This is a genomic window from Serratia sp. KH_031, from assembly GCF_057839655.1.
Genome location: NZ_CM174496.1, coordinates 115,343 through 346,028 on the forward strand (window position 1 = coordinate 115,343; position 230,686 = coordinate 346,028).

Annotated in this window: 186 protein-coding genes, 14 tRNA genes, 10 rRNA genes, 1 other RNA gene and 1 riboswitch (2 of these 212 cut by a window edge); of the genes, 146 read left to right on the plus strand and 65 right to left on the minus strand. The window is 51.1% G+C overall.

What is annotated here, in order from left to right; genetic code table 11:
- From bcsB to AC3ISQ_RS00520, 6 genes are all read left to right on the plus strand, one after another.
- Positions 1–962, plus strand: partial view of a cellulose biosynthesis cyclic di-GMP-binding regulatory protein BcsB gene (bcsB, locus tag AC3ISQ_RS00495; protein WP_489350052.1) — the 3' portion only. Its footprint begins 1,336 nt before the window's first position; the window shows 962 of its 2,298 coding nt (coding positions 1,337–2,298); the start codon falls outside the window, past its left edge; its stop codon occupies positions 960–962.
- 4 nt (positions 963–966) lie between these two features.
- On the plus strand, positions 967–2,067 hold the full coding sequence (bcsZ, locus tag AC3ISQ_RS00500) for a cellulose synthase complex periplasmic endoglucanase BcsZ (RefSeq protein ID WP_489350053.1): 1,101 nt from the start codon (positions 967–969) through the stop codon (positions 2,065–2,067).
- Entirely contained in the window at positions 2,049–5,519 is a 3,471-nt protein-coding gene (gene bcsC, locus AC3ISQ_RS00505; RefSeq protein WP_489350054.1) for a cellulose synthase complex outer membrane protein BcsC, read from the plus strand. The genes bcsZ and bcsC overlap by 19 nt, the downstream gene beginning before the upstream one ends.
- Before the next feature lie 210 nt (positions 5,520–5,729).
- Positions 5,730–7,736, plus strand: a complete 2,007-nt coding sequence (gene hmsP / locus AC3ISQ_RS00510; protein WP_489350055.1) for a biofilm formation regulator HmsP — start codon at positions 5,730–5,732, stop codon at positions 7,734–7,736.
- A 252-nt stretch (positions 7,737–7,988) separates the two neighbouring features.
- A complete protein-coding gene (locus tag AC3ISQ_RS00515; RefSeq protein WP_489350056.1) occupies positions 7,989–9,281 on the plus strand; it encodes a dicarboxylate/amino acid:cation symporter in 1,293 nt (430 codons plus the stop codon).
- Between the two features lie 237 nt (positions 9,282–9,518).
- Positions 9,519–11,021, plus strand: a complete 1,503-nt coding sequence (locus tag AC3ISQ_RS00520) for a M16 family metallopeptidase (protein WP_489350057.1) — start codon at positions 9,519–9,521, stop codon at positions 11,019–11,021.
- Between the two features lie 54 nt (positions 11,022–11,075).
- Here the strand turns inward: AC3ISQ_RS00520 and ppiC are convergent, their stop codons facing one another.
- Entirely contained in the window at positions 11,076–11,357 is a 282-nt protein-coding gene (gene ppiC / locus AC3ISQ_RS00525) for a peptidylprolyl isomerase PpiC (protein WP_037401326.1), read from the minus strand.
- Between the two features lie 110 nt (positions 11,358–11,467).
- Between ppiC and rep the strand changes: the two genes are divergently transcribed.
- Positions 11,468–13,492 carry a DNA helicase Rep gene (gene rep / locus AC3ISQ_RS00530; RefSeq protein ID WP_489350058.1) on the plus strand — a complete coding sequence of 675 codons (2,025 nt, stop codon included), beginning with the start codon at positions 11,468–11,470 and terminating at the stop codon, positions 13,490–13,492.
- A gap of 30 nt (positions 13,493–13,522) precedes the next feature.
- On the opposite strand, the gene ppx is transcribed toward rep, so the two are convergent.
- Positions 13,523–15,019 (minus strand): exopolyphosphatase, encoded by a 1,497-nt coding sequence (gene ppx, locus AC3ISQ_RS00535; RefSeq protein WP_489350059.1) that lies wholly within the window; start codon positions 15,017–15,019, stop codon positions 13,523–13,525.
- An 8-nt stretch (positions 15,020–15,027) separates the two neighbouring features.
- The gene (gene rhlB / locus AC3ISQ_RS00540; protein ID WP_489350060.1) at positions 15,028–16,317 is read right to left on the minus strand and encodes an ATP-dependent RNA helicase RhlB; all 1,290 of its coding nucleotides are present in this window, start codon (positions 16,315–16,317) and stop codon (positions 15,028–15,030) included.
- A gap of 131 nt (positions 16,318–16,448) precedes the next feature.
- Here rhlB and trxA point away from each other — a divergent pair, with 131 nt between their 5' ends.
- The 19 genes from trxA (at position 16,449) to AC3ISQ_RS00635 (ending at position 34,014) form a co-directional block, all read left to right on the plus strand.
- Positions 16,449–16,775, plus strand: a complete 327-nt coding sequence (gene trxA, locus AC3ISQ_RS00545; RefSeq protein WP_489350061.1) for a thioredoxin TrxA — start codon at positions 16,449–16,451, stop codon at positions 16,773–16,775.
- Between the two features lie 524 nt (positions 16,776–17,299).
- Positions 17,300–18,559: a transcription termination factor Rho gene (gene rho, locus AC3ISQ_RS00550; protein ID WP_489350062.1), complete on the plus strand. Its 1,260-nt coding sequence runs from the start codon at positions 17,300–17,302 to the stop codon at positions 18,557–18,559.
- 306 nt (positions 18,560–18,865) lie between these two features.
- Positions 18,866–19,948, plus strand: coding sequence for a UDP-N-acetylglucosamine--undecaprenyl-phosphate N-acetylglucosaminephosphotransferase (gene wecA, locus AC3ISQ_RS00555; protein ID WP_489350063.1), 1,083 nt, complete (start codon positions 18,866–18,868; stop codon positions 19,946–19,948).
- Positions 19,949–19,968: 20 nt separating this feature from the next.
- Positions 19,969–21,021: an ECA polysaccharide chain length modulation protein gene (gene wzzE / locus AC3ISQ_RS00560; RefSeq protein WP_489350064.1), complete on the plus strand. Its 1,053-nt coding sequence runs from the start codon at positions 19,969–19,971 to the stop codon at positions 21,019–21,021.
- Between the two features lie 83 nt (positions 21,022–21,104).
- Positions 21,105–22,235, plus strand: coding sequence for a non-hydrolyzing UDP-N-acetylglucosamine 2-epimerase (gene wecB / locus AC3ISQ_RS00565; protein ID WP_489350065.1), 1,131 nt, complete (start codon positions 21,105–21,107; stop codon positions 22,233–22,235).
- Positions 22,232–23,494 carry a UDP-N-acetyl-D-mannosamine dehydrogenase gene (wecC, locus tag AC3ISQ_RS00570; RefSeq protein WP_489350066.1) on the plus strand — a complete coding sequence of 421 codons (1,263 nt, stop codon included), beginning with the start codon at positions 22,232–22,234 and terminating at the stop codon, positions 23,492–23,494. Before wecB ends, wecC begins: the two co-directional genes overlap by 4 nt.
- Positions 23,491–24,558: a dTDP-glucose 4,6-dehydratase gene (gene rffG / locus AC3ISQ_RS00575; protein ID WP_489350067.1), complete on the plus strand. Its 1,068-nt coding sequence runs from the start codon at positions 23,491–23,493 to the stop codon at positions 24,556–24,558. The genes wecC and rffG overlap by 4 nt, the downstream gene beginning before the upstream one ends.
- Positions 24,559–24,605: 47 nt before the next feature.
- Complete coding sequence (gene rfbA / locus AC3ISQ_RS00580) at positions 24,606–25,487, plus strand: glucose-1-phosphate thymidylyltransferase RfbA (protein WP_489350068.1); 882 nt, start codon at positions 24,606–24,608, stop codon at positions 25,485–25,487.
- On the plus strand, positions 25,465–26,187 hold the full coding sequence (gene rffC / locus AC3ISQ_RS00585; RefSeq protein WP_489350069.1) for a dTDP-4-amino-4,6-dideoxy-D-galactose acyltransferase: 723 nt from the start codon (positions 25,465–25,467) through the stop codon (positions 26,185–26,187). Before rfbA ends, rffC begins: the two co-directional genes overlap by 23 nt.
- On the plus strand, positions 26,174–27,304 hold the full coding sequence (rffA, locus tag AC3ISQ_RS00590) for a dTDP-4-amino-4,6-dideoxygalactose transaminase (protein WP_489350070.1): 1,131 nt from the start codon (positions 26,174–26,176) through the stop codon (positions 27,302–27,304). Before rffC ends, rffA begins: the two co-directional genes overlap by 14 nt.
- Position 27,305: 1 nt before the next feature.
- Complete coding sequence (gene wzxE / locus AC3ISQ_RS00595; RefSeq protein ID WP_489350071.1) at positions 27,306–28,556, plus strand: lipid III flippase WzxE; 1,251 nt, start codon at positions 27,306–27,308, stop codon at positions 28,554–28,556.
- On the plus strand, positions 28,553–29,638 hold the full coding sequence (locus AC3ISQ_RS00600; protein WP_489350072.1) for a TDP-N-acetylfucosamine:lipid II N-acetylfucosaminyltransferase: 1,086 nt from the start codon (positions 28,553–28,555) through the stop codon (positions 29,636–29,638). The genes wzxE and AC3ISQ_RS00600 overlap by 4 nt, the downstream gene beginning before the upstream one ends.
- Positions 29,635–31,008, plus strand: coding sequence for an ECA oligosaccharide polymerase (gene wzyE / locus AC3ISQ_RS00605; RefSeq protein ID WP_489350073.1), 1,374 nt, complete (start codon positions 29,635–29,637; stop codon positions 31,006–31,008). The genes AC3ISQ_RS00600 and wzyE overlap by 4 nt, the downstream gene beginning before the upstream one ends.
- An 8-nt stretch (positions 31,009–31,016) precedes the next feature.
- Positions 31,017–31,757, plus strand: coding sequence for a lipopolysaccharide N-acetylmannosaminouronosyltransferase (gene wecG / locus AC3ISQ_RS00610; protein WP_489350074.1), 741 nt, complete (start codon positions 31,017–31,019; stop codon positions 31,755–31,757).
- A gap of 189 nt (positions 31,758–31,946) precedes the next feature.
- A complete protein-coding gene (thrP, locus tag AC3ISQ_RS00615; RefSeq protein ID WP_489350075.1) occupies positions 31,947–33,350 on the plus strand; it encodes a bifunctional threonine/serine APC transporter ThrP in 1,404 nt (467 codons plus the stop codon).
- 135 nt (positions 33,351–33,485) lie between these two features.
- Positions 33,486–33,562: transfer RNA gene (locus AC3ISQ_RS00620), tRNA-Arg, on the plus strand.
- 101 nt (positions 33,563–33,663) lie between these two features.
- Positions 33,664–33,739, plus strand: a tRNA-His gene (locus AC3ISQ_RS00625).
- Positions 33,740–33,788: 49 nt separating this feature from the next.
- Positions 33,789–33,875, plus strand: a tRNA-Leu gene (locus AC3ISQ_RS00630).
- Between the two features lie 62 nt (positions 33,876–33,937).
- Positions 33,938–34,014 (plus strand) — tRNA-Pro (locus tag AC3ISQ_RS00635).
- 648 nt (positions 34,015–34,662) lie between these two features.
- Here the strand turns inward: AC3ISQ_RS00635 and hemY are convergent.
- Genes hemY through hemC form a run of 4 tightly spaced genes read right to left on the minus strand, consistent with a single transcriptional unit; the run spans position 34,663 to position 38,688 of the window.
- Positions 34,663–35,856, minus strand: a complete 1,194-nt coding sequence (gene hemY, locus AC3ISQ_RS00640) for a protoheme IX biogenesis protein HemY (RefSeq protein WP_489350076.1) — start codon at positions 35,854–35,856, stop codon at positions 34,663–34,665.
- 3 nt (positions 35,857–35,859) lie between these two features.
- The gene (gene hemX, locus AC3ISQ_RS00645) at positions 35,860–36,987 is read right to left on the minus strand and encodes a uroporphyrinogen-III C-methyltransferase (protein WP_489350077.1); all 1,128 of its coding nucleotides are present in this window, start codon (positions 36,985–36,987) and stop codon (positions 35,860–35,862) included.
- A gap of 22 nt (positions 36,988–37,009) precedes the next feature.
- Positions 37,010–37,750, minus strand: coding sequence for a uroporphyrinogen-III synthase (hemD, locus tag AC3ISQ_RS00650; RefSeq protein WP_489350078.1), 741 nt, complete (start codon positions 37,748–37,750; stop codon positions 37,010–37,012).
- Positions 37,747–38,688, minus strand: a complete 942-nt coding sequence (gene hemC, locus AC3ISQ_RS00655; RefSeq protein WP_489350079.1) for a hydroxymethylbilane synthase — start codon at positions 38,686–38,688, stop codon at positions 37,747–37,749. Before hemC ends, hemD begins: the two co-directional genes overlap by 4 nt.
- Before the next feature lie 441 nt (positions 38,689–39,129).
- Between hemC and AC3ISQ_RS00660 the strand changes: the two genes are divergently transcribed.
- On the plus strand, positions 39,130–41,682 hold the full coding sequence (locus tag AC3ISQ_RS00660) for a class I adenylate cyclase (RefSeq protein ID WP_489350080.1): 2,553 nt from the start codon (positions 39,130–39,132) through the stop codon (positions 41,680–41,682).
- Positions 41,683–41,708: 26 nt separating this feature from the next.
- On the opposite strand, the gene cyaY is transcribed toward AC3ISQ_RS00660, so the two are convergent.
- Positions 41,709–42,029, minus strand: a complete 321-nt coding sequence (gene cyaY / locus AC3ISQ_RS00665) for an iron donor protein CyaY (RefSeq protein WP_489350081.1) — start codon at positions 42,027–42,029, stop codon at positions 41,709–41,711.
- 204 nt (positions 42,030–42,233) lie between these two features.
- On the opposite strand from cyaY, the gene lptM reads away from it, so the two are divergent.
- From lptM to uvrD, 6 genes are all read left to right on the plus strand, one after another.
- Positions 42,234–42,440, plus strand: a complete 207-nt coding sequence (gene lptM / locus AC3ISQ_RS00670) for an LPS translocon maturation chaperone LptM (protein ID WP_489350082.1) — start codon at positions 42,234–42,236, stop codon at positions 42,438–42,440.
- Positions 42,441–42,511: 71 nt separating this feature from the next.
- Positions 42,512–43,336 carry a diaminopimelate epimerase gene (dapF, locus tag AC3ISQ_RS00675; RefSeq protein ID WP_489350083.1) on the plus strand — a complete coding sequence of 275 codons (825 nt, stop codon included), beginning with the start codon at positions 42,512–42,514 and terminating at the stop codon, positions 43,334–43,336.
- Complete coding sequence (locus tag AC3ISQ_RS00680; RefSeq protein ID WP_489350084.1) at positions 43,333–44,037, plus strand: DUF484 domain-containing protein; 705 nt, start codon at positions 43,333–43,335, stop codon at positions 44,035–44,037. The genes dapF and AC3ISQ_RS00680 overlap by 4 nt, the downstream gene beginning before the upstream one ends.
- Complete coding sequence (xerC, locus tag AC3ISQ_RS00685; RefSeq protein WP_489350085.1) at positions 44,034–44,945, plus strand: tyrosine recombinase XerC; 912 nt, start codon at positions 44,034–44,036, stop codon at positions 44,943–44,945. Before AC3ISQ_RS00680 ends, xerC begins: the two co-directional genes overlap by 4 nt.
- Positions 44,945–45,661 (plus strand): 5-amino-6-(5-phospho-D-ribitylamino)uracil phosphatase YigB, encoded by a 717-nt coding sequence (yigB, locus tag AC3ISQ_RS00690; RefSeq protein ID WP_489350086.1) that lies wholly within the window; start codon positions 44,945–44,947, stop codon positions 45,659–45,661. The genes xerC and yigB overlap by 1 nt, the downstream gene beginning before the upstream one ends.
- Positions 45,662–45,739: 78 nt before the next feature.
- Complete coding sequence (gene uvrD, locus AC3ISQ_RS00695) at positions 45,740–47,905, plus strand: DNA helicase II (protein ID WP_489350087.1); 2,166 nt, start codon at positions 45,740–45,742, stop codon at positions 47,903–47,905.
- Positions 47,906–48,345: 440 nt separating this feature from the next.
- Here the strand turns inward: uvrD and AC3ISQ_RS00700 are convergent, their stop codons facing one another.
- Together AC3ISQ_RS00700 and AC3ISQ_RS00705 are read right to left on the minus strand one after the other, a co-directional pair.
- A complete protein-coding gene (locus AC3ISQ_RS00700; RefSeq protein ID WP_489347652.1) occupies positions 48,346–49,365 on the minus strand; it encodes an IS110 family RNA-guided transposase in 1,020 nt (339 codons plus the stop codon).
- A 322-nt stretch (positions 49,366–49,687) separates the two neighbouring features.
- Positions 49,688–50,161: a WbuC family cupin fold metalloprotein gene (locus AC3ISQ_RS00705; RefSeq protein WP_489350088.1), complete on the minus strand. Its 474-nt coding sequence runs from the start codon at positions 50,159–50,161 to the stop codon at positions 49,688–49,690.
- A 456-nt stretch (positions 50,162–50,617) separates the two neighbouring features.
- On the opposite strand from AC3ISQ_RS00705, the gene corA reads away from it, so the two are divergent.
- The gene (corA, locus tag AC3ISQ_RS00710) at positions 50,618–51,568 is read left to right on the plus strand and encodes a magnesium/cobalt transporter CorA (protein ID WP_489350090.1); all 951 of its coding nucleotides are present in this window, start codon (positions 50,618–50,620) and stop codon (positions 51,566–51,568) included.
- Positions 51,569–51,798: 230 nt separating this feature from the next.
- Positions 51,799–52,857 (plus strand): AbrB family transcriptional regulator, encoded by a 1,059-nt coding sequence (locus AC3ISQ_RS00715; protein ID WP_489350092.1) that lies wholly within the window; start codon positions 51,799–51,801, stop codon positions 52,855–52,857.
- Here the strand turns inward: AC3ISQ_RS00715 and rarD are convergent.
- Both rarD and AC3ISQ_RS00725 read right to left on the minus strand, forming a co-directional pair.
- Positions 52,849–53,736: an EamA family transporter RarD gene (gene rarD, locus AC3ISQ_RS00720; RefSeq protein ID WP_489350094.1), complete on the minus strand. Its 888-nt coding sequence runs from the start codon at positions 53,734–53,736 to the stop codon at positions 52,849–52,851. The two genes, AC3ISQ_RS00715 and rarD, sit on opposite strands and share 9 nt — an antisense overlap.
- Positions 53,737–53,800: 64 nt before the next feature.
- A complete protein-coding gene (locus AC3ISQ_RS00725; RefSeq protein WP_489350095.1) occupies positions 53,801–54,271 on the minus strand; it encodes a thioesterase family protein in 471 nt (156 codons plus the stop codon).
- 177 nt (positions 54,272–54,448) lie between these two features.
- Here AC3ISQ_RS00725 and pldA point away from each other — a divergent pair, with 177 nt between their 5' ends.
- From pldA to rhtC, 3 genes are read left to right on the plus strand one after another with little or no spacing between them, the layout of a single operon-like run.
- A complete protein-coding gene (pldA, locus tag AC3ISQ_RS00730) occupies positions 54,449–55,327 on the plus strand; it encodes a phospholipase A (RefSeq protein ID WP_489350096.1) in 879 nt (292 codons plus the stop codon).
- A 50-nt stretch (positions 55,328–55,377) separates the two neighbouring features.
- A complete protein-coding gene (gene recQ, locus AC3ISQ_RS00735; protein ID WP_489350097.1) occupies positions 55,378–57,210 on the plus strand; it encodes an ATP-dependent DNA helicase RecQ in 1,833 nt (610 codons plus the stop codon).
- A gap of 19 nt (positions 57,211–57,229) precedes the next feature.
- A complete protein-coding gene (rhtC, locus tag AC3ISQ_RS00740; RefSeq protein WP_489350098.1) occupies positions 57,230–57,853 on the plus strand; it encodes a threonine export protein RhtC in 624 nt (207 codons plus the stop codon).
- On the opposite strand, the gene rhtB is transcribed toward rhtC, so the two are convergent.
- Positions 57,850–58,470 (minus strand): homoserine/homoserine lactone efflux protein, encoded by a 621-nt coding sequence (gene rhtB / locus AC3ISQ_RS00745; RefSeq protein WP_489350099.1) that lies wholly within the window; start codon positions 58,468–58,470, stop codon positions 57,850–57,852. The genes rhtC and rhtB overlap by 4 nt on opposite strands.
- A 143-nt stretch (positions 58,471–58,613) precedes the next feature.
- Here rhtB and pldB point away from each other — a divergent pair, with 143 nt between their 5' ends.
- Complete coding sequence (gene pldB / locus AC3ISQ_RS00750) at positions 58,614–59,654, plus strand: lysophospholipase L2 (RefSeq protein ID WP_489350100.1); 1,041 nt, start codon at positions 58,614–58,616, stop codon at positions 59,652–59,654.
- Positions 59,655–59,762: 108 nt separating this feature from the next.
- Entirely contained in the window at positions 59,763–60,566 is an 804-nt protein-coding gene (gene yigL, locus AC3ISQ_RS00755; protein WP_489350101.1) for a sugar/pyridoxal phosphate phosphatase YigL, read from the plus strand.
- Positions 60,567–61,225: 659 nt separating this feature from the next.
- Here yigL and glpQ read toward each other — a convergent pair.
- Positions 61,226–62,305: a glycerophosphodiester phosphodiesterase gene (glpQ, locus tag AC3ISQ_RS00760; RefSeq protein WP_489350102.1), complete on the minus strand. Its 1,080-nt coding sequence runs from the start codon at positions 62,303–62,305 to the stop codon at positions 61,226–61,228.
- A gap of 86 nt (positions 62,306–62,391) precedes the next feature.
- Positions 62,392–63,744 (minus strand): glycerol-3-phosphate transporter, encoded by a 1,353-nt coding sequence (gene glpT, locus AC3ISQ_RS00765; protein ID WP_489350103.1) that lies wholly within the window; start codon positions 63,742–63,744, stop codon positions 62,392–62,394.
- Positions 63,745–64,101: 357 nt separating this feature from the next.
- Here glpT and glpA point away from each other — a divergent pair, with 357 nt between their 5' ends.
- The 3 genes from glpA to glpC are packed head-to-tail and all read left to right on the plus strand — an operon-like array spanning position 64,102 to position 68,196.
- Complete coding sequence (gene glpA, locus AC3ISQ_RS00770) at positions 64,102–65,751, plus strand: anaerobic glycerol-3-phosphate dehydrogenase subunit A (protein ID WP_489350104.1); 1,650 nt, start codon at positions 64,102–64,104, stop codon at positions 65,749–65,751.
- Complete coding sequence (glpB, locus tag AC3ISQ_RS00775) at positions 65,741–67,000, plus strand: glycerol-3-phosphate dehydrogenase subunit GlpB (protein ID WP_489353077.1); 1,260 nt, start codon at positions 65,741–65,743, stop codon at positions 66,998–67,000. Before glpA ends, glpB begins: the two co-directional genes overlap by 11 nt.
- Complete coding sequence (gene glpC / locus AC3ISQ_RS00780) at positions 66,997–68,196, plus strand: anaerobic glycerol-3-phosphate dehydrogenase subunit GlpC (protein WP_489350105.1); 1,200 nt, start codon at positions 66,997–66,999, stop codon at positions 68,194–68,196. Before glpB ends, glpC begins: the two co-directional genes overlap by 4 nt.
- A gap of 31 nt (positions 68,197–68,227) precedes the next feature.
- Here the strand turns inward: glpC and AC3ISQ_RS00785 are convergent, their stop codons facing one another.
- Positions 68,228–68,791, minus strand: a complete 564-nt coding sequence (locus tag AC3ISQ_RS00785; protein WP_489350106.1) for a DcrB family lipoprotein — start codon at positions 68,789–68,791, stop codon at positions 68,228–68,230.
- Between the two features lie 119 nt (positions 68,792–68,910).
- Positions 68,911–69,576, minus strand: a complete 666-nt coding sequence (locus AC3ISQ_RS00790; protein WP_489350107.1) for a 7-cyano-7-deazaguanine/7-aminomethyl-7-deazaguanine transporter — start codon at positions 69,574–69,576, stop codon at positions 68,911–68,913.
- A 120-nt stretch (positions 69,577–69,696) separates the two neighbouring features.
- Here AC3ISQ_RS00790 and AC3ISQ_RS00795 point away from each other — a divergent pair, with 120 nt between their 5' ends.
- The 4 genes from AC3ISQ_RS00795 to AC3ISQ_RS00810 all read left to right on the plus strand — a co-directional run bounded on the left by AC3ISQ_RS00795 (position 69,697) and on the right by AC3ISQ_RS00810 (position 70,709).
- Positions 69,697–69,897: a hypothetical protein gene (locus AC3ISQ_RS00795; protein ID WP_489350108.1), complete on the plus strand. Its 201-nt coding sequence runs from the start codon at positions 69,697–69,699 to the stop codon at positions 69,895–69,897.
- A gap of 12 nt (positions 69,898–69,909) precedes the next feature.
- Entirely contained in the window at positions 69,910–70,155 is a 246-nt protein-coding gene (tusA, locus tag AC3ISQ_RS00800) for a sulfurtransferase TusA (protein WP_489350109.1), read from the plus strand.
- A gap of 77 nt (positions 70,156–70,232) precedes the next feature.
- A complete protein-coding gene (gene relB, locus AC3ISQ_RS00805) occupies positions 70,233–70,421 on the plus strand; it encodes a type II toxin-antitoxin system RelB family antitoxin (RefSeq protein WP_489350110.1) in 189 nt (62 codons plus the stop codon).
- 66 nt (positions 70,422–70,487) lie between these two features.
- On the plus strand, positions 70,488–70,709 hold the full coding sequence (locus AC3ISQ_RS00810; protein ID WP_489353079.1) for a type II toxin-antitoxin system RelE/ParE family toxin: 222 nt from the start codon (positions 70,488–70,490) through the stop codon (positions 70,707–70,709).
- Here the strand turns inward: AC3ISQ_RS00810 and AC3ISQ_RS00815 are convergent, their stop codons facing one another.
- The 5 genes from AC3ISQ_RS00815 to AC3ISQ_RS00835 form a co-directional block, all read right to left on the minus strand.
- Positions 70,710–71,804 (minus strand): DUF4056 domain-containing protein, encoded by a 1,095-nt coding sequence (locus AC3ISQ_RS00815; protein ID WP_489350111.1) that lies wholly within the window; start codon positions 71,802–71,804, stop codon positions 70,710–70,712.
- Between the two features lie 26 nt (positions 71,805–71,830).
- Entirely contained in the window at positions 71,831–72,967 is a 1,137-nt protein-coding gene (locus AC3ISQ_RS00820) for a BamA/TamA family outer membrane protein (protein WP_489350112.1), read from the minus strand.
- Positions 72,967–74,028: a hypothetical protein gene (locus AC3ISQ_RS00825; protein WP_489350113.1), complete on the minus strand. Its 1,062-nt coding sequence runs from the start codon at positions 74,026–74,028 to the stop codon at positions 72,967–72,969. Before AC3ISQ_RS00825 ends, AC3ISQ_RS00820 begins: the two co-directional genes overlap by 1 nt.
- Before the next feature lie 151 nt (positions 74,029–74,179).
- The gene (locus AC3ISQ_RS00830; RefSeq protein WP_489350114.1) at positions 74,180–76,495 is read right to left on the minus strand and encodes a zinc/cadmium/mercury/lead-transporting ATPase; all 2,316 of its coding nucleotides are present in this window, start codon (positions 76,493–76,495) and stop codon (positions 74,180–74,182) included.
- A gap of 150 nt (positions 76,496–76,645) precedes the next feature.
- Entirely contained in the window at positions 76,646–77,272 is a 627-nt protein-coding gene (locus AC3ISQ_RS00835) for a lysoplasmalogenase (RefSeq protein ID WP_489350115.1), read from the minus strand.
- Between the two features lie 100 nt (positions 77,273–77,372).
- Here AC3ISQ_RS00835 and AC3ISQ_RS00840 point away from each other — a divergent pair, with 100 nt between their 5' ends.
- Positions 77,373–77,732 carry a DUF2500 domain-containing protein gene (locus AC3ISQ_RS00840; RefSeq protein ID WP_489350116.1) on the plus strand — a complete coding sequence of 120 codons (360 nt, stop codon included), beginning with the start codon at positions 77,373–77,375 and terminating at the stop codon, positions 77,730–77,732.
- Here the strand turns inward: AC3ISQ_RS00840 and AC3ISQ_RS00845 are convergent, their stop codons facing one another.
- Positions 77,733–78,005, minus strand: coding sequence for a DUF1145 family protein (locus AC3ISQ_RS00845; protein WP_489350117.1), 273 nt, complete (start codon positions 78,003–78,005; stop codon positions 77,733–77,735).
- Complete coding sequence (gene rsmD, locus AC3ISQ_RS00850) at positions 77,995–78,618, minus strand: 16S rRNA (guanine(966)-N(2))-methyltransferase (protein WP_489350118.1); 624 nt, start codon at positions 78,616–78,618, stop codon at positions 77,995–77,997. The genes AC3ISQ_RS00845 and rsmD overlap by 11 nt, the downstream gene beginning before the upstream one ends.
- 198 nt (positions 78,619–78,816) lie before the next feature.
- On the opposite strand from rsmD, the gene ftsY reads away from it, so the two are divergent.
- From ftsY to rpoH, 4 genes are all read left to right on the plus strand, one after another.
- Positions 78,817–80,244 carry a signal recognition particle-docking protein FtsY gene (ftsY, locus tag AC3ISQ_RS00855; protein ID WP_489350119.1) on the plus strand — a complete coding sequence of 476 codons (1,428 nt, stop codon included), beginning with the start codon at positions 78,817–78,819 and terminating at the stop codon, positions 80,242–80,244.
- A 5-nt stretch (positions 80,245–80,249) separates the two neighbouring features.
- A complete protein-coding gene (gene ftsE / locus AC3ISQ_RS00860) occupies positions 80,250–80,921 on the plus strand; it encodes a cell division ATP-binding protein FtsE (protein WP_489350120.1) in 672 nt (223 codons plus the stop codon).
- The gene (gene ftsX, locus AC3ISQ_RS00865) at positions 80,911–81,864 is read left to right on the plus strand and encodes a permease-like cell division protein FtsX (protein WP_489350121.1); all 954 of its coding nucleotides are present in this window, start codon (positions 80,911–80,913) and stop codon (positions 81,862–81,864) included. Before ftsE ends, ftsX begins: the two co-directional genes overlap by 11 nt.
- A gap of 324 nt (positions 81,865–82,188) precedes the next feature.
- A complete protein-coding gene (gene rpoH / locus AC3ISQ_RS00870) occupies positions 82,189–83,046 on the plus strand; it encodes an RNA polymerase sigma factor RpoH (RefSeq protein WP_489350122.1) in 858 nt (285 codons plus the stop codon).
- A gap of 50 nt (positions 83,047–83,096) precedes the next feature.
- On the opposite strand, the gene panM is transcribed toward rpoH, so the two are convergent.
- Positions 83,097–83,489: an aspartate 1-decarboxylase autocleavage activator PanM gene (panM, locus tag AC3ISQ_RS00875; RefSeq protein ID WP_489350123.1), complete on the minus strand. Its 393-nt coding sequence runs from the start codon at positions 83,487–83,489 to the stop codon at positions 83,097–83,099.
- 405 nt (positions 83,490–83,894) lie between these two features.
- On the opposite strand from panM, the gene AC3ISQ_RS00880 reads away from it, so the two are divergent.
- From AC3ISQ_RS00880 to ugpQ, 11 genes are all read left to right on the plus strand, one after another.
- Entirely contained in the window at positions 83,895–85,010 is a 1,116-nt protein-coding gene (locus AC3ISQ_RS00880) for a branched-chain amino acid ABC transporter substrate-binding protein (RefSeq protein WP_489350124.1), read from the plus strand.
- A 95-nt stretch (positions 85,011–85,105) separates the two neighbouring features.
- On the plus strand, positions 85,106–86,032 hold the full coding sequence (gene livH, locus AC3ISQ_RS00885) for a high-affinity branched-chain amino acid ABC transporter permease LivH (RefSeq protein WP_489350125.1): 927 nt from the start codon (positions 85,106–85,108) through the stop codon (positions 86,030–86,032).
- The gene (locus AC3ISQ_RS00890) at positions 86,029–87,312 is read left to right on the plus strand and encodes a high-affinity branched-chain amino acid ABC transporter permease LivM (protein ID WP_489350126.1); all 1,284 of its coding nucleotides are present in this window, start codon (positions 86,029–86,031) and stop codon (positions 87,310–87,312) included. The genes livH and AC3ISQ_RS00890 overlap by 4 nt, the downstream gene beginning before the upstream one ends.
- Positions 87,309–88,076, plus strand: a complete 768-nt coding sequence (gene livG / locus AC3ISQ_RS00895; protein WP_489350127.1) for a high-affinity branched-chain amino acid ABC transporter ATP-binding protein LivG — start codon at positions 87,309–87,311, stop codon at positions 88,074–88,076. Before AC3ISQ_RS00890 ends, livG begins: the two co-directional genes overlap by 4 nt.
- A gap of 4 nt (positions 88,077–88,080) precedes the next feature.
- The gene (gene livF, locus AC3ISQ_RS00900; protein WP_489350128.1) at positions 88,081–88,782 is read left to right on the plus strand and encodes a high-affinity branched-chain amino acid ABC transporter ATP-binding protein LivF; all 702 of its coding nucleotides are present in this window, start codon (positions 88,081–88,083) and stop codon (positions 88,780–88,782) included.
- Between the two features lie 43 nt (positions 88,783–88,825).
- On the plus strand, positions 88,826–90,016 hold the full coding sequence (locus AC3ISQ_RS00905; protein ID WP_489350129.1) for an aminotransferase-like domain-containing protein: 1,191 nt from the start codon (positions 88,826–88,828) through the stop codon (positions 90,014–90,016).
- A gap of 369 nt (positions 90,017–90,385) precedes the next feature.
- Positions 90,386–91,705 (plus strand): sn-glycerol-3-phosphate ABC transporter substrate-binding protein UgpB, encoded by a 1,320-nt coding sequence (gene ugpB / locus AC3ISQ_RS00910; RefSeq protein WP_489350130.1) that lies wholly within the window; start codon positions 90,386–90,388, stop codon positions 91,703–91,705.
- 152 nt (positions 91,706–91,857) lie between these two features.
- Positions 91,858–92,745, plus strand: coding sequence for a sn-glycerol-3-phosphate ABC transporter permease UgpA (gene ugpA, locus AC3ISQ_RS00915; protein WP_489350131.1), 888 nt, complete (start codon positions 91,858–91,860; stop codon positions 92,743–92,745).
- Entirely contained in the window at positions 92,742–93,587 is an 846-nt protein-coding gene (gene ugpE / locus AC3ISQ_RS00920; protein ID WP_489350132.1) for a sn-glycerol-3-phosphate ABC transporter permease UgpE, read from the plus strand. The genes ugpA and ugpE overlap by 4 nt, the downstream gene beginning before the upstream one ends.
- A 4-nt stretch (positions 93,588–93,591) precedes the next feature.
- Positions 93,592–94,665 carry a sn-glycerol-3-phosphate import ATP-binding protein UgpC gene (locus tag AC3ISQ_RS00925; RefSeq protein ID WP_489350133.1) on the plus strand — a complete coding sequence of 358 codons (1,074 nt, stop codon included), beginning with the start codon at positions 93,592–93,594 and terminating at the stop codon, positions 94,663–94,665.
- Entirely contained in the window at positions 94,665–95,402 is a 738-nt protein-coding gene (ugpQ, locus tag AC3ISQ_RS00930; RefSeq protein WP_489353081.1) for a glycerophosphodiester phosphodiesterase, read from the plus strand. Before AC3ISQ_RS00925 ends, ugpQ begins: the two co-directional genes overlap by 1 nt.
- Here ugpQ and AC3ISQ_RS00935 read toward each other — a convergent pair whose 3' ends face one another.
- Positions 95,403–95,720 (minus strand): hypothetical protein, encoded by a 318-nt coding sequence (locus AC3ISQ_RS00935; RefSeq protein WP_489350134.1) that lies wholly within the window; start codon positions 95,718–95,720, stop codon positions 95,403–95,405. It lies immediately after the preceding gene.
- A gap of 148 nt (positions 95,721–95,868) precedes the next feature.
- Between AC3ISQ_RS00935 and AC3ISQ_RS00940 the strand changes: the two genes are divergently transcribed.
- The 8 genes from AC3ISQ_RS00940 to AC3ISQ_RS00975 all read left to right on the plus strand — a co-directional run bounded on the left by AC3ISQ_RS00940 (position 95,869) and on the right by AC3ISQ_RS00975 (position 105,849).
- Positions 95,869–96,714 (plus strand): carboxylate/amino acid/amine transporter, encoded by an 846-nt coding sequence (locus tag AC3ISQ_RS00940; protein ID WP_489350135.1) that lies wholly within the window; start codon positions 95,869–95,871, stop codon positions 96,712–96,714.
- A gap of 371 nt (positions 96,715–97,085) precedes the next feature.
- Positions 97,086–98,294 carry a glycosyltransferase family protein gene (locus tag AC3ISQ_RS00945; protein ID WP_489350136.1) on the plus strand — a complete coding sequence of 403 codons (1,209 nt, stop codon included), beginning with the start codon at positions 97,086–97,088 and terminating at the stop codon, positions 98,292–98,294.
- Positions 98,248–99,492, plus strand: coding sequence for a glycosyltransferase family 4 protein (locus AC3ISQ_RS00950; protein WP_489350137.1), 1,245 nt, complete (start codon positions 98,248–98,250; stop codon positions 99,490–99,492). Before AC3ISQ_RS00945 ends, AC3ISQ_RS00950 begins: the two co-directional genes overlap by 47 nt.
- Positions 99,492–100,634 carry a glycosyltransferase family 4 protein gene (locus AC3ISQ_RS00955; protein WP_489350138.1) on the plus strand — a complete coding sequence of 381 codons (1,143 nt, stop codon included), beginning with the start codon at positions 99,492–99,494 and terminating at the stop codon, positions 100,632–100,634. The genes AC3ISQ_RS00950 and AC3ISQ_RS00955 overlap by 1 nt, the downstream gene beginning before the upstream one ends.
- Position 100,635: 1 nt before the next feature.
- Entirely contained in the window at positions 100,636–102,471 is a 1,836-nt protein-coding gene (locus tag AC3ISQ_RS00960) for an ABC transporter ATP-binding protein (RefSeq protein ID WP_489350139.1), read from the plus strand.
- A complete protein-coding gene (locus AC3ISQ_RS00965; protein ID WP_489350140.1) occupies positions 102,461–103,555 on the plus strand; it encodes an aminoglycoside phosphotransferase family protein in 1,095 nt (364 codons plus the stop codon). Before AC3ISQ_RS00960 ends, AC3ISQ_RS00965 begins: the two co-directional genes overlap by 11 nt.
- The gene (locus AC3ISQ_RS00970; protein ID WP_489350141.1) at positions 103,552–104,682 is read left to right on the plus strand and encodes a phosphotransferase family protein; all 1,131 of its coding nucleotides are present in this window, start codon (positions 103,552–103,554) and stop codon (positions 104,680–104,682) included. The genes AC3ISQ_RS00965 and AC3ISQ_RS00970 overlap by 4 nt, the downstream gene beginning before the upstream one ends.
- Before the next feature lie 45 nt (positions 104,683–104,727).
- On the plus strand, positions 104,728–105,849 hold the full coding sequence (locus AC3ISQ_RS00975) for a porin (protein ID WP_489350142.1): 1,122 nt from the start codon (positions 104,728–104,730) through the stop codon (positions 105,847–105,849).
- A gap of 50 nt (positions 105,850–105,899) precedes the next feature.
- On the opposite strand, the gene AC3ISQ_RS00980 is transcribed toward AC3ISQ_RS00975, so the two are convergent.
- Complete coding sequence (locus AC3ISQ_RS00980; RefSeq protein ID WP_489350143.1) at positions 105,900–108,494, minus strand: hypothetical protein; 2,595 nt, start codon at positions 108,492–108,494, stop codon at positions 105,900–105,902.
- A 157-nt stretch (positions 108,495–108,651) separates the two neighbouring features.
- A complete protein-coding gene (gene metR, locus AC3ISQ_RS00985; RefSeq protein WP_489350144.1) occupies positions 108,652–109,596 on the minus strand; it encodes an HTH-type transcriptional regulator MetR in 945 nt (314 codons plus the stop codon).
- Between the two features lie 106 nt (positions 109,597–109,702).
- On the opposite strand from metR, the gene metE reads away from it, so the two are divergent.
- From metE to AC3ISQ_RS01010, 5 genes are all read left to right on the plus strand, one after another.
- Complete coding sequence (gene metE, locus AC3ISQ_RS00990; protein WP_489350145.1) at positions 109,703–111,973, plus strand: 5-methyltetrahydropteroyltriglutamate--homocysteine S-methyltransferase; 2,271 nt, start codon at positions 109,703–109,705, stop codon at positions 111,971–111,973.
- A gap of 133 nt (positions 111,974–112,106) precedes the next feature.
- Positions 112,107–112,904 (plus strand): ABC transporter ATP-binding protein, encoded by a 798-nt coding sequence (locus AC3ISQ_RS00995; protein WP_489350146.1) that lies wholly within the window; start codon positions 112,107–112,109, stop codon positions 112,902–112,904.
- Positions 112,905–112,911: 7 nt separating this feature from the next.
- Positions 112,912–113,868 carry an ABC transporter substrate-binding protein gene (locus AC3ISQ_RS01000; RefSeq protein ID WP_489350147.1) on the plus strand — a complete coding sequence of 319 codons (957 nt, stop codon included), beginning with the start codon at positions 112,912–112,914 and terminating at the stop codon, positions 113,866–113,868.
- Positions 113,865–114,866: a FecCD family ABC transporter permease gene (locus AC3ISQ_RS01005; RefSeq protein WP_489350148.1), complete on the plus strand. Its 1,002-nt coding sequence runs from the start codon at positions 113,865–113,867 to the stop codon at positions 114,864–114,866. The genes AC3ISQ_RS01000 and AC3ISQ_RS01005 overlap by 4 nt, the downstream gene beginning before the upstream one ends.
- A gap of 99 nt (positions 114,867–114,965) precedes the next feature.
- Positions 114,966–115,826, plus strand: a complete 861-nt coding sequence (locus tag AC3ISQ_RS01010) for an AraC family transcriptional regulator (protein WP_489350149.1) — start codon at positions 114,966–114,968, stop codon at positions 115,824–115,826.
- 1 nt (position 115,827) lies between these two features.
- Here AC3ISQ_RS01010 and AC3ISQ_RS01015 read toward each other — a convergent pair whose 3' ends face one another.
- The 5 genes from AC3ISQ_RS01015 to AC3ISQ_RS01035 form a co-directional block, all read right to left on the minus strand.
- On the minus strand, positions 115,828–116,172 hold the full coding sequence (locus tag AC3ISQ_RS01015; RefSeq protein WP_489350150.1) for a PTS fructose-like transporter subunit IIB: 345 nt from the start codon (positions 116,170–116,172) through the stop codon (positions 115,828–115,830).
- A gap of 15 nt (positions 116,173–116,187) precedes the next feature.
- Positions 116,188–117,084 carry a [formate-C-acetyltransferase]-activating enzyme gene (locus AC3ISQ_RS01020; RefSeq protein ID WP_489350151.1) on the minus strand — a complete coding sequence of 299 codons (897 nt, stop codon included), beginning with the start codon at positions 117,082–117,084 and terminating at the stop codon, positions 116,188–116,190.
- Entirely contained in the window at positions 117,050–119,347 is a 2,298-nt protein-coding gene (locus AC3ISQ_RS01025; protein WP_489350152.1) for a formate C-acetyltransferase, read from the minus strand. Before AC3ISQ_RS01025 ends, AC3ISQ_RS01020 begins: the two co-directional genes overlap by 35 nt.
- A 61-nt stretch (positions 119,348–119,408) precedes the next feature.
- Positions 119,409–119,729: a PTS fructose-like transporter subunit IIB gene (locus tag AC3ISQ_RS01030; protein ID WP_489350153.1), complete on the minus strand. Its 321-nt coding sequence runs from the start codon at positions 119,727–119,729 to the stop codon at positions 119,409–119,411.
- A 145-nt stretch (positions 119,730–119,874) separates the two neighbouring features.
- A complete protein-coding gene (locus AC3ISQ_RS01035; RefSeq protein ID WP_489350154.1) occupies positions 119,875–120,951 on the minus strand; it encodes a PTS fructose transporter subunit EIIC in 1,077 nt (358 codons plus the stop codon).
- 364 nt (positions 120,952–121,315) lie between these two features.
- Here AC3ISQ_RS01035 and ptsP point away from each other — a divergent pair, with 364 nt between their 5' ends.
- Both ptsP and fsa read left to right on the plus strand, forming a co-directional pair.
- Positions 121,316–123,820 carry a phosphoenolpyruvate--protein phosphotransferase gene (gene ptsP / locus AC3ISQ_RS01040; RefSeq protein ID WP_489350155.1) on the plus strand — a complete coding sequence of 835 codons (2,505 nt, stop codon included), beginning with the start codon at positions 121,316–121,318 and terminating at the stop codon, positions 123,818–123,820.
- Positions 123,821–123,835: 15 nt separating this feature from the next.
- Entirely contained in the window at positions 123,836–124,501 is a 666-nt protein-coding gene (fsa, locus tag AC3ISQ_RS01045; RefSeq protein WP_489350156.1) for a fructose-6-phosphate aldolase, read from the plus strand.
- Between the two features lie 50 nt (positions 124,502–124,551).
- On the opposite strand, the gene AC3ISQ_RS01050 is transcribed toward fsa, so the two are convergent.
- A complete protein-coding gene (locus AC3ISQ_RS01050) occupies positions 124,552–125,379 on the minus strand; it encodes a dienelactone hydrolase family protein (protein WP_489350157.1) in 828 nt (275 codons plus the stop codon).
- A 254-nt stretch (positions 125,380–125,633) separates the two neighbouring features.
- Here AC3ISQ_RS01050 and udp point away from each other — a divergent pair, with 254 nt between their 5' ends.
- From udp to hemB, 12 genes are all read left to right on the plus strand, one after another.
- Entirely contained in the window at positions 125,634–126,395 is a 762-nt protein-coding gene (gene udp / locus AC3ISQ_RS01055; protein ID WP_489350158.1) for a uridine phosphorylase, read from the plus strand.
- 98 nt (positions 126,396–126,493) lie between these two features.
- Positions 126,494–127,276 (plus strand): tyrosine-protein phosphatase, encoded by a 783-nt coding sequence (locus AC3ISQ_RS01060; protein WP_489350159.1) that lies wholly within the window; start codon positions 126,494–126,496, stop codon positions 127,274–127,276.
- Between the two features lie 79 nt (positions 127,277–127,355).
- Positions 127,356–127,883 carry a DedA family protein gene (locus AC3ISQ_RS01065; RefSeq protein ID WP_489350160.1) on the plus strand — a complete coding sequence of 176 codons (528 nt, stop codon included), beginning with the start codon at positions 127,356–127,358 and terminating at the stop codon, positions 127,881–127,883.
- A gap of 122 nt (positions 127,884–128,005) precedes the next feature.
- Positions 128,006–129,568, plus strand: a complete 1,563-nt coding sequence (rmuC, locus tag AC3ISQ_RS01070) for a DNA recombination protein RmuC (protein ID WP_489350161.1) — start codon at positions 128,006–128,008, stop codon at positions 129,566–129,568.
- A gap of 69 nt (positions 129,569–129,637) precedes the next feature.
- Complete coding sequence (gene ubiE, locus AC3ISQ_RS01075) at positions 129,638–130,393, plus strand: bifunctional demethylmenaquinone methyltransferase/2-methoxy-6-polyprenyl-1,4-benzoquinol methylase UbiE (RefSeq protein ID WP_489350162.1); 756 nt, start codon at positions 129,638–129,640, stop codon at positions 130,391–130,393.
- A 13-nt stretch (positions 130,394–130,406) separates the two neighbouring features.
- On the plus strand, positions 130,407–131,015 hold the full coding sequence (ubiJ, locus tag AC3ISQ_RS01080) for a ubiquinone biosynthesis protein UbiJ (RefSeq protein ID WP_489350163.1): 609 nt from the start codon (positions 130,407–130,409) through the stop codon (positions 131,013–131,015).
- A complete protein-coding gene (gene ubiB, locus AC3ISQ_RS01085; RefSeq protein WP_489350164.1) occupies positions 131,012–132,643 on the plus strand; it encodes a ubiquinone biosynthesis regulatory protein kinase UbiB in 1,632 nt (543 codons plus the stop codon). The genes ubiJ and ubiB overlap by 4 nt, the downstream gene beginning before the upstream one ends.
- Before the next feature lie 79 nt (positions 132,644–132,722).
- Entirely contained in the window at positions 132,723–132,983 is a 261-nt protein-coding gene (gene tatA / locus AC3ISQ_RS01090) for a Sec-independent protein translocase subunit TatA (protein ID WP_489350165.1), read from the plus strand.
- 3 nt (positions 132,984–132,986) lie between these two features.
- Positions 132,987–133,547: a Sec-independent protein translocase protein TatB gene (gene tatB / locus AC3ISQ_RS01095; protein WP_489350166.1), complete on the plus strand. Its 561-nt coding sequence runs from the start codon at positions 132,987–132,989 to the stop codon at positions 133,545–133,547.
- A gap of 3 nt (positions 133,548–133,550) precedes the next feature.
- On the plus strand, positions 133,551–134,321 hold the full coding sequence (tatC, locus tag AC3ISQ_RS01100) for a Sec-independent protein translocase subunit TatC (RefSeq protein WP_489350167.1): 771 nt from the start codon (positions 133,551–133,553) through the stop codon (positions 134,319–134,321).
- Between the two features lie 106 nt (positions 134,322–134,427).
- A complete protein-coding gene (gene tatD / locus AC3ISQ_RS01105) occupies positions 134,428–135,210 on the plus strand; it encodes a 3'-5' ssDNA/RNA exonuclease TatD (protein ID WP_489350168.1) in 783 nt (260 codons plus the stop codon).
- A gap of 15 nt (positions 135,211–135,225) precedes the next feature.
- Positions 135,226–136,248: a porphobilinogen synthase gene (gene hemB / locus AC3ISQ_RS01110; protein WP_489350169.1), complete on the plus strand. Its 1,023-nt coding sequence runs from the start codon at positions 135,226–135,228 to the stop codon at positions 136,246–136,248.
- Positions 136,249–136,305: 57 nt separating this feature from the next.
- Here the strand turns inward: hemB and rfaH are convergent, their stop codons facing one another.
- Entirely contained in the window at positions 136,306–136,794 is a 489-nt protein-coding gene (gene rfaH / locus AC3ISQ_RS01115; RefSeq protein WP_489350170.1) for a transcription/translation regulatory transformer protein RfaH, read from the minus strand.
- Positions 136,795–137,039: 245 nt separating this feature from the next.
- Here rfaH and pepE point away from each other — a divergent pair, with 245 nt between their 5' ends.
- The 3 genes from pepE to fre all read left to right on the plus strand — a co-directional run bounded on the left by pepE (position 137,040) and on the right by fre (position 140,217).
- Complete coding sequence (gene pepE / locus AC3ISQ_RS01120; RefSeq protein ID WP_489350171.1) at positions 137,040–137,765, plus strand: dipeptidase PepE; 726 nt, start codon at positions 137,040–137,042, stop codon at positions 137,763–137,765.
- Between the two features lie 59 nt (positions 137,766–137,824).
- Positions 137,825–139,345, plus strand: a complete 1,521-nt coding sequence (gene ubiD, locus AC3ISQ_RS01125; RefSeq protein ID WP_489350172.1) for a 4-hydroxy-3-polyprenylbenzoate decarboxylase — start codon at positions 137,825–137,827, stop codon at positions 139,343–139,345.
- A gap of 170 nt (positions 139,346–139,515) precedes the next feature.
- A complete protein-coding gene (fre, locus tag AC3ISQ_RS01130) occupies positions 139,516–140,217 on the plus strand; it encodes an NAD(P)H-flavin reductase (RefSeq protein ID WP_489350173.1) in 702 nt (233 codons plus the stop codon).
- Between the two features lie 152 nt (positions 140,218–140,369).
- Here fre and fadA read toward each other — a convergent pair whose 3' ends face one another.
- Positions 140,370–141,533, minus strand: coding sequence for an acetyl-CoA C-acyltransferase FadA (gene fadA / locus AC3ISQ_RS01135; RefSeq protein ID WP_489350174.1), 1,164 nt, complete (start codon positions 141,531–141,533; stop codon positions 140,370–140,372).
- Between the two features lie 2 nt (positions 141,534–141,535).
- A complete protein-coding gene (gene fadB, locus AC3ISQ_RS01140; RefSeq protein ID WP_489350175.1) occupies positions 141,536–143,722 on the minus strand; it encodes a fatty acid oxidation complex subunit alpha FadB in 2,187 nt (728 codons plus the stop codon).
- 318 nt (positions 143,723–144,040) lie between these two features.
- Between fadB and pepQ the strand changes: the two genes are divergently transcribed.
- The 8 genes from pepQ (at position 144,041) to rrf (AC3ISQ_RS01180) (ending at position 153,555) form a co-directional block, all read left to right on the plus strand.
- Positions 144,041–145,372, plus strand: a complete 1,332-nt coding sequence (gene pepQ, locus AC3ISQ_RS01145; RefSeq protein WP_489350176.1) for a Xaa-Pro dipeptidase — start codon at positions 144,041–144,043, stop codon at positions 145,370–145,372.
- On the plus strand, positions 145,372–146,001 hold the full coding sequence (locus tag AC3ISQ_RS01150) for an IMPACT family protein (protein WP_489350177.1): 630 nt from the start codon (positions 145,372–145,374) through the stop codon (positions 145,999–146,001). Before pepQ ends, AC3ISQ_RS01150 begins: the two co-directional genes overlap by 1 nt.
- Positions 146,002–146,022: 21 nt before the next feature.
- Positions 146,023–147,474: a Trk system potassium transporter TrkH gene (gene trkH, locus AC3ISQ_RS01155; RefSeq protein WP_489350178.1), complete on the plus strand. Its 1,452-nt coding sequence runs from the start codon at positions 146,023–146,025 to the stop codon at positions 147,472–147,474.
- A gap of 20 nt (positions 147,475–147,494) precedes the next feature.
- A complete protein-coding gene (gene hemG, locus AC3ISQ_RS01160) occupies positions 147,495–148,028 on the plus strand; it encodes a menaquinone-dependent protoporphyrinogen IX dehydrogenase (RefSeq protein WP_489350179.1) in 534 nt (177 codons plus the stop codon).
- Positions 148,029–148,419: 391 nt separating this feature from the next.
- Positions 148,420–149,961, plus strand: a 16S ribosomal RNA gene (locus AC3ISQ_RS01165).
- Between the two features lie 142 nt (positions 149,962–150,103).
- A tRNA-Glu gene (locus tag AC3ISQ_RS01170) sits at positions 150,104–150,179 on the plus strand.
- Positions 150,180–150,424: 245 nt separating this feature from the next.
- Positions 150,425–153,334 (plus strand): 23S ribosomal RNA (locus AC3ISQ_RS01175).
- A gap of 105 nt (positions 153,335–153,439) precedes the next feature.
- A 5S ribosomal RNA gene (gene rrf, locus AC3ISQ_RS01180) occupies positions 153,440–153,555 on the plus strand.
- Together the 16S, 23S and 5S rRNA genes with 1 tRNA gene alongside form the textbook arrangement of a ribosomal RNA operon.
- A gap of 121 nt (positions 153,556–153,676) precedes the next feature.
- On the opposite strand, the gene actP is transcribed toward rrf (AC3ISQ_RS01180), so the two are convergent.
- The 9 genes from actP to aspA form a co-directional block, all read right to left on the minus strand.
- Entirely contained in the window at positions 153,677–155,329 is a 1,653-nt protein-coding gene (gene actP, locus AC3ISQ_RS01185) for a cation/acetate symporter ActP (protein WP_489350180.1), read from the minus strand.
- Positions 155,326–155,637 (minus strand): DUF485 domain-containing protein, encoded by a 312-nt coding sequence (locus AC3ISQ_RS01190; RefSeq protein ID WP_489350181.1) that lies wholly within the window; start codon positions 155,635–155,637, stop codon positions 155,326–155,328. Before AC3ISQ_RS01190 ends, actP begins: the two co-directional genes overlap by 4 nt.
- Positions 155,638–155,723: 86 nt before the next feature.
- Positions 155,724–157,682: an acetate--CoA ligase gene (gene acs / locus AC3ISQ_RS01195; RefSeq protein WP_489350182.1), complete on the minus strand. Its 1,959-nt coding sequence runs from the start codon at positions 157,680–157,682 to the stop codon at positions 155,724–155,726.
- Between the two features lie 324 nt (positions 157,683–158,006).
- Positions 158,007–158,082: transfer RNA gene (locus AC3ISQ_RS01200), tRNA-Phe, on the minus strand.
- 159 nt (positions 158,083–158,241) lie between these two features.
- Positions 158,242–158,817, minus strand: coding sequence for a division control transcriptional repressor DicD (gene dicD, locus AC3ISQ_RS01205; RefSeq protein WP_489350183.1), 576 nt, complete (start codon positions 158,815–158,817; stop codon positions 158,242–158,244).
- 44 nt (positions 158,818–158,861) lie between these two features.
- Positions 158,862–160,571 carry a protein-disulfide reductase DsbD gene (locus AC3ISQ_RS01210; protein ID WP_489350184.1) on the minus strand — a complete coding sequence of 570 codons (1,710 nt, stop codon included), beginning with the start codon at positions 160,569–160,571 and terminating at the stop codon, positions 158,862–158,864.
- Complete coding sequence (gene cutA / locus AC3ISQ_RS01215) at positions 160,547–160,870, minus strand: divalent cation tolerance protein CutA (RefSeq protein ID WP_489350185.1); 324 nt, start codon at positions 160,868–160,870, stop codon at positions 160,547–160,549. The genes AC3ISQ_RS01210 and cutA overlap by 25 nt, the downstream gene beginning before the upstream one ends.
- Positions 160,871–160,997: 127 nt before the next feature.
- A complete protein-coding gene (locus AC3ISQ_RS01220; protein WP_489350186.1) occupies positions 160,998–162,299 on the minus strand; it encodes an anaerobic C4-dicarboxylate transporter in 1,302 nt (433 codons plus the stop codon).
- A 123-nt stretch (positions 162,300–162,422) separates the two neighbouring features.
- A complete protein-coding gene (gene aspA, locus AC3ISQ_RS01225) occupies positions 162,423–163,859 on the minus strand; it encodes an aspartate ammonia-lyase (protein ID WP_489350187.1) in 1,437 nt (478 codons plus the stop codon).
- Positions 163,860–164,209: 350 nt separating this feature from the next.
- Here aspA and AC3ISQ_RS01230 point away from each other — a divergent pair, with 350 nt between their 5' ends.
- From AC3ISQ_RS01230 to groL, 3 genes are all read left to right on the plus strand, one after another.
- Positions 164,210–164,701, plus strand: a complete 492-nt coding sequence (locus AC3ISQ_RS01230; RefSeq protein ID WP_489350188.1) for an FxsA family protein — start codon at positions 164,210–164,212, stop codon at positions 164,699–164,701.
- Positions 164,702–164,896: 195 nt separating this feature from the next.
- On the plus strand, positions 164,897–165,190 hold the full coding sequence (locus AC3ISQ_RS01235; protein ID WP_004952634.1) for a co-chaperone GroES: 294 nt from the start codon (positions 164,897–164,899) through the stop codon (positions 165,188–165,190).
- A gap of 44 nt (positions 165,191–165,234) precedes the next feature.
- Positions 165,235–166,878 carry a chaperonin GroEL gene (gene groL / locus AC3ISQ_RS01240; protein ID WP_489350189.1) on the plus strand — a complete coding sequence of 548 codons (1,644 nt, stop codon included), beginning with the start codon at positions 165,235–165,237 and terminating at the stop codon, positions 166,876–166,878.
- 129 nt (positions 166,879–167,007) lie between these two features.
- On the opposite strand, the gene mscL is transcribed toward groL, so the two are convergent.
- The 5 genes from mscL to def all read right to left on the minus strand — a co-directional run bounded on the left by mscL (position 167,008) and on the right by def (position 171,801).
- Positions 167,008–167,427 carry a large-conductance mechanosensitive channel protein MscL gene (gene mscL, locus AC3ISQ_RS01245; RefSeq protein ID WP_489350190.1) on the minus strand — a complete coding sequence of 140 codons (420 nt, stop codon included), beginning with the start codon at positions 167,425–167,427 and terminating at the stop codon, positions 167,008–167,010.
- Between the two features lie 141 nt (positions 167,428–167,568).
- A complete protein-coding gene (gene trkA, locus AC3ISQ_RS01250) occupies positions 167,569–168,945 on the minus strand; it encodes a Trk system potassium transporter TrkA (protein WP_489350191.1) in 1,377 nt (458 codons plus the stop codon).
- 28 nt (positions 168,946–168,973) lie between these two features.
- Positions 168,974–170,263 carry a 16S rRNA (cytosine(967)-C(5))-methyltransferase RsmB gene (gene rsmB / locus AC3ISQ_RS01255; protein WP_489350192.1) on the minus strand — a complete coding sequence of 430 codons (1,290 nt, stop codon included), beginning with the start codon at positions 170,261–170,263 and terminating at the stop codon, positions 168,974–168,976.
- A 63-nt stretch (positions 170,264–170,326) separates the two neighbouring features.
- The gene (gene fmt / locus AC3ISQ_RS01260) at positions 170,327–171,271 is read right to left on the minus strand and encodes a methionyl-tRNA formyltransferase (RefSeq protein ID WP_489350193.1); all 945 of its coding nucleotides are present in this window, start codon (positions 171,269–171,271) and stop codon (positions 170,327–170,329) included.
- A gap of 17 nt (positions 171,272–171,288) precedes the next feature.
- Entirely contained in the window at positions 171,289–171,801 is a 513-nt protein-coding gene (gene def / locus AC3ISQ_RS01265) for a peptide deformylase (protein ID WP_489350194.1), read from the minus strand.
- Positions 171,802–171,934: 133 nt separating this feature from the next.
- Here def and dprA point away from each other — a divergent pair, with 133 nt between their 5' ends.
- From dprA to aroE, 5 genes are read left to right on the plus strand one after another with little or no spacing between them, the layout of a single operon-like run.
- Positions 171,935–173,056, plus strand: a complete 1,122-nt coding sequence (gene dprA, locus AC3ISQ_RS01270; RefSeq protein ID WP_489350195.1) for a DNA-protecting protein DprA — start codon at positions 171,935–171,937, stop codon at positions 173,054–173,056.
- Positions 173,028–173,501: a DUF494 family protein Smg gene (gene smg / locus AC3ISQ_RS01275; protein WP_489350196.1), complete on the plus strand. Its 474-nt coding sequence runs from the start codon at positions 173,028–173,030 to the stop codon at positions 173,499–173,501. Before dprA ends, smg begins: the two co-directional genes overlap by 29 nt.
- A gap of 25 nt (positions 173,502–173,526) precedes the next feature.
- Positions 173,527–174,072: a DNA topoisomerase family protein gene (locus AC3ISQ_RS01280; RefSeq protein ID WP_489350197.1), complete on the plus strand. Its 546-nt coding sequence runs from the start codon at positions 173,527–173,529 to the stop codon at positions 174,070–174,072.
- Between the two features lie 7 nt (positions 174,073–174,079).
- On the plus strand, positions 174,080–174,631 hold the full coding sequence (gene tsaC, locus AC3ISQ_RS01285) for an L-threonylcarbamoyladenylate synthase type 1 TsaC (protein ID WP_489350198.1): 552 nt from the start codon (positions 174,080–174,082) through the stop codon (positions 174,629–174,631).
- Positions 174,632–174,641: 10 nt separating this feature from the next.
- Positions 174,642–175,460 (plus strand): shikimate dehydrogenase, encoded by an 819-nt coding sequence (gene aroE / locus AC3ISQ_RS01290; RefSeq protein ID WP_489350199.1) that lies wholly within the window; start codon positions 174,642–174,644, stop codon positions 175,458–175,460.
- Positions 175,461–175,496: 36 nt separating this feature from the next.
- On the opposite strand, the gene AC3ISQ_RS01295 is transcribed toward aroE, so the two are convergent.
- The gene (locus AC3ISQ_RS01295; protein ID WP_489350200.1) at positions 175,497–176,036 is read right to left on the minus strand and encodes a gamma carbonic anhydrase family protein; all 540 of its coding nucleotides are present in this window, start codon (positions 176,034–176,036) and stop codon (positions 175,497–175,499) included.
- A 506-nt stretch (positions 176,037–176,542) separates the two neighbouring features.
- Between AC3ISQ_RS01295 and AC3ISQ_RS01300 the strand changes: the two genes are divergently transcribed.
- The 7 genes from AC3ISQ_RS01300 (at position 176,543) to birA (ending at position 184,103) form a co-directional block, all read left to right on the plus strand.
- Positions 176,543–178,084, plus strand: a 16S ribosomal RNA gene (locus tag AC3ISQ_RS01300).
- Positions 178,085–178,158: 74 nt separating this feature from the next.
- Positions 178,159–178,235: transfer RNA gene (locus AC3ISQ_RS01305), tRNA-Ile, on the plus strand.
- A 137-nt stretch (positions 178,236–178,372) separates the two neighbouring features.
- Positions 178,373–178,448: transfer RNA gene (locus AC3ISQ_RS01310), tRNA-Ala, on the plus strand.
- Between the two features lie 218 nt (positions 178,449–178,666).
- A 23S ribosomal RNA gene (locus AC3ISQ_RS01315) occupies positions 178,667–181,576 on the plus strand.
- Positions 181,577–181,684: 108 nt separating this feature from the next.
- Positions 181,685–181,800, plus strand: a 5S ribosomal RNA gene (rrf, locus tag AC3ISQ_RS01320).
- A gap of 306 nt (positions 181,801–182,106) precedes the next feature.
- Complete coding sequence (gene murB / locus AC3ISQ_RS01325; protein ID WP_489350201.1) at positions 182,107–183,144, plus strand: UDP-N-acetylmuramate dehydrogenase; 1,038 nt, start codon at positions 182,107–182,109, stop codon at positions 183,142–183,144.
- Positions 183,141–184,103: a bifunctional biotin--[acetyl-CoA-carboxylase] ligase/biotin operon repressor BirA gene (gene birA / locus AC3ISQ_RS01330; RefSeq protein ID WP_489350202.1), complete on the plus strand. Its 963-nt coding sequence runs from the start codon at positions 183,141–183,143 to the stop codon at positions 184,101–184,103. The genes murB and birA overlap by 4 nt, the downstream gene beginning before the upstream one ends.
- Before the next feature lie 33 nt (positions 184,104–184,136).
- On the opposite strand, the gene coaA is transcribed toward birA, so the two are convergent.
- Positions 184,137–185,087, minus strand: a complete 951-nt coding sequence (gene coaA / locus AC3ISQ_RS01335) for a type I pantothenate kinase (RefSeq protein ID WP_489350203.1) — start codon at positions 185,085–185,087, stop codon at positions 184,137–184,139.
- A 367-nt stretch (positions 185,088–185,454) separates the two neighbouring features.
- On the opposite strand from coaA, the gene AC3ISQ_RS01340 reads away from it, so the two are divergent.
- From AC3ISQ_RS01340 to rpoC, 14 genes are all read left to right on the plus strand, one after another.
- Positions 185,455–185,530 (plus strand) — tRNA-Thr (locus AC3ISQ_RS01340).
- Between the two features lie 36 nt (positions 185,531–185,566).
- Positions 185,567–185,651 (plus strand) — tRNA-Tyr (locus AC3ISQ_RS01345).
- Between the two features lie 44 nt (positions 185,652–185,695).
- Positions 185,696–185,821: non-coding RNA, RtT sRNA (locus AC3ISQ_RS01350), on the plus strand.
- A gap of 135 nt (positions 185,822–185,956) precedes the next feature.
- Positions 185,957–186,031 (plus strand) — tRNA-Gly (locus AC3ISQ_RS01355).
- A 6-nt stretch (positions 186,032–186,037) separates the two neighbouring features.
- A tRNA-Thr gene (locus tag AC3ISQ_RS01360) sits at positions 186,038–186,113 on the plus strand.
- 110 nt (positions 186,114–186,223) lie between these two features.
- Complete coding sequence (gene tuf, locus AC3ISQ_RS01365; protein ID WP_489350204.1) at positions 186,224–187,408, plus strand: elongation factor Tu; 1,185 nt, start codon at positions 186,224–186,226, stop codon at positions 187,406–187,408.
- A gap of 257 nt (positions 187,409–187,665) precedes the next feature.
- Complete coding sequence (gene secE / locus AC3ISQ_RS01370; RefSeq protein WP_489350205.1) at positions 187,666–188,049, plus strand: preprotein translocase subunit SecE; 384 nt, start codon at positions 187,666–187,668, stop codon at positions 188,047–188,049.
- Between the two features lies 1 nt (position 188,050).
- A complete protein-coding gene (nusG, locus tag AC3ISQ_RS01375) occupies positions 188,051–188,596 on the plus strand; it encodes a transcription termination/antitermination protein NusG (protein ID WP_004953928.1) in 546 nt (181 codons plus the stop codon).
- Positions 188,597–188,753: 157 nt separating this feature from the next.
- On the plus strand, positions 188,754–189,182 hold the full coding sequence (gene rplK / locus AC3ISQ_RS01380) for a 50S ribosomal protein L11 (protein ID WP_337264874.1): 429 nt from the start codon (positions 188,754–188,756) through the stop codon (positions 189,180–189,182).
- A 3-nt stretch (positions 189,183–189,185) separates the two neighbouring features.
- Positions 189,186–189,890 carry a 50S ribosomal protein L1 gene (gene rplA, locus AC3ISQ_RS01385; protein WP_489350206.1) on the plus strand — a complete coding sequence of 235 codons (705 nt, stop codon included), beginning with the start codon at positions 189,186–189,188 and terminating at the stop codon, positions 189,888–189,890.
- Positions 189,891–190,234: 344 nt separating this feature from the next.
- Positions 190,235–190,732, plus strand: a complete 498-nt coding sequence (rplJ, locus tag AC3ISQ_RS01390; protein ID WP_489350207.1) for a 50S ribosomal protein L10 — start codon at positions 190,235–190,237, stop codon at positions 190,730–190,732.
- 63 nt (positions 190,733–190,795) lie between these two features.
- Positions 190,796–191,161, plus strand: a complete 366-nt coding sequence (gene rplL / locus AC3ISQ_RS01395; RefSeq protein WP_489350208.1) for a 50S ribosomal protein L7/L12 — start codon at positions 190,796–190,798, stop codon at positions 191,159–191,161.
- A 331-nt stretch (positions 191,162–191,492) separates the two neighbouring features.
- The gene (gene rpoB, locus AC3ISQ_RS01400) at positions 191,493–195,521 is read left to right on the plus strand and encodes a DNA-directed RNA polymerase subunit beta (protein WP_489350209.1); all 4,029 of its coding nucleotides are present in this window, start codon (positions 191,493–191,495) and stop codon (positions 195,519–195,521) included.
- Between the two features lie 117 nt (positions 195,522–195,638).
- Positions 195,639–199,862 carry a DNA-directed RNA polymerase subunit beta' gene (rpoC, locus tag AC3ISQ_RS01405; protein WP_489350210.1) on the plus strand — a complete coding sequence of 1,408 codons (4,224 nt, stop codon included), beginning with the start codon at positions 195,639–195,641 and terminating at the stop codon, positions 199,860–199,862.
- 93 nt (positions 199,863–199,955) lie between these two features.
- On the opposite strand, the gene AC3ISQ_RS01410 is transcribed toward rpoC, so the two are convergent.
- The 8 genes from AC3ISQ_RS01410 to rsd all read right to left on the minus strand — a co-directional run bounded on the left by AC3ISQ_RS01410 (position 199,956) and on the right by rsd (position 208,728).
- Positions 199,956–202,010 carry a glycoside hydrolase family 18 protein gene (locus AC3ISQ_RS01410; protein ID WP_489350211.1) on the minus strand — a complete coding sequence of 685 codons (2,055 nt, stop codon included), beginning with the start codon at positions 202,008–202,010 and terminating at the stop codon, positions 199,956–199,958.
- A 521-nt stretch (positions 202,011–202,531) separates the two neighbouring features.
- Positions 202,532–203,665 (minus strand): 2-iminoacetate synthase ThiH, encoded by a 1,134-nt coding sequence (thiH, locus tag AC3ISQ_RS01415; protein WP_489350212.1) that lies wholly within the window; start codon positions 203,663–203,665, stop codon positions 202,532–202,534.
- Positions 203,665–204,444, minus strand: coding sequence for a thiazole synthase (locus AC3ISQ_RS01420; RefSeq protein ID WP_489350213.1), 780 nt, complete (start codon positions 204,442–204,444; stop codon positions 203,665–203,667). Before AC3ISQ_RS01420 ends, thiH begins: the two co-directional genes overlap by 1 nt.
- Position 204,445: 1 nt before the next feature.
- Positions 204,446–204,646 (minus strand): sulfur carrier protein ThiS, encoded by a 201-nt coding sequence (thiS, locus tag AC3ISQ_RS01425; RefSeq protein ID WP_489350214.1) that lies wholly within the window; start codon positions 204,644–204,646, stop codon positions 204,446–204,448.
- On the minus strand, positions 204,643–205,392 hold the full coding sequence (locus AC3ISQ_RS01430; protein ID WP_489350215.1) for a HesA/MoeB/ThiF family protein: 750 nt from the start codon (positions 205,390–205,392) through the stop codon (positions 204,643–204,645). Before AC3ISQ_RS01430 ends, thiS begins: the two co-directional genes overlap by 4 nt.
- Positions 205,385–206,035, minus strand: coding sequence for a thiamine phosphate synthase (gene thiE / locus AC3ISQ_RS01435; protein ID WP_489350216.1), 651 nt, complete (start codon positions 206,033–206,035; stop codon positions 205,385–205,387). Before thiE ends, AC3ISQ_RS01430 begins: the two co-directional genes overlap by 8 nt.
- Complete coding sequence (gene thiC, locus AC3ISQ_RS01440; protein WP_489350217.1) at positions 206,028–207,968, minus strand: phosphomethylpyrimidine synthase ThiC; 1,941 nt, start codon at positions 207,966–207,968, stop codon at positions 206,028–206,030. Before thiC ends, thiE begins: the two co-directional genes overlap by 8 nt.
- A 109-nt stretch (positions 207,969–208,077) precedes the next feature.
- A riboswitch (TPP riboswitch) is annotated at positions 208,078–208,196 on the minus strand.
- A 46-nt stretch (positions 208,197–208,242) separates the two neighbouring features.
- On the minus strand, positions 208,243–208,728 hold the full coding sequence (gene rsd / locus AC3ISQ_RS01445; RefSeq protein ID WP_489350218.1) for a sigma D regulator: 486 nt from the start codon (positions 208,726–208,728) through the stop codon (positions 208,243–208,245).
- Positions 208,729–208,827: 99 nt separating this feature from the next.
- Between rsd and nudC the strand changes: the two genes are divergently transcribed.
- From nudC to AC3ISQ_RS01475, 6 genes are all read left to right on the plus strand, one after another.
- Positions 208,828–209,595, plus strand: a complete 768-nt coding sequence (nudC, locus tag AC3ISQ_RS01450) for an NAD(+) diphosphatase (protein ID WP_489350219.1) — start codon at positions 208,828–208,830, stop codon at positions 209,593–209,595.
- A gap of 37 nt (positions 209,596–209,632) precedes the next feature.
- Positions 209,633–210,697, plus strand: coding sequence for a uroporphyrinogen decarboxylase (hemE, locus tag AC3ISQ_RS01455; RefSeq protein ID WP_489350220.1), 1,065 nt, complete (start codon positions 209,633–209,635; stop codon positions 210,695–210,697).
- A 9-nt stretch (positions 210,698–210,706) separates the two neighbouring features.
- Positions 210,707–211,411: a deoxyribonuclease V gene (gene nfi / locus AC3ISQ_RS01460; protein ID WP_489350221.1), complete on the plus strand. Its 705-nt coding sequence runs from the start codon at positions 210,707–210,709 to the stop codon at positions 211,409–211,411.
- A gap of 11 nt (positions 211,412–211,422) precedes the next feature.
- The gene (locus AC3ISQ_RS01465) at positions 211,423–212,013 is read left to right on the plus strand and encodes a YjaG family protein (RefSeq protein WP_489350222.1); all 591 of its coding nucleotides are present in this window, start codon (positions 211,423–211,425) and stop codon (positions 212,011–212,013) included.
- A gap of 188 nt (positions 212,014–212,201) precedes the next feature.
- Complete coding sequence (gene hupA, locus AC3ISQ_RS01470; RefSeq protein WP_489350223.1) at positions 212,202–212,477, plus strand: nucleoid-associated protein HU-alpha; 276 nt, start codon at positions 212,202–212,204, stop codon at positions 212,475–212,477.
- Between the two features lie 34 nt (positions 212,478–212,511).
- Complete coding sequence (locus tag AC3ISQ_RS01475; RefSeq protein WP_489350224.1) at positions 212,512–213,183, plus strand: DUF1481 domain-containing protein; 672 nt, start codon at positions 212,512–212,514, stop codon at positions 213,181–213,183.
- Between the two features lie 33 nt (positions 213,184–213,216).
- Here the strand turns inward: AC3ISQ_RS01475 and purD are convergent, their stop codons facing one another.
- Positions 213,217–214,500, minus strand: coding sequence for a phosphoribosylamine--glycine ligase (gene purD / locus AC3ISQ_RS01480; RefSeq protein ID WP_489350225.1), 1,284 nt, complete (start codon positions 214,498–214,500; stop codon positions 213,217–213,219).
- A 14-nt stretch (positions 214,501–214,514) separates the two neighbouring features.
- Positions 214,515–216,104, minus strand: coding sequence for a bifunctional phosphoribosylaminoimidazolecarboxamide formyltransferase/IMP cyclohydrolase (gene purH / locus AC3ISQ_RS01485; RefSeq protein ID WP_489350226.1), 1,590 nt, complete (start codon positions 216,102–216,104; stop codon positions 214,515–214,517).
- 604 nt (positions 216,105–216,708) lie between these two features.
- Here purH and AC3ISQ_RS01490 point away from each other — a divergent pair.
- The 10 genes from AC3ISQ_RS01490 to aceK all read left to right on the plus strand — a co-directional run bounded on the left by AC3ISQ_RS01490 (position 216,709) and on the right by aceK (position 228,544).
- Positions 216,709–218,250: ribosomal RNA gene (locus AC3ISQ_RS01490) — 16S ribosomal RNA — on the plus strand.
- 172 nt (positions 218,251–218,422) lie between these two features.
- A tRNA-Glu gene (locus AC3ISQ_RS01495) sits at positions 218,423–218,498 on the plus strand.
- Between the two features lie 245 nt (positions 218,499–218,743).
- Positions 218,744–221,751, plus strand: a 23S ribosomal RNA gene (locus AC3ISQ_RS01500).
- 108 nt (positions 221,752–221,859) lie between these two features.
- Positions 221,860–221,975 (plus strand): 5S ribosomal RNA (gene rrf, locus AC3ISQ_RS01505).
- 13 nt (positions 221,976–221,988) lie between these two features.
- Positions 221,989–222,064: transfer RNA gene (locus AC3ISQ_RS01510), tRNA-Thr, on the plus strand.
- A 41-nt stretch (positions 222,065–222,105) separates the two neighbouring features.
- Positions 222,106–222,221, plus strand: a 5S ribosomal RNA gene (gene rrf, locus AC3ISQ_RS01515).
- A 183-nt stretch (positions 222,222–222,404) separates the two neighbouring features.
- Positions 222,405–223,334 (plus strand): homoserine O-succinyltransferase MetA, encoded by a 930-nt coding sequence (gene metA, locus AC3ISQ_RS01520; RefSeq protein WP_489350227.1) that lies wholly within the window; start codon positions 222,405–222,407, stop codon positions 223,332–223,334.
- 373 nt (positions 223,335–223,707) lie between these two features.
- Positions 223,708–225,306, plus strand: a complete 1,599-nt coding sequence (aceB, locus tag AC3ISQ_RS01525) for a malate synthase A (protein WP_489350228.1) — start codon at positions 223,708–223,710, stop codon at positions 225,304–225,306.
- 123 nt (positions 225,307–225,429) lie between these two features.
- Positions 225,430–226,737, plus strand: coding sequence for an isocitrate lyase (gene aceA / locus AC3ISQ_RS01530; RefSeq protein ID WP_489350229.1), 1,308 nt, complete (start codon positions 225,430–225,432; stop codon positions 226,735–226,737).
- A 58-nt stretch (positions 226,738–226,795) separates the two neighbouring features.
- The gene (gene aceK / locus AC3ISQ_RS01535; RefSeq protein ID WP_489350230.1) at positions 226,796–228,544 is read left to right on the plus strand and encodes a bifunctional isocitrate dehydrogenase kinase/phosphatase; all 1,749 of its coding nucleotides are present in this window, start codon (positions 226,796–226,798) and stop codon (positions 228,542–228,544) included.
- Positions 228,545–228,551: 7 nt separating this feature from the next.
- Here aceK and edd read toward each other — a convergent pair whose 3' ends face one another.
- Complete coding sequence (edd, locus tag AC3ISQ_RS01540) at positions 228,552–230,366, minus strand: phosphogluconate dehydratase (protein WP_489350231.1); 1,815 nt, start codon at positions 230,364–230,366, stop codon at positions 228,552–228,554.
- Between the two features lie 259 nt (positions 230,367–230,625).
- Positions 230,626–230,686: the end of a glyoxylate bypass operon transcriptional repressor IclR gene (gene iclR, locus AC3ISQ_RS01545; protein ID WP_489350232.1), read on the minus strand. 770 nt of this gene lie beyond the right edge of the window; 61 of the gene's 831 nt are visible here — the last part of the coding sequence; its start codon lies off the right edge, out of view; the stop codon is at positions 230,626–230,628.

Genomic DNA, 230,686 nt, shown 5'->3' on the forward strand with positions numbered 1-230,686 from the left:
GCTTGTTGGATGCGGATAAACACGTCAACGTCCCGGCGCTGCGTTTAGGTGCAACCAACCAACTACGTTTCGATTTCGACTACACCACGCTGTTAGCCAGTGGTGCGGAAGGCCGCTGCGAAACCTATTCTTTAACCCAGAACCATGCGGTGATCGACGGTAATTCCACCATCGATTTTTCGGGTTATCGTCATTTTATGGCGATGCCAGATCTGCGTGCCTTCGCCAACGCCGGCTTCCCGTTCAGCCGCTTAGCCGATTTGTCGCAAACGCTGGTGCTAGTGAACAAACAGCCGCAACCGGCGCAGGTGAGCGCGTTGTTGGATGCGTTGGGCAGCATTGGTGCTAACACTGGCTACCCGGCGCTGGCGGTGAAAATGAGTGACGACTGGGCGCAGGCGGAGAAACAAGACGCCGATATTCTGCTGATTGGCACCATTCCGGCGGAGCTGCGCGATGACAAGAAAATCAACCTGTTGGTGGATGCGACTCAGAGCTGGGTGAAACAGCCAGTGCGCCAAATCCCATTACCCAACAAAGAAGTACAGCAGGATGATGCCAACCCGGATAGCCAGACCACCATCAGTTCTGAAGGCGCGATGGCGGCGATCGTCGGCGTGCAGTCACCGTTCGACGATCAGCGCAGCATCGTGGCGCTACTGGCCGATAGCCCGCGTGGTTATCAGTTGCTGAACAACGCGCTGCTAGACAGCGGCAAACGGGCGGCGATGTATGGCTCGGTGGCGGTGATCCGTGAGTCGGGGGTGAACAGTCTGCGCGTCGGGGATATTTACTACGTCGGTCACTTGCCGTGGTGGGAGCGCGTTTGGCATGAGTTGTCGACCCATCCGGTGCTGCTGGCTATTATCGCGGTGATCGTGGTGGTGGTGCTGGCAATGATGCTGTGGCGTGGCCTGAAAGCCTTTAGTCGCCGTCGTTTATCGCCTGAAGATAGAGACTAACGCCATGCGTTGGTTATTGCCTGCTCTGCTGCTGTTATCGAGTTTCTCTGCGCTGGCGGCTTGTGAGTGGCCAGCGTGGCAGCAGTACAAGCAGTTTTACATCAGCGAACAGGGGCGAGTGATTGATCCCAGTAGCCCGAACAAAATCACCACCTCCGAAGGGCAGAGCTACGGCATGTTCTTCGCGCTGGTGGCGGACGATCGCGCCACTTTCGATCTGTTATTGAATTGGACGGAAAACAATCTGTCGGCGGGCGATCTCAGCGCACGTTTACCGGCTTGGTTGTGGGGCGAGGACGATAAAAAACAGTGGCGAGTGCTGGATAGTAACTCCGCCTCCGATTCTGACTTGTGGATCGCCTATAACCTGTTGGAAGCCGGTCGTCTGTGGCAAAGCCGTCGTTATCAGACCTTGGGCACCTTGTTATTACAGCGTATTGCGCGTGAAGAGGTTGCCGAGCTGCCCGGTTTGGGGCTGATGCTGCTACCGGGCAAAGTGGGTTTTGTCGATGGCGATCGCTGGCGCTTGAACCCGAGCTATTTGCCGCCGCAGTTGTTGGCGCGTTTTGCTTCCTTGAACGGACCGTGGAAAGCCATGCAGGCGGCGAATCAGCGTCTGTGGCTGGAAACTGCACCGCACGGTTTCTCTCCCGATTGGGTGGTGTGGCAAAAAGGCAACGGCTGGCGGCCGGATACGGTAAAACCTAACGTCGGCAGTTACGACGCAATCCGCGTTTATCTGTGGGTGGCGATGCTAGCAGCGGACTCCCCAGAACGGGCGGCATTGGTGAAGCAGTTTCAGCCGATGGTTAATTTGACGGTGCAAAATGGTGTGCCGCCGGAAAAAACCGACGCTGCCAGCGGCAAAACTACCGGTAATGGCCCAGTAGGATTCTCTGCGGCGATGTTGCCATTGCTGGCCGAAATGCCGGAGGCGTTGGCCGTACAGCGCCAGCGTATCAAAAATAACCCACCGGGCGACGATGCCTATTTCAGTTTCTCGCTGATGCTGTTCGGCCAAGGATGGGATCAACAACGTTATCGTTTTAATCGGCAGGGTGAATTGCAACCTGCCTGGGGCAGCCAATGCACAACTTCAAAATAAACTGGCTAAGCCTGTTACCGTTAAGTTTGGCGATGTTGCCCACAGCGCAAGGAGCAGAAACCGTCGCGCCAGAGCAATGGTTGCTGGAACAAGTGCGCGTGGGCGAGGCCAGCAATAAAGAAGAATTGGTGCGTCAGTCGCTGTATCGGCTAGAAATGATGGACCCGAATAACCCTGATGTGATTACCGCGCGCATGCGTTTGGCTCTGCGGCAGGGGAATCAGGCGTTGGCACAGCAGCAGTTGGATAAACTAAAAGGTATCGCACCGCAGTCTACGGTTTATCGTCAGGCCGAAATGAACATGATGCTGACCCAACCCGCGATGCGTCAGAAGTTACAGCAAGCGCGGTTAATGGCGACCGCCGGACGTTTGCCTGAAGCTAAGGCGCAGTACGACGAATTATTCCACGGTAATCCTCCGACGCTCGATCTGTCCGTGGAATATTGGCGGCTGGTGGCGCGTCTGCCTGGGCAAGAGCCTAACGCTATCAAACAGTTACAAGCGCTTGATAACCAATATCCCGGTAATGTGCCGTTGCGTATGGTGCTGGTGCGATTGCTGTTTAGTCAGGATCGTGATGCACAAGCTTATGAATACTTACAGAAAGTGGCTGCTGACCCGGCGGGGCGCGGTGCAGCTGCCGATCTGTGGTTGGAAAAAGTTAAAGCCATGCCGGTCAGCCCAGCCAGCGTCACAGCGCTTAACCGCTTCCTCGGCGTATTCGATATCGGCGATCAGGCAACCAGCGCTAAGCAAGAACTGGCAAGGCAACAAACTCTGCTGGCAGATCCGGCTTATCAGGCGCGGATACGTGGATTGGCGCAGGTAGATAAAGGCGGTAGCCGTAACGCGATCCCAGAATTGAAAAAAGCACTGGTGGCCTCGCCTAATGATGCCGAAGTGCTGGGTGCGTTGGGATTAGCCTATTCACGGGCTGGCAATCGTCAGCAGGCGCTTGAGTGGTTCCGCAAGGCGCAGCAGGCCGATCAAGATGGTTATAACAGCGGCAAATGGCAGAGTCTCATCAAGAGCACCCGCTATTGGTTGGCGCTCGATCAGGGCGACAACGCGTTGAAGGCCAATAATTTGCCACTGGCAGAACAACAATATCAGCAGGCACGGCGGCTCGATAATAGCGACAGCAGTGCCTTGATTGGCTTGGGCGATGTGGCGGTGACACGGAAAAATGACGCTGCGGCGGAAGGTTATTATCGTCAGGCTCTACGACTCGAGCCGAATAATGGCAGTGCGGTACGTGGGTTAGTGAATATTTACCAACGCCAGTCACCGGAAAAAGCACTGGCCTATCTGAGCAGCCTACCGCGTGGTCAGCAGAATAAAATGCGCAGTACGCTCGCCAGTCTGCAATTGGATAGGCTGAAACAGCAGGCCGAAAAATTGGCGGAGCAGCAGCAATGGCATCAGGCAGTCGAAACTTATCGCCGTGCCCAGCAGATGGAGCCGGATGATGTTTGGCTGACCTACCATTATGCGCAAACGCTGCGTCAAGCCGGGCAACCGCAGCAGGCGGATGCGGTATTTCGTCAGTTGGCGCAGCGGCAGCGCAACAATCCGCAGCAAGTTTATGCCTATGCGCTGTATCTGTCCGCGAGCGATCGTGATTCGCAGGCACTAACGCATTTAGCCACGCTGCCGACGACGCAATGGAACGACAATATGCGCGAGCTGGCACAGCGGTTGAAACTTCAGGCGACCTTAGATCACGCCGAACAACTGCGTGCCGCGGGTGATGAAGCGAGAGCCATTGCCTATTTGCGGCAACAACCGCCGAATACCCGCATTGATCTGACTCTGGCGGATTGGGCACTGGCGCGGGGTGATTATGCCGTCGCGTTGGCTGATTATCAGCGGGTGAAAACCCGTGAACCGAATAACCCCGATGCTCGCTTGGGCGAGATCGAAGCTTATGTGGCGCAGGGCGAGTTGGATAAAGCGCGTCAGCAATTGCAAACCACGCCGGAACAGGCTGATGAATCGATCAACAGCCAGCGGCGGGTGGCAAATGCTTGGAGTGCGGTCGGTGAGCCCAATAAGGCGCTCGGTATTTTTGACCAGTTGAAAACCGCGGCCCAGCAGCAACCGCCGGGGCAGGGCAAAGCGTTGATTTACCGTGACGCAGCCCGTTTGGAGAGCGAGCAACGCCTGCCGGAACAGGCAAAACAAGATTATCAGCAGGCGATGGTGGCCAGTGGCATCACGCCAAGCGTGCCACAGGATAACGACAGCTACACGTTACTGACCCGCAATAATGCCACCGACGATTGGTTGAAACGCGGGATTCGTTCCGATGCGGCGGATTTATACCGTCAGCAGGACGTCAACGTCACGCTAGATCATGACTATTGGGGCTCCAGCGGCACGGGCGGTATTTCCGACTACCAAGCTCACGACACTATGTTGCAGGTGGATATGCCGCTGTACGATGGCCGAGCCTTTTTCCGCACCGATACGGTGGAATTGAATGCGGGAACCTTCTCCACCAACGGTGGCAAATACGATGAAACCTTTGGCACCTGTAACAGCGTGGGCTGTCGCGGTGATGAGAGCCAGAAAACCAACGGCACCAGCGTGGCGGTGGGCTGGAAGAATGATCGCTGGGCGGCGGATATTGGTACCACACCGATGGGCTTCGAGGTGGTCGATTGGGTGGGTGGATTGGCTTATAGCGGCGACTGGCAGCATATCGGTTGGACGTTAGCGGCTTCACGGCGACCGATTGCCAGCTCGTTACTGGCTTATGGCGGCACCAAAGATCCTAATACCGGCATCACCTGGGGCGGTGTGCGAGCGACGGGGATGAGCTTGAGCGCCAGTTACGATCGTGGCGAAGCGCACGGCGTCTGGGCCGATCTCAGTGCCCATATGTTAACTGGGCAAAACGTCGAAGATAACCAGCGTGAACGTTTCATGGCCGGTTATTACTACAAACTGATTAATGAAGATAACCGCCGCGCCACCATTGGTCTGAACACCATGCTGTGGCACTACCAAAAAGACCTAAGTGGGTACTCACTGGGGCAGGGCGGCTATTACAGCCCGCAGCAATATATGTCGTTGGCGGTGCCCGTCAATTATCGTCAACGTACTGAAAATTGGTCATTTGAGGTGGGCGGCTCGGTATCGGTTTCTCATGCTAAAACCAGTAGCCAGAAGCGCTATCCGTTGCAGGGGATGATCCCAGATTCGTTGCCAGACAAATATGCGGTGGAGGAAGGCAGTTCTTCTTCTGGTGTCGGTTATACCCTACGAGCCATTATTGAACGTCGATTGAGTTCGCATTGGACGTTGGGTGCGGGCATCGATATTCAGCAGGCCAAAGATTACACCCCGAGCCACGCTTTGGTTTATCTGCGCTATTCGTTGGCCGGTTGGCAGGGTGATTTGGATCTGCCGCCACAGCCGCTGACCCCCTACGCAGATTTTAAGTAACGGTTAAAGATTGGGATTCCTAGTGTTTTACATAGGGTAGTTTTGCTACCCTGCCTTAGGAAAAGGCCGAAACCCTCGCTTTTCCTTCTTTTGCCAACGGTATAGCCAGATAAAAGCAGTTAATAATCGAGTATACTCAGACCAGTCCTAGAGGGGAGCAGACTGTTTCGGCTCCCTTTTGTATTTCAGCCGAATTAACGGAGAGTAGGTTTGCGGGTCAGGCGTTCACTAACGATTAAACAGATGGCGACGATTTCCGGTGTGGCACTGGTGACTATCTGCATCTTTATCGTGATCCTGTTATTCCATTTTGTGCAGCAGCGCAGGGATGACTATGCTCGGCAGCTAGAAAGTATCGCCCATTCGGTGCGGCAGCCGCTGGCAGAGGCCGTGTTACGCATGGATGTGCCCGAAACCAAGCAAGTGCTGAGTTCACTATTGCCGATCGGTATTATTACCCGCGCCGATATTGTGTTACCGAACGAGTTTCGGGCATTGCACGTCAACTTCCCGCCGGAGCGTCCGGTTCCTAAGTTTATCGCCAAAGTATTCAATCTGCCGCTGCGTGTTTCGGTACCGCTCTATTCATTGGAGAGAGTGCCTACTAACCCGCAACCGCTGGCCTATCTGGTGTTACAGGCGGATTCTTACCGCATGTATCAGTTTATCCTCAGCACTTTTTCGACCATGTTGTCGACTTACTTGCTGTTGGCGCTGATTTTGTCGATCGCCATTACTTGGTGCATGAATCGTCTGCTGGTCTATCCGTTGCGGGCGATGGTGAAAGAGCTGGAGAACGTGACGCAGGAAAACGCGCCTTATCATCAACTGATGTTGCCGACGCTGCATCAGGATGACGAGCTGGGTTTATTGGTGCGAAATTATAACCGTAATCAGCAAATGCTCGCCAAAGCGCACGCCGATATGGGGCGTTTGAGTACTCGTAATCCGATCACGTCGTTGCCTAATCAGACGTTATTTATCGCGTTACTGGAACAACATATCGCCAGCAGTTTGCGGCCGAATCGCTTTAATCTGTTGGTGATTGGCATTGATACGCTGCACGAAGCCTTAAGCGTATTAAACCTGGCGATGCGCGAAACGTTATTGCAAACGTTGGCCGACAAACTGCGGGCGGCGATTGATAACAACGGGGTTTTGGCGCAGCTAAATAGCACCGAGTTTGCCGTTTTAGCCAAAGGCATTGAACAGCCTTACAACGCAATGCAACTGGCACGACGTATTATGGAGCAAATCAATGCACCGCTAACGTTGCAACATCTCTCGCTGCGGCCAAGTGCCAGCATTGGTATTGCCCATTACCTCAATCAAGGGGAGAGCGCTGAACAACTGTTGCGTAGCGCGACTTCGGCGATGATGTCTGCCCATCGACAAGGTAAAAATCAGATCCTGTTCTTTGAGTCGCAACTGACGGAAAGAACTGAAAAACGTCTGACGCAGGAAAGTGAGATCCTACAAGCTATCGAACAGCGTCAATTTAGGTTATTCCTGCAACCCCAGTGGGATATGCGCACCAATACGGTTTACGCTGCCGAAGCCCTACTGCGTTGGCAGCAACCGGATGGCAGCGTGATATTGCCTGCTGAGGTAATACCATTAGCCGAAGAACTTGGCGTGATTGTGCCGCTAGGTCATTGGGTGCTGGAAGAGTCTTGCCGGATTTTGGCCGACTGGCAGGCACAGGGCGTGACTCTGCCGCTGGCGGTAAATATTTCGGCAGTTCAAATGCAACATGAGGATTTTGTGCCGCATTTGAAAGGCTTGCTGGCTCAGTACCGTATCGAACCGCGCAAACTGTTGCTGGAAATCACAGAGACCGCTCGCATCGACGATTTGGACAACGCGTTGACGTTATTGCGTGAGTTGTACGAGTTGGGGTTCTCCGTCGCACTGGATGATTTTGGCATGGGGTATTCTAATTTGGATTACCTTAACCGTCTGCGTGGTTTGCCTATCGACCTGATTAAAATCGACAAAAGTTTTATCCGCGGGCTGCCGGAAGATGATGCGATGGTACGCATTGTTCGCTCTATCTCTGAAGTGTTGGATTTGCCAGTGCTGGCGGAGGGGGTCGAAACGCCAGAGCAACGTGATTGGTTGTTGCAACATGGAATCTATCGTGCGCAAGGGTTCTTGTTCTCGCGCCCACTGCCGCGTGGCGAGTTTGAAAGCCAATACTGCCAGTCAACCCACTGAGCCGATCATGACGTCCGAAAACCGCCATTCAATCCTACCTATGTTGTGGTAATGAAAGAAATTCTTACGTAACCAACCGAGTTGCACCCGGACTGACGCGTTTCAGCTCTTAAATTCACATCATCATTGACCTGCAGTAGCAACAAGTTATTTCCATGTTGTTATGGGGGTGTTATTTTCCGCGCAAGCGAAGTTATCGGAATTTTTTTAGATGGACGCTTCGCGCGTATCTCCCCCATAGGATGTTCAATTATGAAAATTACAATCTTTAAAAGCCTTTATTTTCAGGTGCTGACAGCGATTACGCTGGGTATCCTGCTTGGCCATTTCTACCCTGACATCGGTGCCCAGATGAAACCACTGGGTGACGGCTTTGTTAAGCTAATTAAAATGATTATCGCACCCGTGATCTTCTGTACCGTCGTTACCGGTATTGCGGGCATGGAGAGCATGAAGGCGGTTGGTCGTACTGGTGCCATCGCGCTGCTGTATTTTGAAATCGTTAGTACCATTGCGCTACTGATTGGTTTGGTGATCGTGAACGTGGTGCAACCTGGCGCGGGTATGAACGTCGATCCGGGTACTTTGGATGCTAAAGCGGTGGCGGTGTATGCCGAGCAAGCCTCGCAACAGGGCATCGTGCCGTTCTTGTTAGACATTATTCCCGGTAGCGTGATTGGGGCCTTCGCTAGCGGCAACATCTTGCAAGTGCTGTTGTTCGCCGTGCTGTTCGGCTTTGCCCTGCATCGCTTGGGTGAAAAAGGTCAGTTGATTTTCAATTTCATCGAAAGTTTCTCCCGGGTGATTTTCGGTATTATCAATATGATCATGCGCTTGGCTCCGCTGGGAGCTTTCGGTGCCATGGCGTTCACCATCGGTAAATATGGTGTGGGTACGCTGTTGCAACTGGGGCAACTGATCGCGTGTTTCTATCTCACCTGTATCTTGTTTGTGGTGGTGGTATTGGGTTCGATTGCTCGCGCCAACGGTTTCAGCATCTTCAAGTTTGTTAAATACATCAAAGAAGAGCTGTTGATCGTGCTTGGGACGTCATCTTCCGAGTCGGTTCTACCGCGTATGCTCGACAAGATGGAAAAACTGGGTTGTAAGAAATCGGTAGTAGGTTTGGTAATACCCACTGGCTACTCGTTCAACCTCGATGGTACCTCTATCTATCTGACCATGGCTGCGGTGTTTATCGCGCAGGCGACCAACACTCAAATGGACGTGATTCATCAGGTGACGTTGTTGGTGGTGCTGCTGTTGTCTTCTAAAGGGGCGGCGGGTGTTACCGGTAGCGGCTTTATCGTGTTGGCGGCCACCATTTCGGCCGTAGGGCATTTGCCGTTGGCCGGCTTGGCGCTGATCCTCGGTATCGACCGCTTTATGTCCGAAGCCCGTGCCTTGACCAATCTGGTGGGTAACGGTGTCGCAACGGTCGTGGTGGCGAAATGGTGTAAGCAGTTGGACGAAAAACAACTGAAAGATGTGCTGAATAACAAGCATTCTGCAGTGACGACAGACAAAACTCTGCCTTCTGCCTGATTCTCCTTTCATCAATCATCGGCTGTTACGGCAGCCGATGTCGTTTTCCCTGCCTCATTTTGATGTTCTTTGTCTTAAAAACGCCCTGATTCAATATTTTTCACTTCGATGAGTGACATCCACAAAAGCATGTGGTCTAACACGGTGGTACACTTTCCACTTTCTGCTCAAGTGTGCAACTTTGGGCATATTTCTTATCATCATTTAGCAGTTGGATTGTTTTAAGCAGGGGTTCACATGCAGGGCACCAGAATTCATCTTATCGTTGGTGGGCTATTGCTGGCCGCAACCAGCAGCAGCGTGCTGGCAGAAACACTACAACCCGACCCAGCCTGGCAGCAGGGCAAATTGGATAACGGATTTGCATGGCAAATTCTTGATACGCCGCAGCGGCCAAGCGATCGCGTCGAATTACGTCTAGTGGTCAACACCGGTTCACTGGTTGAATCCTCTCAACAAATTGGTTTTGCCCATTTGTTGCCGCGCCTTGCGCTTGTACGCAGCGAAAGTTTTACCACGCCACAGTTGCAGTCTTTATGGCAGCAGGGTATCGACACGGAGCGACCATTGCCGCCCGCCGTCAGCTCCTACGATTTCACGATGTATAACCTGAGTTTGCCGAATAACCGTCCTGATATGCTGAAAGAAGCGCTGGCGTGGCTGTCTGATACCACCGGTAAACTGGCTATCGACGAGCAGTCGGTACAAGCGGTGCTGAATTCGAGTGTTGATCCGATCGGCACTTTCCCACCAAATCCGAAAGACACGTGGTGGCGTTACCGCCTGAAGGGCTCGACCCTGTTGGCGCATGATCCCGCTCAGCCGGCGAAGCACCCGGTGAATATCGAACACCTGAAACAGTTTTATCAACAGTGGTATACCCCAGATGCTATGACGCTGTATGTGGTCGGCAAAGTGGATAGCCGCAGCTTGGGTGAACAGATCAACAAAGCTTTCTCGCCATTGACCGGCAAGCGTGAAACGCCTGCGACGGTGCCGACATTAGCACCTTTGTCTCCGCAGCCAGTGAGTTTGATAAGCGATCAGGTGAAGCAGGATACGCTGTCGATCATGTGGGATACGCCTTGGCCACCCATTCGTGACTCACAAAACTTGGGTCGCTACTGGCGCAATGATATTGCCCGCGAGGCGCTGTTCTGGCATATGCAGCAGGCGCTGGAAAAGAGTGGTCAGAAGAACCTGCAATTGGGCTTTGACTGCCGGGTGCAGTACCAACGCGCACAATGTGCCATCCATCTCAATACGCCAGTTGATAACCTGAAGCCGGGTTTGAGCTTTATCGCTCGTGAATTGGCTAGCGTGCGGGATAACGGTTTGTCGAAGGAGGAGTTCGCTGGCCTGCTGGCGCAAAAGAACGACCAACTTAGCAAGCTGTTTACTACTTATGCGCGTACTGATACCGATGTGCTGATGAGCCAGCGTCTACGTTCACAGCAAAGTGGCGTGGTCGATATCGCTCCAGAGCAGTATCAGAAACTGCGTCAGGAATTCTTGTCGACGTTAACTTTGGAAGCATTGAACCAATCGCTGAAACTGCAATTGTCTCAAGAGGCCACTTTGGTATTGTTGCAGCCAAAGGGTGAACAAGAGATGAATATGAAGCAGTTGCAGGAAACATACCAGAGCATTATGTCGCCAGTACCTGCGGTAGTGAACGAAGAGCCGAAACCGGCAGAGGCTACCAGCGCCGCCCCAGCCCCGGAAACCAGCGCACAGTAAATTTGGATTAAGGGGACATTGTCCCCTTAATTATTTGCCAAGCTTGGGGTTATATTAATTCCGATATAACACTTTGATGATGTGATAGCCAAACTGGGTTTTCACTGGGCCATAAGGCTTTAGCAATGGGATGCTGAACACGGCTTTGTCGAAAGCGGCCACCATAGTGCCTTTGTTGAACTCCCCCAAGGAGCCCCCGTTGCGTTTCGATGGGCAACTGGAATATTTACGCGCTAGGGTATCGAAGCTGACGCCACGCTTCAATTTTGCCAGTAACTCATTGGCTAGCTTCTCGTTATCCACCAAAATGTGCAAGGCGCACGCCGTCTTTGCCATGATCTCCCCTTCCGTCATACGATAATTGCGCACAGTATACCGGTTAAATCCTGCGGATGCTTTCTGCTACAATCCTCCTCCCACGTGAAACAGTTGAGCCATAAAACGCCATGCGAATGAATCCTCGCCAACAACAAGCCGTCGAATTTGTTACCGGACCCTGTCTGGTATTGGCGGGTGCCGGTTCCGGCAAAACGCGGGTGATCACCAATAAAATTGCCCACCTGATCCATCAATGCGGCTATCAGGCACGCCATATCGCTGCGGTGACGTTTACCAACAAGGCCGCACGCGAGATGAAAGAGCGGGTGGCGCAAACTATGGGGCGAAAAGAGGCGCGTGGGTTGATGATTTCGACCTTCCATACATTGGGGTTGGATATCATCAAGCGTGAATATGCGGCGCTGGGCATGAAGTCCAACTTCTCATTGTTTGACGATCAAGATCAGTTAGCGTTACTCAAAGAACTGACCGAAAAGTGGCTGGAAGAAGATAAAACGCTGATTGCTCAATTGATTTCAACTATCTCCAATTGGAAGAACGATCTGGTCGATCCGCAACGGGCAGCAGAGTTGGCGCGTTCCGAGCGCGATAAGCTGTTTGCCCACTGTTATGGTTTGTATCACGCCCATATGCGTGCCTGTAACGTGCTGGATTTCGACGATTTAATCCTGTTGCCGACGCTGTTGTTGCAACGCAATGAAGAGGTCAGGGAGCGCTGGCAGAACCGCATTCGTTACCTGTTGGTGGATGAATATCAGGACACCAACACCAGCCAATATGAATTGGTGAAACTGTTGGTGGGTAACCGTGCACGCTTTACCGTGGTGGGGGACGACGATCAGTCGATCTACTCTTGGCGTGGGGCGCGGCCGCAAAACTTGGTGTTGCTGAAAGAAGATTTTCCGGCGTTGCAGGTGATTAAGTTGGAGCAAAACTACCGTTCCAGCGAGCGTATCCTGAAAGCCGCCAATATTTTGATTGCTAACAACCCGCACGTATTCGAAAAACGGCTATTTTCTGAATTGGGTTACGGTGAAGAACTGAAAGTCGTCACCGCCAATAACGAAGACCATGAGGCTGAGCGGGTGGTGGGGGAGTTGATTGCCCATCACTTTGTCAAAAAGACCAATTATGGTGATTATGCCATTTTGTACCGCGGTAACCATCAGTCGCGCGTATTTGAAAAGATGCTGATGCAAAACCGCATCCCGTACAAAATTTCTGGCGGGACATCATTCTTCTCACGCCCTGAAATCAAAGACCTGTTGGCTTATCTACGTGTACTGACTAACCCAGACGATGACAGTGCGTTCTTGCGTATCGTCAATACGCCTAAACGTGAAATTGGTTCAGCGACACTGCAAAAGCTGGGTGAATGGGCAAATCAGCGTAATAAGAGCCTGTTCCGCGCTAGTTTTGATTTGGGGCTGAGCCAGTATTTGACCGGCCGTGGGTTGGAATCATTACAACGTTTCACCCATTGGTTGGATGGCATTGCCCAACTGGCGGAGCGTGAGCCGGTAGCCGCCGTGCGTGATTTGCTCCACGGTGTGGATTACGAAAGCTGGTTGTTCGAAACCTCTCCTAGCCCAAAAGCCGCCGAAATGCGGATGAAAAACGTCAATACGTTGTTCGGCTGGATGACCGAAATGCTGGAAGGTAACGACTTGGATGAAGCGATGACGCTCACCCAAGTGGTCACTCGCTTTACGCTGCGTGACATGATGGAACGTGGGGAAAGCGAAGAAGATGTAGATCAGGTTCAGTTGATGACGCTGCATGCTTCGAAAGGTTTGGAATTCCCTTATGTGTTTCTGGTAGGGATGGAAGAGGGGTTATTGCCGCACCAGAGCAGCATTGACGAGGAAAATGTCGATGAAGAGCGACGTTTGGCCTATGTGGGTATTACTCGCGCCCAAAAAGAGCTGATTTTCACTCTGTGCCGCGAACGTCGCCAATATGGTGAATTGGTGCGCCCTGAGCCGAGCCGCTTCTTACTTGAATTACCGCAGGATGATCTGCTGTGGGAAACCGAGCGCAAAGTGGTGAGTCCACAAGAACGGATGCAGAAAGGGCAGAGTAACGTGGCGAATATTCGGGCGATGTTAGCGAAGGCGAAAGACGGCAAATAGATTCAGGGTGCAATGATCGCCCTGATCTCATCAGGCTTGTTCTTCCAACACCACCGGCCAGTGCACATAACTCTGCCATTGGCTTTCTTGATCCAGAGCTTCGGCACGCAATGGATGCTGCTCTAACCAACCCGCTGGTAAAATCACCGATAACCGATCATCGTGGCTAGCACGTAAACGCACGGCGGGTAGCGTGTCGTCACGGCGACGGCTGGCAAAGATAATGGCTAATCGCAAAATACGACACAAGTGCTGCACCATGCGTGGCGGCAGGGCATTTTGCTGACTAAGTAGCGGTAACTCGATGGTATTGCTCTGGTTTTGTAGCAGGGTTGCCAGTAGTTTTTTCTGTGCTGGGGTAAAACCGGGCATGTCGAGATGGCGAACCAAATAAGCGGCGTGTTGCGGAGCCTGCTTGAAATCGACGCTCAGGCCGATTTCGTGCAGCAGACAGGCGGCATGGAGTAACTCGCGACATCGCGCATCCAATTGCCATTCATGTGCCACTTGTTGTGAGAAATTTGCCGCCAGTTGACTGACGCGTTCGGCCTGTTCGGTATCCAGCAGATAACGGCGTTGCAAATTACGCAAGGTGCGAAGGCGAATGTCATGTTCCACCGGGAGGTGCAACATGCCGTAGACCAATCCTTCACGCAGTGCCCCACCCGCCAACATCATGCTTTCGATGCCCAGTTCTTGGAAAATAGCCAACAGAATCGACAAACCGCTCGGGAACACCAAAGCACGTTCCAGCGTTAACCCTTCAATTTCTAGCTCTTCTAACTTACCGCACTGGATCGCGCGTTGTTTCAGTTGACGCAGTTTGGGCAGAGTGATGCGTTCGTCCATCCCCTGCGCCACCATGATTTCCTGCAACGCTTGCACGGTGCCGGAAGCACCAACGCAAATTTGCCAACTTTGCTGGCGTAACTGGGGAGCGATAGGGCGCACCATTTCACGGGCGGCTTGTTCGGCGCGATCGAAGTTTTCTTGCCCTAGATTGCGATCGCTGAAAAAGCGTTCCAACCAAGTGACACAACCCATCGATAGACTATAAAGCTGGGTGGCTTGTGAACCGTCACCTGTGACGAGCTCGGTGCTACCGCCGCCGATATCGACCACTAAACGTTGATCGGAACCGCCAGTGGTATGGGCAACGCCGTGGTAAATCAGACGGGCTTCTTCTTCACCGCTAATGACCTGAATAGGGCAACCGAGGATTTGCTCTGCGGTTTGCAGAAATTCATTGGCATTGGATGCCAGCCGCAACGTTGCCGTTGCCACCACGCGGATTTGTTCGCGTGGGATGTCCTGCAAACGTTCGGAGAATAACCGCAAACACTGCCAACCGCGTTGCATGGCTTCTACTGACAAATGATTCTGCGGATCCAGACCCGCCGCCAACCGCACTTTGCGTTTAATGCGTGCCAGAGTTTGGATACTGCCAGCCACCTCACGCACCACCAACATATGGAAACTGTTGGAACCCAAATCGATGGCGGCATAGAGGTTGCTGGAACTGAGCATGTGTTTTATCAGCCTGGACGTTTACGGTTGTTACGTGGTGCACCACTGTTACGACGTGGCGCTGAACCCCGACGTGGGCCGTTACCACTGCGTGGACGAGACAGGCGTTTCGGTGCTGGCAAGTCGCTCAACAACGCATCGCTGTTGTATTTGCTCACCGGGATGCTGTGACCGGTATAGGTTTCGATCGCGGGCAGGTTGAGGGCGTACTCTTCACAAGCCAAGCTGATGGAGTGACCGCTTTCACCGGCTCGACCGGTACGACCAATACGGTGCACATAGTCTTCGCAATCGTCAGGCAGATCGTAGTTAAACACGTGGGTGACGGAAGGAATATGCAAGCCACGGGCAGCAACGTCGGTCGCGACCAAAATATCCAAGTCACCTTTGGTAAAGTCTTCCAGAATACGCAGGCGCTTTTTCTGTGCCACGTCACCGGTCAGCAGGCCTACGCGATGACCGTCAGCGGCCAAATGACCCCAAACGTCTTCACAGCGGTGTTTGGTGTTAGCGAAGATAATGCAGCGATCTGGCCATTCTTCTTCGATCAACGTCTGCAACAGGCGCATTTTTTCTTCGTTGGAAGGATAGAACAACTCTTCCTGAATGCGGTGGCCGGTTTTTTGTTCCGGTTCCACTTCGACATATTCGGCGTTGTTCATCTGCTCAAAAGCCAGTTCGCGTACGCGGTACGACAAGGTGGCGGAGAACAGCATGTTCAGACGTTGGCTGGCGACCGGCATACGGCGGAACAACCAGCGGATGTCTTTGATAAAGCCCAGATCGTACATGCGATCGGCTTCGTCGAGAACCACAACCTGGATAGCACCCAGATCGATATAATGCTGTTTGGCGTAATCAATCAAACGACCGGTGGTGCCGATCAGGATATCTACGCCGCTTTCCAGTACTTTCAGCTGTTTATCGTAGCCGTCGCCGCCGTAGGCCAAGCCGAGTTTCAGGCCTGTGGATTGGGACAGGGCTTCTGCATCGGAGTGGATCTGCACCGCCAGTTCGCGTGTAGGTGCCATGATCAGGGCGCGCGGCTGGTTGGTTTGGCGATCCTGTTTCGCCGGATGAGAAAGCAAATAATGGAAAGTAGACGCTAAAAATGCCAGCGTCTTGCCAGTACCGGTTTGCGCCTGACCTGCAACGTCACGCCCTGAGAGCGTGAGCGGCAATGCTAACGCCTGGATAGGCGTGCAATGGTGAAACCCTTTTTTCTCAAGGGCTTCAATGACTAACGGGTGCAGGGCGAAGTCGGAAAACTTCTGTTCGGTCAAGTGTGTTTTGCTCATAGTGTGGTAGAATATCAGCTAACTATTGCTTTACGAAAGCACATCCGTTGAAATAAACACGGTGAGATAAAATCACCTACGTTGGTTAATGCTACACCAACAAGGTAGGCAACAATCCTGTGGAGTAAAACATGAGCGATAAAATTATTCACCTGACAGATGACAGCTTCGATACGGACGTGCTGAAAGCCGAAGGAGCCATCTTGGTTGATTTCTGGGCTGAATGGTGTGGGCCGTGCAAGATGATTGCTCCGATCCTGGATGAGATTGCCGTAGAGTTCGAAGGCAAGTTGACCATCGCCAAGCTGAATATCGACCAGAACCCGGGCACTGCACCTAAGTATGGCATCCGTGGTATCCCTACACTGTTGCTGTTCAAAAATGGTGAAGTGGCGGCGACCAAGGTGGGCGCACTGTCTAAAGGTCAACTCAAAGAGTTCCTTGACGCGAATCTGTAATCAGGCGGGAAGCCTTGTGTGGGCGTCTGGTGTTGGATGTCGTATTTGTTCACACCCAAAGTAGTTGAAGTCGCAACAAGGCGGCAAGGGCGTGAGTCCCCGGAAGCATAGGCAACTATGTGACCGGGGTGAATGCACGTAGTCAACACAGATGCGGCTTCAAATACGAAGGGTGTAGACGCCTGCGAAGAAGCGTGCTAAGTTTAACCACACTGCAAATAGAACTTGTCCGAAGTTTTAAATCTAAAGCGTTTGAATCTATAGTTTTACTCTGTGTTAAACCGTTGAAGTTACCATTAAAGTGAACTCAGCCGGTGTTTGACAATCAAACAGTTTTGCAAAAATCATTTTTAAGGCACCTTCGATCTTATATCGTCAATGCGTGCATCTCATGTAAGCCACTTTTTACTGTGATGATCCAGCAGGTCGGTGATCGAACGTCCAGCAAACAGGCATGTATACCAGCTGCCATACCATTCACGATATATGTTCGAGACATACCCCGAGTTTAAGAACCCACCATTATGAATCTTACCGAATTAAAAAATACGCCGGTTTCTGACCTGATCACTCTCGGCGAAAATATGGGGCTGGAAAACCTAGCCCGCCTGCGTAAGCAGGACATTATCTTCTCCATCCTTAAGCAACATGCGAAAAGCGGAGAAGATATTTTCGGCGACGGTGTGCTGGAAATATTGCAGGATGGATTTGGTTTCCTCCGCTCTGGAGACAGTTCCTACCTCGCCGGCCCCGACGACATCTATGTATCCCCTAGCCAAATCCGCCGTTTCAACCTCCGTACAGGTGACACCATTTCCGGTAAAATCCGTCCGCCAAAAGAAGGCGAGCGTTATTTTGCACTGTTGAAAGTTAACGAAGTCAACTATGACAAACCGGAAAATGCCCGTAACAAGATTCTGTTTGAGAACTTGACGCCACTGCATGCGAACTCTCGCCTGCGTATGGAGCGTGGCAACGGTTCTACCGAAGATTTGACCGCTCGTGTGTTGGACTTGGCCGCTCCGATTGGCCGTGGTCAACGTGGTCTGATCGTCGCACCGCCGAAAGCCGGTAAAACCATGCTGTTGCAGAACATTGCACAAAGCATCGCTTACAACCATCCAGACTGTGTGCTGATGGTGTTGTTGATCGACGAACGTCCGGAAGAAGTAACCGAGATGCAACGTCTGGTGAAAGGAGAAGTGATCGCTTCTACCTTCGATGAGCCCGCTTCTCGCCATGTGCAGGTTGCCGAAATGGTCATCGAAAAAGCCAAACGTCTGGTTGAGCACAAGAAAGACGTGATCATCCTGCTGGACTCCATTACCCGCTTAGCTCGTGCTTACAACACCGTGGTTCCTGCCTCTGGCAAGGTACTGACTGGTGGTGTGGATGCCAACGCCTTGCATCGTCCAAAACGTTTCTTCGGTGCTGCGCGTAATGTGGAAGAGGGCGGTAGCCTGACCATTATTGCAACTGCGCTGGTAGATACCGGTTCGAAAATGGATGAGGTTATTTACGAAGAATTTAAAGGTACAGGCAATATGGAGTTACATTTGGCGCGCAAGATTGCCGAAAAACGTGTATTCCCTGCGATTGATTACAATCGTTCCGGTACTCGTAAAGAAGAATTGCTTACCACGTCGGAAGAACTGCAGAAAATGTGGATCTTGCGTAAAATCATACATCCAATGGGTGAAATTGACGCAATGGAATTCCTCATTAACAAATTGGCGATGAGTAAAACCAATGACGATTTCTTCGATATGATGAAACGCTCATAATTTGAGTAAAAAAAACAAAGAACGCTGCGCCTAGTCGTGGCGTTTTTTGCTTTTGGCGGATACGATAGCAGTAGTAATAAAAACGTGCGTTATTTTTGCGACCTGCTGTGCATTTGCTCTTATCTTCAATATAAATATATTAGTTTTGTGCATTTATTTTGTTGAAATGTGTTTTTGTGTGAATAAGAACGATTCGCTGCTGTCATAGGAAATGACTGAAAGGTAGCTAGGACATCTGGTGCTGTTTTTTGTCCGTGTTAAGCTACTTCATCTTCTCAGAGATTTGTTAACTGTGAACTTGCTCACATGAGTACTGAAATTCTATTTGTTTTCCTGTTTTCCTTGGCATTTCTATTTGTTGCCCGCAAGGTAGCAAAACGTATTGGCCTAGTGGATAAACCCAATTATCGTAAGCGCCATCAAGGTTTGATTCCCTTGGTCGGTGGTATTTCTGTTTATGCTGGTCTGTGTTTTGCTTTCTTGATCACCGATCAAACGATCGCGCATGACAAACTTTATCTTGCCTGTGCAGGTGTGTTGGTGTTTGTGGGTGCCCTCGACGATCGTTTCGATATCAGCGTAAAATTTCGCGCCTCTGTGCAAGCTTTAGTCGGTATCGCCATGATGGTGTTTGCTGGACTTTATCTGCACAGCTTGGGCTATATCTTGGGCGGCTGGGAAATGTTGCTGGGGCCATTTGGTTATCTGGTGACCCTGTTTGCCGTTTGGGCGGCGATTAACGCTTTCAATATGGTCGATGGCATCGATGGTCTGCTCGGTGGGCTGTCGTGCGTTTCGTTTGGTGCGCTAGGAATACTGTTGTACCTGAGTGGCCATGCTGAATTGGCATTTTGGTGTTTCGCCATGATTGCCGCCATCGTTCCCTATATCTTGCTTAACCTCGGAATTCTTGGCCGGCGTTACAAAGTCTTTATGGGCGATGCTGGCAGTACTCTGATCGGTTTTACGGCAATCTGGCTACTGTTACAAAGCTCTCAGGGTACTAATCCTTCGATTAGCCCGGTCACGGCATTATGGATTATTGCTATCCCACTGATGGACATGATCGCCATCATGTATCGCCGTCTGCGTAAAGGTATGAGCCCGTTCTCTCCTGATCGTCAACACATCCACCACTTGATTATGCGAGCAGGCTTTACGCCGCGGCAAGCGTTTGTGTTGATCACGTTGGCGGCTGCCGTTCTAGCTGCTATCGGGGTGATCGGTGAACAACTTACCTTTATTCCTGAGTGGGCGATGCTGGTATTATTCCTACTGGCATTCCTATTTTACGGTTATTGCATTAAGCGTGCTTGGCGTGTGGCACGCTATATCAAGCGTTTTAAGCGCCGCTTGCGTCGTTCCGCCATCAATAAGCAAGAATCCTAACCAGAGGCTTTTGGGCAGTGATGAATTCAGAAATAACGTCTGACAAGAATACCCCGCCAGTGGATAACGAGCTCGATATCCGCGGTTTGTGTTGCACCCTGTGGCGTGGAAAACCGTGGATTATCGGTATGGCGGTGCTATTTGCTGCGGTCGCACTGGGGGTTTCCTATCTAGTGAAGCAGGAGTGGAGTGCGACTGCTATCACCGATAAACCCACAGTGAATGCGTTAGGGAGCTATTACTCTCAACAACAATTCTTGCGAAATTTAGATGTGCGAACTCTTGCCGCGACAGCGACTGAACAACCGAGTATTGCCGACGAAGCCTACAATGAATTCATCATGCAGTTAGCGGCCTACGACACCCGCCGTGATTTCTGGTTGCAGAGTAATTATTACAAACAGCGTCAGGAAGGGGATGAACGGGCTAATGCTGCGCTGCTTGATGAGCTGATTAACAACATCGTCTTTACCGCGCGTGATGATAAAAAAGTGCCTTACGACGGTGTGAAACTGACGGCTGAAACGTCGGCTGATGCTAATCGCCTGCTACGCGAGTATGTGGCATTTGCTAGTCAGCGTGCGGCGAAACATCTGAATGCTGAGGTTCAAGGGGCTTGGGCGGTACGTACCACCTCAATGAAAGCGCAAGTGAAACGTCAAGAAGCGGTAGCCGAGGCGGTTTATAAGCGTGAGTTAAGTAGGGTACAACAGGCATTGAAGATTGCTGAGCAACAAGGTATCAGTCGTACTCAAACGGATACACCCGTTGAGCAATTACCGGCTTCTGATCTGTTCTTGCTAGGGAAACCGATGTTGCAGGCGCGTTTGGAAGGGCTACAGGCATCAGGTCCTAACTACGATTTGGATTACGATCAGAACCGCGCGATGTTGGCGACGTTGAACGTTGGCCCAACGCTAGACGAGAAATTTCAAACTTATCGCTACTTACGTACCCCGGAAGAACCAGTAAAACGTGATAGTCCACGTCGTGTATTTTGGTTAATCATGTGGGGGGCCATTGGTGCTTTAGTTGGCGCAGGAGTTGCATTGACTCGCCGGCCACGTAATTAACAAGAATACAATCATCCGCTGATAAGGGCGTAAGTGCCCAATACGCAGTTCACTCTGTGTTTACTGACGAAAAGAGATCCGCTGTGAAAGTTTTGACAGTTTTCGGTACCAGACCTGAGGCCATTAAGATGGCGCCGCTGGTACATGCTCTGGCTCAGGATGATGCCTTTGAATCAAAAGTCTGCGTAACGGCACAGCATCGCGAGATGTTGGATCAGGTATTGCGGTTATTTGAAATCGTTCCTGATTACGATTTGAACATTATGAAGCCCGGTCAAGGGTTGAGTGAGATCACTTGTCGTATCTTAGAAGGTCTGAAGGGCGTATTAGAAGAATTTAAACCCGACGTGGTGTTGGTGCATGGCGATACCACGACGACGTTGGCAACCAGTTTAGCGGCGTTTTACCAACGTATTCCGGTTGGGCATGTGGAGGCCGGTTTGCGTACGGGCGATCTGTATTCGCCTTGGCCAGAAGAAGGTAACCGTAAATTGACCGGACACCTAGCGGTGTATCATTTTGCGCCCACCGAAAACTCTCGCCAAAATTTGTTGCGTGAATCGTTGTCGGACGAACATATTTTTGTCACGGGCAACACCGTGATTGACGCGCTGTTCTGGGTGCGCGATCGCGTAATGGGTAACCAAGAGTTACTCGATAACTTGGCACAGCGTTACCCGTTCTTGGATGACAGTAAGAAGTTGATTTTGGTTACTGGCCACCGCCGTGAAAGTTTTGGCGGCGGTTTTGAGCGTATTTGTAGCGCGTTAGCCGAGATTGCTCGCAACCATCCCGATGTCCAAGTGGTGTATCCAGTACATCTGAATCCTAATGTCAGTGAGCCAGTTAATCGTATCCTGAAAGGTATCGACAACATCGTGTTGATCGATCCGCAAGATTATCTGCCATTCGTCTATCTGATGGCCAAGTCTTATATGATATTGACCGATTCAGGCGGTATTCAGGAAGAAGCTCCATCACTGGGTAAGCCGGTGTTAGTGATGCGCGATACGACTGAGCGGCCAGAGGCGGTAGATGCTGGCACGGTACGTTTGGTGGGAACCAATGTGACTAAAATTGTCGATGCAGTCACCCGTTTACTGACGGATGAAAACGAATACCACGCTATGAGTCGGGCGCATAACCCATACGGTGACGGGAATGCCTGCCAGCGTATCCTCGAAGCTTTAAAGAATCATCAGGTGAAACTATGAGTTTTGACACTATTTCGGTTATCGGTCTGGGCTATATCGGGCTGCCTACAGCCGCCGCATTTGCTTCGCGCAAAAAGAAAGTGGTGGGCGTTGATGTCAACCAACACGCAGTTGATACCATCAACCGTGGCGCGATCCATATCGTCGAACCTGACTTGGATAAAGTGGTCAAGGAAGCGGTTGAAGGCGGCTACCTGAGTGCGGTCACAAAACCGTTGGCGGCAGATGCTTTCCTGATCGCCGTACCAACACCGTTTAAAGGTGACCACGAGCCGGATCTGGCCTATGTAGAGGCCGCGGCCAAATCATTAGCGCCGGTGCTAAAAAAAGGTGATTTGGTGATTCTGGAGTCTACTTCACCAGTAGGCGCGACCGAGCAGATGGCTGAGTGGTTAGCAGAAGCTCGTAGCGATCTGAGTTTCCCGCAGCAGGCTGGCGAAGCTGCCGACGTGAATATCGCCTATTGCCCAGAGCGTGTGCTGCCGGGGCAGGTGATGGTTGAATTGATTCAGAACGACCGTGTTATCGGTGGGATGACGCCGAAATGCTCCGAACGTGCTAGCTCGCTGTACAAAATTTTCCTCGAAGGTGAGTGTGTTGTAACCAACGCGCGTACCGCCGAGATGTGTAAGCTGACCGAAAATAGCTTCCGCGATGTCAATATCGCCTTTGCTAACGAACTTTCGCTGATCTGCTCCGATCAGGGTATCAACGTATGGGAATTGATCCGTTTGGCTAACCGCCATCCACGCGTCAATATTTTGCAACCTGGCCCAGGCGTTGGCGGTCACTGTATCGCGGTCGATCCGTGGTTTATCGTGGCACAGAATCCGCAACAGGCTCGTTTGATCCACACTGCGCGTCTAGTCAACGACGGCAAGCCATTGTGGGTTGTCGACCAAGTGAAAACCGCAGTTGCTGATTGCTTGGCAGCGACCAATAAGCGCGCTTCTGAAGTGAAAATTGCCTGCTTTGGTTTGGCATTTAAGCCGAATATCGACGATTTGCGAGAAAGCCCTGCGGTTGAAGTGGCACATCTGATTGCTGATTGGCATGCGGGTGAAACTTGGGCGGTGGAACCTCATGTGGAACAACTACCGAAGTCATTGGTAGGGCAGGTAACGTTGAAAGATATGGCTACCGCTCTGGGACAAGCTGATGTCGTCGTGATGTTGGTTGATCACAAACAATTCAAAGACATCGCGCCGGAGAAGATCAAACAAAATTGGATTGTCGATACCAAAGGAGTTTGGCGTTGAAACGTATTCTAGTCACCGGTGGAGCCGGTTTTATCGGTTCCGCAGTGGTAAGACATATTATCAGCGACACGACGGATGCCGTGGTGGTGGTGGATAAGCTGACCTACGCCGGTAACCTTGAATCTTTGGCACCGGTTGCTGATAGCGAACGTTATGCTTTTGAGCAGGTAGATATTTGCGATCGTGCGGCGTTGGACAAGGTTTTCGCCCAATATAAACCTGATGTGGTAATGCATCTGGCGGCGGAAAGTCATGTGGATCGTTCGATTGATGGTCCGGCTGCCTTTATTGAAACCAACGTGGTGGGCACTTACACCATGTTGGAAGCGGCGCGCCATTACTGGCAAACACTGACAGAACAGCAGAAACAGGCCTTCCGTTTCCATCATATCTCCACCGATGAAGTTTATGGCGATCTGCACGGTACCGATGACTTGTTTACCGAAACCACGCCTTATGCGCCAAGTAGCCCATATTCTGCCTCCAAGGCTTCGAGCGATCATCTGGTTCGCGCTTGGCTGCGTACCTATGGCTTGCCAACGATTATTACTAATTGTTCTAACAACTACGGCCCTTATCACTTCCCTGAGAAGTTGATCCCCTTGGTGATTTTGAATGCCGTGGCGGGTAAACCATTGCCCGTTTATGGTAATGGGGCGCAGGTTCGTGATTGGTTATACGTCGAAGACCATGCCCGTGCATTGTACCAAGTCGTCACCGAAGGTGTGGTGGGTGAAACCTACAACATCGGTGGTCATAACGAACGTAAAAATATCGACGTCGTTACAACCATTTGTGAACTGCTGGAAGAGTTGGCGCCGAATAAACCTGCAGGTGTGGCTCACTATCGCGATCTGATTACTTACGTGAAAGACCGCCCTGGCCATGACATGCGTTATGCCATTGACGCCAGTAAGATTGATCGTGAGCTAGGTTGGCGACCACAGGAAACATTCGAAAGCGGCATCCGCAAAACGGTAGCTTGGTATCTGAATAACGAAACCTGGTGGCGTCGTGTTCAGGATGGCTCCTACGCAGGTGAACGCTTAGGCCTAAGCGAATAATGCTCGAGTGCGGTAGCCTCGTGCTGCCGTGCCGTTCTGGAGTGAATATGAAAGGTATAATCCTTGCTGGTGGTTCCGGGACGCGTCTGCACCCAATCACCCGTGGTGTCTCCAAGCAACTGTTACCTATCTACGATAAACCCATGATTTATTACCCGCTTTCGGTGCTGATGCTAGCCGGAATTCGGGACATCTTGATTATCTCTACGCCTGACGATTTACCCTCATTCAAACGATTGCTGGGAAATGGTGCCGAGTTTGGTATTAACCTCAGTTATGCCGAGCAGCCGAGTCCAGATGGTTTAGCGCAAGCGTTCCTGATTGGCGAAGAGTTTATTGCCGGTGAGCCAAGCTGCTTGGTTCTTGGTGATAACATCTACTTCGGCCAAGGATTTAGCCCGAAACTGAAGAGTGTGGTAGCGCGTAACCAAGGTGCAACGGTGTTCGGCTATCAAGTGATGGACCCTGAGCGTTTTGGTGTGGTGGAGTTTGACGATGACTTCCGCGCCCTCTCGATTGAAGAGAAGCCAATCAAGCCAAAATCCAACTGGGCAGTTACCGGTTTGTATTTTTACGACCAACAGGTGGTAGATTTCGCTAAACAGGTCAAACCGTCACCACGCGGTGAGTTGGAAATTACCAGCATCAATCAGATGTATTTAGAGCGCGGCGAGTTGAACGTCGAACTATTGGGGCGCGGTTTCGCGTGGCTGGATACCGGCACCCATGACAGCCTGATCGAAGCCAGTACCTTTGTGCAAACGGTCGAAAAACGTCAAGGTTTCAAAATTGCCTGTCTGGAAGAGATCGCTTGGCGCAATGGTTGGCTGGATGATGAAGGCGTGAGCCGAGCAGCGAAAGCGCTAGCGAAAACCGATTACGGTCGATATCTAAAGGATTTGCTGCATGTCCGTCCGCGCCAGTATTGAGCCTTTGGGCTGGGAGAGTGAGTTCTTCCAGCTACACAGTGCCAAACTGCATTTTGACGATACTGCCAACGTACTGACCGATGCGGCGTTGGATACTTACGCATTGGTACAGGCCAAAATTCCAGCCGATCGTATGGATCTGGCTGATGGCTTAGCTGAGTTTGGTTTCCGTTTGGTCGAAGGTGAGATTGATCTGGTTCTCACAGTTGGCACGGAACCTGCTTGTATTAAAGGGCTGTTATTACGTCCTGCCACAACGGAAGATATTCCTTTGTTGCGTCAAGCGGCTGCCAGCGTATTTGCTGCCAGCCGTTTTCGCGCACCTTGGTACGGTGAGCAGGACAGCGGACGCTTTTATGCGATTTGGATTGAGAAAGCGGTACTCGGCACCTTTGATCACCAATGCCTTCTGGCGCTGGATGATGAAGGGCAACCAGTCGGCTTTGTCAGTCTGCGCGATATTGGTCAACAAGAGGCGCGTATTGGTTTATTAGCGGCATTCCCTGGTGCGACAGGCAAAGGCATTGGTTCACAATTGATGACAGCGGCGATCGCCTGGTGCCAGCAACGGCAATTACAACGTTTGCGCGTGGCGACCCAGATCGGCAATGTGGCCGCATTACGGCTCTATCAACGGCACGGTGCCATGACTGAGAGCACCGCGTATTGGTTATACAGAGGTTTACATGATTCCATTTAACGCTCCACCAGTTGTTGGTACTGAACTCGAATACATGCAGGCTGCCATGAGCAGCGGCAAGCTGTGCGGTGATGGTGGTTTTACCCGTCGCTGTCAGCAGTGGATGGAGCAACGTTTTGGTAGCCCGAAAGTTTTATTAACTCCGTCTTGTACTGCCTCGTTGGAGATGGCGGCGATCCTGCTGGATATTCAGCCGGGCGACGAAGTCATTATGCCGAGCTATACCTTTGTTTCTACCGCTAATGCGTTCGTATTACGTGGTGCTACCGTGGTATTTGTCGATTTGCGTCCAGATACCATGAATATCGACGAAACTAAGATTGAAGCGGCTATCACCGACAAAACGCGTGCCATCGTGCCTGTTCACTATGCAGGTGTAGCCTGTGAGATGGACACCATCATGGCGCTGGCGAAAAAATATAACCTGTTTGTGGTGGAAGATGCCGCACAGGGCGTGATGTCCACTTACAAAGGCAAAGCGCTGGGGACTATCGGCCATATCGGCGCGTTTAGTTTCCACGAAACTAAAAACTATACCGCCGGTGGTGAAGGTGGCGCGACCTTGATCAACGATCCTGCGCTGATTGACCGTGCGGAAGTGATTCGTGAAAAAGGGACTAACCGTAGCCAATTCTTCCGTGGTCAGGTAGACAAATACACTTGGCGCGATATTGGCTCCAGTTACTTGATGTCTGATTTGCAGGCGGCTTACCTGTGGGCACAGTTGGAAGCGGCAGATAAAATTAACGAACGTCGGTTGAAGTTGTGGCACAACTACTACGATGCCTTTAAAGCCTTGGCACAAGCGGGTCGTATCGATCTGCCCAGCGTTCCTAAAGATTGTGTGCAGAACGCGCATATGTTTTACATCAAGCTGAAAAATGTCGAAGACCGTACCGCGTTTATTAATTATCTGAAAGAAGCCGAAATTCTGTCAGTATTCCACTATATTTCGCTGCATACCTGCCCGGCAGGTGAGAAGTTTGGTCGTTTCTCTGGTGACGACCGCTTTACCACTAAAGAGAGCGAGCGTTTGGTACGTATCCCGTTGTTCTATAATATGTCTGAGGTTAATCAGCGTACGGTGATCAATACCATCCTGAACTTCTTCGCTTGATATGTCGTTAGCAAAAGCCTCCATTTGGACCGCAGGCTCCACGCTGATCAAAATCGGCGTGGGGTTGCTGGTGGTCAAGTTATTGGCCGTGGCGTTTGGCCCGAGCGGTGTTGGACAGGCGGGTAACTTCCGTCAGTTGATTACTGTGCTTGGCGTACTGTCTGGTGCGGGGATCTTCAACGGTATTACCAAATATGTTGCGGAATATCATCAAGATCCACAGCGGTTACGTATAGCCGTAGGGACAGCATCCAGTATCGTTCTGGGGTTTTCCACGCTGCTGGCATTGGTGTTCCTGTTTGCTGCCGAACCGATTAGCCGTGCACTGTTTGGTCATGCCGAATACGTCAACGTAGTACGGGCAGTCGCGTTTATCCAAATGGGTATTGCCTACGCGAACCTGTTCCTGGCGGTACTGAAAGGTTATCGCGATGCGATGGGGAACGCGCTGGCAATCATCGGCGGTAGCCTGATCGGCGTAGTAGCTTATTATTTGTGCTTTAAGCTAGGTGGCTACGAAGGTGCCTTGGCTGGGTTGGCATTGGTGCCAGCGTTAGTGGTACTGCCTGCTGGTTTTATGCTGTGGCGGCGAAAAACGCTGCCATTGAGTTACTTCAAGCTGGCGTGGGATAAAGCGCTTGCCAGCCACCTAGGCAAGTTCACCATTATGGCGTTGATCACTTCGGTGACTCTGCCGGTGGCCTATGTGATGATGCGAAACCTACTGGCAGAACATTACAGTTGGGACGAGGTGGGGATTTGGCAAGGTGTGAGTAGTATTTCCGATGCTTACCTGCAATTTATCACCGCCTCGTTTACCGTGTATTTGTTACCAACGCTGTCTCGCTTGACGGACAAAGGCGCTATCTCTAACGAGATCGTACGCTCGCTGAAATTTGTGCTGCCAGCGGTCGCCGCGGCCAGTCTTACTGTTTGGTTGCTGCGTGATTTCGCCATCTGGTTACTGTTCTCAGACAAATTTGTCGCCATGCGCGACCTGTTCGCTTGGCAGTTGGTGGGTGATGTACTGAAAGTGGGTGCTTATGTCTTTGGCTATCTGGTGATCGCCAAGGCATCGTTGAAATTTTATATCCTGACAGAAGTCAGCCAGTTTTTACTGTTGACGCTGTTCTCGCACTGGCTGATCCCGCTGCATGGCGCTTTGGGCGCAGCACAGGCTTATATGGCAACCTACATCGTATATTTCACGCTCTGTAGCTGCGTATTCCTTATTTATCGTAGACGAGTATGACCACACTGATTCACGTATTGGGCTCTGATATCCCGCATCATAATCAGACAGTGCTGCGCTTCTTCAATGATGTGCTGGCAACACGCCTGCCGCCTGCACAAGTCAGCCATTTCATGGTGGCGGCGAAAGACGTGGCCGCGCTGGGGCAATATCCCGCACTGACCATTGAAGCCCATCAGGATAAAAAAGCGTTAGCGACGGCGGTGATTGCCCGTGCGCAGGCGGATCGCAATACTCGTTTCTTCCTGCACGGTCAGTTCAACCCGACGTTATGGCTGGCACTGCTGAGCGGGAAAATCAAACCGCAGCAGGTGAGTTGGCATATCTGGGGGGCGGATCTGTATGAAAACGCTACCAGTTGGAAGTACCGTCTGTTTTATCTGTTGCGCCGAATGGCTCAGGGGCGAGTGGGGCATGTGTTCGCCACCCGTGGGGATTTGATTCACTATCAACAGCGCCACGCGCGGGTTCCGGCTTCGTTGCTGTATTTTCCTACGCGGATGGACCCAGCGTTGACCGGGGTTGAGGTGGAGAAGAATGTCGCTGGGCCGTTGACCATTTTGCTGGGTAACTCTGGCGATCGAACCAATCGTCATATTGAAGCGCTACAAGCCATTCATCAACAGTTTGGTGCCGATGTACGCGTGATCGTGCCGTTGGGCTACCCGGCAAATAATGACGCCTATATTGAGCAGATCCGCAGTGCTGGATTGAAACTGTTCAGCGAAAAGAATCTGCAATTGCTGACGCAGCAAGTGGCGTTTGACGATTATCTGAATATCCTGCGTGAATGCGATCTCGGCTACTTTATTTTCGACAGGCAGCAGGGCATTGGTACTTTGTGTCTGCTGATTCAGTTCGGTGTGCCGTTCGTACTCAGCCGTCAGAACCCATTCTGGCAGGACTTGGCCGAACAACATCTGCCGGTGTTGTTCTATGGCGATACGTTGGATGAAAGCGTAGTGCGTGAAGCTCAGCGCCAATTAGCCTCGGTAGATAAGCAGTCTATTGCCTTCTTTAACCCGAACTATGTTGACGGTTGGCAACAGGCGTTGGCGTTAGCCGCGGGAGAGAACTCATGACGCTAGCGCAATTTGGCGGGTTGTTTACCGTTTATCTGATCGGCGTGTTGTTCGTGCTCACGTTGACCTATCAAGAGTTCCGTCGCGTTCGTTTCAACTTCAACGTGTTCTTTTCTCTGTTGTATTTATTGACGTTTTATTTTGGTTTCCCACTGACTTGTTTGCTGGTGTTCCAGTTTGACGTCGATGTGGTACCGCCGGAGTTCTTGCTGTACGCCATTTTGTCGGCGACCTGTTTTTACGCGATTTATTACGTCAGCTATAAAACGCGGTTACGTAAACGCAGCGAGCAGCCACGCAAACCGGTGTTTAATATGAACCGGGTGGAAACCAATCTGACGTGGGTGCTATTGGCACTGGTGGCGATAGGTACTGTCGGTATCTTCTTCATGCAGAACGGTTTCTTGTTGTTCAAATTGAACTCCTACAGCCAGATATTCTCTAGCGACGTATCAGGCGTGGCGCTCAAGCGCTTCTTCTACTTCTTTATTCCGGCGATGCTGGTGGTGTATTTCCTCAAGCAGGACATGCGCGCTTGGTTCTTTTTCCTCGCGGCGACAGTGGCGTTTGGTATTCTGACCTACATCATTGTCGGTGGAACACGCGCCAACATCATTATCGCTTTTGCACTGTTCCTGTTTATTGGCATTGTACGCGGGTGGATCACCCTGTGGATGTTGGTAGCCGCGGGAGTGTTCGGTATTGTCGGGATGTTCTGGCTGGCGTTGAAGCGCTATAGCCTCGATGTCAGCGGTGCAGAGGCGTTTTATACCTTCCTATACCTGACGCGCGATACCTTCTCGCCGTGGGAAAACTTGGCGCTGTTGCTGCAAAATTACGACAAAATTGATTTCCAAGGGCTGGCGCCGATTATTCGTGATTTCTACGTGTTTATCCCTTCTTGGCTGTGGCCGGGACGCCCGGACACCGTGCTCAATAGCGCCAACTACTTCACTTGGGAAGTGTTGAATTACCACGCTGGTTTAGCTATCTCCCCAACACTGATTGGTTCGTTGGTGGTGATGGGCGGTGTAGCGTTTATCCCTATTGGTGCCGTGGCAGTGGGTTTGATTATCAAGTGGTTTGACTGGTTGTATGAACTGGGTAAAACCGAGGAGAACCGTTATAAGGCGGCGATCCTACAAGGATTCTGCTTTGGTGCGGTATTCAACATGATTGTATTGGCGCGTGAGGGATTGGATTCGTTCGTCTCACGTGTGGTGTTCTTTTGTCTTATTTTCGGTGCCTGTTTGGTGCTGGCTAAATTACTGTATTGGTTGTTTGATACCGCTGGGTTGATTAAGGCAAAGGTTATGCGTTCACGCAGGTTGCCAAGGTCTACTGCCTCGCAAGCTGACAGTCTTTCGTAGAGGTGATAATGGAAGCAAAAATTTCGGTACCCAAGTACGAGCTGCGTGGTTTTAGCCTGTGGGGATTCCGTGATATGGCACAGTGCATGGATTTCTTGTTCGACGGTGGCCAAGTCAAGCAGGGCACATTGGTGGCGATGAACGCCGAGAAATTACTGGCCGCCGAGCAAGATGCTGCACTGCGTGGTTTGCTGGACGAGGCAGAATACAAATATGCTGATGGTATCAGCATGGTGCGTTCGATCCGTCGGAAATACCCTGAAGCGGAAGTCTCGCGTGTTGCGGGTGCTGACCTGTGGGAAGCACTGATGGCTCGCGCAGGCAAAGAAGGCACGCCGGTGTTCCTGATTGGCGGTAAACCCGAAATTTTGGCCGAAACTGAACAGAAACTGCGTAGCCAATGGAATGTGAATATCGTCGGCAGCCAAGACGGTTACTTCACGGCGGAACAACGTGATGCGCTGTTTGAACGCATTCGTGACAGCGGTGCAGCGGTAGTCACCGTGGCAATGGGCTCGCCGAAGCAGGAGTTGCTGATGCGTGATTGCCGTAAGGTTCAGCCGCAGGCGCTGTATATGGGCGTAGGCGGCACTTACGACGTCTTCACTGGCCATGTAAAGCGTGCGCCCAAGATATGGCAGAACTTGGGGCTGGAATGGCTGTATCGCCTCCTGAGCCAACCAAGTCGTATTCGCCGTCAGATCAAGCTGTTGAAGTTCCTCGGTTATTACTACACTGGTAAAATGTAACGACCTCCTATCGAGGCGGTGTCCACTGCCTCGTAATTTTCTTGTTTTTGTCAGCCTGTTGCCCATCTTGTCAGTGTTTATTCCATAAAGTGGTCATTTGCGGTTTGCTTCTGGTGGCGAAATGCGGAAGGATACTGACCGCAATTTTCCCCGGCATCAGCATGGCCGCAGGATAACTACTGAGGATTTATGGCAAGCAAAGAAAAACCACAAGGATTACACCGAGGGTTAGAAGCCCGACATATCGAACTGATCGCGCTCGGCGGTACTATTGGCGTCGGTTTGTTTATGGGGTCGGCCAGTACGCTGAAATGGGCAGGGCCGTCGGTGCTGTTGGCTTACATTATTGCTGGCCTGTTCGTCTTCTTTATCATGCGTTCGATGGGCGAAATGTTGTTCCTGGAGCCTGTTGCGGGGTCGTTCGCCGTCTATGCGCATAAATACATGAGCCCTTATTTCGGCTATCTGACGGCCTGGGGTTATTGGTTTATGTGGATCGCTGTCGGTATCTCGGAGATTACTGCGGTCGGCGTCTACGTACAGTACTGGTTCCCGCTGATCCCACAATGGATACCCGCCTTGATCGCCGTGGCAATGGTGGCGTTAGCCAACTTGGCCGCGGTGCGATTGTACGGTGAGATGGAGTTCTGGTTCGCGATGATCAAAGTCACCACCATTATTGTGATGATTTTGGTCGGGTTGGGCGTGATCTTCTTCGGCTTCGGTAACGGCGGAGAACCAACGGGTTTCGCTCATCTCACGGATCATGGCGGTTTCTTTGCCGGTGGTTGGAAAGGTTTCCTGTTTGCGCTGTGCATCGTCGTCGCGTCTTATCAGGGGGTTGAGTTAGTCGGTATCACTGCTGGCGAAGCCAAGAACCCGCAGGTGACGCTGAAGCGCGCGGTTAACAACATTCTGTGGCGTATCCTGATTTTCTACGTAGGCGCGATTTTTGTCATTGTCACTATCTTCCCGTGGAACGGTATTGGCACTGAAGGGAGCCCATTTGTACTGACCTTTGCCAAAGTAGGTATTGTTGCGGCGGCAGGTATCATTAACTTTGTGGTGCTGACAGCGGCGCTCTCCGGTTGTAACAGCGGCATGTACAGTGGTGGGCGTATGCTGTACGCGTTGGCAAAGAATCGCCAGCTACCGGCTGCCTTGACCAAACTTTCCGTCAATGGTGTGCCGGTGAACTGTATTGCCGTGACTATTGTTTGCCTGTTGGTGGGCTCTTGCCTGAATTACTTGATTCCCAATCCGCAGCAGGTATTTGTTTACGTCTATAGTGCCAGCGTGTTGCCGGGTATGGTGCCGTGGTTTGTGGTTCTGATTAGTCAACTGCGTTTCCGTCGTGCTCATAAAGAAGCGATCAAAACCCATACCTTTAAGTCGATCCTGTTCCCGTATGTGAATTACCTGACTATCGCTTTCTTGATTTGCGTATTGGTAGGAATGGGGATTAATCCAGATACCCGTGTTTCTCTGTTAGTTGGCGCGATTTTCTTGGCTGTCGTTAGCTTGTGCTACTTTGCTTTAGGGATGCATAAAAAACATCATCCGGCTGAAAACTGTACGGAAAGCCAGGGATAACCTCGAAAAATAGGTGGTAGATTGCGCTTTGGTGGGTAGCGGTGAACAAAGCGTAATCAAACACAACATTTCTGCGAAAAAGCACTAGACAGGATTGGTTTAAAACCGTAGTATCCCCACCCGCAACGGCGCTACGCGCCCGTAGCTCAGCTGGATAGAGCGCTGCCCTCCGGAGGCAGAGGTCTCAGGTTCGAATCCTGTCGGGCGCGCCATTAAATTTGTGCGCAGGAGCTGCGGTGGTATCATTACCGCGTGAAGGCAGTAAGCAGAAAGAAGCAGTAAATAGTGCAGTATATAGTTAAGAAAATCAGTGGTGGCTATAGCTCAGTTGGTAGAGCCCTGGATTGTGATTCCAGTTGTCGTGGGTTCGAGTCCCATTAGCCACCCCATCTTAACCGACTGTCAGTAGTAAAAATTTGAAAGCTGTTTTGTGTTATTGCGAAGGTGGCGGAATTGGTAGACGCGCTAGCTTCAGGTGTTAGTGTTCTTACGGACGTGAGGGTTCGAGTCCCTCTCTTCGCACCACACAAAATGTCTATTTTTACATAGACATATGCGTCAGATTAGCGTAGTATAGCAACACAAATCGGCGAGTAGCGCAGCTTGGTAGCGCAACTGGTTTGGGACCAGTGGGTCGGAGGTTCGAATCCTCTCTCGCCGACCACATTAAAGAAACCCGTTCAGCAATGAACGGGTTTTTTGCTTTCTGCTATTTATCATTTTTCTCTGCCACTGCTTTTGTCTGCTATCTCTCATCTCTGATGTGATATTCCGTATAGCGTTGGTTTTTGGCGACAATCGCTATTCGCATTGTCGTTAACCAGAGACATCTATCTTATTGATTTTTATGAAATCACATAACTTTACGTTAAGTCGTCGTTTTAAGACGACAGATTCTGATTTCAGCGAAAACCGTGGGCTGCTATGAGATGGGAGGGTAGTAAATTAGCGTTAAATAAAATCACTTAAAAATCAACATGATGAAATAATTTTCACTAATTGATTCGTTAGATGCCAAAGTTGGCACGCGAAGTGCTATATCTATAGCGTAGATGCTCATTCCATTTCTTATGTTCGCCTTAGGCCTCATAAACCCCGGGAATGATGCAGAGCCGATTTAGGGTGCCTATTGTCCACCAGAACGATGAATCGAATTCATCACACTGAGGGCATAACGTTGAGTGAGGCACCGCCCCTGTTGTTCTAGACCTGATTGCTCTTTATACACTTGCCTCGGCAAGTGTTTTTTTTTGCGCATAAAAAAACGCGACATATTGCTATGTCGCGCTTTGGGTTCAGATAGAGTCTGTACTTATTCGCCGTTTTGCTTCAGCGTTAACATCAACCCTTCACGACGCATCTGAGCGGCTTCCTCAGAGCGGTGTAGTTTCTCTAATGCATCGGCCAACCAAGCGTAGTCGTAGGCGTCAGGACGCTGTTTCAGCGCTTCACGGAACGCATCGCTGGCTTGCTGCCATTCGCCGTGCTTCATCAGCAACTGCCCTAACGTGCTATTCAGCAACGGTGTCGCGCCATGTTGCTTCATTTGCTGGCGTAATGCTTTTTCCAACTGCTCCGGATTACCTGACTTCAAACGAGGGATCAGTAACACCAGACGTTCGTCATACTGACGTTTCAGACCATCAAGCACAATTTCCTGCGCCATATCGTGATCGTCACATTCGATAAGGTGTTCCACCATCGTCACTTGCAGTGGGACTTCGTGGCGTGTCTTACGACTTTGGTCTTTCCACCAACGTTTCAGGCCATCACTACCTTCATCTGCCATTGCCTGATTCATCAGGCCGATGTGAGCCTGTTGCTGCAAGGCTTGGATCTCATCTTCGTTGTGCAAATTAATCTTGCTCATTGAAGGCAGGATCTCTAGCAACGATGCATAAGCCCCAGTGCGGAGATAAGCCTGCTCTGCCAGACGTAGCACTTCCGGGTGGCGTGGTGCCAGGTTCAGTAAGCTGTCGACGCCGTGACGGGCAGCGTGATCTTCCCCTTGGGCGAGTTGAATACGCACTCGAGTGATATCGACCGGTAGTTGGTCGGTATCAGCGGCTTCAGCGGCACGCTCCAGATATTGGTTAGTACGGAAGTCATCACCACGTTGCTGTGCCGCTTCCGCCGCCAACAGATAGTTCACTACCGGTTGTTCTGCGTGATCGGCATTGCGCGTCAGCAGTTTTTCCACCTGCGTATAATCGCCTTCAGCCAGCTTGAGTAATGCGGCTTTGGTTTGTTTACGGGCACGAGTACGTTTACGCCCCAAGAACCAACCGCGAGTACGAGAGCCGGTGCGGAACAGGCGGCGTAGAACCCATTCGATGATAAACAGCACCACGAACAGCAAAACCGCCATAATCACCAAACCGGTGACACTGGTTTCGATGTTGTAGTTGTCGGTCTGGATCAGTACGTAGCCTTGATGACCCGCTAACATGGGACCGATCACGACGCTGGCAATCAGCACCAGGAACAGGAATAACACGCGTAACATGGCTTATCCCTCCTGGTTGGCGGCGCTAGGACCTTGCGCCAGCAGATTGCGCACTCGGCTCTGCATCAGTTTTTCCAGTAATGGCTGGCTTTTCAGTTGCTCTGGCACGTCCATTGAGACTGACTGTTGGCTCAGGTTATCGAGTTCTTCCAAAAAGGCTTTGGTCGCGGGATCGTTAGGATCAAAATAGGCGCGCACCCAAGTGGAGATGGTTTCCAGCGACTGCTTATACACTTCGTTCTGATGACGCGGAACCGCTTGAGCGGCGACTAGCAGGCGAGAACGAATGTTTTCACGCAGGTAGATGTCCTGATTCGGAGCCAGTAGCGGCTCTGCGCTGGTATCACGGCGGCGAACAGTAATAAATTCAGCCATAAAGTTGTGCCAGCTTTTACTCAGGTTCTGTCGCCATTCGCTGATAGAGCTGGATAACTCGCCGCTGTCTTCATCCATCGGCGCGCCATCACGATCGGTATCCGCCAAGCGCAGGTTATCTACTTGATTAGAAAGTTGATTCACTTTCAGAATGATACCGTCGAAGTCGACCTGACTGACGGCCGAAAGGGAGCTGACGTCTTCGGTAATGGCGCGACGCACATCAAGCAGACTCGGATCATTCATATCCGCCAGACTTGCATCGGCGCTTTTCAGCAACGCTGCCGCGGTCGTGACGTCTTGGTCGCTCCACAGTTTGCGCCCCGCCATTTTCACCAAGAAATCGGCCTGAGCCAACAGCCAGGTTTTGGCATCACTACCGGAGATGGTGGCGACCTTTTCTTGTAGTTCAGTCAGTTGACGCGCCAGTGAGGTTTGTTCACGATCGGCGGCATCCAGCGTTTTGCCTTGCTGTTGTAACAGGCCTTCCAGCGCGTTTTTCTCTTGCTGTTGGCTCTGTTTCAGATCGGTTAACTGTTGCTGTAAGGCTTGATTGGCGGCAATCAGCGCCTGCGCTTGCTTATGCGTGTGGTAATAACCACCGGCACCCAATGCTATCACCAGCACGATGGCGATAGCACCCAATACTGGGCCGCTATTTTTGCTTTTACGCTGCTCGGCATCCTGCTGATTATGCTTCTCGGCCACCGTGGTTGGCTCTTCAACCGAGGCGGATGGGGTATTTTGTTCCGTCATAGTGGCATATCCCATAGTCAGATTATTGTAGCGCGCGAATTAGCGCGTCATTATCGGCATTGTCAGCTACCCGAATAATGCTCCAACCCAATTCCTGGGCGAGGGTAGCCAAGCGTTCACTTACTACTATCAAGCGGCAATGGAGTAGCCATGATGAACGATAGTAATCAGGAACCAAGGTATAAAGCTGTTGTAACATCTCACCACTGGTGACCACCAGCGTATCGACACCCGTGCGTTGCCAGTGGGCGCTCTGCTCGGCACCGTCATAATGAACCGGGCTACGCTGGTAGCATTCATAATAGCTGACCGTAGCTCCACGCTCGCGTAAGATATCGCCCAGAAGTTCACGGCCACCGTTCCCTCGCAGTAGCACGGCCTGTTTACCGGCTAGCTTTTGTAGTGCGGGTAATAACAGCAGATTTTCACTGATTTCGCTATCGCGCGGGTATTCCACCGGCAAACTGCTGATGCGATGGAGTGCTAATGCGCTAGTACGACCTATAGCATAATAGGCTAGGTGGGCAGGCCATGTCAGCCCAACGCGACCAATTACAGAATTGGCGTAATTAGCAGCGTGCTGTGATAACACAAAAACTAGATCGCCAGCGTCGAGCTGTTGTAACGCCGTTGGCAGTTTGGGGAGGTCGTTCCCTGGAGCAAAATCAATTAACGGGGCATGATAGGCAACCCGACCCAGTGTGCGCAGTCGGCTCACCAATTGTTCTCCCGCCGGGGAAGGACGAGTGACCAGAATGGTCATGCTGGCGGATTTCCTTGATAGACCTCAGCCAAGATCTCGCGAGCACCTTTTGCCAACAGTTCTTCAGCCAGCTCGACACCCATTTTTTCGGCATCAGCCATCGGGCCGCGACGCTCACCACGCACCATTTGACTGCCGTCTGGAGCACCCACCAAGGCACGTAGCCACAGCGTATCACCATCCAGTTCAGCATAGCTGCCAATCGGTACCTGACAACCGCCTTCCAAGCGAGTATTCATCGCACGTTCGGCGAGTACACGGGTTGCCGTTGCGTGGTGATTGAGTGGAGCCAGCAGGGCGCGGGTGATTTTATCGTCCAGACGACATTCAATACCGACCGCACCTTGACCGACCGCAGGCAGCGATTCTTCTGCACTCATCGGGCAACGGACGCGTTGTTCCAGCCCCAAGCGCTTCAAACCCGCCACAGCCAGAATAATGGCATCGTAATCGCCGTTATCCAGTTTGGATAAACGAGTACCGACGTTACCACGCAAATCACGCACGATCAGATCCGGGCGACGTTGACGCAACTGGCACTGACGGCGCAGGCTGGAAGTGCCGACGATGCTACCTTTTGGTAAATCATCCAGCGAGGCGAAACGATTAGAAACAAAAGCGTCACGTGGATCTTCGCGTTCGCAAATGGTCACTAAGCCCAAGCCCTCAGGAAATTCAACGGGCACATCTTTCATCGAATGCACGGCAATATCCGCACGACCTTCCAGTAATGCCAGCTCTAGCTCTTTAACAAACAACCCTTTACCGCCAACTTTCGCCAACGGGGTATCCAAAATAATGTCGCCACGTGTCACCATCGGCACCAGTTCAACCTGCAAGCCTGGGTGACTTTCTTGCAAACGCTGTTGAACATAATGTGCTTGCCACAGTGCGAGTGGGCTTTGACGGGTGGCAATTCGAATAATTTTGTCTAACATGCTTGTTACCGTTTTTATAATTCGCCGTTCATCCTACCACTGAGTGCTAACACTGTCAGTGCTATACCCTTCATACTTCAAGCCGCATTTTTGTTGGCTGCGTCTGTTCACCCCAGTCACATAGTTTGTCTATGCTCTTGGGGACTCACAGACTAGCCGCCTCAATGCAACTCGAATTATTTTGGGTATACGAAATTTTGGGCGGAAAAAGGACAACGGAATCAAAGGGAGATTGTGATTTTTTGGGGTAGATCACAGTGCGGGTAAATCATTTAGGGAAGCGCTACAATAAGTGTGGGGCTTTACCTCCTTTACGGTCAACCGGCAAGGTGTTAAATTGATCACGTTTCCAGCAATAAGTCGTCAAATACTCTTCTTAAACCAACGACGCTTATGGATACGGGGTTTTTTCTAAGCATCAGGATAATCAGGCGAAACGTCTTGTACCTCTACATCGAGACACTGAAACAAAGACTGGATGCGATCAACCAACTACGAGTGGATCGCGCCCTGGCGGCAATGAAACCTGCGTTCCAACGGGTGTACAGCCTGCTGCCTACCTTATTGCATCACCATCACCCACTGATGCCGGGCTACCTGAATGGTAACGTTCCCCACGGTATTTGCCTTCACACGCCTGATGAAACCCAACAAGACTATCTTAATGATTTAGAAGATAAATGGGGCAGTCCGTTTGAAAAAATGGCCAGCGGCGAATTGCCGATCACTGGGCTATATTCGATGGGCAGTACCTCGTCGATCGGTCAGAGCTGTAGCTCAGATCTGGATATTTGGGTTTGTCATCAATCTTGGTTAGACAATGAAGAACGCAACCGCCTGCAACAAAAATGTAGCCTGCTAGAAAAATGGGCTGCTTCGATGGGTGTAGATGTTAGCTTCTTCCTGATTGACGAAAACCGTTTCCGCCACAATGAAAGCGGCAACTTGGGTGGTGAAGATTGCGGCTCGACCCAACACATTCTGTTATTAGACGAATTTTACCGTACCGCGGTGCGCCTGGCAGGTAAACGTATTCTGTGGAATATGGTGCCGGTTGAAGAAGAAGCGCATTACGATGACTATGTGATGTCGCTATACGCACGAGGCGCGTTGACGCCAAACGAATGGCTGGATTTGGGCGGTTTAAGTACGCTGTCAGCGGAAGAATACTTCGGCGCCAGCCTATGGCAACTCTATAAGAGTATCGACTCGCCGTATAAAGCGGTGTTGAAAACTCTGCTGCTTGAAGCTTATTCCTGGGAATATCCCAACACTCAATTGTTGGCGGCGCATATCAAACAGCGTTTACATGATGGTGAGATCGTCTGTTTTGGTCTTGATGCCTACTGCATGATGCTGGAGCGCGTGACGCACTACCTGACTGAAATCAACGACCATACCCGTCTCGATCTGGTACGCCGCTGTTTCTATTTGAAAGTCTGCGAGAAATTGTCGCGTGCTCAAGCCTGTGTCGGTTGGCGACGTGAGATCCTCAGCCAGCTGGTGAGTGAATGGGGCTGGAGTGAGGAACGTTTGGCAATCCTCGATAATCGCTCCAATTGGAAAATCGAACGCGTTCGTGAAGCGCATAACGAGCTGCTGGACGCGATGATGCAGAGTTATCGTAACCTGATCCGTTTCGCGCGCCGTAACAACTTGAGCGTCAGTGCTAGCCCGCAGGATATTGGCGTACTGACCCGCAAGCTGTATGCCGCTTTCGAAGCACTACCGGGCAAAGTGACACTGGTGAATCCACAGATTTCTCCGGATCTGTCAGAGAAAGATTTAACCTTTATTCATGTGCCGGTTGGCCGTGCCAATCGCACCGGTTGGTATCTGTATAACCAAGCTCCGGCGATGGATTCCATTGTCAGTCATCAACCGCTGGAATATAACCGTTACCTGAACAAATTGGTGGCGTGGGCGTATTTCAACGGCCTGTTGACACCAGAGACTCAATTGCATATCAAGAGCGGTAACTTGTGCGATAGCGCCAAGTTGCAAGAGTTGGTGGCTGACGTTTCGCGCAGCTTCCCGCTACGTTTAGCGGCTCCGACGCCGAAAGCGTTGTATAGCCCGTGTGAAATTCGTCACTTGGCGATAATCGTCAACTTAGAAAATGATCCTACTGCGGCCTTCCGCAATCAGGTGGTGCATTTCGATTTCCGTAAACTCGATGTATTCAGTTTCGGTCAACAGCAGCAGTGCTTAGTAGGCAGTATCGATTTGCTGTATCGCAACTCGTGGAATGAAGTACGAACTCTACATTTCAGCGGCGAACAGTCGGTGTTAGAAGCGCTGAAAACGATTCTTGGCAAGATGCATCAGGATGCCGCACCGCCAGAGTCGGTTGAAGTGTTCTGCTACAGCCAACATTTACGTGGACTGATCCGTACCCGCATTCAGCAACTGGTTTCCGAATGTATTGAATTGCGTCTTTCCAGCACCCGTCTGGAACCGGGCCGTTTTAAAGCGGTACGCGTTTCTGGGCAAACCTGGGGCTTGTTCTTTGAGCGTTTGAGCGTTTCGGTGCAAAAATTGGAAAATGCGGTGGAATTCTACGGCGCGATCTCCAACAACAAACTGCACGGCCTGTCGATTAAAGTCGAACCCGATCAGGTTCATCTGCCGCCAGTGGTGGATGGTTTTGCCAGTGAAGGAATTATTCAATTCTTCTTTGAAGACACCACTGATGATAAAGGTTTCAACATCTATATCTTAGATGAGTCCAATCGGGTTGAGGTGTATCACCATTGCGAAGGTAGCAAAGAGGAGTTGGTGCGCGATGTTAGCCGCTTCTATTCTTCATCGCACGATCGCTTCACCTACGGTTCTAGCTTTATCAACTTCAATTTGCCGCAGTTTTATCAGATTGTTCAGCTCGATGGTCGTACTCAAGTGATCCCTTTTCGCAGCAGCGTGTTGTCGAGCCTGTGCGCGACGATACCGGACAGCACCGCACAACCCCTAAAGCAGCAGTTCCAACTACATTAATCGGGTTCGATGAACCCGATCCTATCTCAGCTAAAACTGACCTTTTCCCCTGCCTGTGCGCTGGTGGCTTCGTTTAACAACGCATAGAACTCTTGTCTGCTGCGATTGCAGATCCACTGGTTGTCACGATATTCAAAGTGGTAACCGCCAGCTTTGGTTGCTAACCAAACTTGATGCAATGGTTCTTGTTTGTTGATGATGATTTTGCTGCCGTTCTCGAAGCTCAACGTCAAAATGCCGCTGTTGATCTCGCAATCGATGTCGGCATCGCCAGCAAAATTGTCCAACGCCTCTTCGATATTCTGCATTAGTTGGTCGACTAACTGATGAAACTCACTGTCGTTCATATTCGATTCCTATTGCTTTTCATGATCCACCTGCGATTATATACCCTTCATACTTGAAGCCGCAGCTGTGTTGGCTGCGTGCGCTTACCCCAGTCACTTACCTATGTAAGCTCCAGGGGACTCACGTACTTGCCGCCTTGCTGCAACTCCAATGATTTTGGGTATAGTGAGCTTGGACGCATGAATTACAGGCATTAATGCAAAATGAAAACACAACTACGCTATGCGCTAATAGCAGTGACGCTGATTGGGCTCTCTGGTTGCGGTCTTAAAGGCCCTCTGTATTTCCCTCCGGCTGATCCAGCAAGTACACAACCGGCAAAACCACCGGTACAAACTGACGTTCAGACGCAGAAAAACCAACAAGAGCTTGATAGCACCCAGCAAAAACCGTCGATGACCGACCAGTAATAACCGAATTGCGGTGATGAGAGTCGCCGCAATCACGGGGCGGATAGCGCGCCCAGATAGCGGAGTATGATATGCAGTTCTCCAAAATGCACGGTCTGGGTAACGACTTCATGGTGGTCGATGCCGTAACACAGAATGTTTATTTTTCACCAGAACTGATCCGCCGGTTGTCAGACAGACATCTGGGGGTCGGTTTTGATCAGATGTTGATCGTCGAACCGCCTTACGATCCCGATCTCGATTTCCATTACCGTATTTTTAACGCTGACGGTAGTGAAGTGGCGCAGTGCGGCAACGGAGCCCGTTGCTTTGCTCGTTTTGTGCGGCTGAAAGGGCTGACGAATAAACGTGATATTAGCGTCAGTACGCAGAATGGACGTATGATCCTGAGCGTGACCGAAGACGAGCAAGTCTGCGTCAATATGGGCGAACCTAACTTCGATCCGCAGATCGTACCATTCCGCGCCACCAAAGCGGAGAAAACCTACATCATGCGGGCGGCGGAACACACAGTGCTGTGTGGCGTGGTGTCGATGGGTAACCCACACTGCGTGTTACAGGTGGATGATGTCACCACCGCCAAAGTTGAGTTGCTTGGCCCGGTGCTGGAAAACCATGATCGTTTCCCAGAGCGCGCTAATATTGGTTTTATGCAGGTGGTTAGCCGCGAACACATCAAACTACGAGTTTATGAACGCGGAGCCGGTGAAACGCAGGCCTGTGGCAGCGGCGCTTGCGCAGCGGTTGCTGTCGGTATTCAGCAAGAATTATTGGCGGAAGAAGTGCATGTAGAATTGCCGGGGGGCAGCCTGCATATCCGCTGGAAAGGGCCGGGTACACCATTATTTATGACCGGCCCGGCAACCCATGTTTATGACGGATTTATTCATCTATGAAAAGCGTTGAAGGCCAAGCGGTTACCGGCATCGAGCTAGATGACGAAACCGTAATGCAATATTTGCTGCAAAACCCGGATTTTTTTATCCGCAACGCCCGGCAGGTGGAGCAGATGCGTGTTCCCCATCCAGTGCGCGGTACGGTTTCTTTGGTCGAGTGGCATTTGGCGCGGCAGCGCAACCACATTGAGCGGCTGGAAGAAGAAATCACTTTGTTAATGGAACAGGCTAGCGCGAATGAAACGCTGTTTGCCCGTTTGCTACATTTACAAGCCGATCTAGCTACCGCCGACAGCTTGCAAGACATGCTCAACCGTCTGCAACGTTGGGCGCGTGGTTTCGGGCTGGCGGGTGCCAATATCCGTCTGTTTAACGATCGCTGGAACATCGGCGCGCCTTCCGATTTTACTCATCTTGGCCTGTCTCGCTCGGCGTTTGAGCCGCTGCGTATTCAACGTATGGGCGATCAACACCACTTCCTCGGTAGCCTGAATGGCCCGGAACTGTTGCTGTTATTGCCGCAAGCAAAAATGGTCGGTTCGGTCGCGTTGTCGCTATTGGGTGAAGATGACTCTCTGGGCATGGTGATTTTCAGCAGTCGCGATACGCAACATTATCAGCAGGGTATGGGTACGGTGATGCTCAACCAACTGGCGCGTATGTTGCCAGAACTGCTGGAACGTTGGGTCGAACGCTCATGAGCCCGATAGCGCCCAGCCTGCAACAGCCGGTGGACGCTTTTCTGCGTTATCTGAAAGTCGAGCGTCAACTTAGCCCGCTGACTCAACTGAGTTATTCCCGCCAGCTTCAGGCGTTGATGGACATCGCGCAAAGTATTGGTATCAGCGAATGGCCGCAGCTCGATGCGGCTAAAGTGCGTATGCTGGCGGCACGTAGTAAGCGCGCCGGATTGGGCTCAGCCAGCTTGGCGTTGCGCCTTTCGTCACTCCGCAGTTTCCTCGATTGGCAAGTTGGCCAAGGCGTGATACCGGCTAACCCGGCTAAAGGTATTCGCACGCCACGCAGTGGTCGCCATCTACCGAAAAATCTCGACGTTGATGATATGAACCAGTTGCTGGAGATCGATCTCAACGATCCGCTGGCGGTACGTGATCGCGCCATGCTGGAAGTGATGTACGGTGCCGGGCTGCGTCTTTCAGAATTGGTAGGGTTAGATTGCCGCCATATGGATCTCACCAGCGGTGAGATTTGGGTATTGGGTAAAGGCAGTAAAGAGCGCAAATTGCCGATTGGTCGCACCGCCGTTACTTGGCTAGAACACTGGTTGGCGATGCGCGATTTCTTTGCGCCGGAAGATGACGCGGTGTTTCTGTCTAACCAAGGTAAGCGCATATCAACGCGCAATGTGCAGAAGCGTTTTGCTGAGTGGGGTGTGAAGCAAGGGGTGAGCAGCCATATCCATCCACATAAACTGCGCCATTCGTTTGCGACGCATATGCTGGAATCAAGCGGCGATCTGCGCGCGGTGCAGGAGTTATTAGGTCACGCTAACCTGACAACCACGCAAATCTATACCCACCTCGACTTTCAACATCTGGCAAACGTGTATGATGCCGCGCATCCACGCGCCAAACGGGGGAAATCCTGATGCATTTTTACCGTCCATTACGCCCGCTGGCGGCGCTGACTTTCGATCTGGACGACACCTTATACGACAATCGCCCGGTGATTAAGCAAACCGAGCAGCAGTCGGTCGCTTTCCTGCAAAGTTACCATCCGGGTTTGAACAGTTTCCAATCGGCGGATTTTCACCGGTTGCGTCAGGAATTGCGTGAGCAAGATCCCGAGATTTACCACGACGTGACGCAATGGCGCTGGCGAGCGGTTCATTTGGCGCTAAGTCGCCAAGGGCTGCGCGATGCTGAAGCTTCTGTGGGTGCCGATTCGGCCATGCAGAACTTTGCGTTGTGGCGTAGCCGCATTGATATTCCTGCGGCGACTCATGCCACCCTAAAAGCACTGGGCGAACGTTATCCGCTAGTGGCGATTACCAATGGCAATGCCGACCCTGCGGAGTGCGGATTGGAGAACTACTTCCAGTTTGTGCTGCGTTCTGGGCCGGATGGGCGCGCCAAGCCGTATCAAGATATGTATCAAACGGCTGCCGAGCGCTTGGGTATTGCACCACAAAATATCCTGCATGTGGGGGATGATTTGACCACCGACGTGGCTGGTGCCTTGCTCGCGGGCTTCCAAGCCTGCTGGATCAACGACCGTCAGCGCAACCTAATGGAAGCTGCCGACAGCCGCTTATTGCCACATCTTGAGATTTCGCAGTTGGCATCGCTGACAGCATTGTTATAATCCCTCCAGAGCTCTGTATAAATTCACAGTGAAAAACTCGCTTAATGGCGGGTTTTCCCTTACCCATTGATGGTGCCTATGGACGTTTCCGATCTGCTCGACAGCCTAAATGAAAAACAACGCGAAGCCGTGGCAGCGCCGCGTAGCAACCTGTTGGTACTGGCCGGTGCGGGCAGCGGTAAAACTCGGGTGCTGGTACATCGTATTGCTTGGCTGCTGTCGGTAGAGAACAGCTCGCCGTATTCGATTATGGCGGTGACCTTTACCAACAAAGCGGCGGCGGAGATGCGTCACCGTATCGAGCATTTGATTGGCACCAGCCAAGGCGGTATGTGGATTGGGACTTTCCACGGCTTGGCGCACCGTCTGTTGCGCGCTCACCATATGGACGCCAATCTGCCGCAGGATTTCCAGATCCTCGATAGCGACGATCAACTCCGCCTATTGAAACGCATTATCAAGGCGTTGAATGTTGATGAGAAGCAATGGCCACCGCGTCAGGCGATGTGGTACATCAACGGTAAGAAGGACGAAGGTTTACGCCCGCAACACGTTGAAACCTATAACAACCCAGTGGAAACCACCTGGTTGCGTATTTATCAGGCGTATCAAGAGGCCTGCGATCGCGCTGGGCTGGTAGATTTCGCGGAATTGCTGCTACGAGCCCATGAGTTGTGGCTGAATAAGCCGCAAATTCTTAATCATTACCGCGAACGTTTTACCAACATCATGGTGGACGAATTCCAAGATACCAACAGCATCCAATACGCTTGGATCCGCCTGCTAGCGGGTGGCAGCCAAAACAGCGTCATGATTGTGGGTGATGACGATCAGTCGATTTACGGCTGGCGTGGGGCGCAGGTAGAGAACATCCAGCGTTTCCTGAAAGATTTTCCCGGCGCGGAAACCATTCGTCTGGAACAGAACTACCGTTCGACCAGCAATATTTTAAAAGCGGCCAATACGCTGATTGCCAACAATGACGGTCGAATGGGTAAAAACCTGTGGACCGACGGCGCCGAAGGGGAACCCATCGCCCTGTATTGCGCTTTCAATGAGTTGGACGAAGCGCGCTTTGTGGTTAACCGCATCAAGACTTGGCAAGACAACGGCGGCTCGCTCAACGACTGTGCAATTTTGTACCGTAGCAACGCCCAATCGCGCGTATTGGAAGAAGCTTTGCTGCAAATCGCGATGCCTTACCGCATTTACGGCGGGCAACGCTTCTTCGAACGCCAAGAGATTAAAGATGCGCTGGCTTATCTGCGACTGATTTCCAACCGTAACGATGATGCGGCCTTCGAACGCGTGGTGAATACCCCGACGCGGGGCATCGGCGATCGTACCTTGGACGAAGTGCGTAAAGCGGCGCGAGATCGGCAACTGACGTTGTGGCAGGCCACTCGTGCGTTGCTGCAAGACAAAGTGCTGGCGGGGCGCGCGGCCTCGGCGTTGCAACGTTTCCTCGAGCTGGTGGAATCGTTGGCGCATGAAACAGCCGATATGCCGCTGCATGTGCAAACCGACCGCGTGATCCGTGATTCCGGCTTGTTCATTATGTATGAGCAAGAAAAAGGCGAAAAAGGTCAGGCACGTATCGAAAACTTGGAAGAACTGGTGACGGCAACGCGCCAGTATAGTTATCAGGATGAAGAAAGGGATCTGATGCCGTTACAGGCGTTTTTGTCCCATGCGGCTCTGGAGGCGGGCGAAGGGCAGGCCGATGCTTATCAAGACGCGGTGCAGCTGATGACGCTGCACTCGGCGAAAGGGTTGGAGTTCCCACAGGTATTTATCGTCGGTATGGAAGAAGGCATGTTCCCTAGCCAGATGTCGCTGGACGAAGGCGGTCGACTGGAAGAAGAACGCCGTTTGGCCTACGTTGGCGTGACGCGTGCGATGCAGAAATTGACGCTAACCTACGCGGAAACGCGTCGTCTGTACGGCAAAGAAGTAAGTCACCGGCCTTCGCGTTTCGTTGGTGAGCTCCCACCAGAGTGCGTGGAGGAAGTCCGACTGCGTGCCAGCGTTTCCCGCCCGGTGAATCACCGCAGCATGGGGACGCCGATCAGCAGTAACGATACCGGCTACAAGCTTGGTCAGCGCGTACGTCATCCGAAGTTTGGCGAAGGGACGATCGTGAACTTGGAAGGCAGTGGTGAGCATAGCCGTTTGCAGATTGCGTTTCCGGGGGAAGGGATCAAGTGGCTGGTGGCGGCGTATGCCAAGCTTGAGACGGCGTAGCCTTTTATCAGGATATGCGAGTTAGTGTTAGTTTTCGGTCGCTAAGCGTTTTCACTTATTTGCGGCCGATATAACCGCGACCGAGCAGGGGAACAAAAGGCGTGTTCCCCTGCACCCCGCGCCTTCGCCACATCAGGCGGTTGCTGGCGCAAAATACTCGTCCCATATATGGACGCTCCGATAATGCCAGTATTTTTCTTTAAAAAAGTGAACAGGTATTGCAGCCATATATCCGGTTTCTTTATGAGCCTTGATTGCGCTCGAACCATGATGAAATCCGCCAGGTGAGTTCCTATCATCCCTACGGGCTATAATGCCCAGGGCCGAGTTCGGATTGTCTCACCTGCGGTCTTACCTGTTTCGCCATCTTATTGATTACACTTGCAACTACCGGACTGCGTTAACTCATTTACTGCCCCTTGTCTGCTCTTGAGCTTGTCTCAATGTGCAGACAAGGGGCGATACTCTGTTTCATGTACCAACATCGACCAGAGAATACGCGCCGTCTTGCTGGCTTGTGCCACCACCGCAATGTTGTAGTTTTTTCTTTTTAACAGGGCATCAAGCCATGGCATATCCTCTTTGTGCCGTTCAATCACTGCTGCAACGGCGCGAGCACCATGCACCAACAAATAACGAAAATATCGGTCACCGCGTTTACTGATAGAACCCAATCGTTGCTTACCCCCACTGGAATGCTCTCTGGGTGTCAGACCCAACCAAGCAGAAAATTGTTTGGCTGAGTGGAACTGCTGACCATTGCCAATAGATGCCACTAAATAAGTGGAGGTCATCAGGCCAACGCCGGGCACTTTTGCCACCCGCTGACACGCAGGCTGAGTTTTGGCCCAGCTACTGAGTTCTTGTTCTATCAGCTTAAGCTGGTCTTCCAATTCATTAATATGCCCGAATTGACGTCCGATACTGCGGCGAACAAAAGGAGATAATGCAATTTCTCCATCCTCCAGAATATCGGGAATACCTTTGTAAAAAGCCCCTGTCCCCGCAGGCATGATGATGCCAAACTCTGCCAACATGGCACGCAGGCTGTTGGCGCAAGCTACGCGCTCCCGAACAAGAATATCTCGCTCGGTATGTAGCGCTAACACCGCCTGCTGTTCGGCTGTCTTAATCTGTACAAAACGCATATTCGGTCGTGTTACGGCTTCACAAATGGCTTCAGCATCAGCCGCATCGGTTTTGTTAGTTTTGACGTAAGGCTTCACATATTGCGGGGGGATGAGTTTGACCTGATGACCAAACTGGCTGAGTATGCGAGCAAAATGATGGCTGGAGGCACAAGCCTCCATACCGATAAGGCAAGGTTCCAACTGCATCAGGAAGGGAATGAACTTCGCCCGAGTCAATTTCATCTTGAGCGAAGTTTTGCCATTGTGATCGACGCCATGAAGCTGGAACACGTTTTTTGCCAAGTCGATACCGAGAGTAGATACTTGCATTTGGACGCTCCTTCTTTTGGGTTTAACACTCACAGTTTGGCACTTAGATGCCGTGAAAGTTGGAGCGTCCATCTCATTATCCCTGGGACTCGCCCCTTCGGGGTCACCGCAAGCGGTGCTCAAATCTGCTCCCGGCAGATTTGTCCCTCACTGCGGCACTACGCATAACGGCCGGCTACGATATACATCCCTGTATAGCTCGCCTAAAAACGCCATCCATGGCGTTTTTGCCTATGCTTTGTTTCTCCGTTCGGCGCCTTCAATGGCTTGAACTGCGGCGCTCAACTTACCTATAGCGTGGCTGTTAGGTTTTAAAAAGAAATTAATGGGAGTATTTATCACCCACCTGCGCCGTCGCATACCACCGCATCACATTGTCGATACCTTCGTCGCCTTCTGCCGGTGCCCACGGCATACAGTCAGCCTCCGTCAGGGGTTGATACGGGCCTTGTTTCACTTCAAAAATCACACCACCATGATCGACCGATAACACCGCATGCCAAGTACTCGCTGGCATTTCTAGCACTTTGGTTTCATCACCCAGTAATGTGCGATGAGTGATCACGCCGTCGTCATTGAATTGCAGTACCACGAAGCGCCCGTGCAGTGACGTCAGCAACTCCCAAGTTTGTGGATGGCGATGCGGACGGATATAGGTGCCCGGCTCCATGGCAATCGCCAAGCGCTGTACCGGATCGCTCAGTTCTTCATGTAAGTTATGTGGTTTACGTAGGCGGGGCAGTTGGGCGGCCTGTTCACTCATGGTTGTCAGGTCGTGGGCGGTTATTTGTTTCATAAGTTAAATCCGCAATCTTGATGTGTTCTTATGGTAGCAATATTCTAACGCTGAGTCTGAGGTGCAGGTGGCTTTTTCTGACATGTTGACCCTCAGTTAAGCCAGCCTTTTCTCAAATTTCAGGCGTGTTGAATTGTTGCGCAATTATTACCAGCAACCGGTTGACAGACTTTTTCTTCTCGGCGTAACATGCGCGCACTATTATCAATGAGGACATACGCCTTGGACGCACCCAGTAGATACTGGCTCACTGACCTGGACAACAATGATTTACACAACAGGTACAACTTCTAAGGCTATCCCATCCTGCTGATAGCCTTCGTGGTTGTCGGCGACCTTTTTGTGTCGCTATGAGTCAGATCTCTTTATGGTCTGAAACAAACTGGTGATACAACATCCTTCTGTTTCGGTGTTTCCACGCGTTGTCTACCCGTTATCATTTGGGAGTTTTGGCACATGCTGAGCGCATTTAGATTAGATAACAATCGCTTATCCCGTCTGGAGTTAGACGATGCGGACGATCTGACCACGTCGTTGTGGGTGGATCTGGTCGAGCCGGAAGAAGGCGAGCGCGAGCGCGTGCAGGGTGAATTAGGGCAAAGCTTGGCGACACGCCCTGAGTTGGATGACATCGAAGCCTCGGCGCGTTTCTTCGAAGACGAAGACGGTCTGCACATCCACTCCTTCTTCTACTTTGAAGATGCCGAAGACCACGCGGGTAACTCCACCGTGGCATTTACCATCCGTGATGGTCGCCTATATACCTTACGTGAGCGCGAGCTGCCTGCTTTCCGTCTGTATCGGATGCGTGCCCGTAATATGACGATGGTCGATGGCAACGCCTACGAACTGCTGCTGGATCTGTTTGAAACCAAAATTGAGCAGTTGGCGGATGAGATCGAAAACATCTATAGCGATCTGGAAAAACTCAGCCGGGTGATCATGGAAGGGCATCAAGGCGATGAGTATGACGAAGCGCTGTCGACACTGGCAGAGTTGGAAGATATCGGTTGGAAAGTGCGTTTGTGTTTGATGGATACCCAACGCGCATTGAACTTCTTAGTGCGTAAGGCTCGCTTGCCGACGGGGCAGTTGGAGCAAGCGCGTGAAGTGCTGCGCGATATCGAATCCCTGCTGCCACACAACGAATCGCTGTTCCAGAAGGTTAACTTCTTGATGCAGGCGGCGATGGGCTTCATCAACATCGAGCAGAACCGTATCATCAAGATCTTCTCGGTGGTTTCTGTGGTGTTCCTGCCACCTACGCTGGTGGCTTCGAGTTACGGTATGAACTTCGAATTTATGCCGGAGCTAAAATGGTCGCTGGGTTATCCGGGTGCGATCAGTTTGATGATCTTGGCTGGGTTGGCACCGTATCTGTACTTTAAGCGTAAGAACTGGTTGTAAACGTTGGGGCGATGTTGATCGCCCTGGTTATTTTCCTACTCCTTAGCCTGCTATACCCGTCATACTTGAAGCTGCCTCTTTGTTGGCTGCCTTTGCTCACCCTAGTCACTTGGTGGGCCAAGCTCCTAGGGCTTCGCGCAGTTGCCGCCGCGATGCAACTCCAATTATTTAGGGTATAAATAACGCTACAATATTCCTCTATTCATCTGCCAAGTAAGGCGAATACGTTGATGGAGAAGTTACCTCATTCGGTTCAATGGCTGATCCTGTTACTGGCTTCGCTGGTATTAGGTTTTGGCCTACAAGCATTCCATATTCCTGCCGCTTTATTGTTGGGACCGATGATTGTCGGTGTCGCGATGGGGCTATTTGGCGCCTCGGTGCGTATCCCAAATCCGTTGTTCATCTCTTCACAGGCAATACTGGGCTGTATGATTGCCCAAACGCTTTCTCCGGCGGTTCTCACGCCATTACTACAAGACTGGCCGTTGGTGCTGTTGGTGTTGTTTGCCACCCTGTTTGCCAGCGGTGTTGTCGGTTGGTGTTTGGTGCGCTTTAGCAGCCTACCCGGTCCAACGGGCGCTTGGGGCTCTTCGCCCGGCGGCGCTTCCGCCATGGTGGCGATGGCGGGGGATTTCGGTGCCGATGTGCGACTGGTCGCGTTTATGCAATATCTGCGGGTATTGTTTGTCGCCACGGCAGCGGCAGTGGTGGCACGTATCGGTCTCGGCGATGAAGTTGGGCAGGGTAACGTGGCGCTAGAATGGTTCCCGGCACTCGACTGGCATTTCCTTGGTACGTTGGGCGTCGCGGTGGTCGGTTCCTGGTTGGGGCCACGGCTGCGTATTCCCTCTGGCGCGATGTTATTGCCGATGGTAATCGGTGCGGCATTGCATTCCAGCGGAACGATGGTGCTGCAAATCCCTGAATGGTTGCTGGCATTGGCGTATGCGTTAATTGGTTGGAGCGTCGGGCTGCGCTTTACTCACCCGATCTTCTTGCTGGCGCTACGTACTTTGCCGCAGATGCTGGTATCGATTTTGGCTCTGATGTTGTTCTGTGCTGGCTTAGGTTGGATGCTGACCTGCTTCCTGCCGGTGGATATGATGACGGCTTATTTGGCCACCAGTCCCGGCGGGCTGGATACCGTCGCCATTATTGCTGCGGGTAGTCGGGTAGATATGGCGTTTGTGATGGCGATGCAGACGTTGCGTCTGTTCACCATTTTGCTGACTGGCCCAGCGATAGCGCGGTTTATCTCCAACCGCGCCTCACCGGCATCAACGTAGCTTTCGTTGTTGATATAGCGCATCCAGCGTGAACAAAATCAAGGCCGCCCAGATGAAGCCGAAGGTCACCAGTTTGTCCTGCCCGACGGTTTCACCGTAGAAAGTCACCGCCAGCAGGAACATCAATGTCGGGCCAAGATATTGGAAGAAACCCAACGTGGACAAACGTAACCGAGTCGCGGCGGCGGTAAAGAACAACAGCGGTATGGTGGTAACAATACCCGCGGCGACCAACAGCAGATTAAGCGACCAAGAGTTGGCGCTCAGATGGCTGGTTGGGCTATCGGCAATCATAAACAGATACACCGCCGCGACGGGCAGCAACCACAGCGTTTCAATCAACATACCGGTTTGCGCGTCGATGGCGATTTTCTTGCGTAGCAGCCCGTAGAAGGCGAAGCTGAACGCCAGACCTAATCCAATGATCGGTAACGAACCGAATTGCCACAGTTGGATCAACACTCCGCCAAAGGCCAGCGACACCGCTAGCCATTGTATTTTGCGAAAACGTTCGCCGAGAAATAGCATCCCCAATAGCACGTTCACCAATGGGTTAATGAAATACCCCAAGCTGGCTTCCAGCATATGGTGGTTATTCACCGCCCAGATAAATAGCAACCAGTTGCCACCAATCAATACCGCCGTGAGTGCCAGTAATAACAGACGCTTACGGTCTTGGCAGGCGGTGCGTACTTTCGGCCAGTTACGCCCAACACTGATTAATACCAGCATAAAGAAAAATGACCAGATGACACGGTGAGTGAGGATTTCATCGGCAGGGACTTGTTGAATGAGCTTGAAGTAGGCCGGGGCAATACCCCAAATAAAATAAGCGGCTAAGGCGAAAAGGATGCCTTGCCGCGTCTGTTTTGCGTCCATGACGTTACTCTGAAGGGAAAATTTATGATCCGACGAGTGTACTGGAGCCACTCATCGCACACAATCATCCCACCAGATAAGTTGCCGTGGCACTGGCGATATGCAAACCATCGTGATTATGGAGTTCAACGCGAGCCACCGCGACTTTATTACCGCTGCGCAGTACGCTGGCGGAAGCAATAAAGTGTTCGCCACGGCCGGGACGTAGATAATCGACGCGCAAATCGATGGTGCCCATCCGTGCTAAGCGTGATGCGAGTTCTTCCTCGATCAACGGATCTTGTCGCATTAGAATGCTACCTACGCAGGCCAAACCTGCCGCGACATCTAATACCGAGGCGATTACGCCACCATGCAGGATCTGCTGCGCCGCATTACCGACCAGTTTGGCCTGGTTGTTGAAGCGGAGTTCGACCCCATCAGCATCGAAACGATGTAGTTCTAGCCCTAACTCGCGGTTAAATGGCATGTGATAGACAAAAATTTCGCCCATTTTCTGGCGAGCTACTTCGAGGGACAGTGGAGTCGTAGACATAATTCTTCTCTTAACTGGTCAGTCCAGGTTAATTATTTGTTAATAATATGCTGAAATTTTACTTATTTCCATCCCTGTTAAATCCCAATATCAGAATTCTGGACTGATATTCACCCGCGATGGCGTGTAAAATTAAATCTTTCGCTTGCCTGTATTTTTTGAACTCTGAGGGATGTTATGCGCAAACTATCAAGGATCGCACTGCCATTGCTGTTAGCTCCGGCACTAGGTCAGGCTGAAGAAGCTAAAGAGCAACAGATTCATGATACACCGGCGGTACGCGGCAGCATTATTGCCAACCTGCTGCAATCTCACGACAATCCATTCACGTTGTACCCGTACGACACCAACTATGTGTTGTACACCTATACCAGCGATATCAATAAAGAGGCCATCAGTACCTACAACTGGGCTGATAATGCACGTAAGGATGAAGTGAAGTTCCAGCTTAGCTTGGGCTTCCCACTGTGGCGCGGTATCGCCGGTGAAAACTCGGTGCTGGGAGCTTCTTACACGCAACGCTCTTGGTGGCAGCTTTCCAACCATGCTGAATCTTCCCCTTTCCGTGAAACCGACTATGAGCCGCAGGTCTTCCTCGGCTGGGCAACGGATTACAGTTTTGCCGGTTGGACGCTACGCGACATTGAGGTCGGTGTTAACCATCAGTCCAACGGACGTTCAGAGCCCACTTCACGCAGTTGGAACCGTGGTTACGCGCGCTTTATGGCACAGAATGGCAATTGGCAGGTTGATCTCAAGCCTTGGTTCCGTTTCTCGGAAAGCGCTGACAGCGATGACAACCCTGATATCACTAAATATATGGGTTATTACCGCCTGAAAGTCGGTTACGCTTGGGGCGATAGCGTGTTCAGCGTTGATGGGCACTACAACTGGAACACGGGCTTTGGTGGCGCAGAAATGGGCTGGAGTTATCCTGTCTCCAAGCACGTGCGTTTCTACACGCAAGTGTTCAGCGGTTATGGTGAATCACTGATCGATTACAACTTCAGGCAGACACGGGTTGGCGTTGGTGTCATGCTTAACGATATTATGTAGCCCTAAAGCTGCCCATGACGGTGGCATAACGCAATAAGATGGGGAAGTGTGTGTCAACCGCAGCAGTGATAAACAGAGAGTTGCTGGCAGAACAGGTATTGCACGATACCTTTGGCTACCAGCAATTCCGCCCGGGACAGCAAACGATTATCAACACGGCGATCGGCGGGCAGGATTGTCTGGTGGTGATGCCGACCGGCGGTGGTAAATCGTTATGCTATCAGATCCCGGCGTTAGTGCTGGATGGTTTGACGCTGGTGGTTTCTCCCTTGATTTCCTTGATGAAAGATCAGGTCGATCAGCTCTTGGCTTACGGCGTGGCGGCGGCTTGCTATAACTCGACGCAAACCCGCGAGCAGCAGTTGGAAGTGATGGCGGGTTGTCGCAATGGCACCATCAAACTGCTGTATATCGCTCCTGAACGTCTGATGATGGACAGCTTCCTCGACCTGCTTGTCCATTGCCCACCCGCGTTGCTGGCGGTAGATGAAGCGCACTGTATTTCGCAGTGGGGACATGATTTTCGCCCGGAGTATCGTGCGCTCGGTCAGTTGAAGCAGCGTTTCCCACAGATGCCGGTAATCGCTCTGACTGCTACGGCAGATGAAGCTACACGTAATGATATTGTGCGTCTGCTGGCGTTGCATGAGCCGTTGATCCAAGTCAGCAGTTTCGACCGCCCGAATATCCGCTACACACTGGTGGAAAAATTCAAACCGCTCGACCAACTCTGGCGCTTTGTACAGGATCAGCGTGGTAAAAGCGGCATTATTTATTGCAACAGTCGCGCCAAGGTCGAAGACACCACTGCACGCTTGCAAAGCCGTGGCTTGAGCGTCGGGGCCTATCACGCCGGATTGGATAACGAACGCCGCGCGGCGGTGCAAGAAGCTTTCCAGCGCGATGATCTGCAAGTGGTAGTGGCGACGGTGGCGTTTGGTATGGGCATCAACAAACCTAACGTGCGTTTTGTGGTGCATTTTGATATCCCGCGCAACATCGAATCCTATTATCAGGAAACCGGTCGAGCCGGGCGTGATGGTCTGCCTGCCGAAGCAATCTTGCTGTATGACCCGGCCGATATGGCTTGGCTGCGTCGCTGTCTGGAAGAGAAACCCGCCGGGGCACAACTGGATATCGAACGCCATAAACTTAATGCGATGGGGGCATTTGCCGAAGCTCAGACCTGCCGCCGTTTAGTGTTGCTGAATTACTTTGGCGAAGGTAAACAGCAAGCCTGCGGCAACTGCGATATTTGCCTCGATCCCCCCAAGCGTTACGATGGATTAGAAGACGCGCGTAAGGCGCTGTCCTGCGTTTATCGTGTCGGTCAACGCTTCGGCTTGGGATACATTGTTGAAGTCTTGCGTGGGGCTAATAATCAACGTATTCGTGAATATGGTCACGACAAGCTGCCAGTGTACGGCATTGGTAGTGGGCACACGCACGAACACTGGACTAGCGTGTTGCGCCAACTCATCCATTTGGGCTTTATAACGCAAAACATTGCCATGTATTCGGCGCTACAACTGACAGAAGCGGCTCGCCCGGTCCTGCGCGGCGAAGTGGCGTTGCAACTGGCGGTGCCGCGAATTCAGAGCCTGAAAGTACGTAGCAGCGCTAATCAGAAATCCTACGGCGGCAATTACGACCGCAAGCTGTTTGCTAAATTACGCAAACTGCGTAAATCGATCGCCGATGAAGAAAATATTCCGCCGTATGTGGTGTTTAACGATGCTACATTGTTGGAGATGGCAGAGCAGATGCCGATCCGTGCCAGCGAACTGCTGAGCGTCAACGGCGTCGGGCAACGTAAGTTGGAACGTTTTGGTACGCCGTTTATGGCGATGATCCGCGCTCATTTAGATGGCGACGATGAATGATGAATAGGAGCTGTAAATCATGCTGATGCTGTTTTTAACCGTGGCGATGGTGCATTTGATCGCGTTGATGAGCCCAGGGCCGGACTTCTTTTTCGTCTCGCAAACCGCTGCCAGCCGTTCACGTCGTGAAGCGATGATGGGCGTGGTAGGGATTTCACTGGGGATCGTGGTCTGGGCTGGTGTGGCGCTGATGGGGCTGCATCTGATCCTGCAAAAAATGGCGTGGTTACACCAGATCATTATGGTTGGTGGTGGGATTTACCTGTGCTGGATGGGCTGGCAGTTGCTACGTTCCGCCCGTGCTCAGAACGCCCAACCGGTAGAAACCGAAGTCAACGTTGTTTTACCTAAAGCCGGACGCAGCTTTATCCGTGGTTTTCTGACCAATCTTTCCAACCCGAAAGCGGTGATCTACTTCGGTAGCGTGTTCTCATTGTTTGTCGGTGATGACGTCGGTGCTGGTGCGCGTTGGGGACTGTTCCTGCTGATCGTGGCTGAAACCTTTGTTTGGTTCAGTCTGGTTGCTGTGGTGTTCGCACTGCCAGCGATGCGTCGCGGTTATCAACGCTTAGCCAAATGGATCGACGGCGTGGCAGGCGTGTTGTTTACCGGTTTTGGCCTGCACTTGATCTTCACCCGTTAAGCTTTTCTGGCGGTTGCCAATAAACCCGCCACTAAAATAAACAACGAACCAAAGATGCGATTCAGTAACTGCATCTGGCGCGGAGTTTTCAGCCAACGGGCAATGCGCGTTGCCAGTGTGGCATAACCAATCATCACAATAATATCCACTACCACCGTCGTCACGCCGAGGATCACATATTGCTCGGCTTGCGGTTGGTGGGGCACGACAAACTGTGGGAACAGCGCCGCTAGAAACACGATGCTTTTCGGGTTGGTCAAATTCACTAATATTGCCCGTCGGAACAACAGCCGACGTGGCATATTGCCCGCCAACGTATTCAGATCCAGCGCTCCTGCAGCTCGCCATTGTTGAATGCCCAGCCAGACCAAATATGCCGCACCGAACCATTTGAGGATCTCAAATGCGATCAGCGATTGGGAAAGCAGCGCTCCTAGCCCAATTCCCACTAGGACGATATGAATACTTAAACCGACCTGTAAGCCAGCGATCGACGCCGCAGCGCCGCGATAACCGTGGCTAATGCCGGTACTCATGGTGTTGATGGCACCTGAGCCGGGAGAAAGACTGAGAATAATGGTTGTCACCAGATAGGTTAACCACCAGTCGAAGGTCATGGCGAAGTTCCCTGAATGAATGTATCTAATTTGTGCCACAATAAGCGGGTATAACATCACTTTTCTGCCACCTTACGCTAGTATGATTTCTTCTGCTACAGCTCGCATATTTTGCGATGAGTGATTCAGGGAAAAGATCTGTAATGACGTCGTTTGCACTCGACACCGATGACTGGTTAACTCGCGAAACGCAGTTTGCGGCTTTCGCCACTGGTCCATTGCTGGATTTCTGGCGGCTGCGTGAGGAAGGCGAGTTTAGTGGCGTGGACGATGTGCCAATCCGCTTTGTGCGTTTCCGCTCGCCGCAACATCAACGTGTGGTAGTCATCAGCCCTGGGCGTATCGAAAGTTACGTTAAATATCCAGAAGTTGCCTACGATCTGTTCCGCTCTGGGTTCGATGTGTTGATTATCGATCACCGAGGTCAGGGGCGTTCTGGCCGTTTATTGGCAGATCCCCACCGTGGGCATGTGGTAAACTTTGCTGATTATGTCGACGATTTTGCCACTTTTTACCAGCAAGAAGTCGAATCTTACGGTTATCGGCAGCGTTTTGCGTTGGCGCATTCGATGGGCGGCGCAATCTTGGCGCAGTTCTTGATTCGTCAGCCGCAGGCCTTTGCCGCCGTGGCATTATCTGCACCGATGTTTGGCATTTATTTGCCGATGCCGTATTGGTTGGCGAATCGTATTCTGAACTGGACAGAGCAACGTCCGGCAATACGCGATTATTATGCCGTGGGTACCGGTCAGTGGCGACCACTACCGTATGTGGTCAATGTGTTGACGCACAGCCGTGAGCGTTATCGTCGCACCCAACGCTACTATGCCGATTACCCGGAAATTCGGGTCGGTGGGCCAACTTATCACTGGGTGCGAGAAAGTATTCAGGCTGGGCAGCAGATAGTTGCTCAGGCGGCGAAAATCACTACACCACTATTACTTTTGCAGGCCGGTGAAGATCGGGTGGTTGATAACCGATCCCAGCAGGCTTTTTGTCAGGCATTATCAGACGCGGGGCATCCTTGTGAAGGAGAAAAGCCTTGGGTCATCAGCGGCGCACGCCATGAGATCCTGTTCGAGCGGGACGCAATGCGCGCCGAAGCACTGAACGCAATCCTGCGTTTCTTTGCTCAACACGATACTCAAAATAATTGGAGTGGCATCAAGGCGGCAAGTGAGTGAGTCCCGATGAGCTTACATCAGTAAGTGATTCGGGTGAGCAAACGTAGCCAACGCAGAGGCAGCTTCAAGTATGAAGAGTAAATACCATCAGAGGTTAGAATTTACTGTATGTCCGAATACCACGTCGTTGCTTCCGATTTAGATGGCACCTTGCTGTCTCCCGACCATACCCTGTCCTCATTTGCGAAAGAGACGTTGAAACTGCTGACGAAGAAGGGCGTGCACTTTGTCTTCGCCACCGGGCGTCACCATATCGACGTGGCGCAGATCCGCGATGGCCTCGGTATCAGCGCGTTTATGATTACCTCTAACGGTGCGCGGGTGCATAACAGCGAAGGGGAGTTGATTCTGAGCCATAGCTTAGATCCTGAAATCGCCCGTGAACTTTACAGCATGAAAATCAACGATCCGGACATCTTGACCAACGTCTATCGTAATGATGACTGGTTTATCAGTCGCGAAAGCCCGGAGCAGAACGAGTTCTTCCAGGAATCGGTGTTTAAATATCAGTTGTTTGATGCGAAAACGCTGCCGACCGACGGTGTCTGTAAAGTGTATTTCACCTGTGATGATCATGAAAAGTTGCTGCCGTTAGAAGACGCGATCAATGCGCGCTGGGGTGACAAAGTGAATGCCAGTTTCTCATTCCCAACCTGCTTGGAAGTGATGGCAGGTCATGTGTCGAAAGGCCATGCGCTGGAAGAAGTAGCGAAGCTGATCGGCTATACATTGCAAGACTGCATTGCCTTCGGCGATGGCATGAACGACGTGGAAATGCTGGAAATGGCGGGCAAGGGTTGCATCATGCGCGACGCACATCAGCGCCTGAAAGACAGATTGCCGAAGCTGGATGTGATTGGCTCTAACGCTGACGATGCGGTACCGCATTATCTGCGTGAAATGTTCCTGTAGCCGTTTTAACCTTTTAGTGGTTTCTGCCAATTAGGTGTAATTAGAATTGCCGCAAACGTGCGGTGTTCTATGCAGCAATGATGCTCGGCAATTGAAGGGGCTTAAAGGCGAAGCCCCTTCACCCCGCGCCTGCGCTTACCATCGCCAGCCCGCTACGCGGGTTCCCTCACGGCGCTGCCGTTGTCTGACGGGTCGGCTCAATGAACGTCCATGTTCACATCGCCTCAGCCGCCCCTCCATGGGCGGCTGCCCCTGACAACGGCACCTTGTTCGGCTGTCGATGATGCGCTAAAGGTCAACACCCAAATCTTCAGCCACCGGGCAACCTCATCTTATTAAAAGCAAAACAACTGCTGAGTGGAACTCCGGTGTTGATGCCATTGAAGGCGCCGAACGGAGAAACGGAGCATAGGCAAACGCGCCATGGAGGGCGCGTTTAGGCGAGTTATACATGGACGTATATCGCAGCCGGCCGTGATGCGCAGTGCCGCAGTGAGGGGATTTCGCCTGATGTGGCAAGGGCTCGGGGTGCAGGGGGCGCAGCTCTTGGCGCTCCCTGCTCGGTCGCGGTCGTCCGCGCTACATGGAATTATTTATGTAACGCGACCGAAACTTACACCACATCAGCAAAAATACACGAAGCAGCGCTATTGACCCCCTTACTTATGCTGTCCCTGCTTTTGCAGGAACTGCACACCTTTATCTGGGAAATCGGTAAATACGCCATCAGCATCAGCCTGATTATAAATCGCATCGTATAGCTGATTCACATCGGTGGCATATTTCGGTAAGGCGTCGGCGCGGATGGTAAATGGATGCACCGCCAGTTTATTAGCGTGCGCTTCTTTCACCATATCGGTCAACACCAGTTTCCCCGGTTTGGATTTATCAGCCACGATCAACATGTGGTAATCCGGCCCGATGCCGTCAGCATATTGAGCGATCTGCTTCATTGCTCCCGGTTTGAACATCCAGTCATAGTCATAGTTTACCCAGGTTCCATCGGCTTTCTGCTCGTAGGTTTCGTTCCAGTCGTTGTAGGCAATCAACTGCACCAACTTCAGATCCATCCCCATCTTCGGTTCTAGCTCATTCTTGATGCGTTTCAATTCGTTAGCATCGAAGCATTGCAGGTAAACATTGGAATTCTTATCGGTGTAACCGTACTGTTTCAGCACTTCCAATACCTTGGTGGAAATGTCTTTACCTTCCTGCTTGTGGAACCACGGCGCTTTGATTTCTGGGTAAATGCCGATGTTTTTACCGGTTGAGTGGTTCAAGCCCTGTACGAACTCAATCTCTTCTTGGAAGGTATGTACGCGGAAATCAGACTTACCCATCGGGAAACGACCCGGATAGCTCTGTACTTGCTTGCCGTCTTTAATATCAAAACTTTCGCTGAACTTCAGCGATTTGATTTCTGCTAATGTGAAATCGATGGCGTAGTAGCGACCATCTTTACGGGCACGATCAGGGAAACGTTGGGCAACGTCCGTCACGCGATCCAGATAATGGTCGTGCAACACCACTAATTCGTTGTCCTTGGTCATCACCAGATCTTGCTCGAGGTAGTCTGCACCTTGAGCGTAGGCCATCGCTTTCGCTGGCAAGGTATGTTCAGGTAAGTAGCCGCTGGCACCACGGTGGGCGATGACGACCTTATCTGCCGCCTGTGCTGCGCTGGCCATAGTAGTGGCAAGGATGATCCCGGCTAACAGGGCTTTGACTTGTGTTCGCATGGTATTCTCCATTCCATAAAGTACAGAGGTAATAAAAAGGCCGCAACGCGGCCTTAGACAGAAATAATGCATGATGAATATGGCAATCAACCGCGTTGGCGAGCCACTTCTTCGTGATGTTTCTTTTCGCTGATCATAGTCAGTATCAACAGGATCACCGCTGCGACACAGCCGCCGATCATCACCATGAAACCGCCGTCCCAACCGAAGAAGTCTACGGTGTAACCGACGATGGCGCTGGCCGCGACCGAACCGCCCAGATAACCGAACAGACCGGTGAAGCCTGCTGCAGTACCCGCTGCTTTTTTCGGTGCCAGTTCCAGAGCGTGTAGGCCTATCAACATCACTGGGCCGTAAATCAGGAAGCCGATGACGATCATGCAGGCCATATCGATGCCTGGATTACCGGCTGGGTTCATCCAGTAGACGATGGTGGCGATAGTCACCAACACCATGAAGAACACGCCTGTAGCGCCACGGTTGCCTTTAAAGACTTTGTCCGACATCCAGCCGCACAGCAGGGTGCCCGGAATACCCGCGTACTCGTACAGGAAGTAAGCCCAAGAAGATTTATCCAGCGCGAAGTGTTTCACTTCTTTCAGGTAGGTCGGTGACCAGTCCAAGATGCCGTAACGCAGCAGGTAAACGAATACGTTAGCGAAAGCGATGTACCACAACAGTTTGTTTGGCAGAACGTATTGCATGAAGATCTGCTTAGCCGTCAGTTCTTCTTCTGCTTTTTCGTTGTAATCGTCTGGATAGTCGTTTTTGTACTCTTCAATCGGCGGCAGACCACAGGATTGTGGGGTATCGCGCATCAGACCGAAGGCGATCAGTGCCACTAGAATTGCACCGAAGGCAGGCATATACAGCGCTGCGTGCCAGTCATTAAACCAAGCCATCCCCAGCAGGAACAGTAATGGTGGCAGACCACCACCGACGTTGTGCGCGCAGTTCCATACCGAAACGATACTGCCGCGCTCTTTCTGCGACCACCAGTGCACCATGGTACGACCACAAGGCGGCCAGCCCATACCTTGGAACCAACCACAAATGAACAGCAGCACGAACATCACCGCGATGCTAGAGGTTGCCCAAGGCACGAAGCCCATAAACAACATCACCGCTGCCGCCATAATCAAACCGGCAGGTAGGAAAACGCGTGGGTTGGAACGGTCAGAAACCGAACCCATGATAAATTTGGAAAAACCGTAAGCGATAGAAATACCCGACAGTGCGAAGCCGAGGTCACCACGGCTGAAACCCTGGTCGATCAGGTAAGGCATTGCTAAGGTGAAATTTTTACGCACCAGATAGTAGGCGGCGTAACCGAAAAAGATCCCCATAAAGATTTGCCAGCGCAATTTGCGATAGAGCGGGTCGACCTTATCGACCGGCACACGTGAAATGTGTGCGGCTGGCTTGAAAATACTCAACATTGAGCGCCTCCGATGGCTTTATCTGTGTTCACATCAATGGGGTCATTGATGATTGAGCGGATAGGATATAAATAAGTTTTAGTTATGTTCCATAACGAGCGCCATGCTAGTCAAAAGCCCTGGTTGTCTCTGTGATACATGACGCATTTGTTACATTTTCATGAAACTACGACGAATTTTGAGCGATTCGTTAACGTTATGAAATAGGTAAACAGCAAAAACTCGTGATTTTGATCACATTCATGGGTTTTTGTGGCCATTTTTGTTTTCGTTTTTGGTTCGTTTTTGTTCCTTATCAAACAAAAACCATAATAACTGTGTCCCAATAGGCTCATAACCATGAGGGGCGAGGGTGTGATGAGTAACAATTCACCGGTAACAGAAACGGATGTAATTATTATTGGTGGCGGCGCGACCGGGGCGGGGATTGCTCGTGACTGTGCACGTCGCGGCTTACGCTGTATCTTGTTGGAAAGACACGATATTGCCACCGGTGCAACCGGACGGAACCACGGTTTGCTGCATAGCGGTGCGCGTTATGCGGTGACCGATGGCGAATCGGCGCGTGAATGTATCGAAGAAAACCGTATTCTAAAGCGTATCGCTCATCATTGTATTGAACCTACCGATGGCCTGTTTATCACGTTGCCGCAAGATTCTCTGACCTACCAGCAACAATTTATTGCCTCATGCCAACAAGCCGGTATTGATGCACAAGCGATCGACCCTCAGCTTGCTCTGTGTTTGGAACCCGCCGCTAACCCGACGCTGATTGGTGCAGTACGCGTACCGGATGGCACTGTCGATCCCTTCCGCTTAACTGCCGCCAATATGCTTGATGCTCGCGAACATGGGGCGCAGATCCTGACTTATCATCAAGTCACCGGTTTGCTACGCAGTGGCGATCGCGTCCATGGAGTGAGCGTTTTCGACCATCAGTCCTCACGCCAATATGACATTCATGCACAAATCGTCGTGAACGCCGCCGGTATTTGGGGGCAACAAATCGCCGAATACGCCGATCTGCGCGTACGGATGTTCCCGGCCAAGGGGGCGCTGCTGATCCTTGGCCATCGCATCAACAATATGGTGATTAACCGTTGTCGCAAACCTGCCGACGCTGACATTTTGGTGCCGGGCGATACCATTTCACTGATTGGTACTACTTCCACCCACATTGAATACGACCAAATCGACAACATGGTGGTGACGCCACAAGAAGTGGATATCCTGATCCGCGAAGGCTCGTTGTTGTCTCCGCAGCTTGCGCAAACTCGTATTCTGCGCGCCTACGCAGGGGTGCGCCCACTGGTGGCTAGCGATGACGATCCTTCTGGCCGTAACGTCAGCCGGGGGATTGTACTGCTCGATCACGCCAGCCGAGATGGATTGGAAGGCTTTATCACCATCACTGGCGGTAAGTTGATGACTTACCGTCTGATGGCGGAATGGGCGACTGACAAAGTGTGCGAGAAGTTGGGTATCAACAGCCCTTGTACCACCGCCGAGGAGGCTTTGCCCGGCTCGCGCCAATCGGCGGAGGAAACCGTGCGTAGTGTGGTTTCCTTACCGGCCAGCATTCGCGGTTCTGCGGTGTATCGTCATGGCGATCGCGCCAGTTTAGTACCGGCGGCGGATCGTCTGGATAACAGTCTGGTGTGTGAGTGTGAAGCGGTCACCGCCGGAGAAGTGCGTTATGCGGTGAACTCGCTGACTGTCAACAATCTGATTGATTTACGCCGTCGTACCCGCGTCGGTATGGGAACCTGTCAGGGAGAACTCTGCGCCTGCCGAGCCGCTGGGTTGCTGACGCGTTTTAACGTCACCACACCACAACAATCCATCACTCAACTCTCACACTTCCTCAATGAACGCTGGAAGGGCGTGCGCCCGATCGCTTGGGGCGATGCGTTGCGAGAAAGTGAGTTTACCAGTTGGGTGTATCAAGGGTTATGCGGGCTTGATGCGCGTGGCGATAGCCAGCAGGAGGCAGATGATGCGATTTGATGTGGTAGTGATTGGCGGTGGTTTGGCGGGGCTGAGTTGCGCTATTCGTTTATCCGAATTAGGTAAACGCTGTGCAGTGGTCAGTTCTGGGCAAAGCGCACTCTATTTCTCTTCTGGCTCGCTCGATCTATTGGCGCAATTACCCGATGGCACGCCAGTCGATGAACCCTTGGCGGCATTACCTGCGCTGGCGCAGCAGGCGCCCCAGCATCCTTACAGCTTGATGGGAGCGGCTCAGGTGGCGGCTTTGGCTGGCGAAGCCGAACAGCTACTGCAACGCTGTGGCATGGATATGCAGGGTAGCAGTGAACACAATCATCTCCGAATTACGCCATTGGGAACGCAGCGTGCGACTTGGTTGAGTCCATCGTCGATTCCTGTGGCTCCGCTGCCGTGGCGCAAGATTGCGGTGATCGGCATCGAAGGTTTTCTGGATTTCCAGCCGCCAATGGCGGCCAGCTCGCTGGCGTTAGAACAGGGCGTCGATACCCGCGTGGAGTTACTGCATCTCCCGGTGTTGGATCGGTTGCGTAATAACCCGAGTGAATTTAGGGCAGTGAATATCGCCCGCGTGCTGGATTTGCCGGAGAATGCGTCGGCGATGGCAGAAGAGGTGAAACGTTTGGCGGGAGATGCGGAGGCCATCTTCCTACCCGCTTGTTTAGGTTTGGAAAGTGATGAACCCCTGACCGTATTGCGCACGGCGGTCGATAAACCGATCTGCTTGTTACCGACTTTACCGCCTTCAGTATTAGGAATGCGGTTGCATCAAGCATTGCGTCAGCGACTGCAACAGCTCGGTGGTGTGTTTATGCCGGGAGATACGGTGTTGCGTGCCGACATTGAAAACCATCAAGTGACTGGCTTGTATACCCGTAACCACACCGATATCCCACTGCGAGCACAGCAAGTGGTATTAGCCAGTGGCAGCTTCTTCAGTAATGGGCTGGTGGCCGGGTTTGATGGTATTCGCGAGCCCGTATTGGGTTTGGATGTTTATAGTCGCGACAATCGCGCTGACTGGAGCCGTACCGATCTATTTGCGCCACAACCGTATCTGCAATTTGGTGTGCGCACCGATGAGCAATTGCGGGCGCTGAAACAAGGTGAAGCGTTACACAATCTGTACGCCATCGGTGCTGTCGCGGGTGGTTATGATCCGCTACAGCAAGGCTGTGGCGCGGGAGTTTCCTTGCTTGGCGCATTGCACGTCGCGCAGCAGATCGTGGCGAAAGGAGAACCGCTATGAGCCTGTCAAAAGATAACAGTTTTGAAAACTGCATCAAATGCACCGTCTGTACCACCTATTGCCCGGTCGCCAAAGTGAATCCGCTCTATCCGGGGCCAAAGCAGGCCGGGCCAGACGGTGAACGCCTGCGGTTGAAAGACCCCGCGTTGTATGACGAAGCGCTGAAATACTGCACCAACTGCAAACGTTGCGAAGTGGCTTGCCCGTCAGACGTGAAGATTGGCGACATCATTCAACGTGCTCGTGCCAACTACAGCCAAGGTAAACCGAAGCTGCGCGATGCTATTCTCAGTCATACCGACATTATGGGCACGCTATCGACACCATTCGCCCCGATCGTCAACATGACCACCGGATTGAAACCGGTGCGTAAACTGCTGGATAAAGCACTGAAAATCGACCATCGTCGCGAATTGCCCAAATATTCATTCGGTACTTTCCGCCGCTGGTATCGCGGGCAGGCGGCTAAACAGCAGAGTTACACCGAACAAGTGGCGTTCTTCCACGGTTGCTTCGTTAACTACAACCATCCGCAATTAGGGAAGGATTTAATCAAGGTGTTCAACGCCTTGGACATCGGCGTGCAATTGTTGAAACGCGAGAAATGTTGCGGTGTACCACTGATCGCCAACGGTTTTATCGAACAGGCTAAAAAACAGGCCAAAGTGAATGCGGAATCGCTGCATGATGCAGTGGTAGAGCGCGGCATTCCGGTAGTCGCGACCTCATCGAGCTGTACTTTCACCTTGCGTGATGAATATCCGCATTTGTTAGATGTTGATACCTCGGCAGTGCGTGAACGTGTCGAATTGGCAACGCGTTATCTTTATCGCTTGATCAACCAAGGGCGCATGTTGCCGCTGAAACATACCCCGCTACGCGTGGCTTACCATACGCCGTGTCATATGGAGAAAATGGGCTGGACGGCCTATACGTTGGAGCTACTGCGGCAAATCCCGGGACTGGAGCTGGTGGTGCTGGATTCACAATGTTGCGGTATCGCGGGGACTTACGGCTTCAAGTCGGAAAACTATGAAACCTCACAAGGGATTGGTGCTTCGCTATTTCGTCAGATCGAGGCGAGTGGGGTAGATATGGTGATTACCGATTGCGAAACCTGCAAATGGCAGATTGAGATGTCGACCAGTAAGCGCTGTGAACATCCGATGACATTGCTGGCGCAGGCGTTGGCATAAAATATGGGGCGCTTACCTCGCCCCATCAAGCTTATTTAGCCAGTTTCAAAGAGCCAATAATACTTTCTGCTTCGCTCTGCGACTGCTGTTGGTTATCCGCTGGCAGTGTGACCTGAATGGTCAACATCTTGCTATCCAAGGTACCGATCAGGATCGAGGAGTAAGCCTTCTCGCCGCCGCTGGTGATAATACTATCCAATTGACGTAACGGAACACCACTGATATCAACGGCTTTATTAGTGATCACTTGCAGGTTGGCATCGCGCAGGCGCTGCTGATCCTCCAGACGTTTCCCCAGAGTTTCCAGGTTGTCCGCAGTCTTATCGCCCAGAATCACAATCACCGCACGTTGGCCGGTACTGTCAGCGTAAACGTGCATGTTGTTCGCCTGATTGCCCAGCTTACCGCTTTGGTCTGACATGCCGTTTGGCAAGGTGAATGTCAGTTTTCCGTCCAGCAAGTTGATCTGCTGCCCGGCTTGGGCACTGGCAGCGGCATCACCAGCTGGCGCTGCGTTGTCTTTGGTTGCGTTATCACAGGCCGCAAGGCCAAGCACTAATAGGCTGATACCCATCAATTTTGCTACTTTACGCATCGGGTTTCCTTCTTCCTTCAGGTCGGTTGGCATTAGCGTATCGCAACCTATTACGGGTTGAAATGCAAGGTGCATGTTGTCACAAGGTTTTTTCAAATAATAGCCGATAATCAGCCACTTTAATTCACTTGCAACGGATTACCTTGATGGCGAGTCGCTAGCCGCTTGAGCAGCATGTTCAGCAATACACCGTACATCGGCAGGAAGAACAGCATGCAAATCATTACCTTGAAACTGTAATCCACCAAGGCGATCTCCACCCAGTTGGCAGCCATAAAGGCATCGCTGCTTTTGTAGAAGGCGATAAAGAAGAAAGATAGCGTATCGCTGATATTGCCGAGGAACATCGCAGCCGCAGGGGCTACCCACCAGGCGCTGCGTTGGCGTAAGCGGTTGAAAACGTGTACATCGAGGATTTGCCCCAACACGTAAGCCATAAAGCTGGCGATGGCGATCCGTGCGACAAACAGGTTAAAGCTGCCCAGAGCGGCAAAGCCCTGCCATTCCCCTTGATAGGTCACGGTGGAAATGAGGTAAGAGATCACCAAGGCTGGCACCATCACCGCCAGAATAATTCTGCGTGCTAGCGGAGCACCGAAGATGCGCACCGTCAGATCAGTTGCCAAGAAAATGAATGGGAAGGTAAACGCGCCCCAAGTGGTGTGGAAACCGAAAATGGTGATCGGCAATTGCACCAGATAGTTACTGGAAGTAATGATGGCGATATGGAACAACGATAGCCAAACCAACGCGATGAAGCGCTGTTGTGCGGTAAATAAGTACATAATGTAGCCTTTTTAGTGGTGGGGTGAGGGAACCCAGTATTTCATCTATTTTATACCCAATAGATTTCAAGTTGCAGCTAGGCGGCAAGAATGTGAAGCCCTAGGAGCTTACGCCAGTAAGTGACTAGAGTGAACATTCGCAGCCAACAACGCTGTGGCTTGAAAGATGAAGGGTATACTAGCGGGCGCATGATACGCGTTCACGCAACGCCAATGCAATGGTTAATTTTCACGCAAACGTTAACGCAGGTTGCACAGAAAAACTACCGGCGTAAACTAGTTGCCAATCTGATCCGGTGGCAATTCACCGAACGTTATTGAACGAGAAATAGCATGACCGACATATTTGCTCAGGCCGACCAAACGCTCGATGCGCTGGGTCTGCGCTGTCCTGAACCGGTAATGATGGTGCGTAAAACCGTACGTCATATGGATAACGGTGCCACATTACTGATCATCGCCGATGATCCCGCGACAACCCGTGATATTCCCGGCTTCTGTCGCTTTATGGAACACACGCTGGTAGCGCAGGAAACTGAACAGACTCCTTATCGTTATCTGTTGCGCAAGGGCGTTTGAACGACTTATTTGAATGTCGTAATTCTCTAATAAGATCGTATACTGTTTGTAATCTGTACAATTCATGGAGTGTGAAGATGAGTATATTACTCTCACCTATCGTTTCGGAGTTTGAGACGCAGGAACAAGCGGAAAATTACGAACGTTGGTTCAAGGATAAAGTACAAACCGCGCTTGGGGATACTAGCCCCGGTATTCCGCATGACCAAGTCATGGCTGAAATGGATGCCATTATTGCTGAGGCTGAATCACGCTTGAACAGGTAGGTTCAAAGGTTTGCAATCGAATGGAGTCAAGCCGCACGAAACGATCTGGCAGAAATCATCAAATTTATCGCCAACGATAATCTACAAGCAGCCCGAAGGATTATGAGGTTAATTGAGAGTGCTATTCTTCCTGCGTCTGAGCACCCTTATCTTTTCCGAGCCGGAAGAGTTAGTGGTACACGAGAAGTTATTGCCCATCCCAATTATATTCTGATTTATAAGGTCACTGAGGATAAAATTAGAGTTTTACATGTGCTTCATGCGAGACAACTTTACCCTCAATCTTAATCAACGCTGTTCCAATATCTGCTTAGCATCTTCCGCACGGGCGTGTAGCGCCAAGGTGCTGAAGTCTTGCAAATGGTAATAGTGAGCCGGTTTTGGTAGGCGACGCATTGATTTTCCCGGCCACAGTTGTAACTCTCCCAAACTTGTCAGGGTAAAGCCTTCAACCTGCTGTGGCAGCGCTAAGCGTTGTGGCGCAGCTTTTTCAAACGGTGGCTGGCCGGGCAGGCGATTGTTGCTGGTATCGTAGTTGCGTTTTAGTACCAAAAACTTCTCCGGTACCCGGCGATGGCTGTCCCACCAATCTCCATCAACACCGGTAAATTGCTTTTGTGTCTCGTTAGTTGAAACTGCGCCTAATTGATGCAGCGCTTCTGGCAACAAGCGTTCCATTGCACGGTTGTAATTAGGCACTGAAATTGCCTGGCCTTGCAAAATGGCGTCGACCGCTAGCCGAGCACCTAACAGATTGGAATATAAATCCTCTGGCGAGAAGGCTGAAACCTCTTCTGGGAACCCCGGTATCGACTGATAACCATACCATTGCGCAATCTCATGCCATGCCGCCAATTGAAACGCTAATTCACCCGCCAAATAAGCGGCTAAGGTATAGCGCTGTGCGGCGTCAGAAGGTGGGGTGAAAGCTTTGAGTTGAATACGGCGAACCGCTAATTCTGCGCTGAGATCGATAGACCCATTTTGCCCCAGTTTGGGTAGGATTTGGCTGAATAGGAATAGCGTGTTGTCCGCGGTATCACGCACGTGGGCGATATCAATAAAACCACCGCGGCGAGTATACAATATGCCAACTTGTTCACTGCTTAAGCCGAGTAAATTACTGATGGCACCAAAGGCACTGTCGTTATAGTTGTGCGTTCCTAGATGGTCGGTATCAACCACGTTACCCAATTGATAAAAGGGCACTGGCACGCCCAGAGCTTGAGCTTTTAAATTGAAGCCGAAGGCGCAGCAAGGGCGCAGGCCATCCGGTGGTGGTAATGGGCTGGTGACTGGCCAGACGATACGCGTCGCGCGAGTGGGTAAGGTAGTCAGCGTAGTATCGGGTTGATCGGCTGCCTGTGCCGCGTTCAACAACATTAGGAATCCCAGTGCACAGTAACGTATCAAAAAGCCTCTCCCATCTGAAAATAAAATCCGGCGCTGTTGCGGCCAAAACCTAAATCGAGTCGCACATTCATGCGCGGTTTAAATTCAAAACGATAACCGACACCTACCGTTGGCAACCAATGCCCTTGACCGAGGCAGTCCACATCGTGGCTCATGGTTCCTGTACCTGCCCAAAGTACATAACCGTTACGCCAATCCAGCTTACGGCGGTATTCGATCTGGCTGCTGAAGACGTTGCGATCGCGATAACGTCCCTCGTAGTAGCCGCGCATTCGCTTATCGCTACCGAGCTCAGACATCCGATCCCAGGGGACATCGCCCATGGCTAATCGGTTATAAAAATCCAACGCCAAGACGCTTTTTTCACTCAATGAGTGATAAACATCATAGACCGTTTCTAACGTATCAAAGCGGCTATCGCTACCCAGCTCTGGGGCGAAATGGGTGTAAGTCATGCTGAGATACTGACCACGGCTGGCATTAGCGACGAAATCACGCGAATCGTAACTGAGTGTACCGCTGATACCAGAACTGAGTGAGGATGGCCCGGCACTTTCGGAATTAAGCAGGCTGCTATCACCGCCTTCGGGGTCTTTAGCGTGGGTCGATGAGAAATCCCAACCTATTCCGGCATAGGTCGAGTTGGCGATACGATAGAGCAACACAGGCGCTACTTTTAAGGCCTGTTGGGTGTACTTTTCTTTATTACTGTCGTTCAGTCCGGCTTGAAAACCGGTGCCCCAGTAATAGGTGGGCATATTGTTCATCGAGCCGGTAGCGAAGAAACGCCACTGGTCGTTGTCAAAAAAACTGTAGTTATTGAAACCGACACCGAAGGCTCCAGTGGTACTGACAAACCCCGACAGTGTCAGGGTGGAGTTTTGGCTGACGGTATCATTTTTATCCGGTCGGTACATACCGACGACGGCGGTGCCAATACCTAACCCGAGTTCTGGGGTGAAGAAGGGCCCCGGCAGTACGCCCCAGTCGATACCTTTGCTGCTATCGAATTGGTTATCGCCGCCGAGTTTGTCCATCATGTTGTCGATTTCTTGGCGAGTCGGCAATTCTGCGTGAGCCAAAGAGGGGGCTGCCAGCAGAATAACAGGCAGCCAACGAAGGCATTTTTTCATCAGAAGCGATATTCACCAGAAACGAAGAAGCTGTTTCGTTCGGCGAAGCCAAACTCGGTTAACAGATTGAAGTTTTTGGTGATTTCATATTGTGCGCCGACGATCACGTTCCAAGGGGATTGTAGATGTTGTTTCACGTCGAAACGGCCTTCGCCATTATTATTGGCGATCGCGATCAGATTTTGCAGTTCAGCAGGCATCTGTAAATCAGACAGATTGCCTTTGAATTCCTGTTGTACGTCCTGATACATGCTGCCAACCCACAAATTCAGGTTGGTTTGGCCGTTCACTCCCGGCACTTTAAAGCGATAGCCTACACGTGGTGATACTGTGAGTGCGGCGATTTTCCCGTCGAGAATGTCGAAATCGGTGCGCGTGTAGTTGGTATCGAGCAAGGTAAACCAGTTACCGTAACCCCCCGCCAACGTGAAACCGGCCCCGTAAGTCATCCCTTTGAAATCAAGTTTGAAATCCAGATCTTTCAGCGTGCCGTTTTGGTTCATCTGATGAACGGCACCGGCGATAATCCGATCCAGTCCGTTATATTTGCTCGGATCGGCGTCAACAGAAACCTGAGAGACCGAACTCCCTTTGGTATAACCCACGATGCCGTAGAGATTAAGGAATGGTAGTACCCAACCATCAAAGCGTAACGTTTCGGTTTCGCTTTTTTCACGGGTGTTACCCACGTCGATATTAAATAGATCGGAAGGAATAGGATGATTCCCCACTGCAAGGCCGGAAAAACCGATGCTATCGACATCAATATTCTGGCGCATATTCATATAGCCGATATTTACGCCGAAGGGTTCTGGTAATTCATAACCCCGCGCGCGTGCTTCATCGCCCCAGATCGGCAATACACGATGTTCTGGTTTTGGTGTCGGTTTGGTGGTCGTGGTTTGACTGGCTGCGGGTAACGCGCCTTGGGTAAATAAAGGTTTGTCAGCCTGATCAATCAGTTGTGCCGTAGTTTCCGCATCAGATGGTTGCGCCATTGCCAGAGAAGAAAATAAAGTGACGGGAAGCAGAGGCCATGTTTTGTAATTTAAGAGTTTCATTATTCCAGACCGTTAATGCGGAGATAAAGGCAAGGTGATGCCGATAATTCAATTGGTTGCGAGAATATAATAAAACCTTTTTATTGATGGCGCATTAAATGCCTCGCACTGACTCCTGTGAGTATGGAGCCAGTGCGGGCAATCTGCCAAATTATTGACGTTTTTTCAGTAATCGTAGTGCGTTAGCGGTGACTAATGCGGTGGCACCGGAGTCGGCCAGTACCGCTAGCCACAATCCGGTCAACCCTAACAGAGTGGTTATCAAGAAAATACCTTTCAAACCTAGGGCGATGGTGATGTTCTGACGGATGTTAGCGTGAGTGGCGCGTGAAATACGGATCATCTCTGCGACGCCCAGCAAGCGGTTATGCGTTAAGGCGGCGTCGGCAGTTTCCAGTGCCACATCGGTGCCGCTGCCCATCGCAATACCAATGCTGGAGGCCTTCATTGCTGGGGCGTCGTTAATACCGTCGCCAATCATCGCCGTTGGGCGTAATTCGCTGAGTTCAGTGACGGCTTTGACCTTGTCTTCCGGCAACAGACCGGCGCGATAATCCAACCCTAGCTCATTGGCAATTGCGGCTGCGGCACGCGGGTTATCACCGGTTAACATTACCCCTTTAATACCCAGTTGATTCAGCTCGATAATGGCCTGTTTGGCATCGCTACGCAGCGTATCACGTAGCGCCAGAAGACCGATTGGAGCGTTATCTTCCAACACCACGACGGCAGTTTTACCGGCGTTTTCTAACGCAACGACACGATCCTGCCATTCATTATCCAACTGATTTTCCGCCAGTTTGCTGGGGGAGCTAATCAGAATGGTTTTTCCATCGACCACACCTTCTACACCGACACCGGCCAGAGCGCGGCGATTCTGCGCCAACGGCAACTCTTCACCGTTTTGGCCGGCACGATTGATAATCGCCTGCGCCAATGGGTGGTGGGAGCCTGCTTCTACTGCTGCCGCAATGGTCAATAGCTGTTGTTCGCTAATGCCGTTAATCGGCAGTACATCGGTAACGGTCGGTTTGCCTTCTGTCAGCGTACCGGTTTTATCGAAGGCGATAGTTTGCACTTGACCAAGTTGTTCTAGTGCCGCACCACCTTTAATCAGCGCGCCACGGCGTGTCGCTGCCGCCAAACCGGAGGTGATAGCCGCTGGAGTGGAGATAACCAAAGCACATGGACAACCAATCAACAGCAAGGTCAGGCCACGATAGACCCAAGTATCCCAAGGTTGTGCGAACATCAGTGGTGGAACCAAGATCACGGCAACCGCCAACAGCATGATCGCCGGGGTGTAATAGCGGCTGAAACGGTCGAGGAATCGTTCAATCGGCGCACGACGTTCTTCTGCTTCTTCAATCAGTTGCAGGATGCGGTCGATGGCGTTCTTACCCGGTTCGGAGACCACTTTCATCTGCGCAGCCTGATCGACTGACAAACTCCCCGCAGCGACTTTCTCGCCTTGCTGACGTTCAACCGGTACTGATTCGCCGGTGAGTGCGCTTTCATCAAAGCTGGCGAACGGATTGATCAACTCGGCATCGGCCGGTAGGCGACCGCCGGGAGCTATCTCGATAACGTCGCCGGGCATTAAGCTGGAAACCGGCACGCGTTTACGCTGATTACCGCTGATCAGCAAAGCATCTTCGGGCACCAGCTCCATCAGCGCGGTGACGCCACGGCGAGCGCGGTTGGCGGCGTAGGACTCCAGCAATTCCCCGACCATAAACAGCAGCAATACCATCGCGGCTTCGGCGGTAGCACCGATAAATAGTGCACCGATGGCGGCGACACTCATCAGGGTTTCAATAGCGAATGGCGTACCTGAACGGATCAAGCGTAGAGATTTACGGGCAACGGGTGCCAAACCGACCAAGGTGGTGGCGATAAAAGCGATACGGCCCAGATCGGGGGAGAAATAATCCAGAACCCAGCTGAATATCATTAACCCAGTTAATAGCAACAGTGGGCCAAACTCACCAAAACGTGAGGGCTTGGGTTCATTGGCTGGACTAGCTTGGGTTCCGAGCAGGGTAAAGCCGACTTGTTTTACCGCATCTTGCACGCGTTGGCTGATGTCCGATTGGGCATCCACCACCAGTTTTTCGGTGGCGAACAGCACTCGAGCGCTTTCTACTCCGGGAATGGCAATAACGGCATTTTCAATTTTCTTGGCACAACTTGGGCAATCCATGCCGGTCACTTTCCAGCTAAAACGTTGACTACCGGAAGGGGGCGCGGTGGTTGAGCTGTCGCTTTCCTCATCTGGATCGTTGGCGCTTTCGTTACTACAGCAACTGGCTTCGTGAGCTGGTTGATGGTCAGTGGTTTGATTTTCTGTCGTATTTGTTACTTCACTGCAGCAACCGTGTTGGGTTTTAGCATGGCTATGATTGCTACCGCAGCTGCCTTCGGTATGGCTATGTTCTTGATGATTATGTTCTTTGTGGTTATGCATAACGCCCCCTTTTGGCGGTTATTAATGTGCATTAAGCAAATCCTACACCTTGGAGTTGACTCCAGAGTCAATGGAAAGGTGATAATCATTGTTAACGGAAGAGGGCAGAGGAAATAAGTCAACGGGTTCGATAGCCGAACCCGTTACAACTTACAGATATAGCGAACGCACGATCAGGAAGTGACCGGCGAAATAACAAAAAGCAACGACGGCATCTGCCGCTTTGAAGGTGAAGCGGTAGCGGTTGAGTAACCACACCACATTAGCTAACAGTAATAACGAAGTCCCGATCAGCAGCGAGAAACCAAAGTCGGTGCTGCGCAGGAAGTATTGTTCCCCCGCCAACCATACCATCAGCAGTGTCATCGCGACGTAAGTGGCGATTGGCCAACGCATATCTTCCAATCGGGTCCAAATCGTCATCAGCAACAAGGCACCGATGATCAGTAACGCTAAAGGCAATGGCCAGAACAGGCTGAACGTCATCTGGCTGGCAAAACTCAGCGTATACAGCAAATGCGATAGGAAAAATGCGCCAACGGCGTACAGCATCCGCTCACGTGTCAGTAGTAATAGTGTGTCGCCAATCAGTGTTGCTAACAGGCCAAGAACGATCAAATAACCCGCTGCGCCCAGCACTGGCGCTTGCCAGGCCAGTAATAAGAGCAGTAGCAGCGTTACCGGTTTGAATACCCAACGTTGCCAACGTGGTCCACGGTAAGAGGCATCGACGAACAGCCAACCGGAAAAAAATACGGCAAGAAACGGCCAACTCATTATCTTTTCCTTATTTCAAATAGGAATAAATGTCACCAATGTCACTTCTTCAGTATGCTATGTTTACGCTGTTTTCACCACGAAGGGAATGGGAATTAAGATGAGTAAGCCACCACTATTTTTTATTGCCGTCGTGGTATTGATTGTCGTATTGGCGACCCACCGATTTTTTACCCAGCGTAAACAAGAAGCGGAAAACGATCGTCAACCGGTACGTGTGACACAGGTGGAGGTCAAAGAAAAACGCGCAACGCCATCGACCCAGTTCCGTTCTCGCCAACGTGAAGAAATGGTGAATGAACCGATGCGTTATGAAGTGGTGTTCCATCCGCTGCGGGGCGGTGAGGACATCACCGTGCAGTTGCAACAAAAACAGTTTAACTCGATCGAACAAGGCGCGCAGGGCATGCTGAGTATGCAGGGTACGCGCTTTGTTACTTTTACGCCGCAGGTGAAATAGTTACTTTCTCTTGATTGGCGGTTGTTTCTTCTGCCAAGCGAGCAGTTCAAATACACCAAAGATAAAAATCTTCGCTTCCTGCATCCGGCTGATCGGTTGGTCTTTCGGCTGAGTAGATTTCAGCAACACCAGTTGCAGCGCGTGCATCACCACCATAAAGAACAGTGCTACATCGATGAAGTATTTCAACGGTTTAGGGAATGGGTGGAACAGGTTGGTGAGCAAAAAGCCCCATACGCATAACATCAACAGACGACCAAAATTAATCAACATTGTCGGTTTCTCCTTTACCTGTACGAATATAAAGACGATAAGCCACTTGTCCGGCGACTTTTTCGCGGTGTAGCGTCCAGTTTGGTGGCACATCGGCGGCGGCACTTTCCGCTTCCGTTTCTACATACACCCAGGCTTCATCCGCCAACCAGCCTCGTTGCTCCAGCAGTTGAACAGTTTCCGCCATCAACCCCTTACGAAACGGGGGATCGAGAAACACCACATCGAACGGTTCTCCACTTCCTGCCAACCAATTCAGCGTATTGGTATTGAGCACTTGTCCATTGCCTTTTAACAACGCCAAATTCTTTTCCAACTGTTGTGCGACGGCGCGTTCAAACTCCAGCAGTGTGGCACTACCTGCGTAACGTGACAGCGCTTCCAGCCCCAATGCGCCGCTACCGGCGAAACAGTCTAGGCAACGCGCACCTTGAATCACCGGAGCTAGCCAGTTGAATAAGGTTTCGCGCACGCGATCGGTGGTTGGGCGTAGTCCTGGGCTGTTCGGCACTGGGAGCTTACGTCCGCGCCATTGCCCGCCAATAATGCGGATTTGTCCAGTGGAGGCCTGCGGCGGTTTTTTCCCTGCTGCCCGGGACGGTATTTTTGTCATAGCGTGGCTTAGTGTACTTCGAGGTGAATGAAAGGTTATTCCTATTTTACCGACGCGTATAGGAACGGCAAAATTTTGTTGCGGGATTTCCTGATGTAAAGCCTGTCGGATGCGTGTTGCTGTGCACGGGAAAGTGATAGACTCGGCGGATTAATTATCCATACAAGCAAGCCTTTGGCATCGGGTTAGGGTCAGAAAATGGCAAAAGATAAGAAACGTGGGTTTTTCTCCTGGTTAGGCTTCGGCCAGAAGGAAGAAGAGCAGCAGCAACCTGAAGCCTCGGCAGAACAGACGGAAGCTCAGGCCGTGGAGACTCAGTCTGTGAAAACACGGGCTGAACCGGTTGCCCCTAAGCTGGACGATAAGCTCCCAGCCCAGGAATCTGAGCCAGCGATTTGTGTTGACACGCCTGGTGAGTGGGATACCAACCTAGATGCGGAACAGGTAGCAGAAAACGTGCCGGTGCTGGATGAACGCCTGCCGTTAGAAGAAACGCAGATTTCGCCAGCGGTCGAAGAAGTTACAGTCGAAGAAATTGTCGAACCGGAAGCCATTGTTGAACCAGAACCTGAAATCATCGAACCGGTGATTGTCGAAGCTGAACCTGTTGCTGAAATAGAACCCGAAGTGGTTATTGCTCATGCAGAGCCAGAGCAGCCTGAATTGTTGGCACCGGCGGTCACGCAAGAGCAAGAGCGCCCAACCAAAGAAGGTTTCTTCGCTCGCCTAAAACGCAGCTTACTGAAAACAAAACAAAATCTCGGTTCCGGATTTGTCAGTCTGTTCCGCGGTAAGAAAATCGACGACGATCTGTTCGACGAGTTGGAAGAACAACTGCTGATCGCCGACGTGGGGGTAGAAACCACACGCAAAATTATTGCTTCCCTTACCGAGCATGCCAGCCGCAAGCAGTTGAAAGACGCTGAAGCGTTGTACGGCAAGCTGAAGGAAGAAATGTCTGGAATTCTGTCTACCGTGGATCAGCCGTTGGATGTCAGCGGTAAAACGCCGTTCGTCATCTTGATGGTTGGGGTTAACGGTGTAGGTAAAACCACCACCATCGGTAAGTTGGCACGTCAATTCCAAGCCGAAGGTAAATCGGTGATGCTGGCGGCAGGGGATACCTTCCGTGCGGCAGCAGTGGAGCAACTGCAAGTTTGGGGCGAGCGCAACCGTATTCCGGTGATAGCGCAGCATACTGGTGCCGATTCCGCCTCAGTCATTTTCGATGCCGTACAGGCCGCTAAAGCACGTAATATCGATGTTTTGATTGCCGACACCGCTGGGCGTTTGCAGAATAAAGCCCACCTGATGGAAGAATTAAAGAAAATCGTTCGCGTTATGAAAAAACTGGACGAGGACGCCCCCCATGAGGTTATGCTGACTCTTGATGCCAGTACCGGGCAAAATGCGGTCAGCCAGGCGAAATTATTTAATGAAGCCGTAGGGTTAACGGGCATCACATTGACTAAACTGGACGGTACCGCCAAAGGCGGGGTGATCTTCGCGATCGCCGATCAGTTTAGTATCCCGATTCGCTATATTGGCGTTGGGGAAGGTATTGACGATTTGCGGCCATTTAAGGCCGACGATTTCATTGAGGCACTTTTTGCCCGAGAGGATTAAGACGGATGATTCGCTTTGAACAGGTCAGCAAGGCTTATCTGGGCGGACGGCAGGCGCTACAGGGGGTAGATTTCCATCTACGCCCGGCGGAGATGGCGTTCCTGACCGGCCATTCAGGCGCAGGTAAAAGTACCCTGCTGAAACTGATTTGTGGTATCGAACGGCCAAGCGCCGGACATATCTGGTTTGGCGGGCATGACATCAGTCGGTTGAAGAACCGTGAAGTGCCATTCCTACGCCGCCAGATCGGCATGATCTTCCAGGATCACCATCTGCTGCTGGATCGCACGGTGTATGACAACGTCGCGATGCCGCTGGTTATTGCGGGTGCTAGCACCGAAGATATTCGCCGTCGCGTCTCTGCCGCGCTGGACAAGGTGGGGTTGTTGGATAAAGCGAAAAACTTCCCGATCCAACTTTCTGGCGGTGAACAACAGCGTGTGGGCATTGCTCGTGCGGTGGTGAACAAACCCGCCGTACTGCTGGCGGATGAACCGACCGGTAACCTGGACGACGCGCTGTCGGAAGGTATTTTGCGTCTGTTTGAAGAATTTAACCGCGTTGGCGTCACGGTGCTGATGGCAACCCACGACACGGGGCTGATTGCCCGTCGCAACTACCGCATCCTGACGCTCAGCCAGGGTCGTATGGCTGGAGGGGCGCATCATGGCGAATAATGCAAAAACCGCCAAGAGCAAGGCACTGCGCGGTGGCTGGCGTGAACAGTGGCGTTATGCGTGGCTGAATGCGATTGCCGACATGCTGCGCCAGCCGATGGCAACGCTGCTGACGGTGATGGTTATCGCTATCTCGCTGACGCTGCCGAGCGTGTGCTATATCGTGTGGAAAAACGTCAGTACCGCGGCGACCCAGTGGTATCCCACACCACAACTGACGGTGTATCTCGATAAAGCACTCAGCGATGATGCTGCGGTTAAAGTCTTGGATGCGTTGAAGACCGAAGCCGGAGTAGACAAAGTCAATTACTTGTCACGTGAAGAAGCGCGTGGTGAATTCCGCAACTGGTCTGGCTTTGGCGGTGCGCTGGATATGCTGGAAGAGAACCCGTTGCCAGCGGTCGCTATCATCACACCGAAGATGGATTTCCAGAGTGCTGACACGCTAAATACCCTGCGCGACCGAGTGGCGGCAGTGCAAGGGGTGGACGAAGTGCGCATGGACGACAGCTGGTTTGCTCGCTTAGCAGCGCTGACTGGGCTGGTCGGCCAGATTGCCGCGATGATCGGTATTTTGATGATTGTCGCAGTGTTCTTGGTGATCGGTAACAGCGTGCGGTTAAGCATTTTCAGTCGTCGCGACACCATTAACGTGATGAAGCTGATTGGCGCTACTGACGGCTTTATTCTGCGTCCATTCCTTAATGGTGGGGCGATGCTGGGCTTCTTCGGTGCGCTGTTATCGCTGATTTTGTCGGGAGCGTTAGTGTGGAAGCTTGGCTCGGTAGTGACCAATGTCGCCAAAGTATTCGGCACCAGTTTTACCTTGCATGGCCTAAGCTGGGATGAAGCGTTATTGCTGTTGATCATCTCGGCGATGATCGGTTGGATCGCCGCCTGGCTAGCGACCGTACAACATTTACGCCGATTTACACCACAGTAGCGTTTTTTTGATATAATCTTCTCCTGCTGCATGGATCCTGTCTGCGGGAGAAGATCCTTCTTCGATATTTCGCACAATTTCCTTACCTGTCCGAATTTTCGTCACGTATTGTTTGGCACAGACTGCCTGGTACATATTGCTTGGTACATTGTGTGTTAAAAAGAGTGAACCAATAAGGCTGAACAGGGTCTTAGAATGCAGCAAATGTTAAGGTGCCTGGCGTGTGGAACCGCTTTTGCAATATAGCGAATAGCAACTGTCGTAAAATCAAAGACATCCCCGCCGTAAACTCACCTGCATAGTTTTTCCAAAGAGAGGGTTTGAATGACCAAAGAAATGCAAACTTTAGCTTTAGTCCCACAGGGCAGCTTGGAAGCCTACCTGCGGGCAGCCAACACCTATCCGATGCTGACGGCAGAGGAAGAGCGGGAACTGGCTGAACGGCTGCATTATCAGGGCGATCTGGAAGCTGCTAAGCAGCTGATCTTGGCTCACCTGCGCTTTGTCGCTCATATTGCCCGCAACTATTCCGGTTACGGCTTGCCACAGGCTGACTTGATTCAGGAAGGCAATATCGGTCTGATGAAAGCCGTACGTCGCTTCAACCCAGAGGTTGGGGTGCGTCTGGTATCCTTTGCGGTGCATTGGATCAAGGCAGAGATTCACGAGTACGTGCTGCGCAACTGGCGTATCGTCAAAGTGGCCACCACCAAGGCGCAACGCAAACTGTTCTTCAACCTGCGTAAAACCAAGCAGCGTCTGGGCTGGTTTAATCAGGATGAAGTCGAGCTGGTTGCGCGTGAGCTGGGTGTGACCAGCAAAGACGTACTCGAGATGGAATCCCGCATGGCGGCACAGGATATGACTTTCGATCCAACGCCGGACGACGATGCTCGTGAAGGGCAGTCGATGGCGCCTGTGCTGTACTTGCAAGATAAGAGCTCTGACTTTGCTGCCAGCATCGAAGAAGACAACTGGGAGCACGACGCCTCTGATAAGCTTGCTTATGCATTGGAAGGTTTGGACGAGCGTAGCCAGCACATCATCCGTGCTCGCTGGTTGGACGATGATAACAAGTCTACTCTGCAAGAGCTGGCTGATCAGTACGGTGTTTCCGCCGAACGTGTGCGTCAGTTAGAAAAGAACGCCATGAAGAAATTGAAAATGGCGATCGAGGCGTAATAGCCAGATATAAAAAGAAAAACCCGGCTGGTCCGGGTTTTTTTGTCGCTTTATTTCAGCCAAAGCTCACCTTGCGCGGTAAACCCGCAGGCCTTCATAAAATTATCCACCTCACCACGTTCACGCGGCGTTAGCCCTGCAGTAGAGAGCTGCCACTGTTTCACCTGTGGTAATTGACGCTCCGCATCTTGCACCAGATATAACCCCACCCCACGGCGACGCGTGACCTCGCGCACCAACACATCGTGCAATTGCGCTTTCTCGCCATCCAACTCAATTTTCACCGCTCCCAATAACCGTTCATTAAAACGTGCCGCAAACAGCGCTTTGTCGCCATTGAGCCAGCTTTGCCATTGTTTTTCTTGCTGATGTGGCCAAATTTTACTGAGATCGATCAGGTCTTGTGGGGATAGCGAAATTAAACGCTCAATAGTCAGTTTCATACCAAGATTCCAAGCGGTGAGGCGATGTTGCTAGTGTAATAGATCTTGTGCGGCAGGTTGTGTAAGTTTTTCTGTACGAAGGCTTCGCAGAATGTTTTTTGCTAAACGCATTTTCCGAGTAAAAAATTAGAAAGCAGATCGAAAACCAGCACAACACGCTGTGACTTTTCGAAATTGTCGAATAATCAATCCGGATTTTATCCTGTTTACACCGCTTGTTTCTGAGTGTGTCAGTTGATTTGCAGCATAAAACTCCTGTTTAATGGCATGAAAAATAAAGTCTTATTAGAAAATATTGCCGTAATAACACCTAAATCATTATTACTTATGAATAAAAACGGTAACTAACGGTTAGGTTAGGCAAACACAACAGCACGTACACAACGACAGATAGGGGTTAGACGGATGAAATTCACAACGGGTAAAGCACTGCTGGCTGGTTGTATCGCGATGGCAATTGGCCATAGCGCAATGGCAAAAGACATTAAAGTGGCGATCGTCGGGGCGATGTCTGGCCCGGTGGCGCAGTATGGCGATATGGAGTTTACCGGCGCGAAACAGGCGATTGCCGATATCAACGCCAAGGGCGGCATCAAAGGTGACAAACTGGTTGGTGTGGAATACGACGATGCCTGTGACCCGAAACAAGCGGTAGCGGTCGCCAACAAAGTGATCAACGACGGTATCCGTTACGTGATCGGTCACCTGTGCTCTTCATCCACTCAGCCGGCTTCCGATATTTATGAAGACGAAGGTGTGATCATGATTACCCCGGCGGCAACCAACGCCGATCTGACCACTCGTGGTTACAAAATGATTATGCGCACCACTGGCCTAGATTCCGATCAAGGGCCAACGGCGGCTAAATATATCCTCGAAGAGATCAAACCGAAGCGCATTGCCGTGGTGCACGACAAACAACAGTACGGTGAAGGTTTGGCACGTTCTGTTCGCGACAGCCTGAAAAAACAGGGCACTGATGTTGTGATGTTTGAAGGTATCACCGCTGGTGATAAAGATTTCTCCACCTTGGTGGCGCGTCTGAAGAAAGAGAACGTCGATTTCGTTTACTTTGGCGGTTACTACCCGGAAATGGGGCAGATCCTGCGTCAAGCCAAACAGGCTGGCCTGACAACCAAATTCATGGGGCCGGAAGGCGTGGGTAACTCTTCGCTGTCGAACATTGCTGGTGCGGCTTCTGAAGGCATGTTGGTGACGCTGCCGAAGCGTTACGACCAAGTGCCAGCTAACCAACCGATTGTTGATGCCCTGAAAGCCAAGAAACTGGACCCAACCGGGCCGTTCGTGTGGACCACTTACGCGGCACTGCAATCTCTGGTCACTGGGATGGAGCGTAGCGGCAGCCAAGAGCCCGCCGACATCGTTAAAGACCTGAAAGAAGGTAAGCCAGTAGAAACTGTTATGGGGCCACTGAGCTGGGATGAGAAAGGCGATCTGAAAGGGTTCGAGTTCGGTGTATTTACTTGGCATGCCGACGGAACTTCAACTCCAATTAAATAAGCCATAATTATTAGGGCAGGGGAAAATTCCTTGCCCTTTTACCTGAATTTTTTGCGTGGTTCAGGTGTTTGCAAAACTTAACCAAGGGTTAGGGTATGTCAGAGCAGTTTCTCTATTTTCTGCAGCAGATGTTCAACGGTGTGACGTTGGGCAGCACCTATGCATTGATCGCCATCGGTTACACCATGGTTTATGGCATCATCGGCATGATCAACTTCGCCCATGGCGAGGTGTATATGATCGGTAGCTACGTCTCGTTTATCGTGATCGCAGCGTTAATGATGATGGGTATCGACGTCGGCTGGTTGCTGATCGGTTGCGCCTTCCTCGTCTCGATAGTGATCGCCAGCGCCTACGGTTGGAGTATCGAACGGGTGGCCTACAAACCGGTACGACATTCTAAACGTTTGATCGCGCTGATCTCCGCCATCGGGATGTCGATCTTCTTACAAAACTACGTCAGCCTGACTCAAGGTTCGCGCGATTTGGCCTTGCCGAGCCTTGTTACCGGTCAGTGGACGCTGGGTGAAAGCAACGGCTTTGCCGCCACCATCAGCAGTATGCAGTTGATCATCTGGGTAGTGACTTTCTTGGCGATGCTGGCACTGACGCTGTTTATTCGTTATTCCCGCATGGGGCGAGCTTGCCGCGCCTGCGCAGAAGATTTGAAAATGGCCAGCTTGCTGGGCATTAACACCGATCGTGTGATCTCGTTGACCTTCGTTATTGGCGCAGTGATGGCCGCAGTGGCGGGGGTGTTACTCGGCCAGTTCTACGGTGTGATCAACCCGTATATCGGCTTTATGGCGGGCATGAAAGCCTTCACCGCCGCGGTACTTGGCGGCATTGGCAGTATTCCTGGCGCGATGATCGGTGGTTTGGTGCTTGGCATTGCCGAGGCGTTGACCTCGGCTTATTTGAGTACCGAATACAAAGACGTGGTTTCCTTCGCATTGTTGATTGTGGTGCTGTTGGTGATGCCAACCGGTATTCTTGGGCGCCCGGAGGTTGAGAAAGTATGAAACTCGACCTGCTTAATGCCGTTATTGCCACGGTAGTGTTGTTTGTGATGGCCTCGTTCCTGATGGGGATGCAACTGAGTCTGGATGGCACCAAGTTGGTGGTTCACGGTGCGGCGGAGGTTCGCTGGATGTGGATTGGTATCGGCTGCGTGGTGGTGTTTTTCTTCCAGTTACTACGTCCATTGATGCAGTACGGGCTGAAAAAAATTTCCGGCCCGTCGTTGGTATTACCCAGTTTTGATGGCACCACGTTGCGTCAAAAATTGTTGGCGGCGTTGATTATTATCGCTGCCGTGGCTTGGCCGTTTCTGGTGTCTCGCGGCACGGTGGATATCGCCACTCTGACGCTAATCTACGTGATGCTCGGCCTCGGCTTGAACGTGGTGGTTGGGCTTTCCGGTCTGTTGGTGCTGGGTTACGGCGGTTTTTACGCCATCGGCGCCTATACCTACGCCTTGCTGAATCACTATTACGGCCTAGGCTTCTGGGAAAGCCTACCGCTGGCGGGGATTGTCACCGCCGCTTTCGGTTTCCTGCTGGGTTTCCCGGTGCTGCGCTTACGTGGTGACTATCTGGCGATCGTGACGCTCGGTTTTGGCGAAATCGTCCGTATCTTACTGTTAAACAACACCGAAATTACCGGCGGGCCAAACGGTATCAGCCAAATCCCTAAACCGACTCTCTTTGGTTTGGAATTCAGTCGCAGTGCGCGCGATGGCGGTTGGGATACCTTCCACAATTTCTTCGGCCTGCAATACGATCCGGGTGACCGCATTATCTTCCTGTATCTGGTGGTGCTGTTGCTGGTGGTGCTGACGCTGTTCGTCATCAACCGTCTGTTGCGTATGCCGTTAGGGCGCGCTTGGGAAGCACTGCGCGAAGATGAAATCGCCTGCCGCTCTCTGGGCTTGAGCCCAACCAAAATCAAACTGACCGCTTTCACCATCAGCGCTGCGTTCGCTGGTTTTGCCGGCACGTTGTTTGCTGCACGCCAAGGGTTTGTCAGCCCAGAATCTTTCACCTTCGTTGAATCCGCGTTCGTGCTAGCGATTGTGGTGCTCGGCGGCATGGGTTCGCAGTTCGCCGTGATCCTGGCCGCTATCTTACTGGTGGTTTCCCGTGAGTTGATGCGTGACCTGAACGAATACAGCATGTTGGTGCTGGGTGCATTAATGGTATTAATGATGATTTGGCGGCCACAAGGTCTGCTGCCGATGAAGCGTCCACAACTTAAGCTGAAAGCGGCAGATATTCACGTGGGTAAAGGAGAACAAGCATGAGTGCTCAACCTTTACTGGCGGTAGAAGGATTGTCGATGCGTTTTGGCGGCCTGTTGGCGGTCAACAACGTGGCGTTGGAACTGCATCAAGGTGAAATCGTTTCATTGATCGGACCAAACGGTGCGGGGAAAACCACGGTATTTAACTGCCTGACTGGTTTTTATCGCCCGACCAGCGGCACCATCAAACTGCGCGATCGCCATTTGGAAGGATTATCCGGCCAGACTATCGCGCGTATGGGCGTGGTGCGAACTTTCCAACATGTGCGTCTGTTCCGTGAAATGACAGTAATTGAGAACCTGCTGGTGGCACAGCATCAACATTTGAAAAGCGGTCTGTTTGCCGGTTTGCTGAAAACCCCGGCTTTCCGCCGTGCCGAAGCGGATGCGCTCGACCGGGCTGCCGTTTGGCTGGAACGCGTCGGCTTGTTGGAAATGGCTAACCGTTCGGCGGGTAATCTGGCTTACGGTCAGCAGCGTCGGTTGGAAATTGCACGTTGCATGGTGACGCGCCCGGAACTGTTGATGTTAGACGAACCGGCGGCCGGACTGAACCCGAAAGAAACCGACGAACTGGATCAGCTAATTGTCGAACTGCGTAACCAACATCAGGTTTCGGTGCTGTTGATCGAACACGATATGAAATTGGTGATGGGGATTTCCGACCGTATTTACGTGGTGAATCAGGGAACGCCGTTGGCGCAAGGCAAACCGGCAGAAATCCGCAATAACCCGGATGTGATCCGGGCCTATCTGGGCGAATAAAAATATGTTGTCATTTAATCAGGTATCCGCCCATTACGGCAAAATTCAGGCGCTGCATCAGGTCAGCCTGAACATTAAACAGGGGGAAATCGTCACCCTGATCGGTGCTAACGGTGCCGGTAAAACTACACTGCTCGGCACGTTGTGCGGTGAGCCGCGTGCGAGCGAAGGTTCGATCACTTTCCTCGATAACGACATTACCCAATGGCAAACTTCGCGCATCATGCGTGAAGCGGTGGCGATCGTCCCTGAAGGTCGGCGGGTGTTCTCGCGCATGACGGTGGAAGAGAATCTGGCGATGGGCGGTTTTTTTGCCGATCGTCAGCAATATCAGCAACGTATCGATCGTGTGTTCCACCTGTTCCCACGTCTACTGGAACGCCGCAATCAGCGTTCTGGCACTATGTCCGGTGGTGAGCAACAGATGCTGGCGATTGGTCGTGCATTGATGAGCCAGCCGAAACTGTTATTGCTTGATGAGCCTTCGCTTGGCCTTGCGCCGATCATTATCCAGCAGATTTTCGACATTATTCAGCAACTGCGAGAAGAGGGCATGACCATCTTCTTGGTCGAGCAAAACGCTAACCAAGCGCTGAAATTGGCGGATCGTGGTTATGTGCTGGAAAATGGTCGCGTGGTGTTGGAAGATACGGGAGCCGCATTGTTAGCAAACGAAGCAGTACGCTCCGCCTACTTAGGTGGATGATCTGCTCCTGAGAATGAAAAATAATCAAGAATGAGAGCAAGAAATGAAGACTGAAGGACTCCTCGCGCAACGCATCGTTAATGTCAAAAGTTCGGCCATCCGCGAGTTGCTGAAACACAGCAAAATGGAGCATGTGATTTCGCTGGCAGGCGGTATTCCCTCTGATGCGCTGTTCGATTTTGAAGGTTTGAGCATGGCTACCCACCAGGCGATCACCGAACAGCCGAAGAGTGCTTTCCAGTATGGTTTGACTGAAGGTAGTTACGTGCTGCGTGAGCGCATTTGCGAGTTGTGCAAAGAGCGCGGTGTTACTGCGACAGCCGAAGACGTGATGGTCACTGCCGGTTCGCAGCAGGCGTTGGATCTGGTGATGCGCGCCATCGTGAACCCGGGTGATGTGTTTGTGGTGGAACGCCCGACCTATCTGGCGGCGCTGCAAACGCTGGAATTGGCAGAAGCCAACATCATGTCGGTGTCTTCTGACAGCGATGGCATGGTGGTCGAAGAGCTCGCCGAGCTGCTGAAAACACAGAAAATCAAAGGCGTGTATGTGGTGCCGAACTTCGGTAACCCAAGCGGCCTAACGCTGAGTGCGCCACGTCGTGAGCTATTAGTCAAACTGGCAGAGCAGCACAACTTCCTGATTATTGAAGATGATCCATACGGCGAACTGCGTTTCACCGACGAGCGCAACAGCACCCTGTATCAAGTCTCCCAGCAGGTGTTGGGTCATACCGATAACATCATCTATACCTCGACTTTCTCCAAGATTTTGGCGCCGGGTCTACGTTTAGGTTGGGCAATCTTGCCGCCGGTGTTGCTGCATAAAGTGGCGATCATCAAGCAGGCCGCGGATCTTCACGCCAGTGCGTTGTCGCAAAGTATCGTTGAATGTTACCTCGGTTTGGATCGTCTGCCGGGGCAGATCGACAAGATCCGGGCGGCGTACCAACATAAAGGTGAGCTGTTAGCCGGGCTGGTGGAAAAAGAGCTGAGTGACGTGATCAGCTTCGATATGCCGAAGGGCGGGATGTTCCTGTGGGCGCGTTTCCGTGATGAACAATTTGATGCGACGGCTTGGTTGAAAACTACCTTGGAAAACGGCGTAGTGTTTGTGCCGGGAGAATATTTCTTCTCCGATAAGCCAGACCGTTCTACCTTCCGTCTGTCGTTCGCCACCGCGACCGAACAGCAAATGCAAGAAGCGGTCGCTCGCCTGCGTCGCTCGTTGTAATACCTTCGGTGGCGGAGTGTTTTGCTCCGCCACCGACATCAAACCGCAATCTATGCTTCACCCTCCTATCATATGACTGTCATCTGACGGTTATTATTCTGTCATCCGCGCATGGCATGTTATTCCCCGTCATCTTTCAAGCTGCAGCGTTGTTGGCTGCCCTTACTCACCCCAGTCACTTACTTGAGTAAGCTCCTGAGGATTATGAGCCGAGGCTCACCCTACGGGCCAGCGCAAGCGCTGTTCAAATCAGTCTGACGACCAATTTGTCGTTCGGTTGCCGCCTAGCTGCATCTTGAAAGCTTTAGGGGACAAGTTCCGAATTTTCGCTCACGCGTTTATTACACCAGCTTTTTTCAGGAGTTAGGCATGCTCACCTACGTTATTCGCAAAACGACATTGTGCGTTGCGTTGACCCTCATGGTCAGCACTCAAGCACTGGCAGTGACCGAGATCCCGTTCTGGCATTCGATGGAAGGCGAACTGGGTAAAGAAGTCGATTCCCTAGCGAATCGTTTTAACCAGTCACAAACCGACGTAAAAATCGTTCCAGTTTATAAAGGCAACTACGAACAAAGTCTGGCAGCGGGCATTGCGGCTTACCGCTCCGGTAAAGCCCCCGCGATCTTGCAAGTGTACGAAGTGGGCACGGCAACCATGATGGCCAGTAAGGCGATTAAGCCGGTATACGAAGTGTTTAAAGACGCTGGCATCAACTTTGACGAGTCGGTATTCGTGGATGCGGTGGCCGGCTACTACACCGACAATAAGAGTGGACGTCTGCTATCCCAGCCATTCAACAGCTCCACCCCGGTGCTGTATTACAACAAAGATGCGTTCAAAAAAGCCGGTCTGAACCCGGACCAACCGCCAAAAACGTGGCAGGAACTGGCGACGGACGCCGCTAAACTACGTGAAGCGGGGATGAAGTGTGGCTACGCCAGTGGCTGGCAGGGCTGGATCCAGCTTGAGAACTTCAGCGCTTGGAACGGTGTGCCGTTCGCCAGTGAGAACAACGGATTTGGCGGCACAAATGCCAAACTGGAGTTTAACCAACCGCTACAAGTTCAACATATTCAGTTGCTGGCAGACATGGGTAAGAAGGGTGATTTCACCTACTTTGGTCGTAAAGACGAATCTACCGAGAAGTTCTATAACGGTGATTGCGCGATCACGACCGCCTCTTCTGGCTCGTTGGCGGATATCAAACAGTACGCCAAATTCAACTTTGGTGTTGGCATGATGCCCTATGACGCCAAGGCTAAAAATGCGCCACAAAACGCCATTATCGGCGGTGCCAGTCTGTGGGTGATGAACGGCAAAGATGCCGCTACCTACAAGGGTGTGGCCGAGTTCTTGCAGTATCTGGCACAGCCGGAAATCGCTGCCGAATGGCACCAGAAAACTGGTTATTTGCCTATCACCACTACCGCATACAATCTGACCAAGCAACAAGGCTTCTATGACAAGAATCCGGGGGCGGATGTTGCTACACGTCAGATGCTGAACAAGCCGCCGTTGCCGTTCACCAAGGGTCTACGTCTGGGTAACATGCCGCAGATCCGCACCGTGGTGGATGAAGAATTGGAAAGCGTGTGGACTGGCAAGAAAACCCCCCAACAGGCGCTGGATGCTGCCGTGCAGCGTGGTGACGTGTTGCTGCGCCGTTTCGAATCCTCGACGAAATAAGTCACGGCTACTGCGCTTCGCTATTCTGGGACTGGGCAGTGCTCGCTCTCCTCATGGACTGAGTGAGCTGTGCGCTGTCCGTACCCAGACTGGCTTTGCTCGCGACATCTCGTTTCGCATTGCCCGTCTTTTGCCTTCATGAGTCTTTGATTATGAGCTCACATCGTCCCGGTTTCGGCTGTAGCTGGTTGCCCTATGTTCTGGTGCTGCCGCAACTGTTGATCACCGCAATATTCTTCCTGTGGCCTGCTGGCGAGGCGCTGTGGTATTCGGTGCAGAGTCTTGATCCATTCGGCTTGTCTAGCCAGTTTGTCGGGTTAGATAACTTTACCCAACTGTTCCAAGATCCCTACTACCTTGATTCGTTCTACACCACGCTGATTTTCAGCTTCTTGGTGGCGGGTATCGGGCTGGTGGTGTCGCTGTTCTTCGCCGCGCTGGTGGATTATGTGCTGCGTGGCAGTCGGATTTATCAGACTTTGATGATTCTGCCTTATGCCGTGGCTCCTGCGGTGGCGGCGGTGTTGTGGATCTTTCTATTCAACCCCGGTCTCGGGCTGATTACCCATTTCCTCAGCGGACTGGGCTATAACTGGAACCACGCGCAGAACAGCGGGCAGGCGATGTTCTTGGTGGTGTTGGCTTCTGTATGGCAGCAAATCAGCTATAACTTCCTGTTTTTCCTCGCGGCGTTACAGTCAATTCCACGTTCGTTGGTCGAAGCGGCGGCTATCGACGGTGCTGGCCCGGTGCGGCGTTTTTTCAATCTGGTGTTGCCGTTGATCACGCCAGTGAGCTTCTTCCTGCTAGTGGTGAATCTGGTGTACGCCTTCTTCGATACTTTCCCGGTGATCGATGCCGCGACCGGCGGCGGGCCAGTGCAGTCCACCACCACGCTAATCTACAAGATCTACCGCGAAGGTTTTGCCGGTCTGGATCTGTCCAGTTCTGCGGCGCAGTCGGTGATCCTGATGTTGCTGGTGATTGGCCTGACAGTGATCCAGTTCCGTTTTGTCGAACGTAAGGTGCGCTACCAATGATTGAGAATCGACGCGGGTTGGATATCTTCAGCCATCTCATGCTGATTATTGGCGTGCTGGTGGTGCTGTTCCCGCTGTACGTGGCCTTTGTCGCCGCTACGCTGGATGACCAACAGGTATTCCAAGTGCCGATGAGCCTGATCCCGGGCGGCCATCTGTGGGAAAATATCAGCAATATCTGGCAGGGTGGCGTGGGTAACCTCAAGGTGCCGTTTTCGCTGTTGCTGCTGAACAGCGTTATCATGGCGCTGGCTATCACCTTCGGCAAAATCGTGGTGTCGGTATTATCAGCCTATGCCATCGTTTATTTCCGTTTTCCGCTGCGCAGCCTGTTTTTCTGGTTGATTTTCCTCACCTTGATGCTACCGGTGGAAGTCCGTATTTTCCCGACAGTGGAGGTGATCTCCAATCTCAACCTGCTGGATAGCTACACCGGCCTGACGCTGCCGTTGATGGCTTCGGCGACCGCCACCTTCCTGCTACGCCAGTTCTTTATGACATTGCCGGACGAACTGCTGGAAGCGGCGCGCATTGATGGTGCTGGCCCGATGCGTTTCTTCTGGGACATCGTGCTACCACTATCAAAGACTAATCTGGCGGCACTGTTTGTCATCACCTTTATCTACGGTTGGAATCAGTATCTGTGGCCGATCCTGATCACCAGCGATGCCTCAATGGGCACTGCGGTGGCGGGTATCAAAAGCATGATCTCCACCTCCGGTGCGCCGACCCAATGGAATCAAGTGATGGCAGCGATGATTCTGACCTTAATCCCACCGCTGGCGGTGGTTCTTCTGATGCAGCGCTGGTTTGTGCGCGGTTTGGTTGATAGCGAGAAGTAATGAAATGGCAGGTTTAAAACTACAGGCAGTCACCAAATCCTACGACGGTAAAACGCCAGTGATTAAGCAGATCGATCTCGACGTGGCGGATGGTGAATTTATTGTGATGGTCGGCCCGTCCGGCTGCGGTAAATCGACGCTGTTGCGTATGGTCGCCGGGCTGGAACGTACCACCAGCGGCGATATTTATATCGATAGCCAGCGTGTCACTGAGATGGAGCCAAAAGATCGCGGTATCGCGATGGTATTCCAAAACTATGCGTTGTATCCGCATATGAGCGTGTATGACAACATGGCCTATGGCCTGAAAATTCGTGGCTTTGGCAAACAGCATATCCAACAACGGGTCGCAGAAGCGGCACGTATTTTAGAACTGGAGCCGTTGCTACAGCGCAAGCCACGCGAGTTGTCCGGTGGTCAGCGTCAGCGGGTGGCGATGGGGCGTGCCATCGTGCGTGAACCGGCGGTATTCCTGTTTGATGAGCCGCTGTCCAACCTGGACGCCAAGCTACGCGTGCAAATGCGCTTGGAATTACAGCAACTGCACCGACGTTTGAAAACCACCAGCCTGTACGTGACGCACGATCAGGTGGAAGCGATGACGCTGGCGCAGCGGGTGATTGTGATGAACAAGGGCGTAGCAGAACAGATTGGCACCCCGAGTGAGGTTTACCAACGCCCGGCGTCGTTGTTTGTCGCCAGCTTTATTGGTTCACCAGCGATGAACTTGTTGCCCGGTACGTTGAGTGCCGACGGCAACCAACTGCAGTTAGCGGACGGCATGACATTGAATTTACCGCAGCCGCAAGCGCAATGGGGTGGTCGCCAGTTGACCCTCGGTATCCGTCCAGAGCATATTCAACTGACCGGCGCTGAACAGGGGGGCGTCCCCTTGGTACTGCAAACGCTGGAGTTATTGGGCGCGGATAACTTGGCGCACGGGCAGTGGGGTGCCCACGGTGTGATTGCGCGACTGTCGCATGAAACTATGCCAACTGCGGGCAGCACGCTATATTTGCAACTGCCTGCACAGGCATTGCACTTTTTTGATACCGATAGCGGATTACGGATGGAATGATGACCACAGTTTGGCCTTACCCTCATATTGTTGCCCATCGCGGTGGCGGTTCTCTCGCGCCTGAAAATACTCTAGCGGCGATCGACGTTGGTGCGCAGCACGGCCATAAAATGATTGAGTTCGATGCCAAGCTAACGCAAGACGGGCAGGTGTTTCTGCTGCATGACGACACTCTTGATCGCACCAGCAACGGTTGGGGTGTGGCGGGTGAACTGCCGTGGGACAAATTGGTACAGTTGGATGCCGGAAACTGGTACAGCGCGGCATTTAAAGGTGAACGTTTGCCGTTGCTGTCAGCCGTGGCGCAACGTTGCCAGCAACATGGGTTGATGGCGAATATCGAAATAAAACCCACTACTGGCGCTGAAGCGGAAACGGGGCGTGTGGTGGCGTTAGCCGCTCGGCAACTGTGGCAAGGGCAGACGGCTCCGCTATTGTCTTCGTTCTCGCTAGAAGCCTTGGCTGCGGCACAAACCGCCGTGCCGGAACTGCCACGGGGTTTGTTACTGGAAGAGTGGGACGATAACTGGCAGGCGCTGACCGAACGACTTGGCTGTGTGTCTTTGCATATCGCGCATCAACAATTAACTGCTGAACGAGTGAAAATGCTGAAAGATGCGGGTTTGCGCATTTTGGTGTATACCGTTAACAACCCGAAGAGGGCGCGTTTATTGCTGGATTGGGGTGTGGATTGTATCTGCACCGACCGGATCGACGCGATCGGCGCAGATTTTTGATCATTTCACCGTAGGTACTGGTTGTACTGCTGGCGTAGTGCGATCAAACGGATTACGTGGTTGATTGTTATTCAGTAGCAACTGATCGTTATTCGGCAGTAACTGACTGTTCTGCTGGAGTTTTTGCTGGTTGTTATCGAACTGGCGCTGTTGTTGCAAACGGCGCTGATCCATTTGCTGATTATTCAACATCCGCTGCTGTTGCATCTGTTGATTACGCTGGTTCAGCATTTGTTGCTGTGAACTTAACGGCGTTACGCCGTTTTCCGCCATCGCCAAGCACGGTAATAGCAGTAAGGTAAACCAATAGCGTTTCATCACTCGTCCTCCTTTCTACTCATTTTAACGTAATACTGCGCAATCATCGAAAGATTAATTTTTGCTCAGATGTAAACTATCTTTCTGCTCCGCTACTCTTCCGCTTCCGTTACAATCGCCTTTTGTGATCCATTAGAGCGAATCTGCCGTGTTTTTATTGGTTATTACCACCATTTTGTGGGCGTTTTCTTTTAGCCTGATTGGCGAATATTTGGCGGGTCAGGTCGATAGTTGGTTCTCGGTGCTGATGCGCGTTGGCCTTGCAGCGCTGGTATTTCTGCCATTCTTGCGTTGGCGCAATATCAAACTGCGCGTCATCTTGATGTATATGATCGTGGGCGCTTTCCAGTTAGGCATCATGTACCTGCTCAGCTTCCGCGCCTATATGTATTTGACGGTACAGGAATTCCTGCTATTTACCGTGCTAACACCGTTATACATCACATTGATCTACGATTTAGTCAGTAGACGAGGTTTGCGTTGGGGTTATGTATTCAGCGCATTACTCGCGGTAGCGGGGGCGGCGATTATCCGCTATCACCAACTGAGTGAGCACTTCTGGTGGGGACTATTGTTGGTACAAGCGGCGAATATCAGTTTTGCCATCGGCATGGTGGGCTACAAACGTTTGATGGAAGTGCATCCGTTGCCGCAACACACCGCATTTTCGTGGTTCTATTTAGGGGCACTGGTGGTCGCGGTGATTGCGTGGTGTCTGTGGGGTAATCCACAACAGTTGCCGACGACCAATCTGCAATGGGGCATTCTGGTGTGGCTGGGCGTGGTAGCTTCCGGGCTCGGTTATTTCATGTGGAACTACGGCGCAACGCAGGTGGATGCTGGTACGCTAGGCATCATGAACAATATGCACGTTCCCGCCGGGTTGCTGGTTAATTTGGCTATCTGGCATCAGCAGCCGCACTGGCCGAGTTTTATCGTCGGTGCGGCAGTGATTGTCGCCTCGTTGTGGGTGCATCGGCGTTGGGTCAGATAACGCCATTTAATTGTCGGTTTTTATTTTGCCCCTCTTGGGGCAATCAAGATGTAATAAGAACAACCACTTCACAGATTATTTATTAAATAATATGACGTATAGAATTATTCTCATGAGTTATATTTTTCTCGTTAGATTCTTAAATGGCCTCATTTAAAAACACCTTAAGAAATCCTTAAGAAGTTTATGTTCATCTACTCCCTGAAAAGTATTTTTATTATATAACGGTTTGTTATTATCTTGCTAAAAATATTATAAAAATAGATATTATTAATTTTTTATATAATTTGCCTTTTTACTTTTATTTTTTGATATGTGACAACGGTCATTTTTCTATATAAGCCATAAGATTATTTACCTAAAGGGAATTTATGAACACTGAAAAGCCCATTCGTATTGCATTGTATTCACACGATGCAGTCGGGCTAGGACATCTACGTAGAAATCTTGCGCTGTCATACAGCTTGAATACCGGCCTACAACGCCCTGTAACGGGTATCATTATTTCGGGCAATCATCAGGCGGGTCGTTTAAGTCGGCCAGAAAATTGGGATTTGCTGGTCTTGCCGGGATACAAAAAGGTCGGGGGGCAGTATAAATCTCGGCAACTCTCAATGCCGTTAGATGAACTGGTCGAAATGCGATCGAGTATTTTATCTAGCACATTAAAGGCGTTTCAGCCGGATATTCTTATTGTAGATAAACATCCGGCCGGGTTATGTGGTGAGTTATTGCCAGCATTAAATGAATTGAAAGATACTCAAAAAGTACTAGGCCTTAGAGATATTCTTGATGCTCCATCAGTAGCGCAAGAGCAATGGCATAAAAGCGGGAATAATCCTGTAGTGATGCAATATTACGATCGCCTTTGGATATATAGCGATCCGCGTGTGCATTCACCGTTTGACTCAGGTGAATTGCCTGCCGAATTACGTAATATTTCAGATTTCACCGGTTATTTAGCTAACGGTCGCCGAACTCAAGGTGCGCCAGATGAAGAAACAAAACAACTTTGGAGTCGTCAACTATTGACCTTTGTTGGCGCGGGCTCTGATGGTTTTCCCGTGGCGATGGCGGCAGCTACTGCCGCTATTCCTGAAGGCTATCAACACATTATCTGTACTGGCCCTGATATGCCTGCCGCTGATGTGGATAAATTGCATCAGGCAGTCACTCAATCTTCAGTACAAGTGGTGCCGTTTATAGAACATGCCGCGACGCGTATTACTTATGCGGCAGGGCTGCTAACCATGGGCGGGTACAACACCATTTGCGAAGCCTTGGCAACCACGACGCCGACGCTGGTGATCCCACGGCAAATACCGCGCCTAGAACAACAAATTCGCGCACAAAAGCTGGCTGATTGCGGCCTGATCGATATGTGTCTGCTGGAAAATGTGAGTCCACAACGTATTAGTGACTGGTTTGCCCTGTGTTGCGGCCAACGTATTGTGCGCCGTGGAATAGATCTGGATGGTCTACAGCAAGTCCCGAAATTAGCTATCTCATTGTTAAAAAATAAGGAAGGAACCTATGGTGACGCAACATTCCGTAACACCACGCACAGGGTATGTGCTTAAAACTTATCCCAAGTTGTCCGAGACATTTATTACCAGTGAAATTTTGGCGCGTGAGGCGGCAGGTGAGGAACTGGAAATCTTCGCGCTGCGCCAACCCACAGACGATCTAACCCACGCGGTATTAAAGCAGGTTCAAGCGCCAATAATCTACGTTCCTTGTCCGGAAACGGCTGTTGAATTATGGCGGTTGTTGCGTCAAGTAACGACAACGTTACCGCATTTGAGCCAGCATTTGCCGGCATTACTTGCCGTGCCACATCATGTGGCGGCGCAAGCCATTATGATTGCGCAGTATGCCTGCGAACGGCAGATCACGCATTTACATGCGCATTTTGCCACGGTATCTGCCGATACCGCGGCGTTGGCCGCTCGTTTGGCGTGGATACCGTTTTCGGTAACGGCTCATGCCAAAGATTTATTCCATGAATCTGTTTCTCACGATCATCTGAAGCAACTGTTTACTCAGGCACATCATGTGGTAGCGATCAGTGATTACAACGCTAACTGGTTGGCCACTCAGCTTAATTCCAAGGCGCCCACTGACGGTTTTCGTGTACATCGTATTTACAACGGATTGAATTTGCATACGTTCACCTTCCAACCTCCAGTGGATCGAGGGGAGAAGAGCCCTCGTTTTGTTGCCGTTGGACGTTTGGTCGAGAAAAAAGGTTTTATCGATCTGGTGGATGCGGCGGCAATGCTGCGTGATGGGGGGATGGATTTCCATCTGGATATCGTGGGTACCGGCGCTGAACACGACCGTTTGCAGGTGCGGATAGGCGAGCATGGCTTGGAACAACAGGTGACATTGCGCGGTGCGATGCCGCAAGAGGAAGTGATCCCGTTATTGCGACAGGCGACGGCATTCGCTGCACCTTGTGTGGTGGGGCAAGACGGCAACGCCGACGGATTACCTACCGTCTTGCTGGAAGCGATGGCCTTAGGTATACCTTGCATTGGAACCGATGTGACTGGCATTCCGGAGGTCATTCAACATGAGGTCACCGGTTTGATGGTGCCGCAGCACGATCCCGCAACCTTGGCAAACGCACTGGCTCGTTTGGCGCAGGATCCCGCGTTGTGCCAGCGTCTGGCGGTAGCAGCTCGAGCGTTAATCGAACAGAATTTTGATTCTGCTATGCAGGCTTCTTTGCTCGCAAAGGCGCAGAACGACGTTATGCGAGAGGAGGCTTTTTGATGAATATTGCCTACGTTTGTGCCGATCCCGGCATTCCGGTGTTCGGTACCAAAGGAGCCAGTGTCCACGTACAAGAAGTTATTCGAGCATTACGCCGTGCTGGGCATCAGGTGGAAATTCTCTGTGTACGTCGTGGTGATGATGTTCCTGCCGATTTGGCCGATGTGAAGGTACATACCTTCCCATTGGCAAAAGATTTACTAACCACAGCAGAACGTGAGGAAGCTGTTTGGTATGCCAGTCGCAACATGGTGAAAACACTGGCTGCGATGAGACCGGACTGGATTATTGAACGTTACTCGCTGTTTAGTGCCGACGTCATGCTATACGCCAAAGAGAATGACATACCGTGTGCGTTAGAGGTCAACGCCCCGTTATGGGAAGAACAGCTCAAATATCGTGAGTTGGTTCATCTGGATCGTGCCAAGGCAACCATCACTACAGCGGCTCAGGCTGCATCGGTGGTGATCTCTGTCTCGACACCCGTCGCTGATTGGGTCAAAAAACATGCACCTTTAGCGAATGTGTTGATGTTGCCTAATGGTGTGAATGTCGAACGCATCCAGCCAGTTGTTCCTCGCCAGCAACCATCGTCACTGATGATCGGCTTTATCGGTACGCTTAAACCCTGGCATGGTGTCGAAGTCTTGTTCAACGCGGTTGCTTTGGCTGGTCGTTCGGACTGGCAACTGTGCGTCGTTGGCGACGGTCCACAGGCTGAAGTGTTACACCAACAAGCCGAGGTATTGGGGCTACGAGTGGAATTTACTGGAGCGGTAGCCCCGAGCCGCATCCCGACGCTACTGCAATGTATGGATATTGCAGTGGCTCCCTACACCGCAGAAGCCGATCCCTATTTCTCTCCGCTTAAAGTCTATGAATATGCTGCCGCTGGGCTACCGATTGTCGCGGGTGCTTATGGACAACTTAGCGATGTGTTAGTCCACGAGAAAACGGCGCTGCTATTTCCTCCAGGGGATCACCAAGCCTTGGCTCAGCAATTGTTACTGTTGGCGGGCTCTACAACTTTGCGCCACCAGCTAGGTAGTGCGGCGCGGCAGTGGGCGTTAGGGCAGACGTGGGATGCAGTGGTGGAGAGAATGCTCCAAGCCATGCAAACCGCCGATTCACAACGAGGGTGACATGACGCAAACAATATTACATGACTCCTCATGTCCGCCTGACTCTGGGTTACGGCAAAGTGTACGTCATCTTGCCCCCTACCTGCGTCGAGAGAAAAAGTTGGTTGCAGGCGGCGTGCTGGCGATGGCAATGGAAGTGCTGTTCCGCATTGCAGAGCCTTGGCCAGTGAAGTACGTCATTGATGCTTTGTCTATCTCACTGGGTGCCACTTTGGGTGGCAATGTAGCGCCAGCGACGTTGCAATTGCTGATGATTTGCGGTGGTTGTGCGGTCGTACTTGCGGGGATGCGGGCGTTGGCCAGTTTTCTGGTCACACTGTCTTTTGCGCTAACGGGGAGCCGAATTGCGACTCGCTTACGGGCAGATGTTTACCATCATGTGCAGCGCTTGAGTGTGCAATATCACCGCACCACGCCACAAGGTGATTTGGTGCAGAGGTTGGTTGCAGACATTGGGCGAGTTCAAGAAGTCGCGGTTACGGCGGGTTTGCCACTGATTGGCAACATTATGACGCTGTTGGCGATGACCGGAGTGATGTTGTGGATCGATCCGCCATTGACGCTCTGCGTGATGGGTTGTGCCGCGTTGTTTGCTCTGACGTCCAGATATTCCGCCCCAAAAATCACTACTGCTGCGCGTAAAACTCGTAAACAGGAAGGGGCGCTGGCTTCGCAGGCGCATGAGACGTTGGGAGCGATTGCTGTCGTACAGGCATATGGTTTGGAAAATGAATTGAGTAGTCGTTTTCAATCTTCGAACCAAAAATCGTTGGTGGAAGGAGTACGAGCACGACGCTTGGCGGCGGCACTGGAACGCAGTACTGACGTGTTAGTGGCACTGGCTACTGGTGCGGTGCTGTGTTTTGGCGGTTGGCAGGTGTTGCGTAGTCACATGACGCCGGGTGATTTGGTGTTGTTCCTTACCTATATGAAAACCACCATGAAACCTTTACGTGATGTTGCCAAGTACACCGGCCGTATCGCGCGTGCGACAGCTTCTGGTGAACGGGTCATGACGCTATTGAATCAACGACCTACTATCACCGATCGCCGCGGCGCTTTCCCTTGCCCTGCATCGCTACGCGGTGAGTTGCGCTTTGAGGGGGTTTGGTCAGCTTATGACGGTACGCCGATTCTGAAAGGTATCGATCTGCATATTCAACCCGGTGAACATATCGCACTGGTGGGCGGTTCTGGTGCTGGGAAATCCAGTTTGGGGTCGTTGGTATTACGTCAGCAAGATCCGACCGCAGGGCGAGTCTGCTTGGATGGTGTTCCGGTGCATGACTTTACTTACCAATCTTTGCGGTCGCGAATTGCCATTGTGCATCAAGAATCGGTGCTGTTTGCCATGAGTATTAAAGACAACATTCGTATGGGGAATTTGGCTGCCAGCGATGCTGAGATTGTTGAAGCCGCCCGTATGGCGGATGCGCTGGACTTTATTCAGGTGCAGCCTAAAGGGTTCGATACCGTATTAGGTGAGCGTGGTGAAACTTTGTCGGGTGGGCAACGGCAACGTATTGCTATCGCGCGAGCTCTGCTGCGCGATGCCAAAGTGATCATCCTCGATGAGGTGACATCGGGTCTGGATAGCCAAACCGCTCAGGCCGTATTGAGCAGTTTAGGGAAACTGACCAAGGCTCGTACCACGCTAGTTGTCACCCACGATTTTGATACGGCGATGCGCTGCGATCGTATCGTTTGGCTGGAGGAGGGTCAAATCGTCGAAATCGGCACTCGCGAAGAACTATTAGCGATACCGAGCCGATTTGCTCAATGGCAGGCGGAAGTCACACGTGTCGCTGAAGTTTCAGGAGCAATTAATGGTCATTGATCTTACGAGTCCTACTGCAATTCAGGCGGCGTTCAACAGTACGGTATTTACCCAAGCGGTGGGGAAGCCTATCGAATGCCACTATCTGCGTGTGAAACCCAATACTTCGGTTTGGGCTGAAATCAGCGGGGAATTGGGGGGGAACACCCGCGGTGGATGGGCTTATTACCACTATGATCCCGCCAAAATGCGCAAGTTCCACAAGTTGGCAACCCGTTATGGATTACCACTGTACAGCACCGAATCAGGGATATTGCTAGGTAACTTAGCGCTAGACCCGTTGTTGCATAAAGGCTGGCAGTTTATGAGTGACCCGCTTTCGCATGCGAAATGGTCACTGCTGAAATACCGCCCGGCACGCCGTATTGTGCTGCGGCAGGAGGACACCCAAGGGGCACGCTCATTAGTCAGGCTGTTGGCTGAATGGTCGCCGGCCACTGTCAGTGCATTAACTCCATTACATCAAGCGGGTGTAGGGGCAGCGTTACTTGAAGCCGATCCGATACATAATATGCTGAAACTACAGTGGCTCGATGGAAAAACTGCCGCTCGTTTACCTTCGGGTGGCTTGCAAAGTGCCTTGGAGGTTTTAACGCGATTACATGCAGTAAACATGAATATGTTGCCATTGCCTCATTACGACGCCGCGTGGTCGCACCACGTTTTGGAACAGGCTCAGATCACGTTGCAATGGTTGTTGCCCGAGCAACGTGAGTTGATCCGTACGCTGAACCAGCGGATACAGCAGGGCGTGCTGGCCTCGTTACAGCAAACGCCTTGTGTGGTGCACGGGGATTTCTCCGCCGATCAAATCATTTGGTCAGAGGATGAGCACGGGCAAGCCAAGTTGATCGACTTCGATCGTCTGGGCTATGGTCAACCCGCGATGGATGTGGGGGCATTGTTAGCTGTTGAGTTACTACAGGGGGCCGTGCAATTACCTACGTTGGCCTATCCCGCGTTACGCGCCTGGGTGGCTCATGCCTTGGTGCAGCGTGCGGCAGAACCTTACCGTTACGGTTCACCAACGTGGCAAAACGAGGTCATGACCCGGTTACAGTATGCGCAGGCGGTGCTGGAATGATCTTACCTGAAAAACTGACGGACCCAACCGGTGGTGTTTGGTTGCTGCGGCGAGCTTGGCCTCGATTTTCTCATGGTTCGTCTAAGCCGTGCTTAACTCACACCATTGTGGAAATGACGTCGTCAGATGAACTTGATCGCCGGCATGCCGCTATTTTGCATGGCGATGGAAAAGCGCAGCCGTTCACTCTCACTGCGCATCCTTATGGTGTCGATCCTGCTTTACCGACGTTAAATGAGCATTTGCAACAGGCTTATCGGCAAGACTCTTCGGCGACGGTGATTGTCCATCGTTGGGGGAAACGCGCAGTGATTCGCTCTGCACAAGGTTTCATCAAGATTGTTAAGGCGGGCAAAGCGCCAAAACTGGTGGATAAACAACGTGATGTTATCGCTCATTATGGTAGGCATGTGGTTCTGGCGGAGATCATTCACTCTGATGATAGCTCGCTAGTCACCGCGCCTTTAGCGGGGCAAACGCTGGCGCAACTGGGGGCATCATCGGCACTGTCTGATAGTGCACTGGCCGAACATTGGCAGCAATTTGGTCAAGTGATGGGGGCTTGTCATCGCGATCGGTTGTCTATCAAACCCGCTTTGCCTGAGTACGTGTTGGATGATGAATATCAGGTAGTGAGCGCTGGGTTGACGAGTATGGTGTTGTCGGAGCTACTGACACCATGCCAACTTGATAAATTGCGTCAGCAGAGTGAACAGCTGTTTCAGCAATTAAGACGTTTAACCTGCGAAAATCTTTCGGTATTGCACCGTGATTTGCATGATAAACAAGTGTTATTCACCCCTGCGGGACTCGCATTGCTGGATTTTGATACCGCTTCGTTGGGCGATCCCGCATTGGATCTAGGGAACGTGCTGGCACATTTGCGGCTACGAGCTTATCAACAAGCTTGGTTGCACCCGACGACGGAATGGCTGAGTTTTGCTCGTTTTAAACAAGCCCAACAAGCGTTTTTGAATGGTTGGTCGCCCGAAGAAGATTTAATCAGGCGTGCCCATATTTATGCCGAACTGAGCTGGATCCGCTTACTGGGCGTTTATCTATGGAGGCCTGCGTGGCAAAAAATGATCCTTAAAATTATCCGTGATATTGAACATCACAAACTTTAATACATCACCAGTTAGGTAATGGAATAATTTAATTCGAGAGGGAAAATGAAAACAATACTATCAATGTCAATGTTGTCATTATTAATGACGACGGGATCTGCACATGCGGTTAATCTTTATCAAAAGGATGGAACGACTTTTGATATTGAAGGTTCTATTCGCATTATGTTGGAAACTACCGACAAAAATGAGCCGGGAAAACAAAGTACACATTTAAAAGATGAAAGTTCGCGTATTGGCTTTGCTATCGCTCATGATTTAGGTAACGACATGAAGGGCATTGGCTATTTAGAATATGGTGTAGATACCCAAGCGGCAGAAAATAAGTTCGAATTAGAAAATCGTCTGGGCTATGTCGGGATTGAAAAGGCAAATGTGGGCGAGATTTCGGTAGGGCGTATTTTATCTCCGTTCGATGATGTCTCTGCATCAGATTACACCTACGAGTATGGGGGCGTTCTGGACTTTGGCGATGAGTATATAGGTCGCTCAACGGGGAGTTCTGATGAAGGCAAAAACGACTTTATTGGTCGTGTCTCTAAGAGTGTAAAGATCATGAGCACCGAAGTTAACGGGATCAGTGCAGGCGGTAGTTACACTCTGCAAAATGGCACTGATGTGAATGATATCGATAATGCATATACCTTGGCAGCATTTTACCGTTCGGATTTCGGAATGAAATTAGCCGCTGGCTATGGTGCTGCAGAAGGTAATGGTGCAAATGATGGCACGACTCAAGACTATAAAGGTACCACAGAGAAAATTAAGGCTCTGAAAGAGGAAATATGGGGAGTTAGCGCTGAATATGAAATTGATAAATTAAATCTTTCTTTTGCGGTTGATTATGGGCAGCTGCGTTTTAAAAATGCCAATAAGCGTTCAAAAAATGAATACAAAAAAATAAAAGGGACACCCAAGGCCAATCTTCTTGGTCTAGGGAGTAATTGGGATTGGGGAAAGGGTAATGTCTATGCTGGTTATTATCTGAAAGACGGAAATAAAGATGCAAAAGATTGGAAGGAACAACGTTATGTGGTCGGAAGTGATTATGAATTTACCAAACGGGTAGTGACGTGGGTAGAAGTGGCTCGAGAAGAGAGTGATTCCACCGTTGATGATGCGAAGGTCAACCATTTGGCTGGTGCAGGGTTGCGGGTTTATTTCTGATTTATGATAAGAAATAAAGGGGCGCGACTTGTACCGCGCCCCAGATGTTATCAACGTCTACCACCCATTCGACCTTGGAAGCGTGGCACATAGTTGCTGCGATCGAACCCGCCTTGGAAACGCTGGAGATTTTGTTGCCGCCCCTGCAATTGCCTATCGTTTTGTTGAGCGCGTTGCTGGAGTTGCTGCCGTTCCTGCAACTGCCCATTGTTTTGTTGAGCACGTTGCTGGAATTGCTGCCGTTGTTCTTGGCTGGCCTGTGGCTGAGATTGCAAGCTTTGCTGTCGTTCGGACTGGCGTTCGCTACCGCGTGAACGTGCCAACTGAGCGTTATTCACTTCTGCCGGTGGCTTGCTGCTGACGAACTTGCCGCTGGTATCCATCTTCTGCCAACCGCCATTGTTGTATTGGTAAACATTACCATCACGCCCGGCGTAAACGTGATCGGGACCGTTGACCACTCCACCGTGCGTGACCTGACCGGTTTCTTTGTTGTAATGCACATAGCCGGAACCGTGGGTGACGCCATCTTTACCGACAGTCGTAAAGCTGCCAGCTTTACCCGCACCCTGTGAGGTATTGCCGCTAACGCTTTGGCTATGAGTGGCTCGGCCGGTGTTGGTGTTCACGCTGTTGCGCTCACCACCCGCAATGGCGTTGCCAGTGTTAGGATTGTAGGCACCCGCGCCATGAGCGGCGACGGCACGTCCTGTCTGTGGGTTGAAACGGACATCGCCAGCGGCCGCGCGGGTGACGCCGGTATAGCCATTGGTGTCACGCCCGGCGTAGCCATAGCCGTGACCGCCAGTAGCGCTGTTGTAGAAACTCCCGCGCACATTGCTGCCGTAATGACCATTCCACGGGTTGCTCCAGTCGGTACGAACACCTTGTGCCACGGTGTTACCCCAGTGGTTGTAGACGTTGTAAACTGAAACACCGCCGCCCCAGTAACCGGGATGATACGGTGGATAGTAGCCATACCACGGTCCCCACCAAGGATTACTCCAAGCATTGCCCCAGATCCAACCGCTGACAAAGCCGAAGCTCCAACCAATGGCAGGGTCCCACGCGAAGCTGCTGCCATAGCCGTAAGTGGCCGGGCAACTGTACCAAACGTTGCCGACCCAAGCGTTACACGGATAACCGGTGCCGTACACCACCACGCCATTGCTGACCACGGTACCGTAATAACCCGGTGTATAACCAACGTACACGACATCGCTAGTGCTGCCATAAATCCGCACGTAAGTGACATAGTGCAACGGTGAGTCTGCCGGAATGGTGTAGATCACCGCCGGTACGGCAGTGGCGATAACCCATGGGCCACGAGAGCCAGTGGCGCTAAACCAAACGCCGTTTTTCACCGCAAAGTAACTGTGACTGTCCACTTCAATCACCGGAACATCGGTATTCCAAGCGTATTTCAGCGGCGTACCGGTAATGGGTTTGAACTTGGCGCTACCACCGTCATAGCTGACGTTCAATGATGCTTTGCTACGTGACACGCTGGCGGTTTGCGGCACCGCATTGGCGATCATCGCCTCGCGGGCTTCTGGCGTACCGGGGATCGACGCTAACACCGCACTTTTTGGACTATCGGATGGGATCTTGGCGAAATCTGCCGGCAGTTTATCCCCCGCCACGTACTGCCATGGCCCGTTAGTAGATTCTGCGCGGAACCAGCGACCAGAAACCAACACATACCAGTTATTGTTCTGTTTCGCATCGATAAATACGTCTGACGGCGTATTGCTAACATAAGACAGTTGAGTACCGGCAATGGGGATAAATTGCGGATCGCCATCAATCTGAATGAGTTCACTCTGCGTGGTCGTCACGTAGATTTCTGCCGGTTTAGTGACTTTGGTTTTCCCTTCCGGCCCGGTGACCACTTTTTTGTCTTTTACCGCAGCTTGCATGGCGTTGGTGACTTCAACTGGCACCGTCAGCTTTTGCGTCCACGGGCCGTTCAGATTGGCAGAGGTGTACCACTGATTAGCAAAATAAATATACAGCGTGCTGTCTTTCTTCAGCAGCAATGAACGGGTGTTGATCGCACGTTGTACACCGCTTTGCCCACTGGCTTGCCAAGCTGGCTCACCGTCGATCAGCACCAGTGTGGCGGGTTGGAACGCGAAGATGATTTTCGGTGGCGCATTGCTGACTTTTACATTTTGCTGCGGTGCGTTGTCTTGGATTGCCAGATCGGACTCCAATTGATCGAGACTGACCTGCAAGGTTTTTTGCGGAGCTTGCTGTAAAAGATCTAGATAATGCTGTTGATTGCTGGTATCGGTCGGGAAATTGACCTTATCGATCTTGATATTACTCAGCGTGACTAAACGCTGTTCTTTGTCTGTTTCGCTACGTGCGCTGAACCAAGCGACGCCGTAGCTGATCTTATCCTGCTTCTTACCGTCGGCATCGGTCACCGTACCGGTTTTCACCGCCACCACCATCCGGCCTTTGAGTTGATCACCTTGCCAGCTATCTAGCTGGGGTTGGTGCAACATCATTTCGGTGCCGGAAAGCGTCAGACTGTGTGGCCAAGGGGCAATAGTGGTTGGTGCTGGAGTATCCGCTGCCCATAACGTGGTACTGCACAGTAACGTGCAGAGAAAAACCATTCGGGAAAAGTAACGCATAACGTCCATAAGCGCCTCAAAAGTGGTCAATAAAACACGAGTGGGATATTTACTCTATTAAATTACTGTAATCGTTTTTTCTGAATTTGCATGGCGCGATGCGTGCGGAAAAGATGAGGTCAGGCTGCCCAAGCGCAGGCAACCCGATGAATCAAGGTTATGAGGCCAAAGATTTTGCTGCAACGAGCCCAGCGCTTGGGCGAGCCGCATCACGCACGAAAGGCAGATGATCGCAGGCGTGCTGGCGTGTTGAGCGGATAAAGGCTTCGGTCACGGCTTGGCGTTGTTCCCCGTCACGAACGGCAGCGTACAAGCGGCTCCATAAGCCATCACCAAGGGTTTTTGTTACAACTAATCCCTGACGCTCAAAGCTTTCTACTACCCAGTGTGGCAGGGCGGCGATCCCCATGCGTGCCGATACCATTTGGATCAGCAACAGTGTGTTATCGACATTTTTCAGCGTTGGGTTAATTCCCGCAGGTTGTAGAAAATGGCGCCAAATATCCAGCCGTTGGCGCTGCACCGGGTAAATCATGAGTGTCTCGTCACTGAGATCTTCCGGCGTGATATGCGGTTTATTCGCCAGTGGGTGATCCGGAGCCAATATCAACCGCACTTCAAAATCAAACATCGGTGAATAGTGCAAACCGCTGCGCGGCAGGATGTCGGAGGTCAACACGATGTCCAACTCACCTTGCTGCAAGGCGGGTTGCGGATCAAAAGTCACACCGGATTTGAAATCCATCACCACCTGCGGCCAGCTCTGACGGAAGTTGTCTAGCGCTGGGGTCAACCATTGAATGCAGCTATGACATTCGATGGCGATACGCAACGTGGTTTGATGCGGCTCATGGCAAGCCTGTAGCGCTTGTTGGATCTGTGGCAGCACCTGCTCTGCCAACTGTAATAGGATCTCACCTTGCGGGGTAAAGCGCAGCGGCTGACTCTTGCGAACGAACAGTTTAAAGCCCAACCGTTGCTCCAAGTCGCTGAATTGGTGCGAAAGAGCCGATTGAGTCTGGTGCAGTTGTGCCGCCGCCGCTGCCAGCGAACCGGTATTTCGCAGTGCTTGTAGCGTCCGTAAGTGTTTCAGTTCGATCATGAGAGTCCTTCACAGTGACAGTGAAAATGTTGCGCTTGTGAAACATACAGTACCTGCGGATTATAGATGTGTAAACATCTGGACGGCTAAATGGGGAAATATGACGATGGCAATTTTAAATCACACACTGGGTTTTCCACGCGTTGGTCTGCGCCGCGAATTGAAAAAAGCGCAAGAAAGCTACTGGGCAGGTAATTCAACGCAGGAAGAACTGCTGGCGGTTGGCCGTGAGCTGCGTGCTCGCCACTGGCAACAACAACAGCAAGCCGGGGTGGATCTGCTGCCAGTCGGCGATTTCGCTTGGTACGATCATGTCCTGACCACCAGCCTGTTGCTGGGGAACGTACCGGCACGTCATCAAAACCAAGATGGCACCATCGATCTGGACACTTTATTCCGCATCGGTCGTGGCCGGGCACCGACTGGTGAGCCAGCGGCGGCGGCAGAAATGACCAAATGGTTTAACACCAACTACCACTACATGGTGCCGGAATTCCACAAGGGTCAGCAGTTTAAACTCGGTTGGACGCAACTGCTGGACGAAGTCGACGAAGCGCTGGCACTCGGTCATAAAATCAAACCAGTACTGCTGGGGCCGGTGACTTATCTGTGGCTGGGCAAAGTGAAGGGTGAACAGTTCGATCGTCTCTCTTTACTGAACGATATTTTACCGGTGTATCAGCAAGTGCTGGCCGAGCTAGCGAAACGCGGCATCGAATGGGTACAAATTGATGAGCCCGCTCTGGTGCTTGAGTTGCCGCAACAGTGGCTGAATGCCTTTAAACCGGCTTACGACGCGCTGCAAGGGCAAGTAAAACTGTTATTGACCACTTACTTCGATAGCGTAGGGCATAACCTCGAGACGATCCGCGCACTGCCAGTACAAGGGCTGCATGTGGATCTGGTGGCGGGTCACGACGACGTTGCTGCGTTGAATCAGGCATTGCCGAAAGAGTGGTTGTTGTCACTGGGAGTGATCAACGGTCGTAACGTCTGGCGCGCCGATCTGAGTCGTTGGTTCGAACGTCTGCAACCGCTGCTGGGTAGCCGTAACCTGTGGATTGGGACTTCCTGTTCGTTGCTGCATAGCCCGATCGATCTGAGCGTAGAAACCCGTTTGGACGAAGAGGTGAAAAGCTGGTTCGCTTTCGCTCTGCAAAAATGCGCCGAACTAGCGTTGCTGAGCGCTGCACTCAACGCACCAGGCAGCAAGCAAGCCGAGTTGGATGCTTACAGTGCACCAATCCGTGCTCGTCGCCAATCAAATCGAGTGCATAACGTGCAGGTGGAAAAACGTCTGGCGGCGATTACCGCGCAAGACAGTGAACGCCAGCGTCCTTACGTTGAACGTGCGGCAGCGCAGCGCGATCGTTTCAACTTGCCTGCTTGGCCGACCACCACCATTGGTTCTTTCCCGCAAACCACCGAAATCCGTGGCCTGCGTTTGGACTTCAAACAAGGTCGTCTGGACGGCAATAACTACCGTACCAGCATCAGTGAACACATCAAACAGGCGATTGTCGAGCAGGAACGCTTGGGGTTGGATGTGTTGGTACACGGTGAAGCCGAACGTAACGACATGGTGGAATACTTTGGCGAAAACCTGGATGGTTTCGTGTTCACCCAAAACGGTTGGGTACAGAGCTACGGTTCCCGTTGTGTGAAACCCCCGGTGATTATCGGTGATATCAGCCGTCCGGAAGCGATTACCGTCGAATGGGCGAAGTACGCACAATCGCTGACCGACAAACCAGTCAAAGGCATGTTGACTGGTCCGGTGACGATTCTTTGCTGGTCATTCCCGCGTGAAGACGTGACCCGTGAAGTGATCGCCAAGCAAATTGCACTGGCGCTGCGTGACGAAGTGGAAGATCTGGAAAAAGCCGGTATCGGCATCATCCAAATCGATGAACCGGCGCTGCGCGAGGGTTTGCCACTGCGCCAGTCCGACTGGGCGGCTTACCTGAATTGGGCTGTTGACGCGTTTAAACTGAATGCCGCTGTGGCGCAGGATGACACACAGATCCACACCCACATGTGTTACTGCGAATTCAACGACATCATGGATTCTATCGCTGCGTTGGATGCCGATGTGATCACCATCGAAACTTCACGTTCTGATATGGATCTGCTCGAAGCGTTCAAAGAGTTTGAATACCCGAATGAAATCGGCCCCGGGGTGTACGATATTCACTCACCAAACGTACCCAGTGTGGAGTGGATCGAAGCGTTGCTGCGTAAAGCGGCGCAGAACATCCCGGCTGAGCGCTTGTGGGTGAACCCGGACTGCGGCCTAAAAACCCGTGGCTGGCCAGAAACCCGTCAGTCACTGGCGAACATGGTGTTGGCGGCACAGCGGTTGCGTGAGCAAGTGTAATTCACAGCGGATTGATAGGATGATGGGGTGCTTCGGCACCCTTTTTTATTACGGCTTGGCAGAGGATTGCGGTCATTATATTTTTCGTATATGTTACGTTATAACATATCTTGATTTATAAGGTTATCCTCTGGTGCCCGTTCAAACGCCTGACGCCGCTTTCTTGCAGTTAGATCGATTGTCGCTAACTACTGTTAGCGGCAAACCACTGCTATCCAATATTGATCTGAGCCTACAACCCGCGGAGTGTCTGGCGATTATTGGTCCCAATGGTAGCGGCAAATCCACGTTATTACGCACGCTAACCGGTGAACTCAAACCTACGTCTGGTGAAATCCGGTTTGAGGGGCGCAACTTATCGCAACTCAGCCGTTTGCAGCGCGCAAAGGCCATCGCTTTGCTGGCGCAAAATGATAATGAACATCCCCATCTCACCGTAGGTGAATACGTCGAATTAGGTCGGTTGCCTTATCACTGTGAGGATTGTGCGTCGCGCCATCGGCAGATTATCAGTCAGGCGATAACAGAAACCGGTTTGCAGCCACTGCAACACCGTAGGCTCGGGGAACTTTCGGGAGGCGAACGGCAACGGGCGGCACTGGCTCGTGCTTTCGCACAAACGCCACGACTGTTGCTGTTGGATGAGCCCACTAACCATCTTGATCCCTTGGCGCGTGCCAGTTTGTTGGCGTGGGTAAAGCGTAAAGGTATTGCGGTGATTGCCGTGCTGCACGATCTGGCATTGGTCGCGCCTTTTGCTGATCGGGTGGCGGTGATTGAACAGGGTCGTTTGGTGCGATGCGACATCCCAGCACGGGCACTAGCCGCAGATTGTATTCAGGCGGTGTTTGGTTTGGATAGCTTCGTCATTCCCCATCCGCAAACCGGTAAGCCGTTACATATTTTTGAAGCGCCGCAGTGTGCAGGATGAGATCTCGATGAAAAATATAGGGTTAATCAGCCTATTGTGGTGGTTATTACAACCGGCGCTGGCTTCTGGCTTTCCTGTCACCGTGGACAGTTGTGGTGAGCCACTGACGTTTAACGCACCGCCGCAACGGGCAGTGATCAACGATTTGAATATGGCTGAGATGGCGTTCGCGTTAGGACTACAACCGCAAATCGTTGGCTTGACCGGTATTTCTGGTTGGTACAAATCTACCCCTGAATTCCAACGTCAACAGGGCGATATTCCTGAGTTGGCACCCAAATATCCTTCATTGGAAATCCTGTTGGCGGTTGACCCAGATTTCTTCTTTGCTGGTTGGAATTACGGCATGAAAATCGGCGGCGACGTTACGCCAAAGTCGTTGGCAAAGTATGGCGTCAAAACCTTGGTATTAAGCGAAAGCTGCATCTGGACTCAACAATCCCGGTCACGCGCCACGATGGCGCTGCTGTACGACGATATGTTGAAACTGGGCAAAATCTTTGGTCGAGAATCTCAAGCCGTTCAATTGGTCAATCAATGGAAACAACGGCTGACTGCATTGCAGCGGCGTATCGGGCAGCAATCAGTGCAAAAAGTTTTTGTTTATGACTCTGGCGAGGACAAACCCTTCACCAGCGGTAAATATGCGATGCCAACGGCATTGATTGAAGCTGCTGGTGGCAAAAACGTGATGGATACGCTGGCGGCCAGTTGGGTAACGACGTCGTGGGAAGAAGTGGCGACTCAGCAACCGGATTTGATTGTGTTGTTGGACTATCAACAGGCTGGCGGCGCAGACAAGTCTCAGCAATTTCTCTCCACGCATCCGTTAATGAAGCATACCCCTGCAGTACGTCATCAACGTTATTTACGCCTGCAATACGCGGAGTTGACACCTGGGCCAGCCAATATTGCGGCGATAGAGAAATTGGCACACACGCTGTACCCGGAGGCGTTTCGTTGATCGCTGATAGATGGCGCTATTTCGCGATCGCGCTGCTGTTATTAGTGATATTGGCGGTTCTGATGTTGGTCGGTATCGCCGTCGGCACGACGGTGTTGCCGCAGACTCAACTGTTAGCTGCATTGGGGTTGAATGACCAACCAGTATCACCGATGGTTACCAGGATCGTGATTGAGCTGCGTATTCCGCGCGTGTTGTTGGCGGCATTGACCGGTGCTGGTTTAGCGATGGTGGGAGCATTACTGCAAACCGCCACGCGTAATGAATTGGCAGATCCCTTTCTGTTTGGCTTGTCTTCCGGCGCTTCGGCTGGCGCGGTCGCAGTGATGACACGTTTAGGCGATCGGTTAGGTCACTGGACCTTACCCATTTCTGCATTCGCTGGTGGCTTGGTGTCTGCCGTGGCGGTGATGTTGTTACTGCGATTACAGCAGAATAAAGGGGCAGATCGCATAGTTATCAGCGGGTTGGCGATTTCATTTTTGTTTGGTGCGTTGACTAATTATCTGGTTTTCACTGGCGACCAGCGTGCGGCGAGCGCCGTTCTGTTTTGGTCGTTAGGCGGCCTTGGATTGGCGAGTTGGGATAACCTTTGGCTAGCGGTCGCAGCCAATCTGTTGTTGGGGGGATTTATCTGTTTTCGTTGGCGAGCACTGGATGCTTTGCTGAGTGGGGAGCAGACCGCCAGTTCGCTGGGCGTTAACCTGACCCAGCTACGCAGTGAGGTTTTTCTTTGTTGCGCGTTAGCCACCTCGGCGTTGGTGGCATTAACCGGGGTGATTGGTTTTGTCGGCCTGATGGTGCCGCATTTGGCTCGTCCATTGTGTGGCGTGCGCCATCGCTCGTTGCTGCCGCTGGTCGCCATTATTGGCGCACTATTGCTGACTGCCGGTGATTTGCTCAGCCGTACTTTAATGGCGCCACAGGAATTACCGATTGGTGTGATCACCGCTGGGCTGGGGGGCATTTTTGTATTGATGATCCTGTTTAAGCGTTGATCGTTACGTATGCGTTTTTGTTGTCTTGCTCGTACTTTTTCATTATTGCAATCCGTTATTATCAGTCGTTATCCCTCTAATTACAGGAGAACGTTATCGATGAAACACCCGTTAGTTACGGTGGTCACGCCGTTACTTGAGGATGCGCAGGGGATTCGGCAGGTTTATTTTGCCGGTAACCAGCATCCCGCTCCCGAGTTAGCTTATCAGGTGAATTTTCCACGTATCGAACTGGTGATCGCCGGGGAGCAGAATATGGCGTGGGAAGGGAGCCAGGGCGCAGTTCAACAGCAGTTATTGCTACCCGGCGATGTGCTGTTTGTACCGGCAAAAGGCTGGAATAACCCACGTTGGCAGCGTCCTGTCACGACGCTGAGTTTGTTGTTTGGCAAACAGCAATTAGGCTACAGCCTACTGAAATGGGACGGTGAGAATACCGTGCCACAAGGCAAAGATAATGTGGCGCGCCGTGGGCCGCGAGTCGGTTCGTTTATGTTGCAAGCGCTGAATGAGTTGGCGTGGCATCAGACCGATCAAACCACCGCGCGTTTATTGGTGAAAGGACTAATCAGCCATGCGCTCGATCTGTTTGGATCTTCGGTGCAAACGGCTTCCCGTAGTCAGGCACTGTTTGGTGCGGTGCGGGATTATCTGGAAGAACATTATCGCGAACCACTGACTCGCGAATCGGTAGCGAAGGCGTTTTATATCTCCCCTAATTATCTTTCCCATTTATTTCAAAAGGCGGGAAGTGTGGGATTTAATGAATACTTGAATCACGTCCGGTTGGAACAGGCTAAACATTTACTCAAACGCTACGACATGAAAGTGAAAGAAGTGGCGCACGCCTGTGGTTTTGTTGACAGTAACTATTTCTGCCGCATTTTCCGTAAAAACACCGAACGCTCACCGTCGGAATATCGCGGACAGTACCGCAGCGAACTAACAGAAAAAAAGTAGGTTAAAGCACCCGAATCAGGGTGTCTTGTGGTGAGGCCGCTGCTTTACGCACGGCGCTGAGTGCTTTTTCCGGTTGACTTAAGAAGGTGTTGATACGCATTTGTACGCAGCGGTGATGGTCAAACCGTTCACTGTTTTCCAACTGAATATCGGTGATTAATAGCACCACATCAGCCTGCGCCAGATCCTCTGCGGTTAGCAGGTTATCGATCCCCAATGCCCCTTGGGTTTCCACCTTTAACGGCCATTTTTCTCGTTCGCACAGTTTTTCCAACCGTTCGGCGGCCATATAGGTGTGGGCGACGCCGCTTACGCAGGCAGTAACTGCGACCAATTTTATCGTCATACCTGCTCCTATGGATTAACCACCGATCACGACCCGATAACCTGCCGCTTCTGCCATTGTACGTAATGGGGCGATCTGCTGTTCGCTTGGCGCTACCACATCACGCAGGCTGTATTCTCGCCCCAACAACTGATACTTCGCTTCACCGTATTGATGAAAAGGTAGCAGATGGATTTCTTTTAGCGCGAACGGCGCGAGAAAAGCCAAAACCTGCGCCACGTTTTCCGTACTCAAGGTAAAACCGGGAATCAAGGGTAAACGCGGGATAAGGTGAATGCCACGTTGCACCAGAGCAGCAAAGTTCGCTAACACGCGCGGCTGGTGGATATTGAGTATCTGCTTTGCTTTAGCCTCGTCCATGATTTTCAAATCAAACAGAACCTGATCGCAATGCTCCGCTAAGGAGAGTAATGCATTCAGCGGTGCGTCTCCGGCGGTTTCGATTGCAGTGTTAATCCCTAACGCTTGCAAGCGTTGCAGCAGTTGGCTGGCGAACTCGGCTTGCATTAACACTTCACCACCAGACAGTGTCACGCCGCCGCCAGAGGTGCGATAAAACACCTCATCTTTCAGGATTTGCTGTACTAAATCGTCGAGAGAAATGCTTTGTCCGATATGTTCCATCGCGCCGCTAGGGCACTCTTGCGCATCATTCAAACAAGGTTGGCAGCGCAGGCATTTCGCCTTGCGACGCACGCGGTGGATCTTACCCGACATCGATTCTGGGTTGGCGCACCACGGGCAGGTGTGCGGGCAGCCTTTGAAGAACACCACGCTGCGAATGCCTTGGCCGTCATTCAACGAATAGCGCTGAATATTGAAAATACGGCCACGCAGTTCGGTGGCTGTAGCCCGGGCGAACCCGGGCGCAATAAGATTACAGTTGATGCGCTGTACGGCGGATGATGTCATCTTGAATCTCCTTCGACAGCTCAACGAAGAACGCACTGTAACCCGCCACGCGCACCACTAAACCGGCGAAATCTTGCGGACGTGCTTGAGCTTCGCGCAACGTATCGGCATTCACCACGTTGAACTGCACGTGCTGTAGTTTCAGTTTGGTAAAGGCACCGAGGAAATCCGCCAACTTATTCAGCCCTTGCTGACCCTCCAAGGTACTCGGCGTGAATTTGACGTTCAGCAAAGTTCCATTGGAAAGCAGATAGTTATCCAACTTACTGACTGATTTCAGTACCGCCGTTGGTCCTTGCGCATCCTGACCTAACATCGGCGACAGACCACCGTCCGCGAGTTGCTCACCGGCATAGCGTCCGTCTGGCGTTGCGCCGACCACCGCGCCCAAAGGCACATGGGCAGACACGGTGTACGACCCCGGCGTAAACTGCCCGCCACGTGGGTTACGGTATTGCTCAACCTCTTTGCAGTAGAATCGCAGCAGATCGGCGCTGATCAGATCCACTTCGTCGATGTCGTTACCATATTTGTCGAAACGGTTGATCAAGCGCGCGCGGATCTTTTCTCCTTCCGGTGTGGCAAAGTTGCTTTTCAGCGTTGCCAGCAGCTGATCGAAAGTTAATCTTTGCTGATCAAACACTAATCCTTTCAACGCATACAGCGAATCGCTCAGGTTGGCGATGCCGATACCTTGTACGCCAGAGAAGTTATAACGTGCGCCACCTTCGGTGATGTCTTTGCCGTTTTGCAGGCAATCATCGATAAACGATGACAGCAATGGCACTGGAGCCCAGTCGCGATGACCGATATCGCAGATATTGCTGCCTTGCGCCATCAACTTGACGTAGTGGCGGATTTTCTCGCGAATATGCTCTAACAACTGTGGGTAAGTCAGAGCAGTGTTGCCTTCGTTTTCCAGTAACGTCAATTCCATCACTTTCAACAGGTTGAACATCGCGATGTCGTGCAAACCGTAAGTTTTGCCGGGGATCGACAGTTCGACACAACCCACCACCGAATAATCGCGTGCATCTTCCAGTGAAACGCCACGATTAAGGAATGCCGGCACCACCACTTCATCGTTGAAAATCTGTGGAATGCCGGTGCCTAAACGAATGGTTTCGGCGGTTTTTAACAGGAACGGGCGATCGATAAATTCGTTTACCCGCACACCCAAATTGGGTTGCGGTAGACGGATATTCTGATAGGCGTCCAAACACAAGAACGACAGCACGTTAACGGCACTGCGCCCGGTTTCGGTCAGGCCACCAAGCAAAATGGTGTAACCGGTGGGGAAACCAGCAAAGTAACGGGCGCTGGAGGTGGAGCGCAGCAGCACGATGTCGTTGCATTTCACCCACAAGCATTCCAGCAATTCGCGCAGGAAAGCGGGATCTTGCCCTTGATTCAGTGAGGCTTGATAGAACGGCAACATGTACTGATCGAAACGCCCTAACGACAGCGAGCTGGCGTTGGATTCATATTGCAAAATGATGTTCATGTACCAGAACAACTGGCAGGCTTGGTAGAAATCTTGTGGTTTGCCGTGAGCTATTTGTTCGGAAACTTGGGCGAGATTCAGCAACTCCTGACGGCGAGTGTGATCGCTACATTCATCGGCCATGGTACGCGCCAGCAGCGCATAACGTAGGATGTGACGCTGCGAAGCCAGCAACAGCAGCAGAGCGGCCTGATAAAATGCGTTATCGGGTTGTTGAGCCACATGCTGTTGTAACTCGTTGATTAATTCATCCAAACCGTTATTCAGCAGGCGTGGGTAATCAATAATGATATGCCCTTGGCCTTTATCGGTTTGGTTAACGCTAAAAATCTGAGTTTGCGTCGCGGTTTTAACTTCCTCTGACATCTGACCGTTAATGAAATCCTTCATCGAACGCTGTTCCCAGTACGGGTAAAGCTGCTCGCGGTAGATCTGTTTGTCAGCGTCGGAGATGTTAAAGCGATCTTGCGGACGGGTTGAAAAGACATCCAGCTCTTTCAGCAGCCAGTAAGGATCCATCTCCGGCGACATGATACCGGCGCGAGGTTTCACCGTGCGGTTACCGGCGATCAGCTCATCTTCACGAATGCTAATTTCAACCTGATCGAGAATGTGTGCGGTTGCTTTCGCCCGGCGGATGATGGTTGGCTCACCTTCGGTTTGCCGATGGCTGGCGGTGTACAGCAACGCGCGCTCCAATGAAATTTCACGCGGGGCGGAAAATAAAGCGGTTTTTAGGCGTTCAATGCGGGAAGTCATCACCTCTCCTTGTAGGGTCGAAAACAGAAAAGAATTCCGGTGTTGCCACCGGGTTATTCAATTAGACCGTTTGCGTCAGATGCGCGGCTATCTTGTCCATAATCGCGTCGGCACGTTTGACCGCGTCGCTGATTCCCACACGCACTACGGTTTTGCCTTTGAAACGCTCTTCAAACTTGATGCCGATGTCTTTGGTCAAGATCACCATATCGGCGGCCGCGACATCGTCGGCGCTTAATTCATTTTCCAAGCCAATAGAGCCTTGGGTTTCCACTTTGCATTCCCAGCCTTTGGCTTTAGCGGCAGTTTCCAAGGCTTCGGCGGCCATATAGGTGTGTGCAACACCAGACGGACAAGCGGTTACAGCGATGATTTTGGTCATAATTAATTCCTTCAATTTCCCCGTCATCTTTCAAATCGCAGGTGTGTTGGCTGCTTTCGCTCACCCCAGTCACTTACTTGAGTAAGCTCCTAGGGATTCACTCATTTGCCGCCTTCCTGCACTTTGAAATCTATAGGGGATGTGTTCAGTTAATTTCGAAATCTAAATCCAGCGAGCTTTCTGCGCTCTGCGCTGGTTGTTTCTTGGCGGCAAAACTTTTCAGCAGGTTAACCAGCAGTGCAGTGACCACCATGCCGACCAGAATCGCGGCGATGTAGCCCAGCTTGCCTTCGACGACCGGCAGCACAATCAATCCGCCCCAACCGGCGTAGCATTGCGCACCAAACAGCGCGGCGGTAACGGCGGCACAGGCAGAACCGATCATGATGGAAGGAATAACGCGTAGCGGATCAGCGGCAGCGAACGGGATCGCCCCTTCGGTGATGCCAACGCAGCCCATCAGCATGGCGGCTTTACCGGCTTCACGTTCTTCGCTGGAGTAATATTTGCGACCAATCAAGGTGGCTAAGCCAATACCCAACGGTGGGGTGGCGATAGCGACTGCCGCAATAGCAACGACGGTATACACGCCCTGCGCCACGCAGATCAGCATAAAGGCATAGGCCACTTTGTTGACCGGGCCGCCCATATCGAAGGCCAGCATCAGCCCCATAATGATCGCCAGTACCACAATGCTGCCTTGCTGCATTCCTTGTAGCCACTGGGTCAGGTTGGTGGTCAGCGCACCGACCGGCTCACCCAATCCCCACATCATGATGCCGGCGGTCAGCAGAGTACCGACAATCGGGATCACGAAGATCGGCATCACCGAGCGCAGGATCTTCGGCACCGGTAGTTTCTTCAGATAAAACACAATGATGCCGCCGAGCAGGCCAGCAATGATGGCACCAAAGAAACCGGCACCGAAGGAAGCACCGACCCAGGCACCAATGGCGGCGGGAGCCAGAGCGGAACGGTCAGAAATGGAGTAACCGATATAAGCTGCCAAGAAGGGCACCATCAGCGTCAAACCGGCGACACCGATATCAAACAGTTTTTTCAGATTGGGATCGGTGGCGACATCGGGCACTGCGCCTTTGCCATACAGCATGACCGAGACCGCCAGCAGGATACCGCCAGAGACGACGAACGGGATCATGTGGGATACGCCAGTCATCAGGTGCTGGCGTGTATTTTTAAGTATGTTGATTAAATCTTTCATATTCACTCCCTGGTGGTAACCAGCGTGCTTCTGAGTACAAAAAGTGCCCTCGGGAATACCCCTGATAGGCGAAAGGTTGCTGGCTACACAATAGGCATCTGTCCACGCTGCCGACAGTGGATAAATTTGCCATTTACTGGATTTTTGTAATCTCAGGGCGGAAATGGGATCGAACTCAAATTGCGATAAATTAACAAAGGCTCTTCTATAAATTAGCTTTGTGAGCCTCCTCGCATTTATGGGGTGATATTACATTTATCCAGTGTTTGGCATTTTTGTCCCATAGTCGCGATAGGGGCGTGGCTTCTATCCTTATGGCAAATCGGTGTTACCCACCGCTGCTATTGGGTATGAGGAAATTCTAATGGCCAAGATTGTGACGTTTACCTGCGTGCTGCCAAATGGCGTACATGCTCGCCCCGCCAGCCACATTGAAACCCTGTGTAATGGCTTCCAGTCGCGTTTTCAGTGGCATAACCCCCGCACTGGTAGAACCGGTGACGGCAAGAGTGTGTTGTCACTGATCGGCACCGATACGTTATCGGGGGATGAATGTCAGGTAACGATTGAAGGTTCAGATGAACAGGCGGCATTTGAGCGTCTGAGCCAGTTTATCGAGCATGAGTTTCCGCACTGCGATGAAGCTTTGCCACAGGTAGATGAAAACGCTGAACTAGAGCCGATTCCAGAGTCATTGGCGAATTTGCAACCGACGCTGCTGCGTGCACGTGCGGTCAGCCAAGGCAGCGCCAGTGGGAAATTGCTGCATCTGGCACGTGTCGATCTCAATGCATTAGGCGAACTGCCCGCGGCGAAGAACGTCGAGCAAGAACAGAATATGCTGGCTGAGGGTTTATCGCGTTTAGGTAAAGCGTTGGATATTCAGCTCATGGAAGGTAACGGCACCACCACCGCTGTGTTGGAGGCGCATCGTTCGTTGGTGCGTGATGGTGCGTTTCGTCAGCAACTGCTGGGCGGCGTACTGCTCGGTGAAAGTTGCGCGGCGGCGATTGTGGCCACTGCCGCCCATTTCAGCCAGCAATTGGCGCAATCTGCCAGTGCGTATCTGCGCGAGCGTGAACTGGATATTCGTGATGTTAGCTTCCAACTGTTGCAGCAAATCTATGGTGAGCAACGTTTCCCTTCGCAGCAGGCGCTCCGCGAAGACAGTATCTGTATCACCGATGAACTAACTCCGAGCCAATTCCTCGAACTGGACAAACGTTATTTGAAAGGTTTGTTGTTGGGCTGCGGTGGTAGCACTTCGCACACCGTGATTTTGGCGCGATCGTTCAATATCCCAACGCTGGTGGGCGTCGACGCCGAGACGCTGCGACCTTACCTGAATCAACAAGTTCAGATTGATGGCGATCTTGGGCTGGTGGCTTGTGAACTTAGCGAGCCAGTGCGCCGTTATTATCAACAAGAACAATGGTTAGCAGCGCAATTACGTCAGCAGCAAAGCGCTTATTTAGGGACGCCGGGGCGTACTGCTGATGGTGTGCGGATGGAAGTGGCGGCGAATATCGCCCATGCGGTGGAGGCCGATTCGGCCTTTAATAATGGCGCTGAATCCATCGGCCTGTTCCGGACTGAAATGTTGTATATGGATCGGATGAGCGCACCTTCTGAAGACGAGCTGTACAACATTTATTGTCAGGCGGTGGAAGCTGCTGATGGCAAGGCGATTATCGTGCGCACCATGGATATTGGTGGCGACAAACCGGTGGATTACTTGCAGATCCCGGCGGAGAACAACCCGTTCCTCGGTTATCGCGCCGTGCGTATCTATCAGGAGTTCTTGCCGCTGTTCCGCACCCAACTGCGTTCGATCCTACGGGCTTCGGCACATGGCCCACTGAAGATCATGATCCCGATGATCTCATCCATGGAAGAGATCCTGTGGGTGAAAGATCAACTGGCGGAAGTGAAACAATCATTGCGAGCGAGCCAGATCCCATTCGATGAGAAAATCCCGCTCGGCATCATGCTGGAAGTACCGTCGGTGATGTTCATCATCGATCAGTGCTGTGAAGAGATTGATTTCTTTAGCATTGGCAGTAACGACCTGACGCAATATCTGTTGGCGGTCGATCGCGATAACGCCAAAGTGATCAAACATTACAACAGCTTGAACCCGGCATTCCTGCGCGGTTTGGATCATGCGGTACGTGAAGTCCATCGCCACGGTAAGTGGATTGGCCTGTGCGGTGAGCTGGGTGCCAAAGGCTCGGTTCTGCCGTTGCTGGTGGGCATGGGGCTGGATGAAATCAGTATGAGCGCACCGTCGATTCCGGCCACCAAGTCGCGGTTGGCGAAATTGGATAGCCGTGAATGTCGTTTGTTACTTAATCGCGCGATGGCTTGCCGTACTTCGTTAGAAGTCGAGCACTTACTGGCGCAGTTCCGCATGGAACAGAGCGACGCACCGTTGATTACCCCGGATTGTATCGCCCTTGGCGCGGATTGGCGCAGTAAAGAAGAAGTGATCAAAGGCATGGTGGACAACCTGCTGCTGGCGGGGCGTTGTCGTTATCCGCGCAAGCTGGCGGCGGATCTGTGGGCGCGCGAGGCGGTGTTCTCCACCGGTTTGGGCTTTGGCTTCGCTATCCCACATACCAAATCCGAGCATATCGAACAATCAACCATCAGCGTCGCCAAGCTGGAACAGCCGGTGGTATGGGGCGATGAAGAAGCTCAGTTTGTCATCATGCTGACGTTGAATAAACACGCCGCAGGCGATCAACACATGCGTATTTTCTCCAAACTGGCGCGCCGCATTATGCATGCCGGTTTCCGTGATGCATTGGTTAACGCCAGTTCGGCCCAGCAAGTAGAAGCGTTGCTGAAACAAGAACTTGAACTGTAATTTAAGGACTATCAAATGGAACTCTATCTGGATACTGCCGATATTGGCGCGGTGAAACGTCTGGCTCGCATCTTGCCGTTACAAGGCGTCACCACTAACCCGAGCATTGTCGCCAGTTCGCGCACGTCGCTGTGGGAAGTGTTGCCCGCTCTGCGTGATGCATTGGGCGGCGAAGGTAAGTTGTTTGCGCAGGTGCTAGCCAATAATGCGGCACAGATGGTGGAAGAGGCGGAACGTTTGAGCCAACGTGTATCGGGGCTGGTGGTCAAAATCCCCGTTACGCCGGAAGGTTTGGCGGCGATCAAACAATTGCGCCGTATGGGGATTCCAACGTTGGGAACGGCAGTTTACGGTGCAGCGCAGGGGTTGCTTTCGGCGTTGGCTGGGGCGGAATATGTCGCGCCTTACGTGAATCGCGTCGATGCACAAGGCGGTAACGGTATTGCCACGGTGCAGGAGCTGCAACAGTTGCTGGAACTGCATGCGCCACAATCTAAAGTGTTGGCCGCCAGTTTCAAAACGCCACGTCAGGCGCTGGATTGCCTGCTAGCGGGTTGCCAATCGATCACTTTGCCGGTGGATGTTGCCGAGCAGTTTATCAGCGCACCTGCGGTACAAGCGGCAGTGGAGAAATTCGAGCAAGATTGGAACGGCGCGTTTGGTTCGTTGCAGTTGGGCTGAGTTTTAGCAAAATGGGCGTACTTTGGGGTACGCCCGCGCTGATGTTGTGATTAGGCCACGCCGTATTGCTTAAACCAACCCAACATCCGCTGCCAACCATCGGTGGCGGCTTCTGCGTTGTAACTTGGGCGGTAATCGGCATTAAACGCATGACCGGCCTCAGGATAAACCACGATCTCCGCCTTGGCGTTGGCCGCGCGGATCGCCTGGCGCATGGTTTCCACCGAATCTAGCGAAATACCGCTATCTTGCCCTCCGTATAAACCCAGTACCGGAGCGTTCAGGTGAGTGGCCACATCGACCGGATGTTTTGGCGAATTCAGCGTTTTTTCACCCACCAGTTTGCCATACCAAGCGACCGCGGCTTTCAGTTGTGGATTATGTGCCGCATACAGCCAAGTCATGCGTCCGCCCCAGCAAAAACCGGTGATAGCTAATTTACTGGCGTCCCCGCCATGGTGTGCCGCCCAGTGAGCGGTGTGGTCGAGATCCGACAGCACCTGGCGGTCAGGAACCTTACTGACGAGGTTCTGCAAAAGTTCACTGATTTCAGTGTAATCTTGCGGGGAGCCTTGACGGAAATACAGCTCAGGTGCGATCGCCAGATAACCTTGTTTTGCCAAGCGACGGCAGAGATCTCGGATATGCTCATGGACGCCAAAGATTTCCTGCACCACTAAAATGATCGGTAATGGCCCAGCGTGTTCGGCTGGCTTAGCCACATAAGCCGGCAGCGGATCGCCTTGTGATGGGATTGTGGTTTCACTGGTGTGAATACCTTCATCATCGGTATGGAGAGTGGACGTCGCCACAGGTATTACTGCGGGAGCAAATTCCCCTAAGGTCTGTTTTAGTTTCATCTCGTGTTCAGTTTTCATCGTGGTCTCCGTGCCAAAAAGAAAGCGTTGCAGGGATTAACTATAGGCAATATTGGCACTGTGCCAGATGCTTTGTCGACTACACTTGTTGCACTTGGAATTGGCTTGCATTTTGTGATTAATATCACAAAAATAATGAATGCTGATTTTTGTTTCTTTCTTCAAGGTGATTGTCGTCACGAAAATGACCGGCAATTTTCAGTAGAGTGGTTTTTTGTTCCTCCCAATAAAACATGACCTCTGAGGAGTCTCGCATGTCTCAATCCGACGTTTTCCACCTTGGCCTCACTAAAAACGATTTACAAGGGGCTACGTTAGCCATCGTCCCTGGCGATCCGCAGCGTGTTGAGAAAATTGCCAAACTGATGGAGAAACCCGTACATCTGGCTTCCCATCGTGAATTCACCACTTGGCGTGCAGAATTGGACGGCAAGGCCGTGATCGTTTGTTCTACCGGTATTGGCGGTCCATCGACTTCTATCGCGGTGGAAGAACTGGCGCAACTGGGGATTCGTACTTTCCTGCGTATCGGGACTACCGGTGCGATCCAATCTAACATCAACGTGGGTGATGTTTTAGTCACCACCGCTGCGGTGCGCCTCGACGGTGCCAGCTTGCACTTCGCACCGATGGAATTCCCTGCGGTAGCCGATTTCGCGTGTACCACTGCGCTGGTTGAAGCCGCGAAAGCCAGTGGCGCGACCACACATATCGGCGTGACCGCGTCATCCGACACCTTCTATCCAGGCCAAGAGCGTTACGATACCTATTCTGGTCGTGTCGTCAGCCGTTTCAAAGGCTCAATGGAAGAGTGGCAAGCGATGGGCGTGATGAACTACGAAATGGAATCAGCGACGTTGCTGACCATGTGCGCTAGCCAAGGGCTACGTGCGGGTATGGTGGCGGGTGTGATCGTCAATCGTACTCAGCAAGAAATCCCTAATGCCGAAACCATGAAAAATACCGAAAGCAAAGCGGTACAAATCGTGGTGGAAGCGGCACGTCGTCTGTTGTAATTCCTAGTCGTTAAACGGGTCATTATTTGGCCCGTTTCTATATCATGACGTAATCTGGTACGGTGGATAAGATCTCTCCCCTAACCATGAGGACGTCTATGACCGCCCAGATCTTACTTCATCCTTCTCTGGCACCGCTCGATGGTGGTATCAACTTCCGTGATTTAGGTGGCAACAGCGTTGCCGATGGCCGCCGTGTTAAACGGGGATTGTTGTTCCGTTCTGGAGCGCTCGATCGCTTAACAGAAAACGACTGTACCTTCCTAGCCGGTGTGCCAGTCCGCTCCATTCTGGATTACCGTGATACCGACGAAGTGCAGGACAAGCCTGACGTGGTATGGAGTGGCGCGGATTATCATCATTTTCCTGCCAATCCCCTCAGTGGTGAAGTCAATGCCAATCTGAGTAAGTTGACTAACGAGACGTTGAGCCAGTTTGATGCGCGAGCGTTTATGTTGGAACTCTACCGCCGTCTGCCGTTTAATAACTCGGCCTATCAGCAACTGGCTAATCTACTGGTGCAACCGGAAGGTGGAGCGATCGTGCAGCATTGTGCGGTCGGTAAAGATCGTACCGGTATCGGTTCAGCGTTGGTGTTGTTTGCACTCGGGGCTGAAGAAAGCACCGTAGTTGAAGATTACTTGCTGACGGAAACTACACTGACGACTTATCGCGAACACATGCTCGACCAACTCTCTATTCGTTTGAATGAAAAGGCGGTCGCGCAATTTGCCTATGTACTCAGCGCGCGTGAGGAATTCCTGATGACCGCATTAAAATGCATTCAGGAAAAATATGGTTCAACCGATCGTTGGCTAGAGGCTGAATACCAGCTGGATGCTAAGCAACGTGAAGCGTTGCAGGCGCGTTATCTTGAATAAACCTGAGGTCTGTTTAGTCGGGGTTTAACCTGCGCTGGCGTATGCTGGAGTCAGGTTTCTCCACTAAAGGAGCTTTGGTTTGAGCCTCAATGACGTTATTCACTGGGTCAGCGAATTTGTGCGTCAGCACGAAGTTTGGGCAATCCCGGTTATCTTCTTCTTGGCGTTCGGCGAGTCGCTGGCGTTTATTTCCTTGTTGCTGCCTGCCACCGTCATCTTGTTGGCATTAGGCGCATTAATTGGCGAAAGTGGCCTCGCTTTCTGGCCAATCTGGGGCGCTGCGGCAGCCGGTGCTTTCTTCGGTGATTGGCTTTCCTATTGGGTGGGTTATCACTATCAGGATCGTGTGGCGTATATGTGGCCACTGTCGCGTAAACCTGAATTATTGATTCGCGGCCATGCATTTTTTGAACGTTGGGGCGTACTGGGGATCTTCTTTGGCCGCTTCTTTGGTCCGTTGCGTGCAGTGGTTCCGTTGGTCGGTGGGATATGCGCTATGCCACAACGCCAGTTCCAACTTGCCAATATTGGCTCGGCCATGATCTGGGCATTTGGCATTCTTGCGCCGGGTGCCTTTGGTATCAAATGGCTCACTCAGTGGATGTAGTGGTTTTCACTCAACTTGCGTAACGTCTCGCATAATTCACGGTAGCCATAAAATCGAACTGGACATCCATACAGTCACCCTTTAACGTGACGGGAAATAGCGTTTGAGTGACAGAGGGTTGGATGGATATCAGTTTGATTTATGGCATAGGTGGCGTTGTGATAGGGCTGCTACTGGGCTGGCTGATTGCCAGCCTGCGGGTACAGCAACATCATGCCCAACATGAAACCGAACTGCGTCTATTAGAACAAACGCTGCAACAGACGCAGCAAGAGACAACGACTCGCCAAGCCACTTTGCAACAACATGAGCAACAACTGCGGCAAAACGATCTGGAATTACGCACTTTGCATAGCCAACTCGCGGCAGGGCAGGAGCGCTGGCAGCAACTCACCCACTGGCGTAATGAATGCGAGCTGCTGAATCAGGAACTGCGTGCGCAACGCGAAATTAATAGCGCACAGGAGGCGGAATTACGTGAAGTCACTATCCGCCTAGAAGAAACCCGCATTGCAGCAGAAGAAAAACAGCGGTTGTTGATCAACAGTGAGCAGCGGCTAACCACCCAGTTTGAAAACCTCGCCAATCGTATTTTTGAACACAATGGCCGCCGTGCCGATGAGCAGAACAAACAGAGCTTGGATTTACTGTTATCACCTTTGCGTGAGCAGTTGGATGGCTTTCGTCGGCAAGTACAGGACAGCTTTGGGCAAGAAGCACGGGAACGCCATACATTGGCGCACGAGATCCGTAATCTACAGCAATTGAATACGCAAATGGCGCGTGAAGCCATCAACCTCACCAAAGCATTGAAAGGGGATAACAAAACCCAAGGTAACTGGGGTGAGGTGGTGCTCAGCCGGGTATTAGAAGCTTCTGGCTTGCGGGAAGGGCATGAGTATGAAACGCAGGTTAACGTGCGGGTTGACCACCAGAGCCGTATGCAGCCTGACGTTATCGTCCGTTTACCGCAGGGCAAAGACGTGGTGATCGACGCCAAAATGTCGCTGGTGGCTTATGAGCGTTACTTCAACAGTGAAGATGATATTGAGCGGGAAGCGGCATTGGCTGAGCATATCGCTTCGTTGCGTGGGCATATCCGCATGTTGGGGCGTAAAGATTATCAGCAGCTACCCGGCCTACGTTCATTAGATTATGTGCTGATGTTTATTCCGGTAGAACCGGCGTTCCTGTTAGCGATTGACCGTGAGCCGGAGCTAATCAGCGAAGCGTTGAAGCACAACATTATGTTGGTCAGCCCAACTACCTTGCTGGTGGCGTTACGCACCATCACCAACCTGTGGCGTTATGAACACCAAAGCCAGAACGCACAACGCATTGCCGACCGTGCGGCACGGCTGTATGACAAAATGCGCCTGTTTGTTGATGATATGTCGGCATTGGGGCAAAGCCTGGAAAAAGCGCAGGGCAGTTATCATCAGGCGATGAACAAACTGAGTGAGGGGCGTGGTAATCTTATCAGCCAAACGGAAGGTTTCCGCGCGCTGGGGGTTGAGGTAAAACGACCGATTAACCCGCAACTGGTGCAGCAAGCCGAGAGCGAAAATGATGAAGGGCTCCCCGCAGATCAAAGTGATGAACCCACCGGTTTGCCGGAAGATGCTGAACAAAACTATGTAAATCAAAACCATGCACAACCACCGCACTCCGCAGCACAAGGCTGAGGTGGGGTATTGTGTGGGGTTCTGATACACTCCACAACACTAAATTGACTGATATAAGCAGGCGAGACAATGGCAGATCAATCGCAGGAAACTACAGACTTTGGTTTCCGCACCGTAGCGCGTGATGAAAAGCAGGCGATGGTAGCTAACGTTTTTCACTCCGTAGCCGCCAAGTATGACGTGATGAACGACCTGATGTCGTTTGGTATTCATCGGGTCTGGAAGCGTTTTACCATCGATTGCAGCGGTGTGCGTCGTGGTCAACGTGTATTGGATCTGGCTGGTGGTACTGGCGATCTGGCCGCTAAGTTTTCCCGCATGGTGGGCGAGCAAGGCCAAGTGGTTCTGGCGGATATCAACGATTCCATGCTGAAAATGGGGCGTGAGAAACTGCGCGATCGCGGTATCGTTGGCAATATCAACTACGTACAAGCTAACGCTGAAGCGCTACCCTTCCCAGACGACTACTTCGATTGCATCACCATCTCTTTCGGCTTACGTAATGTGACCGACAAAAACAAAGCGCTGCGCTCCATGTTCCGAGTGCTCAAGCCGGGCGGCCGTCTGTTGGTCTTAGAGTTCTCCAAACCGTTACTGGAACCGCTCAACAAAGCCTACGATGCTTATTCTTTCCACATCTTGCCGAAGATCGGTGAGTTGGTGGTGAATGATGCGGAAAGTTATCGCTATCTAGCAGAATCTATTCGTATGCATCCCGATCAAGAGACGCTGAAAGGCATGATGCAGGATGCCGGTTTTGACAATGTCACCTATTTCAACTTGACTGGCGGCATTGTAGCACTGCACCGAGGCTTCAAATTCTAAGATGGAAATGCCGATGCTGTTAACCCCGTTGCTGACCGGCGCTTTGGAAACTTCGCTGAATAATCTGCTGTTTCGCGATCGGAGCATGAAAGCGGCTCGCCAGCGTTTGGTGGGGAAAGTGCTGCGTATCGAATTGCAGGAGCTACCTTCTCCTTTGGTGCTAATTTTTAGCGAGCAACGGGTGGATGTGTTGGGGCAATCGGAAGACGATGCGGATTGCACGGTGCAAACCCGTATTCCGGCGCTGCTCAAATTGCGCGATCGGCAACAGCTTTCCCCATTAATGCGCAGCGGTGAGCTGATCGTTGAAGGCGACATCCAAGTAGTACAGCAATGGGTTGGGCTGCTGGATCTGGCCGAATGGGATCCTGCGGAATGGCTGGCTCCGTACATCGGTGATATTGCCGCTCAAGGCATCAGTCAAGTGTTGGGGAAAGGCGTTAACTTGTTGAAAAACGGTTTACAGCGCCAACAGCATTATATGGCAGAAACCTTGACCGAAGAGTGGCGAGTGGCTCCTGGCCCGCTGGAAGTGGTGTGGTTCTGTGATGAAGTTGACGCCGTTGCTCGGCGATTGGATGTTTTGAACGCTCGTCTGGACAAGTTGGAGGGTAAGCGATGACCCCTGGCGAACTTTGCCGCCTGTATTTTATCGTCCGCGTTTTTCTCAGTTATGGTCTGGATGAACTGATCCCAAAAATGCGTCTGACGTTGCCATTGCGTATTGGTCGCCGTTTGTTGTTCTGGATGCCGAATCGCCACAAAAATAAACCCTTGGGCGAACGTTTACGCTTGGCTTTGCAAGAGTTAGGGCCGGTTTGGATCAAGTTTGGTCAGATGATGTCGACCCGCCGCGATCTGTTCCCACCGCACATTGCCGATCAACTGACCTTGTTACAGGACAGGGTTGCGCCGTTCGATGGTGCTCTGGCGCGTAAACATATCGAACAAGCGATGGGGGGGCCGCTGGAAACGTGGTTTGATGATTTTGATCAGCAAGCGTTGGCTTCTGCTTCAATCGCGCAAGTACACACTGCCAAGTTGAAAACGACGGGCCAGGAAATCGTGCTGAAAGTGATTCGTCCAGACATCGGACCTATCATTAAAGCCGATGTGCGTTTGATGTATCGCTTAGCCGGTTGGGTGCCAAAACTGTTGCCGGATGGTCGTCGTTTACGCCCACGGGAAGTGGTGCGTGAGTACGAAAAAACGTTGCTGGATGAGCTGAATTTACTGCGTGAAGCGGCAAATGCCATCCAACTGCGTCGTAACTTCGACGGTAGCCCAATGTTGTATGTGCCTGAAGTTTATTCTGATTACTGCCGTGAAAGCGTGTTGGTGATGGAGCGAATTTACGGTATTCCGGTATCGGATATTGAGGCGCTAGAAAAACAGAATACCAACATGAAGTTGTTGGCAGAACGCGGCGTACAAGTGTTCTTTACTCAGGTATTTCGCGATAGCTTCTTCCATGCGGACATGCACCCCGGCAACATTTTTGTCAGCTATGAACACCCGGAAAATCCTCGTTATATCGGTATCGACTGCGGTATCGTCGGTTCGCTAAATAAAGACGATAAGCGTTATTTGGCGGAAAACTTTATTGCCTTCTTCAATCGCGATTACCGCAAAGTGGCTGAACTGCATGTGGATTCTGGCTGGGTGCCGCGTGATACCAACGTGGAAGATTTTGAGTTCGCCATTCGTACCGTCTGTGAGCCTATTTTCGAAAAGCCGCTGGCGGAGATCTCGTTCGGTAATGTGTTGCTGAACCTGTTCAACACCGCGCGCCGTTTTAATATGGAAGTGCAACCTCAACTGGTGTTATTGCAGAAGACCTTGTTGTATGTTGAAGGGCTGGGTCGGCAGCTTTATCCACAATTAGATCTGTGGACGACCGCCAAACCTTTCCTGGAAAGTTGGCTACGTGATCAAGTCGGTATTCCTGCGGTCATTCGGGCGTTGAAAGAAAAAGCGCCGTTCTGGGCTGAGAAGCTGCCGGAACTACCTGAATTATTTTATGATAGTTTGCAGCAACATAAATTGCTGCAACAAAGCGTTGATAAACTGACGAATCAAATGCAGGCGCAACGCGTTCGCCAAGGGCAATCACGGTATTTATTCGGCGTTGGCGCTACACTATTAGTCAGTGGTGCGATTCTACTGTTGGGTGGTATTGATGTGCTGCCTGCCTGGTTGATGGCGGCTGGCGTTGTATCTTGGGTGATTGGCTGGCAACGCACCACCTGAATTAACTACAAACTCGATGATAAGCTGCCGTATAATGCGGCAACTTAGAATAACCCCTGTAAATATAGAGGTAATAGCAATGGGCGGTATCAGTATTTGGCAATTGTTGATCATCGCAGTGATCGTGGTGCTGCTGTTTGGTACCAATAAACTCCGTACTCTGGGTTCCGATCTCGGCGCATCAATCAAAGGCTTCAAAAAGGCGATTGGTGATGACAATACACCACCAACCAACACGGCTGAAAAAACCAGCCAAGATGCTGACTTTACGGCAAAACCTATCACAGATAAGCAGCCGGAAGTAAAGCCAGAAGAGTCGAAGAACAAAGAGCAGGTATAAACCGTGTTTGACATTGGGTTTAGTGAACTGCTGCTGGTACTGGTGATTGGTTTGGTGGTACTTGGGCCTGAACGATTGCCGGTAGCGGTACGAACGGTTTCCGGCTGGATCCGGGCGCTGCGTTCGCTGGCGGCTTCGGTACAAAATGAACTGACTCAGGAGCTTAAACTGCAAGAGTTGCAGGATAGCCTGAAGAAAGTGGAAAAAGCCGGGTTACAGAATTTGACGCCGGAGCTGAAAGCTTCGATGGACGAACTGAAAGACGCGGCGGAGTCACTGAAGCGTTCTTATACAACTGATAACCACGAGCCAGAACCGACGATCCATAATCCGCAGGCAACCGATCCAGAAGCGTTGCATGATGCGGAGATCGAAGTGCCTGCACCGAAACCGGCGCAGCCTGTGGAACCTAAGCCCGTATCTGTTGAATCTGTTGTCGAATCAACGGTGAACCCTGTAGTTGAAACGCCAGTGGTTAAACAACCGGTGGCTGCTGTGCAGGCATCGGTTGAGCCTGTTGCGGATAAAACTGCTGTCTCTTCTCAACCTAGTGGCGATCGTTGATACATGACTGTTGAAGATACCCAACCACTTATCAGTCATCTGATAGAACTGCGTAAGCGGTTGTTAAACTCGATTATCAGCGTGCTGGTGATTTTTATTGTGTTGGTATTCTTTGCCAATGATATTTATCAGTTGGTTTCAGCTCCGCTGATTAAACAATTGCCCGCAGGGGCAAGCATGATCGCCACCGACGTGGCCTCGCCGTTCTTTACACCGATCAAACTGACGATGATTGTTTCGGTGTTTGTGTCTGCGCCGGTAATCTTGTATCAGGTGTGGGCGTTTATCGCTCCGGCGTTGTACAAGCATGAGCGCCGGTTGATGATGCCGTTGCTGTTTTCCAGCAGCGCGCTGTTTTACCTCGGCATGGCATTTGCCTATTTCATCGTATTCCCGCTGGCGTTTGGCTTCTTCGCCAAGACGGCCCCAGCTGGGGTATTGATTGCTACCGATATTAATAATTACCTCGATTTCGTCATGGCGTTATTTATGGCGTTTGGTGTGGCATTTGAAGTCCCGGTCGCGATTATCCTGCTGTGCTGGAGTGGCGTGACATCGCCAGAAGATCTGAAAAAGAAACGTCCTTACGTGTTGGTTGGGGCGTTTGTGGTGGGCATGTTGCTGACGCCGCCGGATGTGTTCTCACAAACCCTGTTGGCGATCCCGATGTACCTGCTGTTTGAAGTCGGCGTATTTTGTGCGCGCTTCTACGTAGGTAAACGCCGTCCTCGTACCGAAGAAGAGGATGAAGGTGACGAGCATCCTGCCCCTTAAGGATTCTTAGTTTCTGAGCCGCCCTGATGTGAACTGCCCTCTAAAAGTTGGATACCCAACGAGTAAGGGGTTAGTTCAGATGGGCGGTTTTTGCATTGGAAAAACCATGTTTGATATCGGCGTTAATCTGACCAGTTCCCAATTTTCCAAGGACAGTCCGCAAGTCGTGCAACGCGCACGCGATGCGGGTGTGACCGGTATGCTGATCACGGGCACAGATATGCAGGAAAGTCAGGCGGCTAGCGAAATGGCGCAGTTATATCCTGATTTTTGTTGGTCTACGGCAGGCGTTCATCCCCATAACGCCAGCAGTTGGAATGATGATGTTGCGCGGCAAATCCGCCAGTTGGCAATGCGACCGGAAGTCGTCGCTATCGGTGAATGTGGTTTGGATTTTAACCGTAATTTCTCTACCCCAATTGAGCAAGAAACCGCATTTAGCGCACAACTGGCATTGGCGGCTGAATTGAAAATGCCGGTTTTCCTTCATTGCCGTGATGCACACGCACGTTTTGTCGCTTTACTGGCGCCGTGGCTGGATAAACTGCCTGCTGCGGTGGTGCACTGCTTCACCGGCACGGCAGAGGAATTAGCCGAGTGCCTAGAGTTGGGGCTATCCGTTGGCATTACCGGCTGGGTATGTGATGAGCGTCGTGGGCTGGAATTACGTGCGTTGCTACCCCAGATTCCTACCGATCGTCTGCTACTGGAAACCGATGCCCCTTATCTGTTGCCCCGGGATTTAAATCCTAAACCTGCATCTCGCCGCAACGAACCCTGTTTTTTGCCTCATATCGTCCGACAAGTGGCTGTTTGGCGACAAGAAGACCCCATTGGGTTGGGGCAGAAAATTGATGACAACGCCCGCCGGTTGTTCCGGTTGGTTTGAGCTAGGAGAAAACTAATGAGCTATGCATTTCCGGGTACTTTCCCAGGCCGTCGTATGCGCCGCGTGCGCCGTCATGATTTCAGTCGCCGTTTGGTGGCCGAGAACCAAGTCACGGTTAACGATCTGATTTACCCGGTATTTGTCATGGAAGGCAGCAACCGTCAGGAAGCCGTCTCCTCAATGCCGGGCGTATCGCGCATGTCTATCGATCTACTGGTTAAAGAAGCGGAAGCCATCGCTAAGCTGGGCGTGCCGGTGATTTCTTTGTTCCCAGTCATCGAACCGGGTTTGAAGTCGCTACATGCGGAAGAAGCTTATAACCCGAATGGTTTGGTGCAGCGTACGGTGCGTGCATTAAAAGATGCGGTGCCGGAATTGGGCATTTTGACTGACGTGGCGCTCGATCCTTACACCACTCACGGTCAGGATGGGGTGATCGACGAACAGGGTTATGTGATCAACGACATTACTAAAGAAATCTTGGTACGTCAGGCGCTATCTCACGCAGAAGCCGGTGCGGAGATCGTCGCGCCAAGCGATATGATGGATGGTCGTATCGGTGCCATTCGCGATCAACTAGAACTGCAAGGGCTGGTCAATACCCAAATCATGGCCTATTCCGCCAAATACGCGTCTTGCTATTACGGTCCATTCCGCGATGCGTTGGGCTCCAGCGGTAATCTGAAAGGCGGGAATAAAAAGACCTATCAGATGGATCCCGCTAACGGCAATGAAGCCTTGCAGGAAATCGCACAAGATCTGCAAGAAGGCGCAGATATGGTGATGGTAAAACCGGGGATGCCTTATCTAGATGTGGTTCGTCAGGTGAAAGATACCTTCGGTGTACCGACCTTCGCCTATCAGGTTTCTGGTGAGTATGCGATGCACATGGCGGCAATCCAGAACGGTTGGTTGCAGGAGCAACCTGCGGTGATGGAATCCTTGCTGTGCTTCAAACGTGCTGGCGCCGATGGTGTGCTGACTTACTTCGCCAAACGTGTCGCCCAGTGGCTGCATGATGAAGCGATGCAACGCTAAAGCGTTAACTTGAAGTATGAACAGTATAAAGGCACCTGAAACGGTGCCTTTATAGCATTACAACTTTTGGAATTGCCGGTTATCCAGGCTCTGCTTCACCTGTTGGTTGATCAGGTTCAACAGGAGCATTGAACGAGCTTCACCATCCGGTTCGCTATAAATCGCCTGTAATCCTTCAAATACCCCATCGGTAATCAAGACTGCATCACCTGGCTGTGGTGTTTCTGGATCGACATAAATTTCGTTGTTATGGTTTTGCAACTCTTCTATCACGGTGAGTGGGATAGTTGCCGGCAGCGCACCAAAACGTACAAAGTGGCTGACACCACGGGTGGCGCTGATAGTGGTGGTATGGATACGCTCAGGATCGAACTCTACAAACAAGTAGTTTGGGAACAGAGGTTCGCTGACTGCGGTACGTTTACCACGCACGATTTTTTCCAACGTAATGGTCGGATTCAAACAGTTTACCTCCTGACGTGTCAGGTGTTCCTGTGCCCGTGGTATTTGACCGCGTTTACAATACAGTAGGTACCAAGATTCCATAATTTCACATGCCTTTCTGTCAGCCGGTAAGCATATCAAAAGCCGCTACGGATACCTAGAGATGCTAGCTTCTCGCCTTTAACATTGTCTATATCTATGAATTGGCAGCATTTAGCCCCATATCACAGTCTTATTCATGTGGCTCAGGTATAACGGGGCGTTTAAAGTCCGTTACTGATAAATATGGCACTCCCTGAGCTGTGTGATGTGACGATATCCACCATTTTTTTATATGAGTGAAAGCAATGGAATTATTTTTACTGAGCAATGGCAAACTTTCGGGTGAATCTGAACTTTTGGGGTATGCGAAAGAACAACTGCTAGAGATGGTAAAACGCTGCAATATCCGTTCCGCAGTATTGATCCCTTATGCACTGATCCGCGGTGATTACGATCAACGTGCCGCTGAACTGGCGCAGACACTGGGCATCAAAGTGACCAGTATCCATCACTCAACCTCCCCAGCGGAAGCGATTGAACAGGCTGAATGTATTCTGGTTAGCGGCGGTAATACCTGGATGTTGAACCAGATGCTGCATGAAAATAGCTTGGTTGTGCCAATCCAGCGCGCGGTGCGTGAACGTGGTGTTCCGTATGTGGGTTGGAGTGCGGGCTGTAATGTCGCAACGCCAAGTATCCGCACCACCAATGATATGCCGGTCCGTAACAGCGCAGTGTTACCGGCTCTTGGCTTGTTCCCGGTGCAAATCAACCCGCATTATATTGATGCGCACATCAGCGGTCACATGGGTGAAACCCGTGATGAACGTCTGGCTGAGTTTTGTGCGGTGAACCCGAGCGAGTCAGTCGTTGCGCTGCGCGAAGGAAGCTTACTGCATGTCAGTGGCAATAACCTGAAATATTTCAGTGCCAAACAGCAGGGCTTTAAAGTCTTCCGCCACGCGGTGGAGACGCAGGAGTACCAGAACACGCAGGCTTTGAGTTCACTGGTCCCTTTTAGCTGCCATTAAGCGTCGGTGTTGACTTCGCTTTAACAAAATTGCAGCAACAACTGTGAAGAGGGCTTATAATGCCCTCCTCACTGGCCGTTATAATGATCAGCATGAAATACCGTGACTTACGCGATTTCCTCTCGTTGCTGGAAAAGAGAGGGGAACTAAAACGCATCAGCCAGCCGATTGATCCCTATCTGGAAATGACAGAAATTGCCGATCGCACTCTCCGAGCGGGTGGCCCTGCATTGCTGTTTGAAAATCCAAAGGGTTACGACATGCCAGTGCTGTGCAACCTGTTCGGTACCGCCGATCGCGTTGCTATGGGCATGGGGCAGGAAGATGTCAGTGCTCTGCGCGATGTGGGCAAACTGCTGGCATTTCTGAAAGAGCCCGAGCCGCCAAAAGGCTTCCGCGATCTGTTCGACAAGATGCCGAAGTTTAAGCAAGTGCTGAATATGCCAACCAAAGTATTAGGTTCTGCGCCTTGTCAGGAGCAGGTGTGGCAGGGCGACGATGTCGATCTTAGTCGTATCCCGGTGATGCATTGCTGGCCAGAAGATGCCGCTCCGTTGATCACCTGGGGACTGACCGTGACCCGCGGGCCGCATAAAGAACGCCAAAATTTGGGTATCTATCGTCAGCAGGTACTGGGCAAGAATAAAGTGATCATGCGCTGGTTGTCGCATCGCGGCGGTGCGTTGGATTATCTGGAATGGTGTCAGACGCATCCTGGTGAACGGTTCCCGGTTGCCGTGGCATTGGGTGCCGATCCGGCGACCATTCTCGGTGCGGTAACGCCAGTGCCGGATAATCTTTCCGAATATGCCTTTGCTGGTCTGCTGCGCGGCAACAAAACCGAAGTGGTCAAATGTATTTCCAACGATTTGGAAGTGCCTGCTAGCGCCGAGATCGTGCTGGAAGGCTACATCGAACCGGGTGAAATGGCGCCAGAAGGACCGTATGGCGACCATACCGGTTATTACAACGAAATCGATCACTTCCCAGTATTTACCATTACCCATATTACTCAGCGTCGTGATGCCATTTACCATTCGACCTACACCGGCCGTCCGCCGGATGAGCCTGCGGTATTGGGGGTTGCGCTGAACGAAGTGTTCGTTCCGATTCTGCAAAAGCAGTTCCCGGAAATCGTTGATTTCTATCTGCCACCAGAAGGTTGTTCATATCGTCTGGCGGTCGTGACCATCAAGAAACAGTATGCTGGGCACGCCAAACGCGTAATGATGGGAGTGTGGTCCTTCCTGCGTCAGTTCATGTATACCAAGTTCGTGATTGTTTGCGACGACGACGTGAATGCTCGTGATTGGAATGATGTTATTTGGGCGATCACCACCCGTATGGACCCTGCGAGAGATACCGTGATGGTGGAGAATACACCCATCGATTATCTGGATTTCGCTTCTCCGGTTTCCGGACTGGGTTCGAAGATGGGGCTGGACGCCACTAATAAATGGCCGGGTGAAACCCAGCGTGAGTGGGGCCGTCCGATTCAGATGGATGACAAGGTGCGTGCGCGTATCGATGAAATCTGGGATGAGCTCGCAATTTTCAGTGACAGAGAACCGACATTGTAATGTACCCGAAATAATTGGAGTTGCATCGAGGCGGCGACGCAGCGAGTCCCCTGGAGCTTACTCTAGTAAGTGACTGGGGTGAGTGAGGAAAGCCAACAAAGATGCAGCTTCAAGTATGATGGGTAGGCTCTGTTCTCAGTTTTGCATTGATGACCCGACAGAGGGAACGCATGACAATATTGAGCTGTAAAGTGACCTCGGTAGAGGCCATTACCGATACCGTCTATCGGGTACGTTTGGTGCCAGAAGCACCGTTTGCATTCAAGGCAGGACAATATCTGATGGTAGTGATGGATGAGCGTGATAAACGCCCGTTCTCAATGGCCTCAACTCCGGCGCAGAGCGATTATATCGAGCTGCATATCGGCGCATCGGAATTGAACCTGTACGCGATGGCAGTGATGGATCGTATCCTGAAAGAGCAGGCGATCAGCGTTGATATTCCGCATGGTGACGCTTGGTTGCGCGAAGAAGGAAGCCGTCCATTGGTGTTGATCGCTGGCGGCACTGGCTTCTCCTATGCGCGTTCAATCTTGCTGACGGCGTTAGAGCAACAGCCAGATCGTGATATTTCCATCTACTGGGGTGGCCGTGAACTGAAGCACCTCTATGATTTGGGTGAACTTGAAGCCTTGACGGTGACGCATCCAAACTTGAAAGTGATCCCTGTTGTTGAGCAGCCGGAAGAAGATTGGCGTGGGCGCAGTGGCACGGTGCTGAGCGCGGTGTTGCAAGATTTCGGTACGCTGGCGGAGCATGATATTTATATTGCTGGTCGTTTCGAAATGGCGAAGATTGCCCGTGAACGTTTCTGTGCCGAGCGCGGAGCAAAAGAAGCGCATATGTATGGTGATGCGTTCTCGTTTATTTGATAACGACGACTCACTGACGCGGGGTGGCTAAGGCTGCCCCGTTTTGTTTTGCGGAAAGTTGAAAATAAAAAACCCGCCCCTGACAGGCGGGAAGAACGGCAACTAAACTCGTAAGATGCCCCGCTCACTCAGGGCAATCCCAATAGACACAGCTAAACGCGTTCAAATACTGTCGCGATCCCCTGACCTAAACCGATACACATGGTTGCTAGGCCAAACTGGGCGTCGCGGCGTTCCATCAGATTAAGTAGCGTGGTCGAGATGCGCGAACCGGAACAACCCAGTGGGTGACCGAGGGCGATAGCGCCGCCGTTCAGGTTAATTTTGTCATCAATGCTATCCAGCAGACCCAGCTCTTTGATACAGGGCAGAACTTGTGCGGCAAAGGCTTCGTTCATTTCGAACAGATCGATGTCTTGTACACTCAGACCTGCACGTTTCAGTGCCAACTTGCTGGCTGGAACGGGGCCATAACCCATGATGGAAGGATCGCAACCCACTACGGCCATGGAACGAATGCGGGCACGGGCTTTTAGGCCAAGCGCTTTGGCGCGAGACTCGCTCATCAACAGCATGGCAGAAGCGCCGTCGGACAATGCCGAAGAGCTCCCGGCAGTGACTGTACCGTTGACCGGATCAAATGCCGGGCGCAATGCTGAAAGGCTTTCTACCGTGGTTTCTGGGCGGATCACTTCATCGTAATCGAAGCGGGTTAATACGCCGTCGGCATCATGGCCAGTGGTTGGGATGATTTCCGCATTGAAATGCCCGGCCAACGTTGCAGCATGAGCGCGTTGGTGCGAACGGGTGGAGAACTCATCCTGCATCTGACGGCTGATGTTGTGCATTTTACTTAGCATCTCGGCGGTGAGTCCCATCATGCCAGCCGCTTTGGCGACATTACGACTCAATCCTGGATGGAAATCGACACCGTGGCTCATCGGTACATGCCCCATATGCTCCACACCGCCGATCAAGCTAATTTGCGCATCGCCGACCATAATGGCGCGGGCCGCATCATGTATCGCCTGCATAGACGAACCGCACAGACGATTGACCGTGACGGCAGGCACTGAATGGGGGATCTCTGCCAACAACGAAGCGTTACGGGCGATGTTGAAACCCTGCTCTAGCGTTTGTTGTACACAGCCCCAATAAATATCATCGATCTCGGCGGCGTTCAGCGCCGGGTTACGGCTCAATACGGCACGCATCAAATGAGCGGAAAGTTCTTCGGCGCGTACCTGACGGAAAGCTCCACCTTTTGAACGACCCATTGGTGTACGAACGGCATCAACAATAACGACGTTTTCCATCTTTATGACCTCGTGCCAGTAGCAGTAGACAGTGGCGCTGCCGCCGGATAGTAGCTTTCATTATGCTCGGCTTTAGCGCGTAAGCCCGCAGGGACTTGATACAGTGTACCTAGGTGAGCATAACGCTGTGCCAGCTCGACGTAGTGCGTGCTGCCCATGGTATCCAGATAGCGGAATGCGCCACCGTGGAACGGAGGGAAACCGATGCCGTAGACCAGCGCCATATCTGCTTCTGCTGGGCTGGCGATGATGCTTTCTTCCAAGCAACGCACTACTTCGTTGATCATCGGGATCATCATGCGCGCGATGATCTCTTCGTCGCTGATGGTTTGGCGTGGCTGACTGACTGAAGCCAGCAGCGCATCGGTTTGCTCGTCGTTGTCTTTACGCGGTTTACCTTTGTTGTCTTGGCTGTAGCGATAGAAACCAAAGCCGTTTTTCTGACCGAAACGCTGGTTATCGAACATCACGTCAATGGCATCGCGATAGTCTTTGCTCATGCGATCCGGGAAGCCTGTCGCCATCACCGCGTGGGCGTGATGCGCGGTATCAATCCCGACCACGTCGAGCAAATAAGCTGGGCCCATCGGCCAGCCGAACTGTTTCTCCATCACTTTGTCGATTTGACGGAAATCGGCACCATCGCGCAGCAACATACTGAAACCAGCAAAGTACGGGAACAGTACGCGGTTAACGAAGAATCCTGGGCAGTCGTTGACCACAATGGGTGTTTTACCCATGCGTGAGGCGTAGGCAACGACCGCCGCGATGGTGCTGTCGCTGGTTTTCTCACCACGGATGATTTCCACCAACGGCATACGATGCACCGGGTTGAAGAAGTGCATACCGCAGAAGTTCTCAGGGCGCTTCAATGACTTCGCCAAGTGATTGATCGGAATGGTTGAAGTGTTAGACGCCAATACGGTGTTTTCACCGATCAAGTTTTCCACCTCAGACAGCACGGCAGCTTTGATTTTTGGGTTCTCGACCACGGCTTCAACAATCACCTGAGCGCGTTCGATACCTGCGTAATCCAGTGTCGGTTGGATGGTGGCAAGGATGCCGGCCATTTTCATGCCATCCAATTTGCCGCGTTCTAACTGCTTATTCAGCAACTTGGCGGCTTCGGTCATGCCGAGCGTCAGCGATTTGTCGTTGATATCCTTCATGATCACGGGCACGCCTTTCAGCGCTGATTGGTAAGCGATGCCACCACCCATAATGCCAGCGCCCAATACGGCGGCCTGCTTTGGTGCTTCAACGTTCTTCGCCAGTTTTTTAGCTTGGCTTTTTACAAACTGATCGTTAAGGAAAATGCCCACCAACGCGCGTGCTTCTTTAGAGCGAGCCAATGGTACAAAGCTGGCCGTTTCCAATTTCAATGCTTCGTCGCGACCCAATTTGGCGGCGGCTTCGATGGTTTTTACCGCGGTCATCGGCGCAGGGTAATGTTTACCCGCCGTTTGCATCACCATGCCTTTGGCGGTGGTGAAACTCATGGTGGCTTCAATTGGACTGAGCTTCAGCGGCTCTAGCTTCGGCTGACGGTAGGCGCGCCAATCGAGTTGACCCCCGATTGCCTGTTTCAAGATCTTCAACGCCGCGGATACCAGTTTTTCTGGCGCTACAACGGCATCGACCAAACCGACTTTCAAAGCCTCTTGCGCACCGATGTCTTTACCGGCAGCAATAATCTCCAAAGCGCTGTCGTTACCCAGTAAGCGTGGTAGACGAACTGAGCCCCCAAAGCCCGGCATGATGCCCAGTTTGGTTTCCGGTAAACCGATACGCGCGTCTGGCGAAGCGATACGGAAATCGGTTGCCAAAATGCATTCACAACCGCCGCCCAGCGCATAGCCGTTAATGGCGGAAATGGTCGGTACTGGCAAATCTTCCAGCCGATTAAAGATGGAGTTGGCGAAGCCTAACCATTGGTGTAATTGCTCCGCCGGAGCGGCGAACAGCGACAGGAATTCGGTAATATCGGCACCAACAATAAATGCCGCTTTGCTGGAGCGCAGCAGTAACCCTTGCAGAGAGGTTTGTTTTTCTAACACCGTCAGAGCTTCACCCAGACTGGCAACGGTGTTGGTATCCAGCTTGTTAATGGAGCCTGGGGCATTGAACACCAGCTCGGCGATGCCATCTTCGAGCCATTGTAATTGTAAGGTTTCGCCTTGGTAGAGCATGTCTATCTCCTGAATCAGCGCGTCGGATCTGGTACGACCAGATGATGAGGAGTGTGGTTTTTATGTTAAAAATTTGCAAATTAAATATTGAATTTATGCTGCATGGATCACAAGGAAATGAGGTAATGGTTTGATACCGATTAACGTTGCTCTATACGAGGGAGTGGTAACTTTTTCTTCTACAAGGAAGTTTTGTCATCATAGCTTTAATTTACAGCAGTTTGCGAGCTGCGCCGCAAGCCGGAATTGGCTGGGTTGGAGCCATGATTCAGTGTGTTAAGATGGCGCATTCCGTTCTAAGGGCAAAAGGATACTGTGATGGAAACGCTGGCTTCTTTGTATAACGACCACTTGGCAACACTGCAACAACGGGCGCGTGAAGTTTTACAGCGCAATAAACTGGATGCTTTACTGATTCATTCTGGAGAGTTGCAACGTATCTTCCAAGATGATCAATATTATCCGTTCAAAGTGAATGTTAATTTCAAGGCGTGGGTGCCGGTCACGACCGTGCCTAACAGTTGGTTGTGGGTGGATGGCGTTAACAAACCGAAGCTGTGGTTTTATTCCCCAGTGGATTACTGGCACAGCGTTGAGCCATTGCCTGATAGCTTCTGGACTAAGGCTGTCGATCTGATGCCACTGGCCAACGCTGGCGATATCGCACAGCAGTTACCCGCTCAACGTGAGCGTGTTGCCTATATAGGTTATACGCCACAGCGTGCGCTAGAGCTTGGCATCACTGCTGATAATATCAATCCGCAGGCGGTGCTGAATTACTTCGATTTCCATCGTTCGATCAAGACGGGTTATGAACTGACTTGTCTGCGTGAAGCGCAGAAAATCGCGGTAGTGGGTCATCGTGCGGCGCACGAGGCTTTCTTGTCTGGAATGAGCGAGTTTGATATCAACCAGGCCTATCTGACCGCCACCGGCCACAGTGATACCGATGTGCCTTATGGCAACATCGTGGCGCTGAACGAGCACGCATCGGTGCTTCATTACACCACGTTAGGTAAGCAACCTCCGGCACAAGTGCGTAGTTTCTTGCTCGACGCTGGCGCGGAATATAACGGCTATGCAGCAGATTTGACGCGGACTTACGCGGCGCAGAGCGATAACGATTTTGCACATTTGGTAAAAGACCTCAACGATGAGCAACTGGCGCTGATTGAAACCATCAAAACTGGCGTGCGTTATACCGATTATCATGTACAGATGCACCAACGTATCGCTAAGTTGCTGGCTAAATACAAACTGGTAAATGGCATCAGTGAAGAAGCGATGGTTGAGCAAGGGCTGACTGGTCCGTTCTTGCCACATGGGTTGGGGCATCCACTGGGTTTGCAAGTTCATGACTCGGCTGGTTTTATGCAAGACGAACAAGGTACACATCTGGCGGCTCCGGCCAAATATCCATTCCTGCGTTGTACCCGCGTATTACAACCGGGTATGGTGCTGACCATCGAGCCGGGACTGTACTTTATTGAATCCCTGCTGGCACCGTGGCGCAGTGGCGAGTTGAGTAAACACTTCGACTGGAATCGTCTCGAAGCGCTGAAGCCCTATGGCGGTATTCGCATTGAAGACAACATTATCATTCATGAAAAACGTGTAGAAAACATGACGCGTGACCTGAAACTGGCTTGATGCAACCTTATCCGGTCCCATCGGCGGCGATCAGCATTAGTGAAGAGATAAAGAAAAGTCGTTTTATCACTCTGTTGGCACCCACCGATGGAGTTGATGCGGCGAAAGCCTTCATCCAACAGGTGCGTGATGAACACCCGGCTGCGCGTCACCATTGCTGGGCGTTCGTTGCCGGGGCACCAGATGATTCGCAGCAGTTAGGTTTTTCTGATGATGGTGAACCTTCCGGCACCGCAGGAAAACCTATCCTCGCTCAATTGATGGGCAGTGGGATCGGAGAAATTACCGCCGTAGTGGTTCGCTACTACGGCGGCATCAAGTTGGGTACCGGTGGCTTGGTCAAAGCCTACGGCAGTGGCGTGCAGCAAGCGTTAAAACAGTTGGCTGTGAGCTACAAGATCCCACAGGTCGAATATACTTTGCAGTGCGACTATGCGCAGTTGGCATGGATAGAAAGTTTGTTGCAACAAATGGAAGGGCGGATCGTACATGGGGAATATGGCGCTGCTGTCACGTTGCATCTAGCGTTGCCAGTAAGCGGTATGGAAGTCTTCGGCAATAAATTACGCGATCTGAGTCGCGGTAATTTGCATTTAACCCCCTGTTTCGCAATAACCCCAAAAAATTGAATTGTTAAGGATCGTGCTGAAATGCATTTTCGCGCTATAACCCGTATCGTTGGTCTGCTGGTCATCTTGTTCTCCGGGACGATGTTCATTCCTGGTCTGGTGGCATTGATTTACCGCGATGGGGCAGGTCGGGCATTCAGTGAAACCTTCTTCGTCGCGCTGGCGATCGGCCTGATTCTGTGGTGGCCGAACCGTAAACAAAAGCATGAGCTGAAACCGCGCGAAGGGTTTTTGATCGTAGTGTTGTTCTGGACGGTTTTGGGTAGCGTGGGTGCCTTGCCATTCCTGTTCGCCGAGCGTCCTAACCTGTCACTCACCGATGCGTTCTTTGAATCCTTTTCTGGCTTGACCACTACTGGAGCGACGACGCTGGTCGGATTGGATTCCTTACCCAAAGCGATTCTATTTTACCGGCAAATGCTGCAATGGATGGGCGGTATGGGGATCATCGTATTGGCAGTAGCAATACTACCAATCCTCGGTGTCGGTGGCATGCAGCTTTATCGAGCAGAAATGCCGGGGCCGTTGAAAGACAACAAAATGCGCCCGCGTATTGCGGAAACAGCTAAAACGTTGTGGTTGATTTATGTCTTGCTGACGATTGCTTGTGCGTTGTCCTTATGGGGCGCAGGCATGACGGTCTTCGACGCGATTGGTCACAGTTTTGCTACTATTGCCATCGGTGGTTTCTCCACCCATGATGCCAGCGTAGGTTATTACGCCAGTCCAACCATCAACACGATTATTGGCGTGTTCCTGTTGATCTCCGCCTGTAACTTTGGTTTGCACTTTGCGTTATTGAGTGGGCGCAGCTTGAAGGTGTATTGGCGTGATCTGGAATTTCGCATGTTCATTTCCGTGCAGTTCGGTTTGGTGGCGGTATGTACCATCATTCTTTGGTATCACGGCGTTTACCAGACAGGCATGGAAACTATTAACCAGGCATTTTTCCAAGTAGTGTCCATGGCGACTACTGCGGGATTCACCACCGATAGTTTCTCCAAATGGCCGCTGTTCCTGCCCATGTTGCTGCTGTGCTCCGCTTTTATTGGTGGTTGCGCTGGTTCAACGGGTGGTGGGTTGAAGGTTATCCGTATTCTTTTGTTGTACTTACAAGGCTCACGGGAACTGAAAAGATTGGTACACCCGAACGCGGTCTACACTATCAAACTCGGTAATCGTGCTCTGCCAGAACGTATTCTTGAGGCAGTCTGGGGCTTCTTTTCGGCTTATGCCTTGGTGTTCATCGTCAGCATGTTGGCGATCATCGCCACCGGTGTAGATGATTTCTCGGCCTTTGCCTCTGTGACTGCGACGTTGAATAACCTCGGGCCTGGGTTGGGTGTTGTAGCCGATAACTTCACCACTATGCCACCGGCAGCCAAATGGATCTTGATACTGGATATGTTGTTCGGGCGTTTGGAGGTCTTTACGCTGCTTGTACTCTTTACGCCAACCTTCTGGCGCGAGTGAATCTATAAAGGAGTAATGCCATGAAGGCACTGATTCTATTTTCAAGCCGTGACGGGCAAACGCATTCCATTGCTTCTTATATTGCAAGTAAGTTGCAGGATTCGCTGGACTGCGATGTGATCAATCTACTGCGAGCTGATGATGTGGATCTCAGCCAATATCAGCAAGTACTGATCGGAGCTTCGGTACGCTATGGTCATTTCCATCCGACGTTGGACAAATTTGTTAAACGTCATGCACAGCAGTTGAATCAGATGCCGAGTGCTTTCTTTGCTGTCAACCTGACTGCCCGTAAGCCAGAAAAACGTTCACCGCAAACTAATGCCTATACGCGTAAATTTCTTCTTTCTTCACCTTGGCAGCCCAAACAGTGTGAAGTGTTTGCTGGTGCGCTGCGTTATCCCCGTTATCGCTGGTTCGATCGCATCATGATCCGCTTTATTATGAAAATGACTGGCGGGGAAACGGATACCAGTAAAGAAGTTGAATACACCGATTGGCAGCAAGTAACGCGTTTTGCCCAGGATTTCCGCCATATTGCGGATGAAAAGTAACGAAAACGCTGAGTTGCGCAGCAGTTTGTTGAAAAAAACTACGGTTGAAAACTTTTTTGCAATTAAGGGTTGCGGCCTTCGGAGAACTCCCTATAATGCGCCTCCACTGACCGGGAACAACGGCTTCCAAGCCGCTCGGTAAGTGAGAGTCCAGCGAAACAAATGCTTGACTCTACGGGTGAAAAGCGTAGTATTCGCAGCCCGCGCCGATGACTTTGCTCGGCACTGCTCTTTAACAATTTATCAGACAATCTGTGTGGGCACTCACAAGATGATATCCAGATGCTTTCGAGCATCAACAAAATATCAAGTCTTGAAGAGTGACACATGAAGTAAAATTCATACAGTAACCTTTGAGCATCGCTTCACGAGTTGAAGCAAATCAAGCTTTTAATTGAAGAGTTTGATCATGGCTCAGATTGAACGCTGGCGGCAGGCCTAACACATGCAAGTCGAGCGGTAGCACAGAAGAGCTTGCTCTTCGGGTGACGAGCGGCGGACGGGTGAGTAATGTCTGGGAAACTGCCCGATGGAGGGGGATAACTACTGGAAACGGTAGCTAATACCGCATAACGTCTACGGACCAAAGTGGGGGACCTTAGGGCCTCACACCATCGGATGTGCCCAGATGGGATTAGCTAGTAGGTGAGGTAATGGCTCACCTAGGCGACGATCCCTAGCTGGTCTGAGAGGATGACCAGCCACACTGGAACTGAGACACGGTCCAGACTCCTACGGGAGGCAGCAGTGGGGAATATTGCACAATGGGCGCAAGCCTGATGCAGCCATGCCGCGTGTGTGAAGAAGGCCTTAGGGTTGTAAAGCACTTTCAGCGAGGAGGAAGGGTTGGATGTTAATAGCATTCAGCATTGACGTTACTCGCAGAAGAAGCACCGGCTAACTCCGTGCCAGCAGCCGCGGTAATACGGAGGGTGCAAGCGTTAATCGGAATTACTGGGCGTAAAGCGCACGCAGGCGGTTTGTTAAGTCAGATGTGAAATCCCCGCGCTTAACGTGGGAACTGCATTTGAAACTGGCAAGCTAGAGTCTTGTAGAGGGGGGTAGAATTCCAGGTGTAGCGGTGAAATGCGTAGAGATCTGGAGGAATACCGGTGGCGAAGGCGGCCCCCTGGACAAAGACTGACGCTCAGGTGCGAAAGCGTGGGGAGCAAACAGGATTAGATACCCTGGTAGTCCACGCTGTAAACGATGTCGATTTGGAGGTTGTGCCCTTGAGGCGTGGCTTCCGGAGCTAACGCGTTAAATCGACCGCCTGGGGAGTACGGCCGCAAGGTTAAAACTCAAATGAATTGACGGGGGCCCGCACAAGCGGTGGAGCATGTGGTTTAATTCGATGCAACGCGAAGAACCTTACCTACTCTTGACATCCACAGAAGGCTTTAGAGATAGAGCTGTGTCTTCGGAAACTGTGAGACAGGTGCTGCATGGCTGTCGTCAGCTCGTGTTGTGAAATGTTGGGTTAAGTCCCGCAACGAGCGCAACCCTTATCCTTTGTTGCCAGCGGTTCGGCCGGGAACTCAAAGGAGACTGCCAGTGATAAACTGGAGGAAGGTGGGGATGACGTCAAGTCATCATGGCCCTTACGAGTAGGGCTACACACGTGCTACAATGGCGTATACAAAGAGAAGCGAACTTGCGAGAGTAAGCGGACCTCATAAAGTACGTCGTAGTCCGGATTGGAGTCTGCAACTCGACTCCATGAAGTCGGAATCGCTAGTAATCGTAGATCAGAATGCTACGGTGAATACGTTCCCGGGCCTTGTACACACCGCCCGTCACACCATGGGAGTGGGTTGCAAAAGAAGTAGGTAGCTTAACCTTCGGGAGGGCGCTTACCACTTTGTGATTCATGACTGGGGTGAAGTCGTAACAAGGTAACCGTAGGGGAACCTGCGGTTGGATCACCTCCTTACCTAAAGATGTTTGACTGTGCAGTGTCCACACAGATTGTCTGATAGAAAAGTAACGAGCAAATGCGCACCTGTTGATGTACTGAGTCTGTGACTCATGCTGATACGAACCGATTAAGCAGTTTTGATTAATCGGATTTTCGTGTCCCCATCGTCTAGAGGCCTAGGACACTGCCCTTTCACGGCTGTAACAGGGGTTCGAATCCCCTTGGGGACGCCATTTCCGATAATGCGTGAAAGTCATTATCATTCAGTATCTCAAAACTGATTCTGTTGAAATACACAGGAGTCATGTTTGAGATATTTGCTCTTTAACAATCTGGAACAAGCTGAAAATTGAAACATGACGGCTGAAACTTATCCCTCCGTAGCAGTACTGGGGTAAGGACTAACCCGTCATAGAGTCTCTCAAATGTTTACAGCACGATGTGTTCTCTGTTTACAGAAGACACCTTCGGGTTGTGAGGTTAAGTGACTAAGCGTACACGGTGGATGCCTAGGCAGTCAGAGGCGATGAAGGGCGTGCTAATCTGCGATAAGCGTCGGTAAGGTGATATGAACCGCAATAACCGACGATACCCGAATGGGGAAACCCAGTGCAATACGTTGCACTATCATACGATGAATACATAGTCGTATGAGGCGAACCGGGGGAACTGAAACATCTAAGTACCCCGAGGAAAAGAAATCAACCGAGATTCCCCCAGTAGCGGCGAGCGAACGGGGAAGAGCCCAGAACCTGAATCAGTTTGTGTCTCAGTGGAAGCGTCTGGAAAGTCGCACAGTAAAGGGTGATAGTCCCGTACACGAAGAGGCATGAGTTGTGAGTTCGATGAGTAGGGCGGGACACGTGACATCCTGTCTGAATATGGGGGGACCATCCTCCAAGGCTAAATACTCCTGACTGACCGATAGTGAACCAGTACCGTGAGGGAAAGGCGAAAAGAACCCCGGCGAGGGGAGTGAAATAGAACCTGAAACCGTGTACGTACAAGCAGTGGGAGCCTTCTTTATGGGGGTGACTGCGTACCTTTTGTATAATGGGTCAGCGACTTATATTTTGTAGCAAGGTTAACCGAATAGGGGAGCCGTAGGGAAACCGAGTCTTAACTGGGCGTCTAGTTGCAAGGTATAGACCCGAAACCCGGTGATCTAGCCATGGGCAGGTTGAAGGTTGGGTAACACTAACTGGAGGACCGAACCGACTAATGTTGAAAAATTAGCGGATGACTTGTGGCTGGGGGTGAAAGGCCAATCAAACCGGGAGATAGCTGGTTCTCCCCGAAAGCTATTTAGGTAGCGCCTCGTGAACTCATCTTCGGGGGTAGAGCACTGTTTCGGCTAGGGGGCCATCCCGGCTTACCAAACCGATGCAAACTCCGAATACCGAAGAATGTTATCACGGGAGACACACGGCGGGTGCTAACGTCCGTCGTGAAGAGGGAAACAACCCAGACCGCCAGCTAAGGTCCCAAAGTCATGGTTAAGTGGGAAACGATGTGGGAAGGCATAGACAGCCAGGATGTTGGCTTAGAAGCAGCCATCATTTAAAGAAAGCGTAATAGCTCACTGGTCGAGTCGGCCTGCGCGGAAGATGTAACGGGGCTAAACCATGCACCGAAGCTGCGGCAGCGACGCTTAGGCGTTGTTGGGTAGGGGAGCGTTCTGTAAGCCGTAGAAGGTAGTCTGTGAGGGCTGCTGGAGGTATCAGAAGTGCGAATGCTGACATAAGTAACGATAATGCGGGTGAAAAACCCGCACGCCGGAAGACCAAGGGTTCCTGTCCAACGTTAATCGGGGCAGGGTGAGTCGACCCCTAAGGCGAGGCTGAAAAGCGTAGTCGATGGGAAACAGGTTAATATTCCTGTACTCGGTGTTACTGCGAAGGGGGGACGGAGAAGGCTAGGCTAGCCGGGCGACGGTTGTCCCGGTTTAAGCGTGTAGGGGGAGAGAATTGGTAAATCCGTTCTCTTATCGAACCCTGAGGCGTGATGACGAGTCACTACGGTGATGAAGTAGTTGATGCCAAGCTTCCAGGAAAAGCCTCTAAGCTCCAGGTAACATCAAATCGTACCCCAAACCGACACAGGTGGTCAGGTAGAGAATACTCAGGCGCTTGAGAGAACTCGGGTGAAGGAACTAGGCAAAATGGTGCCGTAACTTCGGGAGAAGGCACGCTGGCATTAGGTGAAGAGACTTGCTCTCGGAGCTGAAGCCAGTCGCAGATACCAGCTGGCTGCAACTGTTTAATAAAAACACAGCACTGTGCAAACACGAAAGTGGACGTATACGGTGTGACGCCTGCCCGGTGCTGGAAGGTTAATTGATGGGGTTAGCGGCAACGCGAAGCTCTTGATCGAAGCCCCAGTAAACGGCGGCCGTAACTATAACGGTCCTAAGGTAGCGAAATTCCTTGTCGGGTAAGTTCCGACCTGCACGAATGGCGTAATGATGGCCAGGCTGTCTCCACCCGAGACTCAGTGAAATTGAACTCGCTGTGAAGATGCAGTGTACCCGCGGCAAGACGGAAAGACCCCGTGAACCTTTACTATAGCTTGACACTGAACATTGAGCCTTGATGTGTAGGATAGGTGGGAGGCTTTGAAGCGTGGACGCCAGTCTGCGTGGAGCCAACCTTGAAATACCACCCTTTAATGTTTGATGTTCTAACTCTGGTCCATAATCTGGATTGAGGACAGTGTCTGGTGGGTAGTTTGACTGGGGCGGTCTCCTCCCAAAGAGTAACGGAGGAGCACGAAGGTTAGCTAATCACGGTCGGACATCGTGAGGTTAGTGCAAAGGCATAAGCTAGCTTGACTGCGAGAGTGACGGCTCGAGCAGGTACGAAAGTAGGTCTTAGTGATCCGGTGGTTCTGAATGGAAGGGCCATCGCTCAACGGATAAAAGGTACTCCGGGGATAACAGGCTGATACCGCCCAAGAGTTCATATCGACGGCGGTGTTTGGCACCTCGATGTCGGCTCATCACATCCTGGGGCTGAAGTAGGTCCCAAGGGTATGGCTGTTCGCCATTTAAAGTGGTACGCGAGCTGGGTTTAGAACGTCGTGAGACAGTTCGGTCCCTATCTGCCGTGGGCGTTGGAAGATTGAGAGGGGTTGCTCCTAGTACGAGAGGACCGGAGTGAACGCATCACTGGTGTTCGGGTTGTCATGCCAATGGCATTGCCCGGTAGCTAAATGCGGAAGAGATAAGCGCTGAAAGCATCTAAGCGCGAAACTTGCCTCGAGATGAGTCTTCCCTGTGACCTTGAGTCACCTAAAGGAACGTTTAAGACTAAGACGTTGATAGGCTGGGTGTGTAAGTGCAGCGATGCATTGAGCTAACCAGTACTAATGAACCGTGAGGCTTAACCTTACAACACCGAAGGTGTTTTGGTGAGATTGTATTTTAATTTTCAGCGAGTTTACAGATTGGTTCTGGTGGTTACGAGAGTAACGGCCAAGAATGAAACAGAATTTGCCTGGCGGCGATAGCGCGGTGGTCCCACCTGACCCCATGCCGAACTCAGAAGTGAAACGCCGTAGCGCCGATGGTAGTGTGGGGTCTCCCCATGCGAGAGTAGGACACTGCCAGGCATCAAATTGGTTGAAAGCCTCATGCGAAAGCATGGGGCTTTTTGCTTTGGAGGAAAATGGTAGATTTATCCCATTAAAAAACAAAAGGCTCCGGAGAGCCTTTTGATCATGTTTGTATTGATTAGTGAGAACTACTTTGAGAGATTCCTAGCCCAGTTTGTGAACGAACAAACTGGGCACGAAAGCGTTCGCGTTCTTGCTGCCCGGCCAATGAACTATCAGTCACAGAGAAGAACCAGGTGCCAATAAAGGCTACAATCATTGAGAATAATGCTGGATATTCATACGGATAGATAGCCTTCTCGTGACCAAGGATCTGCACCCAGATCGTTGGACCGAGAATCATCAGGATCACTGCAGTTAATAACCCTAACCAGCCGCCAATCATTGCACCACGGGTAGTTAAGCGTGCCCAATACATGGAAAGAATGAGTATCGGGAAATTACAACTAGCGGCAATAGAGAAAGCCAAACCGACCATAAACGCAATGTTCTGTTTCTCAAACAAAATACCCAATGTGATCGCTACAATCCCCAAGAATACCACAGTAATTTTGGAGACTTTCAGCTCTTCACGTTCGGTTGCTTTGCCATTCTTAATCACGCTGGCATAGAGATCGTGGGATACAGCGGAAGCACCTGCCAGAGTCAAGCCGGCAACCACAGCTAAAATAGTGGCAAAGGCAACGGCGGAAATGAAACCAAGGAAGAAGTTACCACCAACTGCATTAGACAGATGAATTGCCGCCATATTGTTGCCGCCGAGTAACGCACCAGTGGCATCTTTGAAGGCTGGGTTGGCGCTAACCAACAAGATTGCACCGAATCCGATGATAAAGGTTAAGATATAAAAGTAACCGATAAATCCGGTGGCATAGAACACGCTTTTACGAGCTTCTTTGGCGTCGCTGACGGTAAAGAAACGCATCAGAATATGCGGTAAACCCGCAGTACCAAACATCAGAGCTAAACCAAGCGATAATGCCGAGATCGGATCAGAAACTAACCCTCCAGGGCTCATAATCGCGATGCCTTTGGAATGCACCTTTACCGCTTCGGCAAATAGGCTGTTGAAATCAAAATTGACCGATTTCATCACCATCAACGCCATAAAGCTGGCACCAGCCAATAACAGTACTGCTTTGATGATTTGTACCCAAGTCGTCGCCAACATCCCGCCAAACAACACATACAACACCATTAAAATGCCAACTAGAATGACTGCCACATGGTAATTCAATCCGAACAGTAACTGGATCAGCTTACCTGCACCGACCATTTGAGCGATCAAATAGAGTGCGACTACCACCAGAGAGCCACAGGCGGAAAGCATGCGGATAGGTTTTTGTTTTAAGCGGTAAGAGGCCACATCAGCAAAGGTATATTTGCCGAGATTCCGTAAGCGTTCGGCAATCAAGAATAGAATGAGCGGCCAACCAATCAAAAAACCGATGGAGTAAATTAATCCATCATAACCAGAGGTATACACCAGTGCAGAAATACCGAGGAACGAAGCGGCTGACATATAATCACCAGCTATAGCTAAGCCGTTTTGGAAACCAGTTATGCGTCCGCCAGCGGTATAGTAGTCTTGACGTGAGCGGGTACGCTTGGAAGCCCAATAGGTTATATAGAGCGTCGCACCAACGAATAGCAGAAACATGACAATAGCTTGGACATTCAACGGCTGACGTTGTACCGCACCACCGATAGCGTCGGCGTAAGCCAGACCGGGTAAAGTGGACAACATAATAGCTGAAGATAAGCGCTTCATTGTTTCACCTCACGCAGCACTTCGGCGGTTAGACGATCAAATTCGCCGTTGGCGCGGAACACATAGATCCCAGTAAAAACGAATGAAATGACGATCAAGCCGACACCCACTGGAATCCCGCGGGTAATGGTTGATCCTGCGGCGATTGGTGTGCCGAGCCATTGCGGATCGAAAGCGATTAACAAGATAAAACTAACATAGAGCGCCAGTGTTATCAGTGAAAGCAGCCACGCGAAGCGGCCACGTTTGCGCACCAGCTCCTGAAAGCGCGGGTTTTCCTCAATCCCTTGATAAATAGTGTCATTCATCAGAGTCTCTCCAGTAGGTATTGATAATCACCGCGCGTAAACCGCCCATCGAAAATAGTCCGATGAGCGGTGATAGGCGGCGCAAATTACGACGGGACTTTCATTGATTGTTTTTCTTCCAACAGCTTGTCGACTACCGCTGGATCGGCCAGCGTTGAGGTATCCCCCAAGTTACTAGTATCACCGGCAGCAATTTTGCGTAGGATGCGTCGCATGATTTTGCCTGAGCGGGTTTTAGGTAGGGAATCAGTCCAATGCAGCACATCCGGTGTGGCGATCGGGCCGATTTCTTTACGTACCCAGTTACGCACTTCGGTATAAAGCTCAGGGGTAGGTTCTTCACCATGGTTGAGTGTGACATAGGCGTAAATCGCCTGACCCTTGATGTTATGCGGGATACCAACTACTGCGGCTTCGGCGATTTTCGGATGTGCGACTAGCGCGGATTCGATCTCAGCAGTACCCAAGCGGTGACCGGAAACGTTCAGTACGTCGTCGACGCGACCAGTGATCCAGTAATAACCGTCTTCGTCGCGGCGTGCACCATCACCACTGAAGTACATCCCTTTGAAAGTAGAGAAGTAGGTTTGCTCGAAGCGATCGTGATCGCCAAACAGTGTACGTGCCTGACCCGGCCAAGAATCGGTAATCACCAGGTTACCTTCACAAGCGCCTTCCTGTGGATTACCCAGGTTATCGACCAATGCAGGTTGTACACCGAAGAATGGACGGGTTGCGGAACCGGCTTTCAGCTCTGTTGCACCCGGTAGCGGGGTGATCATGAAACCACCAGTTTCAGTCTGCCACCAAGTATCGACGATTGGGCACTTACCGTTACCAATCTTGTTGTAATACCACTCCCAGGCTTCTGGGTTGATGGGTTCACCCACGGAACCCATGATACGTAGCGAGTCGCGTTTAGTTCCTTCGATCGCTTTATCGCCTTCAGCCATCAGAGCGCGGATGGCAGTCGGGGCGGTATACAGAATATTAACCTTATGCTTATCAACAACCTGAGATAATCGATTAACGCCGGGATAGTTAGGTACCCCTTCGAACATTAATGTAGTCGCACCGCAAGCCAGAGGGCCGTACAGCAGGTAGCTATGGCCTGTTACCCAACCGACATCGGCGGTACACCAATAGATATCGCCATCGTGATAATCGAAAACGTATTTGAACGTCATTGCGGCATACACCAGATAGCCGCCGGTGCTGTGTAATACACCTTTGGGCTTACCGGTAGACCCAGAGGTATACAAGATAAACAGCGGATCTTCGGCATTCATTTCTTCTGGTGGACAGTCGGTGGAAACGCCTTTGGTGAGTTCATGCCACCACAGATCGCGACCTTCCTGCCAAGAACTGGTGTTACCGGTACGTTGGAACACTACTACGTTGGTGACGCTTTTCACGCCTGGATTTTTCAACGCATCGTCGACGTTCTTTTTCAGCGGTACGGCACGGCCTGCGCGAATACCTTCGTCGGCAGTGATCACCAGTTTGGAGTTGGAATCGATGATACGCCCTGCCACAGCCTCAGGGGAAAAACCGCCGAAAATGACTGAATGTACGGCACCTACGCGCGCACAGGCCAGCATAGCAACGGCAGCCTCCGGTACCATCGGCATATAAATGGCCACCACATCGCCTTTTTTCACGCCGAGTTTTTTCAATACATTGGCAAACTGGCAGACATCATGATGTAGCTGTTTATAGGTGACATGTTTTGATTGGGTAGGGTCATCACCTTCCCAGATAATGGCAGTTTGATTGCCGCGTTCATCCAAATGACGATCTAAGCAGTTGGCGGCCAGGTTTAAGGTACCATCTTCGAACCACTTAATACTGATATGTCCCGGATCGAATGAAGTATTCTTCACTTTGGTATAGGGCTTGATCCAATCTACGATCTTGCCTTGCTCGCCCCAGAAAGCTTCTGGATCTTGCACAGACTGCTGATAGTATTGTTGATATTGTTCTGGATTAATCAGGGCATGCTCTGCAATTGCAGAAGGAATAGCGTGTTTATGTAGTTGGCTCATAGCTTTTCTCCTTGAAGTTGTTAATAGTATGTCAACCGAAGGTTAATTGTAGTTTGCTATGATTCTTTGTTTCTTTTTTGCGCGGCAGATCACGCAACGAAGATATTGATTTGTAATAGTTACTGTCGTAATTGGATGAGACATCTGTCTGGTTGACGATGAATTTTCTGCAAGTGGCAAGTTTATCTGAGAATTCTTGAATGGCGCTACAGTGCTTTAGTGTTGGTGCATTTTAGTATCTGGCGGGTTAATGTGGTGCGGAATCGATAGGTTTTACTGGCTTAGAAAAGTAAAAACCCGCCATAAGCGGGTTCTTTAAATGAGTGGTGCCCGGACTCGGAATCGAACCAAGGACACGGGGATTTTCAATCCCCTGCTCTACCGACTGAGCTATCCGGGCAACGCGCAGCATTAAACCGTATTGGCTGGGTAGCGTCAACGGCTTTATGACAGAAAAGGGTAAAAACAGGTTCAACTGCTGGCTTTTCAGGCAAAGGGACGAAATTTGCAACCGCTAACCCAATATCCAACGGTGACATTACCCTAAACGCTTTTGGCTTCAGCTTAATGCACCATGCTTACGGCACTGAGCTACCTGCAAAATATCTTCTGCCAGACGTTTGGCGATAGAGACGTCCTGTAGCTGTCGTTTTATCAGTAGTTTGCTTAAACAACCTTCCAGTACTAGCTCCATTTGCTGGGCGACCATCTCGGCATCATCGGCATCCATTTCGCGTAGCAACTCACGGGTATTATCTAACCAATCGTTTTTTTGGCGTTCGGCTAACTGATGAATGGGATGGTCGGTTTCAGGGAAGAAGCTGCAAGCGGCGATAAACAAACAACCAGGATAGCGACCATTTTCCACGTATTCCGCCAACACATCATAGCGAGCCAACAGTTTTTGCTGTGGCGTGAGCGTTTCGTCCAGGCGCACCTGATGTCGCCAAGTATCGATCTGTTGCCCATGATGGCGCAGGCAGTCATATAACAGCGCTTCGCGATCGGGCCAAAACGGTTTGAAATCGCTGGGTTGGACGCCGAGTTTTTCTGCCAACATTTCCAATGTGGTGGTCGCCAGTCCCTGTTTTTCTAACAGTTCCAGTGCGGTATCAAGAACATGTTCACGTTGCACTTGTGCTCCCTCCCAAAAATCACTCAATTAAATTTTAGTGTCGTTTATGGCACTGTTTTCTGCAAATGTGCGCTGAAAGCTGCCGCATCCATAAAACCGGTCACGCGGTTGGTGGTAAGTTCTTGCCCTGAGTCATTAAAGAACAAAATGGTCGGCAGACCCAACACCTGCAAGTGTTTCAGCAAAGCGACCTGTTCGGCGTTATTGGCTGTCACGTCGGCCTGTAACAGCACTGCGTTGGCCAATTGCGCCTGAACCTTGGCATCGCTGAAGGTGTACTTTTCGAACTCTTTACAGGCTACACACCAATCGGCGTAGAGATCCAGCATAACCGGTTTCCCTTTAGCCTGCTGTAATGCTTGTTCGAGCTGTGCGACGTTGTGGATCGGGGTAAAGTTCAAATGTGCCTGATTTACCTGTTGTTGCGTATGGGAACCGAATGCCCAGTCTTGCAACGGTCGAGCGACGATCACTGCCGCCGCCAACAATAAGAGTTGTAGCGCTCGAGCCCAGCCGTGGGTGTTTTTCAGGCTTAGAGCAAATGCCCAGCCGAAGAACGCGAAACCAAGGACGCTCCACAAGCGCAGTCCCCAAACATCACCAATCACACGCTCCAGTAAGAATACGGGTAGCGCCAGAATGACAAAGCCAAAGGCCTCTTTGACATACTGCATCCATGGCCCGCTGCGTGGCAACAGACGGTTACCAAATAGGGTGACGAGCACCAAGGGCAACCCCATACCTAATGCATAAAGATACAAAGTACCACCGCCTGCCCACATATTGCCGCTTTGAGCGATGTATAACAAAATGGCGCTGAGCGGGGCAGTCGTGCAAGGAGAGCAGATTAAGCCAGCCAACGCACCCATGACAAACACGCCAATCAACGAGCCACCTTGCTGGGTGTTACTCCAACTCGCCAGACGTGTTTGCAGCGAGGAAGGTAGCTGCAGCGAATACAAGCCGAACATCGATAGTGCCAGCAACGCAAATAAGATCGACAACCCAATCAATACGTAAGGATGCTGCAACGCTGCTTGGAATTGTAATCCGGCAGCGGCAACGACCATGCCCAGCAGAGTGTAAGTCAGCGCCATGCCTTGTACATAAACCAATGCCAACACCAGAATACGTCCACTGCTGTGCGGGCGTTCACGACCTAGAATAATGCCGGAAATCAGCGGATACATCGGCAGTACACAAGGGGTGAATGCGATTCCAATACCAATCAACAACGCCCACAGCGGTGAGAACGGTAGATTGGTCGGTATTGGTGTTTCTGGTGTGGGTGGCGTGGTTGCGATAGGTGCAGCGGCTACAGTATCCAATGGGATCACGCGGGTTTCCGGTGGATAGCAGAACCCAGCTTCGGCACAGCCTTGATAAGTGACACTGATGCTGGCGTTAGCCACCGCTTGCTGCAGCGGAATTTGCAGATTCAACTGCTGCTTATAAATCTCAACTTCGCCAAAAAACTCGTCTTTATGACTTAATCCATTGGGTAGCGTGAACTGCCCCAGCGTGGCCTGCTGTGGCACCAATTTTATCTGCTGGCGATACAGGTAATAGCCGGGACGGATTTGCCAATTCAGCGTCAACTGGTGGTCTTTTTGCTGAAAATCAAAAGCAAAAGCTTGATCGACAGGGACAAACTGGTTGCCACCGTTTTGGCCGAACAAGGAAGCCTGTGCCACGGATGGCAGGAAAAACAGGCTGCAAAGCAGGAATATCAGTTTAATGAGGCGTTGATCCATGACAAGTAATCTTTATCTCCAGCCATCACCGGTAACACCAGAAGTTCAGGCGTTTGATAAGGGTGATGTTGTTTCAAGTAGGTGAGAAGGGCTTGTTGATGCTGACGATCGCTTTTGAGCAGCATCTGTACTTCATATTCCTGTTCCAGTTTCCCTTCCCAGTAATAGAGAGAGGTTGCACCGGGCAACAAGGTAGCGCAGGCCGCCAATTTTTCTCCCAACACATTAGCCGCCAGCTCTTGCGCTGTGGCTTCATCGGGAGCGGTACAAAGAATGACTACAGCTTCGCATTCAGACATCTTTAGCCCTCTCAGTTAAATTCATTGTGGGCACTATACCTTGAAGCAAGCAGGTCTAGAAGGTGAGTTTATAACCAATGGGGGAATGTGGGGAGAAAACCGGGGCTGGTGAGCCCCGGTTGGTCGATTACAGGATCACGCTACCGAACAGGAAGCCGAAGATCACCGAGAGAACTACCCCGATGGTGCCAGGGATGAAGAACGGGTGGTTAAAGACAAAGCGACCGATACGGGTGGTGCCGGTGTCGTCCATCTGTACAGCAGCAACCAGCGTTGGATAGGTTGGCAGGATGAACAGGCCAGAAACCGCCGCAAAAGAAGCTACCGCAGTCAGTGGCGTTACGTTCAGTGCCAGTGCCATTGGCATCAATGCCTTGGCTGTTGCCGCCTGAGAATACAGCAGAGCGGAACAGAAGAAGAAAATCACTGCCAGCAACCACGGATGTGATTGGATTACGCTGCCCGCCGTATCTTTGATCCAACCAATGTTAGCCTGCACAAAAGTATCACCCAGCCAAGCAACGCCGAGAATACAGATACAGGCGCTCATACCGGCTTTGAACGTGCTGGAGTTCAATACCGCATCGGTATCTACATGGCACAGCAAGGTGGTCAGGGTCGCCACACTGAGCATGATGATCAAGATGGCATTAGTGGTGTTCATCAATGGTGTTACCACCAGACCCAGACTCGGACTGTTGATGATGGCATAAGCCACTACGCACACAACGCCCAACAGGAATAACAGCACGGAAGCTTTAGCGCGTGGTTTGATCTCGACGACCTTGTTACCACGTAGCGCCACCAAACCTTCTTCAAGACGTTTTTGGTAAATCGGATCGTCAGACAGTTTGGAGTCAAATAACCAAGTCACCAGCAACGACATCAGCAAGATGGCGCAGAAGGTAGAAGGAATGACCACCATCAACAGATGCAGATAGCTGACACCATGACCTTCCATAACGGAAGACATATACACCACCGCAGCGGAAATCGGCGAAGCGGTGATGGCGATCTGCGCGGAAACCACGGCAGTAGACAGCGGACGGCAAGGTTTGATGCCTTGCTCTTTCGCTACTTCAGCAATCACTGGCAGTGCGGAGAGAGAAATATTACCGGTACCGGCGAAGATGGTCAGGAAGTAGGTGACGATCGGAGCCAAGATAGTGATGTACTTAGGATTCTTGCGCAGCAGTTTTTCTGTTTGCTGTACCAGATAATCCATACCGCCAGCGACTTGCATCGCAGAGATGGCAGCGATAACCGCCATGATGATTGAGATAACGTCGAAGGGGATATTACCGGGTTTAACGCCAATCAGCGCGAGTACCAATACCCCAAGACCGCCTGCAAATCCAATGCCTATACCGCCCAGCCTGGCCCCTAAAAAGATGGCCAGTAGAACGATAACCAATTCCACTGCTAACATAGTGTCACTCCTTAAAATGGAAAAATATGAAAATTAAAAGTTAAAATTTTGTAGGCGCTAGAAAGTAAAAAGGCACGCTATCCAAGGGATTTAGCGTGCCTTTTAGGCTACCGGATGGTTCTATTATTGTTCATTTTCATCGGTATAGCGTTTCGCTTTATAGGCCGGGTGCATCAGGTTCTCTACTGAGAAGATGTCGTCCAGTTCTGCTTCTGTCAACAGACCACGTTCTAGCACCACTTCACGTACGGTTTTACCAGTTTCAGCACAGATCTTACCAACGATGTCACCGTTGTGGTGGCCAATAAACGGGTTCAGATAAGTAACGATACCGATAGAGTTGAATACGTAGTGCTCGCAGACTTCTTTATTTGCTGTGATGCCGTTGATGCATTTTTCCAGCAGGTTGTAGCATGCGTTGGTCAGGATGTGGATTGACTCAAACATGGCTTGGCCGATGACTGGCTCCATCACGTTGAGCTGCAACTGGCCTGCTTCGGACGCCATAGTAACGCAAGTGTCGTTGCCGATCACCTTGAAGCACACTTGGTTTACTACTTCAGGCACCACTGGGTTGACCTTGGCTGGCATGATGGAAGAACCCGCCTGCAATTCTGGCAGGTTAATTTCGTTCAGGCCAGCACGTGGGCCGGAGGACAGTAAGCGTAAGTCGTTACAAATCTTGGACATTTTTACAGCCAGACGCTTCAGCGCGCTGTGTACCATGACGTAAGCGCCACAGTCTGAAGTTGCTTCGATCAGGTCTTCAGCTGGAACTACTGGTAGACCACTGACTTCCGCCAGTTTCTGTACGGCTAGGTGCTGATAACCTTCTGGCGTGTTCAGTGCTGTACCGATGGCGGTTGCGCCCAAGTTCACTTCCAGCAGTAGTTCGGCTGTACGGTGTAGGTTACGGGTTTCTTCTCTCAGTAACACGCTAAAGGCATGGAACTCCTGACCCAAAGTCATAGGTACTGCATCTTGCAACTGGGTACGGCCCATTTTCAGGATGGTTTCGAATTCTTTGGCTTTACGTTCGAAGCCTTCTTGCAATTGATTAATGGCGTCGATCAGTTTCAGGTTGGAAGCATACACCGCGATACGGAACCCAGTTGGGTAGGCATCGTTGGTGGATTGGCTTTTATTGAGGTGATCGTTAGGGTTCAGATATTGGTATTCACCTTTCTGATGCCCCATCAGTTCCAGACCGATGTTAGCCAGAACTTCGTTGGTGTTCATGTTCAAAGAGGTGCCAGCACCGCCTTGGAACACATCCACTGGGAATTGGTCCATGCACTTGCCTTTATCGAGCACTTCGTCGCAAGCTTGGATAATAGTATCGGCGATTTTACGTGGGATGGTTTTTAACTCTTTGTTAGCCATTGCTGCGGCTTTCTTCACCATTACCATGCCACGGACGAACTCAGGAACGTCGCTGATTTTGCTGTTACTAATATAGAAGTTTTCAATCGCACGCAGAGTATGAACACCATAGTAGGCTTCTGCGGGTACTTCACGTGTTCCTAGTAGGTCTTCTTCGATACGAATGTTGTTTGACATGAGAACCTTCTTTAATGTTGCTGCCGAATTAATTGTTTGCGTGGTAACTAAATTATGTTGTCGATAGCTTCAAGCGCGGAAGTATTGACCGCTGCTATTGTTGCTGCCCAGATCATATGCTGCTTTGTAATAAATGAGTGTACGCAGATCACTATCTGATGCTTCAAAAGTCACAGCTTTCTAGTTCTGTGATCGATTTCACATTTGACAACTTTGTCAGTAAAAAATCAGTTTTGGTTGAAAAGGACACATGTTGCCCCCATTGTAATTAGGTTGGCCTGTTATAGGCTCCATATTTTATGTATACGCGCATGTCGCGGGTACGTTGTTTTCAACCATAGGAGAATACGGTGCGCTGGTTACCGTTCTTGTTGATATTTCTTTTGGTTTACATCGAGATATCATTATTTATTAAAGTTGCTGCGGTGTTGGGTGTTGCGGTCACGTTGTTATTGGTTGTCTTCACTTCTTGTGTCGGTGTTTCTTTAGTGCGCAATCAAGGGATGAAAACCTTCGCGCAGATGCAACAAAAGTTGGCTGCAGGCGAGAGCCCTGCGGCGGAAATGGTGAAAAGCGTTTCACTGGTGTTGGCAGGTTTTCTGTTGCTGGTTCCGGGCTTTTTTACTGACTTCCTTGGGCTGTTGCTGCTGTTACCACCAATTCAGAAGTCATTGACCTTGAAGCTGATGCCGCATCTTGCCATTTACCGCCCGGGTAGCTGGGGCGCGGGTAGTGATGCTGCTAATGGCAACACTTTCGATGGTGAGTATCAGCGTAAAGACGACGAGCGTCATACGTTGGATCACCAACCGGATGAACACGATAAGCGGCAAGATCGTTAATTCTCCTAATGCGGCTTCGGTTACGTTTTTCATTGCGGCAGATCGCAATTGAGACAAAAAAACGAAATTTTTTTTGTCTCCCCCTTGAAGGGCTGTGGAATGCCCCCATTTCAATTCCCACAAGGCCGGTAATCGAAAGATAACCCGGTGGAAAACCCTAAATCTGATACAGACCTTCTTACAGGAGAGCGTTCAATGAGTATTCGTCCATTGCATGACCGCGTTATCGTCAAGCGCAAAGAAGTTGAATCAAAATCTGCTGGCGGCATCGTTCTGACTGGCTCTGCAGCGGGTAAATCTACTCGTGGTGAAGTAGTAGCCGTTGGTAAAGGACGTGTTCTGGAAAGCGGCAACATCCAGCCGCTGGATGTGAAAGTTGGCGATATCGTAATCTTCAACGACGGTTATGGCGTGAAAGCAGAGAAGATCGACAATGAAGAAGTGTTGATCATGTCCGAAAGCGACATTCTGGCAATTGTTGAAGCGTAATCGCGCTTTATCTTCTGAACTGAACGAATTGAAGGGAAATACCAATGGCAGCTAAAGACGTAAAATTCGGTAGTGACGCTCGTGTGAAAATGCTGCGTGGCGTTAACGTACTGGCAGATGCAGTGAAAGTTACCCTCGGTCCTAAAGGCCGTAACGTGGTTTTGGATAAATCTTTCGGTGCACCGACCATCACTAAAGATGGTGTTTCTGTCGCTCGTGAAATTGAACTGGAAGACAAGTTCGAAAACATGGGTGCACAAATGGTGAAAGAAGTTGCCTCTAAAGCGAATGATGCTGCAGGCGACGGTACCACCACTGCAACCGTTCTGGCTCAATCCATCATTACTGAAGGCCTGAAAGCGGTTGCTGCTGGCATGAACCCGATGGATCTGAAGCGCGGTATCGACAAAGCGGTTATCGCTGCGGTTGAAGAACTGAAAAAACTGTCTGTGCCTTGCTCTGACTCCAAAGCGATTGCTCAGGTAGGTACCATCTCTGCCAACTCCGACGAAACTGTGGGTAAACTGATCGCAGAAGCGATGGAAAAAGTGGGCAAAGAAGGCGTTATCACCGTTGAAGAAGGCACTGGCCTGCAAGACGAGCTGGACGTTGTTGAAGGTATGCAGTTCGATCGCGGTTACCTGTCCCCGTACTTCATCAACAAGCCAGAAACCGGTTCTATCGAATTGGATAGCCCATTCATCCTGTTGGCTGACAAGAAAATCTCCAACATCCGCGAAATGCTGCCAGTTCTGGAAGCCGTTGCGAAAGCCGGTAAACCACTACTGATCATCGCTGAAGATGTTGAAGGCGAAGCTCTGGCAACGCTGGTGGTTAACACCATGCGTGGCATCGTGAAAGTGGCTGCAGTTAAAGCACCTGGCTTCGGCGACCGTCGTAAAGCCATGCTGCAAGACATCGCGACTCTGACTGCCGGTACCGTTATCTCTGAAGAGATCGGTATGGAGTTGGAAAAAACGACTCTGGAAGATCTGGGTCAAGCAAAACGCGTTGTTATCAACAAAGACACCACTATCATCATCGATGGCGTAGGCGACGAAGCAACCATTCAAGGCCGTGTTGCTCAAATCCGTGCGCAGATCGAAGAAGCAACTTCTGACTACGATCGTGAAAAACTGCAAGAGCGTGTGGCTAAACTGGCTGGCGGCGTTGCCGTTATCAAAGTTGGCGCAGCAACTGAAGTTGAAATGAAAGAGAAGAAAGCTCGCGTTGAAGATGCTCTGCACGCAACTCGTGCTGCAGTAGAAGAAGGCGTGGTTGCTGGTGGTGGCGTAGCGCTGATCCGTGTAGCGGGCAAGATTGCTGGCTTGAAAGGCGACAACGAAGATCAGAACGTCGGTATCAAAGTTGCCTTGCGTGCGATGGAATCCCCACTGCGTCAGATCGTCATCAACGCCGGTGAAGAAGCTTCTGTTATCGCTAACAATGTGAAAGCAGGCGAAGGCAGCTACGGCTACAACGCTTACACTGAAGAATACGGCGACATGATCGCGATGGGTATCTTGGATCCAACTAAAGTAACCCGTTCTGCACTGCAGTACGCGGCATCTGTAGCTGGCCTGATGATCACCACCGAGTGTATGGTTACCGATCTGCCGAAAGGCGACGCACCAGACATGGGCGCTGGTGGTATGGGCGGCATGGGTGGTATGGGCGGCATGATGTAAGTCATCCCCGTTAAGAACCCCGACGTAATACCGTTCACTTAAGCCTTATGTGACTTATCGCTGAACGGATATTTAGCCGGGATATAAAGCACCGAACGAGAGTATCGTCGGTGCTTTATTTTTTTCAGATTATGCTTTTGGCTGTTGTTGCTTGAGTAAATCGCGGATTTCAGTCAGCAATTTCTCTTCTGCTGTGGGTTCTGGTGCGGCGGCTGGCGCTGGTGTTTCTTCCTGTTTACGGCGCATTTGATTCATCAGCTTGATTGCTAAGAAAATAGCAAAAGCTACGATAACGAAATCAAAAACAGTTTGAATGAAAGCACCGTAGTTCATCATGACTGCAGGTACTGCACCTTGGGCTTCGCGTAAAACTAAATGGAATTGTTTGAAGTCGACTCCGCCGATCAATAGACCCAATGGCGGCATAATAATATCGGCAACAAACGACGATACTATTTTCCCGAAAGCGGCCCCGATAATTACACCGACAGCCAAATCGACCACATTGCCACGCATGGCAAATTCACGAAACTCTTTCATCATACTCATCAGAACACCCTCGCAAAACAGCTAACTCAAATTTAACAAAGCTACTTCCCTGCGCCACAGTAAGTATAGAAAAGATTTTGGCTTTTCTTGCGGCAACGAATTTTAACGCAAAAATAGTGACAATTGCTTAACAAATTCGTTTTACAGGAAAAATGGACTGGGTTGGAATAGGCGTTCAACGTCTGGTACGAATTTCTTATCGGTAATAAACATGATGACGTGGTCACCTTGTTCTATTTTGCTATTACCGTTGGCAATAATGACATCGTCACCACGCACAATCGCGCCAATAGTGGTACCTGGTGGTAATTTAATATTATCTACAATACGGCCAACGACTTTCGAGGTGCTTTCATCTCCGTGGGCGATGGCCTCGATGGCTTCGGCGACACCACGACGCAGTGAGGATACACTGACAATATCGGCTTTACGTACGTGTCCTAATAACGCTGAAATGGTTGCCTGCTGTGGTGATATCGCGATATCGATCACGCTGCCTTGGACCAGATCGACATAAGCACGACGTTGGATCAGAACCATGACTTTCTTGGCGCCCATACGTTTGGCCAACATGGCTGACATGATATTGGCTTCATCATCGTTGGTGATAGCGATGAAAACGTCAACTTGATCAACGTGCTCTTCAGCTAACAATTCCTGATCAGAGGCATCACCGTAAAATACGATGGTATCGTGTAGTTGTTCGGCTAGCTCGGCGGCGCGTTGCTGATTGCGTTCGATCAGTTTGACGTTATAGTCCTTTTCTAATCGAGCGGCCAAGCCCGCACCAACGTTACCACCACCGACAATCATGATGCGCTTATAAGGTTTCTCCAGCCGCTGCAATTCACTCATTACTGCACGGATATGCTGTGAAGCAGCGACAAAGAACACTTCATCACCAGCTTCGATAATGGTGGAGCCTTGCGGACGGATGGGACGATCCTGGCGGAAAATAGCAGCCACGCGGGTATCAATATGTGGCATATGCTCACGCATCGAAGATAGAGCATTACCGACCAATGGTCCACCGTAGTAGGCTTTCACTGCGGCGATACTGACCTTGCCTTCTGCAAAATTCACCACCTGTAGCGCGCCAGGGTATTCAATCAATTTATAGATGTAATCGATAACCAATTGTTCTGGCGAGATCAAATGGTCGATAGGTACCGCTTCCGGCAGGAACAACTTCTCAGATTCGCGAATGTATTCTGGGGCGCGGATTCGGGCGATGCGGTTTGGGGTGTTGAATAATGAATAGGCAATCTGACAGGCGATCATATTGGTTTCGTCAGAATTGGTGACGGCAACCAACATGTCGGCATCTTCGGCGCCAGCTTCACGCAATACGCGCGGGTGAGAACCATGGCCTTGTACCACGCGCAGGTCAAATTTGTCCTGTAGTTGGCGCAAACGGCCAGTATCGGTATCGACTACGGTGATATCGTTATTTTCACCCACCAGGTTTTCTGCCAGTGTTCCACCGACTTGACCAGCACCAAGAATAATAATTTTCATCTGATTCCCTGCTTCATGCCCTGAATAGTTAGATTTTAATCAGCTTAGCGTAAAAGAATCCATCCCCGTCCTCGGGATGGGGGATATTCTGCTTGCCAGGTTGTGTGATGTCACCGGTTTCAACCAGCTTGGCATCTGTATGACGTTGCAAAAACGCGTGTACTTGCTCGCTGTTTTCCTGCGGCAGAATAGAACAAGTGGCATAGACCATCACGCCGCCCGTTTTTAAATGTGGCCAAATAGCTTCGAGGATCTCAGCCTGCAAGCTGGCAAGTTCGGTGATATCACTGTCCCGACGCAGCCATTTTATGTCTGGATGACGCCGGATAACGCCGGTTGCGGAACAGGGTGCGTCCAGTAGAATCCGATCGAATTGTTTGTCGCCACACCATTGTTGCGGTGTGCGGCCATCACCGAGTTTTACTTCAGCATGCAATCGCAGGCGTTGCAGGTTTTCTTTTACCCGGCTTAGGCGTTGTTCATCAATATCAACGGCCATTACCTGAGCTTTTGGGGCGGCTTCTAAAATATGCGTCGTTTTACCGCCTGGCGCAGCACAGAGATCGAGGATCTGTTCGCCATTCTGTGGATCGAGTAGATCGACGCAACCTTGTGCGGAGGCGTCTTGCACAGTGACCCAACCATCGGCAAAACCGGGTAAATCGGTAACGGCACAAGGCGTTATCAAGCGTACTGCATCGGGATATTCACTATGAGCAACGGCGGCAATTTCGGCCTGCTCCATGAGTTTCAGATATTCATCACGAGTGTGGTGCAGACGATTAACACGCAGCCACATCGGTGGTTTTTGATTATTGGCATCAACAATCTGCTCCCATTGTGCGGGATAGGCTTGTTGGATGCGTTTCAGTAACCAACTCGGATGCAAGTATCGGCTGTCGTTATTGGCGGCGCGTTGCAGGAGCTCTTCTTGCCGACGTTGGAATTGACGTAGAACTCCGTTAATCAAACCTTTTAGCTGTGGGCGTTTCAACGTCACTGCACCTTCGACGGTTTCGGCCAATACTGCATGTGGAGGAATGCGGGTATATAACAACTGGTACATGCCGACCATCAGTAAGTAGTGCAAAGGGCGCTGTTTACCCACCATCGGCTTGGCCATCAGTTGCTGAATGCACCATTCGAGCTGCGGCAACACGCGCAACGTACCGAAGCACAGTTCCTGCAATAGGGAGCGATCTTTATCGGCAATGTTTTTCTGCAACGCAGGCAGAATTGTGCTGAGTGACTGGCCTTGATCCAGTACCTGGCCGATGGCCTTGGCAGCCATGCTGCGGAGATTGTAATTGTTTTTCATAGGCTAACGACCGGTAGAAAAAAGAAACAACCCGGTAATTTATTACCGGGTTAAGGCTGTGATTTATAGCTGGTTGCCCGGAGTAAACCACTCGCGACGGGAGTTCAACAGATCTTGCGCCGACATAGGCTTTTTGCCTGCGGGCTGCAGCTGCGTCAGATTGAGGATACCTTCTTTGGTAGCGACCTGAATGCCATGCTTATCCGCATGAACAATGGTGCCTGGTTCTGCTTGGCTGTTTTCGCTTATTACCGTTGCCTGCCAAACTTTCACCGGTTGATCATCAATGGTGAAGTAGCTGACCGGCCACGGGTTGAAGGCGCGAATACACCGCTCCAACTGAGCTGCACAAAGGTTCCAATCCAAACGAGCCTCTTCCTTGCTGAGTTTTTCAGCATAAGTGACGAGTGCTTCGTCTTGCACTTCACGACTGGCAGTTCCGTCAGCCATTTGTTGCAACGTAGTCAGAAGTCCCTTCGGCCCTAACTCCGCCAGTTTGTCGTACAGACTGGCACTGGTGTCGCTGGCTTCAATTGGGCAACTCATTTTGAGCATCATGTCACCGGTATCGAGACCGACATCCATATGCATAATGGTTACGCCAGTTTCGCTATCGCCAGCCCACAAGGAGCGTTGGATTGGAGCGGCACCGCGCCAGCGCGGCAGCAGTGAACCATGTACGTTGATGCAACCCAAGCGCGGCATATCTAATACGGCTTTAGGTAAGATCAAACCGTAGGCGACCACTACCATGACATCGGCGTTGAGATCAGCCACTAGATGCTGGTTTTCTTCCGGGCGTAGGGATTTAGGTTGCAATACCGGCAGTTGATGCTGCTCGGCTAGTACTTTGACTGGACTAGGGGTCAGTTTGTTACCACGACCGGCCGGGCGGTCTGGCTGGGTGAAAACACCCACAACTTGGTGCCCAGAAGACAACAGCGCGTCAAGATGACGCGCTGCAAAGTCTGGAGTTCCGGCAAAAATAATCCGTAAAGAATCAGACACGTTGATTTCCTGCTGGTTTAAGAGGCGCGGGCGTTTAGCTTGGCCATTTTTTCCAGTTTCTGACGGATGCGCTGGCGTTTCAGTGGCGACAGATAGTCGACAAACAGTTTACCTACCAAGTGATCCATTTCATGCTGGATGCAGATGGCTAACAAATCGTCGGCCTCAAGCTCGAAAGTGTTACCTTCGCGATCCAATGCGCGGATCTTCACTTTCTCGGCACGTGGTACCAAAGCGCGCTGTTCTGGAATAGAAAGGCAGCCTTCTTCGATACCGGTTTCACCGCTTTTTTCCAGCAGTTCTGGGTTGATCAACACTAAGCGTTGATCGCGGTTCTCAGAAACATCAATCACGATAATGCGCTGATGAATATCCACCTGCGTCGCAGCCAGACCAATGCCTTCCTCTGCGTACATGGTTTCAAACATATCATCCACGATGCGCTGGATATCTGCATTGACTTCTTTTACCGGGGCCGCAATTTTGCGTAGCCGCTCGTCTGGGAAATGTAATACCTGCAAGACTGACATATATCTTTAGATCTGTATCCGAGTGATGAAGAGAGTTCATTATCTATTCTAGACATTTCCGGCCTTGATTGACAGCATCGTCTACCAATTGCACGAATTGGTAATACCAACAAATTCAGGGAGGGAATAGATAATGCAACCGGCAGAAATCAAGTTAAGGATGCACGGGGTTACAGGCATTGAAGCTGCTCAGGCCAGCAGAGTTATTCAGCAATTACTTGCCGAAGGCGGAGATCCCTACCCATTGTTGGTGCCTTTTGGGTTGAACGCTAAACAGGCCGCTCAATTTCGACAGGCAAATTCAGAGTATCTTGCGGAGACGCTCAAATGGTTGGAGCAACCCGAACATGGGTTATTGAGCTATGGCGAAACTGGGTATCCAGAACGTTTACAGCATATTAATGATGCTCCGCTGCTGTTATTGGTGAAAGGAAATCCTGCCGCTTTATCCTTACCGCAAATTGCTATGGTGGGAAGTCGTCAGTTCAGCCACTATGGCGAACATTGGGGAAACTATTTTGCGAGTGAGTTGGTGCATTGCGGTTTTGCGGTGACCAGCGGACTGGCAATCGGTATCGATGGTATATGCCACAGGGCAGCGTTAGAAGCTCAGGGCATCACGATTGCTGTGCTAGGTAGCGGTTTGGCGAATGTGTATCCGCGTCGACATCGGCGTTTGGCCGATCGTATTGTTGAACAAGGCGGAGCGGTGATTTCGGAACTTTTGGTCACAGATTTACCGATGGCCGACCATTTTCCGCGTCGCAACCGTATCATCAGCGGTTTGAGCTTGGGTGTGGTGGTGGTCGAAGCTTCGTTACGCAGCGGTTCATTGATTACAGCCCGTTATGCCTTGGAGCAAGGACGTGAAGTTTTTGCTCTGCCGGGAGCTTTAGGTAACCCAATGAGTGAAGGGACACATTGGTTAATTCAGCAGGGCGCTTATTTGGTGACGTCGCCGAAAGAGATTGCAGAAAACGTAGGAAGTGGTCTGCATTGGCTGTCCGTGAATGAAAATCTAACTATTTCTGCGCCAGAAGCCGAAGTTGAATTGCCATTTTGCGATGTGTTGGCTAACGTAGGAGATGAGGTGACACCTGTTGACGTCGTCGCTGAACGTGCCGGCCAACCTGTGCCAGAGGTGGTAATCAAATTACTCAATCTGGAGTTAGCAGGGTGGATCGCAGCTGTACCCGGCGGCTATGTCCGAATAAGGAGGGCAGGCCATGTTCGACGTACTCATGTACTTGTTTGAAACTTATATCCACAATGAACCAGAGATGCGCGTCGATCAGGATAAACTGACGGATGATCTCGCAGAAGCGGGTTTTCATCGGGATGATATCTACAATGCGTTAAACTGGCTTGAGAAACTGGCCGACTTGCAGGATGGCGAAAATGCCCCGTACTTTATGGGCGCCGATCCGCTGGCGATGCGAATCTATACCGAAGAAGAGAATGTGCGGTTGGATGCTGGTTGCCGTGGTTTCCTGCTGTTCCTTGAACAGATACAGGTACTAAACCTCGAAACCCGTGAAATGGTTATCGATCGTGTTATGGCGTTAGATAACACGGAGTTTGATCTCGAAGACCTGAAATGGGTGGTGCTGATGGTGTTATTCAATATCCCCGGATATGAAAACGCTTACCAGCAAATGGAAGAATTGCTGTTTGAAGTTAATGAGGGTTATCTGCACTGAGCCGGTAACATATATAGAAGAAGTTATGACAAAAGCTGCGATTTTTGCCGCAAGGCAAAATGAACCCTGTCCAGAATGTGGGGCCGAATTGGTGATCCGCAGTGGTCGCCACGGCCCCTTCCTCGGTTGTACCCGCTATCCTGAATGCCAATATATTCGCCCATTAAAAGGGCAGGCTGATGGACACATCGTCAAAGTGTTGGAAGGTCAGGAATGTCCAAAGTGTCAGGCGACGCTGGTGTTGCGCCAAGGGCGTTACGGTATGTTCATTGCTTGCAGTGATTATCCGGAATGCGATCACACTGAGGTGATCGATAAACCTGATGAAACCTCTATCACTTGCCCGCAATGCCAGCAGGGCAAATTGTTACAACGTAAGTCACGCTACGGCAAGGTTTTCCATTCTTGCGATCGCTACCCAGAATGTCAGTTTGCCTTGAATTTCAAACCTATTGCTGGTGAGTGCGTTTATTGCAATTACCCGCTATTAATGGAAAAACGGACGGCAAAAGGCCCAACCTTGTGCTGCGCCAGTAAGTTGTGCGGTAAACCTGTAGTAACCCCAGAATAATGACATCATGAATTTAGAACTTATTATCCAGGCGCTGCGTAACCAGCAGGTGATTGCTTATCCGACTGAGGCCGTGTTTGGCTTGGGTTGCGATCCCGATAGCCAACAGGCGGTCAATACATTATTGGCATTGAAACAGCGCCCGTGGCAGAAAGGATTGATCCTTATCGCTGCTGATTACGAACAACTCATGCCTTATATTGACGATAGTGCTTTGAATGAAACACAGCGTGCAGTGATGTTTTCTCGTTGGCCTGGGCCAGTCACTTGGGTGATCCCGGCTAAACCGGAAACGCCAAACTTTTTGACTGGCCAATTTAGCTCGCTGGCTGTTCGGGTTAGCGATCATCCATTAGTACAGAGATTGTGTCGTGATTACGGTAAACCTTTGGTTTCCACCAGTGCCAATCTGAGTGGGCAAGAGCCGTGCCGTACTGCACAAGAGGTTGAATTGCAGTTTGGCGCGACATTCCCGGTTTTGGCGGGAGATGTGGGTGGTCGTTTGAATCCTTCTGAAATCAGAGATGTTTTGACTGGTAAACAAATTCGTCAGGGCTAGAGGCTGAACCATGGAAAAATTTGCGGTATTTGGTAATCCGATTGGTCACAGTAAGTCGCCGCGTATCCATGCGCTTTTCGCTGAGCAGACGGGTATTGAACATCCTTATGGTACCGTGCTCGCACCATTGAATGGTTTCGCCGCGACTTTGCAAGCCTTCGTACTGGCGGGCGGCAAGGGAGCAAATGTTACGGTGCCGTTTAAAGAACAGGCTTATCAGATTGCTGATGAACTCAGTGAGCGTGCAGCCATGGCCGGGGCGGTGAATACGCTCAAAGTAAAAGATAGTGGGCACTTACTGGGGGATAACACGGATGGTGTGGGTCTGTTGACCGATCTCGAACGTCAGCAATTGATCCAACCAAAGGATCGTATTTTGCTGGTGGGTGCCGGTGGAGCCGCACGCGGTACGATCTTGCCGTTACTCTCGTTTGGTTGCGAAGTGGTCATTACCAATCGCACTTTCAGCCGCGCACAGGAATTAGCGCAGGTGTTCCAACACATTGGTGAGATCGCTGCTTTGTCAATGGATCAACTTGATCAGCAGCACTTTGATCTCGTGATTAATGCGACGGCATCGGGCATCAGTGGTGAAATCCCTGCATTACCGACTGACATTATGCACTCCGAGATCCGTTGCTACGATATGTTCTATCAACAAGGACTAACGCCATTTCTAGCTTGGGCAAAGCAACAGGGGACAACGCGTTATGCCGATGGTTTAGGGATGCTGGTGGGACAGGCTGCGCATGCATTCCATTTGTGGCACGGAGTGATGCCGAAAATAGAGCCAGTATTGAAGCAACTGCGCGAAGAGATGTCAGCCTAAATCAAACCCCGCTCCTAATCGGAACGGGGAAGTAGATTAGAGATCTTCCAGATAGTCGTCTTTCCAACGAACATAGTTATTCGAAGAGTAAAGTAAGCCTTCTTTCTCTGCTTCTGTTAATAACCGCACCTGACGTGCCGGGCTGCCCATATATAAGTGGCCACTTTCCAGTCGCTTGCCCGGAGCCACTAAACTCCCAGCACCAATCATCACATCATCTTCTACTACGGCACCATCCAGTAGGATCGAACCCATACCGACTAAAACGCGATTACCGATCGTGCAAGCATGCAACATGGCTTTATGCCCTACCGTCACGTCTTCGCCGATCACTAATGGGTAACCATCGGGATTGTGTTCGGACTTATGGGTGACGTGCAGCACGCTGCCATCTTGAATGTTGCTACGTGCCCCGATCTTGACTGCATTAACGTCGCCGCGAATGGCAACGAGTGGCCAGATACTGACGTCATCGGCCAATTCAACATTACCGATGACTACGCTAGAAGGATCGATCATCACGCGTTGACCGATCTTTGGAGAATATTGAAGGTAAGAACGTACTGCGTCAGACATTAGTAAAGCCTCGCATCGGGATCATGTTTACCGGCAATACTAGACGTTGGCGATGGAATTACAACCAGTCGCAAGACCAGATCCTGCGGAAAATGACCCGGATCGCATAAGATCCACGCTAAAGGGGCGAAAAGTGTGCAAACAGTAAGAAAAGATCCAAAAAGGGGTTGTGCAAAAAACTCGGATCCCTATAATGCGCCTCCATCGACAGGGAACATGTGAACAACTTCACAGAGTCTCCGGGGTCGGAAGAGAAAAAACCTGAAAATTAGGGTTGACTCTGAAAGAGGGAAGCGTAATATACGCCACCTCGAGTTAGTAAGCGAAAGCGCGTAACTCACTGCTCTTTAACAATTTATCAGACAATCTGTGTGGGCACTCACAAGATGATATCCAGATGCTTTCGAGCATCAACAAAATATCAAGTCTTGAAGAGTGACACATGAAGTAAAATTCATACAGTAACCTTTGAGCATCGCTTCACGAGTTGAAGCAAATCAAGCTTTTAATTGAAGAGTTTGATCATGGCTCAGATTGAACGCTGGCGGCAGGCCTAACACATGCAAGTCGAGCGGTAGCACAGAAGAGCTTGCTCTTCGGGTGACGAGCGGCGGACGGGTGAGTAATGTCTGGGAAACTGCCCGATGGAGGGGGATAACTACTGGAAACGGTAGCTAATACCGCATAACGTCTACGGACCAAAGTGGGGGACCTTAGGGCCTCACACCATCGGATGTGCCCAGATGGGATTAGCTAGTAGGTGAGGTAATGGCTCACCTAGGCGACGATCCCTAGCTGGTCTGAGAGGATGACCAGCCACACTGGAACTGAGACACGGTCCAGACTCCTACGGGAGGCAGCAGTGGGGAATATTGCACAATGGGCGCAAGCCTGATGCAGCCATGCCGCGTGTGTGAAGAAGGCCTTAGGGTTGTAAAGCACTTTCAGCGAGGAGGAAGGGTTGGATGTTAATAGCATTCAGCATTGACGTTACTCGCAGAAGAAGCACCGGCTAACTCCGTGCCAGCAGCCGCGGTAATACGGAGGGTGCAAGCGTTAATCGGAATTACTGGGCGTAAAGCGCACGCAGGCGGTTTGTTAAGTCAGATGTGAAATCCCCGCGCTTAACGTGGGAACTGCATTTGAAACTGGCAAGCTAGAGTCTTGTAGAGGGGGGTAGAATTCCAGGTGTAGCGGTGAAATGCGTAGAGATCTGGAGGAATACCGGTGGCGAAGGCGGCCCCCTGGACAAAGACTGACGCTCAGGTGCGAAAGCGTGGGGAGCAAACAGGATTAGATACCCTGGTAGTCCACGCTGTAAACGATGTCGATTTGGAGGTTGTGCCCTTGAGGCGTGGCTTCCGGAGCTAACGCGTTAAATCGACCGCCTGGGGAGTACGGCCGCAAGGTTAAAACTCAAATGAATTGACGGGGGCCCGCACAAGCGGTGGAGCATGTGGTTTAATTCGATGCAACGCGAAGAACCTTACCTACTCTTGACATCCACAGAAGGCTTTAGAGATAGAGCTGTGTCTTCGGAAACTGTGAGACAGGTGCTGCATGGCTGTCGTCAGCTCGTGTTGTGAAATGTTGGGTTAAGTCCCGCAACGAGCGCAACCCTTATCCTTTGTTGCCAGCGGTTCGGCCGGGAACTCAAAGGAGACTGCCAGTGATAAACTGGAGGAAGGTGGGGATGACGTCAAGTCATCATGGCCCTTACGAGTAGGGCTACACACGTGCTACAATGGCGTATACAAAGAGAAGCGAACTTGCGAGAGTAAGCGGACCTCATAAAGTACGTCGTAGTCCGGATTGGAGTCTGCAACTCGACTCCATGAAGTCGGAATCGCTAGTAATCGTAGATCAGAATGCTACGGTGAATACGTTCCCGGGCCTTGTACACACCGCCCGTCACACCATGGGAGTGGGTTGCAAAAGAAGTAGGTAGCTTAACCTTCGGGAGGGCGCTTACCACTTTGTGATTCATGACTGGGGTGAAGTCGTAACAAGGTAACCGTAGGGGAACCTGCGGTTGGATCACCTCCTTACCTAAAGATGTTTGACTGTGCAGTGTCCACACAGATTGTCTGATGAAAAAGTAACGAGCAGGAAATACCTTTATAGGCTTGTAGCTCAGGTGGTTAGAGCGCACCCCTGATAAGGGTGAGGTCGGTGGTTCAAGTCCACTCAGGCCTACCAAATTTTCGCCCATGCTGCGTTGTTCGGTTGGCTCGCATAGTTCACTATGCGTCGCAACCTCACGCCTTGCCTGAGCAAAAATTACATTCTTCGGGATGTAATGGTAAATCAAACGGTATTCCTGTGCACGACTGTATGGGGCTATAGCTCAGCTGGGAGAGCGCCTGCCTTGCACGCAGGAGGTCAGCGGTTCGATCCCGCTTAGCTCCACCATATACGTCCTGTAATAATACTTCAGAGTGTACTGGTGACAGTATGCTGCGAAGTATTTTGCTCTTTAACAATCTGGAACAAGCTGAAAATTGAAACATGACGGCTGAAACTTATCCCTCCGTAGCAGTACTGGGGTAAGGACTAACCCGTCATAGAGTCTCTCAAATGTTTACAGCACGATGTGTTCTCTGTTTACAGAAGACACCTTCGGGTTGTGAGGTTAAGTGACTAAGCGTACACGGTGGATGCCTAGGCAGTCAGAGGCGATGAAGGGCGTGCTAATCTGCGATAAGCGTCGGTAAGGTGATATGAACCGCAATAACCGACGATACCCGAATGGGGAAACCCAGTGCAATACGTTGCACTATCATACGATGAATACATAGTCGTATGAGGCGAACCGGGGGAACTGAAACATCTAAGTACCCCGAGGAAAAGAAATCAACCGAGATTCCCCCAGTAGCGGCGAGCGAACGGGGAAGAGCCCAGAACCTGAATCAGTTTGTGTCTCAGTGGAAGCGTCTGGAAAGTCGCACAGTAAAGGGTGATAGTCCCGTACACGAAGAGGCATGAGTTGTGAGTTCGATGAGTAGGGCGGGACACGTGACATCCTGTCTGAATATGGGGGGACCATCCTCCAAGGCTAAATACTCCTGACTGACCGATAGTGAACCAGTACCGTGAGGGAAAGGCGAAAAGAACCCCGGCGAGGGGAGTGAAATAGAACCTGAAACCGTGTACGTACAAGCAGTGGGAGCCTTCTTTATGGGGGTGACTGCGTACCTTTTGTATAATGGGTCAGCGACTTATATTTTGTAGCAAGGTTAACCGAATAGGGGAGCCGTAGGGAAACCGAGTCTTAACTGGGCGTCTAGTTGCAAGGTATAGACCCGAAACCCGGTGATCTAGCCATGGGCAGGTTGAAGGTTGGGTAACACTAACTGGAGGACCGAACCGACTAATGTTGAAAAATTAGCGGATGACTTGTGGCTGGGGGTGAAAGGCCAATCAAACCGGGAGATAGCTGGTTCTCCCCGAAAGCTATTTAGGTAGCGCCTCGTGAACTCATCTTCGGGGGTAGAGCACTGTTTCGGCTAGGGGGCCATCCCGGCTTACCAAACCGATGCAAACTCCGAATACCGAAGAATGTTATCACGGGAGACACACGGCGGGTGCTAACGTCCGTCGTGAAGAGGGAAACAACCCAGACCGCCAGCTAAGGTCCCAAAGTCATGGTTAAGTGGGAAACGATGTGGGAAGGCATAGACAGCCAGGATGTTGGCTTAGAAGCAGCCATCATTTAAAGAAAGCGTAATAGCTCACTGGTCGAGTCGGCCTGCGCGGAAGATGTAACGGGGCTAAACCATGCACCGAAGCTGCGGCAGCGACGCTTAGGCGTTGTTGGGTAGGGGAGCGTTCTGTAAGCCGTAGAAGGTGGTCTGTGAGGGCTGCTGGAGGTATCAGAAGTGCGAATGCTGACATAAGTAACGATAATGCGGGTGAAAAACCCGCACGCCGGAAGACCAAGGGTTCCTGTCCAACGTTAATCGGGGCAGGGTGAGTCGACCCCTAAGGCGAGGCTGAAAAGCGTAGTCGATGGGAAACAGGTTAATATTCCTGTACTCGGTGTTACTGCGAAGGGGGGACGGAGAAGGCTAGGCTAGCCGGGCGACGGTTGTCCCGGTTTAAGCGTGTAGGGGGAGAGAATTGGTAAATCCGTTCTCTTATCGAACCCTGAGGCGTGATGACGAGTCACTACGGTGATGAAGTAGTTGATGCCAAGCTTCCAGGAAAAGCCTCTAAGCTCCAGGTAACATCAAATCGTACCCCAAACCGACACAGGTGGTCAGGTAGAGAATACTCAGGCGCTTGAGAGAACTCGGGTGAAGGAACTAGGCAAAATGGTGCCGTAACTTCGGGAGAAGGCACGCTGGCATTAGGTGAAGAGACTTGCTCTCGGAGCTGAAGCCAGTCGCAGATACCAGCTGGCTGCAACTGTTTAATAAAAACACAGCACTGTGCAAACACGAAAGTGGACGTATACGGTGTGACGCCTGCCCGGTGCTGGAAGGTTAATTGATGGGGTTAGCAGCAATGCGAAGCTCTTGATCGAAGCCCCAGTAAACGGCGGCCGTAACTATAACGGTCCTAAGGTAGCGAAATTCCTTGTCGGGTAAGTTCCGACCTGCACGAATGGCGTAATGATGGCCAGGCTGTCTCCACCCGAGACTCAGTGAAATTGAACTCGCTGTGAAGATGCAGTGTACCCGCGGCAAGACGGAAAGACCCCGTGAACCTTTACTATAGCTTGACACTGAACATTGAGCCTTGATGTGTAGGATAGGTGGGAGGCTTTGAAGCGTGGACGCCAGTCTGCGTGGAGCCAACCTTGAAATACCACCCTTTAATGTTTGATGTTCTAACTCTGGTCCATAATCTGGATTGAGGACAGTGTCTGGTGGGTAGTTTGACTGGGGCGGTCTCCTCCCAAAGAGTAACGGAGGAGCACGAAGGTTAGCTAATCACGGTCGGACATCGTGAGGTTAGTGCAAAGGCATAAGCTAGCTTGACTGCGAGAGTGACGGCTCGAGCAGGTACGAAAGTAGGTCTTAGTGATCCGGTGGTTCTGAATGGAAGGGCCATCGCTCAACGGATAAAAGGTACTCCGGGGATAACAGGCTGATACCGCCCAAGAGTTCATATCGACGGCGGTGTTTGGCACCTCGATGTCGGCTCATCACATCCTGGGGCTGAAGTAGGTCCCAAGGGTATGGCTGTTCGCCATTTAAAGTGGTACGCGAGCTGGGTTTAGAACGTCGTGAGACAGTTCGGTCCCTATCTGCCGTGGGCGTTGGAAGATTGAGAGGGGTTGCTCCTAGTACGAGAGGACCGGAGTGAACGCATCACTGGTGTTCGGGTTGTCATGCCAATGGCATTGCCCGGTAGCTAAATGCGGAAGAGATAAGCGCTGAAAGCATCTAAGCGCGAAACTTGCCTCGAGATGAGTCTTCCCTGTGACCTTGAGTCACCTAAAGGAACGTTTAAGACTAAGACGTTGATAGGCTGGGTGTGTAAGTGCAGCGATGCATTGAGCTAACCAGTACTAATGAACCGTGAGGCTTAACCTTACAACACCGAAGGTGTTTTGGTGAGAGTGGATTTTAATTTTCAGCGAGTTTACAGATTGGATTGATTGGCTTTACGAAAGTGAAGCGGATTGATTGAAACAGAATTTGCCTGGCGGCGATAGCGCGGTGGTCCCACCTGACCCCATGCCGAACTCAGAAGTGAAACGCCGTAGCGCCGATGGTAGTGTGGGGTCTCCCCATGCGAGAGTAGGACACTGCCAGGCATCAAATTGGTTGAAAGCCTCATGCGAAAGCATGGGGCTTTTTGCTTTGGGGGAAATAAAAACTTACTGAGCTGTGTGATATAAGCTGTAACCCACCGCGGCTCCCGCAATATTTTCGAGGTCTAATTACATATATTCTTATTATGTAATGTGCATAATAATAAGAAAACTCTATTTTCATCTTAGATAATATATAAATATTATTGCTCAATTCATGCTTGTTATCCTTATGAAAACAAATAATAGCCATCTACGTTGAATCTAGTAGACTAGATAAAAGTTAATTTCGTAAGAGTATCTAACGTTATGTCTACTGAGAACGCCTCTTTAAAAGCACACAATACTTTTGCGCTACCGGTCAAGGCTGCGCACCTCGTCATTGGTGAGAAAATTGAACCAATGATGAAAGTTTGGCAAAAAACAAAAAAACGGGAAGAACCTTTACTGATATTGGGTGAAGGGAGCAACGTCCTATTTTTGGAAGATTTTGTAGGCACCGTTATGGTTAACAAACTAAAAGGTGTCGAGATAAAAGAAGATAAAAACACTTGGCGTTTACATATCAGAGCTGGGGAAAACTGGCATGAGCTAATCAAGCGTACTCTTGAACATGGTATCCCAGGTCTGGAGAATATGGCACTTATTCCTGGTTTAGTGGGTTCCGCGCCGATTCAGAACATTGGTGCTTACGGCATTGAGTTTAAAGATGTTTGTGGCTATGTTGATCTCTTGAGTTTTAGGACAGGGGAGATCGACCGTATGTCACGGGAGCGTTGCAAATTCGGTTACCGTGATAGCATATTCAAACATCAATATCAGACTGACTATATGATCGTTGGTGTAGGACTCGTATTGAACAAGCTCTGGACGCCATCGTTAAACTACGGTGACTTGACCAAACTAGATCCACAAACGGTAACACCGCAGCAAGTATTTGATTCTGTATGTAATATGCGCCGGAGCAAATTGCCAGATCCGCGTGAAGTGGGTAATGCTGGAAGCTTCTTCAAAAACCCATTAGTTAGCGCGGAAAAAGCTGCAGAGTTGCTGAGTAAGTATCCTGATATGCCGCATTACCGACAGATAGATCGGCGGGAAAAACTGGCCGCTGGTTGGTTAATCGAGCAGTGTGCATTGAAAGGGTACCGGATTGGCGGTGCTGCGGTACATAGCAAACAAGCGCTGGTATTAGTGAATATTGATAATGCCAGTAGCCAAGATGTTGTAGCGCTAGCACGGCACGTGCGTAATACCGTAGCTGATAAGTTTGACGTTTGGTTGGAACCTGAGGTGCGTTTTATTGGCGCCAGAGGTGAGTTAGACGCCGTAAAGGTGTTGTCATGAAAGACACCAAGGTTCCGCTTAAGCTAATCTCACTATTGTCTGATGGTGAGTTCCACTCAGGTGAACACCTTGGTGAATCGCTAGGTATGAGTCGTGCGGCGATTAACAAACACATCCAGACAATCCGTGAGTGGGGGTTGGATGTGTTTACCGTTCCGGGAAAAGGTTACTGTCTGCCGAGTCCGATCCAACTGCTGGATGCAGAAAAAATTCTGACATTGTTGGATGATAAGCGTGTAACGGTATTGTCAGTCATTGATTCTACCAACCAATATTTATTGGAGCGTATCCCGGAACTGGAGTCTGGTGATGCTTGTGTAGCTGAATACCAGCAAGCAGGGCGTGGACGACGTGGCAGGCAATGGATCTCACCTTTTGGTGCGAATCTTTATCTCTCCATGTTCTGGCGACTTGAACAGGGACCGGCTGCGGCTATTGGTCTTAGTCTCGTGATAGGCATGGTGATGGCAGAAGTATTGCAACGCCTAGGTGCTAAAGATGTGCGGGTGAAGTGGCCAAACGATCTCTATCTGAACGATCGTAAGCTGGCAGGCATATTGGTCGAACTGACGGGGAAAACGGGTGATGCGGCACAACTTGTTATTGGCGCCGGTATTAATCTGGCCATGCGTGATACGAACGCTGGTGCAATTAATCAAGGATGGATTAATCTGCAAGAGGCTGGCATTAATATTAACCGTAATGAATTAGCTTCGACATTATTAAATGAGTTGCGTCAATCATTACCTCAGTTTGAGAGTGAAGGGCTATCTCCATTTATTTCACGCTGGCGCCAATTAGATAATTTTATTGATAGGCCGGTTAAACTATTAATTGGCGAGCAGCAGATATTAGGTATTGCCCGGGGCATCGACCAGCAAGGTGCTTTATTACTTGAGCAAGATGGAGTGATAAAGCCTTTTATTGGCGGAGAAATATCCTTACGTAGTGCTGAATAATGAGTCAGGGGCATGATGCCCCTGAAATAGAGGTTATTTACGCAAGCGTACACTTTCAACTGCGTGGTTAGCACTCTTTGTCATTATCAGACTAGCGCGTTCGCGTGTCGGCAAAATATTTTGTTTTAGATTCAATCCATTGATTTCATTCCATAATTGAGTTGCAATGTTAATTGCCTCAGGTTCTGGCAGCTTTGCATAGTTATGGAAATAAGAATCCGGATTCGCGAAAGCGCCCTGACGGAATTTTAGGAACCGATTGATATACCAGGTTTGCAGCAAATCTTCTGCTGCATCGACATAGATAGAGAAATCAACAAAATCTGAAACAAAAACATGATGAGGGTCGTGAGGATAATCCATTCCACTTTGTAAGACATTTAACCCTTCTAGAATTAAAATATCTGGCTGCCCAATGACTTTATTCCCATCAGGGACAACATCATAAATCAAGTGAGAATAAATGGGAGCAGCGACATGTTTGGCTCCAGATTTCACCTCAGAAACAAATTTCACTAGGCTATGCATATCATAAGATTGCGGGAAGCCTTTTTTTTTCATCAACCCACGTTCATTTAATACTTTGTTCGGGTGTAGGAAACCATCGGTGGTAATTAGCTCAACGGTGCGATGCTCGGGCCAACTACTGAGCAATGCCTGTAACAAACGTGCTGTCGTACTTTTCCCAACTGCAACGCTGCCCGCGATACCAATAACATAAGGGATCTTCTGGCCATCGGTTCCTAGGAATTGTTCAAGAACAGCCTGGCGGCGCAGATTTGAACTAATATAAAAATTCAGTAAGCGCGAAAGCGGCAAATAAATCTGTGCGACTTCGTCTAATGAAAGGTCTTCGTTAATCCCTTTCAGCTTGACGATTTCTTCTTCTGACAAAGTTAACGGCACCGAATCTCGTAACGCGGCCCATTGGGTGCGGTCAAATTGCATGTAAGGTGTCGCTAAAGATTGATCTCTTTTTATCATAAGCCCAATTCTGCCTGTAAACGCCGGTTGGGGGCGGCGCTGGATACCAACTCCAGCTAGAAACAAGCTGCATATTATAGATTGCTGCGTTTATGGCGTAGACTTTTTTCAAAAATGTTGTCGATTAGCATGAATTTGTACTGATTGTGAGAGCCAATGTGCAGATGATTACGCGATGGCTTGCAAAGCGACATTAAAAACATCATAACGTCTGCAGTTGGTTCGCCATTGATGAATATTTGCTCATTTCGAGCGGTGAATTGCGTAATAACTGGCTAATTTGACGTATTTATGAGCAAAAGTGCAGGTATCGCAATTTTTTTGTTGCATCGCCCGTCAGCTCTACCTAGAATGCGCTGCACTTGATGCCGGCTTAGCTCAGTTGGTAGAGCAACTGACTTGTAATCAGTAGGTCACCAGTTCGATTCCGGTAGCCGGCACCAATCAAGTAAGAGTAAGTAAAGCGTAGTTAAAAATTTGGTGGGGTTCCCGAGCGGCCAAAGGGAGCAGACTGTAAATCTGCCGTCATCGACTTCGAAGGTTCGAATCCTTCCCCCACCACCAAATTTGACTTTGGCAACGAAGTCAGACCACAGAGTAAAGTTAATATGAATACCCTGTGGGGAAGGTGAAAACCTTCGACAAGGTTCGAGTTGAGCGTAGCGAAACAACGTGCGCCAGCACGGCCCGGAGGGTGAGGAGCGGAGCGACGAATAATCCTTCCCCCACCACCAAATTCAACCTTGGTAACAAGGTTAAACTGTTAGACAGCGCAAAGGCGTCTAACAGACTGGGTGACTAAGGATGGTTTTTACTTTTCTTAATCCCCAAAATTCTACAGAAAAAATCTGGTAGCCGAGTTCCAGGATGCGGGCATCGTATAATGGCTATTACCTCAGCCTTCCAAGCTGATGATGTGGGTTCGATTCCCACTGCCCGCTCCAAGATGTGCTGATATAGCTCAGTTGGTAGAGCGCACCCTTGGTAAGGGTGAGGTCGGCAGTTCGAATCTGCCTATCAGCACCACTTCTTAAATTTCTCGCCCCCTGATTTCCTTTCTGTTCTGGATTCAACAAGCAAATGCTTGGTTGATGTGGTGATACCACCGATTTATCCGTGTCTTAGAGGGACAATCGATGTCTAAAGAAAAGTTTGAACGTACAAAACCGCACGTTAACGTCGGTACTATCGGCCACGTTGACCACGGTAAAACTACCCTGACTGCAGCTATCACTACCGTTCTGGCTAAAACCTACGGTGGTTCTGCGCGTGCTTTCGATCAGATCGATAACGCGCCAGAAGAAAAAGCTCGTGGTATCACCATCAACACTTCTCACGTTGAGTATGACACCCCGACTCGTCACTACGCGCACGTTGACTGCCCAGGGCACGCCGACTACGTGAAAAACATGATCACCGGTGCTGCTCAGATGGACGGCGCGATCCTGGTAGTTGCTGCGACTGACGGCCCAATGCCTCAGACTCGTGAGCACATCCTACTGGGTCGTCAGGTTGGCGTTCCTTTCATCATCGTATTCATGAACAAATGTGACATGGTTGATGATGAAGAGCTGCTGGAATTGGTAGAAATGGAAGTTCGTGAACTTCTGTCTGCTTATGACTTCCCTGGTGATGATCTGCCAGTGGTTCGTGGTTCAGCGCTGAAAGCACTGGAAGGCGAAGCTGAGTGGGAAGCTAAAATCATCGAGCTGGCTGGCTTCTTGGATTCTTACATCCCAGAACCAGAGCGTGCGATTGATAAGCCATTCCTGCTGCCAATCGAAGACGTCTTCTCCATCTCCGGTCGTGGTACCGTTGTTACCGGTCGTGTTGAGCGCGGTATCGTTAAAGTTGGCGAAGAAGTTGAAATCGTTGGTATCAAAGACACCGTTAAGTCTACCTGTACTGGCGTTGAAATGTTCCGCAAACTGCTGGACGAAGGCCGTGCGGGTGAGAACGTTGGTGTTCTGCTGCGTGGTATCAAGCGTGAAGATATTGAGCGTGGTCAAGTTCTGGCTAAGCCTGGTTCAATCAAGCCGCACACTCAGTTCGACTCAGAAGTGTATATCTTGAGCAAAGATGAAGGTGGTCGTCATACTCCATTCTTCAAAGGTTACCGTCCACAGTTCTACTTCCGTACCACCGATGTGACCGGTACCATTGAACTGCCAGAAGGCGTAGAGATGGTTATGCCTGGTGACAACGTGAACATGAAAGTTACCCTGATCCACCCAATCGCGATGGATGACGGTCTGCGTTTCGCAATCCGTGAAGGCGGCCGTACCGTAGGCGCGGGTGTTGTTGCTAAAGTTATCGCTTAATCGCTGATAATATTTGACGCGACATGCGGTAAAAGGGCATCATTTGATGCCCTTTTTCTACGCTGTGAATTAGAACCTATCTCATCAGCGATTTTACAGTCATAATCATTGGTGAGATGGGCTCTTAAACCGTATTGACTGAAATACGTCATAGCGTAAACACCGAGATGTTGTTTAATTGGCATCTGATCGGTTTGGTTTGCCTCGCTTCGCGAGGCAAAGTTGTTTGTTCTGAATCATAAGTGACAGGTTGGTTTATGAGTGCGAATACCGAGGCTCAAGGGAGCGGGCGCGGCCTTGAAGCGGCTAAGTGGCTGATCGTTGCCGTTCTGTTGGTTGTGGCTATTGTCGGTAACTATTACTACCGTGATTTCAGCTTGCCATTGCGCGCGTTGGCTGTTGTTGTTGTCATCGCTATTGCTGGTGCAGTGGCTCTGATGACTACCAAAGGCAAAGCCACCGTTGCGTTTGCGCGCGAAGCGCGTACCGAAGTACGTAAAGTAATTTGGCCAACTCGTCAGGAAACGCTACACACTACGTTGATCGTTGCAGCAGTTACTGCTGTGATGTCACTGATTTTGTGGGGACTAGATGGTATTCTGGTTCGTCTGGTATCGTTTATTACTGGCTTGAGGTTCTAAAATGTCTGAAGCTCCAAAAAAACGTTGGTACGTCGTTCAGGCGTTTTCCGGTTTTGAAGGTCGCGTAGCACAATCGCTGCGTGAACATATCAAACTGCATGATATGGAAGAGCTGTTTGGCGAAGTTATGGTACCAACCGAAGAAGTGGTTGAGATCCGTGGCGGTCAACGTCGTAAGAGTGAGCGCAAATTCTTCCCCGGTTACGTTCTGGTGCAAATGGTGATGAACGATGCCAGTTGGCACTTGGTGCGCAGTGTTCCACGCGTGATGGGTTTCATTGGCGGCACCTCTGATCGTCCAGCACCGATCAGCGATAAAGAAGTTGATGCGATCATGAACCGTCTGCAGCAGGTTGGTGATAAGCCACGTCCGAAGACATTGTTCGAACCGGGTGAATTGGTGCGAGTCAACGATGGTCCGTTTGCTGACTTCAACGGTGTCGTTGAAGAAGTGGATTACGAAAAGAGTCGTCTGAAAGTGTCTGTTTCTATCTTCGGCCGTGCAACGCCAGTGGAACTGGACTTCGCTCAGGTTGAAAAAGGCTGATCAATTAATCAGCAGTGCAAGCGGATTTGTTGCTTGTCAGAGGCGCGGAATTGAACTACAATTTCGCGCCTTTTGTTTTTAGATGCCTTGCTCATTGAGCGAGGTGAAACACGGGGAGCCTCTTACGAGGCGATACTACCCATACGAGGAAATTTAAATGGCCAAGAAAGTACAAGCCTACGTTAAGCTGCAAGTTGCAGCCGGTATGGCTAACCCAAGTCCACCAGTTGGTCCAGCTCTGGGTCAGCAAGGTGTGAACATCATGGAATTCTGTAAGGCGTTCAATGCTAAGACTGACAGCGTTGAAAAAGGTCTGCCGATCCCTGTTGTTATTACTGTTTATTCTGATCGCTCCTTCACTTTCGTTACCAAAACCCCGCCAGCAGCAGTTTTGCTGAAAAAAGCGGCTGGTGTTAAGTCTGGTTCTGGCAAGCCGAACAAAGACAAAGTAGGTAAAGTGACTCGTGCTCAGGTACGTGAAATCGCAGAAACCAAAGCTGCGGACATGACTGGTTCTGACGTTGAAGCGATGATTCGCTCCATCGAAGGTACTGCTCGTTCCATGGGCCTGGTAGTGGAGGATTAAGAGATGGCTAAGCTGACCAAGCGCATGCGCGTGATCCGTGACAAAGTTGATGCTACTAAACAGTATGACATCACTGAAGCTGTTGCTCTGCTGAAAGAGCTGGCCACCGCTAAATTCGTAGAAAGCGTTGACGTTGCTGTTAACCTCGGCATCGACGCTCGTAAATCAGACCAAAACGTACGTGGTGCTACCGTTCTGCCACACGGCACCGGTCGTTCTGTTCGCGTTGCCGTATTTGCCCAAGGCCCTAACGCTGAAGCTGCTAAAGCAGCAGGCGCAGAGCTGGTAGGTATGGAAGATCTGGCTGACCAGATCAAGAAAGGCGAAATGAACTTCGACGTTGTTATCGCATCTCCAGATGCAATGCGCGTTGTTGGTCAACTGGGCCAGGTTCTGGGTCCACGTGGCCTGATGCCAAACCCGAAAGTGGGTACCGTTACTCCGAACGTTGCTGAAGCAGTGAAAAACGCTAAAGCAGGTCAGGTTCGTTACCGTAACGATAAAAACGGCATCATTCATACCACCATCGGTAAGGTTGATTTCGACACAGATAAGCTGAAAGAAAACCTGGAAGCTCTGTTGGTTGCGCTGAAAAAAGCAAAACCATCTCAAGCTAAAGGTGTTTTCATCAAGAAAGTTAGCCTCTCCACCACCATGGGTGCTGGCGTTGCTATCGATCAAAGCGGCTTGACTGCTGTAGCGAACTAATCACTCGGTGATTAATCGCTTTGACTTGGGGTAAAGTTTCGCCTAGAATCTTGTACCCCAAGGTTTTGCTATTTAGTTACGGCTAAGAGTAAAACAACAGATTTTTCGGTTGGAGCCTGGCCTATCCAGGCCTCCGTCCAAGACCGCAGGTGTATCGCAAGGTACTTAATCTTCCTGCGTAGACGGTGACAGAGCCTAAAGAATTTTTTTCTTTTTATAAAAAGAATTGTCTTTGCTGGATTCTGCTCACCGTGTTTCAGCGCTCTCACTGCGTGTTTACACAAAGTGTTGAGTGAAGTGAGTTCCGGGGAATACTCCCCGGCTTATCCAGGAGCAAAAAGCTAATGGCATTAAATCTTCAAGACAAACAAGCGATTGTTGCTGAAGTCAACGAAGTAGCCAAAGGCGCGCTGTCTGCGGTTGTTGCGGATTCCCGTGGCGTTACTGTAGATAAAATGACTGAACTGCGTAAAGCAGGTCGTGAAGCTGGCGTTTACATGCGTGTTGTTCGCAACACCTTGATGCGTCGCGTAGTTGAAGGCACTCCATTCGAATGCCTGAAAGACACGTTTGTCGGTCCAACCTTGATTGCTTTCTCTAACGAACACCCGGGCGCTGCTGCTCGTCTGTTCAAAGAGTTCGCGAAAGCGAATGCAAAATTTGAGGTTAAAGCTGCGGCCTTTGAAGGTGAGCTGATCCCTGCGGCACAAATCGACCGCTTGGCAACGCTGCCTACTTACGAAGAAGCAATCGCACGCCTGATGGCAACCATGAAAGAAGCCGCTGCTGGCAAATTGGTTCGTACTCTGGCTGCTGTGCGCGATCAGAAAGAAGCTGCTTAAGCTGCTCTTTCTTAGCCTTTGCTAACGTATTTAAACTATTTCTGATTTTTAGGAACAATTGTTATGTCTATCACTAAAGACCAAATTATCGAAGGCGTTGCAGCTCTGTCTGTAATGGAAATCGTTGAACTGATCGCCGCTATGGAAGAGAAGTTCGGTGTTTCTGCTGCTGCTGTAGCTGCAGGTCCTGCTGCTGCTGTTGAAGCTGCTGAAGAAAAAACTGAGTTCGACGTTGTACTGAAAGCTGTTGGCGCTAACAAAGTTGCTGTTATCAAAGCAGTACGTGGCGCTACCGGTCTGGGTCTGAAAGAAGCTAAAGACCTGGTTGAATCTGCTCCAGCCGCTCTGAAAGAAGGCGTGAGCAAAGACGACGCAGAAGCTCTGAAGAAAGCTCTGGAAGAAGCTGGCGCTGAAGTTGAAGTTAAATAAGCCAACCCTTCCGGTTGCAGCCTGAGAAATTAGGCTGATGGCTGGTGACTTTTTAGTCACCAGCCTTTTTGCGCTGTAGGGCGTCAGTAGCGTTTCACACTGTTTGGCTACTGGATTGCCTCCCAATATCTGTTTCTGTTTGACGACTTAATATACTGCGGCTGTACGCTCTAGGAGTTCTGGAGGGAGACGCAACGAAATGATTTAAGAGTGATAGTTAATAGGTATTGCGGAAAGTATTCCCACTTTCCGGTCGACAAAATGGTGTTGCATGAACTGTCCCTTTCGCACGGACAGAGAGGTTCTACTTTTCAGCGAGCTGAGGAACCCTATGGTTTACTCCTATACCGAGAAAAAACGTATTCGTAAGGATTTTGGTAAGCGTCCACAAGTTTTGGACATACCTTATCTCCTTTCTATCCAGCTTGACTCGTTCCAGAAGTTTATCGAGCAAGATCCAGAAGGGCAGTACGGCCTCGAAGCCGCATTCCGTTCTGTTTTCCCAATCCAGAGTTACAGCGGTAATTCGGAGCTGCAATACGTTAGCTACCGTCTTGGTGAGCCGGTGTTTGACGTCAAAGAGTGCCAGATCCGTGGCGTGACGTTCTCTGCACCGCTGCGAGTTAAACTGCGCCTGGTTATCTACGAGCGTGAAGCTCCAGAAGGTACGGTCAAAGACATCAAGGAACAAGAAGTCTATATGGGCGAAATTCCGCTCATGACCGAAAACGGCACCTTTGTGATTAACGGTACTGAGAGGGTTATCGTATCCCAGCTCCACCGTAGCCCAGGTGTGTTCTTCGACAGCGATAAAGGGAAAACCCACTCATCGGGTAAAGTGCTGTATAACGCACGTATCATTCCTTATCGTGGTTCTTGGTTGGATTTCGAGTTTGACCCGAAAGACAACCTGTTCGTGCGTATTGACCGTCGCCGTAAATTGCCTGCGACCATCATTCTGCGTGCGCTGAACTACACCACTGAGCAGATTCTTGATCTGTTCTTTGAGAAAATTGCTTTCGAGATCCGTGATAACAAGCTGCAGATGGAACTGGTTCCAGAGCGTCTGCGTGGTGAAACTGCGTCCTTCGATATCGAAGCCAACGGTAAGATCTACGTTGAGAAAGCACGCCGTATCACTGCTCGTCATATCCGTCAGCTCGAAAAAGACGACATTAAGAGTATTGAAGTACCGGTTGAGTACATTGCGGGCAAAGTGGCCGCGAAGGATTACATCGATACCAATACTGGCGAGTTGATCTGTGCAGCCAACATGGAGCTGTCACTGGATCTGCTGGCTAAATTGAGCCAATCTGGCCACAAGCGTATTGAAACGCTGTTCACCAACGATCTGGACCACGGTGCGTACATTTCTGAGACCGTACGTGTCGACCCGACTAGTGATCGTCTGAGCGCACTGGTAGAAATCTACCGCATGATGCGTCCTGGTGAGCCGCCAACACGCGAAGCTGCTGAAACTCTGTTCGAGAACCTGTTCTTCTCCGAAGACCGCTACGATTTGTCTGCGGTAGGTCGTATGAAGTTCAACCGTTCTCTGCTGCGTGACGAGATCGAAGGTTCGGGCATCCTGAGCAAAGACGACATCATCGAAGTGATGAGGAAGCTCATTGATATCCGTAACGGTAAAGGCGAAGTGGACGATATCGACCACTTGGGCAACCGTCGTATCCGTTCCGTTGGCGAAATGGCGGAGAACCAGTTCCGTGTCGGTCTGGTACGTGTTGAGCGTGCAGTGAAAGAGCGTCTGTCTTTGGGCGATCTGGACACCCTGATGCCTCAGGACATGATCAACGCCAAGCCAATTTCGGCGGCGGTGAAAGAGTTCTTCGGCTCAAGCCAACTGTCCCAGTTTATGGACCAGAACAACCCGTTGTCTGAGATCACGCACAAGCGTCGTATCTCTGCATTGGGCCCAGGCGGTCTGACCCGTGAACGTGCTGGCTTTGAAGTGCGTGACGTACACCCAACCCACTACGGTCGTGTATGTCCAATCGAAACGCCAGAAGGTCCAAACATCGGTCTGATCAACTCCTTGTCCGTGTACGCACAGACTAACGAGTATGGCTTCCTGGAAACCCCGTACCGCCGCGTGCGTGACGGCGTGGTTACCGATGAAATCAACTACCTGTCTGCCATTGAAGAAGGCAACTTCGTTATCGCTCAGGCGAACTCCAACTTGGATGACGATGGCCGCTTCGAGGAAGACTTGGTCACTTGTCGTAGCAAAGGCGAATCAAGCCTGTTCAGCCGCGATCAAGTTGATTATATGGACGTATCAACCCAACAGGTCGTTTCCGTTGGTGCTTCATTGATTCCATTCTTGGAACACGATGACGCCAACCGTGCCTTGATGGGTGCGAACATGCAACGTCAAGCGGTCCCAACCCTGCGTGCTGATAAGCCGCTGGTAGGTACCGGTATGGAACGTGCTGTAGCGGTTGACTCCGGTGTTACTGCCGTAGCCAAGCGTGGTGGCGTGATCCAGTACGTGGATGCTTCCCGTATCGTTATCAAAGTTAACGAAGACGAGATGTACCCGGGCGAAGCAGGTATCGACATTTATAACCTGACCAAGTACACCCGTTCTAACCAGAACACCTGCATCAACCAGATGCCGTGTGTCAATTTGGGTGAACCAATCGAGCGCGGCGACGTGCTGGCAGATGGTCCATCTACCGACCTGGGTGAGCTGGCTCTGGGTCAGAACATGCGCGTCGCGTTCATGCCGTGGAACGGTTACAACTTCGAAGACTCCATCTTGGTCTCCGAGCGTGTAGTTCAGGAAGATCGCTTCACCACTATCCACATTCAGGAACTGGCCTGTGTGTCTCGTGACACCAAGTTGGGGCCTGAAGAGATCACGGCTGATATCCCTAACGTGGGTGAAGCTGCGCTCTCCAAGTTGGATGAATCCGGTATCGTGTATATCGGTGCAGAAGTGACCGGTGGTGACATTCTGGTTGGTAAGGTAACGCCGAAAGGTGAAACCCAACTGACGCCAGAAGAGAAGTTGCTGCGTGCGATCTTCGGTGAGAAAGCCTCTGACGTTAAAGATTCTTCTCTTCGCGTACCAAACGGCGTTTCTGGTACGGTTATCGACGTACAAGTCTTCACCCGCGATGGCGTGGAAAAAGACAAGCGTGCGCTCGAAATCGAAGAGATGCAGCTGAAGCAGGCGAAGAAAGACCTGTCTGAAGAACTGCAGATCTTGGAAGCTGGTCTGTTTAGCCGTATCCGTGCGGTGTTGGTTGCCGGTGGCATCGAAGCTGACAAGCTCGACAAACTGCCTCGCGATCGCTGGTTGGAGCTGGGCCTGACCGACGAAGACAAGCAAAACCAACTGGAGCAGTTGGCTGAGCAGTATGACGAACTGAAATCTGACTTCGAGAAGAAGCTGGATGCCAAGCGTCGTAAGATCACCCAAGGTGATGATTTGGCACCAGGCGTGCTGAAAATCGTTAAGGTTTATCTGGCCGTTAAACGTCAGATCCAACCGGGTGACAAGATGGCAGGTCGCCACGGTAACAAAGGTGTTATCTCCAAGATCAACCCGATCGAAGATATGCCTTACGATGAAAACGGAACGCCGGTAGACATCGTACTGAACCCGCTGGGCGTACCATCACGTATGAACATTGGTCAGATCCTGGAAACCCACTTGGGTATGGCGGCGAAAGGCATTGGTGAGAAAATCAACCAAATGCTCAAGCAGCAACAGGAAGTGGCTAAACTGCGTGAGTTCATCCAGAAAGCTTACGATCTGGGCGACGATGTTTGCCAGAAAGTCGATCTGAGCACCTTTACCGATGACGAAGTGCTGCGTTTGGCAGAGAACCTGAAAAAAGGTATGCCAATTGCAACACCAGTGTTCGATGGTGCGAAAGAGACTGAAATCAAGCAATTGCTGGAAATGGGCGGTGTCCCAACTTCTGGTCAGATCACGCTGTTCGATGGCCGTACCGGTGAGCAATTCGAGCGCCAGGTAACTGTTGGCTATATGTACATGCTGAAACTGAACCACTTGGTTGACGATAAAATGCACGCCCGTTCAACCGGTTCGTACAGCTTGGTGACTCAGCAACCTCTGGGTGGTAAGGCACAGTTCGGTGGTCAACGCTTCGGTGAGATGGAAGTGTGGGCACTGGAAGCATACGGTGCAGCTTACACCTTGCAGGAAATGCTTACCGTTAAGTCGGATGACGTTAACGGTCGTACCAAAATGTACAAAAACATCGTGGATGGCGACCACCGTATGGAACCAGGCATGCCGGAGTCCTTCAACGTATTGTTGAAAGAAATCCGCTCGCTGGGTATCAACATCGAGCTGGAAGACGAGTAATCGTATTTCAGCCTCTGGCTCCCGGCCTAGGGAGCCAGAGTGTGGTTGTTCAGGTCACACGGGTATGTGGGTTTTTGACACATACCCAACAGGTTTAACTCCGACAGGAGCCAATCCGTGAAAGACTTATTGAAGTTTCTGAAAGCGCAAACTAAGACCGAAGAGTTTGATGCGATCAAGATTGCTCTGGCATCGCCAGACATGATCCGTTCGTGGTCGTTCGGTGAAGTTAAGAAGCCGGAAACCATTAACTACCGTACGTTCAAACCTGAGCGTGATGGCCTTTTCTGCGCCCGTATCTTTGGGCCGGTAAAAGACTACGAGTGCCTGTGCGGTAAGTACAAGCGCTTGAAGCACCGTGGTGTCATTTGTGAGAAGTGCGGCGTTGAAGTAACCCAGACTAAAGTGCGCCGTGAGCGTATGGGTCACATCGAACTAGCTTCTCCAACTGCGCACATCTGGTTCCTGAAATCGCTGCCATCTCGCATCGGTTTACTGCTAGATATGCCACTGCGTGACATCGAACGCGTACTGTACTTCGAATCCTATGTGGTTGTTGAAGGCGGTATGACCAACCTCGAGCGTCGTCAGATCCTGACTGAAGAGCAGTATCTGGACGCGCTTGAAGAGTTTGGTGATGAATTCGACGCCAAGATGGGTGCGGAAGCTATTCAGGCTCTGTTGAAAAACATGGATCTGGAAGCTGAGTGCGAGCAGCTGCGTGAAGAGCTGAACGAAACCAACTCCGAAACCAAGCGTAAGAAGCTGACCAAGCGTATCAAGCTGCTGGAAGCGTTCGTACAGTCTGGCAACAAGCCAGAGTGGATGATCCTGACCGTGCTGCCAGTATTGCCACCGGATCTGCGTCCGCTGGTTCCACTGGATGGTGGCCGTTTCGCGACTTCCGATCTGAACGATCTGTATCGCCGCGTGATCAACCGTAACAACCGTTTGAAACGCCTGTTGGATCTGGCTGCGCCGGACATCATCGTGCGTAACGAAAAACGTATGTTGCAAGAAGCGGTCGATGCGTTGCTGGATAACGGCCGTCGCGGTCGTGCGATCACCGGTTCTAACAAACGCCCTCTGAAATCTTTGGCCGATATGATCAAAGGTAAGCAAGGTCGTTTCCGTCAGAACTTGCTCGGTAAGCGTGTTGACTACTCTGGTCGTTCTGTAATCACCGTAGGTCCATACCTGCGTCTGCATCAGTGCGGTCTGCCGAAGAAAATGGCACTGGAGCTGTTCAAACCTTTCATCTACGGTAAGTTGGAACTGCGTGGCTTGGCCACCACCATCAAAGCCGCTAAGAAGATGGTTGAGCGTGAAGAAGCAGTAGTATGGGACATTTTGGACGAAGTGATCCGCGAACACCCAGTACTGCTGAACCGTGCACCGACTCTGCACCGTTTGGGTATCCAGGCATTTGAGCCAGTACTGATCGAAGGTAAAGCTATTCAGCTGCACCCGTTGGTTTGTGCGGCCTATAACGCCGACTTCGATGGTGACCAAATGGCTGTTCACGTACCGTTGACACTGGAAGCCCAGTTGGAAGCGCGTGCGTTGATGATGTCTACCAACAACATCCTGTCTCCAGCGAACGGTGAGCCAATTATCGTTCCTTCTCAGGACGTTGTATTGGGTCTGTACTATATGACTCGCGACTGTGTTAACGCTAAAGGCGAAGGCATGGTTCTGACGGGCCCTAAAGAAGCTGAACGTGTTTACCGCGCCGGTTTGGCCTCTCTGCATGCACGCGTTAAAGTGCGTATCACAGAAGAGATCAAGAATACCGAAGGTGAATCCATTCACCAGACCACCATTATTGATACCACCATTGGTCGCGCCATCCTGTGGATGATCGTACCAAAAGGTCTGCCTTACTCGATCGTTAACCAGCCTTTGGGCAAAAAAGCGATCTCCAAGATGCTGAACACTTGTTACCGCATCATGGGTCTGAAGCCGACCGTTATCTTTGCTGACCAGATCATGTACACCGGTTTTGCTTATGCAGCCCGTTCAGGTGCATCTGTCGGTATCGATGATATGGTGATCCCAGCTAAGAAAGCTGAAATCATTGAAGAAGCGGAAACCGAAGTTGCTGAGATCCAGGAACAGTTCCAATCTGGTCTGGTAACCGCTGGCGAACGTTATAACAAAGTGATCGATATCTGGGCCGCGGCTAACGAACGTGTTGCCAAGGCGATGATGGAAAACCTGTCGGTTGAAGACGTGGTTAACCGTGACGGTGTTGTGGAACAACAAGTTTCCTTCAACAGCATCTTTATGATGGCCGACTCCGGTGCTCGTGGTTCTGCCGCTCAGATTCGTCAGTTGGCCGGTATGCGTGGCCTGATGGCGAAACCAGACGGTTCGATCATTGAAACGCCAATCACTGCGAACTTCCGTGAAGGTCTGAACGTACTCCAGTACTTCATCTCCACGCACGGTGCTCGTAAAGGTTTGGCGGATACCGCATTGAAAACAGCAAACTCCGGTTATCTGACCCGTCGTCTGGTTGACGTGGCACAGGATCTGGTAGTGACTGAAGACGACTGTGGTACTCACAACGGCATCATGATGACTCCGGTTATCGAAGGTGGTGACGTTAAAGAGCCACTGCGTGAACGTGTTCTGGGTCGTGTGACTGCAGAAGATATCATCAAGCCGGGTACGGCTGATATCTTGGTGCCACGTAACACCCTGTTGAACGAGAAGACGTGTGACCTGTTGGAAGAGAACTCTGTCGACAGCGTTAAAGTCCGTTCCGTCGTTAGCTGTGAAACCGACTTCGGCGTGTGCGCCAACTGCTATGGTCGCGATCTGGCACGTGGTCACATCATCAACAAAGGTGAAGCCATCGGTGTTATCGCAGCACAGTCCATCGGTGAGCCGGGTACTCAGCTGACGATGCGTACGTTCCACATCGGTGGTGCGGCATCTCGTGCGGCGGCAGAATCCAGCATTCAGGTGAAAAACAAGGGTACGCTGAAGCTGAGCAACGTGAAGTTCGTTATGAACGCTGCGGGCAAGCTGGTTATTACCTCTCGTAACACCGAGCTGAAACTGATCGACGAATTCGGTCGTACCAAAGAAAGCTATAAAGTGCCTTACGGTGCGGTGATGGGCAAAGGTGACGGTGCAGAAGTTAACGGCGGCGAAACCGTTGCTAACTGGGATCCGCACATCATGCCAGTTGTCAGTGAAGTGAGTGGTTTCATCCGCTTCGCCGACATGGTTGACGGCCAGACCATTACTCGTCAGACCGACGAACTGACCGGTTTGTCTTCACTGGTAGTCTTGGACAGCGCAGAGCGTACCGGTAGTGGTAAAGACCTGCGTCCGGCACTGAAAATCGTTGATGCCAAAGGCGACGACGTACTGATCCCAGGCACCGACATGGCTGCTCAGTACTTCCTGCCAGGTAAAGCGATTGTACAGCTGGAAGATGGTATCCAGATTGGTGCAGGTGACACCTTGGCGCGTATTCCACAGGAATCCGGCGGTACCAAGGATATTACAGGTGGTCTGCCACGCGTTGCGGATCTGTTCGAAGCACGTCGTCCGAAAGAACCTGCAATCTTGGCTGAAATCAGCGGGATCATCTCGTTCGGTAAAGAGACCAAAGGCAAGCGTCGCTTGGTCATCTCTCCACTGGACGGCAGCGATGCTTACGAAGAAATGATTCCGAAATGGCGTCAGCTCAACGTGTTTGAAGGCGAAATTGTGGAACGTGGTGACGTTGTTTCTGACGGCCCAGAATCTCCACATGACATTCTGCGTCTGCGTGGTGTGCATGCGGTTACTCGCTACATCACCAACGAAGTGCAGGAAGTTTACCGTCTGCAAGGCGTTAAGATTAACGATAAGCACATCGAAGTTATCGTTCGTCAGATGCTGCGTAAAGGCACCATCGTTAGCGCTGGTGGCACTGAGTTCCTGGAAGGCGAGCAGGCTGAAGTGTCTCGCGTCAAGATTGCTAACCGTCAGCTGGCAGCTGAAGGTAAAATCGAAGCAACCTTCTCGCGCGATCTGCTGGGTATCACCAAGGCATCCTTGGCAACTGAGTCCTTCATCTCCGCTGCATCGTTCCAAGAAACGACGCGTGTTCTCACCGAAGCGGCAGTTGCCGGTAAGCGTGATGAACTGCGCGGTCTGAAAGAGAACGTTATCGTTGGCCGTCTGATCCCAGCCGGTACCGGTTACGCTTATCATCAGGATCGTATGCGTCGTCGTGCACAGGGCGAAACACCGGTTGTTCCGCAAGTGAGCGCGGAAGAAGCGACTGCTAACCTGGCCGAACTGTTGAATGCAGGCTTGGGTGGTAGCGACGACGAGTAATCGTTGAATAGGGCGTGATTATGCGCCCTTAGCTAACCAGATAAACCGCTCCCCCTTAGTGGGAGCGGTTTTTTTTGCATTAAAAGCAGTTAATTATTGAATGATTTTCCAAGGTTTACCTTCACCAGTTCCTGAGGTAGTACCCGGTTCGTCTCCTTTTGTCCACCATTGAGCTTGGTAGTTTTTCCCTTTCCAACTGACTTTTTCATTGCTGTTATAAGCCACGCTGGCCTGCCATTGTGGATAATCGCCGGATGGCTGAGGCGTTGGCGTTGGTGTTGGTGTTGGTGTTGGTGTTGGTTCCGGTGTCGGTTCAGGAACGGGTACCGGAGTGCTGGTTGGCGCAACCTTGAGTGAATAGCTCACACTGGCTGACGAGGCACCTTTACTGTCTTTAACTATTAGGCTAAAGGTGAAGCGTGTCGTAGCGGTCACCGTTGGAGCAGTAAACTCCAATACCGCAGCGGTGTTACTATTTGCTGTGATACCGGTTGGTACCGTCCACTCATAACTCAGGGGATCGCCCTCGGCGTCGGTTGAACCTTCGGCTGAAAGTTGCACGACCGAACCACTCATCACTTGCAGAGCAATATTACCTTTTGGTGGTTGATTTTCTGGGGTTGGGATCGGTTCTGGTGTTGGCGCTGGTACATCACCAGTGATGTTGATCCCCTCGAAGTAGAACGGAGCCATATCGATGACTTTGTTTTGGATTGTACAGCCTAAACCTTCACGGGCAGCATTCACCAGCACACCGTTGTCCTGCTCAATGGTCCAGGTAAAAACGCCACCTAATTGATGCTTCACTGCATACTCACCTTTGGCTTTAACCGCCCGCGGGGTGTCAAAGGACATAAACAGTTTGCTCTGCGGGTTATACAAATAATCAGCATCAGCGATTTTATCGGTATAAACATTAAAACCATTACGACCCTGCTTATTTTCTAAATCCAGATAATTATAAATAATATCGTACCATTCACTACAACCTGATTCGAAGGTGCCGGTTGTAGTTCCTTGGCCTGGAGAATAAGTTCCTTTCAGCGGTGAGAATGTTTCGATTTGGGTATTTCTGCCATTGCGGGAATAGGCGGCATAACCGATGTTGATTCGATCCGATGGGAAACCCTCACTGATCAGGTAATTCACTACGGAGTCCACACTCCAACCAGCCGTTTTTAGTGGCAGCAGGTTGGTTTGGTGAGTTAATTCTGTTGCCCAAGGTGTACCAAAGAAATCATAAGTCATTACGTTGATTGCATATAAACCTGCATCCAGTAATTGCTTAACGTTTGAATAACCTAATGTTTCGACAACCGCCGAACTGGCAATACTGATTTTCACATCATTGCGCCCGGCTTTATCCAACTGACTACGCAATTCTTTCATCAGCAGAACATAATTATCACCATCTTCTGGGCCATATGGATTATTGTTGCCTGGGTTATTTGGGTATTCCCAATCAATATCTACTTCGCTGAACATCGGGAACTGTTTGAACAGTTTCACCACGCCAGCAGCAAAAGTTTTACGGCGACTGTCGGATTTTGACATGTTGTGGAAACCATTACTCATGGTCCAACCACCTATGCTCATGGACAGAACCAGATCGTGGTCTTGTGACTTAGCTTGTTTCTGGAGTTCCCGCAAACCGCCGATCACACCTTTTGATTGTTCTTGCGTCACTGTTGCGGGTTGAATATCGACCCAGCCGGAAGGGACGTTACAGTTTCGTGAGGATTGGAAATCACCCCAAGGATCGAGGAAGGTGGGTTCATCTTGGACTTTATTGGTTTGGCTGGCGGCAGTATTAATCGTGGCTGCTTTTTCTCCTTGATCGCCGACAATACCGAGAAAACCGATAATCAATTTATCGTAGGCGGTTGGGGATAGGGTGGCTAGATCAATACCGCGACCACGATTGGGTTTATCCATTAAACCATCAAGGCGACCATCGTATTGAGACCAATCGGTATAATAACCAAATACCTTAGGTTTGTTTTGCGTATTGTACTTATTATAAACATTCTTTTTAACCCGGCCTGAAGTATAGCTATAATTTTCCACTTCAGTTGCTGGATTGAATCCATCGGATTTATAGCATTGTTCACTGAGTGAATCTTGGGTAATTAATTTGCTATCTGTCATGATTTCTCTCTCTTATATTATTTTGAAATTTCTTGGTTACGGCCAGCGCAGAATAGGTTGAGAGAGCGAAATGATAAAATCACAATATATAAATAAATTTAGTATGAGTATTATGAGGGTATATTGAGGTTTATTGATGGGATGTCAGTGATTTTGGCTTTCTCTTGTCCGGATATATACCCGTCATACTTGAAGCTGCATCTTTGTTGGCTACGCTCACGCACCCCAGTCACTTACTGGAGTAAGCTCCTGGGGATTTATTCGCTTGCCGCCTCAATGCAACTCCAATTATTTAGGGTATATATACAATGAGAAATAATGAGATACCGGGAGCGTACGACCAGTCTTCGTACGTCCCGGTGTTTGGTAAGCAGGGCCACTGAGAAAAAAGACCCTGGTCAGTCTCGGTACCGATAACCAACCTCGCCACTATAGCGAGGTGATTTTTTCACTCCAGTGCCACTTTTTCATCTTGCGTAACCTTTCCAACGATTTCTCTATCACGCTGTAACCGTTGCAATTTATTGCGTAGAGCGTCCCAAATAATCGTCCCAATCTTTCCATACCGGTTGCAGGCCAGAACGACTGACTGCTTGCGCCACCAGTTGCGGGCTGCGGCCATCATGTGGTTCGAACTGTTCCAACTCTGGTGGCACATCATCGGCATAACCACCTGGCTGAGTTTTCGAACCTGCGCTGACGCTATTGATTGCCACTGGGATCATATGATCGCGGAAGAACGGAGATTCACGCGTGGAAAGTGAAAGTTCGACGTCGGGCGCAAACAAACGGAAAGCACAAATGAGCTGCATCAACTGGGGTTCGCTCATCAGCGATGCGGGTTCGATACCGCCAGCGCAAGGGCGCAAGCGTGGGAACGAAATCGAATAGCGCGTTTGCCAATAGGTTTGTTGCAGATAGAACAAATGTTCCGCCAACATATAGCAGTCAGTACGCCAACTGTTGGAGAGCCCGATCAATGCACCGAGGCCGATCTTGTCGATCCCGGCGCGACCTAAACGATCTGGGGTCGCCAATCGCCAATGAAAATCCTGTTTCTGGCCACGCAAATGGTGTTGAGCATAGGTCGCAGGGTGATAAGTTTCTTGATACACCATGACCGCGTCCAACCCTAAGGTTTTCAGCTCGGCGTATTCCTCCTGTGTCAGCGGTTGTACTTCCATCATCAACGAACTGAAATGACGGCGGATCTGCGGGATATGCTGGCGGAAATAGTCCATGCCAACTTTGGTTTGGTGTTCTCCTGTGACCAGCAGCAAGTGCTCAAAACCTAACGCCTTAATCGCCGCACACTCGCGCTCGATCTCATCTTCGTCCAACGTTTTGCGCTTAATACGGTTGCTCATGGAAAAACCACAGTAGGTGCAGTCGTTGGCGCACAAATTGGAGAGATACAGCGGCACGTAGAAACTGACTACATTGCCGAAACGTTGACGAGTTAACTGTTGGGCTCGTTGTGCTAACGGTTCGAGATAAGAAGCTGCTGCAGGTGAGATCAACGCCATAAAATCTTCACGCGTTAGCTTCTCTGCATTCAGTGCCAGTTCTACGTCGCGGGCAGTTTTACTGTTGATACGCAGCGAAATATCATCCCAGTCTAATTGCTGCCAGCGGCTACTGAAATCATCGCTCATCAGACAGCTCCTTCAGACTGACTGAGGAACGCGGTCAGTGGGCTGGAAGCGATGGCTACGCGTTGACTGCTACCTAATCCGGCGTTACGTGCTAGTTCTCCAGCCTCCAGAGCCATGCGGAACGCGTTAGCCATTTGTATTGGATCGCGAGCGACGGCGATAGCGGTATTGACCAACACCGCATCGGCGCCGAGTTCCATTGCCTCTAATGCGTGGCTGGGAGCGCCGATACCGGCATCGATCACCACCGGTACTTTGGCCTGTTCGATAATAATCTCTAGGAAATCACGGGTGCGTAGACCTCGGTTAGAGCCGATCGGTGCGCCGAGTGGCATCACTGCCGCGCAACCGACTTCCTCCAAACGTTTGCATAACACAGGATCGGCACCGCAGTATGGCAGAACGACAAAACCTTCCTTAACCAAGATTTCCGCCGCCTTCAGTGTTTCAATCGGATCTGGCAGTAGGTATTTCACATCCGGGTGAATTTCCAGTTTTAGCCAATGCGTACCGAGTGCTTCACGGGCTAACTTGGCGGCGAATACTGCTTCAGTCGCGTTTTTGGCACCGGAAGTATTAGGCAGTAACTTTACGCCTAGTTTTTGCAGTGGTGCCAGAATGGCATCATTGCCACCGCGCAGATCGACGCGTTTCATCGCCATTGTCACCAGTTGTGATCCAGAAGCCTGTAACGCGTCTAGCATCAATTCCGGCGTGGCGAATTTACCTGTGCCAGTGAATAAGCGCGAGGTGAAGGTGGTATCGGCGATTTTCAGCATGTCAGCCTCCGGCAATCGCTTGAAATAACAGAATGTCATCACCGTCTTGCACTAAGCGGTGATTCCATTCGGTGCGAGGAATGATGGTTTGATTGATCGCCAAGGCGGTGCCCGGCTGGTGGCGTTCCAGTTGATCCAACAACGCTGTCACGCTGAGTGACTCTGCCAGCTCTAATGGTTGATCATTCAGCATGATTTTCATGCGCTGCCTCCACAAACGGGGCAGGAGTTCGCTCGACTTAGTTGCAAGGTGCTCCAACTTTGCTGTTTACCATCAAACAGGCGCAGTTTTCCGCTCAATGAAGAGGGCATTCCCGCCAGCATTTTGATTGCCTCGAGCGCTTGTAATGTGCCGATCACGCCAACGACAGGGCCAAGTACCCCAGCGGTGCGACAGTTGCGTTGTGGCTCGGTTTGTTCTGGATATAAACAGGCGTAGCAACCCTGAATATACGGCGGCTCAATCACCAGTAGCTGACCGCTAAAACCGACGGCACTGCCGCTGATTAACGGCTTTTTAGCTGCGACACAGGTGACATTGACCGCATGACGGGTTGCCATGTTGTCGCTGCAATCCAACACCAAATCGGCGCGGGCGACGGCATCAGTCAACAAATTACCTTGTAGTCGTTGTTCCAGCGCGATGGATTCCACCAGTGGATTCAACGCCTGTAACTGTCGTTGCGCCAATTGCGCCTTGCTGTGCGGAACATCTGCAGTGCGATACAGAATCTGACGTTGCAGATTGGTGATATGCAGTTTGTCATCATCGGCTAATAGCAAATTACCCACACCCGCAGCAGCCAGATACAGTGCGGCGGGGGAACCCAGTCCTCCCAGACCAACGATTAATACGCAGGATTGCTTCAACTGCTCCTGACCTTCGGAGCCGACATCTTCTAGCAGCAACTGGCGGCTATAGCGCAAAAACTCCTGATCGTTAAGCATGTGAGAACTCCTTGCCTTCAATCAGTTGCAGCAATTGTGCAGTGGCGGCACGCCAGTCGGTGGCTTTGGTAATGGCGCTGACGACGGCGATGCTGCCAACGCCAGAGGCTAATACCGCCGGTACCCGATCGAGGCTGATCCCACCGATCGCCACGGTCGGATAATCATTTAATCCAGCGACATGACGCGTCAGTTCAGCGACGCCTTGAGGTGCTGAAGGCATGTCTTTAGTTTGCGTTGGGAAGATGTGGCCAATGGCGATATAGGAAGGTTTCACCGCGATAGCGCGTGCCAGTTCTACGTCGTCATGAGTGGAAACACCTAAACGCAGTCCGGCTTGATGAATCGCGGTCAGGTCGGTGGTTTGCAAATCTTCTTGTCCGAGGTGGACACCATAGGCTTCGTATTTGATCGCCAATCGCCAGTAATCATTGATAAACAGGCGGGCGTGATATTTTTTACCTAATGTGATGGCGGCAAGAATATCTGCTTCCACCTGCTCTTCAGGGAGATCTTTGATGCGCAGTTGGAGGGTGGTAACGCCTGCATCCAGCAGGCGTTCGATCCAAAGCACGCTATCCACTACCGGATACAGCCCCAGTCGGTGCGGCGTAGCGGGGAAGGGCGTCGTGATATCAGCCATTATTCTCTTCCCCTTGTAGCGCGGTAGCACTGTGATAGAGCTCACTGCCGCGTGAGCGAAACTCCGCTGACATCTGCTCCATACCGGAAAGCACTTCGATCGGCTTGGCCGCTTCTTGTGCAGCAGCGTAGTCGCGCACTTCCTGTGAGATTTTCATCGAGCAGAACTTCGGCCCGCACATTGAACAGAAATGGGCGATTTTGCCGGATTCTTGCGGCAGAGTTTCATCGTGATAGGTGCGGGCAGTGGCAGGATCGAGTGCCAAATTGAATTGATCTTCCCAACGGAATTCGAAACGAGCTTTCGACATGGCGTTATCGCGGATTTGCGCACCCGGATGACCTTTTGCCAGATCGGCAGCGTGTGCGGCGATCTTGTAGGTGATCAGCCCTTGTTTGACGTCCTCTTTGTTCGGCAAGCCGAGATGCTCTTTCGGCGTCACGTAACACAACATCGCACAGCCGAACCAGCCAATCATTGCGGCACCGATGCCAGAAGTGAAATGGTCGTAGCCCGGGGCGATATCGGTGGTCAATGGTCCTAAAGTATAAAATGGTGCTTCGTGGCAGTGCTCCAACTCTTCAGTCATGTTGCGGCGGATCATCTGCATTGGCACGTGACCGGGGCCTTCGATCATCACCTGTACGTCATACTCCCAGGCGATCTTGGTCAGTTCACCCAGCGTGTGTAGTTCAGCGAATTGAGCTTCATCGTTGGCATCCTGAATTGAGCCGGGGCGCAGGCCATCACCCAACGACAGCGAGACATCATAGGCGGCGCAGATTTCACAAATTTCACGGAAATGCTGATAGAGGAAGTTTTCCTGATGATGCGACAGGCACCATTTCGCCATGATCGAACCGCCGCGCGATACAATACCGGTTAGGCGTTTGGCGGTCATCGGTACGTAACGCAACAACACACCCGCATGAATAGTGAAGTAGTCGACGCCTTGTTCGGCCTGTTCCAGCAAGGTATCGCGGAACATTTCCCAAGTTAGGTTTTCCGCCACGCCGTTGACTTTTTCCAACGCCTGATAGATAGGTACGGTGCCGATTGGTACTGGGCTATTACGTAGGATCCATTCGCGGGTTTCGTGAATATAGCGGCCAGTCGATAAATCCATCACGGTATCCGCGCCCCAACGCGTTGACCACACCAGTTTCTCGACTTCTTCTTCGATCGAAGAGGTCACCGCCGAGTTGCCAATATTGGCGTTAACCTTCACCAAGAAGTTACGGCCGATGATCATCGGTTCAGATTCGGGGTGATTAATATTCGCAGGAATAATGGCGCGCCCGGCGGCGACTTCGGCTCGGACAAATTCCGGCGTGATATTTTCCGGCAGATTAGCGCCCCAGGCTTGCCCTGGATGCTGCTGACGCAGTACTTCGCCACGAATGCGCTCACGCCCCATATTTTCACGGATGGCGATGAACTCCATTTCCGGTGTGACGATGCCTGCACGTGCGTAGTGCAATTGGGTGACGCACTTACCGGCCTGCGCTTTACGTGGCTGTGGCAAATGTTCAAACCGCAAATGATCTAAACCTTCATCCGCCAGACGTTGCTGGGTGAAGCCGGAACTGACGCTGTTTAAGGTTTCGGTATCGTTACGTTCGATAATCCAGTCAGCGCGTAGTTTGGCTAACCCGGCGTGAACGTCCAATTTGGCTTGCGGATCGCCATACGATCCCGCGGTGTCATAGATTGGAATGGCTTCGTTAGGTTCGTATTGCGGGTTGTCTTTGCTGCCGCCGATCAGCGTCGGGCTAAGTTGGATCTCACGCATTGGCACCTGTATGTCACTGCGTGAACCTTCAAGGTAGATACGACGGGAGTTAGGGAAAACAACACCTTGTAGAGTATTGATAAACTGCTGAGCGTCTTCACGTTGTTGCTTGCGGGGACGGACATTATTCATATTAGACATAGCAAATTCCTACCAGTGTGGTGAGTTGGGAAAATTGCTTGTCTGGAGCTTGGCGGGAGTAACGATGGTGACCAGCAAGACAAACTGCGGTGATGCACTTTGTCTGTGGTAATTGATTACTCTTGTTCCCTTCGCGGGTACTAACCCGATCAGGTTCCGCGGATCCCGAATTAACGGTCTCAGCCTGGCTAGCTTAAAAGTTAGCACTAGGCACTCCGACAAGAGCCTCCAGTATAGGAGGGGAAATAAAAAAAACTACAAAATTTTAACTTGCTTAACCGGTAGCGCTATTCGGTTGCCAAGTTTCCTCTGCCAACTGGATCAGCTTATCCTCTAAAGTGAAGCGAGCCGCCAGCGTTTCACCGATGTTTGACAGTGCCTGATTGAGTTCCAGACATAAATCATCGTCGATTTCGACATTGGTATAGTGGTCGTGGAAGGCCATAATCTTTTCGGTATTGGCCCACAATTTGGGATAAACATTGACCGCCAAACTCATTTTCTGACTGGAAGCGCTTTCTACCTGCTTGATAATCTTGTCATAACAGTGAAAATGTCCGGTAGACAGGTAATCCACCAGATTATGGCAAAAGTTCTCCAGCGCTTTTTCATTTAGCGGCGTATGCTTTTCTTTATTCGGTTTGATACCCACCAAGCTGCAATAGGCGACCAGTAACTGTTTTCGAGCTTGCAGCCATTGGTCAACTAAGTCATTACTACCACCAACGCGCTGAGTCAGGCCGTCCAATCGGTTGAGCATGATTGACTCCGTAAGTAAGAAAAAGTAACGATAAGTTGTGAAAATGTAACAAATACCATTCCTAGATTGCCAGTGAAGCTGAGGTTGTGCAACAACGATATGGAACTTGCATTAACAGGTAATGAATATGGCTGGTGGATCGTCAGCCATGAAAGCAAACTTTGGTTACCGAATGGTGAATTGCCATTGGGTAGCGCCGATCAATTCGCACTGACGGGAAAAGCGGCTCGACAGATTGGTGAATGGGAAGGTTCTGCGGTCTGGTTGGTACGCCAAGCTATGCCGAATGAAATGGGCTCGGTCAGACAAGTGCTAGATCTGGATCGCGGCTTATTCCAACTCGCAGGACGCGGTGTGCAACTGGCGGACTTCTATCGCTCCCATAAATTTTGTGGCTACTGTGGTCATGAAATGCACCTAAGCCGCACCGAAAACGCCTGCCTGTGCGGTAACTGTCGCGAACGTTATTATCCGCAAATCGCCCCTTGTGTCATCGTCGCTATTCGCCGCGATGACAAAATTCTGCTGGCGCAACATGTGCGGCATCGCGGTGGTATTCATACCGTGCTGGCTGGATTCGTCGAAGTCGGTGAAACGCTGGAACAGGCCGTCGCGCGTGAAGTGATGGAAGAAAGCAATATTGAAATCAAAAACCTGCGCTATGTCACCTCGCAGCCTTGGCCGTTCCCACACTCATTGATGATGGCCTTTATGGCCGACTATCATCGCGGTGAGATCTGCCACGATCCGAAAGAGCTACTGAACGCCGGTTGGTATCGTTACGATCAATTGCCGTTGCTGCCACCGCCGGGTACGGTCGCGCGGCGGTTGATCGAAGACACGGTGGCGCTGTGCCGGGCAGAATAATGTACAATGGCGCGAGTTGAATCATGGAGCCAAATCAATGAATGAGTTGAAGAACGATCGTTATCTGCGTGCGCTGTTGCGCCAGCCGGTAGATGTGACCCCAGTATGGATGATGCGTCAGGCCGGTCGTTATTTGCCTGAATATAAAGCCACTCGTGCCGAAGCTGGCGACTTTATGTCGTTGTGCAAGAATGCTGAATTGGCCTGCGAAGTCACATTGCAACCGCTGCGCCGCTATGCGCTGGACGCGGCGATTCTGTTCTCTGACATCCTCACCATCCCTGATGCAATGGGGTTGGGGCTCTATTTCGAAACCGGCGAAGGTCCACGTTTTTCTTCCCCTATTACTTGTCGTGCCGATGTAGAGAAGTTGCCAGCCTTCGATCCAGAAGATGAATTGGGCTATGTGATGAACGCGGTGCGTACCATCCGTCGAGAGCTGAAAGGCGCAGTGCCGCTGATTGGTTTCTCCGGCAGCCCGTGGACATTGGCGACCTATATGGTGGAAGGTGGTAGCAGCAAAGCCTTCACCAAGCTGAAAAAAATGATGTATGCCGAACCACAGACGCTGCATCTGTTGCTGGATAAACTGGCAGACAGCGTGATCTTGTATCTCAATGCACAAATCAAAGCCGGTGCTCAGTCGGTGATGGTATTCGATACTTGGGGCGGTGTATTGACTGGCCGTGATTACCGCGAGTTCTCGCTGCATTACATGCATAAAATCGTTGATGGCCTATTGCGTGAAAATGAGGGGCGCCGTGTACCGGTGACGCTATTTACCAAAGGTGGCGGTCAGTGGCTGGAGGCAATGGCCGCGACCGGTTGTGATGCGCTCGGCCTTGATTGGACAACCGATATTGCCGATGCGCGTCGTCGCGTAGGTGATAAGGTTGCACTGCAAGGCAACATGGACCCTTCCATGCTGTACGCATCCCCAGAACGTATCGGTCAGGAAGTCGAAACCATTTTGGCTGGTTTTGGGCAAGGTGAAGGTCATGTCTTCAACCTTGGGCACGGTATTCATCAGGATGTACCGCCAGAAAATGCCGGTGCTTTTGTGGAGGCGGTACACGCGTTGTCCGCTAAATACCACAAATAAGGAGATAACGTGATTGATACTCAGGCATTGCGTGCGGAACAACTCCAGCGCGCGACCGATGTTATCCGCCACGATGATTTTCTGTGTAACCCACCCGCGTTTATCGCGGGTGCCGATGTAGGTTTTGAACAAGAGGGCGCGATCACTCGCGCCGCTATTGCCATCTTACGTTACCCTTCATTAGAACTGGTGGAATACCAGATTGCCCGCATCAGCACCACCTTGCCTTATATCCCCAGTTTTTTGTCATTTCGCGAATATCCAGCATTGCTCGCCGCTTGGGAGCAATTACAACAGAAACCTGACCTGCTATTTGTCGATGGTCATGGTATTTCGCATCCTCGTCGGTTAGGTGTCGCCAGCCATTTCGGTTTGCTGGTGGACGTTCCTACCATCGGAGTGGCAAAAAAGCGTTTATGTGGCAAGTTTGCGCCATTAGAGACTTCTGTCGGGGCGCTATCCTCATTGGAAGATAAAGGTGAGCAACTCGGTTGGGTGTGGCGCAGTAAAGCACGCTGTAACCCATTGTTTATTTCTACCGGACATCGTGTCAGCGCTGATAGTGCGCTTGCGTGGGTGCAACGCTGTACGCAGGGCTACCGTTTACCTGAGCCGACTCGCTGGGCCGATGCCATTGCCTCACGCCGTCCGGCCTTCCTACGCTGGTTACAGCAGCATCCGGATCGGTTACACTGCGCCGCAGATAACGCCTAAGAGACAAAATAATGTTACGTAACCCGATTCATTTACGGCTGGAAAAACTAGAAAGCTGGCAACATTTGACCTTTATGGCCTGTTTGTGCGAGCGTATGTATCCGAACTATCAGGCTTTCTGTTTGAAAACTGAGTTTGGTGAGCCTGCTATTTATCGCCGTATCTTGGATTTGGTATGGGAAACTTTGGTGGTGAAAGATGCCAAAGTGAACTTCGATAGTCAGCTTGAGAAACTGGAAGAGGCGATCCCGTCGTCAGAAGATTACGATCTTTACGGCGTTTACCCGGCGATCGACGCCTGTATCGCATTAGGTGAACTGATCCATTCACGTCTTAGCGGCGAGACGCTGGAACACGCCATCGCGGTTAGCGAAACGTCAATTCGCACCGTGGCGATGTTGGAAATGACCCAAGCTGGCAAAGAAATGACCGATGAAGAGCTGAAAGTGATACCCGCCATCGAGGAAGAATGGGACATCCAATGGGAAATTTTCCGCCTGTTGGCTGACTGTGAAGAGCGTGACTTAGAACTGATCAAAGGGTTACGATCTGACTTGCGCGAGGCTGGCGTTAGCAACATTGGTATAAATTTAACGCAATAAGGCAAGAAAACGTGATTTAACGCCTGATTTGTTGTGCCTTAAGGCTTCACATCCGCACCCTGTCTGGTCTACATTTGGGGGGCGTAAAAAAAGTGGCTATCGGTGCGTGTATGCAGGGAGTGCTGTCCATCGGCATATCCGTCGCACTCGATGCTTTGCAAACGATAAACACACTGTAAGGATAACTTATGAACAAGACTCAACTGGTTGATGTAATCGCGGATAAAGCTGACCTTTCCAAAGCACAGGCTAAACTGGCTCTGGAGTCTACTCTGGACGCAATTACTGAGTCTCTGAAAGGTGGTGAAGCAGTACAATTGGTTGGTTTCGGTACTTTCAAAGTGAATCATCGTGCTGAGCGCACTGGCCGCAACCCACAAACTGGTAAAGAAATCAAAATCGCAGCAGCTAATGTGCCTGCGTTCGTTTCTGGCAAAGCACTGAAAGACGCTGTTAAGTCATAATTGCGTGTTAGTGAAAAGATTAAACAGAGGGGCGATGACGCCCCTTTTGTTTGTCCGTCGAGCGCTCACAGCGATGGGTATTGCCAGTCTCTTGAGCGCTTGTAGCTGGAATGAAGATCCTCCCACCTTTACCGCTAGCGGCTATGTGGCTGATCAAGGCGTGGTTCGTCTGTGGCGCAAAGATGACGAACAACAGCGCCCGTTGGTGGTGATGAGCGTCTACAGCCCTTACAGTGGACCAGGTACGATAACGACACTGTATGAGTATCAAAACGGCGTATTAAGCCAGATTAAGCGTACCGATGCCGATGGTGATCGAGATTCCATCCTGCTGCGTTTTACCGCCGATGGCTCGGTGAGCTTTATGCAACGTCAGTTGGCGACGCGTCGTGAACAACTTTCCAGTGACGATATTGCCCGCTACCAAAATCAGGCGCGGCGTATTTTGGCACTGACCGATGCCCAGCGTGTGGGTAACGTCAAATTATTGCAGGGGCGTTGGCAACATGGTGTGGTGCAAACCTGTAATGGTGATAGCGTAAAACCAGAGTTAGATGGTAGTTCCACTGCTTGGGTAGAACGGCGAGCAAATAGCAGTAGCCAACCAGTGAATATTGCTTGGCTGGCGGCACCTGAAGGCAGTGAATTGTTGCTGGTGGCAAACGAAGATTTTTGCCGTTGGGAACCGAAGGAAAATACGCTGTAGGACGCAGCGGATTACGTCCTACAGACGGTCAGATTATTTGCCGCGTGCGATCGCGCGATAGCCAATATCCTTGCGGCAGAAGCTGTCCTGCCACTGAATACCTTCTGCCAGTTGATAAGCACGTTGCTGAGCCTGTGCCACGGTGTCACCCAAGGCTGTGACGCAGAGCACACGCCCACCGCTGGTGACGACATCATCACCCTGCATCCGCGTACCAGCGTGGAACACTTTGCCATTGGCACTTTCCTGCTGCGGCAAACCGTGGATCACATCGCCATTACGATAATCGCTTGGGTAACCACCGGCAGCCAACACCACACCGAGCGCCGGACGATCGTCCCATTCAGAGGTTTTCTCACCCAATTTACCCTCGGCGCCAGCCAAACAGAGTTCAACTAGGTCAGAACGTAGACGCAGCATGATAGGCTGGGTTTCAGGATCGCCAAAGCGGCAGTTGAACTCGATCACCTTCGGTTGACCGTCTTTGGAAATCATCAACCCGGCATACAGGAAACCGACATAGGTATTACCTTCCGCCGCCATACCGCGCACGGTGGGCCAGATCACCTGATCCATGGCACGCTGGTGGACTTCATCGGTAACGACCGGAGCCGGGGAGTAGGCGCCCATACCGCCCGTGTTCGGGCCGGTATCACCGTCACCGACACGTTTGTGATCCTGACTGGTGGCCATTGGCACCACGTTCTCGCCATCGACCATCACGATAAAACTGGCTTCTTCGCCATCAAGAAACTCTTCAACCACAATGCGGTGACCGGCGTCACCGAACGCGTTACCTGCCAACATATCCTGAATCGCGTCTTCGGCTTCTTGCAAGGTCATCGCGACGATGACCCCTTTACCAGCCGCCAGACCATCGGCTTTAATAACGATCGGGGCGCCTTTGCTACGAACATAAGCCAAAGCGGGCTCGACTTCGGTAAAGTTCTGATATTCCGATGTTGGGATATTGTGGCGAGCCAAGAAATCCTTGGTGAAGGCTTTGGAGCCTTCCAATTGAGCGGCGGCTTGCGATGGGCCGAAGATTTTCAGGCCTGCGGCTTGGAAAGCATCGGCCACACCAATCACCAACGGAGCTTCTGGACCAACGATGGTCAGGTCGATGTCATTTTCTTTGGCAAAGGTTACTAATGCGGGAATATCGGTCGCCGTGATAGCGACATTTTCCAGATTGGCTTCCAATGCTGTACCGGCGTTACCTGGAGCGACATAGACCTTATCCGCTAGCGGAGATTGAGCGGCTTTCCACGCCAGCGCATGTTCACGCCCACCGTTGCCGATAATCAAAATATTCATTTGTTGCTCCACAATTAATGACGGAAATGACGCATATCGGTGAAGATCATCGCAATGCTGTGTTCGTTCGCGGCGGCGATCACTTCGTCATCACGAATCGAACCGCCCGGTTGAATCACGCAGGTGATGCCTACTGCGGCGGCGGCATCGATGCCATCGCGGAACGGGAAGAAGGCGTCGGAGGCCATCGCGGAGCCTTTTACTTCCAAACCTTCATCGGCGGCTTTGATCCCGGCGATCTTAGCGGAATAAACGCGGCTCATCTGGCCGGCGCCTATACCGATAGTCATGTTGTCGCGTGCATAGACGATGGCATTGGATTTCACGAATTTAGCCACCTTCCAGCAGAACAGGGCATCACGTAGCTCTTGAGTCGTTGGCTGACGTTCAGAAACCACACGCAGATCCGCTTCGGTCACCATACCCAGATCGCGATCTTGCACCAGCAGGCCGCCGTTAACGCGTTTGAAATCTAGGTCGGCAACGCGCTGCTGCCATTGACCACAAGCCAGAACGCGAACGTTCTGTTTGGCTGCCAGCAAATTGCGTGCTTCTTGGCTGATGCTTGGTGCAATAATCACTTCAACGAACTGGCGACTAATGATCGCCTGCGCAGTTACTGCATCCAACTCGCGGTTAAAAGCAATGATGCCACCGAAGGCTGAAGTTGGGTCCGTTTGGTAAGCGCGCTCGTAAGCCGCCAGAATGTCAGCGCCGATCGCTACACCACATGGGTTGGCGTGTTTGACGATCACGCAGGCGGGTTCGGCAAATTCTTTCACGCACTCCAGCGCAGCATCGGTATCAGCGATGTTGTTGTAAGACAGCGCTTTACCTTGTAACTGCTCGGCGGTAGCGACAGAAGCTTCTTGCACATTCTCTGCTATATAGAAGGCGGCTTGCTGGTGGCTGTTTTCGCCGTAACGCATATCCTGCTTTTTGATGTAGTTCAGGTTCAGGGTGCGAGGGAAACGGCCAGAAGGTTGTTCGGTGTCACCGTGATAAGCCGGAACCAGTGCGCCAAAGTAGTTGGCGATCATGCTGTCGTAGGCCGCGGTGTGCTCAAAGGCTTTGATTGCGAGATCGAAACGGGTCTTGAACAGCAGGGAACCATTATTGTTATCCATCTCGGTAATGATAGTGGAGTAGTCGCTGCTCTTAACCACGATCGCGACGTCTTTGTGGTTCTTGGCCGCGGAACGCACCATTGTCGGGCCGCCGATATCAATATTTTCAACCGCATCTTCCAACGAACAATCAGGGCGTGCGACGGTTTGAGCGAATGGGTACAAGTTAACAACTACCATATCGATCGGCTGGATCGCATGTTGATCCATGATCGCATCGTCTTGACCGCGACGACCCAAAATACCGCCATGCACCTTTGGATGTAGGGTTTTCACTCGGCCATCCATCATTTCCGGAAAACCGGTGTAGTCGGAAACTTCGGTAACAGAGAGGCCTGCGTCAGCCAACAGGCGAGCTGTGCCGCCAGTAGAAAGAAGTGTTACGCCACGCTGTGCAAGCGCTTGCGCGAATTCGACGATACCGGCTTTGTCAGAAACGCTGAGCAGCGCTCGGCGGATTGGACGAGGTTGTTGCATGGTTTTATCCCTTGGCTTTTGAGTCGCAATAAAAGAGCGTTACGTGAATCTTTTCTCTATATAGAAGGTAAAAGGAAGAGATTCAGATAACGCCCCCATATTAAGGGGGATCATTTTTCGCGTGGAATTGTAGCGAAAACGTTTGCGTGACGCTCGTTAATTTTCTGTAGAAATGCGTTCTGTGGATAAGTTTGTGCAAAACAGGGTATAAAGCCGGGTTTTGCTGTGGAATGCAGCAAACAGTCATTTTTGTGGAAAATACCTGTTGCGGCCTGCGTGGAACTCCCTATAATGCGCCTCCATCGACAGGGAACATGTGAACAACTTCACAGAGTCTCCGGGGTCGGAAGAGAAAAAACCTGAAAATTAGGGTTGACTCTGAAAGAGGAAAGCGTAATATACGCCACCTCGAGTTAGCAAGCGAAAGCGCGTAACTCACTGCTCTTTAACAATTTATCAGACAATCTGTGTGGGCACTCACAAGATGATATCCAGATGCTTTCGAGCATCAAATGAATATCAAGCCTTGAAGAGTGACACATGAAGTAAAATTCATACAGTAACCTTTGAGCATCGCTGCACGAGTGGCAGCAAATCAAGCTTTTAATTGAAGAGTTTGATCATGGCTCAGATTGAACGCTGGCGGCAGGCCTAACACATGCAAGTCGAGCGGTAGCACAGAAGAGCTTGCTCTTCGGGTGACGAGCGGCGGACGGGTGAGTAATGTCTGGGAAACTGCCCGATGGAGGGGGATAACTACTGGAAACGGTAGCTAATACCGCATAACGTCTACGGACCAAAGTGGGGGACCTTAGGGCCTCACACCATCGGATGTGCCCAGATGGGATTAGCTAGTAGGTGAGGTAATGGCTCACCTAGGCGACGATCCCTAGCTGGTCTGAGAGGATGACCAGCCACACTGGAACTGAGACACGGTCCAGACTCCTACGGGAGGCAGCAGTGGGGAATATTGCACAATGGGCGCAAGCCTGATGCAGCCATGCCGCGTGTGTGAAGAAGGCCTTAGGGTTGTAAAGCACTTTCAGCGAGGAGGAAGGGTTGGATGTTAATAGCATTCAGCATTGACGTTACTCGCAGAAGAAGCACCGGCTAACTCCGTGCCAGCAGCCGCGGTAATACGGAGGGTGCAAGCGTTAATCGGAATTACTGGGCGTAAAGCGCACGCAGGCGGTTTGTTAAGTCAGATGTGAAATCCCCGCGCTTAACGTGGGAACTGCATTTGAAACTGGCAAGCTAGAGTCTTGTAGAGGGGGGTAGAATTCCAGGTGTAGCGGTGAAATGCGTAGAGATCTGGAGGAATACCGGTGGCGAAGGCGGCCCCCTGGACAAAGACTGACGCTCAGGTGCGAAAGCGTGGGGAGCAAACAGGATTAGATACCCTGGTAGTCCACGCTGTAAACGATGTCGATTTGGAGGTTGTGCCCTTGAGGCGTGGCTTCCGGAGCTAACGCGTTAAATCGACCGCCTGGGGAGTACGGCCGCAAGGTTAAAACTCAAATGAATTGACGGGGGCCCGCACAAGCGGTGGAGCATGTGGTTTAATTCGATGCAACGCGAAGAACCTTACCTACTCTTGACATCCACAGAAGGCTTTAGAGATAGAGCTGTGTCTTCGGAAACTGTGAGACAGGTGCTGCATGGCTGTCGTCAGCTCGTGTTGTGAAATGTTGGGTTAAGTCCCGCAACGAGCGCAACCCTTATCCTTTGTTGCCAGCGGTTCGGCCGGGAACTCAAAGGAGACTGCCAGTGATAAACTGGAGGAAGGTGGGGATGACGTCAAGTCATCATGGCCCTTACGAGTAGGGCTACACACGTGCTACAATGGCGTATACAAAGAGAAGCGAACTTGCGAGAGTAAGCGGACCTCATAAAGTACGTCGTAGTCCGGATTGGAGTCTGCAACTCGACTCCATGAAGTCGGAATCGCTAGTAATCGTAGATCAGAATGCTACGGTGAATACGTTCCCGGGCCTTGTACACACCGCCCGTCACACCATGGGAGTGGGTTGCAAAAGAAGTAGGTAGCTTAACCTTCGGGAGGGCGCTTACCACTTTGTGATTCATGACTGGGGTGAAGTCGTAACAAGGTAACCGTAGGGGAACCTGCGGTTGGATCACCTCCTTACCTAAAGATGTTTGACTGTGCAGTGTCCACACAGATTGTCTGATGAAATTAATGAGCAAGCACCACCTTGAGGTGAGGGCAGTGACAAATAAGATTGTCGCTCGATTTTTCGTGGAAAAATCTCGCCCTTACCCGAAATTATCGAATCGGTGATTCGATAAGCCAATTTCGGGTCCCCATCGTCTAGAGGCCTAGGACACTGCCCTTTCACGGCTGTAACAGGGGTTCGAATCCCCTTGGGGACGCCATTTCCGATAATGCGTGAAAGTCATTATCATTCAGTATCTCAAAACTGATTCTGTTGAAATACACAGGAGTCATGTTTGAGATATTTGCTCTTTAACAATCTGGAACAAGCTGAAAATTGAAACATGACGGCTGAAACTTATCCCTCCGTAGCAGTATTGGGATAAGGATTAACCCGTCATAGAGTCTCTCAAATGTTTACAGCACGATGTGTTCTCTGTTTACAGAAGACACCTTCGGGTTGTGAGGTTAAGTGACTAAGCGTACACGGTGGATGCCTAGGCAGTCAGAGGCGATGAAGGGCGTGCTAATCTGCGATAAGCGTCGGTAAGGTGATATGAACCGCAATAACCGACGATACCCGAATGGGGAAACCCAGTGCAATTCGTTGCACTATCATACGATGAATACATAGTCGTATGAGGCGAACCGGGGGAACTGAAACATCTAAGTACCCCGAGGAAAAGAAATCAACCGAGATTCCCCCAGTAGCGGCGAGCGAACGGGGAAGAGCCCAGAACCTGAATCAGTTTGTGTGTCAGTGGAAGCGTCTGGAAAGTCGCACAGTAAAGGGTGATAGTCCCGTACACGAAGAGGCATGAATTGTGAGTTCGATGAGTAGGGCGGGACACGTGACATCCTGTCTGAATATGGGGGGACCATCCTCCAAGGCTAAATACTCCTGACTGACCGATAGTGAACCAGTACCGTGAGGGAAAGGCGAAAAGAACCCCGGCGAGGGGAGTGAAATAGAACCTGAAACCGTGTACGTACAAGCAGTGGGAGCCTTCTTTATGGGGGTGACTGCGTACCTTTTGTATAATGGGTCAGCGACTTATATTTTGTAGCAAGGTTAACCGAATAGGGGAGCCGTAGGGAAACCGAGTCTTAACTGGGCGTCTAGTTGCAAGGTATAGACCCGAAACCCGGTGATCTAGCCATGGGCAGGTTGAAGGTTGGGTAACACTAACTGGAGGACCGAACCGACTAATGTTGAAAAATTAGCGGATGACTTGTGGCTGGGGGTGAAAGGCCAATCAAACCGGGAGATAGCTGGTTCTCCCCGAAAGCTATTTAGGTAGCGCCTCGTGAACTCATCTTCGGGGGTAGAGCACTGTTTCGGCTAGGGGGCCATCCCGGCTTACCAAACCGATGCAAACTCCGAATACCGAAGAATGTTATCACGGGAGACACACGGCGGGTGCTAACGTCCGTCGTGAAGAGGGAAACAACCCAGACCGCCAGCTAAGGTCCCAAAGTCATGGTTAAGTGGGAAACGATGTGGGAAGGCATAGACAGCCAGGATGTTGGCTTAGAAGCAGCCATCATTTAAAGAAAGCGTAATAGCTCACTGGTCGAGTCGGCCTGCGCGGAAGATGTAACGGGGCTAAACCATGCACCGAAGCTGCGGCAGCGAACGTATCACTTAAAACGCTTAACGTGACGGCGAAGCCGGCACGTTCAAGCCACAAAAACGTTGAGTCGGTCTGCGGGCTGATAAACGTAAGGCGTTTTAAGGATACGTTCGTTGGGTAGGGGAGCGTTCTGTAAGCCGTAGAAGGTAGTCTGTGAGGGCTGCTGGAGGTATCAGAAGTGCGAATGCTGACATAAGTAACGATAATGCGGGTGAAAAACCCGCACGCCGGAAGACCAAGGGTTCCTGTCCAACGTTAATCGGGGCAGGGTGAGTCGACCCCTAAGGCGAGGCTGAAAAGCGTAGTCGATGGGAAACAGGTTAATATTCCTGTACTCGGTGTTACTGCGAAGGGGGGACGGAGAAGGCTAGGCTAGCCGGGCGACGGTTGTCCCGGTTTAAGCGTGTAGGGGGAGAGAATTGGTAAATCCGTTCTCTTATCGAACCCTGAGGCGTGATGACGAGTCACTACGGTGATGAAGTAGTTGATGCCAAGCTTCCAGGAAAAGCCTCTAAGCTCCAGGTAACATCAAATCGTACCCCAAACCGACACAGGTGGTCAGGTAGAGAATACTCAGGCGCTTGAGAGAACTCGGGTGAAGGAACTAGGCAAAATGGTGCCGTAACTTCGGGAGAAGGCACGCTGGCATTAGGTGAAGAGACTTGCTCTCGGAGCTGAAGCCAGTCGCAGATACCAGCTGGCTGCAACTGTTTAATAAAAACACAGCACTGTGCAAACACGAAAGTGGACGTATACGGTGTGACGCCTGCCCGGTGCTGGAAGGTTAATTGATGGGGTTAGCAGCAATGCGAAGCTCTTGATCGAAGCCCCAGTAAACGGCGGCCGTAACTATAACGGTCCTAAGGTAGCGAAATTCCTTGTCGGGTAAGTTCCGACCTGCACGAATGGCGTAATGATGGCCAGGCTGTCTCCACCCGAGACTCAGTGAAATTGAACTCGCTGTGAAGATGCAGTGTACCCGCGGCAAGACGGAAAGACCCCGTGAACCTTTACTATAGCTTGACACTGAACATTGAGCCTTGATGTGTAGGATAGGTGGGAGGCTTTGAAGCGTGGACGCCAGTCTGCGTGGAGCCAACCTTGAAATACCACCCTTTAATGTTTGATGTTCTAACTCTGGTCCATAATCTGGATTGAGGACAGTGTCTGGTGGGTAGTTTGACTGGGGCGGTCTCCTCCCAAAGAGTAACGGAGGAGCACGAAGGTTAGCTAATCACGGTCGGACATCGTGAGGTTAGTGCAAAGGCATAAGCTAGCTTGACTGCGAGAGTGACGGCTCGAGCAGGTACGAAAGTAGGTCTTAGTGATCCGGTGGTTCTGAATGGAAGGGCCATCGCTCAACGGATAAAAGGTACTCCGGGGATAACAGGCTGATACCGCCCAAGAGTTCATATCGACGGCGGTGTTTGGCACCTCGATGTCGGCTCATCACATCCTGGGGCTGAAGTAGGTCCCAAGGGTATGGCTGTTCGCCATTTAAAGTGGTACGCGAGCTGGGTTTAGAACGTCGTGAGACAGTTCGGTCCCTATCTGCCGTGGGCGTTGGAAGATTGAGAGGGGTTGCTCCTAGTACGAGAGGACCGGAGTGAACGCATCACTGGTGTTCGGGTTGTCATGCCAATGGCATTGCCCGGTAGCTAAATGCGGAAGAGATAAGCGCTGAAAGCATCTAAGCGCGAAACTTGCCTCGAGATGAGTCTTCCCTGGACTTTTTAGGTCCCTAAAGGAACGTTTAAGACTAAGACGTTGATAGGCTGGGTGTGTAAGTGCAGCGATGCATTGAGCTAACCAGTACTAATGAACCGTGAGGCTTAACCTTACAACACCGAAGGTGTTTTGGTGAGATTGTATTTTAATTTTCAGCGAGTTTACAGATTGGATTGATTGGCTTTACGAAAGTGAAGCGGATTGATTGAAACAGAATTTGCCTGGCGGCGATAGCGCGGTGGTCCCACCTGACCCCATGCCGAACTCAGAAGTGAAACGCCGTAGCGCCGATGGTAGTGTGGGGTCTCCCCATGCGAGAGTAGGACACTGCCAGGCATCAAATTTGTGTGCTGATATGGCTCAGTTGGTAGAGCGCACCCTTGGTAAGGGTGAGGTCCCCAGTTCGACTCTGGGTATCAGCACCACTTTATTGAAGTAGTTTAGAAGTTCGGCCAAAAAGAATTTGCTTGGCAGCAATAGCGCGGTGGTCCCACCTGACCCCATGCCGAACTCAGAAGTGAAACGCCGTAGCGCCGATGGTAGTGTGGGGTCTCCCCATGCGAGAGTAGGACACTGCCAAGCACCAAATAAGCATAAGCCCTACGTGAAAGCGTAGGGCTTTTTGCTTTTCAGTTAATAAAATCTTCTCAAACTGCCTCTGCGTAATGAAACATTTTCACCTTCTGGTTGAATACTCGACATCCTAGATAAAAAACGGTATCTTCGGGCATCTAGAAGTCTAAACGGATATGTGAGGGTTAAGCAATGCCAATTCGTGTTCCTGATGAGCTCCCTGCGGTTAATTTTTTGCGCGATGAGAATGTTTTTGTCATGACCTCCTCACGTGCAAAGACACAGGAAATCAGGCCATTGAAGGTGCTGATCCTTAATCTAATGCCCAAAAAGATAGAAACTGAGAACCAGTTTCTACGCTTACTTTCCAATTCTCCGTTACAGATCGATATTCAATTGCTGCGCATCGATAGTCGCGAATCAAAAAACACGCCTGCCGAGCACTTGAACAATTTTTACTGTGATTTTGAAGATGTTCAGGATCAAAATTTTGATGGGCTGATTGTTACTGGAGCGCCATTGGGGTTAGTAGATTTCTGCGATGTCGCCTATTGGCCGCAGATCGAACGTATTATCGATTGGGCTAAGAACCATGTTACCTCAACGTTGTTTGTCTGTTGGGCGGTTCAGGCTGCGTTGAATATCCTGTACGGCATCCCTAAGCTGACGCGAGAAACGAAACTATCTGGCGTCTATCATCATCAAACGTTACAGCAACATGCATTGTTGACTCGCGGTTTTGATGAGAGTTTCTTGGCACCCCATTCGCGTTATGCTGATTTCCCGACTGAAATTATCCGCCAATATACCGATCTGGATATTTTGGCAGAATCAGACCAAGCAGGGGCTTATCTGTTTGCCAGTAAGGATAAGCGTTTAGCATTCGTTACCGGTCACCCGGAATACGATACATTAACGCTGGCAGGGGAATATTGTCGTGATAATGATGCAGGCCTTAACCCGACGATTCCTTTAAATTACTTCCCCTCAGATAATCCTGAACTGACACCGAAAGCCTCGTGGCGAAGTCACGGTCACTTGCTGTTCTCCAACTGGTTGAACTATTACGTTTATCAGATCACACCATTTGATCTGCGCCAGATGACCCCTTCACTCGACTAGCATTTGTTGCCAAACGGTGGCTGAATTGAGGCCGCCGCTCCTCCTTCTGTTGCTACTCTTCTCATTTTTACCCACATTAATTCAAATAAAACAATTGGTTAAATATATATCAATATATATTGAAACCGGTTTCCTTATCTATTCCTTCCTCATCATTAATTAACCAATTGATAACAAACAATTAATAAAATATTTAATTAAAAAATGGAAATCGTTTTTGATTTTTAATTTTAGTTGAGTATTCTTAGATCAAACGGCATGACATCCGACCAGTTGAAGTTCGTTTTAGATATCCTCAATCGCAGTAATTTCTAATGAAAATTAACCTTTCCAACAGTAATGGCGGGAGGGAACGATAGGAAGGAGCAAGACAATGACGCAACAGATGGTAGGCACGGAGTTAACGTTTACGCAGGTTTTTACCGCTGCTGAGCGACAGGTGTTAACGGATGACGCGGTCGAATTCTTAGCGGAACTGGTGGGTAAATTTACTCCACAGCGCAACAAGCTATTGGCTGCGCGTGCCTGCTGGCAGGAAAAAATCGATCGCGGTGAGCTTCCTGATTTTATTTCGGAAACTAATTCCATTCGAAGTGATGATTGGAAAATCCGTGGAATACCTGACGATCTGCGTGACCGTCGAGTAGAAATTACCGGGCCGGTTGAGCGCAAGATGGTGATTAATGCTCTGAACGCCAACGTTAAAGTCTTCATGGCGGATTTTGAGGATTCATTGGCACCGAGTTGGGACAAAGTGATCGATGGCCAAATCAATTTGCGTGATGCGGTGAATGGCACGATTTCCTATACCAATGAAGCCGGTAAAGTTTATCAGTTGAAGCCTAATCCAGCGGTACTGATCGCCCGTGTTCGTGGCCTGCATCTGCCAGAAAAACACGTGAAATGGCAAGGCGAAGCTATTCCTGGTGGGTTGTTCGACTTCGCTTTGTATTTCGTCCATAACTATCAGGCTTTGCTGGAGAAAGGCAGTGGTCCCTATTTCTATCTGCCGAAAACCCAATCTTGGCAGGAGGCGGCTTGGTGGAGTGAAGTGTTCAGCTTTACCGAGGAGCGTTTCTCCCTGCCGCGTGGCACTATCAAAGCCACGGTATTGATTGAAACCTTACCTGCTGTGTTCCAGATGGACGAAATTCTTCACGCTCTGCAAGATCATATCGTCGGACTGAATTGCGGCCGTTGGGATTACATCTTCAGTTATATCAAAACATTGAAGAATCACGGCGATCGCGTATTACCGGATCGTCAGTCGGTCACAATGGACAAATCATTCCTGAGTGCTTATTCGCGTTTGCTGATCAAAACCTGCCACAAGCGCGGCGCTTTCGCGATGGGGGGTATGGCGGCGTTTATCCCGAGCAAAGATACCGAGAAAAATGCTCTGGTGCTGAATAAGGTTCGTGCGGACAAAGAGCTGGAAGCCAACAACGGTCACGACGGCACTTGGGTGGCGCACCCCGGCTTGGCGGATACGGTGATGGAAGTTTTCGACCGTATTTTAGGCGCTCGTCAAAACCAACTGGAAGTGACGCGCGAAAACGATGCGCCAATCACTGCTGCTCAGTTACTGGAGCCTTGTGACGGTGAACGTACCGAAGCGGGAATGCGCGCCAATATCCGCGTTGCGGTGCAATACATCGAAGCATGGATCTCGGGTAACGGCTGCGTACCGATTTATGGTTTGATGGAAGATGCCGCGACGGCAGAAATCTCGCGCACCTCAATTTGGCAGTGGATCCACCATGAAAAATCTCTCAGTAACGGCCAACTGGTGACCAAAGCCCTATTCCGTCAGATGCTGGCTGAAGAAGTTCTCGTTATTCAAGAAGAACTCGGCGAGCAGCGTTTCAGTCATGGGCGCTTTACCGAGGCCGCACGCCTGATGGAGAAAATTACCGTTTCAGATGAACTGATCGATTTCCTGACCTTACCGGGCTACGAGCTGTTGGCCTAAAACCGGTAAATCTGGCTATTACGCTGGCTATTTTGGGATTGGACACGCCCCCAAACTCGCTACGCTCATAACGCTAGGTTCTACCTGTTTATTTAACCCTACATTATTGAAAGGATAAGCATTATGACAACCTCTCGTACCCAGCAAATCCAACAACTGGAACAGGAATGGAAATCGGCTCGTTGGGAAGGCATTACTCGCCCATACAGTGCAGAAGATGTGATTAACCTGCGTGGCTCGGTGAATCCGGTGTGTACGCTGGCACAGCATGGGGCGGCGAAACTGTGGGAATTGCTGCACGGAAAATCGCGCAAAGGTTACGTCAACAGCCTTGGGGCGTTGACTGGTGGACAAGCATTGCAGCAGGCGAAAGCGGGTGTTGAAGCCATTTACTTGTCTGGTTGGCAGGTTGCGGCCGATGCTAACACTGCATCCGCCATGTACCCGGACCAATCTTTGTATCCGGTAGATTCCGTTCCCGCGGTGGTTGAGCGTATTAATAATACTTTCCGTCGTGCCGATCAGATCCAATGGGCGAACAAGATTGAACCGGGTAGCAAAGGTTACACCGATTACTTCTTACCGATTGTCGCCGATGCTGAAGCCGGTTTTGGTGGTGTATTGAATGCTTTCGAGCTGATGAAATCGATGATTGAAGCTGGTGCGGCCGGGGTGCATTTCGAAGATCAACTGGCTGCAGTGAAGAAATGTGGTCACATGGGGGGCAAAGTGTTGGTACCAACCCAGGAGGCGATCCAAAAACTGGTCGCCGCGCGCTTAGCTGCTGACGTGCTCGGTGTCCCGACACTGTTGATCGCCCGTACTGATGCCGACGCTGCTGATTTGATCACCTCTGACTGCGATACTTACGACAGCCAATTCATTACCGGGGAGCGCACCAGCGAAGGTTTCTTCCGTACCCATGCGGGGATCGAACAAGCCATCAGCCGTGGTTTGGCCTACGCACCCTATGCCGATCTGGTGTGGTGTGAAACCTCAACGCCAGATCTCGCACTGGCCAAGCGTTTTGCTGATGCTATTCATGCCAAATTCCCAGGGAAATTGCTGGCTTATAACTGTTCGCCATCATTCAACTGGAAGAAGAATCTTGATGACGCCACGATTGCTCGCTTCCAAGAAGAGCTGTCGGCGATGGGTTACAAATACCAGTTCATCACCTTGGCGGGCATCCACAGCATGTGGTTCAACATGTTCGATCTGGCGCACGCTTATGCACAAGGCGAAGGTATGAAGCATTACGTCGAGAAAGTGCAACAGCCAGAATTTGACGCAGTTAACCGTGGTTATACTTTTGCCTCGCACCAGCAAGAAGTGGGTACTGGGTACTTCGATAAAGTGACCACCATTATTCAAGGCGGTGCTTCATCGGTGACGGCATTGACCGGTTCGACGGAAGAACAGCAGTTCTGATGAAGTGATTCAGAGCCTACATTTGTAGGCTCTGTCGTCCTGTTGCGAGGAGAGGTGGATGGCGGAAAAACTGGAACTGTTGATCGCTCAAACGATCCTGCAAGGCTTTGATGCGCAATATGGCCGATTTCTGGAAGTGACCGCTGGGGCGCAACAGCGTTTCGAGCAGGCGGATTGGCCAGCGGTGCAGCAGGCGATGAAAAAGCGTATCCATCTTTACGATCATCATGTCGGTTTGGTGGTTGAGCAACTGAAGTGCATCACTGGTCAGAAGTACTTTGATGCCGATTTCACTAACCGGGTGAAAGCGGTTTACACCGATTTATTGCCGGAATATCCGCGTTTCGAAATCGCCGAAAGCTTTTTTAACTCAGTCTATTGCCGGTTGTTCAAACACCGTGATTTGTCGCCGGAAAAACTGTTCGTCTTCAGTTCGCAACCCGAACGGCGTTTTCGCGATATTCCACGCCCGCTAGCGCGGGATTTTATGCCTAACGGCGATCTCCCCGCCATGTTGCGCAGCCTATTAAGTGATCTGCCGCTGAGGCTACCGTGGGAAAATCTAACGCGTGATATTCACTATGTCAGTCAGGCGCTGCAACAGGCATTCAGCGCACAACAACTGTCTGACGCGACCTTCCAGATTGCCAATGAACTGTTTTATCGCAATAAAGCTGGATGGTTAGTCGGCAAACTACGTTTAGGCGATGAGGTTCATCCATTTTTACTGCCAATCCACCGTAGTGATGAAGGTGAGCTGTTTATTGATACCTGCCTGACCCGCAAGGCCGAAGCCAGCATTGTCTTTGGTTTCGCACGTTCCTATTTTATGGTTTACGCTCCGCTGCCAGCCGCGATGGTGGAATGGCTACGTGAAATCCTGCCGGGTAAAACTACCGCTGAACTGTACATGGCGATTGGTTGCCAAAAGCACGGAAAAACAGAGTGTTATCGCGAATATCTGACCTTTATGGCGCAATCACAAGATCGGTTTATTATTGCGCCGGGAGTGAAAGGGATGGTGATGTTGGTATTCACTTTGCCGTCGTTTGATCGCGTGTTCAAGGTGATCAAAGACCAATTCGCTCCGCAAAAAGAAGTCACACAGGCGCAGGTAATGGCTTGCTACCAGTTGGTTAAAGAGCACGATCGCGTTGGTCGGATGGCCGATACCCAAGAATACGAAAACTTCGTGGTCGATAAAGCACGTCTTAGCCCGGAGTTACTGGCGGAGTTACAGCGCGAAGTGCCGGAAAAGCTGGAGGATTTAGGCGACCGCTTGGCGATTAAACACCTGTATATGGAACGCCGCATGACGCCGCTTAATCTGTATCTAGAGCAAGCCAACGAACAACAACTGCATGATGCGATTGAAGAATATGGTAACGCTATCAAACAGTTGGCGGCGGCGAATATTTTCCCCGGCGACATGCTGTTCAAAAACTTCGGTGTAACGCGCCATGGTCGAGTGGTGTTCTACGACTACGACGAAATTTGCTACATGACCGAGGTGAATTTCCGCGATATTCCACCGCCGCGTTACCCAGAAGACGAACTCGCCAGCGAGCCTTGGTACAGCATTGCGCCCAACGACGTTTTCCCGGAAGAGTTTCGCCACTTTTTGTGTAGCGATAGACGCATTCGGCGGATATTTGAAGAGCTACACAGCGATTTGTTCGAAGCCAATTACTGGCGCGGCTTACAGCAACGGATCAGAGAAGGGCATGTGGAAGATGTATTTGCCTACCGAAAAAAACAGCGTTTTAGTCAGCGTATTGCCCCTGTGATTACCACAGGGGCGACGTGAATTCTCACTAAAATTTAATACAACAAGCACCCTGTTCGGCACCGGAAAGTTGACTGCGCAAGGCGCCAAACAACTCACGTCCACAACCAACGTGCTCGGCACTCAGGTCTGGCTGATAAGGTTGACGTTGTGCCAATTTGGCTTCGTCAACTAACAGCGTTAACTCGCCGGTCTGACCGTTCACTCTTAGCAGGTCGCCATCTTGCACCTTCGCCAGTAGACCGCCGCTATAGGCTTCCGGTGTAACGTGGATGGCGGATGGCACCTTACCGGAGGCTCCCGATAGGCGGCCATCGGTCACTAATGCTACCTTGAAACCGCGATCTATCAACACGCCCAACGGTGGCATCAGTTTATGTAACTCAGGCATCCCGTTGGCCTGCGGCCCTTGGAAGCGCACAACGACTATACAGTCTTTGTTTAACTGACCGGCCTCGAAGGCGGGCATGATGTCATGCTGGCTGTTGAACACGACGGCAGGGGCTTCAATGATTTGGTTGTCTGTGGGAACGGCGGAGGTTTTCATCACCGCTCTGCCCAGATTACCGGTCAATACTTTGGTGCCGCCGTGATGGGCGAAAGGTTGCGTGATGCTGGCAATGACACTGCTATCCAGCGACTGTTCCGCCCCTTCACGCCATGCCAATTGGCCGTTATTCAGCCACGGTTCTTGGGTATAACGTTCCAGACCAAAACCAGCCACGGTCTGGACATCCTGATGTAGCAACCCTTGTTTCAACAATTCGCGCACCACCAGTGGCACGCCGCCTGCAGCTTGGAACTGGTTGATATCCGCCGGGCCATTCGGGTAAATGCGGCACAGCAATGGGATGGCGTCGGAAAGCTCGGAGAAATCATCCCAATTGATGATAATGCCCGCTGCCCGTGCCATGGCTACTAAATGCATGGTCAAATTAGTAGAGCCACCAGTGGCGAGCAGTGCCACGATACCGTTAACCACCACCTTTTCATCAACTAATTGACCGATTGGCAGATAGTTGCCGCTGGTTTCCGTCAGGCGGGTGATTTGGCGAGCAGCAGCGTCGGTTAAGGCATCACGCAGCGGTGTGTCAGGGTGGATAAACGAAGCGCCTGGCAAGTGTAAGCCCATCACTTCCATCACCATTTGGTTGGTGTTGGCGGTACCGTAAAAGGTGCAAGTGCCGATACTGTGATACGAGGCCGCTTCGGCTTCCAACAGTGCTTGACGGTCGACTTTGCCTTCGGCATACAGTTGGCGCACACGGACTTTTTCTTTATTTGGTAGGCCGCTGCTCATTGGGCCTGCTGGGACAAATACGGCTGGCAGATGCCCAAAGGACAGTGCTGACATCACTAACCCCGGAACGATCTTGTCGCAGATACCGAGGAATAGCGCGCCGTCGAACATGTTGTGTGCCAGACCGACGGAGGTAGACATGGCGATCACATCGCGGCTCATCAACGATAGCTCCATGCCATCTTGCCCTTGCGTCACGCCGTCGCACATGGCGGGAACACCACCAGCGACTTGCCCAACGGCACCGACCGCGTGCAAGGCCTGCTTCAATTTCTGCGGATAATGTTCATAAGGCTGGTGGGCGGAAAGCATGTCGTTATAGGACGTGATGATGGCAATATCGCTGCGCACCATGTTTTTTAACGCGTTTTTATCGTCTGGCTGGCAGGCCGCGAAGCCATGAGCCAGATTACCGCAAGCCAATTGGGCACGGTGAACCGTTTTAGAACGGGCGGCTTCGATGCGTGCCAGATAGGTGGCGCGGCTGTTTTTGGAGCGTTCGATGATGCGTTGGGTGACTCGTGATAGGGTTGAGTTTTTCATGTTTTCCCCTTATTTATCATTATGATTTTGCTTAAACCCTGGTAGGTAAATCTGTTACGCATCGATTTTTGGTTTAGCGTTACAGTAAAGTTACCGGTAACATTTTCGGGGTAATTTTTGACCATGGCAATCGGCTTTCGTCAGCAGGATCGTTAACTGTGATCTCATTCATGTTTTTACGCAGGCGGGAAACAATACTTAGACAGAATTTTACAGTAGAGCAACAGAAGCCCCCTTCGGTATGAAAGGGGAGATATTTTTAGCGCACTCCGCCGTACTCGAGGCTAATTTCTTTAGCTGCATGGATCACCAAAGCACCC

What these genes read in the sequence shown, in the direction of transcription:
- bcsZ (WP_489350053.1), top strand. Translation starts at nt 967, where the DNA reads ATGCGTTGGTTATTGCCTGCTCTGCTGCTGTTATCGAGTTTCTCTGCG.
- bcsC (WP_489350054.1), top strand. Translation starts at nt 2,049, where the DNA reads ATGCACAACTTCAAAATAAACTGGCTAAGCCTGTTACCGTTAAGTTTG.
- AC3ISQ_RS00515 (WP_489350056.1), top strand. Translation starts at nt 7,989, where the DNA reads ATGAAAATTACAATCTTTAAAAGCCTTTATTTTCAGGTGCTGACAGCG.
- AC3ISQ_RS00520 (WP_489350057.1), top strand. Translation starts at nt 9,519, where the DNA reads ATGCAGGGCACCAGAATTCATCTTATCGTTGGTGGGCTATTGCTGGCC.
- ppiC (WP_037401326.1), bottom strand. Translation starts at nt 11,357, where the DNA reads ATGGCAAAGACGGCGTGCGCCTTGCACATTTTGGTGGATAACGAGAAG.
- rep (WP_489350058.1), top strand. Translation starts at nt 11,468, where the DNA reads ATGCGAATGAATCCTCGCCAACAACAAGCCGTCGAATTTGTTACCGGA.
- ppx (WP_489350059.1), bottom strand. Translation starts at nt 15,019, where the DNA reads ATGCTCAGTTCCAGCAACCTCTATGCCGCCATCGATTTGGGTTCCAAC.
- rhlB (WP_489350060.1), bottom strand. Translation starts at nt 16,317, where the DNA reads ATGAGCAAAACACACTTGACCGAACAGAAGTTTTCCGACTTCGCCCTG.
- trxA (WP_489350061.1), top strand. Translation starts at nt 16,449, where the DNA reads ATGAGCGATAAAATTATTCACCTGACAGATGACAGCTTCGATACGGAC.
- rho (WP_489350062.1), top strand. Translation starts at nt 17,300, where the DNA reads ATGAATCTTACCGAATTAAAAAATACGCCGGTTTCTGACCTGATCACT.
- wecA (WP_489350063.1), top strand. Translation starts at nt 18,866, where the DNA reads ATGAGTACTGAAATTCTATTTGTTTTCCTGTTTTCCTTGGCATTTCTA.
- wzzE (WP_489350064.1), top strand. Translation starts at nt 19,969, where the DNA reads ATGAATTCAGAAATAACGTCTGACAAGAATACCCCGCCAGTGGATAAC.
- wecC (WP_489350066.1), top strand. Translation starts at nt 22,232, where the DNA reads ATGAGTTTTGACACTATTTCGGTTATCGGTCTGGGCTATATCGGGCTG.
- rfbA (WP_489350068.1), top strand. Translation starts at nt 24,606, where the DNA reads ATGAAAGGTATAATCCTTGCTGGTGGTTCCGGGACGCGTCTGCACCCA.
- rffC (WP_489350069.1), top strand. Translation starts at nt 25,465, where the DNA reads ATGTCCGTCCGCGCCAGTATTGAGCCTTTGGGCTGGGAGAGTGAGTTC.
- rffA (WP_489350070.1), top strand. Translation starts at nt 26,174, where the DNA reads ATGATTCCATTTAACGCTCCACCAGTTGTTGGTACTGAACTCGAATAC.
- wzxE (WP_489350071.1), top strand. Translation starts at nt 27,306, where the DNA reads ATGTCGTTAGCAAAAGCCTCCATTTGGACCGCAGGCTCCACGCTGATC.
- AC3ISQ_RS00600 (WP_489350072.1), top strand. Translation starts at nt 28,553, where the DNA reads ATGACCACACTGATTCACGTATTGGGCTCTGATATCCCGCATCATAAT.
- wzyE (WP_489350073.1), top strand. Translation starts at nt 29,635, where the DNA reads ATGACGCTAGCGCAATTTGGCGGGTTGTTTACCGTTTATCTGATCGGC.
- wecG (WP_489350074.1), top strand. Translation starts at nt 31,017, where the DNA reads ATGGAAGCAAAAATTTCGGTACCCAAGTACGAGCTGCGTGGTTTTAGC.
- thrP (WP_489350075.1), top strand. Translation starts at nt 31,947, where the DNA reads ATGGCAAGCAAAGAAAAACCACAAGGATTACACCGAGGGTTAGAAGCC.
- hemY (WP_489350076.1), bottom strand. Translation starts at nt 35,856, where the DNA reads ATGTTACGCGTGTTATTCCTGTTCCTGGTGCTGATTGCCAGCGTCGTG.
- hemX (WP_489350077.1), bottom strand. Translation starts at nt 36,987, where the DNA reads ATGACGGAACAAAATACCCCATCCGCCTCGGTTGAAGAGCCAACCACG.
- hemD (WP_489350078.1), bottom strand. Translation starts at nt 37,750, where the DNA reads ATGACCATTCTGGTCACTCGTCCTTCCCCGGCGGGAGAACAATTGGTG.
- hemC (WP_489350079.1), bottom strand. Translation starts at nt 38,688, where the DNA reads ATGTTAGACAAAATTATTCGAATTGCCACCCGTCAAAGCCCACTCGCA.
- cyaY (WP_489350081.1), bottom strand. Translation starts at nt 42,029, where the DNA reads ATGAACGACAGTGAGTTTCATCAGTTAGTCGACCAACTAATGCAGAAT.
- lptM (WP_489350082.1), top strand. Translation starts at nt 42,234, where the DNA reads ATGAAAACACAACTACGCTATGCGCTAATAGCAGTGACGCTGATTGGG.
- dapF (WP_489350083.1), top strand. Translation starts at nt 42,512, where the DNA reads ATGCAGTTCTCCAAAATGCACGGTCTGGGTAACGACTTCATGGTGGTC.
- AC3ISQ_RS00680 (WP_489350084.1), top strand. Translation starts at nt 43,333, where the DNA reads ATGAAAAGCGTTGAAGGCCAAGCGGTTACCGGCATCGAGCTAGATGAC.
- xerC (WP_489350085.1), top strand. Translation starts at nt 44,034, where the DNA reads ATGAGCCCGATAGCGCCCAGCCTGCAACAGCCGGTGGACGCTTTTCTG.
- yigB (WP_489350086.1), top strand. Translation starts at nt 44,945, where the DNA reads ATGCATTTTTACCGTCCATTACGCCCGCTGGCGGCGCTGACTTTCGAT.
- uvrD (WP_489350087.1), top strand. Translation starts at nt 45,740, where the DNA reads ATGGACGTTTCCGATCTGCTCGACAGCCTAAATGAAAAACAACGCGAA.
- AC3ISQ_RS00700 (WP_489347652.1), bottom strand. Translation starts at nt 49,365, where the DNA reads ATGCAAGTATCTACTCTCGGTATCGACTTGGCAAAAAACGTGTTCCAG.
- AC3ISQ_RS00705 (WP_489350088.1), bottom strand. Translation starts at nt 50,161, where the DNA reads ATGAAACAAATAACCGCCCACGACCTGACAACCATGAGTGAACAGGCC.
- corA (WP_489350090.1), top strand. Translation starts at nt 50,618, where the DNA reads ATGCTGAGCGCATTTAGATTAGATAACAATCGCTTATCCCGTCTGGAG.
- AC3ISQ_RS00715 (WP_489350092.1), top strand. Translation starts at nt 51,799, where the DNA reads ATGGAGAAGTTACCTCATTCGGTTCAATGGCTGATCCTGTTACTGGCT.
- rarD (WP_489350094.1), bottom strand. Translation starts at nt 53,736, where the DNA reads ATGGACGCAAAACAGACGCGGCAAGGCATCCTTTTCGCCTTAGCCGCT.
- AC3ISQ_RS00725 (WP_489350095.1), bottom strand. Translation starts at nt 54,271, where the DNA reads ATGTCTACGACTCCACTGTCCCTCGAAGTAGCTCGCCAGAAAATGGGC.
- pldA (WP_489350096.1), top strand. Translation starts at nt 54,449, where the DNA reads ATGCGCAAACTATCAAGGATCGCACTGCCATTGCTGTTAGCTCCGGCA.
- rhtC (WP_489350098.1), top strand. Translation starts at nt 57,230, where the DNA reads ATGCTGATGCTGTTTTTAACCGTGGCGATGGTGCATTTGATCGCGTTG.
- rhtB (WP_489350099.1), bottom strand. Translation starts at nt 58,470, where the DNA reads ATGACCTTCGACTGGTGGTTAACCTATCTGGTGACAACCATTATTCTC.
- pldB (WP_489350100.1), top strand. Translation starts at nt 58,614, where the DNA reads ATGACGTCGTTTGCACTCGACACCGATGACTGGTTAACTCGCGAAACG.
- yigL (WP_489350101.1), top strand. Translation starts at nt 59,763, where the DNA reads ATGTCCGAATACCACGTCGTTGCTTCCGATTTAGATGGCACCTTGCTG.
- glpQ (WP_489350102.1), bottom strand. Translation starts at nt 62,305, where the DNA reads ATGCGAACACAAGTCAAAGCCCTGTTAGCCGGGATCATCCTTGCCACT.
- glpT (WP_489350103.1), bottom strand. Translation starts at nt 63,744, where the DNA reads ATGTTGAGTATTTTCAAGCCAGCCGCACACATTTCACGTGTGCCGGTC.
- glpA (WP_489350104.1), top strand. Translation starts at nt 64,102, where the DNA reads ATGAGTAACAATTCACCGGTAACAGAAACGGATGTAATTATTATTGGT.
- glpB (WP_489353077.1), top strand. Translation starts at nt 65,741, where the DNA reads ATGCGATTTGATGTGGTAGTGATTGGCGGTGGTTTGGCGGGGCTGAGT.
- glpC (WP_489350105.1), top strand. Translation starts at nt 66,997, where the DNA reads ATGAGCCTGTCAAAAGATAACAGTTTTGAAAACTGCATCAAATGCACC.
- AC3ISQ_RS00785 (WP_489350106.1), bottom strand. Translation starts at nt 68,791, where the DNA reads ATGCGTAAAGTAGCAAAATTGATGGGTATCAGCCTATTAGTGCTTGGC.
- AC3ISQ_RS00790 (WP_489350107.1), bottom strand. Translation starts at nt 69,576, where the DNA reads ATGTACTTATTTACCGCACAACAGCGCTTCATCGCGTTGGTTTGGCTA.
- tusA (WP_489350109.1), top strand. Translation starts at nt 69,910, where the DNA reads ATGACCGACATATTTGCTCAGGCCGACCAAACGCTCGATGCGCTGGGT.
- relB (WP_489350110.1), top strand. Translation starts at nt 70,233, where the DNA reads ATGAGTATATTACTCTCACCTATCGTTTCGGAGTTTGAGACGCAGGAA.
- AC3ISQ_RS00815 (WP_489350111.1), bottom strand. Translation starts at nt 71,804, where the DNA reads ATGTTGTTGAACGCGGCACAGGCAGCCGATCAACCCGATACTACGCTG.
- AC3ISQ_RS00820 (WP_489350112.1), bottom strand. Translation starts at nt 72,967, where the DNA reads ATGAAAAAATGCCTTCGTTGGCTGCCTGTTATTCTGCTGGCAGCCCCC.
- AC3ISQ_RS00825 (WP_489350113.1), bottom strand. Translation starts at nt 74,028, where the DNA reads ATGAAACTCTTAAATTACAAAACATGGCCTCTGCTTCCCGTCACTTTA.
- AC3ISQ_RS00830 (WP_489350114.1), bottom strand. Translation starts at nt 76,495, where the DNA reads ATGCATAACCACAAAGAACATAATCATCAAGAACATAGCCATACCGAA.
- AC3ISQ_RS00835 (WP_489350115.1), bottom strand. Translation starts at nt 77,272, where the DNA reads ATGAGTTGGCCGTTTCTTGCCGTATTTTTTTCCGGTTGGCTGTTCGTC.
- AC3ISQ_RS00840 (WP_489350116.1), top strand. Translation starts at nt 77,373, where the DNA reads ATGAGTAAGCCACCACTATTTTTTATTGCCGTCGTGGTATTGATTGTC.
- AC3ISQ_RS00845 (WP_489350117.1), bottom strand. Translation starts at nt 78,005, where the DNA reads ATGTTGATTAATTTTGGTCGTCTGTTGATGTTATGCGTATGGGGCTTT.
- rsmD (WP_489350118.1), bottom strand. Translation starts at nt 78,618, where the DNA reads ATGACAAAAATACCGTCCCGGGCAGCAGGGAAAAAACCGCCGCAGGCC.
- ftsY (WP_489350119.1), top strand. Translation starts at nt 78,817, where the DNA reads ATGGCAAAAGATAAGAAACGTGGGTTTTTCTCCTGGTTAGGCTTCGGC.
- ftsE (WP_489350120.1), top strand. Translation starts at nt 80,250, where the DNA reads ATGATTCGCTTTGAACAGGTCAGCAAGGCTTATCTGGGCGGACGGCAG.
- ftsX (WP_489350121.1), top strand. Translation starts at nt 80,911, where the DNA reads ATGGCGAATAATGCAAAAACCGCCAAGAGCAAGGCACTGCGCGGTGGC.
- rpoH (WP_489350122.1), top strand. Translation starts at nt 82,189, where the DNA reads ATGACCAAAGAAATGCAAACTTTAGCTTTAGTCCCACAGGGCAGCTTG.
- panM (WP_489350123.1), bottom strand. Translation starts at nt 83,489, where the DNA reads ATGAAACTGACTATTGAGCGTTTAATTTCGCTATCCCCACAAGACCTG.
- AC3ISQ_RS00880 (WP_489350124.1), top strand. Translation starts at nt 83,895, where the DNA reads ATGAAATTCACAACGGGTAAAGCACTGCTGGCTGGTTGTATCGCGATG.
- livH (WP_489350125.1), top strand. Translation starts at nt 85,106, where the DNA reads ATGTCAGAGCAGTTTCTCTATTTTCTGCAGCAGATGTTCAACGGTGTG.
- AC3ISQ_RS00890 (WP_489350126.1), top strand. Translation starts at nt 86,029, where the DNA reads ATGAAACTCGACCTGCTTAATGCCGTTATTGCCACGGTAGTGTTGTTT.
- livG (WP_489350127.1), top strand. Translation starts at nt 87,309, where the DNA reads ATGAGTGCTCAACCTTTACTGGCGGTAGAAGGATTGTCGATGCGTTTT.
- livF (WP_489350128.1), top strand. Translation starts at nt 88,081, where the DNA reads ATGTTGTCATTTAATCAGGTATCCGCCCATTACGGCAAAATTCAGGCG.
- AC3ISQ_RS00905 (WP_489350129.1), top strand. Translation starts at nt 88,826, where the DNA reads ATGAAGACTGAAGGACTCCTCGCGCAACGCATCGTTAATGTCAAAAGT.
- ugpB (WP_489350130.1), top strand. Translation starts at nt 90,386, where the DNA reads ATGCTCACCTACGTTATTCGCAAAACGACATTGTGCGTTGCGTTGACC.
- ugpA (WP_489350131.1), top strand. Translation starts at nt 91,858, where the DNA reads ATGAGCTCACATCGTCCCGGTTTCGGCTGTAGCTGGTTGCCCTATGTT.
- ugpE (WP_489350132.1), top strand. Translation starts at nt 92,742, where the DNA reads ATGATTGAGAATCGACGCGGGTTGGATATCTTCAGCCATCTCATGCTG.
- AC3ISQ_RS00925 (WP_489350133.1), top strand. Translation starts at nt 93,592, where the DNA reads ATGGCAGGTTTAAAACTACAGGCAGTCACCAAATCCTACGACGGTAAA.
- ugpQ (WP_489353081.1), top strand. Translation starts at nt 94,665, where the DNA reads ATGACCACAGTTTGGCCTTACCCTCATATTGTTGCCCATCGCGGTGGC.
- AC3ISQ_RS00935 (WP_489350134.1), bottom strand. Translation starts at nt 95,720, where the DNA reads ATGAAACGCTATTGGTTTACCTTACTGCTATTACCGTGCTTGGCGATG.
- AC3ISQ_RS00945 (WP_489350136.1), top strand. Translation starts at nt 97,086, where the DNA reads ATGAACACTGAAAAGCCCATTCGTATTGCATTGTATTCACACGATGCA.
- AC3ISQ_RS00950 (WP_489350137.1), top strand. Translation starts at nt 98,248, where the DNA reads ATGGTGACGCAACATTCCGTAACACCACGCACAGGGTATGTGCTTAAA.
- AC3ISQ_RS00955 (WP_489350138.1), top strand. Translation starts at nt 99,492, where the DNA reads ATGAATATTGCCTACGTTTGTGCCGATCCCGGCATTCCGGTGTTCGGT.
- AC3ISQ_RS00960 (WP_489350139.1), top strand. Translation starts at nt 100,636, where the DNA reads ATGACGCAAACAATATTACATGACTCCTCATGTCCGCCTGACTCTGGG.
- AC3ISQ_RS00965 (WP_489350140.1), top strand. Translation starts at nt 102,461, where the DNA reads ATGGTCATTGATCTTACGAGTCCTACTGCAATTCAGGCGGCGTTCAAC.
- AC3ISQ_RS00970 (WP_489350141.1), top strand. Translation starts at nt 103,552, where the DNA reads ATGATCTTACCTGAAAAACTGACGGACCCAACCGGTGGTGTTTGGTTG.
- AC3ISQ_RS00975 (WP_489350142.1), top strand. Translation starts at nt 104,728, where the DNA reads ATGAAAACAATACTATCAATGTCAATGTTGTCATTATTAATGACGACG.
- AC3ISQ_RS00980 (WP_489350143.1), bottom strand. Translation starts at nt 108,494, where the DNA reads ATGCGTTACTTTTCCCGAATGGTTTTTCTCTGCACGTTACTGTGCAGT.
- metR (WP_489350144.1), bottom strand. Translation starts at nt 109,596, where the DNA reads ATGATCGAACTGAAACACTTACGGACGCTACAAGCACTGCGAAATACC.
- metE (WP_489350145.1), top strand. Translation starts at nt 109,703, where the DNA reads ATGGCAATTTTAAATCACACACTGGGTTTTCCACGCGTTGGTCTGCGC.
- AC3ISQ_RS01000 (WP_489350147.1), top strand. Translation starts at nt 112,912, where the DNA reads ATGAAAAATATAGGGTTAATCAGCCTATTGTGGTGGTTATTACAACCG.
- AC3ISQ_RS01010 (WP_489350149.1), top strand. Translation starts at nt 114,966, where the DNA reads ATGAAACACCCGTTAGTTACGGTGGTCACGCCGTTACTTGAGGATGCG.
- AC3ISQ_RS01015 (WP_489350150.1), bottom strand. Translation starts at nt 116,172, where the DNA reads ATGACGATAAAATTGGTCGCAGTTACTGCCTGCGTAAGCGGCGTCGCC.
- AC3ISQ_RS01020 (WP_489350151.1), bottom strand. Translation starts at nt 117,084, where the DNA reads ATGACATCATCCGCCGTACAGCGCATCAACTGTAATCTTATTGCGCCC.
- AC3ISQ_RS01025 (WP_489350152.1), bottom strand. Translation starts at nt 119,347, where the DNA reads ATGACTTCCCGCATTGAACGCCTAAAAACCGCTTTATTTTCCGCCCCG.
- AC3ISQ_RS01030 (WP_489350153.1), bottom strand. Translation starts at nt 119,729, where the DNA reads ATGACCAAAATCATCGCTGTAACCGCTTGTCCGTCTGGTGTTGCACAC.
- AC3ISQ_RS01035 (WP_489350154.1), bottom strand. Translation starts at nt 120,951, where the DNA reads ATGAAAGATTTAATCAACATACTTAAAAATACACGCCAGCACCTGATG.
- ptsP (WP_489350155.1), top strand. Translation starts at nt 121,316, where the DNA reads ATGGCCAAGATTGTGACGTTTACCTGCGTGCTGCCAAATGGCGTACAT.
- fsa (WP_489350156.1), top strand. Translation starts at nt 123,836, where the DNA reads ATGGAACTCTATCTGGATACTGCCGATATTGGCGCGGTGAAACGTCTG.
- AC3ISQ_RS01050 (WP_489350157.1), bottom strand. Translation starts at nt 125,379, where the DNA reads ATGAAAACTGAACACGAGATGAAACTAAAACAGACCTTAGGGGAATTT.
- udp (WP_489350158.1), top strand. Translation starts at nt 125,634, where the DNA reads ATGTCTCAATCCGACGTTTTCCACCTTGGCCTCACTAAAAACGATTTA.
- AC3ISQ_RS01060 (WP_489350159.1), top strand. Translation starts at nt 126,494, where the DNA reads ATGACCGCCCAGATCTTACTTCATCCTTCTCTGGCACCGCTCGATGGT.
- rmuC (WP_489350161.1), top strand. Translation starts at nt 128,006, where the DNA reads ATGGATATCAGTTTGATTTATGGCATAGGTGGCGTTGTGATAGGGCTG.
- ubiE (WP_489350162.1), top strand. Translation starts at nt 129,638, where the DNA reads ATGGCAGATCAATCGCAGGAAACTACAGACTTTGGTTTCCGCACCGTA.
- ubiJ (WP_489350163.1), top strand. Translation starts at nt 130,407, where the DNA reads ATGCTGTTAACCCCGTTGCTGACCGGCGCTTTGGAAACTTCGCTGAAT.
- ubiB (WP_489350164.1), top strand. Translation starts at nt 131,012, where the DNA reads ATGACCCCTGGCGAACTTTGCCGCCTGTATTTTATCGTCCGCGTTTTT.
- tatA (WP_489350165.1), top strand. Translation starts at nt 132,723, where the DNA reads ATGGGCGGTATCAGTATTTGGCAATTGTTGATCATCGCAGTGATCGTG.
- tatC (WP_489350167.1), top strand. Translation starts at nt 133,551, where the DNA reads ATGACTGTTGAAGATACCCAACCACTTATCAGTCATCTGATAGAACTG.
- tatD (WP_489350168.1), top strand. Translation starts at nt 134,428, where the DNA reads ATGTTTGATATCGGCGTTAATCTGACCAGTTCCCAATTTTCCAAGGAC.
- hemB (WP_489350169.1), top strand. Translation starts at nt 135,226, where the DNA reads ATGAGCTATGCATTTCCGGGTACTTTCCCAGGCCGTCGTATGCGCCGC.
- rfaH (WP_489350170.1), bottom strand. Translation starts at nt 136,794, where the DNA reads ATGGAATCTTGGTACCTACTGTATTGTAAACGCGGTCAAATACCACGG.
- pepE (WP_489350171.1), top strand. Translation starts at nt 137,040, where the DNA reads ATGGAATTATTTTTACTGAGCAATGGCAAACTTTCGGGTGAATCTGAA.
- ubiD (WP_489350172.1), top strand. Translation starts at nt 137,825, where the DNA reads ATGCCCTCCTCACTGGCCGTTATAATGATCAGCATGAAATACCGTGAC.
- fre (WP_489350173.1), top strand. Translation starts at nt 139,516, where the DNA reads ATGACAATATTGAGCTGTAAAGTGACCTCGGTAGAGGCCATTACCGAT.
- fadA (WP_489350174.1), bottom strand. Translation starts at nt 141,533, where the DNA reads ATGGAAAACGTCGTTATTGTTGATGCCGTTCGTACACCAATGGGTCGT.
- fadB (WP_489350175.1), bottom strand. Translation starts at nt 143,722, where the DNA reads ATGCTCTACCAAGGCGAAACCTTACAATTACAATGGCTCGAAGATGGC.
- pepQ (WP_489350176.1), top strand. Translation starts at nt 144,041, where the DNA reads ATGGAAACGCTGGCTTCTTTGTATAACGACCACTTGGCAACACTGCAA.
- AC3ISQ_RS01150 (WP_489350177.1), top strand. Translation starts at nt 145,372, where the DNA reads ATGCAACCTTATCCGGTCCCATCGGCGGCGATCAGCATTAGTGAAGAG.
- trkH (WP_489350178.1), top strand. Translation starts at nt 146,023, where the DNA reads ATGCATTTTCGCGCTATAACCCGTATCGTTGGTCTGCTGGTCATCTTG.
- hemG (WP_489350179.1), top strand. Translation starts at nt 147,495, where the DNA reads ATGAAGGCACTGATTCTATTTTCAAGCCGTGACGGGCAAACGCATTCC.
- actP (WP_489350180.1), bottom strand. Translation starts at nt 155,329, where the DNA reads ATGAAGCGCTTATCTTCAGCTATTATGTTGTCCACTTTACCCGGTCTG.
- AC3ISQ_RS01190 (WP_489350181.1), bottom strand. Translation starts at nt 155,637, where the DNA reads ATGAATGACACTATTTATCAAGGGATTGAGGAAAACCCGCGCTTTCAG.
- acs (WP_489350182.1), bottom strand. Translation starts at nt 157,682, where the DNA reads ATGAGCCAACTACATAAACACGCTATTCCTTCTGCAATTGCAGAGCAT.
- AC3ISQ_RS01210 (WP_489350184.1), bottom strand. Translation starts at nt 160,571, where the DNA reads ATGGATCAACGCCTCATTAAACTGATATTCCTGCTTTGCAGCCTGTTT.
- cutA (WP_489350185.1), bottom strand. Translation starts at nt 160,870, where the DNA reads ATGTCTGAATGCGAAGCTGTAGTCATTCTTTGTACCGCTCCCGATGAA.
- AC3ISQ_RS01220 (WP_489350186.1), bottom strand. Translation starts at nt 162,299, where the DNA reads ATGTTAGCAGTGGAATTGGTTATCGTTCTACTGGCCATCTTTTTAGGG.
- aspA (WP_489350187.1), bottom strand. Translation starts at nt 163,859, where the DNA reads ATGTCAAACAACATTCGTATCGAAGAAGACCTACTAGGAACACGTGAA.
- AC3ISQ_RS01235 (WP_004952634.1), top strand. Translation starts at nt 164,897, where the DNA reads ATGAGTATTCGTCCATTGCATGACCGCGTTATCGTCAAGCGCAAAGAA.
- groL (WP_489350189.1), top strand. Translation starts at nt 165,235, where the DNA reads ATGGCAGCTAAAGACGTAAAATTCGGTAGTGACGCTCGTGTGAAAATG.
- mscL (WP_489350190.1), bottom strand. Translation starts at nt 167,427, where the DNA reads ATGAGTATGATGAAAGAGTTTCGTGAATTTGCCATGCGTGGCAATGTG.
- trkA (WP_489350191.1), bottom strand. Translation starts at nt 168,945, where the DNA reads ATGAAAATTATTATTCTTGGTGCTGGTCAAGTCGGTGGAACACTGGCA.
- rsmB (WP_489350192.1), bottom strand. Translation starts at nt 170,263, where the DNA reads ATGAAAAACAATTACAATCTCCGCAGCATGGCTGCCAAGGCCATCGGC.
- def (WP_489350194.1), bottom strand. Translation starts at nt 171,801, where the DNA reads ATGTCAGTCTTGCAGGTATTACATTTCCCAGACGAGCGGCTACGCAAA.
- dprA (WP_489350195.1), top strand. Translation starts at nt 171,935, where the DNA reads ATGCAACCGGCAGAAATCAAGTTAAGGATGCACGGGGTTACAGGCATT.
- smg (WP_489350196.1), top strand. Translation starts at nt 173,028, where the DNA reads ATGTTCGACGTACTCATGTACTTGTTTGAAACTTATATCCACAATGAA.
- AC3ISQ_RS01280 (WP_489350197.1), top strand. Translation starts at nt 173,527, where the DNA reads ATGACAAAAGCTGCGATTTTTGCCGCAAGGCAAAATGAACCCTGTCCA.
- tsaC (WP_489350198.1), top strand. Translation starts at nt 174,080, where the DNA reads ATGAATTTAGAACTTATTATCCAGGCGCTGCGTAACCAGCAGGTGATT.
- aroE (WP_489350199.1), top strand. Translation starts at nt 174,642, where the DNA reads ATGGAAAAATTTGCGGTATTTGGTAATCCGATTGGTCACAGTAAGTCG.
- AC3ISQ_RS01295 (WP_489350200.1), bottom strand. Translation starts at nt 176,036, where the DNA reads ATGTCTGACGCAGTACGTTCTTACCTTCAATATTCTCCAAAGATCGGT.
- murB (WP_489350201.1), top strand. Translation starts at nt 182,107, where the DNA reads ATGTCTACTGAGAACGCCTCTTTAAAAGCACACAATACTTTTGCGCTA.
- birA (WP_489350202.1), top strand. Translation starts at nt 183,141, where the DNA reads ATGAAAGACACCAAGGTTCCGCTTAAGCTAATCTCACTATTGTCTGAT.
- coaA (WP_489350203.1), bottom strand. Translation starts at nt 185,087, where the DNA reads ATGATAAAAAGAGATCAATCTTTAGCGACACCTTACATGCAATTTGAC.
- tuf (WP_489350204.1), top strand. Translation starts at nt 186,224, where the DNA reads ATGTCTAAAGAAAAGTTTGAACGTACAAAACCGCACGTTAACGTCGGT.
- secE (WP_489350205.1), top strand. Translation starts at nt 187,666, where the DNA reads ATGAGTGCGAATACCGAGGCTCAAGGGAGCGGGCGCGGCCTTGAAGCG.
- nusG (WP_004953928.1), top strand. Translation starts at nt 188,051, where the DNA reads ATGTCTGAAGCTCCAAAAAAACGTTGGTACGTCGTTCAGGCGTTTTCC.
- rplK (WP_337264874.1), top strand. Translation starts at nt 188,754, where the DNA reads ATGGCCAAGAAAGTACAAGCCTACGTTAAGCTGCAAGTTGCAGCCGGT.
- rplA (WP_489350206.1), top strand. Translation starts at nt 189,186, where the DNA reads ATGGCTAAGCTGACCAAGCGCATGCGCGTGATCCGTGACAAAGTTGAT.
- rplJ (WP_489350207.1), top strand. Translation starts at nt 190,235, where the DNA reads ATGGCATTAAATCTTCAAGACAAACAAGCGATTGTTGCTGAAGTCAAC.
- rplL (WP_489350208.1), top strand. Translation starts at nt 190,796, where the DNA reads ATGTCTATCACTAAAGACCAAATTATCGAAGGCGTTGCAGCTCTGTCT.
- rpoB (WP_489350209.1), top strand. Translation starts at nt 191,493, where the DNA reads ATGGTTTACTCCTATACCGAGAAAAAACGTATTCGTAAGGATTTTGGT.
- AC3ISQ_RS01410 (WP_489350211.1), bottom strand. Translation starts at nt 202,010, where the DNA reads ATGACAGATAGCAAATTAATTACCCAAGATTCACTCAGTGAACAATGC.
- thiH (WP_489350212.1), bottom strand. Translation starts at nt 203,665, where the DNA reads ATGAGCGATGATTTCAGTAGCCGCTGGCAGCAATTAGACTGGGATGAT.
- AC3ISQ_RS01420 (WP_489350213.1), bottom strand. Translation starts at nt 204,444, where the DNA reads ATGCTGAAAATCGCCGATACCACCTTCACCTCGCGCTTATTCACTGGC.
- thiS (WP_489350214.1), bottom strand. Translation starts at nt 204,646, where the DNA reads ATGAAAATCATGCTGAATGATCAACCATTAGAGCTGGCAGAGTCACTC.
- AC3ISQ_RS01430 (WP_489350215.1), bottom strand. Translation starts at nt 205,392, where the DNA reads ATGCTTAACGATCAGGAGTTTTTGCGCTATAGCCGCCAGTTGCTGCTA.
- thiE (WP_489350216.1), bottom strand. Translation starts at nt 206,035, where the DNA reads ATGGCTGATATCACGACGCCCTTCCCCGCTACGCCGCACCGACTGGGG.
- thiC (WP_489350217.1), bottom strand. Translation starts at nt 207,968, where the DNA reads ATGTCTAATATGAATAATGTCCGTCCCCGCAAGCAACAACGTGAAGAC.
- rsd (WP_489350218.1), bottom strand. Translation starts at nt 208,728, where the DNA reads ATGCTCAACCGATTGGACGGCCTGACTCAGCGCGTTGGTGGTAGTAAT.
- nudC (WP_489350219.1), top strand. Translation starts at nt 208,828, where the DNA reads ATGGAACTTGCATTAACAGGTAATGAATATGGCTGGTGGATCGTCAGC.
- hemE (WP_489350220.1), top strand. Translation starts at nt 209,633, where the DNA reads ATGAATGAGTTGAAGAACGATCGTTATCTGCGTGCGCTGTTGCGCCAG.
- AC3ISQ_RS01465 (WP_489350222.1), top strand. Translation starts at nt 211,423, where the DNA reads ATGTTACGTAACCCGATTCATTTACGGCTGGAAAAACTAGAAAGCTGG.
- hupA (WP_489350223.1), top strand. Translation starts at nt 212,202, where the DNA reads ATGAACAAGACTCAACTGGTTGATGTAATCGCGGATAAAGCTGACCTT.
- AC3ISQ_RS01475 (WP_489350224.1), top strand. Translation starts at nt 212,512, where the DNA reads ATGACGCCCCTTTTGTTTGTCCGTCGAGCGCTCACAGCGATGGGTATT.
- purD (WP_489350225.1), bottom strand. Translation starts at nt 214,500, where the DNA reads ATGAATATTTTGATTATCGGCAACGGTGGGCGTGAACATGCGCTGGCG.
- purH (WP_489350226.1), bottom strand. Translation starts at nt 216,104, where the DNA reads ATGCAACAACCTCGTCCAATCCGCCGAGCGCTGCTCAGCGTTTCTGAC.
- metA (WP_489350227.1), top strand. Translation starts at nt 222,405, where the DNA reads ATGCCAATTCGTGTTCCTGATGAGCTCCCTGCGGTTAATTTTTTGCGC.
- aceB (WP_489350228.1), top strand. Translation starts at nt 223,708, where the DNA reads ATGACGCAACAGATGGTAGGCACGGAGTTAACGTTTACGCAGGTTTTT.
- aceA (WP_489350229.1), top strand. Translation starts at nt 225,430, where the DNA reads ATGACAACCTCTCGTACCCAGCAAATCCAACAACTGGAACAGGAATGG.
- aceK (WP_489350230.1), top strand. Translation starts at nt 226,796, where the DNA reads ATGGCGGAAAAACTGGAACTGTTGATCGCTCAAACGATCCTGCAAGGC.
- edd (WP_489350231.1), bottom strand. Translation starts at nt 230,366, where the DNA reads ATGAAAAACTCAACCCTATCACGAGTCACCCAACGCATCATCGAACGC.